Source organism: Sphingomonas daechungensis (assembly GCF_014489495.1).
Lineage (GTDB): Bacteria > Pseudomonadota > Alphaproteobacteria > Sphingomonadales > Sphingomonadaceae > Sphingomicrobium > Sphingomicrobium daechungense.
In genome coordinates this window covers 1623693-1849238 of the sequence record NZ_CP060780.1, presented here as the reverse complement: position 1 = coordinate 1849238, position 225546 = coordinate 1623693, and the positions used below count along the sequence as shown (strand labels likewise).

The following is a 225546-nucleotide window of genomic DNA, read 5'->3' as shown; positions in this document are numbered from 1 at the left end:
CAAACCGCGTAAGGGTGCGTTGAGGGGTGGCGGCCACCCGTCCAGGCTGGTCGCGACGCGCTCAGTACGGGCTGTTCTTTAGCTTTCTGGCCGCCATCGCAGGCCTCCTGATCGGCTTGTTTCTCCTTGCTTTATCGTTGGTTGCCCCGAAGAGTTATGCTACGGTGAGAGGGTTGCTCTCGACGCCACCGCACCGGTGACATCGGGACGCGCGCCGTCACCGATACGGTCGCCGGCGTTTTCACCGGAGCCGGCAACTATTGGGACGCCGCGCGCCAGAACGCTCAGCTGAAGCGCGAACGCGAACTGATGATGCAGCGAATTGTCGAGGCGCGCGCGATCTCGCTGGAGAATCAGGAACTGAAAAAGGCTCTGGAGCTTCGCGAGCATGCACCTGCCGTCGTCGCGAGCGGCCGCATTGTCGGGTCCTCTTTCAACAGCCCCCGGCGGTACGCCATTCTCTCCGTGGGGTCATCCGACGGCGTCCGCGTTGGCATGCCTGTTCGATCGTCCAACGGGCTGATCGGCCGCATCGTCGACACTGGCGCCCTCGCCTCGCGCATTCTTCTTGTTTCCGACAGGGCCAGCATTGTCCCCGCCAAGATCCTTCGGGATGGCCAACCGGTCATCAGCCAGGGGCGCGGCGACGGGACTATCGACTTGCGTCCTCTCGAAGTCGGGCGAAATCCGTTCAAACCCGGTGATATCGTGATCACCTCCGGGACCGGCGGCCTCTACCCTCCGCTCGTGCCGATCGCCCGGGTAGTGAGACTCGATGACGATGGCGCCATCGCCATCCCCCTCGCCGACCCAAGCTCCACGAGCTTCGCGCTTGTCGAGGCGCCCTATGAGCCTTCGGCCGTGGCCGAGGAGGCAGGCGCCGCGACGGAGGGCGAGTAATGGTTCGTGCCGCTCTCGCCCAAGGCCGGAACATCGGCCAGGGGCCGGTTTCCGGAGCACAATACGTCCCCGCGATCTCGGTCCTCGTGGCAAGCCTGCTAATCACACTTCCCATCGTCTCGGAAAGGGGCTGGTTTCCGGATTTTGGTTTCCTCGTGCTGATTTCATGGCGCCTCCTTCGTTCGGATTGCTGGCCAAGCTGGTGGGCAGCACCGATGGCTTGTTCAACGATCTGGTTTCAGGCCACCCGATCGGACTCTCGGTTACTGTCTGGACTGCAGCCATGCTCGCGCTCGATCTTGCCGACCGTCGCACCATGTGGCGCGGATACTGGCTGGAGTGGGCTCTCGCCGCGCTCTTATTGCTGGGCAACGAAGCGGCGGAATGGCGCATTGCCCAAGTCATGGGCGCTCCAATGCCATTCCGGACGATCCTCCCCCCGCTGTTGCTTTCGGTGCTGGCTTTCCCGATCGTCGCCTGGATCGTGTCGCGGATCGATCGCTGGAGGTTGGGCCGGTGAAGATGGAGAAACGCTTCTCCTCCGTACACCAGACCATCACCTTTTCCCGGAGGATGATGCTGCTTGCAGGCGGCCAGGCGGCGGTCGGGGCGGTCCTGCTCGGTCGCCTTGGCTGGCTGTCGGTCAGGGAGAACGAGCGGTATCAACTTCTGTCAGAGAGCAACCGGGTCCAGCTGATCCCCGTACCGCCTCGCCGCGGCTGGATCATTGACCGGAACAAGGTTCCGATCGCGATCAATCGCTCGAGCTTCCGCATCGACCTGATCCCGCAGCAGCTCGAGGAGCCGGAGAAGACTCTCAAGACGCTCGTTGAGCTGCTTGACCTCAGCACAGATGACGTGGATCGCATCCTGCGCGAACTGAAGCAGGGTCGTGGGTTCCAGGCGGTGCAGGTCGCCGAAAACGTCTCGTTCGAGCAATATGCAGCGGTCACGGTTCGATTGCCTGACCTGCCCGGGTACAGGCCACCCGGGCTTCTCGCGCTACTATCCCGACGGTCCCGCAGTTGCCCATCTCGTGGGTATGTCGGCACTGCCAACGCGAAGGAATATGAGGCCGAGGACAAGAACCCCTTGCTGATCATCCCAGGTGTGAAGATCGGAAAGCAGGGCCTTGAGAAGTCACTGGAAAAATATCTTCGTGGGACTCCCGGTGGTCAACGTGTCGAGGTCACTGCTCGCGGCAAGCTGGTGAAGGAACTCGATCCCAAGCCCGATCGCAGCGGGCAGACCGTGCAGCTGACAATCGACCAAGGCCTGCAGCTCTACGCGTCGCGGCGAATGGGCGATCAGTCCGGTTCCCTCGTCGCCATGGACGTGGCCAACGGCGACCTTCTCGCGTTCGTATCGATGCCAGCCTTCGACCCGAATAGCTTTAGTGAGGGCATCGGCCGGACCGAATGGAAGATGTTGTCGGAAAACGACCACATCCCTCTGCTGAACAAGGTCGCCCAAGGTCTCTATCCGTCAGGGTCGACGATTAAGCCTGCGATGGCGCTGGCCTTCCTGGAGCAGGGAGTCGATCCGAAGCGACGGGTTCACTGCGCGGGCGGCTACCAGATCGGAAACCGCTATTTTCGCTGTGACGCTGTGCACGGCTCGATGGATATGCACTCGGCCATCGAGCGCAGCTGCAACACCTATTTCTGGGCGACGGGCCTGATCACCGATCCTACGCTGACGACCAAGATGGTGAACGACCTCGGCTACGGCCAGGAGTTCCAATTACCGATACCGTCCCAGCGTTTCGGCACGATGCCGAACCCGAAATGGCTCGAGAAGAAGTATCATCGCAAGTGGCAAGGATACGATTCGGCGAACACGTCGATCGGTCAGGGCTACGTCTTGGTGAACCCATTGCAGCTTGCGGTCATGCCGGCCCGGCTGGCGTCCGGAAAACTGCTCCAGCCGCGTATGCTGATGAGCGACCCTCAGACGCCTCCTGCGCCCGTGAACGCCAGTCTCGAAAATCAGGAAATCATTCGCAATGCGATGGCCGCAGTCGTCAACGGCAGCGGTACCGCGGTGGCATCGAAACTGCCGCTCGATGGGATCCAGATGGCAGGCAAGACGGGCACCGCCCAAGTGTTCAGGCTGGGCGAGCGCGGCCATCAATCCAACTGGGCCCTTCGCGACCACGCCTTGTTCATCGCCTTCGCGCCTGCCGACAAACCTCGCTACGCGATCGGCTGCATCATCGAGCACGGAGGTTTCGGCGCCTCGGCAGCCGCGCCGATCGTGCGTGATTCGATGACCTATTTGTTCGACAAGGAGAAGGCGATGGCGGCCCTCGCCCCCCTCGAAGAGCAATGGGGCGGGACTCTTGCGGAGCGCAATGCGCGCCAGCTCGCTGCCTTCAAGGCCGCTCCAAGGAACGCGACGTGATTTCCTCAGCGATCATCCCGCAGCCTTTGGCGCGCCTGCCCTGGCGGCTGATCTTCGTCATCGTCGGGATCGCCGGAATCGGCTTCCTCACGCAATATTCGGCGGCGGGCGGCTCAGTACGTCCCTGGGCTATGAAGCAGGGCATTACCGTCCTGTTCTTTCTCTCCGTCGCCGTCGGAATGTCGACAATTCGCGAGGCCACGATCAAGCAGCTCGCCTTCCCAGCCTATGGCGCCATCCTCGTCATGCTGATCATCGTCGAGGCAGTCGGTTTCGTTGGCAAGGGCGCACAACGCTGGATCGATCTTGGTTTCATTCGCCTTCAGCCGAGCGAGTTCATGAAACCCGCAATCGTGATCGTGCTGGCGCGCTTCTACGAACTGCTTCCGGCCGGCGATATCCGCAAATGGCGCGCGATCTGGCCCGCCGTGGCATTGATCGGAGTGCCCTGGGCCTTGATCCTGATTCAGCCCGACCTCGGAACCGCGACGATGGTGCTCCTTGGCGGCGTGTCGGTCATGTTCATCGCCGGAGTCCCACTGCGTGTGTTCCTCATCCCAGCAGGTGTGCTCGGGGCAGCGATTCCAATCGTCTACCAGTTCATGCACGGATATCAGCGGAAGCGGATCGATATCTTCCTGAACCCTGAGAGCGATCCACTCGGCGCCGGCTACCACATTACTCAGTCGAAGATCGCGATCGGTTCCGGCGGCATTTTCGGGAAGGGCTTTCTCAACGGCAGCCAGAGTCACCTCGACTACCTTCCCGAAGGCCATACCGATTTCGCCTTCGCGACCTGGGTCGAGGAATGGGCCTTTTGGGCGGTGCCCTGCTGATCCTGTGCTTCGCGGCGGTGATCGTCTGGGGCCTGCGCGTCGCGTCCAATGCCAAGTCGCGATTTGCACAGCTGACGGCCGCTGGCCTGACCGCGACGATCTTCTTTTATTCGTCGATCAACCTGATGATGGTGATGGGGCTGGCTCCAGTGGTCGGGATTCCCCTTCCCCTGGTCAGCTTCGGTGGATCGGCCGTCATGACCGTCATGATCTGCCTCGGAATCCTGATGTCCCTCGAGCGGCAGCAGAGGACGAAGACGGATCTCACGAGCTAATTGGAGCCAAGACCGGTTGCACACCAAGTTTCAGCGTGCTACCGGCCCCGCCGCTCAAGGCGTGCATCGCCGCCGGAGCATCCGCCGAATGGCAGTGGACGCATAGCTCAGTTGGTAGAGCAGCTGACTCTTAATCAGCGGGTCCTAGGTTCGAGCCCTAGTGCGTCCACCATTCCTTCCAGAACTATTTCCGACGATTGAGGAAGCTGGCAATTCCGGCCTGACCTTCCGGCATGGAAGCGGCCTGCACGATGGATTGCGCCTCAATTGCGAGGTGATCGGCCAGGCTGCGTTCGTAGCTCGTACGCAGAAGCCAGCGCGCCTTTCCCGTCGCCGCCATGGCTCCTCGGTCCAGGGCCGTCGTGATTTCGTCTTCTACCGAGCGCAGGTCTGAGGCCGGCACTACCCGGGAAACCAGACCGATGGCTTCGGCTTCTCGTGCCCCGATCCGGCGGTTCGTCAGCACCATTTCCTGGGCGCGACGGAGCCCGATCAGGCGCGGAAGCAGCCAGCTCGTTCCTCCATCCGGCGTCATGCCAATAGCAGTATAGGCTGAAGTGAAGTGCGCAGCCTCTGAAGCGAGCACGATGTCGCCCAGGATCGCCAGGCCCAAGCCTGCTCCTGCGGCGGGACCGTTGACGACCGTTACCAGCGGCTTCGACATCTCGAACAGTGTGACGATCCCCGATGAAGGTTGGACGTGATCCGGTCGATCACAGCCGAAGCGCCATCCGGTGCGGCCGCCATCGCGCGCACGTCACCACCTCCGCAAAACAGCGACCCTGCACCCGTCAGAACGACCACGCGGACTTCGCCGTCCGAGGCAACTTGCGCAGCGGCCTCAGCGAAAGCCTCAGCCAAATTCTCGTCGATCGTATTGCCGGCGTCGGATCGATTGAGAACGATCCGCGCGATGGCGCCGAAGCGCTCGATGTCGAGTTGCTCAATCATGCCGCAATCTCCTTCGCGCGGTTCTGGACCTGTGGGAGCCAGTGCGCCATCGTACGCAGATGGCCAACGACGACCTGATGCAACGTGTCGAGCGGCTCGAGGCGGAAAGCGCGATCCGGGCGCTTGCGGCGCGTTACTGCTTTGCCATCGACAACCATGATCTTGCCGCCGTTCGCGAACTCTTCACGGAGGACGCGCGCGTCTACTCCCGCGACGGCGTGATGGAGGCGACAGGGCGCGACGCAATCATCCGTCAGTACGAAGAGCGATTCCGCGTTCTGGGTCCCTCCAACCATGTCAGCCACGACCACTGGATACGGATTGGCGGAGCTGCGGACGGGGCCACGGGCACGTTGTCGGCCCATGCCGAGCTTTGGCGGAACGACCAAATGATGGTGACGGCTCTTCGCTACGAGGACGAATATCGGCGCGAGGATGGCGTCTGGCGGTTCGCGCAGCGAGAGCTTGCATTTCTCTATTACATCCCTGTCGCCGACTACGTGCGCGTGCTCGGCGAGGAGAAAAGGATGCGCGCATATGCGGAGCCCGCGCCGGCAGATTATCCGGAGCGCCTGTCGACCTGGCGCGACTATCGGTGATGGAACGACCCCCACGCAAATTCGAGGATCTCCAGGTCGGCGAAACTCGGCAGTCGCAGACGCGCACCGTGACCGTTGACGAGATCGTTCGCTTTGCTCGCGAATATGACCCGCAGTGGTTCCACTCCGACCCCGATGCCGCGCGAGAATCGCATTTCGGGGAGGTCGTCGCGAGCGGGGTCCACGTCCTCGCGATCTGGCGGCAACTCGACCATACGATGAATAGCGATATCGACTTCGTCTGCGGCATCGGTTTCGACGAGTTTCGGCTGGAGCACGCGCTTCGGCCCGGCGACACGGTGATTGCTCGATCCGAAGTTCTGGAATTGAAGCCATCCTCCAGTCGCAACGACCGCGGAACAGCGATTACGCAATATTTCCTGACGAACCAGCGCGGCGAAACGGTCCTCCGCTTCCGAAGCATCAATCTCGTCTACCGGCGGCATTCTGCAAGTTGAGCGCGAGAGCTTCGACCTCTTCTTCCGCCTTGCGCATCACCGTCTCAACGTCCTCCAGAGAGCCGAATGTCGGTGCGACGCGCACGCAATGAATGGGATCGATGCCGAAATAGAAGCGGAGGCAGTGTTCGAGGTGCGCTAGCTGATAGTCCAAGTGCGCCAATTCGCTCCCGGGCGGATATCTAGAGCGCCCGCACCGATCAGAACGGCGGTCCGGCCAGTGCCGTGGAAAGTTAGATTACCCGCCGCATCATTGGTGAAGGCCATCGTCGGCTGGATGATGCAATCGACGAAGTGCTTGAGGCGATACGGAAGACCGAAATTCCACATGGGGGTGGAAAACAGCCAGATGTCGAAGCTCAGCAGATGATCGACCATCGCGCGAAGGTCGTCCCAAACCGGCGTGAAACCCGCTTCGACATCGGCGCCGTGAATGAGGCGGTAGCGGCTCTCGATCATCGCGCCATCGAGTTCGGGCAAGTCGATGTCCCAAACGTCGAGCCGGTCGACTTTCATACCACCGAGCTTGCCGATCAGGTGATTGGCGATGGCTTCGGATCGTGAGCGCTCGCCGCGTGGGCTACCGACGATATGGAGCAGCCGCGCCATGGTCAGCCGAGATCGACGAGGACGTCTTCGTCCTGCAGCATGACCGGCCAAGTCGGGATCGGCTGATCGGTCAGTGTCCCCGCCGGCTTCCCATCTCGCAGGTCGAAGCGAACACCGTGAAGCGGGCAGAAAATGAAGCAGGCCTTCAGCTTGCCGCCTTCGAGCGGCGTGTACTGGTGACTGCAAATGGCGCCGACCGCGTAGATTCCCATCGGAGCCCGGGCGATGAGCACCGGCGTCCCGCGGACATCGAAAGCCTTGCTCCCGCTCTCGGGAATCTCGGACAAAGAAGCAACGCGTTCGAAGGCCATCCTATTTGCGCTGGTCGAAACGGCGTCCGAGCATGGCGCTGGCAATGTTGACCTTCTGGATGTCGATCGCGCCGCCCGCGATCCCCCACCCCCAGGCGTCGCGAAGACGCCGCTCCATCGGAAACTCCTTCGAATAACCGTAGGCGCCCATGAGCTGCACAGCATCGCCGGTCACTTCGCGCGCAATCGAGTTGGCGAAGCACTTGGCGACCGAACTGTCGAGGACGCTTGGAAGGCCCTCCTCTGCATTGCCGGCAGCACGCCAGATCAGCAGCCGCGCGGCCTCGACCTTCATCTGCATTTCGGCGAGCTTCATTTGAACGGCCTGGAAATCGACCAGCGGCTTGCCGAACTGCCGGCGTTCCTGGACATATTGAAGAACGTCTTCGAGCGCTCCGCTGGCCTGTCCCAAAGCCATGGTCGCATTGCCGCAGCGTTCCAGGTCGAATGCCTCCATCAGCTGCTTGAAGCCGCCTGCGGGAACGATGATGTTCTCCGCAGGAACAGAACAGTCGTCGAAGTTGAGATCCGCCGAGGGAATGCCCCGGAAACCCATCAACTCCTCGTTCGGACCGAACGTCAGCCCAGGCGCGTCCTTCTCGACCAGCACGGCGCCGATGCCTTTCGCGCCGGGATCGTCGGACAAACGGCAGTAGACGACGTAGGCGTCCGCATGCCCGCCCCCGAGCACCAGCGCTTGGTGCCGTTCAGGGTCACGACGTCGCCGTCGAGAACGCCCCGAGTCTTGAGGTCGGTCAACGCGCTTCCCGCGTCGGGCTCGGACATGGCGACGGCGACGATCATCTCGCCACTGCAAACTTGGGGTACCACGCGGTCTTTCAACGCCTGGCCAGCAAAATGCTCAACCGCGCGAACCGGGCCGACCATCGATTCGAAGATCGGGAAGGCGACCGCCGAAGAGATCTTGGCAAACTCCTCCAGAACGATCAGGGCGTCGACGCTTCCGAGGCCAAGCCCGCCAAGCTCGGCGGGCGCGTTGATGCCGAGGAAGCCCATCCCGGCGTATCGCCGCACCAAGTCGCGTGACGGAGGCCGGTTGTCGCGTTCCAACTGGGAAGCGATGTCCGGAAGCTCCGCACGGGCGAATTCGCGGGCCGCAGCCTGAAGTTCGCGCTGCTGTTCGGTCAGTCGAAAATCCATCTTGCTATCCGCTTCTCCCGCCTGTTCTCGGCTGTCTCCCGAGTTCAGAAAAAAGTCAAACATGATTGTTTTTTTATTGATGCCAATGTAACGCTTTGGACAAAGGAATAGAGGGATCCCCACGGGTGGACGCAGCAACCACGGAACGCATCCGCGAAGGGATGATCTACGAGGCCAATCGCAAAGGCCCGCCTGAGGGCTTTCCGCGTTTCCCCGACATCCCTGCTGGCCGGTACGTCGATCCGGAGTTCCTGGCCCTGGAGCAAGCCGGGCTGTGGAAGCGAAGCTGGTTATACGCTGGCCACAAGGACCAATTGCCGGAAGCAGGAAGCTGGTTCCTGACCAAGAAGACGGGCTCACCGATCGTCGTCGTACGCGGTCTCGATGATACGATCAGGGCCTTCTACAACACCTGCCGTCACCGGGGGCACCGCTGGTGAAGGAAGACGACGGCCAAGGTCGTGGTTTCGTCTGCGGCTATCATGGATGGAGCTACACTCTCGATGGCAAGCTGGTCGCCGTTCGCGACAAGCGCGACTTCGTGGACATTGACTTCGCCTGTCACTCGCTGATTCCGGTCGCCTGCGAAACGCTCGGCGGCTGGATCTTCGTGAACGAGGATGAGGACGAGCCACAGCCTTTGCGGGAAGCGCTTGGACCCGTGGCGGCCGAGCTGGACCAATTTCAGCCGGAGACCCTGACCTTAGTCGACTCCCGAAGCTACGACGTCGGCTGCAACGTGAAGGTCCTGCTCGACGCCTTCCTCGAGGTTTATCACCTCAAGTCGATCCATCAGAACACGGTGGACCGCTTTCTCGACTATCGCGGAACGACGATCACGCTTTGGCCGGGCGGTCATTCACGGATGACGACGCCAAACCGGCGGCCCGACTGGGTGGACCCGGGCACCATCGGACTGCCTGAAATCCCGACCGTCACGGAGATTCCGCGCCTTAACAACGTCAGCTACTACATCTTCCCGAACATCGTGATGCCGCCTGCCGCAACCGGAATGCCCATGCTGGTGTTCTGGCCTGTGACAGACAGTACGATGCGGATCGAATGCCACTGGTTCAGCCCGCCTTTCGGACCCGAGGGCCGAAGCGACTTGTGGGACAAGCGCATCAGCAATTTCGAGCGCATTCTCGAGGAGGACACCCAGTTCGCGCCGCAAATCCAAGAGTCGCTTGAAAGCCCCGGGTTCAAGGGCATGACGCTCTGCTATCAGGAGCGCAGGATCTACCATTATCATGAAGAGTTCGACCGCCGGATCGGGCGAAACCGCATCGCCGCCGACTTACGCGTGGAGCCAGTTCTGGATTCGTGGGTAGAGCCTGCGTGAACCGCCAACCTCTGGACATCGATGCGGCCGTGGAAAGTGACGGGCCGGCGTTCGGCTTGACCAACGCCGAGCTGGCCGAGCGGCCTACGGTCTATCGCGACGATTTGCTGGACGGGAAAGTCGTGCTGGTTTCCGGTGGCGGCACCGGGATCGGCAAGGCCATTGCCTTTCTCGCGGCGCGACTTGGCGCCGACGTCGCCATTTGCGGACGGACGGACTCAAAGCTCGAGGAAGCCCGCGATGCGATTGCGGCAAGCACGGGGCGCGAGCCACTGATTGCCGCAATGTCTATTCGCGAACCCGAGGCCGTCGAGCAATTGCTGGACACTGTCCACGACCGCTTCGGGCGGCTGGACACCGTGGTGAACAATGCTGGCGGCCAGTTTCCCCAGGACGCCATCGACTTCAGCCGGAAAGGCTGGAGCGCGGTCATCGATCTCAATCTCAACGGTACCTGGTGGATGATGCAGGAGGCGGCTCGGCGCTGGCGGTATAAGGGCGTCGGCGGCAACATCGTGAATATCGTCGCGCATGTCGAACGCGGCATGCCCAAGCGGCTCACAGCTGCGCAGCTCGCGCCGGTGTTATCTACCTCTCGAAGACCATCGCGACCGAATGGGCTCCGCTGAACATTCGCGTGAACTGCGTGGCGCCGGGAACGATCGAGACAGAGGGGTTCACCGTTTACCCGCCCCATGCCCTCGCCCGCTTCCACGAGGCCAATCCCATGAAGCGCCTGGGCAATGCCTGGGATGTCGCCGAGGCCTCCGTCTATCTTGCTTCCGATGCGGCCAATTTCGTCACGGGTGAAGTCCTGACGGTCGATGGCGGGATGGCGCAATGGGGCGTCGTCTGGCCTGCGGGCATGCCGGACTATTTCGACGTGGGCGGAGGCGCCTGAACCGGAGGACGTGATGGCCGACACGGTATTGCAGCGCATTCCGCGCGATCAGCTTTCCAGCGAATGGCAAGGCGCATGGGACATGCTCAACGGTCTCACCGGGGAGCCGACGTTCATCGAAGCGATGGCGAACGCACCGGAGCTTCTGCAATTCGCGATGGTCGAATTCTACCAGAAGATCTTCTTCGGAGGACGGGTCGCGGAGAAGTACAAGCAGCTTCTGCGGCTTCGACTGAGCCTCGCCCACGGCTGCCGCAGCTGCAATCTGCAGAATACCGCAGGGCTGAAGAGCATCGGCTACGACCAGGGGCATATCGATGCCATCGAAGGCGACCGGTCTGTCTTCGAGCCCGCTGAGCGCGCAGTTCTGGAGTTCGGGGACGAAATGCTGCTGACCAATCCGGCCGGCCGGCTCGATCGCGATCTCTATGCAAAGCTTCGCGCGCAATTCGACGACGCGCAAATCTGCGAACTCGGGGTCGTTGCAGGCTTTATCGGCGGGATGGCGAAGATGGCCTTCGTCCTCGACCTGGTCGAGAAAGAGCAGACCTGCCCCTTTGTCGCTGCTGCCTAGCGCGCCGAGAAGACCAACAGCAGGTTGCCCGGCATATGGTAGTAGAGCCCGTAGCCTGAGTTCACGACGACATAGCCATCTGCGACAGCTGCGCCTGGACCGCTCATTCCCCCGCCTTTCCCGGTCTCACCCGTGATCGTCTTCACCGGCTGCGTCGTGTCGTAGGCCCAGACAATCTTTCCCGTCCGGGAATCATAAGCCCGGAACTGACCGTCGAGGTGACCCGCGAAAACGATATTCGGGATGGAAGTCACGGCCGAGCTAATGCCGGGATCGCAAAATTGCTTACTGCCGCAATTGTTGGGAGCAAATGCGCGCCAGAGGATCTTGCCATTCGTAGCATCGACGGCGTGGATACCCGCACCTCGAATGCTGGCGTCGTACTTTCGGCCATCACGGGTGTCAGCCATGTCATTGATCGGCACGAGCACACGATTGCCCTCGGCCGACATTCCGAAATGTACTCCGCCCTGAGTGCCGCCATGTCCCAGCCGGGTGCGCCAGAGGATCTTGCCGGTCGTAGGATCGATCCCGTGGACGACGCCAGACTTTTGGCCCGCCACGACAATGTCCTTGCCCCCTAGGGGATCAGCAACGGAGAGGCTGCGACGTCGAGGTCCGGCCCGTTCTCCTTGGGACAATTGGCATTCTTCATCATGCAGCCGACGTTCCACGCGTCGCCTGTCGTCAGCTGAGCCGTCCACCGGCGCTTTCCGGTCTTCGCATCGACGGCGATGACCGCGTCGCTGTTCCCGTCCGCCGGCGTCGAGTAGTTTTCGCCGCTGCCGAAATAGAGGAGCCCACGCTTGGCGTCGTAGGTCGGACTATTCCATACCGGGGCTCCGGACGGTCCCAGGATATCCGTGCCGCTGCTCGTCTTGCCCACCTTTCTGGCGGGCTGAGGAACGGTGAACGTCCGCCACCGCTCCGCTCCAGTGGCAGGATCAAGCGCAACCACGTTTCCGCGGAAGGTGCAGCACGCGTAGGCGGGATCGGCGGCTGACGTGACCTCAAGCGAAGACACGGGCACGAAGAGCATGCCGGCGGCGAGGCTTGGAGTACCAGTAATCGTCGCGTTCGGGTGATTGTCGACCTTGCGCTGCCAGATCTCGGCGCCGTTCATGGCGTTCACGGCATAGGCGCGGCCAAGAATATCACCGAAGTAGAGACGCTTGGTTGCAGCGTCGGCGACGATTGCAGTCCGAACCTCAGCCGAGATCCGCTTGCTCCAGCGCAAGCAGCCGCTGGCGAGATCGAACGCATAAAGCGTTCCGTCATGACCGCCGACGAAGACAGTGCCCCAGCCGATCGACGGCTGCGAGCGGGCGCGGATCGCTCCCGGATAGGCGAACGCCCATTTCACTTTAAGCTTGGGGACGTCCTGGGCCGACAGGCCGGCAACGGACGCGGGCACGAAACGCCGGTTATCCAGCCCCCACCCCACTGCCGCGGGTGGAGGACCACCAGCCAATTGCGGGGAGCTGCACTGCTTCGGAGGCTCCGGCGGACGGTAATCGGCCAAGCTGATCCGCGACAGATATTCAGCTATCTGCACTCGCTCCTGAGAACTCAGCGACGCAGCCTGCTTGCTCATCAGGCCACCGTTCATTGCGGCGAGGATCGCGTCGGGAGCCATCATCTCCAACCACACCTGGTTGGGAGCCTTAGGCACGGTGCCGTTGTGGCACATCGCGCAATTGTTCTCGAAGAGGTCTTTGCCCGGATGGTTTTCGATGTCGATTGGCTTGCCGGCGCGCGACTGGAATTCATCCGTCGACTGAACCAGCTCACCGGCTTGATTATCGGCCTCGCTCCGCTTCCCACAAGCCGACAGGCCGATCGCCAGCGCAGCGGCGGCAAGGCACACCCCCACGCGCTGGCGGATCGTCATCGAATCATCCGAGGAGCGACCTCTCACCAGTTCGCTATCCGCGCTCGGGCGCCGGAGGTGGCGGCGGTGGCGGAGGCGGCGGCACCGGGCAGGCATCCGTCGCCAGGATCACCGATCCATCGCCGCAGGTCTGAGTTGCCGGCGGCGGAGGGGGTGGCGGCGGGGGTGGCGGAGGCGGCGGTGGCGGCGGAGCAGCGCGCTCGGACGAGAAGTGAATACCGCCCTGGATGCCGAAGTAGCGCGGCGGGCCGTACTGGCTGTTGAGCCAGAGACCAGCGACGTTTTGCGACGCCGTGCGATACCTCTTGTCCGTCAGGTTCTGTCCAACCAGGCGGACGTAGTAACGATCGTCGAGGTCCGCCAATGTGATCGAAGCGTCGACCAAAGTCCGCGCGTTCAGGTACGTATTGCCAGCCGGGTCCGTAATCGACTGGGTGAACAGATTTCGGCTCTGATACGCCACTGTTCCGTCGAAGGTCAGGTCGAAGCTACCCAGCGGCACCCGATAGTTGGCGCCCAGGGTCCACTGCCACCGCGGCGCACGGTCGAGCGGCGAACTGGACAGGTCGTAGCCTGCGTTCGGTGCCGTGTATTCATCGTACTTGGCGTCCTGGAATCCGAGGACGCCTCGGAAGGTCAGGTTGCGGACCGGCTTGGCCGTGAGTTCCGCCTCAATGCCCTTCACCGTCGCCGCGGCAGCGTTGACGAAGATGGTCACCTGGTTGGGATTGCCGTTGACGATGATCGGAACGTTGAGCTGCTTTTGGAGATCCTTATATTTCACATAGAAGCCGGTCAGGTTGGCGCGCACGCGATGGTCCGCGAGATCTGTCTTGATGCCGACTTCATAGCTGCTCGCCGTTTCCGGCTTGGTTGCGCGCGCCGCCGTGCGGAACGCATCCAGATCGGTACCGAAAGCCGCGAATCCGCCGATCTGATCGTTGTATCCGCCGCCTTTGTAGCCGGTGGCATGGGTTGCATAGAGGAAGATGTCGTCGGTGGCCTGGTAACCGAGGCTGAGACGGTATGTGAGCTTCTTCGACTTGTCGGTCAGTTTGATGACGTTAGCCGAGTAGTTGTAGACGCTGGCATCCAGCGGCTCGTCGATAGTGATCGTCGGGTCGAAACCGCCTTCCAGTTCCGGGATGAAAACCTGCTGGCGTCCACGCCACGTCTTGTCGTCCCAGGTTTGGCGAACGCCGGCGGTAAAGGTCAGGCGGTCGGTGAACTTGTAGTTCCCTTCCGCAAAAACTGCCTTCGATGTCGCCTTTTGCGCGTTGCAGAGGATGTACGGCGTGTCGTTCCAATTCCCAAACGGAAGCGGACCCGAGACGAGGTCGAGGAAGCCAAGTAGCTGGGACACGCAGAAGTCCACGGTGTCGTGCTGGTAGAAGGCACCGGCAACGAACTGGAATGGCCCCTGCAAGTTGCTCGCGAACCGAAATTCCTGCTGGAACGTCTTGCGGTCGTCATCGCGGCTTGCGTCGAAGACCGATAGCCGCTGGCTATCTGCGGCCACGGCCGTCACGCCCGCGTAGGAATTCGGAAGCCGGGACGTCTGCTTGCGCCAGCCGGTCACCGACGTCAGTGTTCCGACGGGCGTCCGGTAATCGATGTTGGCGTAGAGGCCATTCACATTGATGCGCTGGATGTCGCGCTGGAACGTGTCGTCCCTCAGCGTGATGCCGCTGTTATTGAGCGGATCGCTGCTACCGTTTGGCACTTTCAAGCCCAGTAGATCGGTGAGGAACGGCACGGTCCCGGTGTAGATCTGATTCTCATTTACTGACGGAACCGTATCGGATCGATCCCGCAGCATCTCGTACTGGAACAGGGCCCTTAGGTTCGGCGTCGGCTCGATGAGCACCTTCGCACGGCCGTAGAAAACGTCCTTGCCGCCGACACGGCCGTCGTTGAGGCAGCCCTGAACGCCATCGAACTTCGACGGGAATGCCGGGTCGAATGCCGGTGTGTTCGGATCGTCGGAGAGATTATAGACGGGGCCGTAACACGCCTTGTTCTTGTAGTAGCCATCGCTCTTTTCATAACCGCCGACGAGCCTGACCGCGGCAATGTCGCCGAGCGGAATGTTGACCGCCCCCTTCACTCCGATCGAACCGAAGCTGCCGTAGGTCCACTCGCCCTGGGCAGAGGTCACGCCGAGCTCAGGCCGCTTCGTTCGCACGGTAACGGCGCCGCCTGAGCTATTCTTGCCGAACAACGTGCCCTGCGGTCCGCGCAGCACCTCGACCTGCGAAACGTCGAAGGTGTCCAGCAATTGGGTCTGGACCGAGGGCATGACGAAGTCATCGACGAGCACCACGACGGGCGGCTCGAAATAGACGATGATGTTGTTCTGGCCGACACCGCGCATCGCAAAGCTGGCAGCATTGAAGCCTGTGATGGTTTCGGCGGAAAAGTTGGGGACGAATACGGCAAGATCGCCGATATTGTCTGGATTACTCTGCGCGATCAGGTTCTGATCGATCGCCGAGACCGCGATGGGAGTGGTCTGCAGGTTTGAGTCCCGCCGAGTCGCCGTGATCACGATCTCGTTGATCTGGCCTTCGGTTGCGGCTTGCGCAGCCGGCTGTTGCTGATCGACTGCTGACGTCGCGGAGCCTGCCGGCGGCGCGTCGGCGGGTGGCGGCGGTTCGGTTGTCCCTCCTGCGGGAGCCTCCTGGGCATTGGCCGCAGCAGCAAGCATCGTGGCCATGGCGAAGGTCGCTATCGAAGTCGCGTATCGAGCCGAGCGCATCATGTTCTCCCCTATTCGCGTGCCCGGTGCATCAGCATGCCGCCCGACCGAGCCTCTCCCGTTTCCAAAGCTGGCACAGCCGTAAATAACAATCAATCATGTTTGTTTTTTTCTTGTCTCTGTGTGACAGTTTCTCCGCGGTCGGTTGCAGAGCGCAATTCGCTTCCTCTTGCCCTATTGGAGATCGCTAAGAGAACCAAGCTTCGCAGGCTATTGAAAAACAGTCATGATTGTTTTTTAAAGGCCGTCCATTTCCGCGCAGAGGAGAGAGTCGCGATGGGTTTCGACTTCAATGGATGGGACATCCACGTCGGTTCGCCGCACCCATTCAATGATCGAGCTCCCCGGATCGACAACGGAACCGGGCGGCCTGATCCGAAGCGCTATTACGACAAGGACTGGATGCGCTCAGAATGGGACCGCGTTTGGACCCGAACCTGGTTGCTCGCTGCTGTGGAGTCCGACCTCCGCGAACCGGGCGATTTCGTAAAGTTCGACATTCTCGACGAAAGTTTCGTCGTCGTCCGCGACAAGAATGGATCGCTACGCGCCCACTACAATGTCTGCCCGCATCGCGGCAGCCAGCTGGTCCTCTCCGACTTCGGCTCGATCGACCAATTCACTTGCCCATTTCATAGCTGGCAGTTCGCGCTCGACGGGAACAACACCAAAGTAACCGACGCCGAGACGTTCGATCCAGACGTCCTTTGCCATGGCACGAATATGACCAGTGTCCGCTGCGAGAGCGCGGCCGGCCTCGTGTTCGTCTGCATAGACCCGGAAGCACCGTCGCTGACCGAGTATCTCGGGCCTCTCGTCGAGCAGCTCCAGCTCTACGACATCGGCTCGATGAACGTCATTCACCACAAGCAGTCGGAATGGGGAGCGAACTGGAAGGGCGGAGTGGATGCCTTTTACGAGCTCTACCATCTCCACTCGGTTCATCCGCAAACACAGGCGGTGATGGACGATCGGACGCAGATCGACCTCTATCCGAACGGAATGAGCCGACAGTTCGTGCCCTTCGCCCAGCCTAGTCCGCGCTTTCCGGATCAGACAACGGTGAACGCGGGCATCAAGATGATGCTGGCCGACGCGGGTATCGACCCAGAGTCTTTTTCGGGCACCGCGCAGGAGAGCCGGGCGGCGATCCAGGCAGCAAAGCGTGAGCGGGCCAAAAAGTACGAACTCGATTACGACAAGTTCAGCGATACGCAGCTAAGCGATTCCACCATCTACGGAATCTTCCCGAACGTGCAGATCGGTTGCCATCCGGAGGCGGTTTTCATCCACCGCTTCCTTCCGCACCCCACAAACGCGGAGCAGTTCACCTACGACAACATCATCGCGTTCCGGCACATCGACGCGCCCGGATACCGCGCTCCCGCCTGGATGGGCTTGTCAGACGATGTCGATACGACGGGAATGATCCGCCCCGACGTGTCTCGGGTACCGCTCGGAGTTCCCCCCGAGCTTGGCGAGGTGCTCGACCAAGACTCCGAACTGCTGCCGATCGTCCAGAAAGGTGCACGGTCACGCGGTTTTCGCGGGCCTCTGTGGAGCTACCAGGAAGGGCGTCTGCGGCACTTCCACGTTGAGCTCGACCGATACATTTCCGGCGAGAAATAGGGGCAAGTCAGTATGAGCTACACATTCCTTGCCCGCTTCCGGGTGAAACCCGATCACGACGCCGAATTCGCCGATCTCATTGACGCTATGGAAGCCAATGCGAAGGACGAACCCAAGACGCTCGAGTACAAGTTCTACCGTCTCGACGACAGCGGAGGATTTGCAGTGTTCGAGAGCTTCTCGGACGAAAGCGGCGATCAGGAGCACCGCGACAACCCAGCCAACGCGCCGATCATCGAGCGAATGATCGGATGCATGGAAGACGGCTATGAACGCGAATTCCTGCTCCCGGTGCGCAAGGCGTGAGCCTTCGGCCGTTCACGCTGGGCGAATTGCTGCGCCAAAGCGCGGCCGAAAACGGTGAACAGGACGCCCTAGTCTTCCCTTCGTCGCGCCAGTCTCACGCACAATTGAATGAAGCTGCCCGCCGCTGGGCGAAGGCGTTCATCGCCATGGGCGTGGAGCCGGGACAGAATATCGGCATCCTGCTTTCGACCCGTCCGGAGTTCGTCGAGCTGCTGTTCGGAGTTGCGATGGCCGGAGCCACCGCAGTTCCCGTCAATGCCCGTTATCAAGCGGGCGAGCTCGCATACCTGGTTAAAGACGCAGACCTCGTTGCCTTGGTTACAACCGGCAAAGTGGCCGACAGTCTCGATTTCGGCGCCCGCCTTCACTCAGCGCTTCCGAGTCTTGCAGTCGCAACAGACCCAAGGCAACTAAACCTCCCCGAGGCGCCCCTCCTCCGAACGATTGTGTGCGTCGATCCGCCGTGCACGGAAGGAATGCGCTCCGCCGCGGATGTCATCGCTGAAGGCCAACACGTGAGCGATGCCGAAGTGGACGCCCGGATCGATTCCGTAGACCCACAATCGATCGGTCTCATCCTCTACACTTCGGGAACGACGGCAAATCCCAAGGGTGCATGATCCGGCATCGCGGGATCGTAGGAACAGTCGCAACCTTGCCGACCGTTACCGCATCGAAGCCGGCGATCGCTTCTGGTCGCCGCTCCCGATCTTCCACATCGCCGGCATCCTGCCGATGGTCGCGTCGATCGACCGCGGCGGCGCCTATCTGACCATTCCGGCATTCGATCCGGCGGTAGCGCTCGAGATGCTCGAGAATGAACGCGCGACCCATGCCTACCCCTGCTTCGTCACGATCATGCAGGACCTGATCGAGCATCCGCGCTTCCAGACGACCGACCTGTCGAGCGTTCGCCTGATGAACAGCAATTTCGCGGTTCAGCCTGACTGGATCCGCGAAAAGATGCAGGCGGCGATGCCGCACACGACGCAAGTGGGCACATATGGGCTGACGGAAGGATCCGGCACCATTTGCACCAGCCGGCCTGACGATCCCTACGAACTGCGCGTCTACCGGTTAGGCGTTCCTCTCGATGATTGGGAAGTGAAGATCTGCGATCCCGAATCAGGGAAGAATTGGCTGTCGGCGAGAGGGGCGAGATCGTTGCCCGTGGACCCAACATGCTCGCTGGCTACTACAACGCTCCCGAAAAGACCCGCGAGACGATCGACGCCGACGGCTGGATGCACACCGGCGACATCGGCTCGATCGATGAGCACGGCCACATCATGTTCCACGGCCGCACCAAGGACATGCTCAAGGTGGGTGGCGAGAATGTTGCCGCGGCCGAGATCGAGGGCGTTCTTCAGTCGCACCCGGCGGTGAAGTTGGCTCAGGTCGTGGGCATCCCCCACCCTCGCTACGTCGAGGTACCGGCAGCGTTCGTCGAATTGACCGGCGGCGCGCAGGTCGGCGAGGCTGAACTTCTCCAGCACTGCGAGGGAAAGCTGGCTCGCTTCAAGATTCCGCGTGCCATTCGGTTCGTGACGGAATGGCCAATGTCGACATCCAAGATCCAGAAATTCCGGCTCCGCGACAGGCTCGTCGAGGAACTGGCGCAAGGAGCAGATGCATGAGTGAAGCGCGGTCGTTCATTGCCAAGCTGGTGGTCAAGCCGGAACGTCGCGATGAGTTCGTGAACCTTCAATCGGAGCTCAAAGGCCTGGTCCACGCGCAGGAGCCGGATGCACTGGTCTACGAGCTGCTGCAGTCCGACGACGATCCCAACACCTTCTTCTGTGTCGCGACGTTCAAGGATCAGGGGCGTTCGATCACCACATGGGGATCGACTTCCACGATCGCCTCGTTCCGCCGATCCTCGATTGCCTCGCCCAGGACATGGAGCTCAGCTTCCACCGCTCCCTGAGCTAGCTCATCTCCCGCCACGGCGTGCGGTGATCCCAATCCTCAGCGGCGCTGCGCACGGCACCGAAGAAACGGTGCATCTCGGGCATGTCGGGAAGCACCTCAACCATGAAGCCGCCTGCTGCCGTCGTATCGACGTAGGTGAAATCGATGTTTCCGAAGCGGCCGCTTGATGCGGTCGGAAAGCCGAGCGCGTTGTAGCGAGCGGTTTCCTCGAATACGTCCGGCACGATCACCGCGACATGATGGAATGCCATTCCGCCGGGCGGTCCGTCGGGAAATATGTCGCGATAAACCGACGGCGTCTGGTCGTGTTGCTCGACCAACTCAATCTGCACGTCGCCGGCCTGAGTGAGGCAAAGGCTGAAGTCCGTTCGCTGCGGGACACCGCGATGATGCGGCACGTCGAGCTGGATATGCCGGATCATAAGGAAGGGCCGACCTGCATGGACTGTGACAGGCGCTCGGCGGCCGCCTCCAGGCTATCGACGACCCACGCCATCTGAACCACGCGTGCTCCAGGCAGAATCATAAGCGCTCCGGATGTTCGATCAGCTTGGCCAGCGCCGCCAGGAACCGCGCGCCGTCGGCGCCGTCAATGGCACGGTGGTCGCAGCTCAAGGACAAGTGCAGCACGGGAACGATGCGGATCGCGCCGTCGTCGTCGATCGGCTCCGGACGTGCCGCGCCGACGGCGAGGATCGCGCCCTGCGGCGGATTGATGATCGCGTCGAACTGCTCGACTCCATAGGGCCGAGGTTGCTCAGCGAGAAGCTCCCGCCCTCGATTTCTTCCTGCTTGAGTTTCGATGATCGAGCGCGCGCGGCGAGGTCTCCAACCGCCTCACGGATCTGCTCGACCGACAGCGATTCCGCTGAGCGAAGGACCGGCGTCAGCAGCCCTTTGTTGGTCGCTACGGCAATGGCGATGTCGGCCGTCGGAATGCGGTGAATCTCCGTGCCGCGGACCTGGATGTTGACCTCCGGCACTTCGCGTAGCGCGAGCGCGACGGCACGCGTCAGGTAATCGTTGACGCTTCCCCGGCGACCGGCTGCCTCCCGCGCCGAAAGCAGACGATCCGCACGAACCCGGCGGCGCAGATAGAAATGCGGGATCGTTTGTTTCGCTTCGGTCAGCCGACGGGCGATCGCTTTGCGCATCGGCGACATGGCGACAATCTCGATTTCACCGCTCGGTGCGGCTGCTCCGGCACCTGCGGCAGAAAGGACATCGTCCTTGCAGATGCGGCCGCGCGGCCCCGTTCCTTTGAGAGCTTTCAGGTCCACGCCGTGCCTTGCCGCCAGCCGGCGCGCCATCGGAGAAGCGAAGCCATTGCCTTCGCCCTGCGCGTCGAAGGGACCCTTCAACTGCGGATCAGCCGGCGGACGCAGGGCCTGCTCGACGTCTTGCAGCATGATCCTTCCGCCGCGGCCGCTGCCCGCAATAGATGAAACGTCCAGGTGCCCAGACTCGGCCCGGGCACGTGCGGCCGGGCTGATGGCCAGACTGTCATCGATTTGCGGAGCTGCTGGCGGTACTTCGGTCTCGGCCGCTGCTTCGGCGATCATGTCCTCGGTGTCGCTCGCCGCCATGCGTGCATCGGCCGGACGGAAGGCAGCGATAAATGCATCGACCTCGGCGCTAGGCTCGTCGTCGCCATACACCGCCAGCAAGGCACCAACTGGCAAAGTCTCCCCCTGCTGTGCGACGATGCGCACGAACTTGGCGTCGGCCTCGGCTTCGACCTCGTTCGTGATCTTGTCGGTCTCGATGAGCGCAATGACCTCACCGCGCGCGAACGGCTTTCCCTCCTCGACGGACCATTCACCGATCATGCCTTCCGACATTTCGATGCCCCACTTGGGCATGGTGAAAGCCTTGAGCGGCATCGATCCTAGCTCCGGAAGGCGAGCGCCTTGCGCACCGCCTCCTCGACCTTCTGCGGAGACGGCAGCCAGGCTCGCTCCAGCTCTCGCGCGAACGGGATCGGCGTGTGGGGTGCGGTCACCAGTTCCGGTGGCGCCTTGAGCGACGAGAACGCCTTGGCAGTGACCAAGGCAGAAATGTCGGCGGCCAGGCTGCACCGCGGCGGGCTTTCGTCGACGACGACCAGACGGCCCGTTTGCTCGACGCTGTCGAGGATCGTCTCTTCGTCGAGCGGGCTGGTGGTGCGGAGGTCGATGACGTCGCAACCGATCCCGTCGGCCGCCAGCTTGTCCGCAGCCTTCTCCGAAAAGTTCACCATACGGCCGCAAGTCACGATCGTGACGTCGCCGCCCTCGCGCGTGAGGCGGGCGTGGCCGAACGGAACGCGATGTTCGCCCTCAGGCACCTCGCCCTTCACGCCGAACATTGCCTTGTGCTCGAAGAAGAGCACCGGATCGTCCCCACGGATCGCCTCCGTCAGCAAGCCTTTCGCGTCGGCCGGTGTCGCCGGCAAAGCGATCTTCAGGCCGGGCATGGAGGTCATCATCGCGTAGACCGACTGGCTGTGCTGGGCGGCCGCGTTCATTCCGGCGCCGTAGATTAGCCGGATCACGGCGGGGCACTTGGTCTTGCCTCCGAACATGTATCGGAACTTGGCCATCTGGTTCCAGATCTGGTCGAGGCTGACGCCAACGAAGTCGGCGAACATCAGCTCGGCGATCGGTCGCTTGCCCGCTAGCGCCGCGCCCGCGGCGGCACCGACGATCGCGCTTTCGCTGATCGGCGTATCGATGACCCGGCCGGGGCCGAATTTCGCGTAGAGCCCGCCCGTGGCGCCCCAAATGCCCCCGATGGCTTCCGGCCCGCCAGCGGTTCCCATGCCGCCGACGATATCCTCGCCAAGCGCGATGACGGTCTCGTCGCGCTCCATCTCCTCGGCGATCGTGCGATTGATCGCCTCGCGGATCGACATCACCGCCATCAGTAGCTCACGTACACGTCTTCGAGGACGGCCTCCGGCGGAGGCGGCGGCGCAGCTTTTGCTTCGGCGGTGGCCTCGTCGATAAGCGTGCCGACTTCGCCATCAATCACATCCACATCGTCCGCGGAAATGTCGGCGAACTCTCGGACGCGGCTTCGGAAGGCCTTCAGGCAATCTCGGCTCTCACGAATGCGGTCGAGCTCGCCCGGTCCGCGATAGCGTTGGGGATCGCCCTCGAAGTGGCCGTAGAAGCGCTCCGTATCCAGCTCGATTGCCGCAGGTCCGCCCCCGCCACGGACATGGTCGAGAAGGTCGCGCATGGCTTCGAAGGTCGAAAAGAAATCGCAGCCGTCGGCGCGCCACGCCTTCATACCGAACGCCTCCGCCCGGCTGGCAATGTCGTTCGACGTTCCGACCGAATAGTCGACGCCCGTGTGCTCCGAATAATGATTATTCTCGAACACGAAGACGGCCGGGACCTTAAGGACGACGGCCAGGTTCATCGCCTCGAACGTGGTGCCCTGGTTGCAGGCGCCGTCGCCGGAGAAGGCGACCGAGACCTTTCCCCTTCCGTCGAGCTTGGCACTGATTGCCGCTCCGACGGCGATGGGAGCACCCGCTCCGACGATGCCATTTGCGCCCAGCATGCCGATGGAAATGTCAGCGATGTGCATGGAGCCGCCCTTGCCTTTGCACAGGCCGCCGGCGCGTCCGTAGATCTCCTGCATCATCGCTTTGACGTCGCAGCCTTTGGCGATGCAGTGCCCATGCCCGCGGTGCGTGGAGACGATGTAATCGTCGTCGGCGAGGTGATGGCAGACGCCCACCGCCGCGGCCTCCTGCCCGCAGTAGAGATGGGTGAAGCCGGCGATCTCTCCCGTCTTTATTTCGTCGTGAAGCCGCTCCTCGAAGGCACGGATCGTCGCCATCCTGCGGTAGGCGGTCAGGAGATCGTCCCTGCCGAGCTGACTCATTGTACGCCCCCCTTGGCGAGATAGTCGTCCAGGACCTTGTGGAAGTGGCGGATGCGGAGCTCCTGGTCGCCGATCCACAGGCCCGGGAAACCGGACGAATGCATGCCCTTCTGCACGTTGGGCAGGTTGAAAGCGTCCTGGTCGAGCACGAGGCCGATCGACTTGTCACCATGCTTGAAATGCTGGTGCTTCGGCCGGCGATATTCGCGCTCCGGGTCGTCCTTTTCGGCGTCCGGAAGCTCGAAAACCCAGATGTCGTAAAGCATCTTGTCGGGGTCGTCCGGGTGCGGCCGCTGACGGAACAGCATCAGGTCGTCGGCATGAGTGTTCAGCGTGACGTTCGGGAAGATCGTGTAGTGGTAATCGTCGGTCAGTTGATCGTCGTTTAGCTCGGAATAGTCGCGGCCCTTCTTGTGGCCGAACTTGCGCATGTGACGCTGGATCGCCTTCCGGATCCCGGTCATTGGACCTTCGTAATCGGCCGGGTCCATGCCGGCCTTTTCCATCATGAACTGGATCGGCGGCGGGATCTGCGAAGGTAGCGCCTTGCGCGGGCTGATCGTCCCGAACGGGATCAAATAGCGATTGTGCTTCCCGAAACAGTCGATCTGCAGATTGACGTCGTCGAGGTACCACATCAGCTGCGGGTGAATGCCCTGGACGTGATAGCTTTCGTTGAAAGCGTCGACGCTCGCTTTCCAGTTGCAGTTCCATTCGACGGTGATGTCGCGCACCCACCGCATCCGCTCGAAATGATACGGCGACAAGTGCGCATTCACCGGGTCGAGATAGTCGGCCAGCGGCTCGGCATCGGGGTTCAATGAGAACCAGACGAAGCTTCCCCACTCGCCTGCGGGAAGCGCTTGGATGCGGCCGCCCGGCGGGCAGCCCTGCGGGAAGCTGGAGAGGTCCGGAATGTGCTCGATGCTGCCGTCGAGGCCGTAGGTCCAGTGATGGTACATGCACTGGAATTTCTCGGCATTGCCGAGACCTTCGGGACGAAGACGGTTGCCGCGGTGGAGGCAGACGTTGTGAAACGCCTTCACCGAGCCATCGGGCTGCCGGACGATGAGGACACTTTCCTTGCCGATGTCGGTGCAGATATAGTCGCCGGACTCAGGCATGTCGTCGCTTCGGCCGGCGAGCAGCCACACCTTCGTCCAGACATGTTCCCACTCGAGCGCCATGAATTCTCGGCTGAAGTATCGATCGGCGGGAATGACGTCGTAGCCGAGCTCAGGGTCGGGCACCTTCTCGACGGGCGTGCCATTGCCCGCGACGGCGGGACTGACCCGCTCGATCTTGACCTCCCGCTTGACGTCCACCGTGGCCGCCCGCGTCCTAGAAGTGCGTACGGTTGGTGAAGCCGCCGTCGACGATCAGGTGCGATCCGTTCACCCAGCTGGCGGCTGGCGATGCGATGAACGCAACGCAGCGTGCGATCTCGTCCGGCTTACCGAAGCGCCCGAGGGGCTGCTGCCTCAGCGTCGCTTCGTAGAACTTGGTCATCGTATCCTTGATCATCTCCCAATTGCCGCCCTCGAACTCGATCGGGCCCGGTGAGACCACGTTGACCCTGATCCCGTCCTTTCCATGGGCGAGCGCCAGCTGCTTGCCCAAGTCACAAGCGAGGCCTTCATGGCATTGTAAGGCTGTGGCCCCCCATGGCTTCGCCGGCTGAGGTCGTGGCGATCAGGACGATCGATCCCGACTGACGCTTGACCATGTGCGGCAAGACGAGGTCGACCGCGCGCACCGGGCCAAGCACGTCTACCTCGAATGCCTTCTCCCAATATTTCTCGCTGCCGAGGCCCCCGCCGGCAGAGGTAATCGGAATGAGGATGTCGCAGCCTTCCAGCTGCTCGACCGCCTTTTCCAGCCATTTCCGGTATGCATCCGGCTTCTTCACATCGACGGCGCCGCCGACAACGCGGGTGTCGTACCGTTTGAGGTTCGCCACGCTGTCCTTGACCGCGTCTGAGCTGCGCGCGCTGATGGCGAGCTCGCACCCCTCACGAGCGAGCACTTCGGCGATGGCGTAGCCAATGCCGCGTGCTCCACCGACGATGATCGCTTTCTTGCCTGCGAGCCCTAGGTCCATTCGCTATCCCCTGAGTTCCGCACCGGTCGGGAGACGCAGCAACTGAGCGCCGCCTGAGACTGCGATCGTCTCGCCGGTAGTAAAGCAATCGTCGGACGCGAGCCATGCAACGGCCGAAGCGACCTGAGCAGGCTCGGTCAGCTGACCGAGCGCCGTTTCATTCTTGTAGATTCCGGCGATCCGTTCATCGGCAAGGAATGCCTCGGTCATCGGCGTCCGCGTGAAGCCTGGAGCCACTGCATTGACCCGGATCGAGCGCGGCCCGAACTCGAGCGCTGCGATGCGAACGATATGTTCGAGCGCAGCCTTGGCCCCCGCATAGGCTGCGAGACCCGTGCCTGGCACTCGCGCTGTCAGCGACGAAAACAGGATTATCGAACCGCCGTCGCCCATGCGCGCGACCGCATGTTTCATGAAAAGGAGGTTGCCAGTCACGTGAAGCGCAAACTGAGCCTCGACCCGTTCGCGCTTGATCTTGGCGATTGAGCCGACGTCCGTTGTCCCGGCGGTGTTGATCCCGACGTCGAGAGGACCAGCGGCATCGATCATTGCCTCGATGCTGTCTTCATTCGTGACGTCACAGGTCAGGACATCGGCGTCGATCTCCGCGGCGAGCTTTTCGAGCGGCTCGCGACGGCGGCCCGCGACCACAACGGAAAAGCCGTCTTGAGCGAGACGCCGGGCAACGGCTTCACCGATCCCCCCTCACTCGATGCGCCAAGCACCAATGCGCGCTTCTGCCTATCTGCCATTGCCCCGCTGCTACGCTGAAACTTTGCGGTCGTTCAATAGAAAACAAACAAGCATGACTGTTTTTTATCCGGCAGGTGTAATGATCAGGCCGTTGTCGATCAGAATCTCCGAGCCGGTGACGAAACGCGATTCGTCGGACGCGAGGTAAAGGATGAGGTTGGCGACGTCTTTGGGTGCTCCGATAGCGCCCGATGGCAGAACGCCTTCCGGAACTGCCTGCTCCTGCCCGGGCGGCCCATTGCCCCTGGATCATGGGCGTCTCGATCGATGCCGGATGGACCGAATTGCACCGAATGCCGTAGCCCTTCTGCTGGCAGTGAATGGCGATCGACTTGGTCATCGACCGCACCGCGCCTTTCGCGGCAGAGTAGGCGAAGAAGGGCGGATAGCCGAGATGGCTGGCGGTCGAGCTCATGTTGATGATCGACCCGCCACCCGACTTCACGATCAGCGGAATGGCATATTTGCAACCGAGGAAAACGCCCTCGTTCATGACCGCTTGCACCTTCCGGAATTGCTCGAGCGTCGTCTCCTCCGGATCCGCGACCACGACGATGCCGGCGTTATTCACGAGAATGTTCAGGCCGCCGAACCTTCGCTCAACCTCGGCCAGTACGGATTTCCAATCTTCCTCCGAAGCAACGTCGTGGCGAAGGGCAATGGCTTGGTCACCGATCTCGTCAGCGACCTTTTGAGCGGCCTCTAGATTGACGTCTGTCACCGCAACCTTGGCGCCCTCTTCCGCCAATCTCCGGCAATCAGCGGCACCGAGACCCGATCCCCCGCCGGTTACCAGGGCAACCTTTCCTTCGACGCGTCCCATCGACCGCTTTTCCTCCCTCAGAACATGCTTCTATAAGGCGGCATCCCGACTTGACTTGTCAAAGCAAAAACAATCATGCTTGTTTTTTTTACGAGCTCGGCCTTGGAGAAATCATGGCTCGCACCGCGTTGAAACCCGCCGCTTCGAAGAGCGCATTCGAGCCTACGCAGCAGGCACTGAAGAGCGCCCAGACGCGCGCGCGCCTGATCGAATCCACCATCCGCTGCCTCGTGAAATTCGGCTATTCCGGCACGACCACGCCAAAGGTCGCAGCCGAGGCCGGGCTCTCGCGCGGTGCCATGCTCCATCACTTCGAGAACGGTGGCGCCTTGATGCAGGCGACGATCGCAGAATTGCTCGACCGGCGGTTGCGCGCATTCCGCAGAGCGGCGGCTAGTCCGGGCAGCGACGTACGCACGCTGGTTCGGACGTACTGGAAGCAGTTGCTGAGCCCGCGTTCGTCGCTTTCGTCGAGCTCGCAATTGCCGCTCGTACAGACAACAATCTGGCCCGCATCCTCGAGCCTGCTCAGGCAGAGTTCCGCGCCCGCTGGTACGAGTTGGCCGTTCAGCTCTTCCCGCAGTGGCAGCAGGATCGCAAGGCCTTCGACCTCGCGCTTGCCCTCACCCAGAACACCGTCGAAGGCATGGCCATCAACCGTCTCATCCACGGTTGCGACGAAGCCATGATCGATCCCGTGCTCGAGAATCTCGAAGCACAGATCATCGCGCTCCGTCCCCAGGACTAGATTTGCCGGTCGAACCCCCAGCGAATTCCGCGGCGGAGGATTTCCGCAAACTCCGGGTAATCCCAGCTGCAGCGCTGTGGATGCGGCCAGAAGTTCGACAGCGGCCTAAGGTCGTAGTGCCCGCGGCAATGGCCAAGCGTGCAGTAAAGGATCGCGCCCTCCCCGACTTGGCGAAGGTAAAGGATCGGTACGTCCTGAGCCGCCTGGTCCGCCTCCGCGAAATCAGGACACGCGCCGCCTTCGAAACGGCTATGCATCAGGACGTCGACGTCCGCTATTCGCTCCGACAAATAAAGTTCGTCGAGGGTCGAAAAGTCGCGCATCCCGGCGGTGAGCGGATGATCGCGGCTGATCCGGACCTTGAACGGCTCGATCGGCGGATGCCCGACGAAGCGGGTGCCGAGCAGCTTCATGAAGTCCGGAGCAATATCCGGTGTGATCGCCCCGTCTTTATCGAACTGAATCACGCTGTTGGTGCCGTGAAGCGCGAGCCAGCGCCCTCCCCGCTCCAGGAACGACGTCAGACCGGCAACCTGCTCATCGGTCGGTACGACATCGCAGGTGTAGGTGATCAAAAGACTGCAATCGACAAGCCGCTCGAGATCGCCGTAATCGATTGCGACAGTGGTCCGAATTTCCGGGATCTCGGCAAGCAGCTTCAACAGCTCAAGGCGCGCGAAATCGATGTCGTGATATTTGCCCGCCGCAACCAGATGCACCTGCATCAGGACTCTCCCTTGCCCGTACGCGCGAGACTAGGCTGATGGCGGGGCGCGGCAAGGGCCCACTGGCGGGCGTGCGGGTTCTTGATCTCACCAGCGTGCTGATGGGCCTTACGCGACTCAGATCTTCGCAGACCTCGGTGCTGACGTCATCAAGGTCGAGGATCCCAAGGGTGACACCACCCGCTTCCTTCCGCCGGGCCCTGAGGCCGGTCGCGGTGCCATGTTCATCAATCTGAACCGGGGAAAGCGCAGCCTGGCGCTCGATCTCAAGCAACCGGCAGCGCGCGAAGCCTTGTTGCGCCTTGCCGCAGATGCGGACGTTTTTCTGCATTCGATGCGTGCCGGTGCGATCAAGCGGCTGGGCCTCGACTATTCCGCGGTAAGTGAGGCAAACCCCAAATCATCTACGCCAACCTCTACGGTTTTGGACGCGCGGGACGGTATCGTGACTACCCTGCCTATGATGACATCGTGCAGGCGGCTGCTGGCTTGGCCGACCTCCAGTCACGACTGAACGGCGGCGAACCGGCATATTTGGCCACCGTCGTTGCCGACAAGGTTGCCGGACTGACCGCAGCCTACGCCATTGCGGCCGCGCTATTTGCCCGAGAGAAGGGCGCCGGCGGGCAAGAGATCGAAGTCCCGATGTTTGAGACCCTGGTCAGTTTCACCTGTGCCGAGCACCTGAGCGGAAGTCTGTTTGACCCGCCGCTTGGCCCGCCCGAATACCCTCGCGTCGTCTCCGCGGAGCGTCGTCCATACCGCACGGCTGATGGCTACATTGGAGTGATGATCTACACCGACCGTCACTGGCAGTCATTCTTTGACGCGATCGGAAACCCCGAGTGGTCGCGGGATCCGATGTTCAAGACCATCGCGGATCGGACTCACAACATCGGCACCGTGCTTGGCCGCCTCGCCGACGTGATGCGGCAGCGAACCAACGACGAATGGATGGAGTTATTTAAGACCGCGCAAATTCCGGCGATGCCGATCCACAGCATGACGGACCTGCTGCACGACCCGCATCTCGAAGAGGCAAGTTTCTGGAAGGAGCGCGAGACCGCCTCGGGCAAGATGCGCTTCCCGGCATTCCCACGGATTTCTCGGTGACGCCGGGGGAGATTGGGGAGCCCGGTCCGGCGCACGGAAGCGACGGCGCGGCGATCCTTTCGGCGGCAGGATTCGCCGATCAGGAAATCGCGTCGCTGAAAGCGAGCGGAGCGCTCTGCGGATGCTAGGCCGGTTCGAACAACAGAATCGCGTTTGTTCCGCGCCCGCGAATTGTCGCCCGGACCGGCATGCCGATGTGAATCTGATTTGGGGCAACACCAACGACGTTGCTCATGACCCGAACTTCCTCGGCGAGATCGACCAGGACGACCGCGTAAGCATCCTCCGGTGGACGCGGGTTCACGACTGTAACCGAATGGACGACGCCCTCTCCGGACGCCGAGACCCACTCCCAGTCGCGATCGCCCGTCCCAGGCTCAGCAACCCGTGGAGGGAAGAAGACCCTACCGCTGGCGATCGCACGCTGGAGACGAAATTCCCCGCGACCAAGCGCTTCGCGCCACTGCTGCTCCGGCCCCATGATCTTGATCTATGGAGCGGGCAGTGACTCGCGGCAAGACGGCGGTCGTTGGAGCTGCGACCCACGGGATCGGCGAGTGCCCCGGTGAGTCCTCGCTGGAAATGGCAGCGACGGCGGGGCTGAAAGCACTGCTCGACGCAGGCGTTGAACTGAGCGAAGTCGACGCCCTGTTCATTTGCCTGCCCGACGACATGTTCGCGGGTCTCAGCTTGGCCGAGCATCTGGGGGTCCATCCGAAATTCACCGATTGCAACCGGACCGGGGTTCTGCGCCGGTAAGTCATCTGATTACGGCGGCGGCGATGCTCGAGGCCGGAGAAATCGACGTCGCCTTGCTGGCCTACGGTTCCAACCAGCGCAGCAGCGGCGGGAAGCTTTCGACCCCGGCCCGCCCATCCCCGTATGAGGCACCCTATCGACCGCTCTTCCCGGCCAGTGGCTACGCTTTGGCCGCCGCCCGGCACATGCACGAATTCGGAACCACGCGCGAAGATCTCGCTGCCGTGGCGGTGGCGGCTCGCCAGTGGGCCAACCGAAATCCCGAAGCATTCGCGACGGGCGATCTGACGATCGACGATTGCCTCGCCTCGCGCATGATCACTTCACCCCTTTCGAAGAGCGACTTCTGCCTGGTCACCGACGGTGCTGCCGCGATCGTCCTCACCCGCTCAGACCGTGCGAGGGACTCCAGACCGAAGGCCGTCTCGCTTCTGGGAGCCGCCGCAGCAACTTCGCATCACCACATTACCAGTATGCCGGACCTGACCATGACGGCCGCGTCAGAATCCGGGCCCCGAGCGATGCAGCAGGCTGGCATTTCCCCTTCAGACGTGGACGTCGTCCAGCTCTACGACGCCTTCACCATCAACACGATCCTGTTCCTCGAGGATCTTGGCTTTTGCGCGAAGGGTGAAGGCGGTTCGCTCGTCTCGAGCGGGCCATCGCTCCTGGTGGAACCCTGCCGGTCAACACCAACGGTGGCGGACTCTCATGCGTGCATCCTGGCATGTACGGCCTGTTCGCGATCGTCGAGAGCGTTCGACAGCTGCGCGGCGATGCGGCCAGCCCAATTCCCGGCGCCGAGATTGCGCTTGCTCATACCAACGGCGGAACCCTGTCCAGTCAGGCAACCGCAATTTTCGGTCTTGCGGCCTAGAAGGAACATAAGTGGCGGAAGCCTATATCGTTGAAGCAGCCAGAACCGCCGGTGGAAAGCGCGGCGGAGCTCTGAAGGACTGGCACCCGGCGGACTTGGGAGCGCAGGTGTTGAATGCGCTCGTGGACCGCAGCGGAGTCGATCCAGCCGCGATCGACGACGTCATCGTCGGCTGCGTCAGCCAGGTCGGAGAACAGAGCTTCCACGTCGGGCGCAACCTCGTGCTCGCGTCAAAGCTCCCGGAGAGTGTCCCCGCCGTCAGCATCGACCGGCAATGTGGAAGCAGCCAGCAGGCGCTCCACTTCGCCGCTCAGGCCGTGATGAGCGGAACGCAGGATCTCGTCATTGCCGCAGGGATCGAAAGTATGACGCGCGTGCCCATGGGTACGCCGTTCATGCTGCCGATGCAGGCCGGCTTGGGCGTTGGGCCATGGAGCGAGGCGATCAAAGATCGGTTCGGAGTCACTGAATTCAGCCAGTTCACCGGCGCGGAGATGATCGCCCGCAATTACCAGATGACCCGGGAGACTCTCGATCGCTTCGCGCTTGAGAGTCACCGAAAGGCAGCCGCCGCTACCGAGGCCGAAAAATTTGCCCTGGAGATCGTCCCTGTGACCGTGGTCGACCCGAAGGCCAGGAGCGTGAGCACGTGCGCGATGAAGGCATCCGTTACGACGCGTCGATGGAGGGGCTCGCAAGTCTGAAGACCCTCAAGCCCGATGGAGTGATCACCGCAGGCAATGCGAGTCAGGTCTGCGACGGAGCCTCTGGCCTTCTCATCGCCAGCGAGAGGGCGCTCAAGGAGCATGGATTGACCCCGATAGCGCGCGTGGACGCTTTGGCCGTCACGGCGGGCGACCCGGTGATTATGCTGATGGAGCCGGTACCAGCGACGCGGCGAATCTTGGAACGGTCGGGTCGAAAGCTTGAGGATATTGACCTATTTGAGGTGAACGAGGCTTTCGCCACCGTGCCACTAGCGTGGTTGCACGACATCGGAGCTGATCCCACTCGCTTGAACGTCAACGGTGGCGCAATCGCTCTAGGCCATCCCCTCGGCGCAACTGGGACCAAGCTTATGACAACGCTGGTGCACGAGCTCCGGCGACGCGGAGCGCGTTTCGGCCTTCAGACCATGTGCGAAGGCGGCGGCATCGCAAATGCCACGATCGTCGAGGCGCTTCATTGACGCATTTCGACGTCCTGATCGTCGGGAGTGGGCACGGCGGTGTGCAGACCGCCGCCGCGCTTCGCCATCTCGACTTCCATGGCAGTATCGGGATCGTCACGGCGGAGAGCGATCTTCCTTATGAACGTCCTCCCTTGTCCAAGGACTATCTCGCCGGCGAAAAGCCATTCGAAAGCATCCTCTTTCACCAGCCGCACTTTTGGGCGGAGAAGAAGATCGAGCTGGTCCGCGGCCATGACATCATCGCGATTAACGCAATGGACCGAATTGCTGTCAGCGCCTCCCAAGAATTTGGATACAGCAAGCTCGTTTGGGCCGCCGGCGGCCAGCCACGCCGGCTCTCCTGCGGCGGCAGTCATCTCGAAGGCCTGCACACGATCCGTACGCGGGCAGATGTCGATCGGCTGCGCGGCGAACTTCAGGCCGCAAACCGCGTCGTTGTCATCGGCGGCGGCTACATTGGCCTGGAGGCGGCAGCAGTCCTCGTCTCGGCGGGCAAGCAGGTGACCGTAATCGAAGCGCTGGACCGCCCGCTTTCGCGCGTTGCTGCAGGACCGATCAGTGACTTCTTTGTCCGGGAACATGAGGCGCGCGGCGTCGATTTTCTGATGAATGCGACCGTCACGTGCATCGAAGGCTCGTCGGGACGGGTCGCTCGAGTTCTTCTCGGTGATGGCTCGACGGTCGATGCGGACATCGTCATCGTGGGAATTGGAATTCAGCCGAGTGTCGAACCGCTGATCGAGGCTGGTGCTGAAAGTTCCAACGGCGTGCTCGTCGATGAATGCTGCCGAACGAACCTTCCGGATGTTTTCGCGGTTGGTGATTGCGCGCTTCACCATAACCCGTTTGGGCCGAATTATCCGGTACGCGTCGAGTCCGTCCAGAACGCGACGGACCAGGCAATGACGGCCGCGAAGTCCATCATCGGGCAGGCAGAACCCTACCATGCGACGCCATGGTTCTGGTCGCACCAGTTTGACGTCAAGCTCCAAACGGTTGGGCTGAATGCCGGTTATGACGACTTTCTGGTTCGCGGAGATGCATCGAGCGATCGTTTCAGCGTGCTCTATTTCCGGAACGAGCGTCTAGTTGCCTTAGACTGCGTCAACTTGGTCAGGGACTATGTCCAGGGCCGCAAGCTCGTCGAACAGAAGGCGCGATTCGACCGGGTCGCGCTGCAAGACGACTCCGTTCCACTCAAATCATTGGTTGCCTGACATGCCAATCATTCACGTTACGACCCGCGACGGAAGCCAGCAGGACGTGACCGCAACAACCGGTCGATCACTGATGGAAAACCTGCGCGGCGGTGGCATCGAGGAGATTCTCGCCTTGTGCGGTGGGAATTGCTCATGCGCGACCTGCCACGTCTATGTCGACGAGTACTGGCTAGCGCGCTTGCGGCCGATGGGCAGCGACGAAGACGACCTCCTGGATAGCGCCGATGCGCGCCAGCCGAACAGCCGGCTCTCCTGCCAAATCCCGGTGACCGACGATCTGAATCATTTAAGGGTCACGGTCGCCCCGAGGAATGAGGGGTTGGCTCTTACTTTGCTAGCGCTTCGAATCTATTCTTCGCATCGCGCAGGTACGAAAGGGTTTCACTCCTCTCTCGATCGTTGCGGAAGTCCGTCCTGCTTTCCGCATCTGCGATCACGCGATCCAGCCAGGCTGAGAAGTAAAGTGCGTCAGCCGGGGCACGAGGAGCCCCGCCCGGAAGCTCGAGATATATCGGGCTCGTCGTCGCGTAGGGGTAGAGGTCCAGCACCTGCGGATCGGAGTCGTCATTCCAGGCGCGAAGGACAATCCACCCGCCCTCGCTGATCTTCAGCTCGCCCTCAAAGTCCGATTTCCGACGATCGCCGCTTAAGGTGAAAGTTTTCACCACCTTGCCGTTCTGGACGAGCTCAAGATGATCGACGCTGACTGGCGACCGTAGCGCAACGCGGTAGTGCATCACGCCTGGGCCGTGGCTCACCACGGTGCCACCAGGACGCTTACCTTCGAGTTCGAACCCCAGCATTGGTCCATTGCTGGCGAAGGTTCGGCCCGCCTTCAGTGCCGCTTCCAATGCTTCCGGGTTCAGTTCTCCGCCAGTTTCGAGAAACACCCGGTTCATCCCGACAGGGCCTCGGAGCGAGGCATAATTGGCCATCGCATCCGTCCCGGCGCCTGCCGGTATCCGAAAGCCCAGATTGAGCAGTCGATACCAGATGTTCGCTGTCGACTTGTGATCCGAAAAACCGACAATCTCGATGTAATCGACCTTGTTGTTGATGACGTCCGCCGGAAGCTCGTTGGACAGCGATTTCTCCTTAGCCGGATCGATCACCCAGTCGTACGGATGGACATATCCGACCAGCGCCCCTGCGCGTGAGCCAGGTCGCTGACCTTCCCATTGTATGGGTACGGGCTTGCGAGCGCCGTGTGGCGATAGGCTGAGAAGTCGGGTGTCAGAACATGATCCGATAGACCGAGCAGGCCGAGATGCCCCCAGTAGCTGGTGTGGAATTCCTGCGAATGCATGACTAGCGTGCCGGGAGTGCTGGCTGGATCGCAGCCAACGGGAATACCTATGTCCGGTATCCGCTCCTCCTTGTTGACGATGAGGTTGTAGACTGCGTCGAGGTCTTCAGATTGGGCCTGGGCAGTCAAGTTGGCCGGCGTGTTCCGGTAGGCGCCTCCGTAGTTCATGTGCACATGGAGGTCGGCGCTTCGGAATTTCCCGAAAGCGGTGGGCAGGTCGTTCAGTTCTAAGCGAGCCGACAGCAGCTTTTCGAAACCTGCTTTCAGCTCGACGCTCTCTTGCCACGGCAGATAGCGGAAGCCTCGCTGAACCCAGACGGTCGTTTTGCCCGCCGGAGCTTCCAGGACGCAGCGCCCAGGGCAATGGAAATAGTGCATTTCGGCGGCCTGCAGCTTCCGGTTGAAGCCATCGTCGGCATGCATCCAGCCATTCGCCGAAGCGATCGCCCGGCCATCGCTCCCGATGACAGCAACGCGGGCCGGCACGCTCGTCCCGTGCTCGTCCCGAATATCGATGACCAACCGCGCCTGCGGTGACTTGAATCGGCGCGACTTGGGGATGACCTGGAGGGTCTGCCCCCATAGTAATCCCGGACTGCGAGACTGGTATTCCCGCTTTCGTTGCTGATGTAGGCGATGCGTTCGCCGTCCGGCGACCAGCGCGCGCTGGATAAGTCGAATTCGCCGAACGTGAGCGGAAGCGCGGCCGCACCTTCGGGGTCGTCAACCAAAGCTGCCGCCACTGGCGGCCGTGGTAGCTTGCGAACAGGACCTGCTTGCCGTCGGGCGACATCTCCGGACGGGCACTCCAGCTCGTCTCTTCACTCAGGATTCGTCGACGATCGGCCGGATCGTCGACGGCGACCGACCAGATGTCGCCGGTTCCCCAGGCAACCTCGTCATTTGTCACGTAGAGAATCCGTTTGCCGTCTGGTGTCCAGGACGGATTCAAGGCGTGATCGAAGGTCGAATAGTAATAGCGAGCGATCTTGCTCTGCCGCTCACCAAGCAATGGGCGAGAATTCGTCAAGCCGCCGGGGCCGAGATCCGCGACGAAGAGGTTGAAGTGTCCTGTCCCCGTGGTCGACACCCAGGCGATCCGCTTGCCGTCCGGTGAAATCCGCGGCTCGACGTTCACCGCACCGCCCGAAGTCAGCCGCTGCTCACGGCCTGAAGCAAGATCCAGACGCCAAAGCTCAAGGCCGGTCCCGTCATAACGGGTGAACAGCACAGAGCGTCCGTCCGGCGAGACATCGGGCTGATAGTCGCAGGCAGCGCGGGGATGCGTCAGCTCGGTCGCTTCTTCAGAACCGATCGCCTGCCGCCAGAGGGAGCCGCCCATCGAATAAATCAATGTCTTGCCATCGGGTTCGAACGCGACGCTCGAAGGACCGGTGGTTAGCTGCGGGATGTAAAGCTCGCGCCAATAGTAGCTATGCGGCAGGTCGACCTGCTTCAGCACCGGCTCTCGTTCAGCCCTTGCGCCGACCGTCAGCCCGAAAGCCAGTGCCGCAATCAATGCCAGTTGTAGCCAGGCCCGCATCGGCACCGCTCCCTACTCCCGAGGCCTCACCGTCAACTTCTCGATACGCTTTTCGTTGGTCGTGCTCTTCACGATTCGATGGACATAGATTCCCGGCGTGTGGACGCAGTCAGGATCAATTTTCCCGGCTTCGACAATTTCCTCGACCTCCACGACGGTGGTTCTTGCGGCCGTCGCCATCACGGGATTGAAGTTGCGGGCGGTCTTGCGGAACTGAAGGTTGCCCTCCGTATCCGCACGCCAAGCCTTGATGATAGACAGGTCAGCTCGAAGCCATGTCTCGCGAACGTAGTGATGGCCTTCGAACGTCTCCTGCGGCTTTCCATCCGCCACGACAGTGCCGACGCCCGTTGCAGTAAAGAAGGCGGGAATACCGGCGCCCCCTGCCCTGATCCGCTCTGCCAGTGTTCCCTGGGGATTAAACTCGAGTTCCAGCTCTCCGGACAGATACTGCTGTTCGAACAATTTGTTCTCGCCGACGTAGGACGAGATCATCTTCCGAACCTGCCGCGTTTGCAGAAGATGCCAAAGACCGAAGCCATCGGCACCGGCGTTGTTCGAAATGATCGTGAGGTCCTTGACCCCCGCGGCCTTAATCTCGGGGATCAGGCTTTCAGGATTCCCCGAGAGGCCGAAGCCACCGGACATGATCGTCATGCCGTCGTGCAGAAGGCCGGCGAGCGCGGCTTTGGGACTGTCGTAAAGCTTGTTCACTGCGCGTCGAACACCGTGTGACTCTGTTCGCGCATGAACTGCGGCACATACCAGCTGCCAAGACCGCCCTTCCCGGTCGTTCCCGACCCCTTCCAGCCGCAGAAGGTCTGGAAGCCGGGCCAGGCACCGGTGGTCGCTCCGGCCGCCCGGTTGGCATAGAGTACCCCCGCCTCGATCCTGCTAAGGAACAGATCAAGTTCCTGCTCGTCCCGCGTGTAGACACCGGCTGTCAGGCCGAAGGCGCTCCGGTTCGCATCCGCAATGGCTTCATCCAAATTGTCGAACGGGATCAGGCTGACGAAGGGCAAGAAAAGCTCGTCGCGGTTGATCCAGTGGTCACTTGGTAGGCCGGTGACGATCGTCGGCTCTACATAAGCACCGCCTCGAACAGGCCGCCCTCAAGCCTCTCTCCTCCCCGGACGATCGAACCGTCGAATGCCGCAGCCGCCGTTGCCTTGCCGAAGCGATCCAGTGCCTTGTCATTGATGACCGGCCCCATGAATACGTTAGCCTGTCGAGGGTCGCCGACCGTGAGCTTGCCCGTCGTCTCTACCAGGGCTTCCTGGAAGCCTTCGAATATTGATCGGTGGACATATGCCCGCGATGCCGCACTGCATTTCTGGCCCGACAAGCCAAACGCCGAACGCGCGACGCCCGTCGCGGCCAGAGCCAGGTCTGCGTTGGCGGTCACGAATGCGGGGTTCTTTCCGCCCATTTCCGCAAGGACCGGACGCGTCGCCTGTGAGGTCACGGCATGCCTCAGGATGGTCATGCCTACGGCGTTCGATCCCGTGAACGCGAAACCATCGATACCTGCGTGCCTGGCCAGCAGCTCGCCCGTTTCGCGCCCGCCTTGGACGAGATTGAGCACGCCGGGCGGTAGGCCGCCCTCGACGAGCGCTTCGACGACCAGGCGACCCGTTAGACCAGCGGCATCGCTGGGCTTCAACACTACGGTGTTCCCCGCCACGAGCGCCGCCGACATCATGCCCACCGACAGCGCGACCGGGAAGTTGAACGGCGCGATGACCGCGAACACCCCGTAGGGCCTGAGAACCACGCTGCACTTCTCGGCAGCGGACGCCCCGGACGGTCTTCGCGGAAGCCGTCCGTTCGCTCCATCTCGTTGCAGTAATGACGTAGAAGGTCGATCGCTTCCTCGACCTCGCCGACCGCTTCGAGCCGCGACTTTCCGACCTCGATCAGGCACGCAACGGAAAGGTCCCACTTGCGCTCCTCCAGCACGTCGGCCGCGGCACGGAGGATCCCGACGCGCCTTGGCCATCCCATCGCGCGCCACGACGGATAAGCCGCCTGCGCCGCTTCGACCGCGTCGTCGATCATGCCGTGGTCGGCTTGAGGGAAATCGCCGAGGATGAGGCTGTAGTCGATCGGGCTTCGAGCAGTGACGATCTGGCCTTCAGGACGATCCTCACCGCCGATGAAGCTGGGACGAATATTCTCCAGCAAGCGCGCCTCGACCTCGGGAATGATCGCGTCGAGATGGGCATGGACCCCTGAGAAGTCCTCGCCGGTGTTGGAATATGTAACGCGGGGAAGGTTCATGGTTTTCGCTCTTCCAGCCTGCCGAAGCGTTTCAGGATCGCTTGAAGCTCGCCGTGCGGCAGAGCATACATCGTGTACCCGTCGGCACCCGTCGAAGTTCGGGCGGCGACCAGCGCATTCACGATCGCCTCCTCGGTAGCCTGTACGGTTGCTTCGAAAACCGCGTTCACCTCAGTGTCGGCAATCGGCGTGAGCGGCGACGGTGCTTTCTGGTCCGGTCCGTTCACGGACTCCGGCACGGTGGAGAAGGCGACGATCAGGTCCCCCGAAGAGGTACCCGAATAGGAACCCAGGCGAGCGAGGCCGAGCGCAGCGCGCTTTGCCACCCGGTTAAGCTGGACCGGCATCAATGGAGCGTCAGTCGCGACGACGATGATGATGGATCCGCTATCGGGAAGCGCCCTGCCTTCGGTACCGCATTTCGGCGTCTGATCAGGCCGGGACTGCCGCGGATCGTAACATGGCAGCCAGCTGTTCTGGAGGTTGCGGCCAACGGGAACACCCGCGATGCGGAGCACCTTTCGATCGCCCGTGTTGCACTGGACGAGCACGCCCACGGAATAGGACTTTGCGCCTGCGGTAATTGCACGAGACGACGTTCCGATTCCGCCCTTGAAGCTGAAACAGTGCATGCCGGTGCCACCGCCGACGACACCCTCTTCAACCGGGCCACTTTTTGCGGCGTCGAGCGCGGCTTTGGCTGTGGCGGGCCGAACGTGGAATCCGTTGATGTCGCTTTGCCAGCCGTCCCAGGTTTCGGCGACGACTGGATAGACGGCCTCCCCGCCGTGCTGGACTGCCCATTCCTGGATACCGGCGTAGACGTGACCAATGGCGTTGCTGCTGGTGATGCCGATCGGGCCGCTGATCGTTCCGAAATCCTGCATGTAGGCGAGGCCGGTCATTTCGCCGTTGCCATTGAGATTGAAATAGCCGCCATAGACTGGCTTCAGATTGCCGTGACCGCGGGGAAGACGATCGTGACGCCAGACCGAACTGGCCCCTTCCCTACGATAAGTGGGCCCTCGCCCTCGACCAGTGTCTTCTGTCCGACTTCGACGCCGGGAACGTCGGTGATTGCGTTCAGCGGTCCCGGCGTTCCCTCGAATGGAATCCCAAGATCGCGGGCGCGGCCTTCTGCCTGCGTGGCGACGGCGATTGCCAGGAACGCGACCAAGGCCCTCATGTCGTGACCTTCACCCTCCCTGACTCGATCATCGGCAATTCACGCGGGATGATGATTTCCGGCGCTTCATCCAGCCCGCGCGCCCACTTGTGACCGGTGTATACGGCTTGCTGGATGGTGCTTGGGGCCCAGCAGTCGCCGACGCGCGTGATCGAGGCGATCCCTGCGCCTTCCCACCGGTCCTTCACCTCCTCAAGTGAAAGGTACAAATTCTCGTCGGGCAGGCGAGCGGTTACGGTTACCAGTGATGCGCAAGGGCGCTCGTGTTGCTCTCCGGTCAGCGCGTTAACCAATTTCACCTTACTGCCGTCGAACCCGACGACGCTCGCGTAGGTCACGACATCAATTCCCAGCCGGGCGATCCGCTTGGCGATCGGTACCGCTTCCAGCGTGTTCACTGTCCAGGCCGATAGCGTTGCCGCTGGCGTGACCAACGTGACCTCCAAGCCCGCTGCCCTGCATTGCTCTGCGAGGACGCCGCCCATGTAGTAATGGTCGTCGTCCCAGATGATTACCGGACCCGCTGTTGGGAGCCGCCCACTCATCAAGTCGTCGGGCGAATAGACGTTTGCACCACCGAAGCCAGGCACCGCGAAACCAGAATCGCGGCCGACGCCGTCGCTTCTCCAAGTCGAACCGGTGGCCAAGGCAACGTGCCGGGCACCAAATTCGAGGACGTGCTCGGCCTCAAGCGCGCTCTCGCGGTAGATCGACACATTTCCCATCCGCTCAAGCTGGCCCACCCGCCAGTCGCGCACCCGCGCCCATTCTGAAAGCCCGGAAGCTTGCTCTCGCGCGTCACGCGTCCGCCGAGTTCGGACGTCGCTTCGGCAAGATGCACTTCGAAGCCCCGACGTGCCGCAGCAAGAGCTGCCTCGAGTCCCGCCGGCCCGGCGCCGACGACGAGAACCGATCCTTCCGACTTTTTCGGCGGGATGATTTCAGGGTGCCAGCCGCGTCGCCATTCCTCCCCATCGTCGGGTTCTGCGTGCAGCGGAGATTCGTCGAGGTATAGTCGCTCGAAACGCACATGTTGCAGCCGATGCACTCACGGATGTCGTCGATGCGTCCTTCCTCGATCTTCTTCGGAAGGAAGGGATCGGCGATCGACGGTCGCGCCGCGCCGATGAAATCGAGAATGCCGCGACGGATTTGCGACACCATCGTGTCCGGCGAAGTGAACCGTCCGACGCCCACGACCGGCTTGGTCGTCAGCGACTTCACGAAGCTCGTGTACTGCTCCTGGAAGCCTTCCTTGGCGAAGCGGGACGTCTGGCTGTCATTCGGCCAGGTCGAGATGTTGACGTCCCACAAATCGGGGAGCTCGGCGAGCATGGCGATCACATCGCGAGCCTCGCCGTCATGGGTAAGGCCGGCATCACCCATCAGCTCATCGGCAGCAATCCGCACGGCCACGGCGCATCTGTCGCCGACAGCGTCCTTGGTGTCCTCGATCAACTCTCTGAGCAGTCGCGCTCGGTTCTCCAGGCTTCCGCCATATTCGTCGATCCGGTCGTTCTTGCGCTTCTCAAGGAATTGCTGCGCGATCGAGAGGTCGTGCGTCGCGTAGACATAGACGATGTCGAAGCCCGCCGTCTTCGATCGGATCGCCGCATCGCGATGCCAATTCCGAAGGTCGCGAATGTCCTGCTTGTCCATTCGGCGTGCCTGGACGGGCGAATAATAGATGATCGGGCGATGCGAGGCCCGAGCGGCGCTAGACGCGTCCCCCAGTTCGCGGTTGAAGCCCCGTGGTGCATGATCTCGATCGCCGCCAGCGCGCCATGCTCATGCACCGCCTCCGCCATGAGCGCCATCGCCGGGACGTCGCGATCATCCCAAAGGCGCCCTTCGTGAAACGGCTCGCAATCCCCGGTGGGATGGATCTCGGTCTCTTCGGTCGCGACGACCGCCCATCCGCCCTCGGCCTTGATCCCGCGGAGCCGCGCGAGGGTTTCAGGCTGCGTCCAGCCGATGCCGGTGCAGTGTGGCACCTGGTAGAAGCGATTGCGCGCGGTCACCGGTCCAATGCGGACTGGCTCGAACAAGATGTCGTAGCGTGGATCGCGGGTCATGAGGGCAGTATCGAATCCATCGTTTGAACAAGCAGGTCGACGATCATTTCGAGTTCGTCGTCAGTAACGTTGTACGGCGGCGCCAGCAGGATGTGATCGCCGATGCGACCATCGACCGTCCCCCGCCGGGATAAATGAGGAGGCCGCGCTCAAAGGCATCGGCCTTGGCGCGCTGATGCATGACCAGAGCGGGATCGAACGGCTCCTTGCCCTGGCGGTCGGCGACGAGTTCGAGAGCCACCAGCAGTCCCCTGCCGCGAATGTCGCCGACATTTGGATGGTCGCCGAAACGCTCGAACAGGAGTTGCTGCAGCCGTTCACCGGCTGCCACGATCCGCCCCAGAAGGCCCTCGCGGCGAATAACCTGCTGGACAACAAATCCCGCGGCACATCCGACCGGATGCCCGTTGTAGGTCTGGCCATGCTTTAGGGCACCCGACCCTGCGCGACGGCATCGTAAACCTCGCTCGTGCACATCACCGCGCCGATTGGCTGGTAGCCCGCCCCAAGTCCCTTCCCCAAAGTGACGATGTCGGGAACGACGCCGTCCTGCTCGCAAGACAGGAAAGTCCCTGTCCGCCCACTTCCGCACATGACCTCGTCGAGGATCAACAGCACGCCATGCCGGTCGCAGATCTCGCGAATGTGCTTGAGATATTCTCCGGCTGGAGGAACGGCGCCGGAAGTCGCTCCGACAACCGTCTCCGCGATAAACGCCATGACGGTTTCGGGGCCCAGTGACTGAATCTCCTCTTCGAGAGCTTGAGCGGCCCTGAGGGCGTAGATCTCCGCGCTCTCCCAGGCCTCGGCAAAGTGATATTCGAAGCAAGGCTCTATCACGGCGACGTCGATCAGCAGCGGCTCGTACGGCGTCCGCCTCCAGATACTCCCGCCGCGGCAAGCGCTCCAAGAGTATTGCCGTGGTAGCTCTGGCGGCGGGCGATCAAGCGGCACCGACCGGGATCGTCGCGTTCCAGATGGTACTGGCGCGCAAGCTTCAGCGCGGCCTCAATCGCTTCCGATCCACTGCCGGTGAACCAGACCCGATCGAGGGAACCGGGCGACTGCTCAACCATGATTGAAGCAAGCTCCTCGGCGGCATCGGTCGTGAAGAATCCCGTGTGCGCGTAGGCGAGACGTTCCGACTGGCGCGCAATCGCTTCGATCACTTCCGGGTGGCCGTGGCCGAGGCACGATACTGCCGCGCCGCCGCAGGCATCGACGAAACGGCGCCCGTTCGCATCGAAGATGTAGAGCCCATCGCCCCGGTCGGCGATCGGCGGGGCGGCCGAGGTGAAGCGATGAAAGACGTGCCCCGCAATCATTACGCTAGACTAACGTCTACAGCTTTGGCTTCAATGCCGCTTGATGAAAGCGATCACTGCGCTCCTGACGTCGGCGGCAATGGCCATGGCTTCACCCGCGGTCGCGAAACTCGATCTCGATCGGGCCTCCGTAAGCCACCTGCCTAATGGTCTGACCGTCATCATGCTGGACGACCACAGCTTTCCCGTGGTCAGCGTGCAGATGCTCTACAAGAGCGGCTCCGCCGCAGAGGTGACGGGCAAGACAGGCCTGGCACACTTTCTCGAGCATCTCGCATTTCGTGCCAGCGAGAACTTCCCGTATGCCGCGGCCACAGAGCTGATCTACGACGCCGGCGGTGAGTGGCACGGCTACACCGCGATGGACCAGACGACTTATTTCGCGACCATGCCAAAGGACGGACTGGAGCGGCTTCTCAAGATCGAGGCCGATCGAATGGCTCGGACGACGATCGATCCGGCAGCCATCGCGATCGAGAAAGGCGCGGTAGTCACCGAGCTGCACAGCTACGAGAACGACCCGGCAGGAGTCCTGCAGGACGCCGTCGTTCGTACGGCGCTCCAGTCGCACCCATACGGTAGCCCGATGGCGGGTTATGTCAGCGATGTCGAGCGGCTGACGATCGACGACGCGAGGACCTACTACGCGAGCCACTACGCGCCGGGAAATGCGGTACTAGCCATCGCTGGGGATTTTGATCCCGCCAGCGCCAGCGCGCTTGTCGCGAAAGCGTTGGCCGACGTTCCCGCAAGATCGGTCACCGTTCCGCATTACACGGCGGAAGCACCGCAGCACGGAGAGAGGCATTTCCGCCTGCTCGGAGCGGTCGACAAGCAGTATTTCCAGCTGGCCTTCCCAGCTCCGGCTGCAACGAGCCTCGACTTTCCTGCTTTCCTGCTTCTTCAGCAGATTCTCGCCGGCTCGCCTGGACTGAATCCCAGGCAGAGCGGCTGGTCCGGCAGCCCAGCCGTCGAAGGGTCGCGGCTGTCAGGCACAACCGCGGATATCGCGACATGGCTGCCGGCCACGCATGACCCGTTCCTGTTCACGATCAGCGGCTCGATCGATACAAAAGCAACTCAAGCGGAACTTGAACGAGCACTCGCCGGCAAGATTGCGCTACTGCGTGACCGGCTGGTGCCGGATGCCGAGATGGCTGCCGCGAAGAATTCGTTGCTCCGGGTTCTCGACGAAGACGTCCTCACGACGGAAGACGCGGCGCATCAGCTCGCATTCTTTGAAGGAATTGGCGCGCTCGACGCCCTTCTTACCCTGCCAAAGGCCGTCGAACGGGTGAGCCCGACGGACTTGCAGCGGGTCGCACGTGCTTATCTGACGCCGGACAAGCTCACAGTCGGGTGGATGGTCCCGGCCACTCACAACCCGCTGCGTTGGGAGTGGGTAGCCCGAAGTCAGCTAACGACCGCGTCGGCTCCAGTGCACAATCCGTGCCCGTACAAGCTCCGCAGCTTCGTCGTCTGTCAGGCGGCCTGCCAGCCATCGTGCAGATTAGCCCGCTGTCGGACACAGTCGTTGTTGAAATGCTGCTTTCTCGCCCTGCATCCCAAGGCGATGCTCCGGCGGACCTCGCGGGATTGGGGACGGTGGCGCGATCAGGATCTCCGAAGGATTTGGCAAAGCTTATCGATGAGGTTGCTGCCGGCGCAAAGTCCGGTCCCGCGTCTCCGGAGGTGAAAAGCGAGGATCCAGAGACGCGGCTTCAACAGCTCATGGCGAACGGGATGCTGCCCCATGCCAGCAGTCCCCCGAGCCAATTGCCGTCATTGTTAGCGGAAACGTCGAACCAGAAGCGGTTGTGACGTCCCTCGAAAAGTCACTGGGCGGGGTCGCGGGAGGTCAGCTCATCGGGAGGCAGGACAGTAAGCAATGGGCCCCGAAAAGGATCATCGAGCATATCGCCAAACCTCTGGCTCAAGGTGGTTTAGGCTATGTGGTCGAAGGGCCCCTCCCGGCACCCGGGGGCGCTCGCGTGGCGGATGCTGCTCTATGTTCTGACGCACGATTATTCGGGTCGGCTCGGCAATTCTGCAATCCGTGACAAGGGTCTGGTCTATCACATCTACAGCTCTTTCAGGAGCAACGGACGGCAGAGCTGGGCAACGATCTCAACCGGCGTCGATCCGGACAAGGCTGACGCGATGGAAACCGAGCTGCGTGCTCAACTCGCCAGGCTGGCGAGTCAGCCCCCAACCGCGGCGGAGACGGACTCAGCGAGGGGTCACCTGCTCGGACGCGATATCAGCGCAGCTCAAAGCAATGACGAGATCGTGGCCAAGCTTGCGCGCGAGTTCGTCGAAACGGGCGGGCTACGCTCGCACGAACAGCTGCGCACTCAATTGGAAGCAGTCACCCCTTCGGACCTTGCTCAGGCAGCCGGGCAATTCACCAAGGGCACCATCATCCGCGTCGACGTGGGGCTTAAGCCCTCATCCAAGTGACGAATCCCCGCCCAGCGAGCGATAAAGCTCCACAAGATTGCTGGTGGCTTCCAGGCGGCTAAGCACGAGCGTGCGCTGCGCCGAATAGAACGAACGCTGCGCATCGAGGCTGTTGAGGAAGCTATCGATCCCGTTCCGATATCGAGCTTCGGTGAGCAGGTAGGTGTCTGCAGCGGCTTCGCGCTGAGCCTGGCGAGCCCGCAACTGTTCATCGATAGTGCCGCGGCGGGCTAGCGCATCCGAAACCTCCCGGAACGCTCGCTGAATCGTCTGCTGGTAGGTCGCGACAGCGGCGGCTTTCTGCGCTTCGGTCAGTCGGACGTTTGCCCTCCCCGCACCGCCCTGGAAAATGGAATAGGTCGCATTTCCGGCAGGGCTCCACTGAAAAGCGCCACCACTGAAGAGGCCCGCGATCGACGTGCTCGCGAACCCGAGGAGTCCGGTCAGAGTGATTCGCGGAAATAGAGCTGCCCGTGCAGCGCCGATTTGCGCATTGGCCGCACGAAGCTGGTACTCCGCCTCGACGACATCGGGACGCCGCAGGAGGATCGTCGAATCCAGTCCTGCCGGGAGTTCCTTCACGGTCGGCGCAACCTGATCGATCGAGGCCGGAAGCAGCGAAGGGTCGATCTCCGCGCCGACTAGCAGGCGAAGCAGGTTTACGTCTTGGGCAAGCGCAGTCCGCTGGTCCGCAGCGTCTGCCTTCGCCGCCTCGAGGATCTGCTGTGCCTGCCGAAGGTCTGTCCGCGGAGCGATACCGCCTTCCAGCCGTGCTCGAGTCAGTCGAACGCTCTTCTCTGCGCTGGCGACAGTGTCTTCGGCGATCTTCAGAAGGCTCGCGTCCGCCGAATAGGTTAGCCAGGCGCTGGCGATGTCGGACACCAGCGAAAGGCGCGTTGCCCGAGCCGCGGACTCGGTTGCGAAATAGCGATTGCGCTGGACATCCGTCAGCGATCTGAGCCGTCCGAAAAGGTCGAGCTCGAACCCGGAAATGCCGACGCCAACGTCGAATCGGGTCGAAACATCGTTGCTGTCGCCGGTGCCGCTTGCTCCAGCACTGGCATCGACCTGAGGCAGTTGCTGTGCCCGCTGGATGCGAACCTGCTCGCGAGCCGTCGCGATATTGGCGGCCGCGATCAACAGGTCGCGATTGTTCACTAGGGCCTGGCCGATCAAGGTCTGCAACCGCGGATCCGTGAAGATATCGCGATATGTAACCGCCGGCAGCTCTGCTTCCGTCTGCCGAAGATAAGCGTCCCCTTGCGGCCAGGATGCGGGAATCGCCGAATCCGGTCGCACATACGCGGGCTGCATCGACGCGCACCCGGTCGCCAGAAGCGCCATCAGGCCGGCGACTTTCCTCAAGCCAGTGAATCCTTCCGATGGCTCATCCGCTCGCGGACGGCCGCAAGCCCATCACGCACTCCGCGCCGCACCAGCACGAAGAAGAGCGGGATGTAGAAGATGGCGAGGATGGTTGCCGTCAGCATTCCGCCGATCACCGACGTCCCGATCGCAATGCGGCTGTTCGCGCCGGCGCCGGTCGACAAGGCCAAGGGCATGACTCCGAAGATGAAGGAGAAGCTCGTCATCAGGATCGGGCGAAGGCGGATTCGTGCTGCCTCGAGCGCGGCGTCGATGACCCGCATGCCCTTTTTTTCGCCCTGCTCGGCGAACTCGATCATCAGGATCGCGTTCTTCGCCGCCAGGCCCATCGTCGTGAGCAATCCAATCTGCAGGTAAACGTCGTTCTCCAATCCCCGAAGCGTCACCGCGAAGATCGCCCCAACCAGGCCCAGGGGAATGACGAGCAGGACCGCCAGGGGAATCGACCAGCTTTCGTAAAGCGCGGCGAGGCACAGGAAGACCACCAGCAGCGACACGGCATAAAGCAAGGGTGCCTGCCCCGACGACAGCCGCTCTTGATAGGACTGGCCGGACCAGGCCACGCTGGTGCCTGGTATCGCGTCGGCCAGACGCTCCATCTCGTCCATCGCCTCGCCCGAACTGACGCCCGGCGCTGGCTGTCCCTGGAATTCCGCTGCGGGAACGCCTTGAAAGCGCGTCAAGCTGCTCGGCGCCGTATCCCACCCGCGGCGGCGAACGATGAGAATGGCGCCATCTCGCCGCTATTCGAGCGAATGTACCACTGCCCAAGGCTCGACGGGTCCGACCGGTATGAAGCGTCGCCCTGAACGTAGACGCGCTTCACGCGGCCCTTGTCGATGAAGTCGTTGACGTACCGACCACCCCAGGCCGTCGACAACGTATTGTTGATGTCCGTCTGATTGAGCCCGAGGGCCGTCAGCTTCTGCTGATCGACGTCGATCTTGTAGGTCGCGACGTCAGGAAGGTCGCTGAGCCTGACCGACGCCAGCTTGGGATTGGAATTGGCTTCCTGAAGGAGCCGGTCGCGAGCGGCAAGGAACTGCTCGCGGCTCATGCCGCTCCGGTTCTGGAGCTCCATCGTGAAGCCGCTGGACTGTCCGAGGCCACGGATCGCGCCGGGAACCAAAGCGAAAACCTGAGCATCGCGGAATCCGCGAAATGCACCTTGCGCGCGCTCGACGACCGCATCGGCGGTATTTTCCTTGCCGTGGCGCTCGTCCCAGGGTGCGAGGTTGAGGAAGCCCTGGCCCGTATTCTGTCCGACCGCACCACCACCGCCGCCGCCTCCGGCCACGGTGAACAGGGTCTGCATGTTCTTGGCCTCATGGCCGTACAGATAGTCCTCCACGCCACGGAGAACCTCTAGCGTCCGGTTTTGGGTTGCGCCTGGTGGCAGGCGAACCTGAAGACTGGCGGCGCCCTGGTCCTCATTGGGGAGGAAACCTGTCGGCAAGCGGTAAAACATGACGATCAGGAGAGCCACGATCACGCCGTAGATCGCGAGGAACAGCCACTTGCGATCGATCACCCGCACAATTGCGCCGCGATAGCTGACGACCATCCGATCGAAGCGGGTGTTGAAGCCGTTCCGCGCGGAGGTTAGAAACGAACCGACTTGCGGGAATGCGCGGTCGAGCCAGCTCGGTCCTTCGCCCTCCTCCTCGGAACGTTGTCGGAGCAACGTTGACGTCAGCGCCGGACTGAAGATCAAAGCCACCAGCACTGACAGGACCATTGCGGAGATGATGGTCAGCGAGAATTGCTGGTAGATAACGCCGGTCGACCCGCCGAAGAACGCCATAGGGAGGAACACGGCGGACAGGACCATCGCGATCGCAATCAGTGCAACCTGGATTTCCTTCATGGACTCGATGGTCGCTTCGCGCGGCGTCATACCCGGATTTTCGTCCAGAAGTCTCTCGACGTTCTCGACCACCACGATAGCGTCGTCGACGAGCAGGCCGACCGCCAACGTCAGCCCGAACAACGTCATCGTGTTGATCGTGAAGCCTGTCATGTAAAAGACGGCGAACGTACCCATGAGCACCACCGGAATGGCGATCGCGGGCACCAGGAGAGCGCGCCAGTTCTGCAGGAAGATGAAGATGACGAGGATGACGAGGATGATCGCCTCAATCAGCGTCTTCACGACTTCGTCGACCGACAGCTTGATGAAGTTGGTCGTGTCGTTGGCGTAGGCGAGCTTGAGGCCCTCAGGGAAATTCTCGGAAAGCTGTTCGACGCGTGCCTTGACGAGGTCGGCCGTTTCGAGCGCGTCGGCGCCGGGAGCCAGGGAGATTGCGATGCCCGCACCCGGATGGCGATTCACGCGGACTACTGCCGCGTAATTCTCAGCGCCAAGTTCGATCCGCGCCACGTCGCCGAGGCGAACGGTCGCCCCGCTCGGGTCGGTCTTGAGGATGATGTCCTGGAACTGCTCGACGGTCTGTAACTTCGACTGCGCCGTCACTGTGGCGTTGAGCATCTGTTCTTGAGGAGATGGCAGCCCGCCAACCTCGCCGGCGGCCACTTCGGTGTTCTGCGCCTGGATCGCCGAGACCACGTCACCCGGCATGAGCGAGAACGCCGCCAGGCGCTGGGGATTGAGCCAGATGCGCATCGCGTGAGGCGCGCCAAACACGTTCACGTCGCCGACGCCTGGAATACGCGAGAGCGGATCCTGCAAATAGGACGAGAGATAGTCCGACACGTCCATGTTCGTGCGCTGGTCGGTCTCGTCATATAGCGCGACGATCAGCAGGAAGTCGGGGTTCGACTTGGTGACCCTGACACCCTGCTGCTGAACCTGTGCCGAAAGCCGCGAGATAGCTTGCTGGACCTGGTTCTGAACCTGGACCTGCGCTGTGTCGGGATTGGTGCCCTTCTCGAAGACCACCGAGATGTTGACCTGCCCGCGCGAGCTGGATGTCGACGTGAAATAAAGTAGCCCGTCAATGCCGGTTAGCTGTTGCTCGATGATCTGGGTGACGCTGTTCTCGATCGTCTCCGCCGACGCACCAGGATAGCTCGCACGGATGTTGACCTGCGGCGGAGCGATGTCCGGGTACTGCTGGATCGGCAGGCCGAAAATCGACGCGACCCCCGCAAGCGTGACCACGATCGCGAGGACCCACGCGAAGATCGGACGATCGATGAAGATGCGCGACAAAGGCTATCCGCCTCGCCGGCCTTGACCGTTCGCCCCTGCGCCCGGCTTCCCGGGATCGATCTTTTGCTTCGTATCGGCCGGGACCGGCTTCAGCGCAGCGCCAGACCGCAGATTTGCCGTGCCCTGGGTGATGATCTTGTCGCCCGGATTGAGACCCGACGACACGACCCAGTTCTCGCCGAAGGTTCTCTCGGCCGTGACCTTGCGGCGTTCCGCCTTGTTGCCGGCGCCGACGATGAAGACGAAGGCGTCGCCACCGATGTCCCGCTGAAGCGCTGCCTGCGGCACGAGGAAGACGCTGGGATCCACCGCTTGTGTGAAGAGCGCCTGGACGAACATCCCGGTAGCAGGACACCCTGCGGATTGGGAAAACGCGCCCGAAGGGTCACGGTGCCCGTGCTTTCGTTCACCATGACTTCGGAGAATTCAACGGTGCCGGTGTAGCCGTAGTCGGTACCGTCCTCGAGTTTCAGGCGGACCTGTGTGCTACCCGGAGCAACTCCGCCGGAGGACAGCGCCCGCTTGAGCTTGGTCAGATCGGCGCTCGACTGCTGGATATCGACGTACATCGGGTCGAGGCGCTGGATGACCGCTAATGGGTCGGCCTGGTTGGCCGTCACCAACGCGCCGACAGTTGAAAGGGAGCGTCCGATGCGACCGCTGATCGGCGCCGGGATGCTGGTGTAGCGCAAGTTGATGCGGGCGGTGTCCAGCGCGGCGCTGTTCTGTGCGACCGAAGCTCGCGCCTGGCGAGCCTGAGCCGCTGCATCGGTATAGTCCTGCTTCGAGATGGCCTCCATCTCGGCAAGAGGCTTGTACCGGTTCGCTCGCACCTGGGCGGCGTCGAGAGTAGCGCGGGCGGCTGCAACATTCGCCTGCGCCTGGTTGACGGCCGCGCGATAGAGGCTCGGATCGATTTGGTAGAGCGGCTGGCCCTGACGAACGTAAGAGCCCTCGGTGAAGTAGCGGCGACGGATGACGCCGTTGACCTGGGGACGAACTTCGGAGCTCTCAAAGGCCACGGTGCGTCCACCAAGCTGGCTCTGCAGCGGCACCGCCGTCCGCTGCACTACCACGAAGCCGACTTGCGTCGGCCCTTTTGCTGGTTCTGGGCATCGGATTGCGAACAGCCGGCCAGAAGGGCGAAGGCAACCGGCACAGCCAGCAGGATACGCTTACGAATCGCGTGCACGGGTTGCGGTCTAGGCAGCTAGGTTGTTGCCCTCAATTGCATTTCGTCGACGCGTACCGTGCTTTTGTGGAAGCCTCGTGACAATCACGAAGCATCGAGAAAGGCCCGTCAATTGTGCTCGACGACCCTGATGTGAAGTTCCTTGAGCTGCTTCGGCATGACTGTCGCAGGAGCGTTCATCATCAGATCTTCCGCTTTCTGATTCATCGGGAAGAGGATGACCTCGCGAATGTTCGGCTCGTCGGCCAGCAGCATGACAATGCGGTCAATGCCCGGGGCCGAACCGCCGTGCGGCGGTGCGCCGAACTTGAAGGCGTTGATCATGCCCGCAAAGTTCGTGTCGACCTCGTCCTTGGAATAGCCGGCGATTTCGAACGCCTTGTACATGATGTCCGGACGGTGGTTCCGGATCGCGCCTGAGCTCAGCTCCACCCCATTGCAGACGATGTCGTACTGCCAGGCGAGAATATCGAGCGGATCCTTGGTCTCCAGCGCCTCCATCTCGCCCTGCGGCATCGAGAATGGGTTATGCGAGAAGTCGATTTTCTTCTGCTCGTCATTGTACTCGAACATCGGAAAGTCGACGATCCAGCAGAAGCGGAACGAATCCTTCTCGATCAGGTCGAGCTGCTCGCCGACGCGCGTACGAGCTGCACCCGCAAGCTTGGCCGCTTCCGCTTCCTTGCCGGCGGCAAAGAAGATGCCGTCGTCCGGGCCAAGAGCCATGGCTTCGGCGATGCGGTTCATGCCCTCTTCGCCGTGGTTCTTGGCGATCGGGCCACCCCACTCACCGCCCTTGCGGGTTGCGTAGCCGAGACCGGCGTAGCCTTCGCTGCGAGCCCATTCGTTCATGTCGTCGAAGAACTTGCGGCTCTTTTCTGCGGTGCCCGGCGCGGCAACTGCACGCACGACGGCACCCTTTTCGACGAGGCCAGCGAACAGGCCGAAGCCGGAGCCCTTGAAGTGATCCGAAACGTCAGTGATCAGCAGCGGATTACGAAGGTCCGGCTTGTCGCTTCCGTACTTTAGCAGCGCTTCCTTATACGGGATGCGAACATATTCGCCCGCCGGAGTGACCGAGCGACCGTCGGCGAATTCCTCGAATACGCCCGACAGCACCGGCTCGATCGCATTGAACACGTCGTCCTGAGTGACGAAGCTCATCTCGAAATCGAGCTGATAGAACTCGCCCGGGGAACGGTCAGCGCGGGCGTCCTCGTCGCGGAAGCAGGGCGCGATCTGGAAATAGCGGTCGAAGCCCGCGACCATGATCAGCTGTTTGAACATCTGCGGCGCTTGCGGGAGCGCGTAGAACTTGCCCGGATGGACGCGGCTCGGGACGAGATAGTCGCGAGCACCTTCCGGCGAGCTGGCGGTCAGGATCGGCGTCTGGAACTCGGTGAAGCCCTGGTCGATCATGCGACGGCGGATCGAGCTGATCACTGCCGAGCGGAGCATGATGTTCGCGTGAACCTGCTCACGGCGAAGGTCGAGATAGCGGTACTTGAGGCGGATATCCTCAGGATAGTCCTGCTCTCCGGCAACCGGCATCGGCAACTCGGCCGCGGCAGACTGAACCACGACTTCCCGAGCGACGACCTCGATTTCGCCGGTCGGCAGCTTCTTGTTCACGACCTCGGCGCCGCGAGCGACGACGTCGCCGGTGATCGACACGACCGATTCGGCCCGCAGTGCATCGAGCTGCTCCAGCATCGGGCTTCCCGCGGCAGCAACGACCTGCGTGATACCGAAATGATCGCGGAGATCGATGAACAGGACGCCCCGTGATCCCGCTTGCGATGAATCCAGCCGGAGATGCGGACGGACGAGCCTACGTCGGAAGCGCGGAGCTGGCCGCAATTATGAGTGCGATAAGGGTGCATTTGCCTGTCGATAGCGATGTTCGGAAATTCGGGGCGGCACTCACTGGCGCAAAGCCTTTTGTCAACCCGACGGCAGGTCGCTAAGGCCGCCTGAGACTCATGCACATACACCCACTGATTACCAAGTCCGAGGACTTGGCTACCCTTGTAGACCGCCTCGCCAAGCATCCTTTCGTCGCCGTGGACACCGAGTTCATGCGCGAGAATACCTATTGGCCGGATCTTTGCCTGATCCAGATCGCAAGCCCTGAGGAAGCGGCGGCGATCGATCCGAAGGCCGATATCGACTTGGGCCCACTGCTGTCGCTGCTGGTCGACAATCACGACGTCTTGAAGGTCTTTCACGCCGGCGGCCAAGACCTGGAAATCATCTACAATCTGACCGACAAGACGCCCGTGCCGCTGTTTGACACGCAGATCGCGGCGATGGCGCTCGGGCATGGAGAGCAGGTCGGCTATTCGAACCTGATTGAATCGATGCTTGGCCACAGCATCGACAAGGGCGCCCGATTCACGGACTGGAGTCGGCGGCCGCTCGACAAGAGGCAGATCGATTACGCCATCGCCGACGTCACGCATCTCGCGACCGTTTTCCCCAAACTCCTCAACCGTTTGAAGAAAACCGGGCGCGGTGGGTGGCTCGACGAGGAAATGGAGCGGCTCGCGAACCCTTCCAGCTTCGCCTTCGAGCCCGAGGATGCCTGGAAGCGGCTGAAGCTGCCCAGCCGCAATCCCGCGGTTCTCGGCCGCCTCAAGGCCCTTGCCGGATGGCGAGAGGTCGAAGCGCGGACCAAGAACATCCCGCGCGGACGGATCGTCAAGGATGACACCCTGGGCGAGCTTGCCGCTCACCCCCCCAAGACACAGGACGATCTTGGCAGGGTTCGTGGCCTCTCCGCCGGGTGGAGAACAAACGACATCGGTGCCCGCCTGATGGGGCGCTGGAAACTTCCAGGCCGCTGGAGCAGGACGAATTGCCGGATCGCGAACCCCGCCGCCCGGGTCTGACCAAGGACGCCGCGCTCGTCAGCGATCTTCTCAAGCTCCTTCTCAAGATCCGTTCCAAGGAAGCCGGTGTCGCCCCTCGGCTGATTGCGCGGTCGGACGATCTCGAAGCTTTGGCCGCGGGCGTGCGGTCTGGCCTGAACATCCTCGATGGTTGGCGTTTCGAAGAATTCGGCAGGGATGCGCTTGACCTTGTCGAGGGCCGGCTCGCTTTCGCCATCGAGCACGGCAAGCTAAAGATGAGCAGGCTGGAGAAGGAGTCCGTTGATGCGTAGCGCAATCGTCCTGGTCGCTTTGGCGCTCGGCGCCTGTGCCACCGCGAACGCCAATGATGCCGCGCCGAGTTCGGGAAAGTGCAGTACTGACAAGTTGGGCGCGTTCGTCGGCCGCGACGCGACATCGGACACCGCGGCAGAGCTTGTCCGCGAGTCGGGAGCGAAGGTGCTTCGCTGGGCACCAAAGGGGTCGATGCTGACAATGGACTTCCGGGAAGACCGGCTGACGGTCCATCTCGACGCCAACAACAAGATCGAGCGGCTCGACTGCGTCTAGGCGGCGTCGCCGATCATCCTCGCCTGTGACAACGCCCGGCGGATGGTTGGCATGGTGACTCGCGCCCGCTCCGCAATCGCGTAGCGATCGACTTCCTCGACAGCCCTCTCCGCCGTCCAATATTCGCGATTCAACCGCTCGGTCATGAAACGAAGTGCCTCCAGCGGCACGTGAAGCCCCGGTCGGCGAACAAAAGCTGGATCAGCGCTTCGAACAGCTTGTCGTCCGGCTGGTTGATCGTCGCCACAGGCGTGATCGCAAGTCGAGTCCGCAAGTCCGGCAGCGCCGGCGACCATGCGGGCGGCGCCGAATTCGCGACCAGGATCACCGGATGGCCTGTGTCCTGCGCATCGTTCCAGGCGTGAAAGACCTCTTCCTCATCGTGGCTGTCGGCCTGGTCGATCACGCGGCCGTGAACCCGTTCGGCGAAGGTTCTCGCCAGCAGGGTGCGACCCGAACGGCGCGGCCCGGTCAGGACGGTCGCCTTCACCGGCCACATGCTCCATTTGCGGAAATGTTCGAACGCCTCGCGGTTGGCGTCAGAGACGATGAACCGGGTTTCACCTTCCGTCTGCGGCCAGTCGAGCGGAAGCGCGATCTGGTCCGCCCCCTTTTCATTCGTTGCCTCTCGGCGCCTGACCCTGGGGAGCGGGTGGAGTGGCGGGCTGCGGCTGCGGCGGGCCGGCTGCGGCTTGGGCGGCACCGGTGGGGGAGCGGCGGAGGCCCGGCAGACCCCGTCGACATCCTCAACACGAAACCGTTCTGCTCGACGTTCCAACCGCGCGATCCGAGCGAGGTCCGCAAGTTTGCAATGTTTCCGCCACGGTAGGTTACGTTCACGTAGCTGACACCGCCGGGGTTGATGCTGACCGGCACGACCTGGTCGACGCCCGGCGACGTGCGCAGGTGGGCCATCGCGAAATTGTAGATGTTCACATCAGGCGAAACGATCTGGATCTGATACGCCCACGGCTGTGCCTGCTGAACCGGCGCTTCCTCCACGACCGGCGGCGGCGGGGGCTCGGGAATGTCGAGGGTGCGGTCGCGGACCAGCCTGCCGCTGGCCAGCGCATCGGCGAACAAACCGTCCATTCGCTGAACGCCTGCCCGCATGATCTGCAGCGTGCCTGCGCCAGCCGGTGCAGTAATCGTGAAAGTCACCACCGGCTGCTTGTCGGGGCCGTGATAGCCCGTGAAACGAGCGAAGGCCGGACCACCGGGTAGGCGCGCTGAATCTGAACTTGGGCAACGAGAATGTCGGCCGCCCATAGAGATCGATCAAGTTGCGCCACCAGCCCGGCCGGGACGATCGACTTGGGCGGCATTGACCAGCAGCGGGTCGATGCCCTGCCCGCTCACGCGGACATAGTCGATCGGGCTCTGAGCCGTTCTGAACTCGGCCCAGGCGCGCTGCCACGGATTGCGAAGCTCGACCGTCGTCGCGGTGCCCCGGTCACGAGCACCGGGATCAGCAGCATCGGCACGGATCGGCGAACGTCCCCACCTACGCCCAACAATTCCGCGGATCGCGCCCGGTCGAACTGAATGCCTAAATCGGCGATGTAGCGATTGGGCCCGATCTGCTCTCGCTCCACAACGATCGAGCTGACAAGGTCGTCCAGCGTCGAGTCGGGTACCGTTGGAGCCTCGGAAATCGGGCGGTTGTGAGTTTTAGCCCAAAACGCCTTGAAGCCCTGCCGCTGGGCGACCCGCCAACCCTCGTACCGCGCGGACTGGCCGTCCTTGCCCGAAACGTCGACGTGAACTCCGGTGATTTCGAGCGTTCCCGAACTGTCGACTGGAGGGATTCCGCGGTCGCCACTTTCCATCTGCGCGTAGAGCACGCCGGAAATCCCGACGAGAGCGCACAGCGAGATCAGGAGGGCAACGAAGCGGCGGCGGAACATTCGCGGTGCCTTTTGACGATAACGGCGTGGAAATCCAAGCGGCTTGTGGCTAGGCGGCGGCTGATGTCTCAAAAGCCGCTCACCTATGCCGACGCCGGAGTGTCCATCGACGCCGGAAATGCGCTCGTCAAAACGATCGGCCGCTGGCCCGTTCGACGGCTCGTCCAGGAGCCGACGCGGAGCTGGCGGATTCGGTGGGTTCTTCGACCTCAAGGCTGCGGGCTACAGCGATCCTCTGCTAGTCGCCGCCAACGACGGCGTCGGGACAAAGCTCAAGCTGGCGATCGAGGCGGGCAAGCATGACGGTGTGGGCATCGACCTCGTCGCAATGTGCGCCAACGACCTGATCGTGCAGGGCGCAGAGCCGCTCTTCTTCCTCGACTATTACGCGACCGGAAAGCTCGACCCGGCCGTCGCCGCCGAGGTTGTAGCCTCGATCGCAGAAGGCTGCAGGCAGGCCGGCTGCGCGCTGATTGGCGGCGAGACCGCCGAAATGCCGGGCATGTACTCCGAGGGAGACTACGACCTCGCAGGTTTCTGCGTTGGCGCGGTGAACCGCGACAAGGTGCTGACGGGAGCCAACATCGGTCCGGGTGACGTCATTCTCGGCCTCGCCAGCTCCGGCGTCCACAGCAACGGCTTCTCGCTGGTTCGGCGGATCATTTCCGATCGCGGATGGAACATCGCCGAGACGTACCCATCTGCCGGTGGCAGCACGCTGGCAGACCAGCTGCTCGAGCCAACCCGCATCTACGTGAGGTCGCTGCTGCCCCTGGTGCAGGAAGGGCTGGTCAACGGGTTAGCTCACATCACCGGTGGCGGACTGCTTGAGAACACCCCGAGAGTCCTTCCGTCAAATGCCCACGCTTACGTCGATGCCGGCTCTTGGGAGCTGCCGTCGCTATTCCGGCTGCTTCAGGATGGGGAAGCATCGAACCCCAGGAGATGGTGCGGACGTTCAACTGCGGCATTGGCATGATTGCCGTTGTGAGCGCCGGTCAGGCAGACGCCGTTGCATCGCGGCTCGAGGCAGCGGGCGAAGCGGTCTTCCGCATCGGTCGCATCGAAAACGGTCCGCGGGATGCACGGTCCACGGCCCGAATCGTGCCTGGACCGCAGCCCATAATGCGTGACCCGCGCCGCGTCGGCGTTCTCATCTCCGGACGCGGAAGCAATTTGCGGGCTCTGGTCGAACAGGCGAAGGGCTACGAGATCGCACTGGTCGCATCGAACAAGCCGCAGGCGCCCGGCCTCGATTGGGCGCGAGAACAAGGGCTCTCCACTTGGACCTGGGACAGCAAGGGAGTCGAGAAGGAAGAGTTCGACCGGACCTTGAGCGCCGCGCTCGACGATCATCGCATTGGAACGGTGGCTCTCGCAGGCTTCATGCGTATCCTTTCGCCGTGGTTCATCGACCAGTGGCGGGACGCATCCTCAACATTCACCCGTCGCTGCTGCCGAAATATCGAGGATTGGACACCCATGCGCGTGCCATCGAAGCGGGCGATCGAGTGAGCGGCTGTTCAGTGCACGTAGTAACCGAAGTTCTCGATGCAGGCGAAGTGCTGGGGCAGGCGGAGGTTGCGATCGAGAGCGGCGACACACCTGCGACCCTTGAAAATCGAGTGCTCGCGGCGGAGCATGAACTTTACCCTCGGATTCTGCGGGAGTTCGTGAGGCGATGACTGACGCCCTCAATTTCGTTCGAAGGACGGCCCTGGAGCTGCCGGAGACTGAGGAACGTAAATCTCACGGACAAGCGACGTTCTTCGTGGCCGGAAAGCAGTTCGCTCAATTTCGCGACAACCATCATGGTGACGGCAAGACGGTCGTCTGTGTCCGGACCAGTGGGCTCGATGAGCAAGCAACTCTTCTTGAAGCCGACCCCAAAACCTATTCGAAGCCGGCCTATCTCCATCCGTCAGGCTGGGTTTCGGTCAACGTCGCCGGCGAGGTCGATTGGGATCACGTTGCCGACCGCATCGCGAGCAGTTGGGAGCTTGCAGCGCCGAGGAGGTTACTGGAAGCAGGCGGTCGATGAGCGAATCACAATCCGAAGACGCCAGGCGCAAGTCGCGCCTTCGCTGGATCACCCTTGGCGAAGCCATCGCCATTGCCGCCCTGATCGTCTCCGCCGCGGGTGTCTGGCTTAGCTGGCAAGGGGCGGACGAAATGCCGCCGACCACGACGATCATCGAAAAGCAGCAGTCCATACCGCTCGCCTTGCGAGGAAAGGCTGAGGATGACGGTCGGTCGCTGACAATCACGCCGGTTGAGGCCGGCCATGCCCTGCAATCGCTCACGATCACTCCCTCGGGAGGTACCGCCATCGAAGTCGGCAGCGATGGCGAGCTTGAGGCAAGCGCCCTCATGGCCGCATTAGCCAAAACGGACAGCGATGAAAAAGGGACCCAGCGCGTGCGCGCCCAGATCGCCGCACGATACATAGAGGCGGGAGCCGACAAGTCGGCCAAGAGCAGCTACGTCATCACTTATCGCTGGGAAGGCGGCGGACTGTTCGGCGGCCGCTCGCTTCGGTTAACCGGGATCGCCCGCGCCTAGAAAGACTGGACAGACGCCCACGCATGTGCGGCATTAGCAGCCATGCAGCCATTCTATATCATTGCCGCCGGGCTGCTGGTTTCGGTGGCACAGATCGCTGTGCTCATCCGGGCGATTCTTCGCCCCATCGCGACCCGTCGTCGAGACTGGCTTGGGCCGTGGTCATCGTGGTCGCGCCGATTATCGGCATGGTTGCTTACCTTCTGCTGGGCGAAGTCCGGATCAGCCTCGGCCGACGAGACAAGGGCGGGCAATCGAGGCAGCACTCCCCAGGCCTGCAGGCGAGGATGACGCTGTCCGCGAAGTCGCCAAGGGCTTCTACCGAGCGCCATTCGATCTTGGCGAAAGCGTCAACGGCCTGGAAACGACGAGCGGCAACAGCGCCACACTCGCGGCAGACAGCAACGTGGCGATCGAAGAAATGGTCCGCGACATCGACGCCGCCGTACAGACGGTGCACCTGCTGGCATACATCTGGCTCGCCGATCACAACGGTACGAAGGTCAAGGACGCGTTGATCCGTGCGGCTAGGCGCGGAGTTAAGGTCCGCGCGCTCGCCGATGCGCTCGGTTCAAGGCATTTTATCCGGTCCAGCAACTGGTCGGATCTCGCCGACGGCGGCGTCGAAGCACGAGTAGCGCTCCCTGTCGGAAACCCACTGTGGACCATTCTTCGCGGCCGGGTCGACCTGCGCAACCACCGCAAGATGCTCATCATCGACAACCGGATCGCCTGGTGCGGAAGCCAGAATGTTGCCGATCCGGAGTTTCGCGTGAAGCCGCACTACGCGCCCTGGGTGGACATCATGACCCGGTGGCAGGGGCAGGTCGTCCATCACTGCCAATATCTCTTCGTCTCCGACTGGATGGGCGATGGCGGCGATGACATCAGCGCCCTCCTGTCCGCGCCCGTCGAGCACCCGACAGGCACAATCATAGCCCAGGTCGTCGGCACGGGACCGACGGTGCGATATGACGCAATGCCGTCCTGCTTTGCCGAGCTAATTCACTCAGCGCGCCAAGAGTTGGTCGTCACGACACCCTATTTCGTGCCCGATGATCAGGTGCTGTCCTCCTTGTTGTCAGCGGCCAGGCGGGGCGTAAAGGTGATCTTCATCTTGCCGAAGCGCAACGACAGCCGCGTGGTCCAGGCGACAAGCCGAAGTTATTACGCAGACCTGATCAAGGCCGGCGTGAAGCTGTACGAATATCGATGTGGCCTGCTTCACGCCAAGACGATGGTGGCGGACAGGAAAATTGGCTTGATCGGCTCGGCCAATCTCGACCGCCGCAGCTTCGAGCTCAATTTCGAGAACAACATCCTGTTTTCGGACAAGAAATTTGCCGGCGTCATCCGGGCCCGACAGGACGAATTCCTCGCCCAATCGGACCCGGTGACGATGGCAGACGTAGAAAGCTTCAGCCTACCGGCCCGGTTCTGGCAGAACAGCGTGGCGATGCTGAGCCCGATCTTTTGATCAGCCGACGATTTCTTCCGGCGTGAAGAAGTAATCGATCTCGATCTTGGCGTTCTCATCGCTATCCGAACCGTGGACCGAGTTCGCCTCGATCGATTCGGCGAACTCCTTGCGGATCGTGCCTTCGGCAGCGTCAGTTGGGTTCGTGGCGCCCATCACTTCACGGTTGCGGAGGACGGCGTTCTCACCCTCGAGGACCTGAACGACGACCGGACCCGACGTCATGAAGGTGCAGAGGTCATTGAAGAACGGACGCTCGCGGTGGACCGCGTAGAAGCCTTCGGCCTGGTCGCGAGTCATATGGATCCGCTTGGAAGCGACGACGCGAAGGCCGGCATCTTCAAGCTTCTTGGTGACTGCGCCCGTCAGGTTGCGGCGGGTGGCGTCGGGCTTGATGATCGAAAAGGTGCGCGTGGCGGCCATGGCCGTGCGGTCTCCTGAAACAATGGGTTGGGATTGGTCGCAGCGCCTAGCGGGGCGCGGACCGAACGGCAAGACTCAGCCCTTCTCCACCCATTTACCGCCTTCGTCCTGTGCCCAGTAGCGGCGATCCACCCCGTCCCGCCCGGCTAAGAGCTTCCACGCCAGCCGCGCGCCCTCGAGCGTCGCTGCATCGAACAGGTAGAACGCGCGATCGAACGTCAGCGCAGCTTCGCGCCATTGCCCGTCTGCGATCAGCAGATTGCGGGCGATGTTCGGCGCATCGGTGCTCGCGGAGAGCAAAATCGGCTGGCGTGCATCGTCGCTTCCTCCCGAGGGCGCATGCGGAATAAAGCTTGCAGGCCCCTGGTCCCACAGCATGCGGTCAAGCTTTCCGAGAAGACCCTCATCGTCAGCGACGATCAGCAGCCGTTTTCCGTCGGCGAGCAGGCGCTGCGAGATGCTTGCAATCACCTGCTCGAGCGGCGTTCGTCCGAGCTGGTAGAAATCGATCTGCATTCAGCGCTTCAGCGCCCCTCCACCGACGCTTCGATGAAGCGGTCGAGCAGGCGGACCCCATAGCCGGTCGCACCCTTTTCGTAGGTGCTGGTCGGCTTGTCGGACCAGGCCATGCCGGCGATGTCGAGATGCGCCCAGGGCGTTCCACTCTCGACGAAGCGGAGAATGAACTGTGCCGCGGTGATTGATCCACCCTCGCGCGGCCCGACATTCTTCATGTCGGCTATGGGAGAATCGATCAGCTTGTCGAACGAGTCCCCCATGGGCTGGCGCCACAATTTGTCCCGGAAGACTGCCCTGCATCGAGTAACTTCGCCGCGAGGTCGTCGTCCGTGGTGAACAGGCCACCGTACTCGTGGCCGAGGCTAATGAGGATGGCTCCGGTCAGCGTCGCGAGGTCGACGATCAGCTTCGGCTTGTAGTTGCGCTGCACGTAGGTGATCGCGTCCGCGAGCACGAGGCGGCCTTCGGCGTCGGTGTTGATCACCTCGATCGTCTGGCCCGACATGCTGGTTACCACGTCACCAGGACGCTGGGCATTCCCATCGGGCATGTTTTCGACGAGCCCGCAGATCCCAACGACGTTTGCCTTCGCCTTCCGCTTGGCGAGCGCGACCATCGCGCCAGTGACCGCGCCGGCGCCGCCCATGTCCCACTTCATGGCTTCCATGCCGGCAGCCGGCTTGATCGATATGCCGCCGGTATCGAACGTCACGCCCTTGCCGACGAAGGCGACCGGCGCTTCTCCTGCCTTGCCGCCGTTCCAGCGCATGACGAGCATGCGGGGTTCGCGGACCGAGCCCTGGGCGACGCCAAGCAGCGCGCCCATTCCGAGCTTCTTCATCGCCTTGCCGTCGAGGACTTCGACTTCGACTCCCGTCCCGGACAGCGCGGCCTGCGCCCGGTCCACAAAGGTCTCCGGATAGATGATGTTGGCCGGCTCGGTCACCAGCTCACGCGTAAGCGAGACACCCTCGGCAACCGGCTGCCAGCGTTTCTTCCAGACACCTTCGGCTTCAGCCGGCGCCCCAACGATCGTCAGCTCCTTGAGGGTCGGCTTCTGCTTGTCCTTCAGCTTCGTGCGATACCGATCGTAGCGCCAACCTCGGAGGGTTGCGGCAAAAGCAACCTTCGCGGCAGCGTCCGCGTCGTACTTCAGGCCGGTCACGTCGAGCACGGCATGGGTCTCGCCTGAGGTCAGCAGCCTGGCGACAAGAGCCCCACCCAGCTTCTCCGCGGCGTCTTGCGGGCTGGTCCCGTCACCCGTTCCGACCACGACCAAACGTCGAACTCCGCCGTCGGCAGGCACGAACAGCTCCGCCGCGCTCCCGGAGTCGCCCTCGAACCGCTGTCGTTTCAGGGCAGCGTCGACCTCGGCACGAGCCTTCCCCAGACTGTCCAGCGCAATCCTGTTCTTTCCGCCGGCGGGCAGAACCAACGCGAAATCACCCGTCGGGCGGCTGTCGGCGAAACGTATCTTCATCAAGGAGAAATCCTGAAGGCAAAGGGTCTTGAATATGTGCGGCGTCTCTTAAGACCCGCCTGCCGCAATAGCAAAGGGCCCTCATGCAAGGCGGATTGTGGAGTGCCAGCCAAGGTGCAATAGGCTGGGCCAGCTTGCAGCCAGGGTGAATGGGCGGGATCAATTTTGCGTAGTCGATTTGCCTGGTGGACCGCGCTCCCTCTGACATTCGCCTCGACGGCCGCCTTCGCCCAGGCGCCTGACACCGCGTCCGAGCCTGCGGCGTCGGCATTACAGACGCCCGCCACGCCTGCGGCAGACGCTGAAGACATCATCGAATTCAGCTCCGACCAGGTCACCTACGACAACAGTCAGGACATCGTCACCGCGACCGGCTCCGTCCGTATGCAGCGGGACGGCAATTATGTCGCGGCCGACCAGATCGTCTGGAACCGCAAGTCTGGCGAGGTTCGGGCAATCGGGAATGTCGTCGCCATGAACCCGCAGGGCGACAAGTTTATCGGCGAGAACGTCGTCCTCACCGATACGCTGAAGGATGGCACGATCGACAACCTGCTGATCGTCCTGGAGAGCGGCGGGCGTCTCGCTGCGACCAAGGGCCGCCGTTCCGGTGACCTGACCATCCTCGACAACGCGATCTATTCCCCCTGCCCGGTCACCACCGAAAGCGGATGCCCGCGCAATCCGAGCTGGGCCATCACCGCGACCCGCGTCACCTACGATCCAACTTCGCAGCGTGTGCACTTCAAGGGCGGGCGCATGCAGATCTTCGGCATGCAGCTGCCACTTCTGCCGATCTTCAGTCTGGCAACGGGCGGTGCGGGCGGGGCGTAAGCGGGTTCCTGGTGCCGGATATCAGCATCTCGCACGGCCGCGGCTTCGAAGTTGCCCTGCCTTATTACAAAAGGCTTGGTCCGAACCGCGACCTGACGCTGACGCCGCATGTCTACACGAAGAAGCTACCCGCCATCGAAGCGCGCTACCGCGAGCTGAACAGCCTTGGCGCGTTCCAGATCGGCGGGTTCCTCACCTATGGCCGCATCGAGGAGCTGACGGCTCTCGGCGAACCGCAGGAGACCGGCGAAAAGGGCATCCGGGGCTATTTCGATGCCAACGGCAGGTTCCAGCTCAATCCACTCTGGAGCATCACAGGCTCGACGCGGATCGCGACCGACAAGACTGTGACGCGGCGCTACGACATTACCCAAGACGACCGTCTACGCAGCTTCATCAACGCCGAACGGATCGATCCCAACAGCTACATCTCGATTGCCGGCTGGGCTTTTCAGGGGCTGCGGGTCGACGACGTGCAGAAGCGCATCCCATTGCCCTTCCGGCGATCGACGCCCGCTTCCGCATTGACCCGCCGGCTCTTGGCGGTGTCATCGAGCTGCAGGCGAACAGCCTCGCCATCACCCGCATCGAAGGTCAGGACACGCAGCGGGCCTTTGCAAGCGCGCGGTGGGACATTCGCAAGCTGACGAACTGGGGCCAGGAGGTCGTCTTTACGGCCTATGCGCGCGGCGACGTCTACCACACGAGCAATGCTGCAAGCACTCTCGTACCGCTTTATCGCGGCGTCGATGGTTGGCACACCCGCGGCATCGGTGCCCTCGCAACCGACGTGAAATGGCCGTTCGTCGGTCCGCTCTTCGGCGGTTCCCAGCGGCTCACGCCGCGCGTCCAACTCGTCTTCACCCCCGCCACGCCGAACCTCGATATTCCCAATGAGGACGCCCGCGCAGTCGATCTCGAGGACAGCAACCTCTTCGCGCTTAATCGCTTCCCCGGATACGATCGCTGGGAAGACGGTTCGCGCATCACTTACGGGCTGGACTGGTCCTACGACCGCCCGAACCTGTCGATCGTATCGACGATCGGTCAGAGCTACCGCATATCCAAGCGGGAGAATATCTTCCCGGACGGGACCGGGCTTTCCGATCGGGTGTCCGACATCGTTGGCAGAACCCGGATCCGCTTCGGCCGCTTCATCGACCTCACGCATCGTTATCGCCTCGACAAGGAGAATTTCGCGGTTCGTCGCAACGAGCTCGACCTGACCGTCGGCGGCGAGGAAACCTATGCGCAGATCGGCTACCTCCGTCTCAACCGCGACATCGACGAAGCGATCGAGGATCTTCGCGACAAGGAAGAGCTTCGCGCGGCGGCTCGCATCAAGTTCGCGAAGTACTGGTCGATCTTCGGAGCGACGGTTCTCGATCTCACGGGCAAGGCCGAAGACCCCTTGTCAGTTTCCGACGGATACGAGCCAGTCCGCCATCGCCTGAGCATCGACTACGAAGACGACTGCATTGCTCTTGGCGTCTCGTGGCGCCGGGACTATGAGCGTGTGGGCGGGTTCAATGAAGGCAGCACATTCTCATTCCGAGTGTCCTTCAAAGGTCTCGGCCGCTAAGCCTGCGTTCAGCGGGCACGCGTAAACGGCATTCGCCCAATGGATTGAACAACAAGGGATTTCCAGACTTGCCAGCAGCATTCGATTTTTTGCCCGTCCGCGCTCGTTTTGCAGCGGCGGCCCTTGTGCTGGCCGTGGCGACCACGGCAGCGGCCCAGGATGCGGCAGACCAGCAGCCCGCAGGCGGAAACAGCGCAATTGCGCTGAAGCTCCCGACAACCCCCAGATCTTCGGCCAGGCCATGCCGTCGGTCATCAAGGCCACGGCGATCGTCAATGGCGAGGTGATCACCCAGACAGACGTCGATCAGCGTCTGGCGCTGCTCGTCATCGCCAATAGCGGCAAAGTTCCGAACGATCAGGTCGAGGAGCTTCGCCAGCAGGTCCTGCGCAACCTGATTGACGAAAGCCTTCAGATCCAGGCCGCCAAGCAGGCGGAGATCACCGTCACGGACAAGGACATCGCCCGCACACTTGAGCGCGTCGCGTCCAGCGTGAAGATGAATCCCGATCAGCTAACCACCTACCTCAAGGCGAACGGGTCTTCGATCCGGACCCTCCGCCGGCAGATCGAGGGTGAGACGGCCTGGCGCCGCCTGCAGCAGCAGAAGATCGAAAATACCGTCAGCGTCGGCGACGACGAGGTGAAGGCGGTGCTCGAGCGACTTAACGCATCCAAGGGCACCGAGGAATATCGCGTCGGCGAGATCTTCCTGTCCTCGACACCCGACAAGATGCAGCAGACGATCGCCAACGCCAATCAGATCATCGCCCAGCTTCGGCAGGGCGCGTCGTTCCCGGGCTATGCGCGGCAATATTCCGAAGCTTCGACCGCCGCGGTCGGCGGCGACCTCGGCTGGGTCCGTCCTGAGCAACTTCCGGACCAGCTCGGCGGCGTTCTGCGAACCATGGGGCCGGGCCAGATCAGCTCGCCCATCTCCGTCCCGGGCGGCGTCTCGATTCTCGCGGTGCAGGATGCCCGCAAGATCCTTTCGGCCGATCCGCGAAATGCGGTCTTGAGCCTGAAGCAGGTGTCGATCGCGTTCCCACCCGGCACTTCGCGCCCACAGGCCGAAGCCCGCGTTGCGAAGTTCGCCGAGGCTGCCCGCAACGTCGGCGGGTGCGGCGGCGCAGAGCGGATTGCCGCCGAGTTCAACGGCGAAGTCGTAGCCAACGAAGGCGTCCGCCTTCGCGAGCTTCCGCAGGCACTGCAGGAAATCATGTTACCGCTGCAGGTCGGTCAGGCGACGCGCCCGTTCGGATCGATCGAAGAAGGCGTTCGAACACTGGTCATCTGCGGCCGCGACGAAGCCGATCCCACCGCTCCGACCTTCGATCAGGTCTTCAACCAGCTGAGCGAGGAGCGCGTCAACCTTCGCGCCCGTCGCTACCTGCGCGACCTGCGCCGCGATGCGGTGATCGAATTCCGCTAGGTTTCCTTTTCGGAAGGCGCAGCTGATGGCTCGCTTCCTGTCTCGGCCAATAGCCATCTCGCTCGGTGACCCTGCGGGCATCGGTCCCGAGGTCGTGGCCAAGTGCTGGGATGGGCGAGCAGTCAACAACCTCCCGCCGTTCGCCGCGATCGGCGATCCGCGCGCCATCGCTCACGTCTGGGATGGTCCAATCGAGCTGGTCGACGATCCCCAGGAGGCCGAGGCCGTTTTCGACTACGCTTTGCCCCTGGTTCAGATCACCGCGGCAGAGGACGACCTTCCGGGTCACCCGTCCGTCGCCGGCGCGCATTGCTCACTGGATTCGCTGGAGATTGCGGTAGGACTCGCCCGCTCCGGGTCTGCAGCGGCAGTGGTGACCGGTCCGGTCTCCAAGGAACAACTCTATTCGATCGGGTTCGCTCATCCCGGCCAGACGGAATTCGTGGCCGAACGCTGTGGCGTGTCGCAGGGCAATGTCGCCATGATGCTTGCCGGGCCGACACTCCGGACTGTCCCGGTCACGACCCATATTCCGCTCGCCGAGGTTCCGGCACACCTCTCGCCCGCGCTGATCGAAGCCCGCGGACGGACGACCTTGCGCGGACTGCAGCGCAACTTTGGGATTGCCGAGCCGACACTCGCCATTTCCGGGATCAATCCCCACTCGGGCGAAGGCGGCCTTCTCGGACGGGAAGAGATCGAGATCATCGAACCGGCGATCGCGGCCTTGCGAGCGGAAGGCTGGCGCGTGACCGGCCCTCATCCGGCGGACACGATGTTCCATGCCTCCGCTAGAGCCCGATACGATGCCGCTCTCTGCATGTATCATGACCAGGCGCTCATCCCACTGAAGGCGCTTCATTTTGAGGACGGGGTGAACGTCACGCTCGGACTGCCGATCATCCGCACGGCCCCGGATCATGGCACCGCCTTCGACATTGCCGGGCAGGACCTTGCGGACCCTCGGCCGATGGCGTCCGCGATCCAGATGGCCGCCTTGTGCGCTGCCAATCGGGAACTCGTGGAGTGACCGTTCCCCAGGAGCCCTTGCGCGACGTCATCGCGCGGCACGGGCTCCAGGCAAGCAAGTCCCTCGGTCAAAACTTCATCCTCGACCGCCAGCTACTCGCGAGGATCGCCGCCGTGCCCGGATCCCTCGCGGGTCAGACGGTTTACGAGGTCGGTCCCGGCCCCGGTGGACTCACCCATGCTGCACTCGGGGCTGGAGCAACGGTGGTTGCAGTCGAGCGCGATCGGCGCTGCCTCCCGGCGTTAGCCGAGCTCGAAGGCCTTTACCCCGGCAAGCTCCGCGTGATCGATGCCGACGCTCTCACCATTGACGAGCCTGCTGAAGTCGGCGTCGGCGCGCACGTGATCTCCAACCTGCCCTACAATGTCGGGACGGCGCTTCTGCTCAGATGGCTTAGCGGCTCTTGGCGGCCCTGGTGGCGGTCGCTGACCCTGATGTTCCAGAAGGAGGTCGCCGAAAGGATCGTCTCGGCGCCCGGAAGCAAGAATTACGGCCGCTTGTCCGTCCTGTCGCAATGGCGCTCCGACGCCCGCATTGTGCTCAATGTCCATCGATCCGCCTTCGTACCGCCACCGAAGGTCATGTCGGCGGTCGTCCACATCACGCCCAAGGCAATGCCGCTAAATGTTGAGCCCGCCGTCCTTCAGAAGCTGACGGAGGCCGCATTTGGGCAGAGGCGGAAGATGCTGCGCTCCAGCCTGAAAGACCTTCCGCGCGCGCTCGACGTTCTGAAACACCTCGGGATCGACAGCGCCCGGCGTGCGGAAACAGTGAGCGTCGACGAATTCGTCGCAATCGCCCGCCAGCTTTCCGCCGGCGGATGAACTAGTTCTTCTTGGAAACTTCCGGTGCGGTTGCAGAGGCGACCGACGGCCCGCGCGTGATGGTCGCGGATAGTTCGGCAAGCTGGGCGCACCCGGTCGGGCAAAGCTTTTGCAGCTTCGCCTGGTTCTCCTTGGCTTTCGCCAGAGCACCAAGCTCGACCATCGCCTCGCCCTGGATCGCAATCGCGTCGCGGTCATTCGGCTCCAAGAGCAGTGCCTTGCGCGTGTAGCGGATCGACTGGCCGAACAGGCGCTCTCGCTGAGCCACCCGAGCGAGCGAGTTGTAAGCCGCCCGGTTACGTGGATCGACCGCAAGCGCCGTCTCGAGCGCCTCGTCCGCCTCCACGAAACGCCCGGCGGCGAGATGCGCATTGCCCTTGGCGAGCAGTTCCATCGACCGCGGCGAGATCTGGTCGTCCGGCCTCTGCCCGATCGCGGATGTCGACACGCAAGCCGTTGCAATCGCAGCAATCATGACATTGGACAAAAGGCGCATTCTTATCTCCTCGGGCACGGCGGTTCTAACATGGGCGAACCAGCCGCGCGACGAAAAAGCCGTCCGTTCGGTCGTGACCCGGAGTCAGAAGCTTTCCTGCTCCGTCCAAACGCCCGGCGGCGATCGGCGTTTCCTCCACCTTCCATGATGAACGCTGGCTGAGGAATTGGTCAATTTGGCCTGCCCCTTCGCGGGACAGCAGGGAGCACACGGCATAGACGAGCCTCCCGCCTGGCCTGACCAGTTCCGCAGCCATTTCCAGGAGGTGTTTCTGAAGGGCTACCAAGCGATCCAGTCGCTCTTGCGTCAGCCGCCATCGCCCTTCGGGATTACGACGCCAGGTGCCGCTCCCGGAGCATGGCGCATCGACAAGCACCAGGTCCGCATGTCCGCGCCAGTCCGACAACTCCTGAAGCTCATTGGGTGGGCTGAGCAGCCGCGTCGCAATCCTTGTCCCCGCCCTCTCGGCCCGCGGCGCAAGCTTGGAAAGACGGGCGCGGTTGCTGTCGGTGGCGAGGATGCTCGCCGAGGGGTCCGCAGCCGCTAGAGCCAGCGATTTTCCACCCGCACCGGCACAAAGATCGAGTATCTGACCGGACGACGTCGGGGCGCAGGCAAGGGCGACGAGTTGGCTACCCTCGTCCTGAACCTCGACCAGGCCCCTGGCGAATGCGGGGTGATCGTCGATCCTTATTTCGGCGGGCAGTCTTATTCCCCACGGACTGAGCCGGGTCGCTTCCGCACCCTCGAACTCGGCAAGCATGGCGTCGCGATCGATACGGGCCACGTTGACGCGCAGGTCGAGCGGAGCACGCTCGAGCAACGATGGCAGTTCGTCCGCGCTCACCAATGGCGAGAGTTCCTGAACTAGCGGCCCAGGCACGATCCCCCTGCCCGCCGCCAGCTCCCCTTCGACCAAAGGCTCCGGCCCGCGAGGCTGGCCGAACAGGTCGTCGAGTGCCGGATCGTCGGAGCGAAGCGCCAGCACGGCCGCTCGCCCGCTTTCAGGCCGGTCCGCGACCGCACGGATCGCCCGGAACACCAGTTCACGAACCGCGCGCCTGTCCTTCGACCCGGCATAGCGCCGGGTCTTGAAGTAGCGAGTCACGAGTACGTCGGCGGGGCGCCCTCGTCGCGCGCCGCAGCCACAACCTCATCCAGGATCTCGATCGCCGCCTGGAGTCGCGCGGCGGGTGTCATGACCTAGCGTGTCGGATAGTTCGGCGCCTCACGCGTGATGGAGACGTCGTGGACGTGGCTTTCGGACAGTCCGGCGTTGGTGATGCGGATGAAGCGAGCACGCGTCTGCAGATCCTTGATCGTTGCCGAACCGGTGTAGCCCATCGCGGCCTTCACGCCGCCAACGAGCTGATGGACGATCTCGCGGACTGGACCCTTAAACGGCACCTGCCCCTCGATCCCTCGGGGACCAGCTTGAGCTGATCCTTGATGTCCTGCTGGAAGTAGCGGTCAGCGGAGCCGCGGGCCATGGCTCCGACCGAGCCCATGCCCCGATAGCTCTTGTAGGCTCGACCCTGGTACAGGAACGTTTCGCCGGGAGCCTCTTCGGTACCCGCGAGGAGCGATCCTACCATCACCGTCGAGGCGCCAGCCGCGAGAGCCTTCGCGATATCTCCACTGGTCCGAATGCCGCCGTCTGCGATCACCGGCACGCCGGACTTGGCCGCAGCCCTCGCGGTTTCCATGATCGCCGTCAGCTGCGGCACTCCTACACCGGCGATGACGCGCGTCGTGCAGATCGAGCCGGGGCCAATCCCCACTTTGACCGCGTCTGCCCCGGCATCGACCAGGGCCGTGGCGGCATCAGCGGTTGCGACATTGCCGGCTACAACCTGGACCGAGTTCGAAAGCGCCTTCACGCGTTCAACGGCGCGGCCAACGTCAGTGTTGTGCCCGTGCGCCGTGTCGATGACTATGCAATCGCATCCGGCCTCGATGAGTGCTTCCGAGCGGGCAAAACCCGCGTCGCCTACGGTGGTGGCCGCTGCGATCCGCAAGCGTCCTTCGCGATCCTTGGTCGCGTTGGGCGTTGCGACAGCTTTCTCGATGTCCTTCACCGTGATCAGGCCGACCAAGTGATCGCGTTCGTCGACCACCAGCAGCTTTTCGATGCGCCGCTGATGGAGAATCCGTCGAGCAACTTCCTCGCTGGTCCCAAGACCGACAACGGCGAGGTTCTCCTTCGTCATCAGCTCGGAGACCTGCTGGCCCGGATGCTCGGCAAAACGAACGTCGCGGTTGGTCAGGATCCCGCAGAGCTTGCCCGACTTCTCGACAATCGGGATGCCGCTGATGCGATTGGCCTGCATCAATTCCAGCGCCTCAGCCAATGTCTGGTCCGGGGTCATGGTAATCGGATTGACCACCATCCCGCTTTCGAACCGTTTGACTGCCCGAACGGCCGCGGCCTGTTCCTCGACCGACAGGTTGCGATGAAGGACGCCGATGCCGCCGAGCTGGGCCAAGGCGATTGCCATGTCAGCTTCGGTGACCGTGTCCATTGCGGATGACAGCAACGGAATGTTCAACGGGATTTCGCGGGTCAGGAAGGTCCGCGTATCGGCCTGGCTTGGCAGGACGGAGGACTCGAGTGGCTGGAGCAGGACGTCGTCGAACGTCAGTCCGAGCTGGATTTCAGGAGCTTCGTTGTGTGGGGCCATATCGGCCCATGCCAAGCTTCGCCCGATTCGCCAAGGGGCGGCTAGAGTCCAGGCTTCGCCTCCTTCAGCCAGCGACGGGTCTGCGGCGACAGGTCGTCCGGCAGATCGCCGAGAGCAAACTCGCAGACGGCTTCGACCTCCCAGCTCCAGCGTTTCGGTCGATATCCGACGTCGCGGACCACCACAACCGACGCCAGGTCGCGCTTGAAATCGATCGATTCCTCAAGCTCGCAGGCTATCTGCGTGATCCCGTGGGAGGTCATCCCGATCTCTTCGCGAAGCTCGCGCAATGCCGCGTCGACGGCCGGCTCATCTTCCGAACGGCCACCACCGGGCAGACGCCATCCCCGTGCATACCAAAGCTTGACGAGCACCAGCCGGTTCTCGGGCGTCAGCGCAATTGCATGTGCCCCGAACGTACGGGGTCGGCGGAAGAACCATCCGACCGCCAAAACCTTGTGGAAGGTCGTCGCAGCAACACGCAACAAGCGAGTGAGCACTCTAGCCTTCGCCCGCGCGTTTCAGGGCCCGCCTTGCAGCCTCGACGTGCATTCGCTCGATCATCCGGTCCTCGAAGCGCTCGGCCCCACCACTGAACGCCTCAACCAACCGGCGTGCGGTCTGCACCTCGTCCTGGCTCGGACCGAACGCTTCATTGCAAGGAGCGATTTGGTCGGGATGGATCAGAGACTTGCCGTCGAAGCCGAGACTGCGCCCGTGCATGCATTCGGAGAGGAATCCCTCAGCATCGCTAAGCCGGTTGAATACGCCATCGAAAGCCGGAACTTCGCCAGCTCGGGCGGCGAGGATGATAAGCTGAAGCGCGGTGGAGATTGGCTCCCTGGTCGCATCCAGCGGAAGATGAAGGTCGGCCCTCAGATCGTTGGTCCCCGCGATCAGCGCCTGAGCAGCGCGAGCAATTTCGGGAGCGGCCAACACCCCGGCCGCCGTCTCGATCATCGCCAGGAGCGGCTTGTTTAGTGCATCGGCAACCTGCCGAACGTCCTGCAACGACGACGCCCTCGGCAGGACGGCGTAATCGCTTCGCGATCCGGCAACTGCCTCAATGTCGTCCGATTGCCACTCAGTCCCGACGCCATTGATGCGGATAGCGACGGGCATCGGCCATTCGGACGAGACCGCCTCGACGGCTGCAATCCGTGCTTCGGCCTTGTCGGCGGCTTTACCGCATCCTCCAGGTCGAGAACGACAAGGTCCGCTGCGCTCTCGCGCGCCTTCGCGATAGCCCGAGGATTCGATGCCGGCAGGAATAGGATCGAACGGACAGCGAACAGGTCCGACTTCACAGCGATTTTCCTTTCGTTCCGCCTCTCCTCACAGCAATATGGCCGAACGAGACGCTTGGGGAATTCAATGCTGACGAGTTTCATGGTCGCCGTCGCGGTTCTGGCGCTCCTCTACGTGATGATCGGGATGAAGATCATCCATCAGGGGTATCGCTATACGATCGAGCATTTCGGGCGCTTCGTCCGCGTGGCTCAGCCCGGCTTCAACTTCGTACCGCCTTTCTTCTATCGGGTCGGCCACCGCATCAACATGATGGAACAGGTGCTCGATATTCCTGGTCAGGAGATCATCACCAAGGACAACGCCATGGTTGCGGTCGACGGTGTGGTCTTCTTCCAGGTACTGGACGCTGCCAAGGCCGCTTACGAAGTCAGCGACCTTTACACCGCCATCATGGCGCTCTCGACCACGAACCTGCGCACCGTCATGGGCTCGATGGATCTCGACGAGACATTGTCGAAGCGTGACGAGATCAACGCGCGCCTCCTGGCCGTGGTCGATCACGCGACCGAGGCGTGGGGAGTGAAGATCACCCGCGTCGAACTGAAGGATATTCGCCCGCCGCGCGACATTGTCGACGCCATGACTCGACAGATGAAGGCGGAGCGTGAGAAGCGCGCGGCCATCCTGGAATCCGAGGGCATGAGGCAGTCGGAGATTCTGCGGGCCGAAGGAGAGAAGCAGGCGAAGATCCTCCAGGCGGAAGGCCTTCGCGAAGCCGCCTTCCGCGAAGCCGAAGCCCGCGAGCGCGGCGCAGAGGCCGAAGCCAAGGCGACGACCCTGGTTTCCGACGCCATCGCCGGCGGGAACGCCCAAGCGATCAACTACTTCGTTGCGCAGAAATACGTCGAAGCGGTCAGCGAGTTCGCGCGCTCACCCAACGCAAAGACGATCCTCTTCCCGGTGGAAGCGACCCAACTGATTGGTACGCTTGGTGGGATTGGCGAATTGGCTCGCGAGGTCATGGGCGGCGACGGCCAGAAGCCACCCAGCCCGCCCAAGCCAAAGCCGGTCGCTTCGCGCGGCGCTCCAACGCCGTCTGTCCCTGGCATTCCCAGGATTGAAGGATGAACTTCATCGAGAGCATGGAGCCGGCCTGGCTGTGGCTGATCGGTGGCGTAATCCTGCTGATTGCCGAGATCATCGCACCGGGCTTCTTCCTTGTTTTCATCGGAGCCGCCGCCATTGCGACCGGCGCGTTCACACTGCTGTTCGATCTCGGCACCGCGCCGCAGTTGGCGCTCTTCGCCCTATATGCAGTCATCGCCTTCATGGTTGGGCGGAAAGTCTACGCGAACCAGAATGTCGACAGCACGGACCCGCTGCTCAACGACCGCTCTGCGCGGTTGGTCGGAAAAGTGGTGACGGTGATCGCCGATGTGGACGAACACTCCGGCAGGGTCCGCGTCGGCGACAGCGAATGGTCGGCGCGTGGCGGCCCCGGTCGCCCAGGCGAGCGCGTTCGCATAACGGGGTTGATGGCAATTGCCTTCTCGTCGAGCCTGAGCGCCTGATCCCTTCCGCGTAACTCGGAGTCGTCCCTTGCCCGAATTTCAGCTTTCCCGCCGCCAGGCGCTCAACACGCTTGCCGCCAGCGCGGCGCTTCCGCTCTTCTCGAATGCCTCTGTCGCCTGGGTAAGCCCGCCACCGACGCAGAAGCTGGCGCATTACTGGATTCGATCGGCAACAACCTTCTCGACACCAGTCCGGAAGGCGCGACCTCACTCGGTCTCGACACCGGAGCACGAGCCAAGATGCGCTATCACTTGGGCGATCGCTCTCCCGGCGGGCAAGGTCGCGTTGTCGCCACGCTTAAGGCCGATCTCGCGCGAGCCGAGGCGCTAGACACCTCCAACCTCTCCTTCCCTGTCCGCACCAGCGTCGAGGTCGTGAAGAGCGCCTACTCGACCGCGCTCGAAGGCTTCGCGCTGCCGTATGGCGACGTCGCTGTCGGGGCTGGCGCAACACGCCCTACGTCGTGATCCAGAACGTGGGCGCGTACATCGACACGCCGCAACTACTCGACACGGATCAGCCGGTTGAGAACCGCGACGATGCCGAAGCCTATCTCAGCAGGCTCGCGGAATATCCGGGACAGCTGGATGGCGAGTTGGTGCGGATGAAGGAGGCACGCGCGAAGGGTCTCGTCCCGCCCGCATTCCTGATCGACAAGGCGCTCGCGCAACTCGATATTTCGCTGAACGGAACACAGCAAGGCGGCACGATCGTCGATTCTCTGGTCAAGCGTGCGAAGGACAAGGGCATCGCCGGCGATTGGGATGCACGGGCGAGGAAAATCGCCGTCGAGCAGGTCGTGCCGGCCCTGCAGCGCCAGATCGATGAGCTCAAGGCGGAACGCACGCAGGCAACCGACGTCGCCGGAATGTGGTCGCGCCCGTCAGGCGACGAATATTATCGCTGGGCGCTCAAGGCCTCGACGACGACCACGCTTTCGCCGGACGAAGTTCACCGGATGGGCCTTGAGCAGCTCGCCGAGTTGCACGGCCGCATGGAGCCGATCCTCAAGTCGCTCGGTTACACGCAGGGGACCATCGGAGAACGCATGCAGGCGCTGGCCAAGGACCCGCGCTACATGTTCAGCGAAGGCGACAAGGGCCGCGCGGAGATCAAGGCCTACATTGCGCAGAGCATCGCCAAGATCCGCACCGTCCTGCCGCGGGCCTTCAACACGCTGGTTCCCGGACATCTCGAAGTCCGGCGCATGTCGCCGGAGCAGGAACCCGGCGCTCCGGGCGCTTACGGCGGCGCCGGCTCGATCGACGGTAAGATCCCGGGCAAGTTCTGGATCAACCTTCGCACCACCGATTTGCACAGCAAGTACAGCTTGCCCGACCTCGCCGCACATGAGGCAATCCCCGGTCACGTCTGGCAGGGTGAATATGCCAACAAGCTGCCACTGATCCGCACGCTGTTAGCCTTCAACGCCTATTCGGAAGGCTGGGCGCTCTATGCGGAACAACTCGTGGACGAACTCGGCGTGTACGACGATTTCCCGGTGGGCCGGCTCGGTTATCTTCAGGCCATCGCCTTCCGTTGCTGCCGCCTTGTCGTCGACACCGGCCTGCACGCGAAGAAGTGGACCCGCCAGCAGGGCGTGGACTTCTTCGTCCAGCGCAATGGCTCAAATCCGCTCGAGGTCGCTTCGGAAGTCGATCGCTACTGCAGCTGGCCGGGCCAAGCCTGCGGCTACAAGGTCGGCCACAGCACGATCAACCGCCTCCGTGATCGGGCCAAGGCGGAGCTTGGCTCGAAATACGATCTCAGGGCGTATGACGATGCGGTCGTGCTTGGTGGGAACGTCCCGATGGACGTGCTCGCCAAGAACGTGGACGATTATATCGCTCGGGCGAGAAGCGCGGCCTAGCTCCCGACGACCGGCGGCTGCGGTGGGAACTTGGCCAGCGCCGCAGCAACCGCCTGGTTGAGCTTAACGTAGTCGACCCTGCCGCGATACTCGCGGTTCGCACCGACACCGTGCCAGATCGGCCGTCTTGTTGCGCCATCGTAGATGTCGATCACGACGCTGCGCTCCGTGAAGGTGTCGACATCGATGTCGCTGAAGGGCGAGCCAAAGCCGCCCCAGCCACCGAACCCCAGCCGCCCCAGCCACGATGGCCCCAGCCACCCCATCCGCCCCATCCGGAGTAGAACGGCCCGAAGTCGTAAACCTCAGTGCGGTCGCGCTCGCCGATCGTGAAAGCGACCGAGAAGTCACCTTTGTCGGCAAGAGTGTAGCCGCGTGCAGCAAGCGTCTGATCAATCGACGCCTTTACCCGGGCGAACATCAGTGGGTTCATTCCCTGCGGTACACCGGAGTCGATCCAGCTGTAGGTGCGGTAGGTCTGAAAGTTCGCCGACGGGTCGAAATCCGTGCGAACGGTTGGCCCGTTTGCACATGCCGACACAAGAAGCGCAGCGGCCAATGGAAGGGCTCGCATAGCCGATCTCCCGAACATGAAGTCCATCTCCCCGATTTATATCCCACCACCATACGCAGAACTACGAATAACGGTAGGTGAACGGGGAATAGCCGCGAGGTCGGGCTCGACATGGTTTAGGCGCGCCTCGACGGAGAACAGGCGATCCCTGCTGTAAAAGCGCAGCGGCCAGTCTCTCCGGCCCATCTCGGACAGCAGCAGGCGGTTAACCAGCTTGTGCAGTGGTTCGCTTGCATCGGCGTCGCTCAGAAACAGGCGCACTCCCGCCAGGAAGCAGCGCGTGATGGTCTCGTGGTAGCCTTCAGTCTCGCTGTTCACGCCGCCCACGCTCTCGTTGAAGCGCCGGATGATGCCGGCCAATTTCGCGTCCAGATCGACGTCGGGCCGTTTCATTAGAAGGTAAGTCGTGGCGCCGAGATGGGCTTCGTGGGTCCATTCTTCGCGAGCGAGCGTGCAGGCGAGCAGGCCCTCGCCAAGATGCTCGAGCTCGGCATCGGCGGTGAAGAGTCGCGGTGAATATTCGGTCATTGGATCGGGTCCTTAAAATTCGGAGCCCGATCCTTGAATGACCGGGCAATTACGCGGCGGCGGGAACCTTGGGCGCAGCTTGTCGAACGCCCTCGTCCACTTGGTCCGCGAATTGAGCGAAGTTCTCAATGAACAGGTCGACGAGCTTGGACGCCGTGCGGTCGTACTCGTCCTTGTCCACCCACGTGCTGCGCGGATCGAGGATCGACGTATCCACTCCGGGAACCGACACCGGCACCTCGAATCCGAAATTCGGATCCTTGTGGAACTCGACAGTGTTGAGGCTGCCGTCGAGAGCTGCGTTTAGGAGCGCACGAGTCTCCTTGATGGGCATCCGCTTGCCAACGCCATACTTTCCACCAGTCCAGCCGGTGTTGACCAGCCAGCATTCCGCGCCGCCCTCGGCGATCCGCTTCTTGAGCAGATTGCCATAGACAGACGGCGGGCGCGGCATGAACGCGGCGCCGAAGCAGGTGCTGAAGGTCGCGGTCGGCTCGGTCACGCCGATCTCGGTCCCGGCAACCTTGGCGGTGTAGCCCGAAAGGAAGTGATACATCGCCTGGTCGGGCGTCAGCCGCGCAATCGGAGGCAGAACGCCGAACGCGTCGGCGGTTAAAAAGATGATGGTCGACGGCGGCGGCCGAGATTCTTCTCGCTCGTGTTCGGGATGAACTCGATCGGATAGGCGCCGCGGGTGTTCTCGGTCTTGCTGGCGTCCGTGAAGTCCAGCTCGCGCGTTGCCTCGTCCATCGTCACGTTCTCGAGGATCGTGCCGAACATCTTGGTCGTCGCGTAAATCTCCGGCTCACCTTCGGCCGAAAGATTGATCATCTTCGCGTAGCAGCCGCCTTCGAAGTTGAAGACTGCGGTGTCCGACCAGCCATGCTCGTCGTCGCCGATCAAAGTTCGGCTCGCGTCGGCCGAAAGCGTGGTCTTGCCGGTACCCGAAAGGCCAAAGAAGATCGCGCTCTTGCCGTCGGCGCCGATGTTGGCCGAGCAGTGCATCGGCATCACACCTTCCGCCGGCAGCAGGAAGTTCAGGAGGCCGAACACCCCCTTCTTCATTTCGCCCGAATATTCGGTGTTGCCGATCAGGATCATTTTCTCGGTCAGGTTGACCGCAATCACGGTATCGCTGCGGCTGCCGTGACGTGCCGGATCCGCCTTGAAGCTCGGCAGGTTGATGATCGTGTATTCGGGCGTGAAGCCCGCCAACTCGTCGGCCTTCGGACGTACCAGCAAGGTGCGGATGAACAGGTTGTGCCACGCCATCTGCGTAACCACACGGACGTTAACGCGATATTCCGGCTGGCTGCCGCCGAAGAGATCCGCGACGTAGAGCTCGTCCTGCTCCTTCAGAGCGGCCATGAAGTCGGCCTTCAGGTTTGCCCAATGCTCAACCGTCATTGGCTGGTTGATGGAGCCCCAGTTGATCGTGTCTTCAGTCGTTGCGTCGCGGACGACGAATTTGTCCTTCACGCTCCGGCCGGTAAACTTGCCGGTATCGACCAGCAGTGCGCCGTCCTTCGTCAGCCGGCCCTCGCCACGCTGCACGGCAGCTTCCACCAGGGCGCGGTCAACAGGTTCCAGTGGAGCGTCGCACCAGTCTCAATGCCCTGGTCGTCTAGCCCGAACTGCGGCACCCGATCGGTCACGTAAAATCCCCTTCGTTTCAATAAATTAAGCGGCGACGACCGGTCTGGCCTGCCGCCGCATACGTATGCGTTGGCGGCCTATAACCCCAAGAAACTTACTGCGTCAAAGCGGATGACCGGTCTTGTGTCAGCCCGACACAATGTAACCGGTTCCAGTAAGCGATTGAAAAGTCAGGCCCAACGCTCTGTCGGAAACTGACGGTGCGCGGACCGCTTGTTTAAGCGGATTCGCCTATCTATCCGTGCCCCGATGAGCCACGAGATCGCGCTGGTCGATGACGACCGCAACATCCTGACTTCCGTCTCGATCGCGCTGCAGGCGGAAGGCTTCGTGACTCGGGTCTACACCGACCCCACCGCCGCGCTGAAAGCTTTCGCCGAAAAGGAACCAGACCTCGGCGTCTTCGACATCAAGATGCCGCACATGGACGGGATGGAGCTGCTGCGTCGCCTGCGCGAGTTCAGCACTGTTCCAGTCATCTTCCTGACGTCGAAGGACGATGAACTGGACGAGGCCCTTGGACTCGCGATGGGTGCCGATGATTATATCGCCAAGCCCTTTTCCCAGCGTCTCCTGATCGCCCGCATCCGCGCCATTCTGCGCCGGCAGGAGCTCGCCAAGGGCCTTGCGAGCGACAGTGCGGACGAGCCAGAGCCCGTCCTTCTCGACCGAGGTCGCCTCGTCATGGATCCAGCCCGTCACAAGGTGTTGTGGGGCGGCCGCGACGTGACCCTGACGGTCACCGAGTTTCTCATCCTGGAGGCGCTGGCCCAACGTCCGGGCGTCGTGAAGACGCGCAACCAGCTGCTCGACATCGCCTATCATGACGACGTCTTTGTCGACGACCGCACCATCGACAGCCACATCAAGCGCATGCGCCGGAAATTCCGAGCCGTGGATCCGGAGTTCGATGCCATCGAGACTCTCTATGGCGTAGGTTACAAATTCCAGGATGAATAACCGGCGCCCGATCTGGTTCGGCCAGCTGCCGCTGACCCGCCGCATCCTGGCGGTAAACCTGCTGACGATCGTCCTGCTGGCGCTCGGCGTCCTCTACCTGGATGCCTTTCGCAATCAGTTGAGCGAAGAGCGCCTCAACCTGATTTCGCGAGAGGCGGGCATGGTCGCCGGAGTCCTCGCCGCGACGCCGGAACAGGCACAAGATTCGGTCCTAACCTCCCTCGCCCGTTCTACCGGTAGCCGGATTCGCGTCTACGGCCCTGACGGTTCGCTGCAGGCCGACAGCTGGAACGTCACCGGCCCGACCTACACGCTGAGGGACCCGACCCTGCAGAAGTGGAACAAGGATGCAGCGCGAGCGCTCGACCGCGGCTTCAATGCCTTGGTCGGAGCATCGCCTCTCGACGATTTCATCGAACCCACGGACGATAGGGTCGAGGTGTGGTCCGAAGCCGTCCATGCGCGCGAGACGAAGCAGGCGGTCACCAAGGTCCGCAACGCGCCTGACCTGACCCCCGTTTTCTCGGCGGCCGCTCCGGTCGGCGATCGCACCGTGCTGCTGACGACCAACGATCGGGATTTCACCCGCATCGTACGAAGCCAGCGTCGGTCGCTGTTCGCCGCGATGGCCTTCGCGACCCTGCTTTCCGTCCTGCTCTCGCTGTTCCTGGCAAGGACCATCGTCCGTCCGCTGCGCAGGCTGGCCTTGGCGGCCCATCGCGTTCGTCTCGGCCGGGCGCGAGAGGTGAAGGTCCCTCGTTTGCCGTCCCGAATTGACGAAATCGGCCTTCTGGCCCGCGCAGTTTCCGACATGAGCCAGTCACTCCGCCACCGCATGGACAATATCGAGCACTTCGCGGCCGACGTGACTCATGAGCTGAAAAACCCGCTGGCGTCACTGCGGTCGGCGCTGGACGGCCTCGAGCGGGTCGATGACCCGGAGCTGAAGGCGAAGTTGCTGATGGTCGCCAAGGACGACGTCGTGCGCCTCGACAGGCTGATCGGGGACATCAGCGAAGCGGCGCGGACCGATGCCGAGTTGGCTCGAGCCCGCTTCGAGCCGGTCGATCTCGGTCCTGTCATCGAGCAACTCGTCAATTCGTGGGAGCACCGCCGCGAAAAGGGCGACGCGCGCATCGCCTTTGCTCGGCCGCGAAAGTCCAGCGCTGTCGTGCTGGGTGACGTCAATCGCCTGGTCCGGGCCATCGACAACATCATCGACAATGCAATCAGTTTCTCCCCCCGGGTGGACTCGTGGAGATTGCGGCCACGCATGTCGGCGACGAAATCCGGATCCGCATCGATGACGAAGGCCCAGGCGTCCCTGAAGACGCGCGGGAAGCCATTTTTAACCGATTCCACTCAGTAAGACCCGAAGAGGAACATTTCGGACGGCATACCGGGCTTGGTCTCGCCATCGCCCGGGCGATCGTCGAAGGCCACGACGGGGAAATTGACGTGCAAGACCGCGATGACGCACCTTCCGGCGCCCGCTTCACCATTCGCCTGCCGGCGGCAGAGGTAGAATGAGCAGCCGCCTCCTGTCGTCGGAGACGGTCCACGCCAGCACAGTCGCGCTGGAAGGCCGAGCGGTGCTGATCTCCGGTCCGTCCGGATCGGGAAAGTCCGATCTCGCACTCCGCCTGCTCGACCGTGGCTTCATGCTTGTCAGCGATGACCAGACCATCGTCCGCCGCGATGGCGAACACCTGCTCGCCAGCGCCCCGCCGACGATCAAGGGCAAGCTCGAGATTCGCGGCATTGGCATCGTGGACATGGAAACGATCGGCGATGTCCCGATCGCGCTTTACGTCGAGCTGACTAGCGAGATCATGCGATTGCCCGACGATCGGCGCGAGCGACCCGTCCTTGGCGTGAACGTTCCGCTGGTGAGCGTTGACGCCCAGACAGCGTCGGCCGCCTCGAAAGTTGCGCTGGCCCTCGACCGCCTCGGACTGAAGTTCTAACAAGGCGACGGTGCCTACCCGCCAGAGTTCCCCGCCCCGTCTTCTTCTCGTCACCGGCATGTCGGGTGCCGGCAAGTCCAGCGTGCTCGACGCGCTCGAGGACATGGGCTGGGATTGCGTCGACAACCTTCCCGTTTCGCTTCTCGACAATTTCGTGCGCGGCGGCCGAGCGTCCGATGTTCGAGTAGGGCCGGCGGCGGTCGGCATGGACGTCCGCAGCCGAGGCTTCGATGCGGCCGCTTTGCCGGGGCTGATCCGCTCAATTCAGGGCGTGCGCGGGGAGATCCTCTATCTCGACTGCGCCGGAAACGAGCTGATGCGGCGTTACAATGAGACGCGCCGGCGTCACCCTCTCGCTGCCGACCGGCCTGCAGAAGACGGGATCGCCCGCGAGCGCGACATGACTGCTCCGCTGCGAAGCGCGGCCGATGCGATCATCGACACCACCGACCTGACCCCGACCGAACTGCGCGACGAGCTCCGCCGCCGTTATCCTAGCGACAGCGACGAGCCGGTGCTGACGATTGTTTCATTCGGATACGCTCGCGGCGTCTCGCGCACCGCAGACCTGATGTTCGACATGCGGTTTCTGGATAATCCTCACTGGGTGGAGGAGCTTAGACCGCTGACCGGCATCGACCAGCCCATTCGCGAATACCTGGAAAAGGACTCCGCCTGGACGCTGGCACTGGACCAACTGGAAGCGCTTCTCACCGACTGGATTCCCCGCTACTGGGCGGCCGGCAAAAGCTATGTGACCGTGGCTTTCGGCTGCACCGGTGGACGGCACCGGTCGGTCGCGGCCGCGGAGGAGATGTCCGAACGGTTGCGAAAGGCGGGATTTTCGCCAAATGTCCGCCATCGTGACCTTGCCTCACAGCCGAGCGATACGATCGAGGAAGATCCGGGGCGCGCCGCAGCCGATGTATCCGGCGGCGATTCTGGAAGTGGGTTGAACGAATGATTGGATTGGTACTGGTGACCCACGGCCGCCTGGCGGCTGAATTCGTGGTCGCCATGGAGCATGTCGTAGGGCCGCAGGAGGCGATCGAAGCCATCTGCATCGGTCCCGATGATGACATGGAAGCGCGGCGGCAGGACATCGCCAATGCGATTGCCAACGTCGATCGAGGCAAGGGCGTGATCATCCTCACCGATCTGTTCGGCGGCACACCGTCCAACCTCGCCATCTCTCTGATGAAAAGCGAGAATGTCGAGGTGATCGCTGGCGTGAACCTGCCGATGCTCATTCGCCTGGAAGGCGCACGCAAGGTCATGGGCGTTCACGCGGCCGTTGCGGCTGCTCGAGAGGCCGGACGAAAGTACATCTCGGTCGCGTCCGAGATCCTCGGGGAAGCCGCCGCTTGAGCGCGCTACAGCGCGAGGTTCAGGTTACCAACCAGCGCGGGCTCCATGCGAGGGCGAGTGCTAAATTCGTCAATCTTGCCAGTGGCCTGGATGCGACCGTTGAGGTCGAAAAGGATGGCAACAAGGTCTGCGGCACGTCGATCATGGGACTGATGATGCTTGGCGCAGCCAAGGGCGACTCGATCACGATCTACGTTTCCGGTGAAAATGCCGAGGATGCTCTCGAGAAGCTTGCTGCTTTAGTCGTGGAGCGGTTCGGGGAAGAATAATGCCCGCGAGATCACCGCCTTCTCCAATACGACCGTCAAAAGGCTCCGCTCCCTTCGGGACAAGAAGGCCCGGAAGGAAGAAGGCCTGTTCCTGGCCGAGGGTCTCCGGATCATCGCCGAGGCGCGGGACAGCGGCCGTTTGCCCGAGATCATCATGTTCTCCCCGGAGGGCGCGCGGCATCCGCTTGCGTCCGAGATCATTGCCGCCACCGAGGCCGCCGGGGGCGACGCTGTCCAGACCACGCCGGACATCCTGTCGAAGACGTCGGGCAAGGACAATCCGCAGATGCTGGTCGCGGCCTACAAGCAGCCTGCAACAGACCTCAGCAGCATCGATCGCACGCGCGCGCCCTTGTGGTTCGTCGCTCAAGCGCTTCGTGATCCAGGGAACATCGGGACGATCCTGAGGACCGGCGACGCAGTGGGTGCAGGCGGCCTCATTCTCGTCGACGACAGCGCGGACCCTTACTCCGTGGAAGCCGCGCGCGCTTCGATGGGCGCAATCTTCACGCAGCAGGTTGCGAAAGCACCGTGGAGCGATTTCCTGGCGTGGCTTCGCTCGGGCGAAGGGCAGCTTGTCGGCACCAGCCTCAACACGGACCAGGATTACCTCAGCGTCACCTATCTGCCGCCTACATTCCTGCTGATCGGCAATGAACAGCAGGGTCTGCCGCAATCGTATGAGGAAGCCTGCGACGTCCTGGTCAAAATTCCGATGGCGGGCCGGGCCGATAGCCTGAATGCTGCGATCGCGGCTGCGGTCATGGCCTTTCAGGTTACGGCAAGCTGGCGGGCTTCATGAGGTACTTCGTCTGAAATTGGAGGTCCAAGTCATGAAAGCGTTCCTGGCCCTACCTGTCGCGCTGTTGCTCAACGCCTGCATGACCTATCCACCACCGTCGACAGCGCCCTATCGCGCAATCGGAACCGAGCCATTTTGGTCGCTGGTCATCGACGATAGGGACGTCACCTTCATTCCCGCTGGAGGGGAACCGATCCGTCAGCCGCGGCCGCCCGCAATCGTCGGGATCGCCGGCGAAATCTACCAGACGCCGCGCATCCACGTGAACATCGTCCACGCCAGTTGCAGCGACGGCATGTCGGACAAGATTTATAGCGATAAGGTTCAGGTCGATGTCGACGGCAAACGATTCAACGGATGCGGAGGAGATCCCGTGGCTCCAGCGACTCTTGCCGGAACCAACTGGCGCGTGGAGTCGGTCAACGGCCGCCCACACCACAGCAGGGTGATTACTTCGTTCAGTTCGATGCAGACCGTGTCAGCGCCAAGTTCGGGTGCAACAGCATGAGCGGCGGCTATTCCGTCGGCGGCGACACCCTGAACGTCGGCGCGATGGCCATGACGCGGAAGTTCTGTCCTGAGCCCGCCATGAGCTTCGAGAACCAGGGAGCGAAGATCCTCGGACAGCCTGTGACGATGAAGCCGAACGGCGATCGGCTCACGCTCAGCAATTCCGCAGGGACAATCGAGCTCCGTCAGACCTTCTAAGTCATTCGGCAGCGATCTGCGGCGGGCCTTCGCTCTCGCTGAGTCCGAGTTCCTCATCCGCGTAGCGCGGGAGCGCCTCGACGGGCATCAGCACATCGATGTCTCGCCGGCCCGGTTCGATATTGAGCTCACGAAACTTGCGCGCCGTAACTAGCGACCGCGTCTCAAAGCTCGCGACGAAGCTGTTGTAATTGTTCACCGCCGACGACAGGCCGCTGCCGACTTTGCGAAGATCGTCGGCCGCTTTGGCGAGCCGTTCGTAGAGCTCCTTCCCAAGCTCACCGATCTGCCGGGCTTCCTTGGCAAGCTTCTCCTGCCGCCAGACCGCAGCCACGGTGCGCGCGATCGCAATCAGATTGGTCGGCGTTGCGAGAAGCACTTTCTTGTCGAAGGCAAAATCCCAAAGGTTCGGATCCTGCTCGAGCGCTGCCGTTAGGAAATGCTCGCCCGGAATGAACATCACGACATAGTCCGGCGCATCCTCGAACTGTGCCCAGTACGCCTTTGCGCCCAAGGTGTTCACGTGGGCGCGGATCGCGGAGGCATGTGCCGTCAGGTGCGTCGCTCGATCGGCCTCGTCGACGGCGCCGAAGGCGTCCTGGTAATCGTTCAGGGAAACCTTGGCATCGATCACCAGCGATTGCCCGCCAGGCACGCGAACCACGACGTCAGGGCGCAACCGCTGCCCATCCCCGTCGATGACACTCACCTCGGTTGCGAAGTCGCAATGCTCGGACAGGCCGCAGCTTTCGAGCACGTTGCGGAGTTGCTGTTCACCCCAGCGCCCGCGTGCTTTAGGCGCATTGCGAAGTGCGTTCACAAGCTTGGCCGCCTCTGCAGATACGCGCTCAGTCCCGGTGCGCATCGCATCGATCTGCCCTGAAAGAAGTCCGAAGGCGTCGCGGCGTTCGGCTTCTACCTTCTGTACGGTCGTCTCATAACGTTCCAGGCGATCGTGAACCGGCTGAAGCAATGCCTTGATGTTAGCGCCGCTATTCTCCTCGGATTGCCGGAACCGCTGATCGGCGCGCTTCAGGAATGTCTCCTGCGCCTCGGCGAGTAGCTTGTTGCTGATCTCGGCAAACTGGCTCGACAACGCCTCCTTGGCCTCGATCAGTTCCTTGATACGGGCTTCGAAACCCTTCTCTCGTTCCACCTGTGATGCTTCGAGGGCAGCCAGCTTCGTCACCGCCTCGCGATTGGCATCGCGTTCCCGCGCGACCTCATTGAGTTGCAGGCGCAGGCTGTCGACCGTTTGCTTCGCGCCGGCTCCGTCTCGGCTGCCAAGCAACCAGCCTAGCAACGCTCCAACGGCGAGAGCGATAATGACGAAGGCGATGACGGTTCCACTCATGTCCGCACCCTCCCAGGAACAGAACGGGAACCTTAGAGCGATTTCATTTCAGCGACAATAGGAACCGCGCTACGCACTACTGGTTCTCCACAGGAATCTAGGGAGTCCTGAATGTCCATCCGCAAGATGATCTCGCTGCACCCCGACGTGCATGGCCATGTGAACCAGCCGCTCGGCGATGCCGTCCACCACCTGATGTACTGCGCGAAAATGTGTCTCAGCTGCGCCGACGCCTGCGCGGCCGAGAAGATGGACATGACGCAGTGCATCCGCACCTGCATGGACTGCGCAGACATCTGCGACGCCGCCTGCCGCGTCGGGCTACGCCGCACCGGCTCGAATGAACAGGTTCTCCGCGAAGTCCTCGAACTCTGCGCCCGCGTTTGCGACGCATGTGCGGCGGAGTGCGAGAAGCACGATCATGAGCATTGCCGGCTCTGCGCGCAAATCTGCCGGGAATGCGCCGAGGATTGCAGGAATGCAGCGGCGTCGGTGACGCCGGCGATGGCCTAGGCTGCCACCTTCCGCTGCTTGGCGAGCTTGTTGAGGATCATGTTGCGCTTCAAGCGGGACAGATGGTCGATGAACAGCACCCCGTTGAGATGGTCCATCTCATGCTGGAGGCAAACCGCCAGCATCCCGTCGATGTCCTCTTCGCGGACCTTGCCGTCGAGATCCAACCAACGCGCGCGAATGCGATCGGGCCGGTCGACCTCGGCGAACTGGTCCGGCACCGACAGGCAGCCCTCGGTATACGGCACGTCCTGGTCGGAGGTGGTCAGGATTTCCGGATTGATGAACACGCGCGGGTCCTTGACCGGCTCTCCGCCCTCTTCTTCCGGCTCCTGAAGATCGATCACCAGCACGCGCAGCGGCACGCCGACCTGGATCGCCGCAAGGCCAATGCCGGGCGCATCGTACATCGTCTCGAACATGTCGGCGACGAGGGTGCGCAGCTCTTCGTCCACGCCTTCAACAGGTTTGGAGATCTCGCGCAGGCGCGGGTCGGGAACTTCAACGATCGGTCGGATGGCCATGCGGGTCAATTTAGTCTTTCAGCCCAGTCGCTTCAAGCAACCGGCCGACGAGCACGAAGCGCCTGCGCGAGCGTGCCCTCGTCGAGATAATCCAGCTCCCCTCCCACAGGGAGGCCGTGAGCGAGCTGCGTGAGGCGGATTGGGAACTTTTCGAGCCGCTCAGCGAGGTAATGCGCCGTGGTTTGGCCCTCCAGGGTGGCGTTCATGGCGAGGACGACCTCCTCAATGCCGCCCGACGCCACGCGCTGGATGAGGCTGTCGATCGCCAGATCATCGGGCCGAACGCCCTCCAGCGCTGAAAGCCGGCCGCCAAGCACATGATATCGCCCGGGAAACAGCCGCGAGCGATCGAGCGCCCAGAGGTCGGCAACTTCCTCCACGATGCAGAGACTCTTCTCGTCCCGGCGCGGATCGCGGCAAATACCGCAGGGGTCCGACGTATCGACGTTCCCGCACACAGAGCAGGTCGAAAGCTTCTCCGAGACTCGCTGCAGGGCCGACAGCAGCGGCTCCAGTGCGGTCTGACGCTTTTTCATGAGGTGCAGCACGGCACGACGTGCCGAACGGGGTCCGAGCCCCGGCAGCCGTGCCAGCGCGCCTGAAAGCGCCTCAATCTCCTCGGAAGCCATTACGGCGCTGAGGTAGGCAAAGTCCCCGCCTTCCGCCATAGGGCGCGGCAATGCGGATCATCTTCATGGGATCGCCGGACTTTGCCGTTCCAGCACTAAACGCGCTGGTCGAGGCAGGTCACGAGGTCATTGCTGTCTATTGCCAGCCTCCGCGGCCTGCCGGACGCGGAAAGGCCGACCGGAAGACCGCCGTCCATGAGCGAGCCGAGCAGCTCGGGCTGGAAGTCCGGACACCAAGAACCCTTCGGAACGAGGAAGAGCAGGCTCGCTTCACCGCCCTGGACGCAGACCTGGCAGTCGTCGCCGCTTACGGTCTGATTTTGCCCAAGCCGATCCTCGACGCACCGAAGATGGGCTGCGTGAACATCCATGCTTCGCTCCTCCCCCGCTGGCGCGGCGCGGCGCCGATCCAGCGTGCAATCCTTGCCGGTGACAAAGAGACTGGCATCACGCTTATGCAAATGGACGAAGGCCTGGATACCGGTCCAATATTGCTAGACTGGCCTCTCGAAATCGACGGGAAAACAGCAGGACAGGTTACCGAAGAATTGGCATTACTTGGTGGACAGGCACTCTGGCGGTGGCTTGCCGAACCGGCACGCTACCCGCCAAGGCCACAACCCGAGGACGGCGCCACATACGCTTCAAAGCTCGATAAATCTGAGGCGCAGCTTGATTTCACGCGGGATGCGGACGCCGTCGAACGACAAGTGCGGGCGTTTAACCCACCCGGCGCTTGGTTCGAGTTCTTGGGCGAGCGGATCAAGGTCCTTCTAGCAGAAGTCGTTCCCGGCGGTGGTCCCTCGGGCGTGGTTGCGGACGATCATCTAAAAATCGCCTGCGCAGAGCGGGCGGTTCGGCCGCTGATCGTTCAGCGCGCTGGTCGAACTAGAATGAATCCCGACGAACTTCTCCGTGGGTTTCCGATTCCCAAAGGCTCACGGCTTAATCAAGAAGAGCCTGGCAACTCGTGACGCGATGGAAGCTGACGGTCGAGTATGACGGCCAACCCTTCATGGGCTGGCAGCGGCAGGATCATGGCCCGTCGGTCCAGCAGTCTCTGGAAGAGGCCATCCAGAGCATGACCGGAGAGCTTACAGCCGTGCATGCGGCAGGGCGCACGGATGCCGGTGTTCACGCGCTGGCCATGGCCGCCCACGTTGATATCGAGAAGCCGCTGACGGAGCACCGCTTGCGGGAGGGAATTAACGCTCTGATCCGGCCTCATCCGATCTCGGTCATTGCGGTGGAGGACGTCGCGGATGACTGGCACGCGCGGTTCTCATGCCTTGGCCGCAAGTATCTGTATCGCATACTGAATCGCCGCGCTCCGCCGGCTTTGGATCGCGGCCGCGTTTGGCACATCGCAGTTCCATTGGACGCGGAGGCGATGGCTGAAGGTGCAGCTTTTCTGATCGGCCGGCACGACTTCACGACATTCCGATCCGCGCATTGCCAGTCCGATAGTCCGGTGAAAACGCTCGACCATTTGACCGTGGCCAGGACGGGCGAGGAAATTCACATCGAGGCGGCTGCACGAAGCTTCCTGCATCACCAGGTACGCTCGATGGTGGGATGCCTGGCGCTCGTTGGACGAGGCCAGTGGCAGCCTTCCGACGTCAAGCGAGCGCTGGAAGCCCGCGATCGCGCGGAATTGGGACTGAACGCGCCTCCTGACGGCTCTATTTCGTCGAAGCCAAGTACGGCTAGGAGCGAAACTCAAACGAGGATTTCTCTGGCTCGCTGCTGGCCGAGAAAATCCTGCGGACTGGCGGTCAAGCCGTAGGCGCCTGCACAGAATATGGCGATAACGTCTCCGGCCTCGGCCCGGGGCAACTCGACGCTGTCGGCGAGGAGATCGAGCGGGGTGCACAGGCAGCCTGTGATCGTCACCTCCTCATCTGGCTCAGCCCAAAGCGGTTGGCAATCGCGACCGGATAGTTTCGGCGAAGGAGCTGGCCAAAATTGCCAGACGCGGCGAGCATGTGGTGAAGGCCGCCATCGGTGACCAGGAACGTCTCGCCGCGGCTTTCCTTCCGGTCGACGATGCGCGTGAGATAGACCCCTGCCTCGCCCACGAGCCAGCGGCCGAGCTCAATAGCGAACTTGGTGCTTTCGAGGGTTTTTCCACGCTCTTGCAATACATTGGAAAGCGTCGTTCCAATCGCTTCGAGGTCGAGCGGCTGATCCCCGCCAAAATACGGAATGCCGAACCCGCCGCCGAGATTAACCTCGGGCGGCGGGGCTCCGGCCTGATCAGCAATCTCCGCCGCCAGAGCGATTGTCGCAGCCTGCGCTTCGATCAGCGCTTCCGCGTGAAGGGACTGGCTACCGGCGAAGATGTGGAGGCCGCGCCAATCCGCGCCTGCTTCGATCAAACGGCGGATGAGCGCCGGCGCACGGTCGTGGTCAACGCCAAACTGGCTCACCGACCCGCCCATCTTCATCCCCGCGCCCTTGAGCGCAAAGGGCGGGTTCACTCGCACCGCAAGTTTGGGAGGCCTGTTTCCCAGCGCCGAAATGGCCAGCGCTCTCTCTGCCTCCCCTCGCTTTCGAGATTGATCGTGACGCCGGCGCCGATCGCGGCTTCCAGCTGCTGATCGGTCTTGCCCGGCCCGCGAAGCTAATTGGGAGGCCGAGATGAGCGACGCATCCGAGCTCCCCCGCCGAAGCAACGTCGAACCCGTCCACCTTCTCCGCAATCCATGGCAGCAACGGAGCATACGGGTTTGCTTTCACGGCATAATGCAGGGCGACACCAGGCGGCATTGCTGCCCGGAAGCGATCAATCTGCCGTCCGACCAAGGACTTGTCGTAAACGAACAGAGGCGTGCCGCCCGCATCGGCAATCAAGTCATCGAACGTGCGCCCACCGATCAGGAGACGCCCTCACCATCGGCGCCAAAGCCTGGCGGAATAGGCCCCATCGGCTTCATGCGTGTTCCTTCACCAATGCCGCCCGATCGACCTTGCCATTAGGCGAAATGGGAAGTGCATCGACCCAGACGATGTCCCTGGGCTGCATGTAGGCAGGAAGCTCCCTGGCGAAGTAAGCTCTCAGCCGGTCTTCGGCGCTCTCCCCGTCGGCAACTGCGATCAACCTGACCGCCTGGCCCAGACGCTCGTCTTTCACCCCAAGTGCAATGACGTCCCGAACTGCGCCGCTTGAGAGCGCCGCTTCCTCGATCTCGGTCGGACTCAGTCGATTGCCACTCACCTTGATCATCGCGTCGTCTCGGCCACGGAAGCGGATCAGGCCGTCTTCAGCCCTCACCGCGCGATCGCCGGACCAGACTGCGGTCCCTCCATATCGAGAGGACGCGGGCGCCGGCTTGAATCGTTCAGCCGATTTCTCCTGGTCCTGCCAATAGCCTTGCGCGACCAGGGGCCCAGCATGAACCAGTTCGCCTTCCCTCCCCGGCAGAGCTTCACTTCCATCGGAGGCGACGATCATGACTTCCGCGAAGGGAATGGCCTTTCCCACGCTGTCCGGGTGCGCATCCGCGAGGGAGGGATCGAGGCTCGTCGAACGAAAGGCCTCCGTCAGACCGTACATGAGATGGACCGACGCGGCCGGAAAGAGCGAGCGGAGCTTGCGAAAGACGGTCTCGGGCAGATGCCCGCCGCTATTCGTCAGGGTTCGAAGCGTCGCACCCTGGCCTTTCGACCAATCAGCCTCCGCAAGCTGAATCCAAAGCGGGGGAACGCCTGCCAGCACGGTGACGTCATGACGCCCGACTGCTCGGGCGACGTCCTTTGGCAGGAGGTAGTCGAACGCGATCGCTTGTCCCCCGCAGCCCATGTCGAAAGCAGTTGGTTCTGGCCGTAATCGAAGGCCAGCGGGAGCACGGCGAGAGTGCGATCACCTGGCCCAAGTCCGAGGTAATGCGCGACGCTGATTGCACCGAGCCACAGGTTGGCGTGACTCAGCATGACACCCTTGGGCTTGCCGGTGGACCCAGATGTATAGAGCAGAGCAGCCAAATCCTCGGATCTCGCGTCGACGGACCGAGGGCCTCGCTGGACGCATTCCAATGCTCGAGGACTAATAGCTCCACGCCAGAACGGTCGCCGTCCTCCAGGGACGCCAATCGGGCCTCGTTTGCAATCAGCAGTTTCGCGCCGCTGTCCGACAAGATGTGCCGGGCCTGCGCGCGCTTGAGCACGGGGTTGATTGGAACATGCACAAGGCCGGCGCGCGCTGCGGCGAGCGGAAGGATGCAGGCCAGCTTGGTCTTTCCCATCCAGCTCGCCACGCGGTCGCCTGCACTGAGCCCCCTCGAGAGCAGCGTGGAGGCTGTCCGTCCAACCTCCTCCTCCAAATCGGCGTAAGTCAGCGTTTCCGTTCCCGCGGTAAGCGCAGGCGCATCCGGAGCGCCGCGAATGACCAGGTGATCGAGCGGAAAAGGCATTGGATCCGGTGTCACTCAGTCGTCATCGCCGGGAGAGGGGCGCGAGGCAATGATGTTGCCGTAACAACGACCATGGATTAGGGGCGCGAGGGTGTTGAACAAGGTCGAAAAAGCGCCCGACGAGATCATCGCCGAGGTGACGCTGCGGGAACTGCTGTCGCAGGTGCTCGGTCTCGCGGAATCCCAGGTGAGCGGGTTTGCAGACAGCACCGCTCTGTTCGGATCGCTTCCCGAATTCGATTCCATGGCAGTCGCGAATTTTCTGACCGCGCTCGAGGAGCGGCTGGGCGTCCTGATCGAAGACGACGACGTCGATGCCGAGGACTTTGCGAGCTTTGGTAGCCTTCTGGCTTTCGTGGAGCGGCTTCAGAGCCGCTAAGGCCTACTCGGCGGCCATCGCCTCGAATTCCTGCGCCGCCAGATACTTCTCCGCATCCAGGGCGGCCATGCAGCCCGTTCCGGCCGCGGTCACGGCCTGGCGGTAAATCTTGTCCATGACGTCGCCGCAGGCGAACACGCCCGGGATGCTGGTGCGGGTCGAGCCAATTTCGACGTCGAGATAGCCGTCGCTGTCGAGCTTGAGCTGGCCGTCGAACAATTCGGTCGCCGGCTTGTGGCCGATGGCGACGAATGCGCCTTCCACATCGATGCGCGAGACTTCGCCGGTCAGGCGGTTCTTGATGTCGAGGCCGATCAGCGCTTCGGGCTCGCCGCCGCCCACGAACTCGGTGACTTCCGAATCCCAGATGATCTTGATGTGCGGATTGGCGAACAGCCGGTCGTGCAGGATCTTCTCGGCGCGAAGGCTGTCGCGGCGGTGGATCAGAGTGACGTCGTGGCTGTGATTGGTGAGGTAAAGCGCTTCCTCGACCGCGGTGTTGCCGCCGCCGATGACCGCGACGCGCTTGCCGCGATAGAAGAAGCCGTCGCAGGTCGCGCAAGCTGACGCGCCCCTGCCCTTCATATGCTCTTCCGACGGAAGATTGAGCCACTTGGCCTGGGCACCGGTGGCGATGATGAGCGTGTCCGCGAAATATTGCGTGCCGCTATCGCCAGTCAGCCGAATCGGGCGGCTCTTCAGGTCCACTGCGGAGATGTGGTCCCACACCATGCGGGTGCCGACATGCTCCGCCTGCGCCTGCATTTCTTCCATCAGCCACGGGCCCTGGATGACGTCGCGGAAGCCGGGATAATTCTCGACATCGGTCGTCGTGGTGAGTTGGCCGCCGGGCTGAATGCCCTGGATGACGATCGGGGAAAGGCCTGCGCGCGCGGCGTAGATGGCGGCGGTAAGGCCGGCCGGACCGGAGCCGAGAATCGCAACGCGGGTGGACATGGTGTTGGTCATTTCGAAGCCCGATTTAGTGCCTAACCTGAATTAAACCAGACGCGACTGCTTGAGCGCGGCCTCGATGAAGCCGGCGAAGAGCGGATGCGGTTCGAACGGCCGGCTTTTCAGCTCCGGATGGAACTGGACGCCGATGAACCAGGGTGGTCCGGACGCTCCACGATCTCCGGGAGACGACCGTCCGGGGACATTCCGGAGAAGACGAGACCGCCCTTCTCCAGCGCATCCTTGTAGTGGCTGTTCACCTCATAGCGGTGGCGGTGGCGCTCGCTAATCTCGTCCTGCCCGTAGATGCCGCGAACGACACTGTTGCCATCCAGCTTGGCCGGATAGGCTCCGAGCCGCATCGTCCCGCCAAGGTCGCCACCTTCCGCTCGAGCCTGAAGGCCCTCCTTGCTCATCCACTCTGTGATGAGGCCGACAACGGGTTCGGGAGTCTCACCGAACTCGGTGGTCGAAGCTTCTGCAATGCCGGCCGTGTTCCGGGCGCCTTCGATGCAGGCCATTTGCATGCCGAGGCAGATGCCGAAGAACGGAACGTTGCGCTCGCGGGCAAACTGCACCGACGCGATCTTGCCCTCGCTTCCGCGTTCACCGAACCCCCCCGGGACCAGGATGCCGTGAAGAGGTTCCAGCTCAGCAGCGAGATTGGCGTCCGGATGCTCGAACATTTCCGCGTCGAGCCAGCGGATGTGGACCTTGGCGCGATTGGCGATTCCGCCGTGGACGAGCGCCTCGTTGAGGCTCTTGTAGGCGTCGGGAAGGCCGACGTATTTGCCGACGACACCGATGGTGACCTCGCCCTCGTGGTTGTCGAGCCGGTCCATGATATCGTCCCAGCGGGACAGGTCGGGCGGCGGCGCATCGTCGATGCGAAAGGCCTTCAGGACTTCATCGTCCAGACCTTCCTTGTGGTACTGCAACGGCACATCGTAGATCGACCGGGCGTCGAGCGCCTGGATGACCGCCGATGCCGGCACGTTGCAAAACAGAGCAATCTTGGCCCGCTCGCTCTCGGGAATCGGCTTCTCTGTGCGACAGAGCAGGACGTCGGGTGCAACGCCGAGGCTGGAGATCTCCCGCACGGAATGCTGGGTCGGCTTGGTCTTCAGCTCGCCTGCGGCCTTGATCCACGGCACCAGCGTCGTGTGCACGCTGACCGTCTGGTCGCGGCCGAGGTCGTTGCGGAGCTGGCGGAGCGCTTCGATGAATGGCAGGCTTTCGATGTCGCCCACCGTCCCGCCGATCTCGCAGATGACGAAGTCGACATCGTCGGTATCGGCGAGCGCGAACTCCTTGATGGCGTTCGTGACGTGCGGAATGACCTGCACCGTCGCGCCGAGGTAGTCGCCGCGCCGTTCCTTCGCGATGATGTCGCGGTAGATGCGCCCGGTCGTGATATTGTCCGACTGCCGGGACGACACGCCTGTGAAACGCTCGTAGTGACCGAGGTCGAGATCGGTCTCGGCCCCATCGTCGGTCACGAAGACCTCGCCATGCTGATACGGCGACATCGTCCCCGGATCGACGTTCAGATAGGGGTCGAACTTCCGGATGCGGACCTTGAAGCCACGTGCCTGAAGCAATGCCCGAGAGAGGCTGAGAGGAGACCCTTACCAAGCGATGAGACCACGCCGCCGGTGACAAATATGAACCGCGCCATGGGAGTTGGGCTTAGGGGTGAAACGCCGCGACGCGCAACCCGGCCAGCGAAAAAAAAACTGTTCGTAGCTCGCTATTGAGCGAGCGGAACCGCCGGCTCGGCCTGGTTCGACGTCGGAGCGCCCGGCTGCTGCTGCGGCGTTGCGGGCGCAGTCGCCGGCGCGGGTGCAGGAGCGACCTGGTTGGCAAGCGAAGTGTCGACCTTGGTCGGCTCACGCGTCGTACCGGCGATCGCGGCCAACACGATCGATAGAACGATAAAGAGACCGCCGAGGATCGCAGTCGAGCGCGTCAGGAAGTCGGCTGCGCCGCGAGCGGTCATGAAGCCGGACGAGCTGCCTCCAACGCCAAGCCCACCGCCTTCCGAGCGCTGCATCAGGATGACGCCGACCAGCGAAGCGGCGACGAGCGTCTGAACGATCAGAAGGAACTTGAACATTTCGGCCTTTCAGGAGGATGCCGCGGGCATCTAGCGGTCGCTCCGCGGAGTTTCAATGCTTGAGCGGTCAGGCCGCGGAAGCGGCCTGGACGATGGGCAGGAATTTCTCCGTCGTCAGGCTGGCGCCGCCGACTAGCGCGCCATCGACATCATCCACCGCGAAGATCTCCGCGGCGTTAGAGGCGTTGACCGACCCTCCATAGAGAATGCGAATTTCGTTCCCGGCATCTCCATACGCGGCAACCAGCCGATCGCGCAGCGCCGAATGCATTTCGCCGATGTCGGCGGATGAAGCGACCTTCCCAGTCCCGATGGCCCAGATCGGCTCGTAGGCAATCGCAAACTGTCTCGGGATAGCGGCCGCGGCCTCCTCGGCGTGAGGGAGCGACTCATCAAGCTGAGCCTGCACCGTTCCGACGGCCTGCCCTGCCTCCCTGACGCCCAGGCTTTCACCGATGCAGAGGATTACGTCCAACCCGGCGGCAAGCGCGGCCTCGGCCTTCCGCCGCACTTCCTCGTTCGATTCATGCTGGCCCTCGCGCCGTTCCGAATGGCCGACAATCGTCAGCTTTGCCCAGCATCGAGCAGCATCGCAGCAGAGATACACCCGTGTGCGCACCCTTGTCCGCCCAGTGCACGTCCTGTCCGCCAATCGGGAGGATACTCTCGGACCGCGCGGCCCGCTCGATAAGGGTCGCAGGCAAGCAAAGGGCAGCATCGACGTTCGATACAGAAGCCGACCCGGCCGCGATGCTGTGAATCTCTCCCAAGTCGGAAGACACGCCGTGCATCTTCCAATTTCCAACCACATATTTCCGACGCGTCATTTGCTGCCCCGACCTCGAGAAGCGACGGCACTACCCTTCGTCACCGATTGTTGGAAGCGGGCGCTTGATGGCCCGGAAAGCGCGACCTAAAGCGGCGGCTTCACATCGGCCTCGCGCGGAGCCTCAATGCTTGCTTCCTTCCGCCGACTGTCAAAATCGACCGTCGGAACTGCCATCATGGGCATCATCCTGATCCTGATCCTCGTCGGGTTCGCGATGGGCGATATCCAGAGCGTGATCTCGGGCGGCGGCTTCCGGGAAGCAGCGATACCCTGGTGAAGATCGGATCGAAGACGGTCACCGACCGTGACATGAGCCGGGCGATGGAGCGCCGCCTGTCGCAGGCGAGACAGCAGAATCCGTCCGCTGATTATGCTAGCATCGCGGCCGACTGGGACCCTCTCCTGAATGCAGTCATCGACGCAAGGACGGTCGAGGCGTTCGCGCACAAGTTCGGGTCCGTTCTGTCGAAGCGTCTCGTCGACGCGCAAATCGCGAACATTCCCGGAGCCAAAGGCTTGGGAGGCAAGTTCACCGACGCATCGTACCAGAACTTCCTGCGCGAACAGCGGATGACCGATGAGGAAGTCCGCATGATCGTCAGCAGCGGCCTTCTCCAGCAGCTGATCATCGCGCCGGTCGTCGTGAACGCGAAGGCGCCGGTCGGCATGGCGACGCCCTATGCGTCGATCCTCCTGGAAGGCCGCTCGGGCGAAGTGGCATTCGTCCCAACTGCGGCGTTCCGCCAGGGTCTCAATCCGACCAGCGCGGACATCGATCGCTATTACGCCGCCAACCAGCGGCGCTACATGGTCCCAGAACAAAGAGTGCTCAGAATCGCGAAGATCGGTCCGGAGCAAGTAACGAACGTCCAGCCGAGCGACAAAGAGATCGACGACTATTACAAGGCCAACGGCGCAACTTACGGATCCAAGGAGACGCGTGTCATCACGCAAGCCGTCGCGCCGGATCAGGCGACGGCCAACGCTATCGTCCAGCGAATCCGCGGCGGGCAGACGTTCGCTGCGGCGGCCGCGCCTGCAGGTTTCACTCCCGAAGACATCTCCGTCGGCCCCCAGACCAAGGAGCAGTTCACGGCCACCGCCGGAGCCAATGTCGCCGGGGCGGCATTCGCTGCTGCGGAAGGCGCGACGATCGGCCCGATCCAGACCGCGAACGGCTGGAACGTGGTGAGGATCGACAAGATCGAGCGTGAAGGCGGCAAGTCGCTGGCGGCAGCTCGTCCGGAGATTGTCCAGAAGCTGGTCGCCGACAAGCGCAAGGAAGCGATCGAGGCGATCGTCGACAAGGTTCAGGACGCCCTTGATGGTGGCGCGAGTTTCCCCGAGGCCGCCGCTGCTGGCAAGCTGACCCCGATCGAGACCCCGCCGCTGACTGCGTCGGGAACGTCGCCGGCCAATGCGGCTTACAAGTTCCCTGCAGATCTCGCGCCCGCGCTCAAGTCCGGTTTCGAGCTTGGTGAGGGCGATGAACCCGTCGTGGATTCGCTTCCGAATGACGGCGGCTATGTCCTGGTCGCGCCGGCGCGGGTTATTCCGGCTGCCCCGGCCCGCTGGCGAGCATTCGCGATCGCGTAACCCAAGACTGGATCGCCAGCCAGGCATCGCAACGGGCGCAGCAGCTCGCCCAGTCCATTGCTTCAAAGGTCGGCAAGGGCTCGCTCGCAGACGCATCGAAGGGCGCTCCGGTGGCCGTGAAGGTCGAGCCGGTGAATGCGCGGCGCATCCAGCTGAGCCAGTTCCAGGGCCAGGTCCCGCCTCCCCTGGCGATGCTTTTCATCCTCGGTGAAGGCAAATCGCGGTTGGTCGCCGGCGGTCAGGGCGAAGGCTTCTACGTCGTCAAGGTGGACAAGATCATTCCCGGGAATGCGTTGAACCAGCCCGCGCTCATCGGACGTACCCAGCAGGAAATGCAGCAAGCGCTGGCGGAGGAGTATGGCGCGCAGTTCACCAACGCCATGCGCCAGACGGTTGGCGTGAAGCGGAACGAGAAGGCAATCACCGCGTCGAAAGCACGGATCACGAGCACCGGTAGCTAAAGTCTGCGGTCGTATTGACGGCTAACATTTTGTTGCCTACACGTTCCCTGTCTGTTCCAGGGGATTGGCCGCGCGATGCTAACTGCCAAGCAGCACGAACTGCTCCGCTTCATCAACACCCGTCTCAACGACTCCGGCGTTTCGCCGAGTTTCGACGAGATGCGGGAAGCTCTCGACCTCAAGTCCAAGTCGGGCGTCCATCGTCTGATTTCGGCTCTTGAGGAGCGTGGGTTCATCCGCCGCCTGCCCAATCGGGCGCGAGCCTTGGAAGTCTTGAAGCTTCCGGAGTCGTCGGCCCCTGCCGCGCCCGCTCCACGCCCGGTCGTGCCTGCAGCAGCCAACGACACGATTGAAATCCCTCTGCACGGCCGCATCGCCGCCGGCACGCCGATCGAAGCCCTCCAGGGAACGGAGGGTTTTGCGGTTCCCGCAGCACTCCTCGGCCCGGGCGAACATTACGCGCTTGAAGTTTCAGGGATTCGATGATCGAGGAAGGCATCCTCGACGGCGACTTCGCACTGATCCGGAAAGCCGATACGGCCCGCGACGGAGAGATCGTGGTGGCGCTGATCGACAATGAGGAGGCGACGTTGAAGACGTATCGACGCGAAGGTCAAACCATTCGCCTGGATCCGGCCAACGCGCGCTACGAGCCGCAGCGCTACAATGAGAGCCGGGTCAGCATTCAGGGGCGGCTCGCTGGCCTCATTCGGCGCTACTGATGTCGGCGGCGCGGATTGACTACGTCGAATTGCCGAGCGCAACGGCTTACGAGCTTACGCGCGGCTTCTACGCCAAGGCCTTCGGCTGGGCGTTCACCGACTACGGCCCGGATTACTCCGCCACGACCACCGGTGACGTGGACGTCGGCCTGAACGGTCAGCCCGAAGAAGCCTTGTCCGCGCCCTTGCCCGTCATTCGTGTCGACGATCTCGAAGCCGCATTCGATGCAGTATCGAAAGCCGGTGGCGTTATCGCCAAGCCCATTTTCGCCTTTCCGGGCGGTCGCCGGTTCCATTTCATCGATCCGTCGGGAAGCGAACTCGCCGTCTGGCAGACCGCGGATTAGCCTATTCAGCGGTGGTCGGGTCGATGACGTTGCGAACCTCGCTGATCTTGTTGGCAGGGAAGCCGCCGCGCTCGGCATGCTCGCGAATGATTTCCTCGTTGGGCGCGCGATAGATGCAGTAGATTTTGTCGTCGGTGACGTAGCTATGCACCCACTGGATTTCTGGCCCGAGTTCTCGAAGGACCGAGCAACTGGTCTGGGACGCCCCCTTGAGATCGCTTTGCCCTAGCGAACCGACGCCGGGCATATCACGCTCGATCACGTATTGCGGCATATCACGTCTCCAATTCCGCGACGCTCGACGATAGCCGAGTTCGCAAGGAGCGTCACTCGGCCCAGGGGTGATCACCGACGCGCTGGGACACCGTCTCGACACGGGCTGGTCATCAAGGAAGATGGCCAATCCACCCGTTTCAACAAGCGACTTTCGGTCGAACTTAAGCCACTGCGGCGTGCAGCTTTTCGGAAGCCAACGATCCGACACGACGATATCGGCCTCTGCGCAAGCGTCCGTGAGAGCTTTCCAGTCGATGCTGTTCGCCGATCTCGTTGCCAGCAGGCGGTAGTTCCGCGCCCCGGCCTTCAGGACGGCCACGCAGGAATCGCGCGAGCAGGACCCGATCGATGATTCTGCGAGCAGTCCGGGCTCGTCGTCGAACCCCGATGCCTCGCTCACCAGATCGCGCATGAAATCGCCGGACCGATCGCGAAGCATCATCGGCGTTCCATCCGGGGCGACGATCGCCAGATGCCGACCGTCGCCGGTGATCAGCACATCCGGCGATGGCGCAACGGCAGCGGCGGCAGCCCCGACCGCGACGGGAACCAATCCGAGCAAACGCACACGAGCGGTCGTCCAGAGGAAGAACCAGAGGCCACCGAGGACCATGGAAGCGAAGGCCCAGGCAGGCATGGAGGGCAAAGTCGCAACCGCGCCCTTCGCACCGGCGACGGTGTGAGCGATCGATAGCAAAACCGCGAGCGCCTTGTCCGACGCCCACCAGAAAGGCGTTCCAAGGCCGATAGGGTCCAGAACGAGAGCCGCGGCCTCCACCGGCATGATAACGAACGTCGTCAGCGGGATCGCGACGAGATTTGCGGCGACACCGAAGAGCCCGGCCTTGTGAAAGTGGTACAAGGCCAGCGGCGTCAACGCGACTTCGACGACCAGGCCGGTGAGGATCATGCCGACGAGGGTCCGCCCGGCCTTGGCGAACGGACCTTCGTCGCGGCGCATCAGGAGGTTCTGTCCCCAGCCGGAAGAGTGCAACGCGATGATCGCAGTCACAGCCGCGAAGCTGAACTGGAAGCTCGGGCCTGCCAGGGCTTCAGGCCGGAAAATGAGGACGGCCAAGGCGCCGACGGCAACGAGCCGCAGGCTGATCGCCTCTCGGCCGAGGGCAATTCCGCCAAGGACCAGCAAGGCAGCGACGCAGCTTCGCACTGTCGGAACCTGTGCGCCTGTCAGGAGGGTGTAGCCGATTCCCGCCGCGGCAGCCGCCGCAGCCGAAACCAGGACGAGATTGAACCGGAGAGCGACCCGCTCGCTGAGCGCGAGCAGCTTCAGTGCCAGAAACATCACCGCCCCGACGACGGCGGCAATGTGCAGCCCGCTGACCGAGAGCAAATGCGCAAGGCCGCTCCGCCGCATCGCGTCCGCGTCCTCCTCCGAAACAGCATTCTGGTCGCCGGTGACAAGCGCAGTGGCGATTGTCCCGGACGGCCCGGAAGCCGCTCGCGGATATGGCGATCGAGGCGATCACGGAGCGAATCGAGCCAGCCAGGCTCGGCGGATTGCAGCACTTCGACTGGGCTCAGCGCCCTGCCAACAGCTCCCAAGCCCTTGAACCACCCATCCCGCGCAAAGTCGTGAGTGCCGGGCAACGCCATGGGCGGCGGCGGCGCTAGGCGGGCCTTGAGGGCAATCTTGGCGCCAGCTGCGATGCCGGGCGGAGCTCCATCGGCCTTCAGCGACACCCGCACGAGCGGCGGCAGCTTCTCGTCGAGAGGAGATACCGTCAGGCGTATGTCGCCCTTGGCCGGAAGCTGCTCGACCTGGGTTATCACGGCCTCGAACGTCACGACTTTCGGGCGATCGAGCCGAGGTGCGGCGACCCATTCGGAGCGCAGCCAGATGAGTCCGCAGCCAATTGCGGCGGCGAGACCAACCCAACCCACAGCCCGTTCCAACCGACCGGTGCCGAATGAGAAGCCGGCAACCGCCGCGCCGGCTCCAAGGCAAATGACTGCGAGCCACTCTCTCGGCCCATTCAGCGCAATCCAGAAGGCGATGCCCATGCCGAAGCTGGCGACCAGCCATAACGGCAGCTGGCCGCGTTCGCGCTCGAGGAAGCGCTCAACCTCCTCGCGCGACGCGGAAAAACGCGCCTTCCAATAGCCCGAGCATGCTGTGGAAGATGCGCACTCCCTATGTTAGGGGCGCCCATCCGTTGCATTGCACAATGGACCAAAGAGGAAAGCGCGAGCGAGCGCAAGCGGAGATAATTTGACCACCGAAGCCCGTCCCGTCGTCACCCGATTTGCTCCCTCCCCACCGGGTTCCTTCACATCGGCGGGGCACGGACGGCATTGTTCAACTGGCTGTTCGCCCGCCACCACGGCGGGAGGTTCCTGCTGCGTATCGAAGATACGGACAAAGCACGCTCAACCCAGGAAGCGATAGACGCCATTTTAGACGGGATGCGCTGGCTGAACCTCGATTGGGACGGTCACGAATATTACCAGTCGCAGTTCTGGGCTCGTCACGCGGAGGTGGCGCGCAAGCTGCTCGACCGAGGACACGCCTACCGCTGCTACATGACGCAGGAGGAACTCGCTGCGCAGCGCGAGAAGGCGCAGGCCGAGCGGAGACCGTTCCGCATCGAAAGCCCCTGGCGGGAAGTCACCGACGAACGAGGCGAGACCCCGTTCGTAATCCGCCTCAAGGCACCCCGCGACGGCGAGACCGTCATCGAAGATCGAGTTCAGGGTCGTGTTGCGGTGCAAAACGTCGAACTCGACGATTTCGTGCTTCTCCGGTCCGACGGAACGCCGACCTACATGCTGGCCGTCGTTGTGGACGACCATGACATGGGCGTGACTCACGTCATCCGCGGAGACGACCACCTCAACAATGCATTCCGCCAGCTCGCGATCATCCGCGCGATGGGGTGGCCCGAGCCGATTTATGCGCACGTTCCGCTGATACACGGACCCGATGGTGCAAAGCTTTCCAAGCGGCACGGGGCGCTCGGTGTCGACGCCTACCGCGACGAGCTTGGGCTGCTGCCTGAGGCCGTTTCGAATTACCTGCTGCGCCTAGGTTGGGCCATGGCGACGACGAAATCATCAGCCGCGAGCAGGCAATCGAGTGGTTCGACCTCGCCAATGTCGGAAAATCCCCGTCACGGTTCGACTTCAAGAAGCTTGAGAACCTCAACGGGCACTACATCCGCGAAGCCGAGGACGGTCGACTGGCTGAGCTGGTTGCCCCGAAGCTCGGCCTGGACAATGGGCAAAGGGAACTGCTGCTTCGGGCCATGCCGGAACTGAAAGCGCGGGCGCATGATCTCAATCAGCTCGCCGAGGCTTCAAAGTTCCTGTTCGCCAGCCGCCCGCTGCAGTTTGATGAAGCGGCATCAGTGCTTCTCACGCCTGAGTGCCGCGTCCTTCTTTCGCATGCGTACAAGGCGCTCGCGGGCGTCGAATGGAACCATGACGCCCTCGAACAGTCTGTCCGCGAGGTAGCTGATGCGCAGGACCTAAAGCTGGGGAAGCTGGCTCAGCCGCTGCGCGCCGCGTTGACTGGCCGGACCACGAGCCCTGGAATTTTTGACGTGCTGGCCCTCCTCGGCAAGAGCGAAAGCCTGGCGCGAATTGAAGATCAAATGTTGGAGCCGAACGAATGAGCGATAAATCCGCAACTCTAAAGACCCCGGCCGGAGACTTTGCCTATCCGGTGCTCGAGGGTTCGGTCGGACCCGACGTCGTGGATATCCGCAAGCTCTACGGCCAGACCGGGATGTTCACCTACGACCCCGGCTTTACCTCGACGGCGAGCTGCGAGAGCGCGATCACTTACATCGACGGCGAAAAGGGCATCCTGCTCCATCGCGGCTATCCAATCGATCAGCTGGCGGAAAAGTCGACGTTCATGGAGGTCGCGTACCTGCTTCTGCACGGAGATCTGCCGAAGAAGGATGAGCTGGACACCTTCGTCTACACGATCAGCCGTCACACCATGCTGCACGAGCAGCTGGCGACCTTCTATCGCGGCTTCCGGCGTGACGCGCACCCAATGGCGATCATGTGCGGCGTCGTCGGCGCGCTTTCGGCGTTCTATCACGACAGCACGGACATCACCGACCCGCAGCAGCGGATGATCGCTTCGCACCGACTGATAGCGAAGATGCCGACGATTGCGGCGATGGCCTACAAGTATTCGGTCGGTCAGCCATTTCTCTATCCGGACAACAGCTTGTCCTACACCGGCAACTTCCTGCGCATGACCTTTGGTGTTCCGGCCGAGCCCTACGAGGTCAATCCGATCATCGAGAACGCGATGCGCCGGATCTTCATCCTGCACGCCGACCACGAGCAGAATGCGTCGACTTCGACAGTTCGCCTGGCGGGTTCGTCGGGAGCGAACCCGTTTGCCTGCATTGCGGCCGGCATCGCTTGCCTTTGGGGTCCCGCCCATGGCGGCGCCAACGAAGCGGCCCTGAACATGCTGCGCGAGATTGGTGATGTGAAGCGGATCCCCGAATACATCGCCCGAGCCAAGGACAAGGACGATCCGTTCCGGCTGATGGGCTTCGGCCACCGCGTCTACAAGAACTTCGACCCGCGCGCGAAAGTGATGAAGGCGACGGCGGACGAGGTTCTCAAGGAGCTCAACATTTCCGACCCGGTCCTCGACGTTGCCAAGGAGCTCGAGCACATCGCGCTTAACGACGAATATTTCATTGAAAAGAAGCTCTACCCGAACGTCGACTTCTATTCGGGGTCATCCTCAATGCGATCGGCTTCCCGACGGATATGTTTACGGCTCTCTTCGCCTTGGCGCGCACAGTCGGCTGGGTTGCGCAGTGGAACGAGATGATCTCCGACCCCGAGCAGAAGATCGGACGTCCGCGGCAGCTCTATATCGGAGAGACGCAGCGGGACTACGTCCCCTGCGACCAGCGCTAGACCGAAGGCAGTGACAAGGTGAACCGGGCGCCCTGCCCCGGTTCGCTTTCAAGGCTGATCTCGCCACCCATTGCGTGAGCGAGACGGCGAGCGATTGCCAGGCCGAGGCCCGATCCGCCCTCGGTGCCTTTGGCGCGCTCGAACCGCTCGAAGATGCGCTGCTGGTCTTCGGGATCGATGCCCGGTCCCTGATCGGCGACGTGCGCCCGGGCAAACCCGTCCGAACGGTCGAAGGTGATGGTGATCGTTGAGCCGTCGGGCGAATGACGGACCGCATTGCCGAGAAGATTGACCAGGATCTGCACGACACCGCGGCGGTCTCCATGCGCGGGATTTGCCGGCTGGGTTCGGAGACGATGGTGACACCTTTCGCCCGCGCCGCCGGCTCCAGCAGGCCGATCGCCTCCGTGGAAATCGCAACAAGGTCAACACGGTCGCGGTCTTGCTCTCCCTCGCCGTTCATCGACCGAATGACGGAGAGGAGGTGGCGACCAGCGGCAGCAATGTCGCCCGCATAGTCGGCATAATCGCTGCGCAGCGGGCCTTCGGACTGCTGAACGATACGGTCGGCGCTCTCGATGATGCGGTCGAGCGGCGAGCGTAGCGCCTCGTCGATCATCTCGTCGAGCTGCGAAGCGGGGTCCACTGCCGAAGCACGCGACTCCATGCCTTCACCGGACGCTTCGCCCTGAAAGCCGGCGAACCTGCCGTCAGTGGAGGTTACGGAAACACCCCGAAGCATGATCACATCGTCGCTGCCCTGCCGGGGCCGGGCACGCTGACCTTCAAATTCGGATCGCGAGGTTGCCGCCACCAGCAGCGGCAATTCGCCGTCCTCGTTCTCCTCAAGCTTCAGGAAGCGCGTCAACGGCTTGCCAATTGCCTCTTCGGGCGTGGTGCCAAGCTTTTCCGCCAATCCGGACGACATCGAGACGATCGCCAGATCTTCGTTGACCGCCCATTCGTCGGGCGCGGCTCCAATCTCGATGTGTTGCTCATGCGGAACCAGCGTGCCGAGGCGTGGACCGGCCGCCGCGCGATAGACCCAGCGCTCGAGCACCAGCGAGACTTCTTCGCCTTCGGGCGTGGCCCGGACCCAGAGCTCGACGTCCTGGTTCGATCCCGCCGCAATGGCGTTCCGGTAGATCGGTACGCCGAGCTTCCTTGCCAGGCGGGCAATCGACAGAATCTGCGGAAGCGCAAGCTGCGATCCGACGTGGGATCCCGCCTCCATTTGAAGCGCAACAAGATCAGGATCGGCAGAAATCAGCCGGTCCTGCTCGTCGAGACGCCCGCGCACCGGGCCACGATCAGACGGCGCGGTCGCCATGATCGCTTCCCAAGGTCCTCAGCGCAGATCGGTATGCCGGATCGAGCTGAAGCCATTCCCGCACAGAACGCGCCTTGGCCTCGTCTAGCGCATCGAAGCGGCCAAGTTCGACGCCAAGATCTGCGATGCCAACGAGGTCGCCAAGCAAGGCCAAAACCTTTGCAGCAAACTCGCGGGACACTCCGGCGAGCCTGAGGAGCAGGACGAGGCGGCCATCGCTCCCATCCGCCAGGTAATCCCACGCATTAGCGCCGCTGAAGCCCGCCCGCTCCCCGAGAGCATGGGACAGGAACGCGACGTCGCCCTCGTCCGCGGCCACTTCCAGCAGGTTTTCGTCGAGATAGCCCGCTTTGCTAAGGGCGCCGACTAGGACTGCCGTAAGGCCGTCGACCGCCTTCCGTGGGTCGCGCGATCTCAATAGGACCTCGGCGGCGGTGCCAAACGGAAGATGACCTTCTCTCGACGCGACGCCTGGTGCGTGACGACGGATCTGCGCGGCGACCGACAGGGCAAGCGCCTTCGCAAGATCGTCCGACAGGTCCTCGAACTCGATACCCGGTTGGCCCAAGCGGTTCCGGCGCCGTCCGCGTGCCAGGATCAAGGCCATCGCCGCGGCAGAAATCGCCTCATTATCGTCAGCGATCAAAGCCTGAAGAAAACCACCGCGCGGATTTGAGCGGACGCGGATGGCATTGGAAATACGCTCTTCATCCGCCCGGCGCAGAAGCAGGGCGATCAGCTCGACATGATCGAGCAACTGGGCGTCGGTCAACTCGCGGAGCAGCTGTTGGCCGTCTTCATCGTTCGCGGCGACGAAACCGATCGGCAGCGAGGCGCGAATTTCCTCCGCGATCGTGCCAAGCAAATCGGCGAGCATGGACGTCATCAACGCCCGTTCCTGCTCGGTCAGCCGATCCTTCGGATCGAGGAAGAAATCCTTGCGAACGGTAGGCAAGCGCCGTCGACCTGCGGGTCGCGCAGGATAGCCCCCATCATCTTCCGACGGCGAGGCAATCGGCCATTCGTCCGGCACCATTTGATTGGCATTATCGGATTGAGGTTAATGCGGCGTCAATTCTGTTCGCACGCGGTGTACCAAATACTGAACGAAGAAGAACGAAACAGAGGTGTATACCAGCACGGCGACGAGGAAGCCGGTCCACGCTTGGCCGATTGCGAACAGAAGCAAGAGAAAGATCGTGTTCCGGCGAGACACGAGCCACGGCGGAAGAGCGATGTCCGTATGAGCCCGCTCGACCTGATACGCTTGCGCGAAGGCAGCGGCGCTCAACGCACAGACGAGAGCCCCCCACCCTGCTCCATGCCGCGTTTCCCACCAACTGAGCGCGATCAGCGCCAGCCCACCGGCAGGCCAAAGCAGGAGCTGTGAATAGGTCTTTGGCGGGATTGGCGGAGGCGAAGGATCCCTAGCCTCCGCGCCACGAGGTCCAGCGGAGACGACAACACCAACGTGATCACTGCGGGCCAGAGCCAGCCGCGAGTAAAGGCGAACGCCGCGCCGACGGTGAGCGCAAGAGCGAGATAAAGGAGCCACTCAGCCCGAACGCCGGTCTCCATCAGCTTCTCGGTCGCAAAATCCTCGACCGGCGGAAGGACGTAGCGGCTGGCCAGGTCAGTGCGCTCTGACCGAGAGGCAGCGATCAGCGAACGTTCGAATTGTTCGAGAGCGCCGGAATTGCGGGCGAGAAGAGGCTCATTCCCGGACGTTGCGGCCTGTAACCGGGCTCCCGCCTGGAGCGATCGACGCAAGAGCGTAGACGGCAAGTCCCAATCGCCCAGCATGGCCGCGGTCGCACCGAGCATTCGGCCGTCGATCAGCGCCACCCCGCTCCAACGACTGACGCTATCGATGCGCTCGAAATTCTCGTGCGCTTCGTCATCGGGCACCGTCAGCACCAGCGCCTCGTGCTCGTGGCCCAAACGCAGCAGCAATTCGAGTGGCGCCGCGATTCCGTCGCCGATCAGCAGGATCAGCTCGGACGCCTCAAAACGAGTGGCCGCCTCGGCGCCGTCGCTGACGGGCACGACGGCAAGCCCCTCCTGCCGGAGTCGCTCGAATGCCTGGTTCAAGGCCAGCGGGATCCGCTCCACGAGAACAACGATTGGCGAAGCGCCCGCCGCGGCTGCGCAGCGCACCTGGTACTCGATGAGGGTTCGGCCGGCGAGCGGAAGCAAGGCAGCCAGGCCGCCGGAATCATCCTCCTGATAGGCTCCGATAAGAGCGCCTAGCGCCAACGATCCCCTCTCGGCTTCACTGAACTCGGCGCAATCGAAGCAAACGCCGAACCGCTTCTGTAACGGCTTTCGCGCAGGGACAAAGATGATAAACTGCCCGACATGAAGCCAAACCCGCAGAGCGCCGAAAGCCAGCCCACCTCGTTGAGGGACTATGTTTCGCCGCCTGTAGAGACGGAAATCTCCGGCGGGTTCGACCCTTATGCCTGGCGGGAGTCCGAGGCGGAATCCGATTTTCGCGGTGCAGGCGGCCGCCAGGTCCTTGGCAGCGCGCTCGTTGTCCTCGCGGCGCTGTGGGTCGGATACATTGCATGGGCGGCCGGCAGGGCGCTTGCGAACGAGCCGCTGACATCGCCCTCGATCGCGCAATGGCTGGCTTTGGCGACGGGGCCGCTGGCGCTGCTCGGCTTGTGCTGGATCATGTTCGGGCGGACCCGGCGCAAGGAAGCAGAGCGCTTCACGCGCTCCGTGATCGAGATGCGCGCTGAGGCGCGCTCGCTCGAGGCCTGCTCGGCGTGCTGTCCCAGCGGATCACCGATAGCCGCACGGAGCTGACAACGATCGCTCAGCAGCTGATGCAGCTTGGCGACGACGCCACCGGCAAGCTTGGCGGATCACGCGGGAATTCGATTCAAGCACGGAAAAGCTGGTCAAGCATGGCGTTGCCCTCGACCGGGCCGCCGAGTCTGCTCGGACTGATATCGCCGTACTGCTGGACGACCTGCCCAAGGCTGAAGCCACGGCCCGCAACATGGCGGAACAACTGCAGGTGGCCGGAACTGCGGCCTCTCGGCACGCGACCGGATTCGCCGAGCAGGTTTCGGCTTTGTCGACGACGGCGCGCTCGGCTGAGGAAGTCGTCGCGGCGGCTGTGCAACGGCTGACCGAACATTTGTCGCGGGTCGAGGCCGGCGGCAATGAGGCGGCTGCTGCAATCGGAGATGCCAATCACCGGCTGTCCACGACCGCCGACGACCTCATGATCCGTGCGGCTGCGACGCTGGAGCAAATCCGCTCCGGCATCGACACGCAAGCGGCTGCGGTCGCGTCGCTGGTCGAGCAGTCGTCCGCCGGCATCGGGAAAACGGGCGCCGAGGCTGCTGAGTCGCTGGCGTCGAACGTGACAGCCGCCAACGTGGCCCTTGACGGGCTGACGTCGCGGATCGCGGAACAGGAGCGGGCCTCGCAGCGGATCGTCGCGGAGACGGCGCGCGCACTTGCCGAGCTCGACCAGCATTTCACCAGCCTCGCCGAGGCAGGCGACCAGCGGGCCGGGACGTTCGCAAGGTCGATCGGTCGGGCGCGGACGGAGCTGCAGCAGCTTTCGGAAGAAACCAGCGCGCAGGACAATGCCGTGGAAGCGCTGGCGGAACGCGCGGCCGCTCTCCAGAACTACGTTGGCCGCCTGACGAACGACGTGAAGGACCAGCTCTCCTTCGCCATCGGCGACGCGGAAGCCGGGACCGAGCGCCTCATTCGTTCGACCGAGAAGATCAGGCCCGAACTGCAATGGATGCGGGAGGCCGCGATCGAGGCGAGCGAGCGCATCAAGACATCAGCTTCGGGCATCGCCGAGCAGCAGGACCGGTTCACCACGCTTCTGGCTACTCTCGACGAGGGGTCGGCGAGGCTGGCGAACGCCTCATCTCCCTCGCTCACGCCATCTCCGCCGCACAGACGGAGGCGAGCAAGCTGAGCCACGAAACGGGCCCTGCTCTCATCGACGCGATGGTGCAGGTCAAGGAAGCGGCGTCGCATGCCGCGGACCGCGCCCGCGAGGCAATTGCCCGCGTCGTGCCGGAGAGTGCGCAGAACCTCTCCTCGGCGACACGTGAGGCCCTTGAAGCCGTCATTCGGGACGAAATCGAGTTGAAGCTCGCCGACGTACAGGCAACTGCCGCGCGTGCAGTCGACGCGGCACGCTCTGCGTCGGACCGCTTGACGGAGCAGATGCTGACGCTCGGACGAAGCGCCACTGCCCTCGAACAGCATATGGAGCAGGTCAGCTCGCAACAGCGGGAAAAGGACAGCGAGGCCTTCGCCCGCCGGGTGTCGCTACTCATCGACTCCATGAACTCGGCATCGATCGACGTCGGAAAGATCCTGTCCGACGAAGTCGACGACAAGGCCTGGGATTCCTATCTCAAGGGCAATCGCGGCGTGTTCACGCGACGTGCCGTCCGCCTGCTCGAAGGCTCGGAAACCCGGGCAATCAAGGCGCACTACGATTCCGACATCGAGTTCCAGGACGCGGTCCACCGCTACGTCCATGACTTCGAGGCGATGATGCGCAGGATTGTCGCCGACAAGGATGGCGGAGTCATCGCGGTGACGTTGATGTCGTCGGATACCGGCAAGCTCTACGCAGCGCTCGCACAAGTTGTCGACAAACGCCGCTAAACGATTGATCTAATTGTAAAAGTCGATGTCGTCGGCGGTGATCCATCCGTTGACGTAATTCGCGTAGTAGATCGCGGTAAGCAGTGCGCCCAGCGCCACGGCCTTGAGCAAATGTCGCTTGAGGTCGAAGCGATGCGGGGCGCTATCGGCCTGTCCCTGTATCTTCGAATTTCCGACTTCCTCGTCGGTCCTTACGCCGAACGGCAGCAGGAAGAACGCGCTGGCGGCGAAGAACAGGAAGAAGATCGCCGAGATCGACGTCCACCTCATGAGATAGTGCGGACCAGCATGACCTCGACCAACGGCTTCTTGCCTGTCCATGCGGTCGCGCAGCGACGAACGGCCAGGCGCACGGCCTCGCGGAGTTGATCCTCCGCAGCGCTGGATTGAAGGCCTTTTCAGCGGAATCGGTCGCGTCGGCGATGAAGTCCTCGCGGTCCTCTTCGATCGGAACACCGAAGGGCCGGATCACGGGTGTGCCGGCCAGCTTCCCGTCAGGGCCGATCGGCAAGGCGACGGTGATCAGGCCGCTGAAGCCCAGACGGCGGCGCTCGGTGATGGTCGACCCATCCGCCGGGAGGATGACGTCACCATCGAGAACCAGCCGACCAACGCGTACCTCGGTGAGTTTCGCCGGCCCGTCGGGGCGAGACGGACAAGATCGCCGTTCCTCTGCAGCATGGCCTGAGGAACACCGTGCGACAGGGCGAAACGCGCATGCTCCGCCATGTGACGCGGTTCGCCGTGCACTGGGACGATGATCTCGGGCCGAATCCAGTCGTACATCTGTGCAAGCTCGGGCCGGCCCGGGTGACCGGAGACGTGAACATGTGCCTGCCGGTCGGTGATGATGATCACTCCCAGGTCCGACAGGGCATTCATGATCCGGCCGATCGCCGCCTCGTTCCCGGGATGATCTTGGACGAGAAGATAACGGTATCGCCCTCGGTAAGCTTGATATCGTGGTTGCCGAGAGCGATTCGGCCGAGCGCGGCTCGCTGCTCCCCCTGCCCGCCAGTTGCCATGATCAGCACTTCCTTGCGCGGCAGGCGCATCGCCTCATCGAAGCCGATGATCTCGGGAAAATCGAGAAGGTAGCCGGTCGATTTGGCTACGCGGACGATCCTGTCGAGCGAGCGGCCGGCCATGCAGACCTTCCGCCCGGTCTCGGTGGCGACGCGTCCAATCGTCTGGAGTCGCGCGGCGTTGGAGGCGAAGGTGGTAACGACAACCCGTCCCTTGGCGCGCGCGACCTCGTTGCGGAGGCCCTCGTGAACGCCGGCTTCCGATCCGGAAGGCGCATCCTGGAAGACGTTGGTGGAATCGCAAACCAGAGCGAGGATTCCTTGGTCGCCGACACGCTCCAACGCCTCGTGGCTCGACGGTTCGCCGAGCACGGGAGTCTCGTCGATCTTCCAGTCTCCGGTGTGAAAGATCCGCCCGTGCGGCGTCTCGATCAGAAGGCCGTTCCCTTCCGGGATCGAATGCGCGAGCGCGACATAAGTCAGCTTGAACGGGCCAATCTCGAAGCTCGCATCGCGGGCGATGACGTTCAGCTTCACCTGCCCGGTGAGCCCCTCCTCCTCCAGCTTCTCGGCGATCAGGCCCGCGGTAAACGGCGTCGCGTAGAGCGGCGTTTTCAGGTCGGCGGCCAGATAGGGGATGGCGCCGATGTGATCTTCATGCCCGTGCGTGAGGACAATGCCCGCCAGCTTGTCCCGCTGCTTCTCGATGAACTCGAGATCGGGCAGGATCAAGTCGATGCCCGGATAGTCCGGATCGGCGAACGTCAGGCCGAGATCGACCATCAGCCACTGCCCCTGCATGCCGTAGAGATTGACGTTCATGCCAATCTCGCCCGACCCGCCGAGCGCGCAGAACAGCAGTTCTTCGCCTGGAGTCATTTAAGCCGAAGCGACCTTCTCATGCAGCAGGCTCAACCCCCGGATCGTGAGGTCGGGCTCAACGGTGTCGAACAGGTCGGTCTGCTTGTCGAATAGCGCGGCAAGGCCGCCGGTCGCGATGACCTTCACCGGGCGGCCGATCTCTTCCTTGAGGCGTGCCACCAGCCCTTCCATCATCGCCACATAGCCCCAGTAGACGCCGGTCAGCATCTGGCTGGCTGTGGTGCGCCCGATGACGGACGTGTTCTCAGGGACCTCGATGGCGATGCGGGGCAGCTTGGCCGCAGCATTCACGAGCGCGTCGAGTGACAGGTTGATGCCCGGAGCGATGATCCCGCCTTTGTACGCGCCATTATAGTCAACGATGTCGAAAGTCGTCGCGGTGCCGAAATCGATCACGATGAGGTCGCCTGGGAATTTCGCGTGCGCCGCCATGGCGTTGAGAGCGCGGTCGGCGCCCACGTTCTGCGGCTCGTCCACATCCAGAGGGATGGGCCACGCGGCCTTCCCCTCGCCCGCGATCAGCGCCTCAACCCCGAAATACTTGCTTGCGAGCACTTCAAGGTTGTGGGTCGCTCGAGGAACAACGGTACCGATGATTGCCGCCGTGACGTCAGCCTTGGAATAGCCTTCGAGTTCCAGCAACTGATGGAGCCAGACTGCATATTCATCGCCAGTCCGCCTTGGGTCGGTCGCGATCCGCCAACGCGTCTTGATCTCGCGCCCGTCGACGAGGGCGAAGACGACATTCGTATTGCCGGCGTCGATGGCTAACAGCATGGTTGCGCACTAGCCTTCCCGGCTGGCGTTCACAACTTGGCGGTAGACGAGATATGACCGACGCGCCCTATCACGCCCATATCTATTTCTCGCCGGAGGAACGCGGCACGGCAGAATCGTTGCGGGTGAGCTTCCAGGCCCAACCGGACGTGCTGTTCGTGGGCGGATGACCGAGGGCAAGGCTGGGCCTCATCCGATTCCGCAATACGAGGTCCACTTCCACGAAAGCGCTCTCGACAAGGTTCAGAACATGATCCGCGCTTCAGGACTTCGCGCTTTGGTTCACCCCCTGACGCAGGACGATCTCGCCGATCACACGAGCCTTGGCGAATGGATTGGCGGCAAGCCGCTCGATCTCGACCTGACCACGCTGGATCCACCGGGAAGAACCAGGGATCCCCAGGTTCGGGAAAACAGACTTCTAGAGTTCGACGTCCCCGGCGCGGATGACGTCTACGTCACCGTTCCGGCGGAGACGAAGCGCTCCGTCCGGCTCGATGCCGTCGAAGATCCCGTTGACCTTCTCTTCGCTGCTCGAATGGACCGTCAGCCGAGTGCCGATCGGGTGAGCGCGTGCGAGCCAGGCGCGCGAGAACACGTCTGGAGTCGAGCTGCGCCAGAGCGTGAGCATGCGGGCGAAGCTTCCGGCCAGCAACGGTGCGAACGCCTGAGGCAGCAGAGCGCCATTCAACGCGGCGGCATCGCGGCCCTCAAGCTTCGGCGCCGACGCAAGATTCAGTCCAAATCCGACGACCACCCGCTCCGCGCTCCGTTCGAGCAGGATGCCCGCGAGCTTTGCCGTTCCCAGCATCAGATCGTTGGGCCATTTCAGCATCAGCGGCTGATCGGGAACGGCGATATCGACCGCTTCGATGAGAGCCAGTCCGGCGGCGAGCGATAGCGACTGCGGTGGAGGATCGCCTTGCCCCAATCGAACCAGCGTGCTGCCGAAGAAATTGCCGGCCTCGCTGACCCATTCGCGGCCCTGGCGGCCCCGTCCCGCCTCCTGGGTCATGGCGACCAGCCAGTCGCCCTCGATGGCGTTCGCGTCGGCAAGCAGATCGGCGTTGGTCGAGCCGGTCTGCTCGACGATCCGAATCCGGGTCAGAAGATCGAACTCGCAGCCAGATCGGTGAGCTTGTTCAGCGGTCCGATCAGCAAATATCCGAGCGGCGAGACAATCAGCGCTGCAAGAAAGATCAGAGCGCCCTGCACCGGCTGGCTCACACGACCGAACGGCGCGGCGGCCTCGTCCATGTACATGACCTTGATGATCCGCAGGTAATAGTAGGCACCGATCACCGTCCCAACGATCGCGGCCACGGCCAGCGCCACCAGTCCCGAGTTCACGGCGGCCTGGAACACCAGCAACTTCGGCCAGAAGCCGAACAATGGCGGGATTCCTGCAAGGCTGAACATGAACATCGCCAGCGCGGCCGCGTAGGCCGGACGCGTCTGGGACAGGCCTGAAAGCGCCGCGATCTCCTCGACCGGTTCACCATTCTCGTCGCGCATCCACAGGACGCAAAGGAATGCGCCAAGCGTCATCACGACATATACGGCCATGTAGAACAGAACGGACGACGCCCCCTGCTGGCCGCCCGCCGCAAGGCCGACGAGAGCAAAGCCGACATTGTTGATCGAGGAGTAGGCCAGCAGGCGCTTGATGTTCGTCTGCCCATACGCGGCCACCGCGCCGAGGAAGATTGAAGCAAGCGCGGCAAAGATCACGATTTGCCGCCAGGCCTCGATCGCCGGCTCGAGCGCGTCGAGGCAGATCCGTGTGCCCAGGAGAACCGCGGCCACCTTCGGCGCGGACGCGAAGAAGGCGGTGACTGGCGTCGGCGCACCTTCGTACACGTCCGGGGTCCACATATGGAACGGAACGGCGCTGATCTTGAAAGCGACACCGGCCAGCACGAACACCAGACCGAAGAGAAGGCCGAGCGAGGTCGAACCTTCGCGAGCAAACGCCGCTGCAATGCCGTTGAAATTCATCGTCCCGGTGAAGCCGTAAAGCAGCGAAATCCCATAGAGCAGGATGCCGCTGGCGAGGGCGCCAAGGACGAAATACTTCAGGCCAGCTTCGGCGGACCGATCATCGGAACGGCGGTACGAGGCGAGGACGTAGGCTGACAGGCTCTGCAGCTCCAGGCCGACGTAGAGCGTCACCAGGCTGGTCGCGGAAACCATCACCGCGCCACCGAGTGCGCTGAACAGGATCAGCACGGAGTATTCGGCGCTATGCTCGGTGTCCCTTTCGAACCATCCGTGCGCAGCGATGATCGCGACGGCCGAAGCGAGGAAGATGATGGCCTTGCCGAACGACCCAAAGAGGTCAGCGGTGATTAGGCCCCCAAACACTCCCCCGCATGGGTCGGGCCCCGATCAGCGCGAAGGTTGCCGCTATCAGGATCGCGACGGCCGACCAGCTTGTGACGCCGCCGATGCGGCGCCCACCGAACGCGGCGACCATCATCAGGGCGATGCCGCCGACCGTGAGGATCAGCTCCGGCAGGATGGGTGCGAACGGGTTCATCAGTGAGCGGCCTCGGCTGCATGGTGTTCAGCCTGCAGCTGAGGCTTTCCGGGTTTGAAGTTGAGGTCGCCTGCGGGTGCTGCGCGATCGATGCGTTCGACCAGTCGCGCGACGTCGGCGCGGAACGGACGAATGAAGCTTTCCGGGTAGATGCCCATCCAGAACACGCCCACCACGATGGGCGCGAGGAGCCACCACTCACGAGCCGACAGGTCAGTCATCTGCGCGGCCTCGGGCGTCCGGGCGACGCCGAACGCGATCCGCCAATAGAGAAGAAGCATGTAGGCGGCACCGAGGATGATGCCGGTCGTGGCAACGATCGCCGCCCAGCTCGACACCTTATAAGTTCCGACCAGGCTAAGGAACTCGCCAACGAAATTGCTGGTGCCGGGCAGTCCGACGCTGGCCATCGTGAAGACCATGAACAACAGGGCATAGCCCGGCATGTTGTTCGCAAGCCCGCCGTATTTGGCGATCTCGCGCGTGTGCATGCGATCGTAGACGACGCCGACGCAAAGGAAGAGCGCGCCGGACACCAGGCCGTGGCCGAGCATCACCATCATCGCGCCTTCGATGCCCTGCTGGTTGAAGGCGAACAGGCCGAAGGTGACGAATGCCATGTGCGCCACCGACGAATAGGCGATCAGCTTCTTCATGTCGGTCTGCACGAGGGCGACCAGGCTGGTGTAGACGACCGCGATCCCGCTCAGGACGAAGACCAGTGGCACGAAATAGGCCGAGCCTTCAGGAAACATTGGCAGCGAGAACCGGATGAAACCGTAGCCGCCCATCTTCAGGAGCACACCGGCAAGGATCACCGAGCCCGCCGTCGGCGCCTGGACGTGCGCATCCGGCAACCACGTATGGACCGGCCACATCGGCATCTTCACCGCGAAGCTGGCGAAGAATGCTAGCCAGAGCCATTTCTGCGCATCGACCGGAAAGTCGTGCGCCATCAGCACCGGGATCGACGTCGTCTTCGCCTGGGTCACCATGTAGATCATGGCGATCAGCATCAGCACCGAGCCGAACAGGGTGTAGAGGAAGAACTTGTAACTGGCCTTGATGCGCTCCGCGCCGCCCCAGATGCCGATGATCAGGTACATCGGGATGAGACCGCCCTCGAAGAAGACGTAGAACAGGAACAGGTCCTGCGCGGCGAACACGCCGAGCATCAGTGCTTCCATGAGCAGAAACGCCGCCATGTACTCGGGCACGCGCTTGTCGATCGAACGCCAGCTGGCCCCGATGCAGATCGGCATCAGGAACACCGAGAGCATGATGAGGACGAGCGCGATGCCGTCGATGCCGAGCGCCCAACTGATGTTGCCTGCGAGCGGGAGGTTCTCGACGAACTGCCACTGCGCACCATTCGGGTCGAACGCCGCCCACAAGTAAGCGCCAAGTGCCAGGTTGATCAGTGTCGCCACGAGTGCGATCCAGCGCGCCGCCTCCGCCTTCACGAACAGGCACAGTCCGCCGGCAATTAGCGGAATGGCAATGAGGAGGGTCAGCAAGGAAGGTTCGTCACTTGGCTGCCCACCAGATTGCCCAGCTTGCCGCGCCGACGAGGCCGAGAAGCATCACGAGAGCATAAGAATAGAGGAAGCCCGATTGCAGCCGCGCGGAGATGCGGTTCCCGACGCCGACCGCGTACGCTGCGCCGTGCGGCCCGAAGCGGTCGATCGTGCCTTCGTCACCGCGTCGCCAGAACAGGCGGCCAAACCACAGCGCCGGACGGATGAAGATCCGATCGTATAGTTCGTCGAAGTACCATTTGTTCTTCACGAACTGATAGATGCCGCCGAACTGCTTTACGAAGGCCGCCGCGTCCTGCGGATGGCGAATGTAGTTGTTGTAGGCAATCGCGAGGCCGACCAGCATCACGATCGTCGCTGTGTACTTCACCCAGATCGGCACCTCATGCATCGCGTGGGCCAGGTGCTCGTTGAACGCCAGGCTGCCGTTCCAGAATTCGGCTGACTCCAGGAAGTAATGGCTGAAGGTAAAGCCTGCGGCGATCGCTCCGATGGCGAGCAGGCCAATCGGCACCAGCATCGTCAGCGGACTTTCGTGCGGATGATACCCGCCCGTACCTTCCGGCGGCATCGCATCGTCATGCGCACTGTCGCCATGCTCCTCGTCCGGATGATCCGCATGGTCGCCGTGGACTGCATGCTGGATGTGCTCCGAAGCGCCCCAGCGCGGCTTGCCCCAGAAGGTCAGGAACATCAGGCGCCAGGAGTAGAAGCTGGTGAGCAAGGCGGCGATGGCGCCTGCCCAGAAGGCAATGGTCCCGTGCACCGAACCGCTCGCGTAGGCGCTCTCGAGGATGGCATCCTTCGAATGGTAGCCGGCAAAGCCAACCCCCAGGATGCCGACGCCGGTGATCGCAAGCGTGCCGATCAGCATCACCCAGAACGTGAACGGGATTTCCTTACGGAGGCCGCCGTAAAAGCGCATGTCCTGCTCGTGGTGCATCGCGTGGATGACCGAGCCCGCGCCCAAGAACAGCAACGCCTTGAAGAAGGCGTGCGTGAACAGGTGAAACATCGCTGCGCCATAAGCGCCGACGCCTGCCGCAAAGAACATGTAGCCGAGCTGCGAACAGGTCGAATAGGCGATCACCCGCTTAATGTCGTTCTGCGCAGTGCCGACGGTCGCCGCGAAGAAAGCCGTAGCCGCCCCGACGAAGGTCACGACCATGGTTGCCGTCGCGCTCTGCTCGAACATCGGCGACAGGCGGCAGACCATGAACACGCCGGCGGTGACCATCGTTGCCGCATGGATGAGGGCGCTGACGGGGTGGGACCCTCCATCGCGTCTGGAAGCCAGGTGTGGAGGCCGAGCTGCGCAGACTTGCCCATCGCGCCGACAAACAGCAGCAGGCAAAGCGCGGTCATCGTGTCGACCTGCAGGCCGGCGAAGCCGATCGTCGAACCGGCCATTGAGGGCGCGGCGGCGAGGATCGCCGGGATCGACAAAGTACCGAACACCCAGAACGTGCCGAAGATGCCGAGAGAAAATCCGAAGTCGCCGACGCGGTTGACGACGAACGCCTTGAGCGCCGCCGCATTGGCCGAGGGCTTATGGTACCAGAACCCAATCAGCAGGTAGGACGCCAGGCCCACCCCTTCCCAGCCGAAGAACATCTGGACGAGGTTGTTGGCCGTCACCAGCATCAGCATCGCGAAGCTGAACAGCGACAGATAGGCGAAGAAGCGAGGCTGGCTCGGATCCTCGGCCATGTAGCCCCAGCTGTAGAGGTGAACGAGCGACGAGACCGTCGTCACCACCACCAGCATCACCGCCGTCAGCGTGTCGACGCGAAGCTCCCAGGCGACGTTCAACGTTCCAGAGTGGATCCAGTCGAGCACAGGAACGACCTGCTCATGCGACGCTCCGGTCAGGTACCCGATGAAGATCGGCCAGCTGAGTGCCGCGCCGATGAACAGCGAACCCGTCGTGACGACCTTTGCGGGCGTCTGACCAATCCAGCGGCCGCCGAGGCCGGCGACGATCGCGGCCAGGAGCGGCAGGAAAACGATGAAGAGGACTGGGTGCATCAGCCGTGCATCCGGTTGACGTCGTCGACCGCGATCGAGCCGCGGCGACGGAAGAAGATGACGAGGATGGCGAGGCCAATGGCGGCTTCGGCGGCGGCGACGGTCAGGACGAACATCGCCATCACTTGCCCGACGAGGTCGCCGAGGAAGGCGCTGAACGCGACAAGGTTGATGTTCACCGCGAGCAGGATCAGCTCGATGGCCATCAGGATCAGGATGACGTTACGGCGATTGAGGAAGATGCCGAGCACGCCCAGCACGAACAGCACGGCCGCGACGCCAAGGAAATGATACAGCGTAATCACAGCTTCATCCCCTCGCCCACGGTCGGGTTCTCGAGCTTGATCGCGTCCTCCGGACGGCGGTCGACCTGCTTGGAGATCTTCTGGCCGCGGACATCACCCCGGCTGCGGTGGGTCAGCACAATCGCACCGATCATCGCGACGAGCAGGATCAGGCCGGCGATTTCGAACGGATAGAGGAAGCGGCTGTAAAGCACCTGCCCGAGGGCGACGATGTTCGGCTGCGTGGCTTCCGGAGCGGACGCGGCGCTCAGCACCGGACCTGCCTGCCATGCGCGCACGGCGAAGAACATCTCAGCGAAAAGGATGATCGCGATGATGATCCCGAACGGCAGGTTCCTGCTGAAACCGGAGCGGAGTTCCGCGAAGTCGATGTCCAGCATCATGACGACGAACAGGAACAGCACCGCGACCGCGCCGACATAGACGATGACCAGCAGCATCGCGATGAACTCTGCGCCGACGAGCAGCATCAGGCCCGCCGCGTTGAAGAACGCCAGGATCAGCCAGAGCACGCTGTGCACCGGATTGCGCGAGAAGATCACGCACACCGCCGAAGCGAGCATGACCGTCGCGAAGAGGTAAAAGGAAAGGAGTGCGATCAAGTCTTGGACCCTGTTGCGGCGCGCTTATCGGTAGGGGCATCGGCGGCAAGATTGGCGGCAATGGCGCGTTCCCAGCGGTCGCCATTGGCCAGCAATTTCGCCTTGTCGTAGAGCAATTCCTCGCGCGTCTCGGTCGCGAATTCGAGGTTCGGACCCTCGACGATCGCATCCACCGGGCATGCCTCCTGGCACAGGCCGCAGTAGATGCACTTCACCATGTCGATGTCGTAGCGCGTGGTCCGACGGCTGCCGTCCTCGCGTGGTTCGGCTTCAATGGTGATTGCCAGCGCCGGGCAGACCGCTTCGCACAGCTTGCACGCGATGCAGCGCTCTTCGCCGTTGGGATAACGGCGCAAAGCATGCTCCCCGCGGAAGCGCGGGCTCTGAGGCGCCTTCTCGTAGGGATAGTTTATGGTCGCCTTGGGCTTGAAGAAATACTTCAAGGTCAGCCAGTGCGCCTTCACAAATTCCCAGAGGGTGAATGCCTTGATGGTGCGCGCGATCATTTAGGACTTACCTGCCGGTGTGCACCGACCCTGCATGAAAACCTGGAATGGCTTGCTGCGGTCGCCTTCGGAAGCAAGCGCGGCAGGCTGAATGAGAATGTCCGCGGTGCCGTCCGCTTGTTCGCTCAATGTGTACATGAAGATGCAGGACGTCTGAGTGAAAAGACATGGGCCTCCATGCAGCGACACGAACGAGTAGTCGTGAGGCCCAATCGGAAACGCCGCGAGGGCCTTGCCAGCGCGGATTGGGTCACCGGGCCAGTTCATCTGGACGTCAACTTCGTCCTTTCCATCACGAAGCGTGAGACTGAACGCCCACTTATTCATCTCTGGTGGAAGACCGATCTTGTTCGAGGTAACCGCCCCGCCGCTGACGACAACGCTTCGCGGAGGTTCCACGACGCAGTTAAGTGACAGGACCTGAGCAGCTAGCCAAAGTTCAATCACGCAGCGCCTCCGTAGCGGGAGAACATGAGCCAGCCCGAGATGATGACGACGAAGAGAAGGCTGAGCGGAAGGAAAATCTTCCAGCCGAGCCGCATGAGCTGGTCGTAACGATACCTCGGCACCGTCGCCTTCACCCAGCTGAAGACGAAGAAGAAGAATCCCATTTTGAGGAAGAGCCAGATCGGGCCCGCCGACCACCCAAGAAGCGGAATTGTGTAGAGCGGCGCCCAGTTCACCGGCGGCAGCCAGCCGCCCCAGAACAGCAGCGCATTTAGAGCGCACATTAGTATGACGTTGCCGTATTCGCCGAGCCAGAAGAGCGCGAAGCTCATCGAGCTATATTCGGTCTGGTGTCCCGCAACGAGCTCGCTTTCCGCTTCGACGAGGTCGAACGGCGTGCGGAAGGTTTCCGCCATCGAGCTGATCAGGAACACGATCGCCATCGGGAACAGCAAGGGATTGAAGCCGTAGCCGTTCAACAGGCCAAATAGCTTGTGGCCCTTCTGCGCCATGACGATATCGGTCAGGTTGAAGCTGTTCGCGTAGAGCACGACGCAGATCAGCACGAAGCCGATCGACACTTCGTAGCTCACCATCTGCGCGGCCGCGCGAAGGGCCGAGAAGAACGGGTACTTTGAGTTCGACGCCCAGCCGGCGACGATCACCCCGTAAACGCCGAGCGACGACGCCGCGAGCACGTAGAGCAGGCCGACGTTGATGTTCGCCAGCACCACACCGTAGTCGAACGGAATCACCGCCCATACAATCAGAGCGGTCGTGAACGTCACGATCGGCGCGAGCAGGAACAATCCGCGGTTCGCGCCCGACGGGATGATGGTTTCCTTGAGGAAGACCTTCAGGCCGTCGGCAAAGCTCTGCAGCAGGCCCCACGGGCCGACCACGTTCGGTCCGCGCCGGAGGGCAATCGCGGCCCAGATCTTGCGATCGGCATAAATGATCATCGCCACGGCCAGCATCAGCGGCAGCGCAATGACGAGGATTCCGATGATCGTGGCGATCAGCCACGACCATTCGTAGGTAATTCCGAAGGATTGGAACCAGGCCGTCACTCAGCCGCCTCCTGCACCGTTCGGCCGTGAAGCAGCTCTTCCGAGCAGGTGTGCATGGTCGGGCTCGAGCGCGCGATGGCGTTGGTCAGGTAGAAATCGCGGATCGGGTAGACGATCGCGCCCTCCGCCTTCGCGTTGAGCTTTGGCGGCGACCAGTCGAAGGCGATCAAGCCGTCCGTACCGAGATGCGGAAATTCCTCGATCATCTTTGCCCGGAGCTGGTCGAACCGATCGAAGGGCAGCGGCGAACCGATCAGGTCGGAGACCGCGCGGAAAATCGTCCAGTCCTCGCGCGCCTCGCCCGGCGCAAATGCCGCCCGTTCACTGCGCTGAACGCGGCCTTCCGTATTGACGTAAGTGCCGTGCTTTTCCGCATAGGCCGCTCCCGGAAGGACCAGATCGGCCTGACGGGCACCGTTGTCGCCATGGTGGCCGATGTAGACCTTGAAGCTTCCAGCGAAGCGTGCGGGGTCCATCTCGTCGGCGCCAAGCAGAAGAACGATCTCAGGCTTGGCCTTCTCCAAATCTGCGATTCCGCCTGGCTGCGCATAGCCGAGGATCAGGCCCGCCATCCGAGACGCGCTTGTGTGCAGGACGTTGAAACCGTTCCAACCATCACGAACAAGGTTGAGGGACTTCACGAGCGCGAGAGACGCGCCAAGCGCGCCGGCGGCAAGGCCACCGGCACCGACGATCACCGCGGGACGTTGAGCGTTTGCAAAGGCTTCCGCGACGTTCTTGGGAAGCTTTCCGAGCAGTTTGAGATCGTTGCCGATCCAGCTGACCGGCATACCGAGGTCGATTTCGGGGCCAAGACCGAACACCCTGGCACCCTTGCGCGCCGCCTTGCGGAGCCGCGTGTTGACGAGCGGCGCTTCCCAGCGCGGGTTCGTGCCGACGAGCAGCACGACGTCGGCATCCTCGATGCCGGCAATGGTCGAGTTGAAATTGATCGCCGCGAGGCTCGATGCGTCATAGGTCAGGCCGGTCTGACGGCCTTCCAGAAGCGAAGACCCTTGCGCCTGAAGCAGCTTTCGCGCCGCGTACATCGTCTCGGCGTCGAGCAGGTCGCCCGCAACAGCCGCAACGTTCGCGCCCGCCGCCTTCAGTTTTGCGGCAAACAGGTCGAGCGCTTCACCCCAGGTCGCTTCGCGAAGCTTGCCCTTTTCCCGCACCCACGGGCGATCGAGTCGGTTGCGCACAAGCGCGTCGGCGTGGTGCCTAGTCTTGTCGCTGATCCACTCCTCGTTGACGTCGTCGTTGACGCGGGAAGGATGCGCATGACCTGGCGCTGGCGAACGTCGAAGCGAATGTTCGACCCCACCGCATCCATCACGTCGATGCCCGGCACACGGCGAAGCTCCCAAGGGCGGCTCTCGAAAGACTGCGGCCGCTGGAGCAAGGCCCCCACCGGACAGACGTCGGCGAGGTTGCCCGCCATCTCCGTCTCGACCGCTCTTTCGAGGTAGGACGTGATCTGGCTGTCCTCGCCGCGGTACAGCATGCCAAGCGCCGGGACGCCCGCAACTTCCTCGGAAAAGCGAATGCAGCGGGTGCACTGGATGCAGCGCGTCATCGCGGTCTTGATGACCGGGCCCATGTATTTGTCGTCGATGGCGCGCTTGTTCTCGTCGAAGCGCGAGAACGGGCGGCCATAGGCCATCGCCTGGTCCTGGAGATCGCATTCGCCGCCCTGGTCGCAAATCGGGCAATCGAGCGGGTGGTTGATGAGCAGGAATTCCATCACCCCTTCCCGCGCCTTCTTCACCATTGGCGTGTCGGTTCGGATCGACTGGCCGTCGGCGGCGGGCAGTGCGCAGCTTGCCTGCGGCTTCGGCGGACCAGGAGCAACTTCGACGAGGCACATGCGGCAGTTGCCGGCGATCGACAGCCGCTCGTGATAGCAAAAGCGCGGGATCTCCTTCCCGGCGAGTTCGCACGCCTGCAGGACGGTCGCGCCCTGCGGGACTTCGATCTCGGTGCCGTCGACGGTGACCTTGGGCATCAGTTCTTCGCAGCCTCCACTGCTGGTGCGGTCGCGGCCGTGGGTGCCGGCGTCGGCGCATTGAGCCGCTGAAACAGTGCCTCAGCAAGCGCTGCACGAAGCGCTGGACGGCTGGCCTGAAGCTTCACGCCGGCGCGAAGGCACTTGCCAAAGTTACCCATCAGTGCGCCGAATGCCGTGTTTTCTTCAGCGCTCGTCGGCTTGGTCCGCGACAGAGCCAACACGCCCGCCGGGTTTGTGTCGGCCACGCACGCGCCCATCTCGTCAACGCTGACATGCCGGCCGGTCACTGCGTACCAGTCGCGATTGTAAATCTGCTGGAGCGGCAGCGGTTGCAACGCGGCCGCTTTCTCATACGACCGTTCCAATCCCGCTTCTGCCAACATTCCACGAAGAATGTCCGGCGGAATGTTGATGCGCCGCTCTTCGACCATGTCGTTGCTAAAAACGATCCCGAAACACTGCACGCTGCCGCTCATCAGTTTGGCGTAGGCGGCTTCCTCTGCCGGTCGCGTCGCTGCGAAAAGCGTCTGCCGAACAAGGTCATTCCGGCGATTGAAAAGGCATTCGCCGAACTCTTTGGCGCCTTCAGCCTGATCCTTGGCTGTCAGCGTCGGCCCGGGCCGTCTAAAGTCGCCCAAACGGGAACCAGTCGGTGGCTCAGCTAGTGTCGCGCTCCCAGTTGCACCAAGAACGACGGAAATAAGGACTGCCCGAAGACACCTCATTCGCCCTTCTCCCCATCCTCGGTTTCGCGACGAGTCTCGATCGTCGTCACGCGTGGTCCGGCGCGCTGGGAAATGGCGATCCCGGCAATCAGTGCCAGCACCAGCAGACCTGCGATGAGCGCGACGCTCATTGGGCGGCCTTCGTAGGTGCGGAGAGGACGCGATAAGCAGCAAGAGCAAGCATCGATCGCAGGCCAGGCTTATTGATTTCGACCATGGCGCCTTTCTTCAGGCATTCCGAAAGGACCGGACCAAGCGGTCGCATTGCGTCGACTTCTTGCTTGGTCGCCGGGCTTGTACTCAACACCGCGGCGGTAGCCTGCGGCGCGTTGAGTACCGCACAAAGCGCCATTTCCTCTGACGGACTGCGCGCGGGAATCGGCTCGCGAGCTTCGTTAAAGGCCGTCTTGGTCGAAAGATCGGGGCCAGCATCCAGCTTAATCAGCGCTTCGGCCAGGGCACCGGCGAAAAGCAGACGGTTGAAGCGCAAGGTCGCGCCTGGCGCGCAACGATCATGCCCCTTGGCAATCGACCGCATGCGCTTGTCGTAGGCTTCGGTCCAATAATCCAGCGCCAGGATGTCGCGTGCACCTTGCGGCGTCTCCGAGACGACGCACGCGCCGAAATTGTGCATGGCGGTGACCGCCAGCTGGTCGTTCGAAAGAGAGCCGGCAGAAACAGCAACGAGGGCCAGAACAAGGCTCATTCCGCCGCCTCCAGCATGCCCCTGGCCGTGCGCTCGGCGATCCGGCGCTCGATTTCCGGGCGGAAGTGGCGGATCAGGCCCTGGATCGGCCAGGCGGCGGCATCGCCGAGGGCGCAGATGGTGTGGCCTTCGATCTGCTTGGTGACGTCGAGAAGCTTGTCGATTTCGCCGACCGACGCATCGCCTTCGCGGAGCTTCTCCATCATGCGCCACATCCAGCCGGTGCCTTCGCGGCATGGCGTGCACTGGCCACAACTCTCGTGCTTGTAGAAGTAGGAGATGCGGCTGATCGCGCGGACGATGTCGGTCGACTTGTCCATGACGATGACCGCCGCCGTGCCGAGGCCCGAGCCGAGCGCCTTCAGCCCGTCGAAGTCCATTGGCGCGTCCATGATTTCGGCCGCCGGCACCAATGGAACCGACGATCCGCCCGGGATGACTGCTAGAAGATTGTCCCAGCCGCCCCGAATCCCGCCTGCGTGGCGGTCAATCAGCTCGCGGAAGCTAATCGACATCGTTTCCTCAACCACGCACGGGCAATTCACATGACCCGAGATCTGGAAGAGCTTGGTACCCTCGTTCTTCTCGCGGCCGAAGCTCGCGAACCATGCCGGGCCACGACGCAGGATCGTCGGGACGACTGCGATGCTCTCGACGTTGTTGACGGTGGTCGGACAGCCGTAGAGGCCTGCTCCGGCCGGAAACGGCGGCTTCAGGCGCGGCTTGCCCTGCTTGCCCTCGAGGCTTTCGAGCATCGCCGTTTCTTCGCCGCAGATGTACGCACCCGCCCCGCGGTGGACGAACAGGTCGAAGTCATAGCCCGACCCCGCAGCGTTCTTGCCAAGCAGCCCAGCTTCATACGCCTCGGCAACGGCTTTTCGTAACACCTCGGTTTCGAAGATGAATTCACCACGGACGTAGATGTATCCGGCGCGGGCCCGCATGGCGAAACCGGCAATCAGCGCGCCTTCGATCAGCTTGTGCGGATCGTGGCGGATGATCTCGCGATCCTTGCACGAACCCGGCTCGGATTCGTCGGCGTTGATGACCAGGAAGTTCGGCTTACCCGGCTTCGGCTCCTTGGGCATGAAGCTCCACTTCATGCCTGTCGGGAAGCCCGCGCCGCCACGGCCGCGAAGGCCTGAAGCTTTCACTTCCTCGATGATGGCGTCCTGGCCCGCTGCATGAGCTTGGCAGTGTCGTCCCAGTCACCGCGAGCGCGCGCGGCCTTCAGCCACGGCTCCTGGAAGCCGTAGAGGTTGGTGAAGATGCGGTCCTTGTCGGCGATCGGGGTGACGCTACCCATCAGCTGACGACCTTCTTGCCGAAGAGAACGCTCAGGCCGCCAAGCAGCACGCCCAGGATAATCCAGACGATCCAGGCGCCGCCGGTGAACAGCTTGAACAGGCCAAGCAGCAGGAAAATGGCTCCGATCACCGCCAGGCCGCCTTTAGCTGGCGCTCCCATCACCACTGCCCCGATAATCGTAGTTCCGCTCGGCCATCTTCTTCAGCGTGGTCGGTCCGCCCTCCGGGCAGCTCGTCTTGCGCTCGACCTGCGGGCCCACCTTCGGATGCTCGCCGCGAGCAAGCGCATCGAGCACCGCGCCCATGCTCTCCTCGGTGAGGTCCTCGTAATTGTCGTCGTTGATCTGGACCATCGGCGCATTGGCGCAGGCGCCGAGGCACTCGACCTCGGTCAACGTGAAGAGCCCGTCCTCGGTCGTGTGACCCTTGCGAAGGCCTCGCAGCTCGCAGGCCTTCAGCACATCGTCCGAGCCGCGGAGCATGCAGGGCGTGGTGCCGCAAACCTGCACATGGAAGCGTCCAACCGGCACCAGGTTGAACATGGTGTAGAAAGTCGCGACCTCGAGCACGTGGATCGGCGCCATGCCAAGCTCGCGGGCCACGAATTCCATCACCGGAAGCGGCAGCCAGCCCTGCGTGTTCGCCTCTGCACCGACCTGACGCTGAGCGAGGTCGAGGAAGGGGATCGACGCCGACATCTGCCGGCCTTCCGGATAGCGCGCGACGATCTCCTTCGCCTTCCGCGCGTTCTCCGGCGTCCACTGGAAACCATCCCAGCGTGCCCGAACTTCCGGATCGTCAATGATTCCGCTTTGGCCGGCCATTAGCGAGATCCTCCGGCGCGGGCCCGGAGGTGAGCTCCGATGACAGCAGCTAGGCCGATGCCGAAGCCAAAAATCAGACCTGCAGGCAAATAGAATGATACCCCGCTAAGGGTGGAACCCAGCCAGTATCCAGCGGCGGTTATGGTGGCGGTAAAGACGAAGAGCGCCAAAAGCTTTGGAGAAGTCACCGGTCCACCTCCCCAAACACGATGTCGATCGCGGACAGCACGGCCGTCACGTCCGCGAGCATGTGGCCCTTCATCATGAAGTCCATCGCCTGCAGGTGCGAGAAGCCGGTCGGGCGGATCTTGCAGCGGTAGGGCCGGTTGGTGCCGTCCGCGACGAGATAGACGCCGAACTCGCCCTTGGGGCTCTCGGTCGCGACGTACACCTCGCCCGCCGGGACGTGGTAGCCCTCGGTGTAGAGCTTGAAGTGATGGATCAGCGCTTCCATCGACGTCTTCATCGTCGAGCGGCTCGGCGGGAACACCTTCTGGTCCTCAGAGCCGACCGGCCCCTTCGGCATTTCCTTGAGGCACTGCCGCATGATGCGCGCCGACTGCCGCACTTCCTCGACGCGGACCATGAAGCGGTCGTAGCAGTCGCTGGCGGTGCCGACGGGCACGTCGAACTCCATTCGGTCGTAGACCTCGTAGGGCTGCGAGCGGCGGAGATCCCACGGCAGTCCGGCTGCGCGGATCATCGGCCCTGAGAAGCCCCAGGCGATCGCGTCGTCCTTGTTGACGACGCCGATGTCGACGTTGCGCTGCTTGAAGATTCGATTGTCGGCGACCAGGCTGATCGCGTCCTCGAACAGCTTGAAGCGGGTATCGAGCCACTCCCCGAGGTCGACAAGCATCTTCTCCGGCAGATCGTAGCGAACGCCGCCCGCGCGGAAGTAATTCGCGTGCATGCGCGCCCCGGACGCCCGCTCGTAGAACTGGAGCGTGTCCTCGCGCACTTCGAACAGCCACAGGTTCGGCGTCATCGCGCCAACGTCCATGATGTGGCTGCCGAGGTTCAGCATGTGGTTGGAGATGCGGGTCAGCTCCGCCATCAACACGCGGATGTACTGCGCTCGCAGCGGCACCTCGAGACCGAGCAATTTCTCGATCGCCAGCACGAAGCTGTGCTCCATGCACATCGGCGAGCAGTAATCGAGGCGGTCGAAGTACGGGATCGCCTGAGCGTAGGTCTTGTACTCGATCAGCTTCTCGGTGCCGCGATGGAGGAGGCCCACGTGCGGATCGACACGTTCGACGATCTCGCCGTCGAGCTCCATGATCAGGCGAAGAACACCATGGGCCGCAGGGTGCTGCGGTCCGAAGTTGATCGTGTAGTTGCTGACCGCGTCGTCGCCGGCAGTCCCACCGCCGACGTTGACCTCAACCGTTCGCGTGCGCGTGTCGGTCATCCGGCGCCTCCACCGGGACGGCGGCGCGTCGTGCCCTTGGGCTTGGGATCAGGCGTGTCACTGGCCTTGCTGACTTCCGACTTCGCCTTGACGGCACGCGGCTTGCGGGCTTCCTTGGTGGCCTGAACGTCAGCCGGCTTGCCCGCGCCGGTCTGCGCAGGTGTATCGGTCGTCTTTGGCGTCTCGGCCGGAGTCTTGGCGTTCGTTGGCGCGGTACCGCTCGGCGTCGGGCCTGGCGAGGGTGCTCCCGCGCCCACCGGCTTCGCCTTCTCGTCGCCCGGGAGGACGTACTCCGTACCCTGCCAAGGCATCAGGAAATCGAACGTGCGGAAGTCCTGCGGCAGGTCGACCGGCTCGTAAACGACGCGCTTCTCGGCCTCGGAATAGCGAAGCTCGACGTGGCCCGTCAGCGGGAAATCCTTGCGGAGCGGGAAACCGTCGAAGCCGTAATCGGTGATGATGCGGCGAAGGTCGGGATGGCCAGCGAACAGTACACCGTAGAGGTCGTAAACCTCGCGTTCGAGCCAATTGGCGACTGGCCAGACGGCCGTTGCGCTCGGAACCGGCGAGCTCTCGTCAGTCAGGACTTTCACCCGAATACGCCGGTTCTTGGTCAGCGACAGAAGCTGGTAATTGACCTCGAACCGCTCAGGCCGCTCGGGATAGTCGCAGCCGGCGATTTCCATCAGCTGCTGGTATTCGAGGCCGGGCGTGTCGCGCAGCGTACGCAGCGCATCGACGACGCTCTCGCGGTGGACGGTCAGCGTGATCTCGCCGACATGGTCCTTCGCGTCGAGCAGGATCGGCCCGAGCGCATTGGTCGCGGCGTCGATGACCCCCTCGTCCGATGCGGTCTGGGGACGTGTGGAGCGAGCTTCACGGCCATCAGCGTTCGATCGTCCCCTCACGGCGGATCTTCCGTTGAAGCTGGAGGATTCCGTAGAGCAGAGCCTCCGCCGTCGGCGGGCAGCCCGGAACGTAAATGTCGACAGGCACGATGCGATCGCAACCGCGAACCACCGAGTAGCTGTAGTGGTAATAGCCGCCGCCGTTGGCGCAGCTGCCCATCGAGATGACGTAGCGCGGCTCCGACATCTGATCGTAGACCCGTCGAAGCGCCGGAGCCATCTTGTTGCAGAGCGTTCCGGCGACGATCATCACGTCCGACTGGCGCGGACTAGCGCGCGGGGCCGCACCGAACCGTTCAAGGTCGTAGCGCGGCATGTTCACATGGATCATCTCGACCGCGCAGCAGGCAAGGCCAAAGGTCATCCACCACAGCGACCCGGTACGCGCCCAGGTGAACAAATCCTCGGTCGTCGTGACCAGGAAGCCCTTTTCGTCGAGGCTCTGCTGAAGCTCCTCGAGCTTCTTGCGGTCGATGTCGCCCGGAACGAGGCCCGCCAGCCGGGCAAGCTCTTCCTCGGTCGGCATCGGGTCATGCCGGGGATCGAGCATCACTCCCATTCGAGAGCTCCCTTCTTCCAGGCATAGGCGAGGCCGAGGCCGAGTTCCGCGAGGAAGACCATCATGGCGATCCAGCCCGGCCACTTGGTGAAGTCGAGACTGACCGCCCACGGGAACAGGAATGCTGCTTCGAGGTCGAACACGATGAACAGGATCGCGACCAGGTAAAAGCGGACGTCGAACTGGGCGCGCGCATCCTCGAACGCCGGGAACCCGCACTCATATTCGGCGAGCTTGGCCGGGTCCGGCTGGTGCGCCCCGGTAAAGCGCGACACGATCATCGGCAGGATCACGAACGCGCTCGACAACGCCAATGCGATGCCGAGGAAGAGCAGGATCGGAAGGTATCCGGCAGCTACGCTGGACAAAGGGAAACTCCGGGGCTCGAAAACTTGGCGGGGCTTTAGGACAGAGGGTTGCGGGGGCAACCCGCTTACCCTCACGAAAATGGCCAAATTTGCTAGCGGAGCGCCCCTGCAATCAGCTTCTGCAGGCGGCTGTGGATCGATCCGGCCGCGGCGACATATTCCCGTCGCTCGAAGACGCGGTCCTGGCCGCGATAATCGCTGACGAATCCGCCCGCTTCCCGCACCAGAAGCACGCCCGCTGCACTGTACCAGGGATCGAGGTCGTCTTCCCAGAAGCCGTCCATCCGGCCCGCAGCAACCCATGCCAGGTCGAGGGCGGCGGATCCGAAGCGGCGGACACCGGCGACCTGCGGCCCAACGGCATTGTAGATCTTCGCCCACTCCGCCGCTTCGCCGCGACCGAAATGAGGAATTCCTGTCCCGATGACGCAATCCGCAAGCTCGCGGCGCGCAGACACGCGGAGCCGGCGGTCCTGGAGCCAGGCACCCCTGCCCTTCTCGGCCAGAAGCTCTCGTCGGTCAGCGGCTGGTATACCAGGCCGTGGGTGATTTCCGGCCGGCCGTCAGGGCGCTTCTCCTCGACGGCGATCGAAATGGAGAAATGCGGGATGCCGTGCAGGAAGTTCGTCGTGCCATCGAGCGGATCGACCAGCCAGCGCGGCTTGGACGGGTTGCCCTCAATGCTCCCGCTTTCCTCGGCCAGAATGCCCCAGTCAGGCCGCGCGTTGCGCAGCTCTTCCAGGATCGTCTGCTCGGCGCGCTTGTCGGCCATCGATACGAAGTCGGCCGGACCCTTGCGACTTACCTGAAGCTGTTCGACCTCCCCGAAGTCGCGACGAAGACGCGGCGCCGCCTTGCGAACGGCGCGCTCCATGACGGTGATGAGGCCGGAGTGAGCTACCATCTACTTAGTCGGCGCGGCGGACATATTCGCGGGAGTACGTATCGACGACGATACGGGTTCCGCTCGCAATGTGCGGCGGGACCATGACGCGTACGCCATTGTCGAGAACAGCCGGCTTGTAGCTGGAAGAAGCCGTCTGGCCCTTCACCACCGCGTCGGCCTCGACGATCGTCGCTTCGATCTGGTCGGGCAGCTGAACGCTGATCGGGCGCTCGTTGTAGAGCTCCATCACCACGTCCATGCCGTCCTGAAGGAACGCCGCCGGCTCGCCGATCAGGTCTTCGGCGAGCGAGACCTGCTCGTAATTATCCTTGTCCATGAACACGAGCATGTCGCCGTCATGGTAGAGGAACTGGAAGTCCTTAGTGTCGAGGCGGACGCGCTCGACAGTCTCTGCGGAGCGGAAGCGGACGTTGGTCTTGCGGCCGTCGATGAGGTTCTTCATCTCGACCTGCATGTAGGCACCGCCTTTGCCCGGCTGCGTGTGCTGGATCTTCACGGCGCGCCAAATGCCGCCTTCGTACTCGATGATGTTGCCCGGACGGATGTCCACGCCGCTGATCTTCATGACCGCCTACCTGCTGAGACTGGTGAAAGAGCCGCCACGGGCTGAACCCGCGGATTGGCGGGCGCCTTAGCCTTTGGTCCGTTTCCCGGCAAGCAGGGGGTAAGGGTTGATGGGCGTACCCTGGTACCACTTCTCCCCCGGAGCCATCTTGTTGATGGCAAAATGGAGGTGCGGGCCGTCAGGGCTGGCGTTTCCGGTGTGGCCGACCCGGCCAAGCACCTGGCCGCGCTTCACCCGCTGCCCTTCGGCAAGCCCCGGCTGATAGGCCTGGAGGTGAGCGTAATAGTAGGTCCAGTTCTGGTCGGGCGAGCGGACGTAGATTGTGTTGCCCCCACCGCCGTTGGAGAAGAACAGCTTCTCCACTGTCCCATCGGTCGCCGCGATCACCGGCTTCCCCTCGTCGGCCATGATGTCGATGGCATCATGAACCCGCGCTCCGCCCGCGCGTGCCTGCGTGAACGTGTCGGTCAGCTGATCGGCCTTGATCCCCTCTACCGGGATTGCGAGGCCTGCCGGTCCAACCTCAACGCCTTCAGCGATCGCAACCGGCGCGCCCGAAGGCGGCTGGACGACTGCGACATCGCCAGCCGACTTGACCTTGCGGGCGTCGGCGGTCGGGAGGACCCGGTGTTGTAGGCGAAAATCCAGAAGGCGCTTGTCAGGATTGCGGAGACAATTGCGGTTGTGACGACCCTGAACATCGCGCCTCCCGAATTAAGCGACGAATTTCGCCTGGAACCCAGGCTTCATGATCAGCGACAGGCGCATGACGTCCCAGTTGGTCATGCGCAGGCAGCCGTGGCTCTGCGTCTTGCCGATCAGTTGCGGCTCCGGCGTGCCATGAATGCCGTAATGCTCCTTGGTCAGGTCGAGCCAGGCGACGCCGACCATCCCGTTGGGGCCCGGAGGGAGCTTGTGCTCGGCCTTGTCGTCCGAAACATCCCAGAACAGGTCGGGCTGGTAGTTGAACGGCGGCAGGAACGAATAGGTCGTCGCCTTCCAATTGCCGAGCGGCAGCGGGTCGTGACTTGAGCCGGTTGTCACCAGGAACTGCGCAAGCAACTTGCCGTCGATCTTCCCGGATTCAGACGGGAACTCTCCCTCATAGACCTTCAGCGTACCGTCGCTCTTGTCGACGACGACATAGTCGCCGCGCGGCTGGCTACCCTCGATATTCAGCGCGTTGAGCAAGGGAGCCTGCTTGGGGTTCGCGCCAGTATACTCGCGCGACGCCGGAACCACGTTCGGAAGCGTAAGGGTTTGTCCAACTCCAATGAGCTTCTCCGGCCCATTCAGCGCCACGATCGTTTCCGGGGTCGTGTGATACCGTTCGGCCAGCTTCTCGAGCATGTTCCGGTATCCGAGGAAATCAAGCTTGGCCTGCTCCTCGGGCTTGGATGGCATTGGGTAAGTGAACGGTCCGCCAACGTCCTCGGCGCTCAGCTTCACGTCCACGGTGGCCGGACGGCTGTCGCGGCCGAGCTCCTGCTTGGTCTTCTCATCGAGCTTACCGGTGACCGGCAGCCCGTTGGCCTGCTGAAATCCTCGCAGCGCCTTCATCTGCGATGACCCCGCGCGGCCGTCGATCGCGCCTGGCGAGAAACCCGCCTCGTCGAGAAGGACCTGAGCCTGCAGCAGTCCAAGATCGATTTTCGCCGCTGGATTTGCGGACGCGGCGTTGGACTGAGCAGAGTTGGTCTCCGCCGTATTGGATTGAGCGAACGCCGCTCCGGCAAGCAAAGCGGCGGCGGTGAGGAACAAACTGTGGTGACGCAACGCAACTCTCCGAATTCAACAAGGTTCGGATGGTGCAACGATGCAAGATACAACTGTTTCCAATTCGCCCCGCGCGATCCGCATCGGCTGCTCCGGCTGGAACTACAAGCATTGGCGCGGCGCCTTTTACCCCGATGGCCTGCCGATGCGGCGCTGGTTCGAGTTCTACGCCGCGCATTTCGACACGGTGGAGATCAACAACAGCTTCTATCGCCTGCCGCCGCCCGCTACGTTCGACAAATGGCGTGAGCAGGCGCCGGAAGGATTTTGCTACGCCGTGAAGGCGAACCGGTTCATCACGCAGGCCAAGAAACTTCTCGACCCGGAAGAACCGCTGGAACGGATGATGACCTCAGTCCGGCACCTGGGCGATCGAACCGGTCCGATCCTCTACCAATTGCCGCCGAGCTTGAAGCGAAACCTGGAGAGGCTGGAGCGATTTCTACAAGCGCTGCCATCCGACGCGATCAATGTCTTCGAGTTCCGCGACCCAAGTTGGTACGTGCCGTTGACCTACGAGCTGCTAGACCGGCACGGCGCTTCGATTTGCGCCCACGATATGCGCGGCTCGGCGACCGAACGGATTGCCGTTGGGCCGGTCGCTTATGTCCGTTTTCATGGTGGTGTCGGTAAATATTGGGGCCGTTACGCGGACGAGCAGTTACATCACTGGGCGGAGTGGATGCTCGACCAAGCAAGCAACGGTCGCACGGTCTGGGCCTATTTCAACAATGATATCCACGCGCATGCCATCGCCGATGCCCGGACTTTGAAGTCAGTGCTCGACCAGGTCCGGCACTAGGCACAAAAAATCCCGGGCGAAGCAGCTGCCTCGCCCAGGATCCCCTTTAAGCGGAGCTAAAGTTTAGCCGCGCTCTGGCGCCGGTGGCGGCGGCGGAGGCGGAGGGGGCGGAGCTGGGCAAGCCTCGGTCGCCAGGATCACCGTTCCATCCGGACACGTCTGCGTCGACGGCGGCGGAGGGGGCGGAGGAGCCGGTGGAGGCGGCGGTGGGGGCGGAGGAGCGGCTTCCGCACCACCAAAGTTGAAGATCAGGCTGGCCATCAGGCTATGCGACCGGAACTTCGATTCGAAGTTGGTGAAGCCAACCGCATTGGTCGTGACATCGGTCGTGACCGGCGCGCCCGCCGCGTCGGTGCCGATCACCGTCTCCGGATTGCCCGCAAGCGCGAAGCCCGCGTTGCTGGAAAGATCGAGATTGCCGGTGCGGAAGTAGCGATACTTCAGGCCGATATCGATATTCCGGCTGAGCGCGTAGCGCAGCGCGGCAATGCCCTGGAACGCCCAGGCGCTGTCGCTCTCGCCGAGCGCCTTGACGCGAGCACGACCGGCGCCGGCTCCGACCGAGAAGGACAGGCCGTCGTCGTTGCCGAAATCAACCAGCGCGTTGATCATTCCCGACAGGACTTTGACGCTGCTGTTGTCGAGATCGATGTCGCCGCCGATCAGCGCCGGCAGCGGATCGACGATGTCCGGAGCGACGTCGCGGTCGGGCCGGTTGAGGGCGGTGCTGATCGCCGCCAGGTCCGTGGAGTCGACTTCGAGGCCGTCGATCTTTGAACGCTTGTAACCAAGCTCGCCCTCGAGCCGGAACATGCCGAAGTCGTAGCCGCCGATGACGTCCAGATCGTAGCCGCGCTTGTAATCGAGGCCGAAGGTGTTGTTGTAGGTGGCGTCCGCCGGACCGATGATCGTCGGCGTCGTCGCCACGGTTTGGGTGGTCGTATAATCCACCAACAGGTCAGCATCCTGATCCTTCGGGAACAGGACACCGCCTTCGATACCGACGTATCCGGCGTTGTCCCGCGCGGCTGCCGGAGACGCGATTGCAGCCGCCGCGGCGGCGGCGAGCAGATAGTTACGCATTGAGATTTCCCTTGCTTGCTTGTCGCGGCCTCCAACCGGTCAGCAGCGGCGAAGTTGCAGCGTTCCGCGGCTGTTGGGGGATTCGCTTTCAGCTTGTGTCGTTTGGGATACAGTTCGGGCGGTTATCGGCAGTTTCCCGCCGCCGTCAGATCAATGTCTGTTCAAACAGCTTCGCGAATTCCGTGACGACCTTCGCGACGTCCTCCTCACCCCACACGGCCTGGCAAACAGCGAGGAAGTCCGCGCCCGCGCGAACCAAAGGCTCGGCATTCTGCGGCGTGATGCCGCCGATCGCGACACAGGGGATCTCGAACACCGACGACCACCAGCTAAGGATCGAAGGGTCCGGACGATAAGAGGATGGCTTCGTCAACGTCGGGTAGAATGCGCCAAACGCCACGTAATCCGCGCCCGCTTCCCCGGCACTCATTGCAAGGTGTCGGCTGTCGTGGCAGGTTACGCCGATCTGCGCGCCCGGCCCAAGCACCGCCCGCGCCTCCCGCACGTCCCCATCGCCCTGGCCAAGGTGCACGCCGTCGGCGCCAAGGCGCTTGGCCAGGCCGATGCTGTCGTTGACGATGAACGCAGTGCCGGCGTCGGCGCAGATCCTCTGCAGCGGGTCCGCCCACCGGGCGAGCTCGTGCTCACCGACATCCTTCACGCGAAGCTGAAACGCGGCGACTTCACCCGTGTCGCAGGCGGCCTTCAGCCGGTCAGCGAAACCGCCGCCAACGTCTTGAGGCGAGATCAGGTAGAGGCGGCAGGCCTCCGTCCGCCGCGGCGGCGGAAAGTCTGCCGGATCGAAATCGTCCTCCACCGTTAAGCGGCAACCTTGTCGGTCGATGCCTCGTAGATTTCGTCGATCGCTTCACCGAGCTCACGATCGAAGTCGGCTTCGCTCGTATCGTGGCGAAGGCTTTCGAGCAGGGCGCGCGAGAAGCTGGCGATCATGCCTGGATTCTTCGCAAGCTCGCGGCAGGCGTCGGTTCGGGAAAAGCCGCCGGACAAAGCAACGACGCGCAGCACGCGCGGATGATTGACCAATGCATCGAACGTCCCGGGCACGGCTGGGATCGACAGCTTGAGCATGACTTCGCTGCCTTCCGAAAGCTGATCGAGATGCTTCAGGATTTCGTCGCGAAGCAGAACGTCCGCTTCGGCCCGCTCGGCGCTCTTGATATTCACTTCTGGCTCGATGATCGGCACCAGCCCGTGGCTGAGCACCTGCTTGCCGACCTCGAATTGCTGGGCGACGACGTCTGCAATGCCCTGCGGGTTGGCGAGATGGACGACCGAGCGCTCCTTGGTTCCGAAAATGCCCTTCTGGACCGCACGCTCCAGAAGCTGGTCGAGATCGGGGTTCGGCTTCATCAGCTGGACGCCGTTGGCCTCATCGGCGAGCCCCTTGTCGATCTTGAGGAACGGAACGACGCCCTTGCTCCAAAGGTAGGCTGGAACCGGCTGGCCATTGGCCTCCCCGTCCATGGTTCGCTCGAACAGGATCGCGCCGAGAACCTTGTCGCCGTTGAAGACCGGAGAGGAGATGATCCGCACCCGCATCTTGTGAACGAGATCGTACATCTCGGCATCCGACGACCACTCGTCGCCCTTGTAGCCGTAGCCCTTGAGCGCGCCCGGCGTCGATCCGCCGCTCTGGTCGAGGGCCGCGATGAAGCCGTTGGCGCTCTTCACCTTCGTCAGCATGTCGTGGTTCGGCATTGTCATCCCCATTCTTCGTTAGCGCCGCGCTAGTGCCGCGCGGATGTTCATTGCAACGGAAATCCGGTTTCCCTCCCCGAACCAGGGCTCCACACTGTGGAGCAGCCAGGCCGGAAACAGGACCATCAGCCCGCTCTTCGGTTCGATTTCGGTGCGGACATCAGGCCCGCTATCCCGAAAGCGCAAGCCCGGCGCATGCATCCTCAAGGCCGGCATGCGCGGATCGTGAAGGACGAGCTGCCCGCCCTCTCCTTCGCCCGCGCGAACGTAGTATACGCAGGACCAGTAACTACCGCCGTGAACGTGCGGCATGTTGAAGGCTCCGGACGTGTTCACGTTCGCCCAGATGTCGATGGTCCACTGCGGAGGCGGACGATCGGGACGATGGCCCGTGTGAGCGCTGGCCACGGCGGACGCATGATCGAGCAGGCGCCGCCCGGCGGTACCCGACCAGCGCGGGAAGTCGCGCTTCGACTGCCAACCCCGCGATTTGACAGCTTCAGTCCGGAATCCCGCTTGTGCTGTTCGAGAATGAGCGGTTCCAGCTCACGATTGAGCGCTTCTGCATCGCCGACTTCATCGACGATGACCGGCGTCGGAAAGAAATGCAGAAGCTTGGCGCTCATTGCTCCAGCGCGGCCACGCCGGGAGGGTTCGGCCCTCCATCCATTCGAGGAACGCACCGCCTGCGGTCGAGACGAAGGTGAAATCCTGCGTCACGCCGGCATGATTGAGCGCGGCCACCGTGTCGCCGCCTCCCGCGACGGACACCAGGGCACCGTCCTTGGTGAGCGCCGCCGCGGTCTTGGCGAGAGCGACTGTTGCGGTGTCGAACGGCGGCGTTTCGAATGCTCCAAGCGGGCCGTTCCAAACCAATGTGCGGCAGGTCTTGAGAGCGTCCGCGAGAGCTTCCACCGCCGCCGGTCCGACGTCGAGGATCATCTCGTCGGCCTGGACCTCGTGCACGTTGCATGTGCGCAGGCTCGGCGGGTTCCGGGCGAACTCCTTCGCGACAACCACATCGTATGGAAGATGGATCGTGCAGCCGGCCTCGTCGGCGCGATCAAATATCGCATTGGCCTCGCCGGTCAGATCATGCTCGCAAAGCGACTTGCCGACATCGACGCCGCGTGCGGCAAGGAAGGTGTTGGCCATGCCTCCGCCGATGATCAAATGATCGACCTTGCCGACAAGGTGGCCGAGCACCGCAAGCTTCGTCGAGACCTTGGCTCCACCGACAACAGCCGCGACCGGTCGCTCAGGCGAGCCAAGCGCCTGCTGCAGGGCCTTGAGTTCGGCCTCCATCGCCCGTCCAGCAAAGCTCGGCAGGAGGTGCGCCACCCCCTCGGTAGAGGCATGCGCACGATGGGCGGCAGAGAACGCATCGTTGACGTAATAGTCTCCAAGGGCCGCCATGCCCTTGGCCAGCTCCGGATCGTTCTTCTCTTCGCCCGCGTGAAACCGGGTATTCTCCAGGATGCCGATATTGCCGGGCAGCATCGTAGAAATCGCGCGCTGCGCTTCCGGTCCCTGACAATCCTCGATGAAGCGGACCGAACGCCCGGTTAGCTCCCACAGCGGCTTCACCAGCAGTGCCGTCGACATGTCGGGCCGGTTCTGACCCTTCGGACGCCCGAAGTGCGACAGAAGCAGGACGATTGCGCCCCGATCCGACAGCTCGGCGATCGTCGGAACGACAGCACGGAGGCGCGTGTCATCGCTGACCGAGCCATCCTGCATGGGTACGTTCAGGTCGACGCGCACCAGAACGCGCTTGCCATTCAGGTTTTCAGGAAGATCGTCGAGGGTCTTGAAAGCGCTCATGAATCAGCCCGAATGTTCCCAATGTTCACACTGACGAGCCTAGTTTCCGGGCTTTGGGGCCCATCGCACCGCTCATCAATCAGCCATAGTTCGATCCTACGCCTGTAGGACAGTCCTTAGCCGAGCTTGGCCATCGCCGTGGCGGTGTCGACCATGCGGTTCGAGAAGCCCCACTCGTTATCGTACCAGCTGACAACGCGGACGAGCTTGCCTTCGAGAACGGCCGTTTCGAGACTGTCGACGGTCGAGCTTGCCGAATTGTGGTTGAGGTCGATCGAGACGAGCGGCTCGTCGGTGTAGGCGAGGATGCCCTTGAGGCGGCCGCTCTCGCTGGCGGCCTTGAGCGCGCCGTTGACCTCTTCAAGCGTCGTGTCGCGCTTCGGCGTGAAGGTCAGGTCGACAAGGCTGACGTTCGGCACCGGAACGCGGACCGCGGAGCCGTCGAGCTTGCCCTTCAGTTCCGGAAGTACCTCGCCCACCGCACGGGCCGCGCCGGTGGTCGTCGGGATGATCGACATCGCCGCAGCGCGCGCGCGACGCAGGTCCGAGTGGATCTGGTCGAGAATCTTCTGGTCGTTGGTGTAAGCGTGGATCGTCGTCATCAGGCCGCGCTCGATGCCAATCGTGTCGTTCATGACCTTGGCGACCGGCGCGAGGCAGTTGGTCGTGCAGGAGGCGTTGGAGACGATCTTGTGCTCAGGCGTGAGCTTGTCGTCGTTGACGCCATAGACGACGGTCAGGTCGGCGCCCTTCGCCGGAGCCGAGATGAGAACGCGCTTGGCGCCCGCCGCGAGATGCTTTTCGCCGCCTGCGCGGTCGGTGAAGAAGCCGGTGCACTCCAACGCAATATCGACGCCGTTGGCGGCGTGCGGAAGGTTCGCCGGGTCGCGCTCGGCGGTGACGTGAATACGCTTGCCGTTGACGATGATGTCGTTGCCATCGGTCGTGACTTCGCCCGGGAAGACGCCGTGAACGCTGTCGCGCTTGAACAGCCAGGCGTTGGCCTTCGCATCGGCGAGGTCGTTGATGGCGACCAGCTCGAGACCGCTATCGGGGCGTTCCAGGATCGCGCGAGCCACCAGGCGCCCGATGCGTCCGAATCCGTTGATTGCAACTTTCGTCATTGGATGCCTCTTTGATTCATGTGGTTGAGCACCCTTGTGGCGATTGCCTCTGGGGTTAGCCCGAAGAATTCGTATGCGTCCTTCGCCGGAGCCGAGACGCCGAAGCGGTCAATGCCGATGCGCAAGCCGTGAAGACCAGTGTAGCGCTCCCAGCCGAAGGTCGTGCCCGCCTCGATCGAGACGCGGAGGATTTCGCGATTGGAAACGTCCGGCAGAATGTCCTCGCGATACTCGGCGGTCTGCGCGTCGAAAAGCTCGGTGGACGGCATGGAGACCACATCGGTGCCGATGCCCTGCCCTTCAAGACGTTCCGCGGTGTCCAGAGCGATCTCGACCTCGGAGCCGGTGGCGATGATGATGACCTTGCGGGCATTGCCGGCCGCCTTGAGACGATAGGCGCCGCGCGCGCAGAGATTGCCCTCGACGGCTACGGTACGGACCGGACGCAGGTTCTGGCGGGTCAGAGCGAGGACGCTCGGCTCCTTGGTCTCCAGCGCCAGCGCCCAGCATTCGGCAGTCTCGACCGCATCAGCGGGTCGAAAGACGTTCAGGCCCGGCATCGCGCGCAAGCTCTGGAGGTGCTCGATCGGCTGGTGGGTCGGGCCGTCCTCGCCAAGGCCAATGCTATCGTGGGTCATCACGTAAATGACCTTGGCCTGCTGCAGCGCCGAGAGGCGGATCGCCGGGCGGGCGTAGTCGGTGAACACAAGGAAGGTGCCGCCGTATGGGATCACGCCGCCATGCAGCGCCATGCCGTTCATTGCCGCGGCCATGCCAAACTCGCGGATGCCGTAGTAGATGTAGCGGCCGCCGTAATTGTCGGCGGTAAGCGGCTCGAGCGCCTTGGTCTTGGTGTTGTTGGAGCCGGTGAGGTCGGCGGACCCGCCGATCGTCGCGGTGACCACCGGATTGATCGCTTCGAGCGCCATTTCCGACGCCTTGCGGGTGGCGACCGTCGGCGGGTTGGCGATCAAGCTGTCGACATAGGGCTTGAGCCAACTGTCGTCGGCCTTGTTGGCCGTGCGGCTGACGAACTCGTCCTTCCTGCCACTCGCTCCGAGGCGCTTTTCCCACTCTGCCTTGGCCGATGCACCCTTTCGTCCGGCCTCACGCCACGTGCTGAGCACGTCCTCGGGAACTTCGAATGCCGGAAGTTCCCAATCCAGCTCCACACGCGCTGCAGCGACCTCGTCCTTGCCGAGCGCCGATCCGTGCGTTGCGGCCGTGCCCTGTTTGTGCGGAGCGCCGAAGCCGATGATCGTCTTGCAGCGGATCAGCGATGGACGCGGGTCGGCTTTGGCTTCGTCGATGGCGCGCGACACGTCGTCGGCATCGAGACCATCACACTCGGTGGTGTGCCATCCCGCGGCCTGATGCCGCGCGACGACGTCCTCGTTCCTTGAGAGCTCCGTCGAGCCGTCGATGGTAATCTCATTGTCATCCCACAGAACGATCAGGCGGCCGAGCTTGAGGTGGCCGGCGAGACCCGTCGCCTCGTGGTTGACGCCTTCCATCAGGCAGCCGTCGCCGGCGATCACGTAGGTCCAGTGATCGACGAGCTCGTCGCCGTAGACGGCATTGAGATGACGCTCGGCGATCGCCGACCCGACGGCCATCGCGACGCCCTGCCCAAGCGGACCCGTGGTGACCTCGACTCCGGGAAGCTCGAAGTTCTCCGGATGCCCGGCGGTAGGGCTGTGCAGCTGGCGGAAGTGCTCGATGTCCTCGATCGTCGGCCGCGCGTAACCGGTCAGGTACAGCAGCGCGTAGATCAGCATCGAGCCATGGCCGGCCGAGAGGATGAAGCGATCGCGGTCCGGCCAGTGCGGATCGGACGCGTCGAACTTCAGATGGCGTGTGAAGAGCGCGGTGGCCGCATCCGCCATGCCCATCGGCATGCCCGGATGACCGCTGTTCGCAGCTTCGACCGCGTCCATCGCCAAGGCTCGAATGGCATTGGCAAGTCGGCGTTGAGTCGGCTGCAAATCGCGCTCCATCCATGGGGTCGGCCCGCGCTCGGGATTCGGCGTGCCGGATTGCGGTGGCCCTTGGCGGGTGAGCGGTGAACCGTCAACCTCGGCGGCCTCAAGCCGGCCACTCGTGACTTGCCGGAATCGCGGTTCTTGCGTAGCGGAAATGGATGGAAGAGAGCCGCCTCAATACCGCACTGGATCGTGTCGAGCGCGCACTGGCCAGGATCGAGCAGTCCGTCCCCAAGTTGAGTCGTCCCACTGGAAAGGACGACGCGCTTCGGGCGCGAGTCCGCGAGGCCGTCGCTGAGCTCGACCAGATCATTCGCTTGGCGGAGGACGCCTGATGGCAGAGATCGACGTCTTCATCGCGGGTCGAAGCTACCGTGTCGCCTGCCGCGACGGCGAAGAAGACTCGCTTCGCAAGGCGGCGTCGCTGGTGGACGCCAAGAGCCGTGAGGCGCTGTCCGGGCTGGGCACCTTGTCCGAGGCACGCCAGCTTCTCTTCGCTTCGCTCCTCCTGGCGGACGACATGATCGATGAGGGGAAGGTCGCTGCGCCGCCTCCGGCTCCAGCGATCGATCCGGCGCTTGCCGAACGCGCCGAGCGGGTTGCGGACCGGCTCGAATCGCTCGCAGCGGCACTTGAGAACGAAGCGGCAAGCGCCTAGATTTGGTCTTGACGGGTACTGCCCGGTACGAAGCCACGAAAATCCCTGAGGCGATTAAATATCCTAGGGGACTGTCCCTGTCCGGATCCTGGTCCGGTGCACATGGTTCCCACCTGACGTTTGTGGCGTCAGAGGATTTCCGGCAAACGGCCACGGTGGTCCCGTCACTTCCCTTCGACCTGTCGAAAGATGTTCTGCGCAAATCCTCCCTGGAGGCACGCAAGGCGTTCGTTCGGACACTGGACGATGGGCACCGCGCGATTCTCGAACAGAAGCTTGCCGAGCATCTGACCTCGCTCTGCGCCAATGCCGCCGTTGTCGCCGGCTATTCGCCGATGGGAAGCGAGATCAGCCCGATGCTGGCAATCGAGGAAGCGCGCGCGGTGGGCCGCATCGTCGCTTTCCCAGCCTTTTCCGATCCCGCAAAGCCTTTCCGGTTCCTCTCCGGAGACCCCGTGGAGCCGGGACCGTTCGGCTTCCTGCAGCCGAAGCGACGTGCGCCGGTTGTGGAGCCGGACCTGATCCTGGTGCCGCTGATCGCGATCGATGGTCGTGGGACCCGCCTGGGTCGCGGCAAGGGCCATTATGACCGCGCTCTCGGCCACCTGAAGAAAACGGGTGCGAAGCTTATTGGCGTCGGATGGGCCATGCAGCGCCTGGAAGCAGCCATTCCCTCCGATCCATGGGACATCCCCCTCCACGGCTTCGCCAGCCCGGATGGCGTCGAGGAATTCGCGTGACTGAACCGAGTTGGCGGAGAGGTGCAGGAATCGCCGCGATCCTGCTTCTGATCCTCTTCTGGGCGATCCTCGTTGCAAGCCTCTCGAGTTTCGTCGGACGCTGGCCGATCCTGCTCCAATCGCTCTTCTACCTGGTCATGGGAATCGCTTGGATCGCGCCTTTGCGGCCGCTGATCCGCTGGTCGCAAACGGGGCATTGGCGGGCGAATCCGAAGCCGCGCAATTGAATCGAGCGTGTTATTTCACTATATCACTCGCTCCCGTGACACAGACGATCGCCTTGCAGGCCGCGCGCTTCTTGCGCGAGCGACCCTACGAAGTGGTGATGGCCGGCGCCGTCGCCCTTGCCGGCGTCATCGCGCTCGCCGGCTCGGCGGGTTCGACGCCGTCTTTGTCAGGCCTGCCCTCCGCGTCTGATCCGAAAGCCCTTCCTGCTCCGCCTCCCCTGCTCGTCCGGCAATTGCCCGTCGAGCAAGCGGAAGCGATCAACCAGGGGATTGCGATCGACACGGGACCGAACCCTGCCGCCAAAGCCTTCTCGCTCGGCTCCGCTGACTCTGCGGCGCGGGCAGAGCGCTCGAATGCCTGACCAGCGCTGTCTATTACGAGGCGGGCCAGGAAAGCCTCGATGGACAGCGCGCCGTCGCTCAGGTCGTTCTTAACAGGGTTCGCCATCCGGCCTTCCCCGCGAACGTCTGCGGCGTCGTGTATGAAGGTTCGACGCGCGCGACCGGCTGCCAGTTCACCTTTACCTGCGACGGCTCGCTGATGCGCGGCCGGAGCTTGGTGCATGGAACCGCGCCAAGGCCGTCGCCGAGGCGGCACTGAACGGCTACGTCTATAAGCCCGTCGGCAACGCCACCCACTACCATGCGAATTACGTCGTCCCTTACTGGGCGCCGACCCTGACCAAGAACGCAATCGTTGGGGCACACATCTTCTATCGTTGGGCTGGCGGATGGGTCGTCCGGCCGCCTTCGTACAGTCCTATGCGCGCAGCGAGCCGAATGTCGGCGCATTGCGGTCGGCGGCTATCCTTGCCGAACAGCGCGATATTGCGACACGCGGGCAGGCTGGAGATGTCGGCAAGGCGATCGCCGAGATACCGGGCGCCGAGACGATCAAGCTCGCCCCGTCGATGCGCGGCGACAAGCGCGTTGCGGTTCGCTTCAACCTGACCGCCCGCAAGGCGTCGGACGAGGTGAAGCACAAGGAGTATGTCGAGGAAGTGAAGGCTTCGGACAATTTGCGCTGGTCGCTGAACGGCGGCATGGCTGCGGTGGACGACAAGCCGCTCGGCGTCGCCAGCGCCACGGCCGGAAGCGCCAGCGGCTCGCCGCAATAAGCAATCCAGATTTCAGGAATGGCGCGAGTGACGGGGCTCGAACCCGCGACCTCCGGCGTGACAGGCCGGCGCTCTAACCAACTGAGCTACACCCGCGTTTTTGGCGTGGCGGCGAACTAGGTGGCACCCTGCGGGGTGTCAACATCGGCTGAGTCTTTTTCTTCTTCCTCATCGCCGACATGCGTCAGCGTGCCGTGTTCGAACAGGAAGCCCGCGATGTCAGGCGTTCCGGCGGCCGAGAAAATCGTCTTCATGATGATCAGCAACGGGACGGCAAGCAGCGCACCCGTCGTCCCCCAAACCCAGGACCAGAAGCTCAGCGCGATCAGGATCGCCAGCGGGCTGATGGTCAATCTCTTGCCGACGATCATCGGCGTGATGAAATTGGCTTCCACCATGTGCAGGCCGACGAAGATCAGAGGTGGAAGCATCGCCGTCCACACATCCGAGAAGATCATCAATCCGCCGAGGAACAGCAGCAACGCCGACACGATCGGGCCGAGGTAAGGGATGTAGTTCAGCACCGCGACGATGCCGCCCCACATGATCGGGGAATCCATGCCCAGCTGCCACAGGATCAATGCCGTCAGCGCGCCTAGGGTCACGTTGATGAGGGTGATGGTGCCGATGTAGATCGAGGTGGCGTCGACGACCTGCTGGATCACTCGCGCCGTGGTCAGCGCGCCCTCAAAGCTGCCGCGGCTGACGATCGTCTTCTTCCGCATCGACGTCCAGCCGGCGAGAAAAAAGAAGATCACCAACAGCGAGAAGAAGAGCTGGATGAGGACATGCGGTGCGGACGTGGCGAGGAGGCCCCGAGCGAGTTGGGCGTCTCCAGCGTGACGGTCCGTCCGCCACGATCTGGAAAGACGGTGATCTGCGAGAAAATTCGGTCAACGAACTTGTCGAACGCCTTGTAGAGGTCGAGCACCGGATCCAGCTCTGCCTTCACCCTCGGGATACGTTCCGGCACCAACGCAACCCAGTCGATGGCCGGAAGGACGATCGAGCCGATCGCAAAGACGGCGATCAGGATGAAGAAGATGATGCAAAGCCCGGCGGCCAGGCGTGACGGCACCCCGCGCCGCTCGAACCATTCCAGCATCGGTACAAGCGTGATGGCGACGACCAGCGCGGCCGTGACGGGCATGAAGAACTCTGCGCCCGCCCTCAATGCGAATGGCAATGCAAGCAGGCTGCCGATGCCCGCGATCAGCGCAATCGATGCAAGCAGCCGATCTCGCTTTGCACTGCTTTCAATCAATGCGTGCGGAATCTCCGGCGGTGGCGGCGGAGCGGCCTTCGCTTTCGTTGTCCGAGCATCCATGGGCTGACGATATCCGCGATAAGCCTTGCTCGCCAGCGGCTTGCGAAGGAATTCGTGGTGCCCCTGGTCCGACTCGAACGGACACTCCGGTTAGGAACTCGATTTTGAGTCGAGCGCGTCTACCATTCCGCCACAGGGGCCCGAAGCGCCTAGCTAGCGACGGCTTGCCTCCAGGACAACCGATGGTTGTCAGCTGGCGAAGGAAAAGGCTGTCGGCGCCGCGCCGTATCGGTTGGGAACGGTCGTGCCCCTCTTCATGAACAGGGTCAACAGGTGCGCGAACGCGAGCAGGACGACTCCGAGGACGCCGAGGGCGACGATCTGCGGCAGAATGCCCGGAACGCGAATGCCAGCGGCAGAAGCAGCAGGAGCAGGCAGGGAACGACAAGTTCGCGGCCAGACTTGCAGGCGGCGAACGGCAACGGCGATTTGTGGAACGATCAGCAAGAGACCGACGAGGCCGGAGAGGATCCCGCGCATCCCAAGCAACGCCCCGACTATGCCGGCCACGGCGTTGGCAACGATCACGAACGCGAAGAAGAGCCAGAACTCCTCTCGCGACGCCCGTCCCGAAAAGTCCGCATATTTCTTGAGCGTCTGACGCGCTGATTCAAACAGTCTCATTTGGCCCCCGTTGCCGCCGTTAGACATTGTTATTGTTAAATATCAATTACGTGGCACCTGCCTTCGGTAGCTCAAGGCCTCCGCGACATGGATCCGGCCGACACTCTGTGACTCCGCGAGGTCCGCGACCGTGCGCGCGACGCGGAGGACCCGGTGGAATCCGCGCGCCGAGAGCCGCATCGCCGCCGCCGCATCCGCTAAGAGCTTGCGTCCGGGCTCGTCCGGTGTCGCAAACCTCTCGAGAACCTCGCCGTCGGCCTCCGCGTTAGTACGTACTCCTGAGCCGTTGTAGCGGTCGGCCTGCAGCTGGCGGGCAGCCGCCACTCGGCCCGCGACCTCCGCGCTTCCTTCCGCTGGCGGCGGCAAGGTCAGGTCGGCTGCCGAAACCCCTTGCACGTCCACATGCAGATCGATGCGGTCGAGCAGCGGCCCCGATACGCGCGCCTGGTAATCCGCAGCACACCTGGGCGCCCGGCTGCAGGCAAGGGCCGGGTCTCCCAGATGGCCGCACCGGCAGGGGTTCATCGCCGCGACAAGCTGCACACGCGCCGGGAAGGTGACGTGCGTATTCGCTCGCGCAACGCTGACATTGCCGGTCTCGAGAGGCTGCCGAAGCGAATCCAGAACGCCGCGCTGGAATTCCGGCAGTTCGTCGAGGAACAGGACGCCAAGGTGAGCAAGGCTGATCTCTCCCGGTCGAACGCGAAGTCCACCGCCGACCAACGCGGGCATAGATGCCGAGTGGTGCGGTGCGCGGAATGGCCGGCGCCTGGTCATCCGCCCGCCTTCCAGTTCCCCAGCGACAGATGCGACCATCGACACTTCGAGCGCTTCGGCGGATTGAAGGGGCGGCAGGATGCCGGGAAGGCAAGCCGCAAGAAGCGACTTCCCGGCGCCCGGAGGACCGCTCATCAGCAGGTTATGGCCGCCGGCCGCGGCAATCTCGAGCGCGCGCTTGGCGACTTCCTGACCCTTGACCTGCTTAAGGTCGGGACCGGACGCATGTTCGACCGCTTCGCCCGGCTGCGGCGGAAGGAGCACTGACGACCCCTTTAGATGAGATAGCAATGCCAACAGGTCCGGCGCCGCGATCACCTCGACGTTCCCGGCCCACGCAGCTTCCGCGCCTTGCTCGGCCGGGCAGATCAGGCCCTTGTCCTCTGACGACGCCTGGATTGCGGCCAGGAGAACTCCGGGAGACGATGCGATCCGCCCATCGAGCTTCAATTCGCCAACGATGACGTAATGAGACAAAGCCTCGGCGTCCGCGGCACCGATTGCAGCCAAGAGGCAGAGCGCGATGGGCAGGTCGAAGTGCGACCCTTCCTTCGGCAAGTCCGCCGGCGAAAGGTTCACGGTAATCCGCTTGGGCGGGAGCGCGAGGCCGATCGATGCAAGCGCGGCATGAACGCGCTCGCGGCTTTCCGCGACCGCCTTGTCCGGTAATCCGACGATGGTGAAACGGGGCAATCCGGCGGAGAGCTGGACCTGGACTTCGACCGGCCGGGCTTCGAGCCCGAGATACGCAACCGTGGCGACGGTGGCCGTCATGCGGCACCGCCAAGGGACAACATTGCGCTACGCAGACACCCCCCTAACTCGGCGCCGACTTGCTAGCCCGCACCTGAGCCACACCGCAAGTCCTTGCGAGAGAAGGCGACTGGCCCCACATCGTCGGGATGATAACGAAGGACCAGTGGCGAAAATTCATCGACAACCCGATTGTCGAATGGACGATCTTCGTGGTCGGCCTGCTGCTTTTGTTCGTGGTTGCACCACTGGTCGGTGCAGTCCCCGGACCCGGCGGCGTCATCGTTGCCGGCATCGGCCTGGCCATGGTCCTAAAGACCAGCATGTGGGCCAAGCGCCGCTACGCCCGTTTCAAGAAGTGGGAACCGACGGTTCTCGGCAAGCAGGTGAAGCCGGGGAACTGGACGGACTTTGCACTGCGCAGGCGGAGCGCGCGCCGGCGTAAGGAAGTCGAAAAGGCCCGTCAGGCAAGTTTGCCCGAAGAGGGCCAGCCGAATTGACTTTGCAGCGGCCCTCCCTTATCGGCCCGCTGCAACAGCGGCTGCCGGAATGGCGGCCCTTTTCATTTAGATTTTGAGAGAATGAGCGATGAAGCGCACCTTCCAGCCGAGCAACCTCGTCCGCAAGCGCCGTCACGGCTTTCGGTCGCGGATGGCGACCGTCGGCGGACGCAAGGTGTTGAATGCTCGCCGCGCCCGCGGCCGCAAGAAGCTCAGCGCCTAACAATCCTCCGCAAACGCTCGGATTTTCTCGCTGCGAACGCCGGTCGGCGCGCGGCGATGCCGGGCTTTGTGCTGCTCGTTCGCGATCGCAAGGACGGCGACCCTGTAAAGCGCGTGGGCTTCACCGTCAGCAAGAAGGTCGGCGGGCGGTTATCCGCAACCGGATGAAGCGCCGTTTCCGCGAGCTTGCGCGCGAGATCATTCCGTCGAGCGGACATGCCGGCGCAGACCATGTGATGATTGGCCGCTCAAGCGGGATCGAGCGTGAATTCAATGCCTTGCGCAGCGACCTGTCGAAGGCGCTCGAAAAGGCGCGGCCGTGATTGCCAAGGGCATGATCCTGATCGCGAAGGCTTGGCAGAAAGGCCCTCGCGCGTCTTGCCCCCAAGCTGCCGCTACCAGCCTAGCTGTTCGGCCTATGCGATCACTGCACTTCAACGCTATGGGCGGCGCGCGGTGGATGGCTCGCTTTCAAGCGGATCATGCGCTGTCACCCCTGGGGCGGCCAAGGCCCCGACCCTGTACCCTGATCGAGGATCCTAAGTGAACGAGAGCAAGAACCTGATCCTCGCGGTCGTACTGAGCGCGCTCGTGCTGCTCGGATGGAGCTTTCTGTCCGACAGGTTCGTCCCGGCGAATCCTCCGCCAAAGGTCGAGAAAGGCAAGGTTCAGGCGGCCAATCAGCCCTCGCAACCCAGCAACACGCCGGTCGCAGGTACGCCGTCACAATTGCGCGATCGCAGCGCGGTGATCGCGGAAGCGCCGCGCGTGCAGATCGAAACGCCATCGCTGCGCGGCTCGATCAACCTCAAGGGAGCACGGATCGACGATCTGTGGATGCTGAAGCACCACGTTTCCTACAAGAAGGACTCGTCTCCGGTGGCGCTGCTTTCCCCGCAGGGGACCCATGCCGCATCCTTCGTCGGGTTCAGCTGGAACGGGCCGGACACGCCCAATGCCGACACGCTGTGGAAGGCAAGCTCGCCCGTCCTGACGCCGGACAAGCCAGTCACGTTGAGCTGGGTCAGCCCCACGGGCGTTACCTACGAGCTCAAGATCTCGATCGACGACCTCTACCTCTTTACGGTCGATCAACGGGTCACCAATGGCTCTACGCAGCCGATCCAGGTCCAGCCCTACAGCTTCTCCAGCCGGGCAGGCCGTTCCGCCGACGTGTCGTCGTGGACGGTTCACGTCGGACCCATGACCGTCCGCGACGGCAAGGCGGACTACGAGGCCGACTGGAAGACGATCCGCGAGGCCGGGCCCAGCGGCCTGAAGTATGACGCATCCAAGGGCTGGATCGGGTTTACCGACAAATATTGGCTGACGGCGCTGGCTCCGGAAGGGACAACGCAGGACTCGTTCCGCTATTCCAACACCGGCGCCTACCAGGCGGACAGCGTCGGACCCGCCGCAATTGTCGCTCCCGGTCAATCGAGCAACTTCAAGACCTCGGTCTTTGCCGGAGCGAAGGAAAAGACCACGCTCGACCGCTACGAGGCCGCGGGCGTCCCGAAGGTTTCCAAGGCGATCGACTGGGGCTGGTTCGAATGGTTCATGCGGCCGATCTTCGACCTGCTGAACTGGCTGTTCCAAATCACCGGCAACTTCGGCGTGGCGATCATTCTCCTGACGGTAATCGTCCGCGCGCTGATGTTCCCGATTGCGCAGAAGCAGTTCCAGTCGATGGCGGCGATGCGCAAGCTGCAGCCGAAGATGAAGGCGCTCCAGGAGCGCTACAAGGAAGACAAGCCGCGTCTTCAGCAAGAGATGATGAAGCTGTACCAGCAGGAGAAGATCAATCCTGCGGCGGGTTGCCTTCCGATCCTGCTCCAGATTCCGGTCTTCTACGCGCTCTACAAGGTGCTGATGGTCAGCGTCGAAATGCGGCACCAGCCGTTCGTGCTGTGGATTCAGGATCTGTCGGCTCCGGACCCGTTGACGCCGGTGAATCTGTTCGGCCTGCTCGATTTCACGCCGCCGCACTTCCTGGCGATTGGCGTGCTTCCGATCTTGCTTGGCGTGACGATGTGGATCCAGTTCAAGCTGAACCCCGCCCCGGTCGACCCGACGCAGCAGCAGATCTTCGCGATCATGCCGTGGGTGATGATGTTCGTGATGGCGCCGTTTGCGAGCGGCCTGCAACTCTACTGGGTCACCAGCAACATCCTGACGATCCTGCAACAGTGGTGGCTGTACAAGAGATACGGCCTCCACTTCTCCGACACGCATCCGGCGACAACCTGACGTGTCGGAGGAGCAGGACGAGCATAGCGAACGCGCGCGCAAGCTGTTTGCGGGGCCCGTCGAGTTCCTGAAGTCGGCGCCGGGCCTCAAGTTCCTGCCTGACCCGGACTATCCGGAGATCGCGTTCGCGGGCCGGTCGAACGTCGGGAAAAGCTCGTTGCTCAACGCCTTGACGAACCGGAAGGGTTTGGCGCGGACGTCGAATACGCCGGGCCGCACGCAGGAGCTGAACTTCTTCGATGTCGGCCAACCTCCGCAAATCCGCTTGGTGGACATGCCCGGCTACGGGTTTGCGGAAGCCCAAAGGACCTGGTGAAGCGCTGGCGATTCCTGGTGAACGACTTCCTGCGCGGCCGCGCAGTCCTCCGCCGCGCGATCGTGCTGATCGATTCGAGGCACGGGATCAAACCGGTCGATCTCGAGATCATGGAGATGCTCGACGGTGCGGCAGTCAATTACCAGCTTGTCCTGACGAAGGCCGACAAGGTGAAGGCGACTGATCTCGCCGAAACGCTAGAGCGGACGAAGGTTGAGGCCGCCAAGCATGCCGCCGCACACCCGCAACTCATCGTGACATCGAGCGAAACCGGGTCCGGTATCGCCGAGCTGCGGACCGCAATCCTTGAAGCCGCGACATCCTGAGGGATAGCCTTGCTGAAGATCATCATCGGTAATCGCGCCTATTCGAGCTGGTCGATGCGCGGCTGGCTGGCGGTGAAGCAGACGGGCGAGGAGTTCGAAGAGCTGGTCGTGCCGATGTTCGACGAGGATTGGGAAAAGCGTCGCGAGGGCGACGAGTTCGCGCCTTCGCTCGGCAAGGTGCCGATCCTTTGGGACGGCGACTGCGTCGTTTGGGACAGTCTTGCCATCGTCGAATTTCTCGCCGACCGCTTCGGCAAGGAGCTCTACTGGCCGGACGATGAGACCGCCTGCGGCATGGCGCGGTCGATGGCGGCCGAAATGCACTCGAGCTTTGCGAACCTCCGCCGCGAGCTTCCGATGAACGTCCGCAAGACCTTCCCGTTCAAGCCGTTGCCCGAAGGAGTCCGGGGCGAGATCGAACGCATCCTGACCCTTTGGGCGCAGGCCCGCGCGCGCTTTGGCGGCGGAGGCGATTTCCTGTTCGGCCGCTGGTGCGCCGTCGACATGATGTACGCACCGGTTGTGACACGTTTCATCACTTATTCGGTGCCGCTACCTCCGTTCGCCGAGCTCTACATGAAAGCGGTCCTCTCCCACCCTCACGTCGGTGAATGGATCGACAAGGCGCAGGACGAGCCTTGGGTCATCGAGCATTACGAACAGGAACCCGCCTAGGCCGGACGCTTCGTATCCGGATAGGGCATGCCGTCCTTGTGGGCGTAGGTGCCTTCGGGCGTGAAGATCAGGTCAATGTCGGAATAGCCGCCGCCAGTGTTGGTGCCGCCTCCGAACGCGAGGAAGCTGCAGTCTTCGCCGCTTTCGTTGATCAAATGGTGGCCGATCCCGGTTCCCTTAGGCCAGGCCGCGAGGTCCCCAGCACGGAGCTTCGTCCGCCCCTCGTTCTCGACGAGAACGGCCTCGCCCGAAAGCATGACGACGAACTCGTCCTCGCCATTGTGCCAGTGACGCTGGCTCGACCAAGCACCGGGCTTGAGAGTCACGTGGCTCACGCCGAAGTCGGTCAGGCCCGTTGCTGGGGCAAGGCGTCGATACCAGCGGCCCGCAAGCTCCTTGTCGAACGGCGGCGGATAGCCCGTGCGATTGACCTGCTCGATGGATTCAAGGTCGATCTTGGCATGCCTCGCTCCTTTGCTACGCCAGCGAAATGTCAGTCGATCCAATCGCGCTTGCGCGGGACCTAATCAACTGCGCAAGCGTGACCCCGGCGCGCGGCGAAGTCTTCGACGTACTGGAAGGGCTTTGACGCCGCTCGGATTCACCGTTCATCGTTTCACGCTTGGAGAGCCGCCCGACGGCCCGACCGAGAACATGGTTGCCATACGCGGCGGCGGCGGCCCACACTTCGGTTTTGCCGGGCACCTCGACGTCGTTCCTCCGGGCGATGGCTGGGCCACCGATCCGTTCGAAACCGTCATCGATAATGGCGTGATGACCGGCCGCGGCGCTGCCGATATGAAATGCGCCATTGCGGCCTTCGTCGCTGCCGTCTCCCGCACCGATGCAGCAGGCGGGACCATTTCCCTGCTCATCACCGGCGACGAGGAAGGGTATGCGACGTACGGGACGCCGCGGATCATCGATTGGCTGAAGGAATGGTCGATCAAGCCCGACATGATCCTGATCGGCGAGCCGACTTCGGTCGATCGTCTTGGCGATACGGTCAAGATCGGGCGGCGCGGATCGGTCAACATGTGGATCGACGTGCCCGGCACCCAGGGACACGTTGCCTATCCGCACCGTGCCGACAATCCGATTCCGAAGCTGGCGCGGGTCGTGGCGGCGCTCGATGCAATCCACCTCGACGATGGCACTGACGCCTTCCCGCCATCCAATCTGGAATTCACGGCGATCAGCACCCCGACGCAGGCGAGCAACGTCATCCCGGCGACAGGGACTGCCCAGCTCAACATCCGCTTCAACAACATGCAGCGCGGGAGGCTCTGGTGCGGATGGTCGAAGAGATCGCGGAACGCGAAGCCCCAGGCTCGGCCGTTCGAGCACGTATCTCCGGCGAGGCTTTCCTAACCCCGCCCGGCCAACTCTACGACGTGATCGTCGCTGCGATCGAGGAAGAGACCGGCATCACGCCGGAACTGTCGACCTCGGGAGGCACGTCCGACGGGCGCTTCCTGATCGAGCTGTGCCCGGTCGTCGATTTCGGACTTCCGAACGCGACGATGCACAAGCTCAACGAAAGCGCAGCCGTGGACGACGTTTACCAGCTATCGCGCATATACCAACGCGCGCTGGAGAAGGTGCTAGGCCAGGCCTAGCGCGCGGACGCGAGACCTCCGGGCCGCAAAACCGATTGCCCCGAAGCCGATCAGCATCATCATCCACGTTGCAGGCTCCGGCACGGCAGTGTCGATGCGCGTGAACGTGATCCCGAACAGGCCCTGGTTATTCCAGACCGAAGTCGAGTTATTCGAGCCCACCGAGGCGTAATTCGTGCCGCCGGCACCGTAGATCGGGACGTTGATGTAAAGCCGATCCAGGGACGCGCTGAAATCATTGTCCGCATGGAAGACGGCAGAGGTGATGACGCCGTTCTGCACGGTGAAGCTGTTCTCGAACTGAGAAAACCACAGCCTCGCATCCACGGGACGGAGGCGCCCGCATTCGGTGAAAAGCTGTCGATGAAGACCGACTGCGCGCTGGACGTTGCATTGTCGGTGAGTCCGACGATCCGCCCGGTGACCGTCCCGGAGACGGCGCCAGTTCCCATGACGTTGGGATCGGTCAGGTCGGATCCAAACGTGAAGATGAAGTCCGTGGCACTCGCCACCGTACCGCTCAAAGCAAGACAAGCGGCAGCCACCGCTTTCAGAAAAGCGCCCTTCATGGACACCCCTTTCCCCGTTAACCCGGCGATAAGATTAACATAAATTTAGATTGTGGGTACCCGCGCGTGCCGCAACGCACGCCAACGTGGCATTCAGGCAACAGCGGTGTGCGGAGAGCGGGGTGGTCAGGCGACCGAGCGCGACGGAGCGGCATCGCGTGTCCACGCCAGATATTCGGTTTCGAACATCGGCTCAGCGAACACGTAACCCTGGATGGTGTGGCAACCCATGGCACGCAATATGTCGGCCTGGGCGGATGTCTCCACGGCCTCGGCGACAATCTCGCATTCGACGCCCTGGATCAGTTGCATAACGGCCTGAACCATCACCCTCGCCTTGTCGGACTCCTCGATGTCGACGATCAACGACGGGTCCAACTTGACGCGGTCCAGTGGAAGCTTCTGCAAGCGGGCAAAGTTCGAATAACCCGTTCCGAAGTCGTCAATCGCGATGCGCACGCCATCCTCGCGGAGCGACGCGATTTCCGCAACGACGGTATCGCTTGCGCGCATCGCCGCTGTTTCGGTGAACTCGAGTTCGACCAACGAAAGCGGAACGTGGTTCTCGGCGAAGGCTTGGCGCAAGCGGTCGAAAAAGTCTGCGCGGTCGAGCTGCCGCGGACTGACATTGAACGCGACCCTGCGATCGAAACCCTCACGGTGCCAACTGCCGAGCGTTGCGGCGACTTCGCCGATAACCCAGTCGCCTATCTCGGAAATCAGGCCAGTGCTCTCCGCAATCGGAATGAACAATCCCGGCAGGCACAGGCCATCGCGCGGGTGATTCCAACGCAAGAGCGCCTCGGTACCGACGAGCTCGCCGGTCACCAGGCTAAGCTGCGGCTGATAAGCCAGCACGAACTCGCCGCGCTGGACAGCCTCCGTGAGCGCCTTTTCCATATCGATCTTGCGCTGATGTTCGGCGGCGAGCTCGTCATCGAACAGGCAGTGCTGCCCCCGCCGAGCGCCTTTGCACGGTACATGGCAATGTCCGCCGCTCGCATGAGGGATTCGACGGTCGTCCCGTGATCGGGGTTGAGCGCGACGCCGATCGAAGCGCCGATGTCGACGCTATGGCCGTAAAGCTCAAACGGCTCCGAGATCGCCACGACGATGCGCCGTGCAATTCGTTCGACATCCGCAGTCGACGCAATGTCGGGAAAGAACAAGGTGAACTCGTCGCCGGCAAGACGCGCCAGCAGCGGTCTCTTGCAAGCCGTCTCGGCAATTTCGGCAGTGACCACCACGCGCAGGCGATTGGCCACCATGATCAGGAGTTGGTCGCCGCGAGCGTGACCAAGGCTGTCATTGACCATCTTGAAGCGATCGAGGTCCACGAACAGCATTGCGCAGCTTTTGTCCGGACCGACGTCACAAAGCAGCTTGTCCGCCTCGGAGCGGAAATGAAGCCGGTTCGGCAGCGACGTCACCGGATCATACATGCCGAGCGCCTGGGCGTTCTCGATCGAGGATCGCACCTCCGCGAAAAGGGTATCCACGGCTGCGGCAAGCTTCGGCATGTTGCGACGAACGATTGCCGGCGGCGGTGAAATCAGGTCGCCGCCTTCAACGGCCAGCAGGCGATCCCCAAGGCGGTTAGCGCGCGAGCACTTTCGCTGTTGGGACGCTCCGACGCGATGTAACAGATCAGCAAGCAGAAGGCGCCGGCGACGACCGACGCGACGATCTGGTCGTTGAAGTTGGTGATGTAGAGGAAGGCGCACAGCGAAAATATGAAGGAGGCGAACCCCGCCGCGCCCGAAAGCAGGGCGTTGCTGAACTTCTGAGCCGAGCCTGCCTTCATGAAGATGGTCGCGTGCCTCGAGACGGCCGATTGCCGTTCAGCGAGTCCTAAACGGGCACGGTTAAAAAAGTGTGCAGTGAACGAGTTACCGTTTTCGAAGGACGAGATAGAGGCTGCCGCCTCCGCCGTGACGCCGATGAGCCCCACGAACGGCCGCAATTCTCCCTGCGTGACGCGATGCCGCGAGCCAGTCGTGGACTGCCGCCCGAATCCGTCCGCGAGCGACCGGCGGTTCACCTGGGCGATGGTGCCCAGTTATTAACAAAAGGACGCGATCGCCGGCAGCCTCGGCACGTTCCAACGCCACGTCGATCGCGCTCCAGGCCTGGTCCAGATTGAGGCCGTGAAGGTCGACAATCCGGTCGGGTTGAACCGATCCGGAGCGCAGCTTGCGATCCCATGTTCCGTCGAGTGTCCTACCGGGCTGCGGCGGCTGAGGGGACCGGTTCTCCCGGGCTGGCGGCTTCAGCTTGGTCGTGGCGATGGGTGTCATCCCCTCCACGGCGCTCGGCAGCTCTTCTATTTGGGTAGAGGACGACTTGAGCGGCTCGCGCGATAGCGGTCGGATCGTGGCGGTGACACGAGCCCAAAGCTCGGCCTCATCAGGGCTGAGCGGTCGCGCCATTCACGGTGCCCTTTGGCACCAGGACCCAGGCGACGCCGTTGGCGGACATGCCGCCGGCGATGCGCGTGGCGTCCTCTCCCGCGCCCCAGAATGTATCGAAGCGATTGGCCCCCTTGATGGCACCGCCGGTATCCTGCGCGACCCAGAAACCGTAAGCCTCCGGCCGATCCATCGCTAGAAACACCGGAGCGCCGAGCGGGACGAACCTGGGGTCGGCCGCCACCGTCGCCTTGGGCGAGACGGGAACGTTCATGGCGCCCAATGGCCCCGGTCCCGTCAACTCCCGAAAGAAGATGTAGGACAGATTCTCGCGCATGAGCTGGCGGCCCTGATCGGGGTTCGCGCGCATCCAGTCCTTGATCGCCTGCATGTTGGCCCCGCCCGGTGGCAAGATGCCGCGCTCGCGGAGGAGACGCCCGATGGCCACATAATCACGGCCGTTCTGGTTCGCATAGCCGAGCCGCATGACTGTCCCGTCAGGGAAACGGACGCGGCCTGATCCCTGAATTTCTAGGAAAAACAGGTCGACGTTGTCGGCCGCCCAGGCAAGGATCGGTGCGCGGTCGGCAATCGCTCCGTCCTCAATTTCGGGCCGCGTGAAATAGAGAACGCAGGTGCCTGTCTCGTCGACTCGGCCGCGTCCGGTCTGGCCATCCAGGCGAGTGCAGCGTGTCAGGTCCCGCGGTATACCATGGATGGGAACGTAGCCGGGCAGCGGCGACCGCGATCCGGCGATTTCCGGCTCGTAATAGCCGGTTGCGAAGGCCTTGCCGCCGCCGACCGAGATCCAGTCAAAGCGATCGCGGAAGAACGCGCCGGCGGCTTCCGGCGCAACTGCGCTCGCTTCAGTGCAAACCGCGGCCCAGGCAGCACCTGACGTCAGGCCAGATTGATCCTGACGGCGTAGAAGCGCCGGACAGCTCGCTCGGAAAGCCTTGAAAGCCCGGCTCGCGTCCATCTGTGTGACAAATTGCGGCGCGGCCGCCAGACTGATGCCCGCTGCAATGGCGTTAGCAGGCGGCGGCGGGGCAAGCGGCGCGGGCGGAGGAACGGGCCTTGGGACGGGCGCTGGTGCAGGCTGCGTTGGAGCCGGGACTGGCCGCGTCGCGCAAGCTGACAGGAAGATGAAAGTCGCGAGCGCAACCGCTCTTGCGGCGCGGGTCACTCTTCCTCGTCGGTCTCGATCAGAAGCCAGTTGGGATCGCGAGAACCGATCTTCCGACGGAAAGTCCACAGGTCGCGGGTCTGCACCGCGTCGCTGAGCGAGCCGGCGACAACTTCGCCATCCTTGTTGCGAGTGACCGCCGCAATGTCGGCTTCGAACCGAACCGTGACAACCGCAAGATCGTGATCGGCCGATGCCTCGGTGATGAGGGTCTGCTCAACGTTGACTAGCCTGTTGTCGAGGACGAGTCCGTCCTTCTCACGCTGCTCGATGGCAGACGAAAACGTCTCGTAAACATGGTCGTCGACATAGGGGCGCAGCGCATTCGCATCGCCCTTCCAGAAGGCTCCGAGCACGATCTGGTAGGCGGACTTCGCGCCCTCGAGGAACTTCGCGACGTCGAATGTCTGATCAGCCGCGAGCAAGGCGCGCACGCCCGGCCCGCGGTTGGCAGATAGGCAAGGTCGCCAGCATCGGTCGACGACGGCTGCAGGACCGAGGGCTGGGTCACCCGCGGCTCGACCATAGCCTCAGGATCGGCAGGCTTCAGAATCGGCTGCTGCTCATGTCCCGTGCGCTCACCCAGCACACTGTAGAGCCGCAGACCGATGAACAATGCCACCAGAGCCAGGATGATGATCACAGTCAAAGCTTCGAGTCCGATCCTTCAAATCTTAGCACGAACATAGTGCGCGAAACCTTTCAATTCAAAGCCCGCATCGCCATGCCGTCGCCATTGCGCGCCCGATGGGCGACTGCTAGTCGGCCAACCGCAAACGCGCACGGGTCCAAACAGGGTCCGCAACTCCCAAATCGATCAAGGCGAAGAACACAATGGCCGATCAGGATACGCTTACACCCGGCAACGGCTCCGGGGACCAGAACCTTGGCCCGCAGGCCGCGACCCTTGCGCAATACATCAAAGACCTTTCGATTGAGAATCCAAATGCGCCGCATGTGTTCCAGTGGCAGGACCAGCCGCGCGTCGACGTTCAGTTCAACATCAATGTCGATCGCGTTTCGGACGACGTTCATGAGGTGGTGATCAAGCTCGACGTCTCCGCACGTTCCGACAGCGGCGTCCAGTTCATGATCGAGCTCAGCTACGGCGGCCTGTTCGGACTTCGCAACTTCCCGGAAGAAGCGCTTGGGCCGTTCCTCCTCGTCGAGGCCCCTCGCCTGCTGTTCCCGTTCGCCCGCCAGATCATTGCGGAGTCGACGCAGAACGCCGGTTTCCCGCCGCTGCTTCTGGACGGCATCGATTTTGGGGCCGCGTACCTCGCGCAACTGCAGGCAGCCCAGGAAGGTGAGGCTAACGGCAGCGGCGAGGCCGCTCCGGCGGAGCCGGCCCCGTCGCCCGACGAGGGCCAGGCGTAATCGCGCCTGACCGAAGCGGGATCGCGTCATGAACCTGCTCAAGGCAACTGGAACAATCGGCGGGCTGACCCTGGTCAGCCGCATTGCGGGCTTCGCGCGCGAGATGCTGATGTCTCGCGTCATGGGCGCAAGCTGGCAGGCGGACGCCTTTTTCGTCGCGTTCCGGCTTCCCAACACTTTTCGCCGTCTGTTCGGTGAAGGCGCCTTTTCGGCCGGCTTCGTCCCGCTCTACAGCCAGCGGCTGCAGGGTGAGAACGGCGAGGTAGAGGCGAAGAAGTTCAGCGAGGAAGTGCTGGCGATCTTTCTCCCGACCCTGATCCTCTTCACCCTCGTCTTCGAGATCATCATGGGACCGTTCGTGTTCCTGATCTCGGGCTATCACGGGCAGGAATTGTGGCTGGCGACGTTCCTCACTCGCCTGACCTTCCCCTACCTGCTGCTGATCAGCCTCGTTTCCCTGTTTTCGGGCATCCTCAACAGCCTCTCGCGGTTCACCGCGGCGGCCTTTGCTCCCGCCTTGCTCAATCTCGCGATGCTCACGGCGCTGATCTTCGTGCCGCAGGGCGGAACGACCACCGCCTACGCGCTTGCTGTCGCCGTCACTGTCGGCGGCATGATGCAGCTCGCGCTGCTCCTGACGGCCTGCAAGCGAGCCGGCGTGGTGCTGAAGCTTCGGCGGCCGAGGATGACTCCCGGCGTCCGCCAGTTTGTCCGGGTCGTCATTCCGGCGACTTTGGGGGCGGGCGTCTATCAGATCAGCGCCTTCATCGACACGTTCTTCCTGACGCGCATCGGGACCGGGGCGATGAGCTATTTCAACTATGCCGACCGCCTCAACCAGCTTCCGCTCGGCGTGATCGGTGCGGCTCTGGGAACTGCGATCCTGCCGCAGGTGAGCAAATATGTCGGCGCCAACGAGCCCGAGAAAGCGGCGAAGGTCCAAGGACAAGCGGCGGAGCTCGCCATGCTGCTCTGCCTTCCCGCGGCCCTCGCTCTTGCGGTGAGCGCTCTTCCCCTGGTGTCGGCGCTCTTCCAGGGCGGCAAGTTCACGCCGGAGGATGCTCGGCTGACGGCGCTGACGCTGTCGATCATCGTGCTTGGCTTGCCGGCTTATGTGCTCGTCAAGGTCCTGACGCCCGGCTTTTACGCTCGGCAAGACACGGCAACGCCAGTGAAGATTGCTGTCTTCGTCCTGATCGCGACCGTTGTCCTCAATTTCGTCCTGATCCCGCCATTCGGCATTGCCGGCCTTGCCTCCGCGATCGCGATTACCTCGTGGCTCAACTGCCTGATCCTCTACGTGATCCTCCATCGGCGCGGGCATTTCCGGATCGAAGGCTGGCTCGCTAGCCGCATCATTCGCCAGCTTATCGCCGGCGCTCTCATGGTCGCGGCTCTGTACGGCATCCGAATGGTTCTCGGCGGCTGGTTCGACGGTACGGTCGTGAAGCGCCTTGCGGGCGTCGTCGCGCTCGTCGGTGGCGGCATGGCGGTCTACTTCCCGGCGGTGTGGTTCCTCGGGGCACCGACCGCGAGGAACTGAAATCCTTGTTCCGCCGCAGTAGACCGTACACCGATGTCGGCTAACCCCAGCATGCGCGTCGTTTCCGGTATCCAGCCGACCGGCGGGCTTCACCTCGGCAACCTTCTCGGCGCCATCCTTCGCTGGGTCAGGATGCAGGATGAGGCCGAGTGCCTGTTCTTTCTCGCCGATCTTCACGCACTCACCATCGACGTTGCGCCAGCCGAGCTCCGTTCAAACGTTCGCGAGATGGCGGCAGCGCTGATTGCCAGCGGGATCGATCCTAAGAAGTCGATCCTCTTCCAGCAGAGCGCGATCCCCGCCCATCCCGAGCTTGCCTGGATTCTTCAGTGCACCGCTCGGGTCGGCTGGCTGAACCGCATGACGCAGTTCAAGGACAAGACCGGAAAGTCGCGCGAAGGCGCCAGTGTCGGCCTCTACACTTACCCGGTCCTGCAGGCGGCGGATGTTCTCCTCTACCGGGCAACGCACGTGCCAGTGGGAGAAGATCAGAAGCAGCACATCGAGCTCGCCCGCGACATCGCGATCAAGTTCAACACCGATTACGAGGTCGATCTCTTCGTGCCGCCCGAGCCCTTCGTCGGCGGCGGGACCGCGGCCCGGGTGATGAGCCTTCGCGACGGGACTTCGAAAATGTCGAAGTCGGACCCGTCGGACATGAGCCGCATCAACCTGACCGACAGCGACGACACCATCTCTCAGAAGATCCGCAAGGCGAAGACCGATCCCGAGCCACTGCCGGAACACCACGCCGGGCTGGAGGGCAGGCCAGAAGCCAAGAATCTCGTCGGCATTTATGGCGCAGTGACGGGCGAGACCGTCGAGCAGGTTCTGGCCCGATTCGCCGGACAGGGCTTCGGAGCGTTCAAACCGGCGCTGGCCGATGCTCTGGTGGCCCTTTTGCACCCGCTTCGTTCATCTTTGGAAGAGCTCCGAAACGACCCTGCGGAGCTGGACCGTCATCTGGCCGAAGGCTCTGAACGTGCAGCAGAATTGGGCGCGCCGACCCTCGCGGAAGCCTATCGCGCAATCGGTCTACCCCGATGAACGCTCACTTCATCGATAGTTCAGCGGGCAACGACTAATTGGATTTCGATACCCCGCAGTGGGTTTTGGAAATTCGAGGTCTGAAATGTCTATCAAGAAACTGGCCGCCGCTGCCTTTCTGGGTGCGGCTGCGCTGGGCGTGTCGGGCTGCGCCATGGGCCTGCCGACGAATGTCACCCGTTACACCGCTATGCCCGTTCCTGCCGGTCAGACGTTCTACGTCGTCCCGGCGAACGGTGCGCTTCCAACGCTGGAGTTCAACCGCTTCGCGGCCCAGGTCGCGCAGCAGATGGAAGCCAAGGGCTACCGTTCTGCCGGTGCGCCCAACGTCGCCGACATGCTCGTCAAGATCGGATACGGCGTAGACAAGGGAAGCACCGAGGTCTCGGTCGATCCTTTCGCTCGCTCCCATTACTATGATCCGTTCTACCGCGGCCGCTACAGTCCGTTCTACGGCGGCTATTTCGGCCGGCCGTACTACTCGCGGTTCGGCTACGCGGGTTACCGCTCGCCCTTCTACTGGGCTGGGACGATCCGTACTGGTATGCGTTCGGTCCGGACCCGGTGCGTCAGTACACGGTCTACAAGAGCGAATTGAACCTGGACATCGTCCGCCGGGCCGACAGTGCTCCGCTGTTCAACGGTAAGGCGGCCGCCCGGTCGCAGACGGATGAGCTTGGAACGCTTGTTCCCAACCTTATCGAAGCAATGTTCACCAACTTCCCCGGCACGAACGGGGAAACGGTGAAGATCACCGTCCCGGCCAAGAAGAAGGCGTAAATAAGAATGAAGGCCTGCTCAGGGGACTGGGCAGGCCTTCGAGCTGCCGCTGCTCACGCGACGGCTTTCAAGAGGCTTGCCCGGCGCGATCGCCGAAACGCGGTGCCAGTCAGCCCGAATCCCAAGAGCATCATCAGCCATGTCGCAGGTTCAGGAACCGCACGCGCTTGAGTGCTGCTCGACAGGAAGTCGGCGATTTCCGCGTTCGTCCCGTCTGCAAGCGGGTTCACCCGCGTTCGCGACCAGAGATTGAACATATAGTCTTCCGGCGCGAGGCCCATTGAGTCCAATAGCGACAGCGGCACGGTCGCGGACAGACTGTTGCCGGCGATCGTCGTCCCTCCGGCGATAACATTGAAGGTCGGTGCTCCGGCCGGCGGTATTGTAACAATGCGAAGCGTGCCGTCTGGGAACATCACCACCACGGCATCGAAAAGCACTCCTGCGCCAACGCTTGGACTTCCGAACGTCAGACGCGGCGCGCCGCTGCCTCGATTGATCCCCAAACGAAAATGCTCCCTGTGGTTGTTCCGATCGCACCGTTCATGGTGGAGGTCAGGAAGTAAGACGTGCCGTCGAACGCGACATCGCCGCTCAGGATATCGACGTCGTCGTTGAGCGGACCCGTATAGGTCGAAAGAAAATCGTCCAGAGGGTCGACAACAGTCGCGGACGCCGGATTGGCGAGGGCCAGCAAGACCGTGGCAGAGGTTACTAAATACAAGAGCCGCATTTTAAGCCTCCCAATTGAGCTCCAATGGGAGGCGACAGTCGCGTATCACGTGGCCTTTCCGAAAGGATGCGCACCTGATGATTGGCCGGCGAACCGCCGATTTCTTGCTGGCTACGCTCGTAGTGAGAGGGGATCGATGTCCATCGAATCCCAGTAGTCGGATAGGCCGATGGCGGTCGTGAGCTGTCGAAAGCGCCTGTCAGAATTGATTGAGGTCATAGCGGGCCAGTAAAGCTGATCGGTGTATCGGCGAGTGTAAGGGCCGATTGGCGATGGCTCGCCGAACGATCCTTCGTTGAGATAGTAACGCTCGAGGCTCGCAAGCGTGAGGTCGGGGCGACCGAGCAATGCGAACACCGGAGCGGCGAAAGCGATCGACTGCACATCGTCGCGGCTCATCCGAACCTGATCTTCTACGGAGGCTTCGATGTCTTCAGGACTCTCTTTGTCGATGGCTCGGGCAAGCCGGATGAATGGCGCGACCTCAGCGTCGCCAGTCCCGGACGGACGGGTTTCCGGATCCATAAGCATAGCAGCTGCCGAACCGGCGCGACCCGTGAAGAGCAGGTGGTCGTACTTGGTATGCCAGAGAAAGGGATTGGCAGGCCAACGGTCTGCCGCTTCCTTGAGAAGGGCGTCGGCATCCTGAATTTGCCCTGCACGAGAAAGTGCTGTCGCTGCAAAGGCATAAGGGCCTGGGATCATCGGATCCCGTTTAATGACGCCCATGTGCAGCGCGGCTCCCTCCTTTAGCCGGCCAACCTGATAATAGAGGATGGCAAGCCTCCCGTTGGCGAGCCAATGGTCTGGGTACTCGCGCTGGATCCTGCTCAATTCAGGCTCCAATCGAGACCAGTTGCGGAAGTATGGCAGGACGCATGCCAGGGCCAGCTGCGCGTCCGGATTATCGGGTTCGAGCTCAAGAGCGCGATTGGCTGCAGAACGAATCCGGTCGGGGAGGCCTGCAAGCTGCGCCTCGCTAAATCCGTCGAGGCCGTGCGTATAGGAAAGAGCCAGCATTCCCCAGGCTGCGCCATACAGCGGGTCGATGCGCACGGCGCGTTCGAAGTAAGATACCGCCTGCCTGGTCTGGTCAGGACGGCTTGCGCGTTGGGCCAGATCGCCAAGCCGCACGAGCTCTACGGCCTCCGGATCGGGGCGATGCTGCCACGGCTTTCGCCAAAGCAATCCAGTACCAAGCGCCCCTGCAACGGCCGCACCAGCGCCGAACAGCCAGTTCCGGCGGCTCGCAGTGGGCGCCGACGGCTCGGATTCGTGAGACCGATCCTTGGCTGCCAGTGCTGCGTCGACGATCCGGTATCCCACCTTCGTGATTGTTTCGATTGCGAAGGTACCGCCCCCAATTTCCGAGGCGACCTGGCGAAGACGCGAAACAGCGCGATTGATGGCGTCCTCTCCGACGATTCGCCCGTCCCAGCACCATGCGATCAGCTCGTCGCGCGTCACGATGCCGCCGCGTGCGCGAGCCAGTGCGACGAGAAGCTGCATTACGCGCGGTTCCAGGGTCTCGCGCTTGTCGCCGCGTTTGACCTGGCGGACTGATGGTTGAACTCTGAGGTCCCCGACCGTGAAGGGCAGTTCGTGCGCAAGGACGATCTGCCCAGGGACAGCCAGCCCGTCGTGCTTTTCTTCCCCATGACGGAAGATGTAAACCGGAGTTGTTGAAATAAGAAAGGCCCGGCGGGATTGCTCCTGCCGGGCCCATTCTTCGACCTTTGGGGCGGTCGAAACCCCCTCCCCGAAGCTAGCCTTCGAGCTGGCGCGTCAGCAGGCGAATGTCCGCATCGAGCTCCGCATCGCTAGCGCGAAGCTTCTCGATCTGGCGCACCGCATGGATCACCGTCGTGTGGTCGCGCCCACCGAAACGCCGACCGATGTCTGGCAGCGACTTGGGCGTCAGCTGCTTCGACAAATACATGGCGACCTGGCGCGGGCGAGCGACTTCGCGCGCGCGGCGCGCCGACGTCATTTCGGCCTTGCGGATGCGGTAGTGCTCGGCAACCTGAGCCTGGATCTCGTCGATCGTGATCCGGCGCTGGTTGGCGCGAAGCACATTGGCGAGAACCTCTTCGACGAAAGCGATGTCGATCGCTCGGCCCGTCATCATTGCATAGGCAGCGATGCGGTTGAGCGCGCCTTCCAGCTCTCGAATGCTCGACGTCACCCGGCGGGCGAGGAACTCGACCACGTTTCGCGGCATGTCGACCGCGGGAAGAGCCGCCAGCTTCGTCTCGATGATGTTGAAGCGAAGCTCGAAATCCGCCGAGTTGATGTCTGCGACGAGGCCCCAGGACAGACGCGACAGGATGCGCGGCGCGATTCCGTCAAGGTCCTGTGGGGCGCGATCGGACGTGATCACCAGCCGGCGACCGGCAGTGATGATTTCGTTCATCGTGTGGAAGAATTCTTCCTGCGTCGAGTCCTTGCCGGCAATGAACTGGACGTCGTCGATCAGCAGCAAGTCCGCGCTCCGCAGCCGCTGCTTGAAGCCGATTGTGTCGTTTTCCTTCAGCGCACGGATGAACTCGACCATGAACTTCTCGGCCGACATCGAAACGACCTTGGCCGAGCGATTCTGCGCCAGGAACGCGTGACCGATGGCGTGAAGCAGGTGCGTCTTGCCCCGGCCAGTTCCGCCATGAATGAAAAGTGGGTTGAAGCTTACGGTCTTGGCCGTCGCCAGAGTCCGCGCGGCGGTCGCCGCAACTTCGTTGGCCTTTCCGATGACGAAGGTTTCGAACCGGTAGCGTGGATCGAAGTTCGGTGCGGACGGATCGCGGCCGCGAGCGGCCGGCTCAGGCGCCTCCTCCAGGATCAGCAACGGAGTCGGGCGCGGGCCGTCTGTGCCGGCCATGACCCGGACCGAGCGGACGAGCGGAAGCGTTGACTTCCACGCGAGCGCGAGTCGGTCGCCGAAATGCGAGCGTACCCAGTCGGCCATGAACTGGCTTGGCATGACGATGTCGAGCGTGCCGGTCTCAGGGTCCAGGTCGCCAAGCGCAGCGGGCTTCAGCCAGCCGTCGAATGTTCGCGCACCAAGATCGCGACGAAGCCCGTACGGATCGATTCCCAAGCGGCTTCGAGCGGCGCTGCGACCAGCCCTTCGACCTGCTCCTGAGACACCTCCGAACGTTGCCCGTGCACTGGTTCGCGCCTCCTCATTTCCCTGTCAAAGAGACAAACGGAGTCCGTCGCGACCAACGCGAGTCGGGCGCCCATGACTGCTTTTCTCTCTAGCCCCCGGCGCGGATTCGCGACCGGAAAGGCCGTTTTGGAAGCCTCGGGCTGGTGATTCAAGCGCGATTTTTCACAAGACTGAAATAATCAGCCTTGACAGAGGAAACGTGGGACTTTTGCGTTGAAACGGCAGAAAACTGCCATTTTCGTGGTTAGTCGCGCGTTAACGATTCCGCGAATCGCGGGAATTGCTGCATTTTTTTGACGCGGCAAAAAAGAAGGGCCGCCGGCAATGCCGACGGCCCGTTTCTTTGCGGGACTAATCCTCGGGGATTACCCTAGTGCAGCAACCCTCTTGGCCAGCCGCGAGAACTTCCGGGCCGCCGTATTCTTGTGCAGGACGCCACGGGCAACGCCACGTGCCATCTCCGGCTGAGCATCGCGAAGAGCCTTTACGGCATCATCCTTCTTGCCTGCTGCCAAGGCCGACTCGACGGCCTTCACGAAGGTCCGGATGCGGCTGACGCGGCTGTGGTTGATGGCTTCGCGGCGCTCGTTGCGACGGATGCGCTTCTTGGCTTGCGGCGTGTTCGCCATGAATATTCCTCTAAAACCCTGTGTCTCAATGAAAAAGCGGCGCGTAGCCAAGAGGCCGCGCCGACGTGAGGACTCCCCTAACCGGAGAGGCCCGAATCGTCAACAGTCAGCGCTGGCAGGCCGGACAGTAGAATGTCGACCGTCCGCCCTGGACGATTCGACGGACCTTCCCGCCGCACCCGCACGGCTGACCCTCCCGATCATAGACGGCGAACGCCTTCGAAAAATAGCCGAGTTCGCCATCAGGACTGGCGAAGTCCCGCAGCGTCGATCCGCCCGCCTCGATCGCCTCGTCGATCACCTGGCGGATCGCGACCACCAGCCGGTCGAGCCTTGGCAGGCTTATAGAGCCGCCGGCCCGTGTCGGATGGATGTGCGAACGATATAGAGCCTCGCAGACATAAATGTTGCCGAGCCCGGCGACGATCGTCTGATCGAGCAGGAGCTGCTTGATCGCAGCGCTCCGGCCGGCCAGCCGCTGCCTCAGGTCTCCCGCATCAAGCTCGAGCGGCTCGGGTCCCAACACTGCAAACGCCGGCCACGCATCGAGTTCCGAGGTCGGGATCAGATCGACCGAACCGAATCGCCGCGGATCGTTGAGAGCGAGCCGGGTCCCCTCATCCGTCTCCAGCAGCAAGTGGTCGTGCTTCTCGATCTCCGCGCGATTGATCCTCCAGCTACCTGACATGCCGAGATGAAAGATCATGGTATCGTCGCGGTCGGTATGGATCAGGCCATACTTCGCCCGGCGCCCAAGGCCGATGACCTTCGCACCGGTCAGCCGCTGGCCAAGATCCTTTGGGAACGCCCGCCGCAGGTCCGCACGACGCGCCTCGACCCGCTCGATCCGCCTGCCGTCAAGGACCTTGGCAAGTCCGCGGACGGTGGTTTCGACTTCGGGAAGCTCTGGCATCGGCGCGATATGGCGGACTGTCCGCAACCTCGCTAGAGCCGCGCCCCATGTCAGAGAAGGTCAGCTTCGGCGAGGAGCTCGTCAGCCCGGAAGAAAAGACCCGTCGCGTCGGCGAAGTCTTCAGCTCGGTCGCCCGCCGCTACGATGTCATGAACGATTTGATGTCGGGCGGCCTCCACCGGCTGTGGAAGGACCGCTTCGTCGCCCGGGTGAAGCCTCGCACCGGGGAGCGCATTCTCGACATGGCCGGCGGCACCGGTGACATCGCCTTCCGCATGGCGCAGCGCGGCGCCGAGGTCACCGTGTCGGACATCAACGCCGACATGCTTGCGGTCGGTGAAGAGCGCGCGAAAAAGCGCGGCCTGACGGGTCTGAAATGGCAGGTCCAGAACGCCGAGGAACTGATCTTCCCGGACAGTAGCTTCGACGCCTACACGATTGTGTTCGGCATCCGGAACGTCACGCACATTCCGAAAGCACTGAAGGAAGCGCATCGCGTGCTGAAGCGCGGCGGACGCTTCTACTGCATGGAATTTTCACGCAGCGACTGGCCGGGCTTCTCGGAGCTTTACGACGCCTGGTCGAAGAATATCATTCCGAAGCTCGGCAAGGCGATCGCCGACGACGAAGCGAGCTACAAATATCTCGTCGAATCCATCCAGCGCTTTCCACGGCCCGAACGCTTTCGCGAAATGGTGACCGAAGCAGGCTTCGTTCGAGCCGCCGCTGAACCGATGCTCGGCGGGCTGGTGACCATCCACAGCGGGTGGAAGATTTGACCACGACGGTCACCCACCTGTGGCGTCTGTTGAAGTGGGGCCGGACGCTGGCTCGTCACGGCGCCCTGCGCGGTATTGAATCCGATCCCTTGACGCCGCCGCCCGTGCGCCGCCTCGCACGGCTTGCGCGCTTTGGTGCGCGGGTTCCCGATACGCCGGAATATGCTGCGGCTCTTCAGGCGATTGGCCCTGCAGCGATCAAGCTTGGACAGGCTCTTTCGACCCGGCCCGACCTCGTCGGCGCCAAGGCGGCCGAAAATCTGTCCCAGCTTCAGGACAACCTTCCGCCTGCGCCTTTCGCCGCGATCCGGCAGACGATCGAGTCATCCTTCGGGACGAGCATCGAGAGCCTGTTCGTGGAGTTCGACGAAAATCCGATCGGCGCGGCGTCCATCGCGCAGGTCCACAAGGCTGTCACCACGGACGGCAAGGTAGTCGCGGTCAAAGTGCTTCGGCCGGGCGTCGAGGAAGAAATCGCCAGGGCCATCGACACCTACGAGTGGGCAGCCGCTCACGTTGAATCGATGGGCGGGGAGGCAGCCCGCCTGCGCCCCCGCCTTGTCGTCGCCCAATTCAAGCAGTGGACGGCGCGAGAGCTGGACCTTCAGCGAGAGGCCGCGTCAGCCTCCGAACTCCGCGAGAACATGATCGCCGAGCCGGGCTATTACGTGCCCGAAATCGACTGGCGCCGGACCGCCAGGCGGGTGCTCACGCTCGAATGGCTCGACGGGATCAAGCTGAACGACCGCGAGGCGCTGATCGCCGAAGGGCACGACTGCAGCGCCTTGTCCGGAATTCTCGTCCGCGCCTTCCTTCGCCAGGCCGTGGTCGACGGCTTCTTCCACGCCGACCTGCACCACGGGAACCTGTTCGCCCTGCGTGACGGCCGGATCGCCGCCATCGATTTCGGGATCATGGGCCGCATCGACCGCAGAGCGCGAATGTGGCTTGCGGAAATCCTCTACGGGCTGATCACGGGCGACTATCGGCGCGTCGCGGAAATCCACTTTGAGGCGCAGTACGTGCCCTCGCACCACAATGTGCAGGAGTTCGCGACCGCCCTGCGTGCGGCCGGCGAGCCGATCCGGGGCCTCCCCGTCAAGGAGATTTCCGTCGGACGGATGCTGGAGAGCCTGTTCTCCATCACGCGCGATTTCGACATGCCGACGCAGCCGCATTTGCTGCTTCTGCAGAAGTCGATGGTGATGAACGAGGGCGTGGCGACCGCGCTCGATCCCGACATTAACATGTGGGAGACAGCAGAGCCGTTCCTTCGCGACTGGCTGCGCTCCGAGCTTGGCCCCGAGGCATATTACGCCGACCGCATCGTCGAGCTGGTCCGCGCCGCCAAGCTTGTGCCCGAACTGATCAAGCGGATCGACCAGTACTATCCCCCATTCGGTGCTGCCCTCCTCCCCCGCCACTGCCCGAGATTGCGGTGATCCAGCGGCCGAGATGGGCCGGCTATGGGCTGGTCGCGCTGATCGGTGCAGCGGTCGGAGCGGCTGCCATATTCTTGGTCGGCTAGACGACTCTTTCACTTCCGAATCAGCAGCTTGCGCCAGCCGGATGTCTGGATGCGCCGAGCGACGTTGAGGCACGGAACGGCCATTCACTCGCTCCGTTGGACAGAGGTGGGCGCACCCGCCCGCTTCAATTTCGTCCAGACAAGGAGGCCCGCAATGGCAAGAGGATATGGCGACGACATGAACCGCGACCGATGGCGCGACGAGAATCGCGAACGGTCGAGCTACGGACGTGATCGCGACGAGGATCGCGGCTTCTTCGAGCGCGCCGGCGAACAGCTTCGCTCCTGGTTTGGCGACGATGACGACGATCGCCGGCCCGGTCGCGACTATCAGCGCGACACGTCCTGGAACCGCGACCAGCAGATCAACCGCGGCCAGCAGCCTCGCTCTTGGGACAACGACCGCAATTCAAGCTCGCACGGCGTGGGCTGGAGCGGCGGATCGTCGTGGGATCAGGATCAGCACCGGAGCGCTGAGCGCAATCGTGGGCATGGCCGTGAAACCGGCGGCTACGGTGGCGGGATGAGCCAAGGTCAACGCTCAGGAAGCAACTGGGATCGCGAACAAGGCCGCGGCGGATACGGTTCGCCCCGCAGTTCATCGCAGGATCGCGACCGCAGCCTCTCCAGTGGCTTCGGCGGCTTTCGCAACGAGAGCGACTTCCGCGGCCAGCATCGGCGCGACCACGCGCAAAGCTGGGGCGAAGCCAATCGCGGTGAGAACGAATCGCTCGGCTACAGCGACATGGGCGACACTCTTGGCGGCTTCGGCAATCAGCGCTTCGGCAGCAGCCAGGACGATCACTATCGCAGCTGGCGCGACCGTCAGATGTCGCAACTCGACCGCGATTACGACGATTACTGCCGCGAGCGCGAACATCAATTCCACTCCGACTTCGATAGCTGGCGGCGCAATCGCCAGAGCCAGTCTCCGTCGGCATCGAGCGGCGGCTCGGGTGTCGACACGGGAATGGCATCGAATGCTGGTGTCGGAACGACCACGGCTTCGGTGACCGGAACCGGCGGCAGCGGCTCCGCAAGTGGCGCCGCGACCGGCGTTGGCGGCTCGATCCAGGCCGACACCACGCGGGCGATCGAGACGGCTGATGCCGGTTCGGAAACTGGCAGCGGCGGACGTTCTGGCTCACGCTCGCGAACCTAGGTGCAAGTTCGTCACGGGAGGCGGGGCTCGCAAGGGCCCCGCCTTTTTCGTGCCTGCTTGCGCTGCGGCAGCGGGGCGATAACCTCCGGCGACAACCTTTGGGGACTGGCCGATGTTTCGAATTGCCCTGGCGCTTGCGATTTCCGCCATTCCCATGATTTCGGCATCACCGGCGCAAGCCGCTCAAGCCTCCGCCTCGACCTATCCTCAGTTGCTCAAGGCGTTCGAAGAATGGCGAGCGCTAAACCAGCCCAAGATCGCCAACGGCCGTCCCGATTATGGCCCGTCGGCGATGGCTGAGAAGGCAGGGGACCTAGCCAACCTGCAACTGCAGATGACCGGGCTGAACACCGACGGTTGGACCGCTTCGCAGAAGGGCGACTACCGCCTGATGCAGGCTGAGATGAGCGGCCTCGATTTCTACTTCCGCGTCCTCAAGCCCTGGGCCCGCGACCCAGGTTTTTACCAGACCGTCTTTCCGGAGATGAGCGACGTTCCGGCGCACGAGGGTACCTACGCCGAGCCGGTCATCGACCTGTTCGCCTATCGTTGGCCGCTCAATGCGGCCGACCAGAAGCGCCTGACCGCGCAATTGGCGACCATTCCGCCGCTCCTGACCGATGCGCGCGCGAACCTCGCCGGCAGCACGGCTCACGACCTTTGGGCCTACGGCGACCGTGCCTTTCGCGAGCAGGCCGAAGCCCTCGCAGCGCTGGAAGCGGGCACCCTGAGCCTTAACGACCTCGACGGCCGGCGCACGGCGTCGCTCCTAGGCGCGTCGCCGCAGCTGAAGAAAGCCGTCGCCGAGGCGCGCGAGGCAACCGTCTCCTTCGCCGACTGGATCAAGTCCGAGGCACCCAAGCGCCAGGGCCCGTCCGGCGTCGGCAAGGACAACTACAATTGGTACCTGAAGCACGTCCTGCTCGGCCCCTACGACTTCGACCAGCAGGTCACCTTGCTCCGCCGGGAGCTCGACCGTTCGCTGGCGTCGCTTCGACTGGAGGAGGTGCGCAATCGCACGGCTCCGCCAATCCCTGAAATCAAGGATCCGGCTGCCTACAAGGCGATGGCGCTGGCGCGTGAGGAGAGGCTCTACCGGCTGCTCGTCGATGCCGGCTTTATTGCCGACAAGCCCTACTTCCGCTCCGCATTGTTCGGCCAGCTAGGCGATTACACGCCGGTCGAGCAGCGCAACTTCTTCACCCACGTCACTGCACTCGATCCGCTGCCGCTTTCGAGCCACCAATTCCACTGGATCGAGCTCGCTCGCCTCCGCCAAGAACCGCACCCCAGCCCGATCCGGCAGACGCCTCCCCTCTTCAACATCTACGCTGACCGCTCCGAAGGCCTGGCAACGGCGATGGAAGAGGTGCTGATGCAGGCGGGCCTCTACGACGACGAGCCCCATGGCCGCGAACTGGTCTGGATCATGCTCGCCAATCGCGCCGCCCGCGGCCTCGCGTCATTGCGGGTGCAGGCCAACGAGATCGGGCTCGACGAAGCCGGCAAGTATCACGCGTCTTGGACTCCGCGCGGCTGGTCCGACGCCAACAGCAGGCTCGTCGGCTTCGAGCAGCTGCTCTACCTTCGCCAGCCCGGTTACGGCCCAAGCTACATTATCGGCAAGACTCAGCTCGACCACCTGCTCGCCAAGGCCTCGCACCAGGCCGACATCGAGGGACGCCCCTTCTCATCTCGCGACACCTTCGCTGCCATCTGGGCGTCCGGCATCGTTCCCTTCGCCATCATCGAGGACGAGTTTCTCGAACCCGCGAATTAGCCGGAACTCGACTCTCGACGCCTCGCAGGGCTAAGCCGCGGGCCATGGCCAAGGTGCTGCTGATCGTTGGCGGAGGGATTGCCGCCTACAAGTCGCTCGAGCTTGTCCGGCTGTTCAAGAAGGTCGGGCACGAGGTGACGCCCGTCCTCACCAAGGGTGGGGAGCATTTCGTGACGCCGATGGCGCTCGGCGCGCTCGCCAAGAGCGAGGTCTACACGTCCCTGTGGGAGCTCAAGGACGAGATCGACATGGGCCATATCGAACTCAGCCGATCCGCCGATTTCATCCTCGTCTGTCCGGCCACGGCGGACCTTCTCGCCAAGATGACAGCAGGCATCGCCGACGACCTGGCGACGACTTTGCTTCTCGCCACCGACAAGAAGGTGGTCGTCGCCCCGGCCATGAACGTTCGCATGTGGCAGCACCCGGCAACCGAGCGAAACATCGCACAGCTCAAGGTCGATGGCGTCACGGTCATCGATCCCGACGAGGGCGAAATGGCGTGCGGCGAGTACGGCCCGGCCGCCTTCACGAGCCGCAAGCGATCTTCGACTTTCTCAACCAGCGCGGATTCCTCGGCGAAAAGTGACGCTCCAGGGCAAGCACATCCTTGTCACGGCCGGCCCGACTCATGAGCCGATCGATCCCGTCCGCGTAATCGCCAATCGATCCTCCGGACGTCAGGGATTCGCCATTGCCGCCGCCGCCGCCGAGGCCGGCGCGCGGGTGACGCTCGTTGCCGGACCGGTCTCGCTCGACACTCCGCCCGGCGTGGACCGGGTCGATGTGGAGACCGCCCAGCAAATGGCGGATGCAGTCATGGCCTCCCTCCCAGCCGACTGCGCGATCATGGTCGCCGCAGTCGCCGACTGGCGCGTGGAAATCTCGCCGACCAAGCTGAAAAAGGGAAACGGGCCGCCAAAGCTCAAGTTCGTGCCGACGCGCGACATTCTGGCAGAAATCTCGGTGCACGAACGGCGGCCGCGGCTGGTGATCGGTTTCGCAGCCGAGACCGACAATGTCGTCGAAAACGCCATCGCCAAGCAGGTTGGCAAGAAGGCCGACTGGATCGTTGCCAACGACGTTTCCGGCGACGTCATGGGAGGTCACCGCAACCGCGTCCATCTTGTGACAGCGAGCGGAATCGAGGACTGGCCGGAAGACTCAAAACAGGAAGTCGCGCGGCGCCTCATGCGCCGCGTCGAACAGGAGATCGGATGATCGAGATCAAGCTTACCCGGCTGCCCCACGGCGAAGGCCTGCCGCTTCCCCAATATGCGACCGAGCACGCCGCCGGCCTGGACGTTGTGTCCGCCGAGGACCTCACTCTTCAACCGGGAGAGCGGCATGCCGTCGCGACCGGCTTTGCGATAGATATCCCACACGGAAACGAGGTGCAGGTGCGTCCCCGCTCCGGACTGGCGCTCAAGCACGGCATCACCTGTCTCAACACGCCCGGCACGATCGACAGCGACTATCGCGGCGAAGTGAAAGTCATTCTCGCCAATCTCGGCGGCGAACCGTTCGAGGTTCGTCGCGGCGAGCGGATCGCGCAGCTTGTCCCGGCCCGGTCCTCCAGGCACGGTTCACCGAGGTGCAGGAACTGGAGGAAACCGCGCGAGGCAGCGGAGGCTTCGGAAGCACCGGCCGGTGAGCGAACTTAGCGACGACGAGCTGGAGCGCTACGCACGACACATCGTCCTCCCGCAAGTCGGCGGCGTCGGCCAGCGCAAGCTCAAGTCGGCGCGCGTTCTCGTCGTCGGTGCGGGCGGCATCGGCAGTGCAATCGTCCCGGCACTCGCCGGCGCAGGGATCGGGAAGCTCACAATCATCGATGACGACATCGTCGATCGCAGCAACCTTCAGCGCCAGCCCATCTTCCGTGACGACCAGATCGGCCAGCCCAAGGCGGTGCTGGCGGCGGAGGTCGTGCGCGCGCTCAACCCCTATGTGGAAGTCACTGCCGTTAAGGAAAGGCTGAGCGCGGACAATGCCGAGTCGCTCCTGGCGGGCCACGATCTCGTGATCGACGGCTCGGACAATTTCGCAACGAGGTTGGTCGTCGGCGACTTGCTTACGCGTCTTCGCATTCCGCTGGTGTCGGCGGCCGCGGTCATGTTCCAAGGGCAGATCGCCCTCTTCCGCGGCTGGGAGCCCGACAAACCCTGCTACCGCTGCTTCGTCGGCGATGCGTTCGACAGCGACGATTGCGACACCTGCGCCGAGCAAGGCGTACTCGGCGCGCTGACTGCAACCGTGGGAGCTTCGCCGCCCTGATGGCGATCCGGGTCATCGTCGGGATCGGCGAGGACGTCCCGGAAGCTTATTCCTGTTCGACGGAGAAGCGCTCGACTGGCGAAAGATCCGCCTTCCGAAGGACCCGAACTGCCGGACCTGTTCGGCCTAGGCCTTCTTCTTCCGCGCCGGCTTCTTTTTGCCTTTAGCGGACGGCCCTTGGCGGCCTTGGCGTCGATCCATTCCACCGCCTGCTCCAGCGTGACTGCCTTCGGGTCGGCGCTCTTGGGCAAGGTCGCGTGAGTCGAACCATCGCTGACGTAGGGACCGTAGCGACCGGACATCACCTTGATCTCCAGTCCGCTGCTGGGATGGGCGCCGAGTACCGCAATCGGCTCGCGCGAAGCGCCTTGGCGGCGTCCGCCGCCTGAAGCCGCATCGGCAAGCTTCGCGACCGCCGCGTTCATCCCGGTCTCGAAGACTTCGGCCGTCGAATTCAGCCGCGCATATTTGCCGTCATGCTCGAGATAGGGCCCGTATCGGCCAATCGAGGCCTTGATGGTCTTGCCGGTCTCCGGGTGCGCGCCGATCTCGCGTGGCAGCGACAGCAGTCTTTCGGCCATTTCGAGGTCCACGTCCGCAACCGGCACGTCCTTCGGGATCGACGCTCTTTTGCCTTCGCGCTCAAGGTACGGACCGAAGCGCCCGCTCTTCAGCTCGATCCCGTTGCCAAGATCCTGCGGGCCCTCACCACCCGCCTGCTCGCCGCCCTGTCCGAACTTCTGCGTGTAGCGGCATTCGGGATAGTTCGAGCAGGCGACGAAGGCGCCGAACTTGCCGCCCCGAAGCGAGAGCCGGCCGTTGCCGCAAGCCGGACAGACGCGCGGATCGCTGCCGTCCTCGCGCGGCGGATAGAGCCATGGCGCCAGAAATTCATCGAGCGCAGCCGTCACTTCCGACGGCTTCTGCTCCATGACTTCACCCGCCTTGGGCTGGAAGTCCCGCCAGAATAATTGAAGCAATTTCTGCCAGTTGAGGCGCCCGCCTGAGACGTCGTCGAGCTCTTCTTCCAGCTCCGCGGTATAATCGTAGCTGACGTACTTTTCGAAGAACCGCTCCAGGAACGCGGTCACGAGCCGTCCGCTCTCCTCGGGGATGAATCGAGCCTTCTCGACCCGCACATACTCCCGGTCCTTCAGCGTCTGCAGGATCGAGGCGTAGGTCGACGGCCGACCGATCCCAGCTCCTCCAGCCGCTTGACCAGGCTCGCTTCGGAGTAACGCGGCGGAGGTTGCGTAAAATGCTGGGTCGCCTCCACGCCGGTCTTGGTCGGCGCATCGCCCTCGCGCAAGGCCGGCATGCGAGCGCTCTCTTCATCCTGGGCGTCGTCGCGGCCCTCGTCGTAAAGCGTCATGAAGCCCGGAAAGAGCACGACCTGGCCGGTCGCGCGGAGCACGGCCCTGCCCGCTCCATCGGTCAGCTCCACCGTCGTGCGCTCCAGACGCGCGGACGCCATCTGGCTGGCCAACGCGCGGTTGTAGACCAGCTCGTACAGACGAGCGTGGTCGCCCGACGCCGCGTGCGACCGGCCGAAGTCCGTTGGTCGGATCGCCTCGTGAGCCTCCTGCGCGTTCTTCGCCTTGCTGGTGTAGCGCCGTGGCTTGTCCGGAACGAAGCCGCTGTCGTAGCGGTTGGCGATCGCCTTGCGGGCGGCGCTGATCGCCTCTTCCGCCATGTCGACGCCGTCAGTGCGCATGTAGGTGATCAGCCCGTCCTCGTAGAGAGACTGGGCGACCCGCATCGTGTGGCTGGCGGAGAAACCTAGCTTGCGCGCGGCCTCTTGCTGAAGCGTTGAGGTGGTGAATGGCGGCGGCGGGTTCTTGGCGAATGGCTTGGTCTCAACCGAAGCGACGGTGAAGCGTCCGCCTTCGACCACCGCCTTGGCGGCATCGGCATCGTTCTTGGAGCCGATCGAAAGGCGGTCGAGCTTCTTGCCATCGAGCTGGACGAGTCGCGCCGTGAACGGCTGGCCGTCAGCCTCGAAAGTGGCGCTGACCTGCCAATATTCCTGGGTCTTGAAGACCTCGATTTCGCGTTCGCGGTCGACGATCAGGCGGAGCGCCACCGACTGGACACGGCCGCGGACTTCGCGCCGGGCAACTTGCGCCACAGGATCGGCGAGAGCGTGAAACCGACGAGATAGTCGAGTGCCCGCCGGGCGCGGTACGCATCGATGAGGTCGACATCGAGCTCGCGCGGGTTGCGCATCGCCTCGGTGACCGCGGCGTTGGTGATGGCATTAAAGGTTACGCGCTGCACATCCTTGGGCAGCGCCTTCTTCGCCCGAAGCACCTCTTGGACGTGCCAGCTGATCGCCTCTCCTTCCCGGTCGGGGTCAGTGGCGAGGATCAGCGCGTCCGCCTTCTTCGCCTCGTCGGTGATGAGCTTCAGCTGCTTCGAACGGTCTGGCGAAACCTGCCACAGCATGTCGAAATCATGCTCGGGATCGACCGAGCCATCCTTCGGCGGAAGATCCCGAACATGCCCGTAGCTCGCGAGTACGCGATGCCCGCCGCCCAGATACTTCTCGATGGTTTTCGCCTTCGCCGGCGATTCGACTACGACCAGTTTCACAGATTGCCCTCACGCATACGCGTATAAGGTGGGGACTTCGGATTCGGCCCGTCAAGCCGCTCGCAAGCTGACCTTTCCGCCGGCATGCCGATCGAGGCGTCCAGCAAGGTCGAGTTCCAGCAGCGCCATCTGCACCGCGCCACTCGTAACACCCGACAAGCGAATGACCTCGTCGACCGGCACCGGCGAGGGCCGAGCAGTTCCTCGACGATGCCCAGCGCACTATCATCGCCGTCCGACTGATATGGCTCGGCTTCGTAGGCGTTTCGGGGCGAAGCCAGGCTCGATTGCATCGGTCGCACGGCCTCCAGCACGTCGGCCACATTCTGGACGAGCGTCGCGCCCTGCCGGATGAGCTGGTTGCAGCCCTGCGCCCTCGGGTCGAGCGGGGAGCCCGGCACCGCCATCACCTCGCGTCCCGCCTCCGCTGCGAGCCTGGCAGTAATCAACGATCCGGAGCGCGGCGCCGCTTCGACAACGACCGTTCCCGCGCTCAAGCCGGCGATAATGCGGTTGCGATAGGGAAAATGCCGGGCGCGCGGCTCGGTACCCGGCGGCATCTCGGCAACGACCAATCCACGCTCCGAGATCGCCTCCTGCCGTGACTGGTTCTCCGGCGGATAGAAGAAGTCGACGCCTCCCGCGATAACGCCGATCGTGCCCGTTCCGAGCGAACCGTCGTGCGCCGCGCTGTCGATACCTCGCGCCAGGCCGGAGACGACTACCGCATCCTGCTGACCGAGATCATACGCGAGCTGGCGCGCGAAGCGGCAGGCCGCCGCCGACGCATTCCTCGCGCCGACGATCGCGATTAGCGGCCTGTCCAGCAGGCTCAGGTTACCCTTCACGGTGAGGACGGGAGGAGCGTCGTCAAGCTCAGCAAGAGCTCGCGGATAGAGGCCTTGCCCAGGACAAGGTACCGTGCCCCCAATGTCTCGACGCGCGCAATCTCGCGTTCCGCGTCGCCTCGGCTGACCAGTCTCGGCGCTTTTCCTCCGCCCCGCGCCGCAAGATCGGGGACAGCCTCAAGCGCCACTGCGGCGGAGCCGAAGCGGGCGATGAGCTGGCGGTAGGTTACAGGCCCGATACCGGGCGAACGGACCAGCCGAAGCCGGTCGACCAAATCATGAATCACGCGGTCTTCTTACCTACCCTTGGCTCCTTGCCGTGCCGAAGCCGGACGATGTTCTCACGATGTTTCCAGACGACCAGCAAGGCAAACCCGAGAAACATCGGGAACAACAGGTCCTGGTCGAGGACGGCAGCGCTGATCGGCGCGCTGATTGCGGCGGCGATGCCGGCCACAGATGAAATCCGGACGATAAGCAACAGCCCAAGCCAGATAACAGCGTAAATGACAGCCGCGATCGGCAGCAGCGGGATGAGGATGCCGAGCAGGGTGGCGACGCCCTTCCCGCCCTTGAACCGTAACCAGACTGGGTAGAGGTGCCCGACCAGGGCCCCGGCAGCTGCGAAATTCTCCGATCCTGGCCAAAGGGTTCGAGCCAAGAGGATCGCAGCTGTCGCCTTGAGACAGTCGAGCACAAGGGTTGCAGCCGCGAGTGGCTTACTGCCGGTCCTCAGCACATTGGTCGCGCCGATGTTGCCGGAACCGATGTCCCGGACGTCGCCCTTGCCGGCGAGCTTGGTCAACAACAGGCCGAACGGAACCGAACCGAACAGATAACCGAGCGCCAGCGCGAGCAGCAGGTCCTTACTCATACCCGTCGGATTGGTAGCAGAAGGCGCCGAGCCTGCAATTGCGCGCATTCACGCCGCGTGCAAAGCGGTCGGAATGGATGCGGACGCACCTCTCCTGTTCTTCGATTCCGGCGTCGGGGGCTCTCGGTCCTCGAACCGGCACGGGTGCTGCTCCCGAACGCGCCGATCGTCTACGTCGCGGACAATGCCGGCTACCCATACGGCGGACGGAGCGAGGCCGAGATCGCCAGCCGCGTACCCGCCCTCCTGGGCCGGCTCGTGGAGCGCTTCCACCCTCGCCTGGCCATCATCGCCTGCAATACGGCATCGACCATCGCCCTCGACCACGTCCGGTCGGCGCTGGACCTACCGGTCGTCGGCACCGTGCCCGCGATCAAGCCAGCCGCCGAGCTGTCGAAGTCGCGCGTGATCGGCGTTCTCGGAACTCAGGCAACCGTCCGCCAACCCTACGTCGACAATCTCGCGGCGGAGTTTGCCGCGGACTGCACCATCATCCGCCACGGTTCGCCCGAGCTGGTCGACCTTGCCGAAGCGAAGCTGGCCGGCGACGAGGTGACCGTCGATGCCGTTCGCGCTGCCGCGCAGCCGATGTTCGATGCCCTGAGCGGCGACCGGATCGACGTCGGCGTATTGGCCTGCACCCACTTCCCGCTTCTCCGGGAGGAGCTCGAAGCGGCCTACCCTGGCGTTGAATGGATCGACGGCGGCCCCGGCATCGCCCGCCGGATCGCCTACCTGACCCGCGAGCAGCCGTGGCCGGCGGACCCGCGTGGAGGGGTGATGATCTTCACGGCAGAGCCGCGCTCGCCTCTCCTCGGCACGCTGGCCCGTTACGGGATTGGGGAGGTCCGAACGCTTTGACTTGTTGCGAGTCGTTCGCAATGGAATTCCGGAGGCACCGTCGCTAAATGCCCGGCCAAGCGGGGATAAGGGATATTCCCTAATCGATCCGGAGTCCCTCTCGGGTAAGCATCGCGCAATGGATTACGACAGCATCTTCAAGGCAGCCATCGACAAGCTGCACGAGGAAGGCCGGTATCGCGTCTTCGTCGATATCCTGCGCACCAAGGGCAACTTCCCCAACGCGCAATGCTTCGGCGGCAATGGCCCGAAGCCGATCACCGTCTGGTGCTCGAACGACTATCTTGCAATGGGCCAGCACCCCTCGGTGATCGAAGCGATGGAGCTCGCGCTCCGCGACGTTGGTGCCGGGTCGGGCGGCACCCGCAACATCGGCGGCAACACCCATCTCCACGTCCAGCTCGAGGAAGAGCTGGCTTCGCTTCATGGCAAGGAGTCCGCGCTGCTCTTCACGTCCGGCTACGTCTCCAACGAGGCGGCGCTGTCGACTTTGGGCAAGCTGCTCCCCGGCTGCGTGATCTTCTCCGATGAACTCAATCACGCTTCGATGATCGCCGGCATCAAGAACTCGGGTTGCGAGAAGCGCGTGTTCCGCCACAACGACCTCGAACATCTCGAGGAACTACTGGCCGCAGCAGAGCCCGAAACTCCGAAGCTGATCGCGTTCGAAAGCGTCTATTCGATGGACGGCGACGTCGCGCCGATTGCCGAGATCTGCGACCTCGCCGACAAGTACAACGCGCTGACCTACCTCGACGAGGTCCACGCGGTCGGCATGTACGGCGCCTGCGGTGGCGGCATTTCGGAACGTGACGGCGTCGCGGATCGCCTCACCCTCATCGAAGGCACGCTCGGCAAGGCGTTCGGCGTGATGGGCGGCTACATCACCGCTTCGAAGACGATCGTCGACTGCATCCGCAGCTACGCGCCCGGTTTCATCTTCACGACCTCGCTGTCACCGGTGCTCGTTGCCGGTGCGCTTGCAAGCGTCCGCCATCTGAAGGCCAGCTCGACAGAGCGCGACATGCAGCAGGCGGCGGCCGCGCAGCTCAAGGCCAAGTTCCGCTCCGCCGGCCTCCCGGTGATGCCCAGCGTGACGCACATCGTGCCGCTTTTGGTCGGCTGCCCGGTCAAGGCCAAGCGGATCAGCGACATCCTGCTCGCCGAGTACGGCCTCTACGTTCAGCCCATCAATTATCCGACCGTCCCGCGCGGTACGGAGCGGCTGCGCTTTACGCCCGGCCCGCACCACACGGCCGAGATGATGGACGAACTGACCTCCGCCCTGGTCGAAATCTGGGACCGGCTGGACATGCAGGCCGCTGCCTGAGCCCGGCAAGGGCTATTTAATACCCGTTAAGTGCTGGTAACATCGCGCCATTGAGTCGGTACTGGGGCCCGGTTCTCGAATGGCCTTTGTGATGATGTTCCTGAATCCACCCGCGCGCTTGCGGGCCTTGCCCGATCGCTGGGCGAACTTGCTGCGTCCGCTGTGGATGATCCTCTTCGGCCTGGCGATCCTGACCGTCATCATCTCGACCATCTACGCCGTCCGGGCGACCTACTGGATGCAGCCCGTAATCTATCAGTACGGCCTCGACTTCGACGTCACCACGGAAGGCGACTTGAAGGTCGGTACCTACGCTCCCCGGGAGAGAAGCCGGCCGTGCCGCTGACCTCGACCGTCGTCGCCATCGACGGGACGGCTGTCCCCGCGGACTACCAGGTTTCGCAATTCGCAAAGCGCCTCGACCAGGCGCAGGGCAAGCCGGTCAAGGTCACCCTGGTCCAACCAAACGGCCGGAAGCTGGAGCTTTCGCAGCAAAAGCACAGGATCACGTCCGACCCGGCCGCTGTCAGGGACCGCGACCTCAGGGTCGCCGCAAGGCTCGTCACCGCCCTCCTCGCCTGCACCGCGCTTCTCGTCTGTGGCCTGCTCCTCGCCTTGAGGCGCCCGAACGATCCCGTCGCGATGCTCCTCGCCTTCGCTTTCGTCGGCATGGTCGCGACGATCGATCCGCCGATGCAGCTGTGGCTGTGGACCAACCAGGACTACATGATCGACATCCTGGGGCGGTCTTCTTCTACCTGCTCCTCATCGCCCTCGCTTCCTTCCCGGACGGCGTCTTCGTCCCGCGCGTCCTTCGCTGGCTGATCCCGCTTGGCATCCCGCTGACCTGCTTCGTTTCGTTTCCCGACATCGACGAGGACGTGCAGGGCATCGTCGGCCTTGTCGCCTTGCTCGGGGTCCTCGGCAGCCAGTTCATCCGCTTCCGCCGCGAGCCCGAGGGGATCGTCCGTCAGCAGATCAAATATGCGGGCTTCGGCTTTGCAGCAGGCATCCTGCTGGTCCTCGCCGCGCTGATCGTGGCGGCATCGATGGGCGACGATCCGAGCGGCTACACGCCGCTGATGAGCCTCGTCGTGCTGCTCTTGTTCAGCACCGGCATGGCGGCCATGGCCGTCGGACTCCTCGTCGCGCTCACCCGCTTCCGACTATGGGAAGCGGATACCGTCATCACCCGCTCGGCGGCCTACGCGGTCGTCACCCTGATCGTCGGCGTCGTCTGGGCGGCGAGCTCCGACCTCGTGAAGCTCGTCATTACCGAGGTCATGGGCCACGACAGCGAGGCGGGCGCGACAACCGTCGGAGCGATCATCGCCGCCGGCGTCTTCTCGCCTACGCAATCCGCCGTTCTCGGCTGGACCCGCAAGCATTTCGGCGGCCCGCTCGACCAGATCCACGATGCGGCCAAGAGGCTGAAAAGCTGGGGCCTGACGGAATCGCCCGAAGAAGTCGCCACCCGAGCCCTCTCGATGATCGACCAGGCCGCCCACCCCGCCGCCTCCGCAATCGTCCTCGACACGGCCATGGGCCACGAGCTCATCGCCGCCCGCGAAGTCACATCGGCCGACGACCCGAAGCTGGTCGAGAAGTTGGTGCTGGAAGACGAGGAAAGCTCGGTCGGCACATTGCTCATCGGCCGCCGTTCGGACGGCAACCGCTACAACAAGCAGGAAATCGACGCGATCCGCGAGATCATTCCCTCCCTGGCAGAAGCCCTCCGGGTAGCCCGCGGCCGCTTCTCCCGCGAGAGCGCAATGCAGCAGCGCATGGAAGAAATGGCGGCCCGGCTTGCGCAGCTCGAAGGGGACAGCCGAAACCAGCTTAGCTAGTGGCAGCATTCGACCCGTTCCGGACATTAGCAGCGTGTGGGTATCTTTCGACCCAGTGTCGCCACTGGGCTATGGCGATTCGTCGCCCGAAGCCGACATCATCGGCGCTGCAGCACCGCTCTACCCCAATATGCTTTCAGCATTGCGCGCCGCCTTGCGATTGACAATGTCTGCCCTTCTGAACCTGCTCAGTGAAATCCCGATCCTGGCGCTTGCGTTCTTCCCACTCGGCGCGAGTGCCGCAGAACCGCTTGGTCGCGAGCCGGCTACCGATGGGAGTGATGTTTTCGCAGATCTTCTCTTCCTTTGGCCCAATGTTCGTGTTGCTCGCAGGTACGGTTTGAACAGGCTTCGACGCCGCGTCCGCGGTGGTTTGAGACTGGCTAAAACAGGGCGTCGCAAGCAAAGCGACACAGAGCACGAACGGTGGAAACAGACGCTTCGACATTGTCAAACTCCAATCCGTGATCAAGACCCAAATTACAGGAGAAAAGAAGCGAAGCAAACGCGGTCCAGCGTTAATGCGGGTGTCATCACCAACATTGTGGCTCATGCTATAATGGACTGAGTTAGGTCAGCTCACTCTCACTACTCAAACTTGCCGCGACAGGCTTCGACCCATTGCGGACACTAGCTCTGGCCGTAGAACGGGCCGCGTGAAACGAACAACGAACCGCTTCTATCGATGGTCGCGGGTCCAGAATAACCAAGGCTTGCTCGAAAACTCTCCTGACGGGCGATTTCGGCATAATCGCGCGCAGGCCATTGGTTTGCTGCTTATTGGCATACCTCTACTCGTGGTGATCGAGCTGAACCGAGGCGGAAAGGCGAATACCTGGCTTTGGCTTCCTGTCGTCGCTTGGAGCGTCGGGATTGTGACCATCATGCTCTACCAAACCTTCAAGACCATTTTTCGCTATTATCGCGATTGGTGGAAGGGCGGCGCTAAAGTCCGCTTTCCACCCATTCCTGCCGCTGCCCGCCCAGCATCCAGACTGGTAACGTAGGATTGCATTTGCTTGGGCCTCGGCGATGACGTCGACTCCCGCTCACCATCGTCGACTTAACCCGTCCTGCCCCGCGCGGGGCACGTGCGCACACGCGTGTCACTGCGAACATTGGGACCATTCGCCTCTCTTCGCTCTCGCAACGGTGGCGCGTTGAGGCGGGGCGCGCTAGGGGTTTCGCATGCGCATAGTGATGACCGCCGACCACGCCGGTTTCGAAATGAAGGACCAGCTTGCCGACTGGCTTCGGGCTGACGGGCACGAGGTCCTCGACTTTGGCACAAACAGCGCCGAAAGCGTCGATTATCCGCGATACGGAGCGCTTCTCGCCGATGCTCTCGCCGATGGCCGGGCCGAGCGCGGCATTACCGTTTGCGGGTCGGGAATCGGCGTCGCCATCGCCGCCAACCGAAACCCCGCCTGCCGGTGCGCACAGGTGTCGGAACCGCTGTCCGCTTCGCTTGCTCGCAAGCACAACGACTGCAATGCCATCGCCCTCGGTGCCCGGCTGATCGGGCTTGAAATGGCAAAGGCCTGCGTCACCGCCTTCCTCACGAGCGAATTCCTCGGCGGCCGTCACCAGCGACGCGTCGACCAGCTCGCCAACCCCTCGGAACAGGAACCCGCCTGATGGCCACCGCCGCCAACCTCAACGATGTCCAGCCCGACGGCTTCTTCACCCGCGGCCTCGCCGACGCCGATCTGGCAGTCTTCGAGGGCATCAAGCACGAACTGACCCGCGAGCAGACCCAGATCGAGCTGATCGCGTCGGAAAACATCGTCAGCCGCGCAGTGCTTGAAGCGCAGGGCTCGGTTCTGACCAACAAGTACGCGGAAGGCTATCCCGGCCGCCGCTACTACCAGGGCTGCGCTCCTTCAGACGAGGTCGAGACGCTGGCGATCGAGCGGGCCAAGAAGCTCTTCGGCTGCGGCTTCGCCAACGTCCAGCCGCACTCGGGCGCACAAGCCAACGGCGCGGTGATGATGGCGCTGCTCCAGCCTGGCGACACGATCATGGGCATGAGTCTTGCCGCGGGCGGCCACCTGACCCATGGCGCTCCGCCGGCTCAGTCGGGCAAATGGTTCAACGCTGTCCAGTACGGCGTCCGCGAGGATGACCATCTCGTCGACTTCGATGAGGTCGAGAAGCTCGCGAAAGAGAATAAGCCGAAGATGATCATCGCGGGCGGCTCGGCCTATCCGCGTCACCTCGACTTCGCCCGCTTCCGCGCCATCGCCGATGAAGTTGGAGCCTATTTGTTCGTCGACATGGCCCACTTTGCCGGCCTGGTTGCAGCGGGCGAGCACCCCTCCCCCTTCGGCCATGCGCACATCGTCACGACGACCACCCACAAGACGCTGCGCGGCCCACGCGGCGGTATGGTGATGACCGACGACGAAGCCATCGCGAAGAAGGTCAATTCGGCGGTCTTCCCAGGTCTCCAGGGTGGCCCTCTCATGCACGTCATCGCCGCGAAGGCCGTCGCCTTCGGCGAAGCGCTGCAGCCCGAGTTCAAGACCTACGCCAAAGCCGTGATCGCCAACGCCAAGACCCTCGCCAACCGCCTTAAGGAACGCGGTGCGGATCTCGTCGCCGGCGGCACCGACACGCACCTCGCGCTGGTCGACCTCCGCCCGCTTGGCCTCACCGGCAAGGACGCCGACGAGAGCCTGGAGCACGCCGGCATCACCTGCAACAAGAACGGCGTCCCGTTCGATCCGCTGCCGCCGGTGAAGACCAGCGGCATCCGCGTGGGCTCTCCGGCCGGCACGACCCGCGGATTCGGTGAGGCGGAGTTCCGCGACATCGGCGACATGGTTGCCGACGTTCTCGACGGGCTCGTGAAGAACGGTCCGGAGAACAATGGCGAAGTCGAGAGCGAGGTGAACGGTCGCGTGCGTGAACTGTGCGCGCGCTTCCCTATCTATAGCTGATGCGCTGCCCATTCTGTGCCCATGAAGACAGCCAGGTGAAGGACAGCCGCCCGTCGGAAGACGGAGCGGCGATCCGGCGCCGGCGCCAATGCGAAGCCTGCGGCGCGCGTTTCACCACCTTCGAGCGGGTCCAACTACGCGATCTCACCGTCGTGAAGAAGGACGGCAAGCGCGAGCCCTTCGACCGCGCCAAGCTGGAACGCGCCATCGGCCACGCCTGTCGCAAGCGCGATGTTGATCCGGCGAAGATCGACCGGCTGGTCAGCGGCGTTCAGCGCCAGATGGAAACGCAGGGCGACGAAGTAACGTCCGTGAAGATCGGCGAAGCCGTGATGTTCGGCCTGCGCACGATCGATCACGTCGCCTACATCCGCTTCGCCAGCATCTACAAGGACTTCAGCGACCCGAGCGAGTTCGCCGAGATCGCCGAGCGGGTGGAAAAGGAAGCGGTCCCGCCCGGCCACGACAAGTTGCTGTGAGCGCAGCCAAGCCCGTCATCGTTCTCGTCCGTCCGCAGCTTGGCCAGAACATCGGCAAGGCAGCGCGCGCGATGCTCAACTTCGGCATGACCGAGATGCGGCTTGTCGCGCCTCGCGACGGTTGGCCCAATCCCGATGCAGGCCCATCGGCGAGCGGTGCCGACATCGTGCTCGAACAGGCGCAAGTCTTCGACACGGTGCAGGAGGCGATCGCCGACTGCTCGAACGTCTTCGCCTCGACCGTCCGCCGCCGCGACCTCGTGATGCCCGTCGTCACCCCTGAAAAGATGGCCGACGACATTGTCGCCTCAGCAGGCCGGACGGCGATCTTGTTTGGTCCGGAACGCTCGGGCCTCGAAACCGAGGATGTCGCCCTCGCAAACGCCATCGTCACCGTGCCGATCAATCCCGAGTTCGGCTCCGTCAACCTTGCCCAAGCGGTGATCCTGCTCGCCTACGAATGGTCGAAGCGCTCAGAGCTTGCTTCGCCCACGACAAAGGAGCTGGAAGAGCCCGCCCTCACGGCGAAGTCGAAGGAATGATCGTCCAGCTTGAGCAGGAGCTCGACGCCAAGGGCTATTTCCACCCGCCGTCGCGGACGCAGGCAACCAAGAACACCATCCGCACCATCTTCACCAAGACCGGCTGGTCGTCGCGCGAGGTGAAAGCCATCCGCGGCATCATCCGCGCCTGGTGAACCCGAGCCGCAACCGCGGCTGAACTTGACCTCCGGCGCCCTCTCGCCTAGGTGCGCCGCTCGCAATTGATCCCACATGTCCGGTGAAGTGGTGATCGCGTCAGGCTTCATGCCTGCCGGTGCGGTCCGGACACGACAAAGAAGCAAGTTGGAGAAACGATGTGAGCAAGCGCTCTAGCGCCAAGTATAAACTCGACCGCCGCATGGGCGAGAACGTCTTCGGACGCCCGAAGAGCCCGGTCAATCGCCGCGAATATGGTCCCGGTCAGCACGGCCAGCGCCGCAAGAGCAAGGTGTCGGACTTCGGCATTCAGCTCCGCGCCAAGCAGAAGCTGAAGGGCTATTACGGCGACGTCACCGAGAAGCAGTTCAAGCGGACGTACCAGGAAGCCAGCGCCATGAAGGGCGACGCTTCGCAGAACCTCATCGGCCTGCTCGAGCGCCGCCTCGACATGATCGTCTATCGCGCCAAGTTCGCGCCGACGATCTGGGCAGCCCGCCAGCTGGTCAGCCACGGCCACATCCGCGTCAATGGCGTGAAGTGCAACATCGCCAGCCGCCGCGTGAACGTCGGCGACGTGATCGAGCTCGGCTCGAAGGCGCAGGAAATGGCCCTGGTCATCGAGGCGCAGAGCCTCGCCGAGCGTGACGTTCCCGACTACGTGTCGCCGGACGGAACCTCGAAGGTCAGCTTCACCCGCGTTCCGACGCTGGACGAAGTGCCCTACCCGGTCCGCATGGAACCGAACCTGGTCATCGAATTCTATTCGCGCTGATTTTTCGGTCAGTTCGAACAAGCGGGGCGGTCCTTCGGGGCCGCCCTTTTTGTTTGCCTATTTCGCCGGGTACGACGCCAGCAGCCAGCGCTGATAAAGCGCTTTTTGAGCCGCAGTGGCGTTGGCGACCTTTACCACCTTGGGCTTGTTCTTCGGGATCGAGCCAAGCTTCAGCGTCTTCTGAAGCAGCTGGTCGCGGCGGAAATAGCTGACGGTGACCACGTCGCCGACCTTCCTTTCGGTCAGCGCGTCGTCGAAGCGATCATTGGTCACTCTCCGCCCGTCGAAAGCCGTAATGATGTCATCCGGAACGAAGCCGGCATTCCAGGCCGGGCTGCCGCGTTCCACGCCCGTCAGCTTCATGCCGCCTTCGGCCTGATCTGCTTTCCACCCGACCCACGGCCTGGTCGGCACCGTCTTGTCGCTATCTTCGTAGGAGATCCGGAGCCCGACAGATCCGAGCAGCCGATCGAAATCCACCGGCGCTGGCGCGTCGACATTCCGCGCCCACCAGTCGTCCCACGAATGGCCAGTCAGCTCGGCGAGGATCGCTTTCACATCGGCCGCCTGAAAGCCCTTTCCCTGCTCGGAGGGATAGCGGCGGAACAACGCCTCATGAACGTCGCGATAGGAAATCTTCCCGCCGCTGTCCTGAAGCAGCGCGATGTCGAGCAGCCAGGAAACGACCGAGCCTTCCGCATAAATATCCGCCCAGGCATTGGCTGCACGGTCCCGCCTGGAGCAATCCATTCATCGAACGACGTCGACGCGACCGACTGCAGCGAAGCCCCGGGAGTGTGCCGATGATGATCGATCGCGTCGGCAAGGGTCGCAAAATATTCGTCGGGCTTCATGATGCCTGCGCGAACCAGGAGCTGATCGGCGAAATAGTCGGTCGAGCCTTCGTGCAGCCAGAGCAGGTCCGTGTAGTTCTCGCTCTGGTAGCCGTAAGGCACCATCGCAGCGGCCCGGTACGCCTTCACGTTCCAGGTATGAATGAACTCATGCGAAGCGGTGCTGAGGAACTTCAGATATTTGTCGCGCGGTTGGAAGGAATTGCGCGGCAGCTGGATGACAGTGGAGTTCCGGTGCTCCGTAGCCCCGCTCGCCCCGTCGGTTGCGTGGATCATGAAAACGTAGCGCTGGAACGGGTAGGCGCTCCAGATCGAAGGGGCCTGTGCAACGATCTTTTTCAGGTCGGCGACAGTCTGGTTGGCGTCGTAATTGCCCTCGCCCAGAACACGACGTCATAGTCGCGTCCGCCCTCCTTGAAGGCGAACGAGCGGTTGATCCCCGTCTCGATCGGGGAGTCGACGAGGATATCCCAATTGGCGCCGGTGAACCGGTTCGCGCCGGCTGACTGCAGGCCGGAAAAGCTGCGCCATCCGTCGGGCACCTTGAGCGAGACGGCGACGTCGTCGGCGCGGCTCGCGTCCGAGTACATGAATACCGCGGAGGCATCGAGATAGGCGTGGCTGTCGTCGATGTGGCGCGACCTTAGGCCCAGCTCATTGGCGTAGACGTCATATTCGACGGTCACGGGGCCGGTGCCCGCCCGTTGAATCCTCCAGGTGGACTTGTCGACCTTCTGCCACGGCAAGGCGCGGCCGCGTTCGTCTTTCGCAGCGAATTCGCTCAAGCCGTTGGCAAGATTGAGGATCTGGTAGCGGCCTGTCCGCCATGAAGGCATCTTCACGTCCAACGTTCCGGCTGCGCCCGACGGGAAGACGATGCGGACCTTGCCGCTGTGATGCTCCGGGGAGGTCAGGTCGATCGCATAGTCGACGGTCGCTGGCGCGGCACTGCTGAACGCCAACGCAATTGCGGCAACCGCCAGTCTCAACATGCACTCACTCCCTCGACCTGATAGCGCTTGTTAGCAGCCGCGGACGAAAGGCCCATGCCGGATCGACGAACGGCAAACTTTGCTTTCGTTTCACAACACACTAGGCGCGCGGCATGACCCTTCCTCCTCTTCCCGAATGGGCGCCGCACGAAGCGGTCTGGATCGGCTTCCCGTCGGATCCGGAGCTGTGGCTGTCGGATTTGAAGGAGGCCGAGAAGGAGGTCGCGGCCTTCGCCAAGGCCGTCCACGCCGACGGCAAGGGCGAGAAGGTGTGGCTCGTCGCCGCGCACGAGGATGCCGCGAAGCAGGCACGCAAGCTTGCGCCGTTCGCGACGGTGATCGTCGAGAAGTTTGGCGACATCTGGCTTCGCGACAGCGGGCCGATTGTCATGGGTTCCGGGAAGCACCGCCGCGCGCAAGGCTTCCGCTTCAACGGCTGGGGCAATAAGTACGATCTCGAAGGTGACCAGGACGTCGGAGAGCGCATCGCAAAGGCTGCGTCCCTGCCTTACGCGAAGGCGGATTGGGTACTTGAGGGCGGAGCAATCGACGGTGACGGCTCAGGCACGGTGTTGACCACCGAACAGTGCCTCCTCAATCCGAACCGCAACCCCGGTGCGACCCACGACGACATCGCGGCCCGGCTGGAGCACGACCTCGGCTTCGAGCGCGTCGTCTGGCTCGGCGAAGGCCTCGTGAACGACCACACAGACGGCCACGTCGACAACCTCGCCCGGTTCGTCGCTCCCGGCCGCGTCGCGATCCCGACCGCCGCGAAGGACGATCCCAACGACGCCATCTATCGCGATGCTGCCAAGCGGCTGAAGGCGACCAAGCTCGACGTCGTCACTCTGCCCTCTCCCGGGCGGATCGAGAATGAGGACGGCGACGTCATCCCGGCGAGCTACATGAACTTCTACATCGGCAATGCCGCGGTCGTCGTGCCGCAGTACGGAGCACCGAACGACAAGGCGGCGGTCGCCGTGGTCCAGGCGCTCTTCCCCGGCCGCGTTGCAATCGGGCTCCGCGCTGACCATGTCCTGACAGGAGGCGGAAGCTTCCACTGCATCTCACAACAGGTTCCCGCATGAGCAAGCTCACCGTCGCTGCTTTGCAGCTCGCCTTTACCGACGACACGGCCGCCAACATCAAGGCGGTCGCCGACCTAGTGCGCGAAGCCGCCTCGAAAGGCGCGGAAGTCGTGCTTCCGCCGGAGCTGTTCGAAGGCCCCTATTTCTGCAGGGTCGAGGATGAGGGCCTGTTCGCCAATGCGCGCCGTACCGAGGAGCATCCGTCGGTCATTGCCATGCAGGAGCTGGCGAAGGAGCTGAAGATCTGGATTCCGACCAGCTTCTTCGAGCTGGACGGGCCGCACCATTACAACTCTCTCGCGATGATCGGTCCCGACGGGAAGATCGCCGGCGTCTACCGCAAGAGCCACATTCCCGACGGCCCCGGTTACGAAGAGAAGTTCTACTTCCGGCCCGGCAATACCGGGTTCAAGGTGTGGGAGGGACCGAACGCCTCGACCCTCGGCGTGGGCGTCTGCTGGGACCAGTGGTACCCCGAAACCGCCCGCGCGATGATGCTGATGGGCGCGGACATCCTCTTCTACCCGACTGCCATCGGCACCGAGCCACATGATCCGGATCTCGACACCTCCCGCCTCTGGCGTCGAGCGATGATCGGCCATGCTGTCTCGAACGTCGTGCCCGTTGTGGCCGCCAATCGCATCGGTACCGAACACGGCCAGCGCTTTTACGGCCACAGTTTCATCTGCGACGAACGCGGCGACATCCTCGCGGAGTTCAGCGCCGAGGAAACCGGCGTGCTGGTAGCGACACTCGACCTCGCCCAGGCAAAGAAGCACCGCGCAGCCTTCGGCTTTTTCCGCGATCGCCGGCCGGAATTGTACGGGCGATTGGTCGAGGACCGCTAACGAACGTAAGTTGACTCGCGCCGACCGGAGGCGCTTGTTCCGCCCCTCAACGAAAGGGGACGGCATCATGCGAACGTTTGTGACATGTGCTGCCATTTTGGCCTGTGCCGCGTGCACCCAGCAAGCCACCGCTCCGACGGCGAAGCCTGACACCGCTGCGGAAACGGCCGCCATCGAAAAGCTGGAGCAAGCTCAGATCGCGGCGATCACGGCGCGCGATCAAGCAGGGGCGACCGCCTCTTACGGCGATGATGCAGTCTTTATCAGCGAGCGGGGCGAAACCAGCAAAGGCCGGGACGCGATCGTCGCCGGGTTCAAGAGTTTATTGGCCGATCCGACGTTGAAGATCGACTACAAGCCAGGCTCGAAGACCTTCAGCGACGCCGGCGACATGGCGTATTCCACGGCGGAGTACACCGAGACCTATACCGATCCGACGACGAAGAAGCCGGTCACCATCAAGGGCATGAATCTCAGCGTCTGGAAGAGGCAGGCGGACGGAAGCTGGAAGCTGGTCGCCGACAGCAATCCCGCCGCGCCTACCGGCTAAGCTCGATCGCTCGCTGGAAGACGGATTCGAACATCGGGCGGTCGAGCCGCCCGGTGTTCTGGTTATAGCGAGAGCAGTGATAGCTCGACAGGAGCACGCGTCCGTCTGCCGTGACTGTCTCAGCGCCATGGCCGAACTTCGTGCTGACAGGTGGCAGACCGAGCGATCGAGCCGCGGCGACATGGGCAATCTGGCCGAGCGCCAGCAGAACGCGAACTCTGGAAAGCGCCGCTAGCGATGCTTCGAAGTAACTGCGGCACGTCCTGATCTCGCCCGGCTCCGGCTTGTTGGCTGGCGGCAGGCACTTCACTGCATTGAGGATCACAGCGCCGCGGAGCCGCAAGCCATCGGTTGGATCCGCGCCGTAGGTCCCTTCCGCCAGGCCGAACTTGACCAATGTCTCGTACAATAACTCGCCGGCGTAATCCCCGTGAATGGGCGACCGGTGCGGTTCGCGCCGTGTTTCCCAGGAGCGAGCCCGACAATGGCGAGCCATGCATCGGGATCGCCGAAAGCCGGAACCGGCGCATTCCACCAATCGGAATGCTCTTCGCGGCACGTGTGGCGAAACATGACCAGCCGAGGGCAGAGCGGGCAGTCGCGCGGAGCCTCCGCCTTGGGGACCGGCGACAAGTCGGCGGGACTGGCGAACTGCATTGCTCTGCCGTAGGCGACCGAGCGTGCCCGGCGCAACGCAACTCTACGCCATCGCCATCGGCTCCAACCGGCCGCATGGACGTCACGGTCGTCCCCGCAGGTCGTGGAAGCGGCGATCGCGGAGCTCGACCGCCTCTTCGACCTCTTCGATGCTGCGCCGATCGTCCTCAACCCGGCGCACGGCGGAGCCGGCCGCGACTTCGCCAATTCCGTGGCGCTCATCGAAAGTGAGCTGAAACCGCCGGAAATGCTCAAGGAGTTGAAGGCGCTCGAGCGAGCCTTCGGAAGGCGCCGCGGCCGTCGCTGGGGATCGCGCGTACTCGATCTCGACATCATTTCTTGGACGGGCGGACGCTGGCGCGAGCGTGGACTGACAGTGCCCCACAAAGCAGCGATCGAGCGCGGCTTCGTCATCAACCCACTGGCGACGATTGCTCCAGGCTTGCGGCTCAACGGCAACCTGACCGCTTTTCATTTCGCCCATCGCCTTGCCCGCCGCCGCCCTCGAAGCTAACGCGGCTCCGCTGGTCGGGCCCTTAGCTCAGTCGGTAGAGCAACTGACTTTTAATCAGTAGGTCGCTGGTTCGAATCCAGCAGGGCTCACCAGCACTCAGGACAAACGCGCAGCCCGATTCTTGCGATAGATCCCGAACAAGATGAGCAGGAAGGCGGCGAGCCTGATCAGGTAGATCGTGCCCCGCTCCTCGGTCGGGATGTTGCCGAGTGCGATGACCGACTGCCCCAGCCCCAGCAGTCCGAACGCCAGCGCGAAGCTGAGGAACAGTTCGTCGCGCGATCGATGCCAGTAGCGCAGGAAGAACAATCCGCAGACGAGAAAGCCGAACACGACAGCGCCTGACAGGAAGTCATAGAGGGTCATCGCTCACTCCTTCTCCGCGTCCCAGACGAATCCCCAAATCAGCGAACTGACCGCCGCGAGCGCCAGCAAGAGACGCGGCAGGCGCAAATCAACTTCCGGGCTTGGCCAGATCACGAGGTCCAGCACCAGCAAGAGATTGTTCGCCGCAAGGAAGGCGAAGCAGACGCTGCTCCAGAACAGCAGGCGCACGTGCGAGTGGCGGTAACTCCGCCCCAGCAGCCACGCGCATGCGGCGCTGGTCAGGAAGCACAGGACATAGACGATTGTCGCGAAAACCCCGTCCATCTCAATCTTTCCTCAATCTGAAAGCGTCGGCGAACGCCGTCGCACTCCGGCCGCTCGCCGAGACGATGGTCCTCCTCACCGCATCCGGCCTTGCGGCATAGAGTTCTTCCAGCTGGTCGACGCATACGGCGACCTCGTCGTTGATCGGCATGTACACCGCACCGGTCGGATCGACGGATATCAAGCCGGCTGAAACCAGCGACTCAAGCGCATTGCTGACAACCAGTTCACTGGCGCGCATGCTCGAGACGAGTTCCGCCTCCGTCCATGCGCGTGGATCGCGCTTGAGGACGAGAAGCAGCTCCAGCGCCCAGACTGATCGAAAGCTCGATTCGATGAACCGAAGCAGGTCCTTGGACGCAGTCACGATCGCGTTTCGGAAGGTACAAGTCCGAACATTAGGAGTGCCCGTAACGTCGCCGTCGACTTGATGGCAACCCTGACGCCCAACTCTTGATTCAGATTAGGAATTTTTTAGAAACTGCCGCGAAATATTCAGCTATTGTTCGCGTGCAGCCGGGGGCTGCGGATCGTTCAACCTGGGCGGGGGAGTAAAACCGACCGGAGAGTAGAGTGAACATCCAGGCCCAGCGGGACTTCATCGATCGCCGCCAGCTCGTCAGCGCTCTTCGGGCGTTGCGCCGCGGCGATTTCAGCGTTCGCCTTCCCGAAGACGTTGATGGCGCAGACGGCGAAATTGCCAGCCTCTTCAACGAGGTGGTTGGCATGAACGAAGCTATCACCCAGGAATTCGAACGGCTTTCCAAGGTCGTCGGCAAAGAGGGGAAGATCACTCAGCGGGCCCGAGTCCGCGGCGCCAGCGGCGGGTGGGACACGAAGCTTCGCGCCGTCAACGACCTGATTGACGACATGGTCCAACCGACCGCGGAAGTGTCGCGAGTCATCGGCGCCGTCGCCAAGGGCGATCTCTCACAATCGATGACCACCGAGATCGACGGGCGTCCGCTGCGCGGCGAGTTCCTGCGCATCGGCAAGGTCGTGAACACCATGGTCGAGCAGCTCGCCTCCTTCGCCTCGGAAGTGACCCGCGTGGCCCGCGAAGTCGGCACCGAAGGCAAGCTAGGCGGTCAGGCACGGGTGAAGGGCGTCGCCGGTACGTGGAAGGACCTCACCGACAACGTGAACGCGATGGCCACCAACCTCACGGGGCAGGTCCGCAATATCGCTGAGGTGACGACCGCCGTGGCTCGCGGCGACTTGTCGAAGAAGATCACCGTCGAGGTGCGGGGCGAGATCCTTGAGCTCAAGAACACGATCAACGTGATGGTGGACCAGCTCAACGGCTTCGCGTCGGAAGTGACTCGCGTGGCGCGCGAGGTCGGCACCGAAGGCAAGCTCGGCGGCCAGGCTCGCGTCGAAGGCGTCGCCGGGACGTGGAAGGACCTCACCGACAACGTGAACCTGATGGCCGAAAACCTGACCGGCCAGGTGCGCAACATTGCCGAGGTGACGACCGCCGTCGCTCGCGGCGACTTGTCGAAGAAGATCACGGTCGACGTGAAGGGCGAGATCCTCGAGCTCAAGAACACCATCAACGTCATGGTGGACCAGCTCAATGGCTTCGCATCCGAAGTGACGCGCGTGGCGCGCGAGGTCGGCACCGAGGGTAAGCTCGGCGGACAGGCGCAGGTGCCGGGCGTCGCCGGAACCTGGGCAGACCTCACCAACAACGTGAACTTGATGGCGGCGAACCTGACGGGCCAGGTTCGTAACATCGCCGAAGTGACGACCGCGGTCGCGAAGGGCGATCTTTCCAAGAAGATCACCGTCGACGTGAAGGGCGAAATCCTGGAGCTGAAGGACACCATCAATACCATGGTGGACCAGCTCAACTCGTTCGCGTCCGAGGTGACTCGCGTGGCGCGCGAAGTGGGTTCGGAAGGCAAGCTTGGCGGTCAGGCGCAGGTGGAAGGCGTGGCCGGCACCTGGGCCGACCTCACCGACAACGTGAACCTGATGGCGGGTAACCTGACAGGCCAGGTCCGTAACATCGCCGAGGTGACGACGGCCGTCGCGAAGGGCGATCTTTCCAAGAAGATTACCGTCGATGTGAAGGGTGAAATCCTTGAGCTGAAGAACACCATCAACACGATGGTGGACCAGCTCAACGCATTCGCGTCCGAAGTGACTCGCGTGGCCCGCGAAGTGGGTACGGAAGGGAAGCTCGGCGGACAAGCGCAGGTGGAAGGCGTCGGCGGCACCTGGGCCGACCTCACCGACAACGTGAACCTGATGGCGGCGAACCTGACCGGTCAGGTTCGCAACATCGCCGAGGTGACCACCGCGGTGGCGCTCGGCGACTTGTCCAAGAAGATCACCGTCGACGTGAAGGGCGAAATCCTCGAGCTGAAGAACACCATTAACGTGATGGTCGATCAGCTCAATTCGTTCGCGTCGGAAGTGACTCGCGTGGCGCGCGAAGTCGGCACCGAGGGTCGCCTCGGCGGCCAGGCACAGGTCGAGGGCGTCGGTGGTACGTGGAAGGACCTTACCGACAACGTCAACGCCATGGCCGCGAACCTCACCGGCCAGGTGCGTAACATCGCCGAGGTTACGACCGCCGTGGCGCTCGGCGACTTGTCCAAGAAGATCACGGTCGACGTGAAGGGCGAAATCCTTGAGCTGAAGAACACCATCAACACCATGGTCGACCAGCTCAACTCGTTCGCTTCCGAAGTGACCCGCGTCGCCCGCGAGGTTGGCACCGAAGGCAAGCTCGGTGGCCAGGCGCAGGTCCGCGGCGTCGCGGGAACCTGGAAGGACCTCACCGACAACGTGAACCTGATGGCCGACAACCTCACCGGTCAGGTGCGCAACATCGCCGACGTGACGACCGCCGTGGCGAAGGGCGACCTTTCGAGGAAGATCACGGTGGACGTGAAGGGCGAAATCCTCGCCCTCAAGAACACCATCAACACCATGGTCGATCAGCTCAACGGCTTCGCGTCGGAAGTGACCCGCGTGGCCCGCGAAGTCGGCACCGAGGGAAGCCTCGGCGGGCAGGCGCAGGTGCCGGGCGTCGGCGGAACGTGGAAGGACCTTACCGACAACGTGAACCTGATGGCGACCAACCTGACCAACCAGGTGCGCGGCATCGCCGAGGTCGTGACCGCGGTGGCGCAGGGCAACCTCAAGCGGAAGCTGACGCTCGACGCGAAGGGCGAAATCGCCGCCCTCGCCGACACCATCAACTTCATGATCGATACGCTTTCGACCTTCGGCGACCAGGTGACGAACATGGCCCGCGAGGTTGGTATCGAAGGCCGTCTCGGCGGTCAGGCGCGAGTGCCGGGCGCCGCCGGCCTGTGGCGCGATCTTACCGACAACGTGAACCAGCTCGCGGCGAACCTGACCAACCAGGTCCGCTCGATCGCCGAAGTGTCCACCGCCGTGACCAAGGGCGACTTGACGCGCTCCATCGCCGTCGAGGCGCAGGGCGAGATGGCAGCGCTCAAGGACAATATCAACGAGATGATCCTCAACCTGAAAGAGCAGACGCTCAAGAATGCGGAGCAGGATTGGCTAAAGACCAACCTCGCCCGCTTCTCGCGCATGCTTCAGGGCGAACGCGATCTCGCGACGGTCTCGAACCTGATCATGTCCGAGCTCGCGCCGCTGGTGAACGCGCAATACGGCGTGTTCTACGTCACCAAGCGCGAAGAGGATGAAACCAAGCTGGAGCTGGTCGCCAGCTACGGCGCGGAGAGCCAGGAGCAGCTCAAGCAGGAATTCAAGCTTCGCGAGGGACTGATCGGGCAAGCGGCGGCCGATCGCCGGCCCATCCTGCTGAAGGATGCGCCGCCCGACTTTATCCGTATCGGTTCGGGCCTTGGCCACGCCAAGCCGTCCAGCGTCAGCATCCTCCCGCCCTCTTCGAGGACGAGGTGAAGGCGGTCATCGAGCTCGCTTCGTTCAGCGAGTTCAACGAAACTCACCAAAGCTTCCTCGACCAGTTGATGGAATCGGTCGGCATCGTTCTCAACACGATCGCCGCGACCATGCGCACCGAAGGTCTGCTCAAGCAGTCCCAGCTGTTGACCCAGGAGCTCCAGGCCCGCCAGACGGAACTGACCCGCAAGCAGCAGGAACTTCACGCCACCAACGAGGAGCTTCAGGAGAAGGCGCAGCTTCTCGAAAACGAGAAGAAGCAGGTCGAAGGCAAGAATATCGAAATCGAGATGGCTCGCCGCGCGGTCGAGGAGAAGGCCGAGCAGCTCGCCCTCACCTCGAAGTACAAGTCCGAGTTCCTCGCGAACATGAGCCACGAGCTGCGGACGCCCCTCAACTCGCTGCTGATCCTGTCGAAGCTGCTGTCGGACAACGCGCAGGGCAATCTCAACGACAAGCAGGTCGAGTTCGCGAAGACAATCAACTCCGCGGGTCCGACCTCCTCAACCTCATCAACGACATCCTCGATTTGTCGAAGATCGAGTCCGGCACGGTGACGATCGAGGTGGGCGAGATGCCGGTGCAGCACCTGAAGCAGCACATGGAGCGGACCTTCCGTCAGCTCGCGGCCGACAAGAACCTCGACTTCAACGTCAAGTTCGAAGGCAAGCTGCCGCAGACGATCCGCACCGACGAGAAGAGGCTTCAGCAGATCGTCCTCAACCTGCTGTCGAACGCCTTCAAATTCACGTCGCGGGGCAGCGTTACGCTGGGGGTCCGGTCCGCCACCAGCGGTTGGAGCGAAAACCACCCGGTCCTCCGCAACGTCGACCGGGCGATCGAGATCGCCGTCACGGATACCGGCATTGGCATTCCGGAAGACAAGCAGAAGCTGATCTTTGAGGCGTTTCAGCAGGCCGACGGCACGACTAGCCGCAAGTACGGCGGCACCGGCCTCGGCCTGTCGATCAGTCGCGAGATCGCAAGGCTGCTGGGCGGCGAGTTGCAGGTTCGGTCCAAGCCAGGCGAAGGCTCGGTCTTCACCCTCTACGTTCCGCTAGAAGCCGCCTCCTCATCGGTCGCCTCGGCTGGAACGCCTGCCCGCTACGATAACAGCGGAGCAGTCGTGCCCTCCGCTCTTCCGACCGGATTCGAGGTCACGGACGACCGCGATAATCTCGGCAAGGACAAGTTCGCGCTGATAGTCGAGGACGATGCGACTTTCGCGTCCATCCTTCTCGATGCGGCGCACGAGGCCGGACTGAAGGGCGTGGTCTCGACGGCCGGTGCCGGTACACTGGCCATGGCGCGGAAGCTTCAGCCCACGGTGATCACGCTCGACCTTGGACTCGCGGACATCGACGGCTTCGTCCTTCTCGATCTGCTGAAGCACGATCCCGATACGCGGCACATTCCGATCCATGTCATTTCCGGAGCTGAACACAGCAGCTCGGTACTCGGAATGGGAGCGTCCGGCGTCACGGAGAAGCCGGCCGAGCGATCCGAGTTGGTCGCGATCTTCGCGCCGCTCGTCGAGGAGGCGGAGCGGCAAACACCCCGCCGCCGCAAGAAGACGGGACCTTTGCGCCCAGCCGTCCGGTCCCGAGCTCACAGGCGCCAAGGTGTTGATTGTCGACGACGACATCCGGAACATATTCTCGCTGACAAGCGTCCTCGAAAGCCATGACGTGGAGGTCCTCCACGCCGAGCGGGGCAAGGACGGAATCTTGATTCTGGAGCAGACGCCGGACGTCGATGTCGCGCTGATCGACATCATGATGCCGGAAATGGACGGGTACGAAACCATGCGCCAGATCCGCAGCCGTGATGAGCTGACAGACCTGCCGCTCGAACACGGCCAAGTCGTGCGGGTGCGCTGTTACGGCACCCGCAACGTTCGCGGCGACCCGCTCACCCCGCAGTCCATCATGTACGGCGCCTCGCTGACCAAAGCCGTGTTCGCATATACGGTGATGCGACTTGCGGACGAAGGCAAAGTCGCACAGGATGAACCGATTGCCGCAATGCTGTCGAAGCCGCTCCCCGACTACGGCAACCTCGACAAATACGGCAATTGGGGCGACCTCGCTGGTGACAGCCGCTGGCGGAAACTGACGCCCCGCATCCTGCTCTCTCACGCCGGCGGCTTCGCCAATTTTTCGTTCCTGGAGCCTGACCAGAAGCTGAGGTTCCATTTCGAGCCAGGGGGTCGCTACGCCTATTCGGGCGAAGGCCTCATCCTCCTCCAATTCGCGATTGAGCAGAGGCTTGGCCACGGCTTCGAGGAGGACGCCCAGCGCCTGGCGTTCCGCCCGCTTGGCATGACAGATTCAAGCTTGCACTGGCAGGACCGCTTTGCCGGGCGCCTCGCCGACGGCTGGCAAGTCGATGGTACGGCCATCCTCCATGACCGACGGGATAACGTCAGGGTGGCGGGCTCCATGGACACGACGATTGCCGACATGGCGAAGTTCGCATCGGCGCTCGTCACGGGGTTGGCCTGAGCCAGGCAAGTCACCAGGCCATGCTGGCGCCGCAACTCCCAATCACGACGGCCACGCAGTTTCCAACCTTGCAAAGTGAAGTCCCGCAAGCCCGGCGTGTCGCAGGATTGGCGGCCGGCTTGGGCGTTGTCGTTTTTGACGGGCCGCAGGGGCGAGGCTTTTACAAGGGTGGCCACGATGACCAGACGGGGAACGTCATGGTTTGCCTTCGCCAGGGCAGCGGTGCGTCGTCCTCCTTGGCAATGACGTGCGCGCCGAGCGGGCGTTCCCGGCGATCGTCAAGGCCGTCCTCGGCGACACCGGCGTGCCGTGGCAATGGGAATATGGGATCCAGCAGCCTTGACGGTGGAGGACGCGTCGGCCACGCTTTTGACGCGTTTTATCCCATGACCGTGGCTAAGAAAATGTCATGGGCGTCGCCGCCTTGACGCGACGCTAGGCCATGCCAAGCGGGTGCGCGGCATGTGTCACTACAAAAGTGACAAAAGTTACTGCAAGCGCCGCCGGACCGGGCCTTTCCACTTTTGTCGAAATGGGCATGCCCAGGGCGCCGGTCCGTCACTTGCCCCTTCCCTACTTGAGGGCGCTGCGGCTTTCGCCAGCGCTGCCGAATTCCCTCCGATCCGGTTCGACAGGCAAGGTTGCGGTAAGGCACGCCGCCTAGATGGAAACCAGCACGTTCGTCCCCCACGGCGAACGTGACGAACCAAAAAGGGGAGGCCCGATGTCCAATTCCTCGGGCCTCCCCAATTCCCGTCAATGAGGGCAAGCCCCAGGCTGTCGCGGAAGACTCCGGGCTTCCCCGGCGACCAGCACAGCACGCTACTTTCGGCGGCTAACGTCGCTGGCGGTCGCCGGCCAAAGCGTCGCTGAGAAAAGCGTCCAGGCCCGCCCGTCCCCTCGGGGTCAAAATGACCGTAGCGCTGGAAGACAGCCCACTGACCTGGACGAGTTTCTCACTGGCCAGATGCGAAAGCCAGCGCCGCGCAATGCCTTCAGACACTCCCGACAACATCGCCAGCTGATCAACGCCAAGCCCACTGCCGGTCGACACGTACAGCAGCAGGAGCATTTCCCAGCCGGGCTCACCGAAGGTCGCCGCGCCGAAATGCTTGGCCCGCCGCTGTCGCAGCGTGAGGATGCGCCGGGCTTCGTGCTTGAGTGCCCGTCGGTCGCTTTCGATGCGAGAAAAAAGCTGTTCGGGCAGGTTGGGCGAGGGATCATCCGGAGACGCCGGCAGCTGCCCGCCCCGCTTGAAACGCTCGTGACCCGGATCCCTCAACCCCGTTACTCCCGCGCAAACGATACATGCGCCGTGATCATTTCACCGAGCGGGACGACGCTAGCGGGGCACGAGGTCCCCGCAAGGGACACGGCGACCCGTGCTGCGTTCAGAGACTCGGGACTATGGGAGGAGGATCTTGATGCCGCTCAGTATTTTTGCCCTTCCATCCTCGCAATGCGGCGCAGCAACGAGGCGGACCCTTCGCGTTTCTCCGACGGCGGCACGAATTTCCACGTCGAGCGAAAATCCCTGCCGGTGGTCGATAGCGTAGGACCGCAATCGCTCAAGCTCGAAACGCGATTGTCCGGTGTAACAAGCGACGCACTGCGCGCGCGAAACGGCTTGCCCGCGCGCAAAGCCGAAAATGTCGTACACTCCGCCCGACCAGGTCAAAGCGTTATTCTCAAGGTCGCACTGGAACGCGCCGACGTGGTGATTGCTGACGGCCCCGACGACTGACGGAGAGACGGCATCAATCGCTGCGCAATTGAGCAGGCTTGCGAGGTCGACGTGACGGGACAGGGCCAAGGCGGGCCACACCTGCTTGAGGCGGCGAGGATGGACATCCTCCTTGTTGAGTCCGGCGAGATCCATGGCTGTGCCCAGATAACGCCAGTGTTGCGAACGACAAAGGCTGTTGTCGACCAGCGAACGCTGCCCGGCGTCGCCCGTTCAAGTTTGCCCACGACGCTTGCCAGCGCGGCGCGCTTTCCATTCCGGCCCCGTGCCGTTGACTCACACCCTGTCAAAAGCTTTGCTTGGTCGCCTTGCCATTGACGACCACGGTATAGCTAACCGCTCCATCCGACTTCAGGGGACAGCCCAACGGGCGCCGGCATAGAGTCGCTTTCCCGGGAGCGGGACGCAATTGGTCTTGGGCGACGTGCACTGGCTGCCGTCGACCAGCTCGAGGCTTGCGTTACCGTCGTTGCGAAACACCAATTGCCTGCCGTCGCGGGAGGCCGCCAGCCGCGGCAGCGGCGCCGTTGGCCGCACCAGCACCAGGACGTCATAGCCAACAAGCAGCTTCAAGCCCGATTCAGCGGCGCTCAGTTCACCAGTCACCGGCTTGACGGTCACTCGGTACACGCGCTCACGGTCCGAACGCGCGCCGATCGCGGCCACCCGAAGCAACTTGCGCTGCCCGGGCTCAAGGATCATTCGCGCCGGGGACACGAGCAGGCCGCGCTTTTCGGGATCCGGCTCGGTGACCCTCCGCTCCTCGCTCGACCCGGCGCCGACGATCTCGCTCGGTTCAGCCAGAATGTAGGAGCGCTCATCCGAGTTGTTCCAAATTTCGATATCGGCGCGCGTCTCGTCCGTCTTCGCCAGGTCGATGATCAACTGGCTCAAGACCAGCTCGGCGCGACCGGCGCTCGTCACCGACAACAAAGTGGCAGCCAACACGGCGTGACGCGCAAAGCGCGAAAGCGCGAAGGTCTTGGTCATTTGCAAATCACCTCTCCAAGGCGGGCATAGTCACCCTCCAAATGAACACCCGCAAGCGACACCGTGCAGGGAGGCGATCCCCTGCCTGAAACTCGAGCGTTTCGCCCGGCGCCGCATCGACTTGGAAATAGCCGTTTTCATCGGTCTGTCCGGTTTCGGTGGATGATTTGATGGCGGCGTTCACCAACGGTGACCCATTGGCCGCGACGGCTTTGCCGAACACGGTAACGAGACGGTCCGCGCTCCAGCGAAGGTGCTGCACTGTCCCTGGATACAAAGTGATGGTGCGTGACTGGCTGTCGTAAGCGACCGGGACTGCCTCGACTGGCTGCAGCCGGAGCTGATAGGCGTGATAGGCCTCCAGGAAAATTGGAACGCTCGATCCAGCAGTCAATCGCGCCCTCGGCACGTCGTCGATCAGCACGTCAAACGCCGTATTGCTTGAGCTTCCGGCCAGTGTTGCAATGACTGCGCTCTGGTTGAGGTCACGCCCGCCGACTTTGAGCGCGCTCGACCCGAACGCGACGCCGGTCTGGAAGTTAAAGCCATATTGCGTCGCGCTTCCCCCTCGATGCCCTGCAGGACTTCGACCCGCGCGCTGCCCAACTGACTGCCGATCTCGGCATTGGCCCTAGCCGTCGTTGTCTCGACGTCGCGCTGGATGGCTGCCTCTAACGCAACCTGCGTGTGGTCCTCGGTTTCGTTGAACCACTGCGCACTGAGGCTCCCCACCGCACGGGCGGATCGGCGCCCATCGTCGCGGTCCTTGAGACTGGCATAGCCCGCGGTCGCAACGGCGGACTTGCCGCCATCGGTGTATAGAAGGCGGACCCCGCGAATGCTGCGGCCGTGCTCCTGCTGCGCTGCGCGTCGGCGTTCAGGATCAGTTGGAAGCCGCCGCGGTTAAGGACCGGCCAGCTGATGGCGGGCCCGATGCTGTAGTCGGAGCGATACCCCTCGTCGTGCCGGTAGGACCCGGAAAGACTGAGGAACGCAGAGCCGATGGAGTAGGTCACGCTGCCCGTCGCTTGCGCATAGGAGCCGCTTAGCGACTGTGCCCCTAATGGCGGGACCGATCCGAAATTGTCGACATAGGTCGGCAGCGGGATAAGCGGCTCGCCGGTCTTGCTCCACACCCGGCGAACGTCGAGGCTAAAGTTCAACTTGCTCATGCCGGACGACCCCAACTGGAGAAGAACGCCCTTGTCGCCCTTTCCGGAAATCAGCGCGGCAGCCCGCACCCTGGCGACGTCGGTGATCAGCCATCCCCCAAGCTGCGCGATGGGCTTGTCTTCGGTGCCAAGGATGGCCGCATCGACCGCGACTTTCTCGTTCAAGCGATAGGCCGCGCCGACCTGGTAGTAGACCGTGTTGGAAACGCTGATCGCTCGGTCCGCGCGCGTATTGGCAAGCAGCCCCGCGAAGGCGAAATAGACGGGCTTGCCCAGCGGCGCGATGGCGGAGCTTTTGACGAAGAAGCGGCGCTCCTCGCGCACGCTTCCGTCGGGTGCCCGAATGCGCAGGAGCAATGTGTAGGAGCCGTCGGGCAGCGCTGACGAGTCAATGGCCTGGTTTCCGGCGGGATAGCTGCCGGACGTCACGAGCCGCCCGTCGATGAGGATTTCCACTCGGGAAGGCTGGCTGAGGAACAGGATGAGCGGCGTTGCCTGCAGCGCTTCGTGGTCAACGCGCGTATCGAATTGCGTTGTAAAGCCCACGCCGGCAATCCGCCGCCGTCCGGTGAAGTCGATCCCGGGCGCCCAGAACAGGCCGGCCGCGTAGCGGTGCTGGCGGGTGTCGACCTCGGCGACGAGGTCGTCGACGATGAACCCCAGGTCCGAGGCGTAAGCGCTGTCGCTCCTGATCCTGCCGTTGCGAAAACCCAGGATCGTTCGGTTCTGGAAGTTGTAGACCGTCTCGCCTTGCGTCGAGCCGGCAATCGCCCCGCCGATCGAGCTGGTTAAAGACAAGGGCGTGGTGGGCGGCTGCAAATACGCATCGCTTGACCCACGACGTTCAGGAAGCGCGGGTTGACGAAGAGGTCGAGCCTGAACCGGTCCGCGTCGTAAATGACGTCGATGTCTTGGGTCTCGAGCGGCTTGCAGCTTGTCGAGCCCGGAACCGGACAGACTTGGGCGACGTGATCGGGCAGCTTGCCCGATAGTCGAGCCATGACCTCGGGCGACGCACGTAACTCGGGCAGGACCTTGAACAGCTGCGCTGGATCCTTGAACGTCACCGAACCCGGCTGCGCAATCAGCCAGGCTTCGCCGACTTTGCGGTTGCCGAAGTAGAGATCCGCGACAACTTCGCGGGGCTGCTCGAGCTCACCGAAGCCGGCGGGCGGGCCGACGGCCTTGATGACGCTTGAATTGGCAAGCGCGGCCATCGGCAAAGTTGCCGTCATGACGCCACTACAGCCCAGCAACATGGCGGCGCGAATTTTGCAGCGCTTCCGCATTTGGGCTTATTCGGGTCCGATGACCAAAGTGAGCGTGCCGGCGTAGGACCCCGCCCGGGCATTCGACAACGTCGTCGAGCGCAGGACAACGATGAGCGACGCCGACGTCGCCGGGCCGCTGTTGCAGGATTGCTGCGTCGCGGTGCTGGTGAGCCCGGTCAGGGTGACGTTCGGGCTGAGCTGGGTGCCAGAGGACTGGCCAGCCGAAGGACTCCACTGGACGTCATAGGCAAGCTGGTTACCGCCGGACAGCAGCGCAAAGCTGCCGCCTGGCGCCGACCCCGTGGCCGTAACATGATAACCCTGGTCGCCGCCTGCGAGAAGACGCAGACGCTTTGATTGCGAACGGCGTCAACGCCGAGGTTCGTCAGGGACCCGAACGCGACATCACTCAGCTTGGTGATCCGGACACGCTGGGCGGCGGCGGGACTTGGCGCAACGGCAGCGGCAAGCAGGCCGACGGCGAGCACGAGGAGAAGCCGCATGGCGCGAACGGGCGCCGCGCCGCTTGGCGTCGTCATGGGAACGACGGCAGGAGGCGACGGCGCCACGATTTGCGGGCCTTATTCGGGCGCGACCAGGAGGGTGAGCGTGCCCGTGTAGTTCGTCGCAGCAGTCATCGTCTGGAGATCGGTTGCAGCGATCTTGACGATGAGGCTCGCGCTCGAGGACGGGCCCGACGCGCAGTTTGAATTCGTTGCGAGCGAAGTCTGACCCGTGAGCGGCGTTCCGACCGCGAGGGCCGTGCCGCTGGTCTGCCCGGACGACGCGCTCCACTCGACCGTATAGGGAACTGTCAGGCTCGCATTGGCCAGGGTGAACGCATTGGCCGCGCCGCTTCCGGTCGCCGTCACGCGGTAGCCCTTGGTGCTCGTGTTGCTCCAGACGCAGACGTTCTGGGCGTTGGACGCGTTCAAGCTTGGATCGGCGTTGGTGAACGCGACGTCGCTCAAGCCGCTGATACGGACGCGGTTCGGGACCGAGGCCGAAATCGAGACGGAGCCCGTCGAGGTTGCGCCGAGACTACCTTGTGTCGCCGCCTGAGCCGTGCCTGCTGATGCAAGCACCGCGAGCGCGGCCATGACCGACGGAATATACTTTCTGACCATGAACTGACCCCACCGAGCAAAATTCATCCGAAACGGATCGATTAATCGGCACGGGATACAACCAACAAAGTTAACAGACCGTCAATTTGCCTGCCCCGCCGCCAGCGTAAACGCTCCCCACCCTCGTGAAGTTATGTTTACAAAGCGGGACGGCAATCGGGAAAATTGCTCGAGCTCGAAAGCCGTCATGTTCTATTGGGGTGAAACAATCAGGAGCGACGCTGAGGGCCACTCGATCTCAGGCCCTGCTGGGAGCACAATCCGGGCCTGTTCGCGTTCACAGTCAGCGGCCGAGCCCAGGGCTTGAACGTCGACAGCCTGGCCCGGCTTCAACGCCATCGGTGAACCGGCGTGTTCCAGCGTGGTAGCCGGCCCAGGAAGTTCGCCTGGTGGAAGCAGCGCAATCGAAAATGTCCGAGAGGCCATGGTCGACCAAATGCAGATACCGTGGTCCGAGGAGCGGACGCCCTGCCCTGCCGATCCGCGTGCGAGAGACACGCCCGTCCGCGGCCGGACACTGACGCTGAGGCGAATGCTCGAGCGCGAAGTCGGACCAATGGTGGAGGGTTGTGGTCCGGCTGTCGCGGACGCGCCGGCGGGCAGCGCCAGCACGACGAGGAGCGCTTTTGTCCACAATTGCAAACGTGATCGAGACATGTCGGCATGCGGTCCTTTTGATCGCGAGGATCAGGACCCTGGCGAAGGCCGATTGCTCGGAGCCTAACCATTGCTCCATAGTGGATGGAATTCGCACATACCTCCCCGCCCACGAGGCGAGACGAAGCGCTTCCGGACTTGCCCAGACTGACGCATCACCCAGCGAGGGGATCATTGAGATTCGCAATGATCGCGGGCCTGAAGAAATTTCGAAGGCGTTGCCGCCTTTCAAAAAGGGGTGCTGGCCATACCGAAAACTCCCGCATTTGATATCGATCCGTTTCGGAGCTTTGATTCACCATCTCTCCAAGATTGAGACCGCAGATTGGGGCCGTGTCGTCACCAAGGGGCTCCAGTGCTGTCCAATACCGCCATCAGCGATCCAAGATCTGAACTGCGATCTCACGTTTTTCTCATGGCCGTGCTGCGGACCGCGACTGAGAATTGCCCGGTTCGCGTTCGGAATCTCTCGCCCAGCGGGCGCTGCTGGAGGGAAGCCATTTTCCTGCGGCGGGCCACGCCGTCCTCCTTCGCCGCGGCAGCCGATCCGTGTCCGGTGAGATCGCCTGGGCAACGGATCGTCAATGCGGCGTGCAATTTGCGGAGGCCATCGACGTTGCCGACTGGATGGACCTGGCCGGCCCGTTCGACCAGCAGCGCATCGATGCCACCATTGCCCAGTACCGCAACGGACGGCACTGGAGGCGGGCTCTGCCGCGGCACTGTGCGGGCAACAATTGTCCGGCCTGAGTGCGACCCTGCTGCAGATCACCAGGCGCCTCGCGGATCAGTCCGACCAGTCCCCGGCACTCGCCGAGGAGATCCTCCGTCTTGAAATCCTTGCCCAGGAGCTTGCGGCGATCGGGAAGCTTCAACACTGATGGGCGACCAAGGTTTGCGACCGCCGAAGCGCTTCGATCCGGGTGATCTTGCCGACGTCCCGAGCGCCGATTTGACCAATCGAGAATGCCTGTCCGGTGCCGTGCGTGAGGCCTTTCCCCTGCCCGCTCGGGTGCTTTCAAGGACCTGCTTGACGCAATTGATACCGGTGGCCGCATTCGGCCCTGACCCCCGAGGTCCCCTCCTCGATGGCTTCACCCAACCTCCACTGACGCTTCGGGGGCCCTGCGCAGTGGCCGAGAATCCTTCCGGTTCGGAAGCGTAGTAAACGCAATCTTCACCATCTGATCCTAGTCCGGATGACGGGCACTTCTCCGGATAGTTCAACCTGTTGAGGGTTTTTCAACCGGTTGCGCGACGCGGCCCCGGTTGACCGTGAATGATGGCGCCGCCGCGCGAAGCCCATCGAGGCGCTTCGTGTTCGCGAGCCTTGAGGAATTGCTGAAGGTTTCGATGAACGCGCCAGTATCAACCGACCTCCTGAAGACTGCGGTCCCGTACCGGCGACGCTATCTGTCAGTGCGGATCAAATTCGGCGTCGCCCTGACGATCGCCATCGCGTGGACGGCGTTCAGCGTCAGCGTGGCGTCGGCCTGGATGCGCGATCTCGCCGAGCTCACGAACCCGTTCCTCGCGCTCTGGACGCTCACATTCGTCGCGTTCGTACCGGGGTTCATGAACGCATTCCTGGCGACGTCCCTTCTTCTCGACCGCAGGCCGCCGCGACGAACGCCCCTCTCCTATCCCGGCGTGACCATCCTCATCGCCGCCTACAACGAGGAAGCCGGGCTTGCAGCCACGCTCGAAAGCATTGCCAACCTCAATTATGTCGGCGAGGTCGAAGCACTCGTCCTCAACGACGGCTCCAAAGACCGCACCGTCGAAACCTTTCATTCTGCCCGCAAGTCGCTCCAGCTTCCCGAGAATATTGACGTTCGCCTCCTCGACTTTGAACAGAACCGGGGCAAGGCGGCTGTCCTCAATGACGGCCTTGCCGCCGCTCGCCACGACCTTGTCTGCACTATTGATGGCGATAGCCGCCTCCGCTCCGACAGCTTGAAGGAGATCGTGGAGCGGTACTTGTCGGACCCGCCCGGGACGATGGCTGTCGCCGGCGCGGTCCTGGTGCGAAACAGCCGCGCCAGCCTGGTCACCGCCGCGCAGGAATGGGACTACTTCCACGGCATCTCTGCAGTGAAGCGCATGCAGAGCATGTATCACGGCACGCTTGTCGCGCAGGGTGCTTTTTCCCTGTACCGCAAGTCGGCGCTTGAAGCGGTCGGTGGCTGGCCTGAATCGGTCGGCGAGGACATCGTCATGACTTGGGCGATGCTCGCGAAGGGGTATCGCATCGGCTACGCCGAGGACGCCATCGTCTTCACCGACGCCCCCGCTTCGTTCCGCCAATTCTATCAGCAGCGAAAGCGCTGGTCGCGTGGCCTGATCGAGGCCCTGCAACGGCACAAGAGCTTGCTGTTCAAACCCCGGCTATCGACGCTCTTCGTGTGGTGGAACATGCTGTTCCTGCCGCTCGACCTGACGTTCACGTTCATTTTCATTCCGGGTCTTCTTGCCGCTGCGCTCGGCTATTACTGGATCGCCGGCCCCCTCACGCTGCTGCTGCTCCCGCTCGCGGTGGTGTGGAACGGGGTCATTTTCAGGATCCAGCGCCGGATGTTCGCATCCAAGGGCCTGAAAGTACGCCGCAACGTGGCCGGCCTCCTCTTCTACGTCCTTGTCTACGCCATCGTCATGCAGCCCGTCTGCCTGTGGGGATACGTGTCCGAACTGACGGGCCGCCGCAAAACCTGGGGAACCAAATGATGACCCGCTTCCACTCTCTTCTCCTCGTGGCTGGCTTGGCCTCCCTCCCCTCGCCCGCGGCCGCCCAGGCAAGCGACCAGGCCACCGGGCCCGCCGTTGGCGTGGAGCTGTTTGCAAGCACCGACTCCGACCATACGGACGTGGTCAAGCTCCTTGGGCGTGGCGCAATCCTCGACGCCGGTCCGGATCGCTATTTCGGCGTCGCCATCGAGCAAGCCTGGTTTTCGCCGCTTGGGCAGAAAACCCGCAAGGACCAGCGCGTCTATGCGGATCTTGCCGGAAAGGCGGGCAAGGACTGGCTGTGGAAGGCGCGTCTCGGAACAGATGGCAAGACCTGGCTCGGCTCCGCCAACCTGCGGTCCAAGGATTGGTCGAAGGAAGTGTTCCTCGAACGCGAGATCATTGAAACACCCCGCGGCGTCGACGAGGGCCTGTATTACACGTTCTTGGGCGCCAGCTTCGACGTGCCCGTGGCCAAGGACACGCTGACGTTCACCGGCGCGGTTCAGGCGTTCACGGGGCGGAACGAAAGGCTTCACGCACGGGCGAGTTATGTCCACGTCATCAAGGCGGACATTGGGCTCAGTGCCCAGCTGCGGACCCGTTTTTTTCATTCCACGGCGCCTGGCGAGTATGACTATTACTCTCCCAAGAACTTCTTCCAGCTGTTGCCCGTGGTGCAGATGCGCCGGTTCACCACGTCCGGCTGGATGCTCCTGGGCGCCGTCGGATATGGCGCTCAGCGCGCAACCGGCGGGGGCTGGGCCTCGGCCCGCCTGGCCGAAGTCCGCGTGGAAAGCCCGCGTGGACGGCACGCTTTCAGGGCTTTTGCCCAGGCGCAATATTCAAACAATTCGATCAGTGGATCGGGCAATTATGATTATGTCATGGCCCGGATCGGTTTGACCAAGTCCCTCAATTAAGCCCAGCCGGTCGGCCGGCCAAGGCGGACTTGGTCGGCCGCGCGGCTATTGATGCTCGACGAGGCGCAGGAGAACCGGGCGTCCGGTGTCGTCCTTCCTCACCACTTCGCGCCGCTGCAGATCGCTTGGCGCGGTCCAATTTTCACGGCGCACTTGGACACTTCGCTCTATCCGGACGACCGCCTTGGCCTGCGGCGCCACGCGTGGCGGCGGTGCGGCGCTTTCAGCAAGAAGGAGCAGCAGAAACACCGCATTGCTATCGGGTCAGGCGGCTTTCCCAAACCCTGTCCATTGATCCGGATCGGAAGCAATTCGAACAATGCCGTGACGAGTTCAGGAGCCGCAGACTGGAGCGCGATCGGGGACCCGCGGAAGAAAAACGGGTGCCCCGAGCTGGCACCCGCGATTCGGCATCGCTGTAGGACTGACTTAGGGCCGCAGAGCTCGGCGGATCAATGACATATATGAATCAAATGACGGATAGGCGGTCAATATCGTCGAAATAGCCATCAATTGCTTGCCGGCCAGAATGGGTCAGCACGATGAAGACCTGGCGTCCATCGAGCGGGTGACGTGCGCGTTCGACCAGGCCTTCACTCTCTAGCGCCTGGATCCACCGCAGGGTCGTAGTCAGTGCCGTCTGAGTCCGTTCGGACAGTCGAGAAATGGAGAGGCGCCGGTCCCCACTATCGGCGGCGTAAAGCTCAAGCAGCATGTCCCAGGCCGGGTCGGAGAAAAGCTTGCTGCTGAAGTGCTGGTCGCGGCGGAGGCGGGCCTGGAGAATCTGCCGGACCTTGCTTGCGCGGGTGGGCCGACTTCCCGGTGGAGTCGACACGTAATGTTCCTTCAGGACGTCCGGCGCCGCCGTGGGAAACAGGGTGGCGGGATTGAACTCCTTCCGTGCTGCAACCGCGGTCATGATTGAACTCCCTCGACCGTTTAAGACCGGGGTGTTGATTAACCACGTTGGGTAGGCCCTCGCTTAACGATCGGCCCATTTTGGGGAGAGTTTTGATCCAATTTGAACGGATCCGGCTCGTCACCGAAATCCTAGCCGTCGACTTGAGCGCTCAGCTCCTGCACGTCTTCGATCACTTGCTGGAGGCGGGCCCCGACGGCGGGGCTGGCGTCCCAACGATCGATGATGACGAGTGCTTGTTCAAGCAGCGCAAGCGCGCGTTGCATCGTCCAGTCCTCCGACGGATCGTCGGCTTCCTGACTGACTGCAGGCATACACGTAACCCCGAGCAGACGAGCGCGCTGAGGCCCAAAGTGCGCGCCGATCGAACCGCCCGATAATGCCTTAGCCCAAAAAAGGCTACAATTGTGTAAACCTTACTTTGTCTCAGAAAGATACACGGACAGGAGCGCTCGGCCCTTCTCGGTGAGGCTGACGAAATTCTGCCGCTTGTCGGTAGGATGCTCGCGCCGCTCCGCGAGCCCGTGATCTGACAAATAGTCGATCCACCTGAGGCCAGTCGACCGCGAAGCCCCTGAAAGCTCGCCAAGCCTCGACTGGGTGATCCGCTGCCGTCCCTCACTCAGAAACAATAGAAGCAGCATTTCCCACGCGGGTTCGGCGAACATCTGGCTACCAAAGATCGCAACGCGTTTTCGCCGGTTATCGAGTTCAACCCGCGCCTTGTCGACCAGGTCATTCCGCTCGGGGCCGTGGTCTCCAGCATCCGAAACGTCGTCCCCGCGGCCGGAGGGGTGGAGCTTGGCGAGGAGACGCCGAAGATCGTCGATGTCACGGGAATCCAGCGAGATGAGCCGGTGCTCATCGCTGGTTGGGCGCGGCCGTTCCCTGTTCATGACGTCGGTCGCTCCTCCGTCCACTCGCCTGCCACACGGCATGACGGGCGCACCATGATAAACCGAGCGATGCGACGGTAGTTTCAAGCGACGGGCGTCGCAACTCCCTGCACTCCTAGAATTCGCTAACCCCGAGTTGGTTGCGCGTTTGATTCCCGAGCGCTTCGCGGACCGCCGCCATGGGCGCATTGAAAGCCTGGGCCACGGCGCCGAACGCCGCCAGGGCGATTGCCGCCGCTACGGTCGCAATTCCTGCAAATTCGATTGCCCGGCCGGCAAGGCGGCTCGCGGCATGAGTATCGGACGGTCGTGGCGCGTGGCGGCGTTCGACAGGCCCTGCACCTTACCCGCCGCCGGGGCCTCGCCTGAAGTGTCGTTGAGCAGGGCAGTGAGGAATATAGGGTCCTGCGAGCGGAGCCCGGCGCGATGGCCCTTGTTCCAGGCGACGCGTGCCACGATCGTCTGGCGGCCGCGCCGGATTTCGACATAAGTCCCGCGGGCAGGTGGCTCGGCGCTCTGAACCCCGAGGCCATGAAGCGACACGTTGAGGATGCAGACGTCATGCCAAGCGGAAGAGCTCCGCATGCGCGCCCTGATCATTACTTTCTCTCTGTTCTCGCGAGGTTTCAACGCCGGCTTCCACGCAACGGCCGGCCCAACATCGGTCGGCTTCCAGGGAGCTGGATTTACCACCCGCACCTCATCGAGCGCCTTAACCAAAGCTCCGAAACGGAGAGGATTCGGTTGCCTATCCAGAGTCTTAGGCGAGAGCGTAGGCTGGCCTTGAGCGAACGCCGAGGATTTTCAAAATTGCATGAAGAGCGATGCGATCAAGCCATTCGAGCCCGCGTTGGTGCCGACATAGTCAAGGCCGATGCGCGCATTCGGCAACTCGGCGCCAAGGCCCATTGTCCAGCTCCACTTCGATCGACCATCAAGCGTATCCCAGGCGCCGCGTTCGCGCCCGAGCTCGACGTTGAGGAAGATAGGTGACTTGGGGACGGTATATTGGGCTGCCGTGAAAAGGTAGAGATTGCTGGTTCGCCGTCCAAGGTCGTCCTCGGTGCCCCGTTGCGACGGCGCAAAGCTCGCCCCGGCTTTTCCCGTCAGCGGTCCGACGTTCGCTTCGACGGACGCCGTTGCCTCAAACGCGTTGGTGCTGCTGTCGCCGGGATAACAATAAAACGTGCTCGACAAGTCGAGGCCGACTTTGTCGGAAAGCTGGACAGCATAGCCCACGGTAGCATCCAACTCGAGCTTGCCGGCGCCTTTGATCGTCGATGTCCAAAGTTCACCATAGGCACCGCTCTCAAGCTGCGCGCTCAGCGAGGCCTGGAACGCCGGCTTGCCACCCGACAAGGACACACCACGGTAGCGATAGTCGCTGACGATACCGGCCTCCGCCGACCAGTCCGCCGCCTCTGCGCGTTGCCCGTTGCCCACCGCGGCCAGGCCGAAGGCGATGGCAATGATGCCGCGGCGCATGGCTCAAGCCGCGCTGGAAATGGGTTTAGGTGAGTTGGCCGGAAGAAACTCGCCAAGCTCGATGGCGGGAAGCGCCCGCGAGAAATAATAGCCCTGCATTTCCTTGCAGCCAGCCACCTTGAGAAAGGCTTGCTGCTCGGCCGTTTCGACGCCCTCGGCAGCGACTTCGAGACCCATCACGTGACCCAGGGCCAGGACTGCCGAAATGATGTTTGCCGAGTCCGCGGTTTCGCCCAGGTGCTGAATGAAGCTGCGGTCGATCTTGATCTTGTCGACCTCGAACTTGCGCAAGTAGCTCAGGGATGAATAGCCGGTCCCGAAGTCATCGAGGACGATGGTGAACCCGGCTTTGCGGAGTTTCGCCAACGTCTCCCGCACTTTGTCGTCATCGTCGAGAAGGACGCGCTCGGTGACTTCGAGCTGGAGGACCCTGGGATCTGCTCCCGTTGATCGAATGATGCCCGCAAGCGTGTCGTAAAAGCCGTTCGAGCGGATCTGGAGCGGCGACAGGTTGATGGCGATGAACAGGCCAGGCCAGCGCAGTGACTGGACGCACGCCTGGCGGAAAACCCACTCACCCAAGGGGAGGATCAGGCCCGTCTCCTCAGCGACCGGGACGAATTGTTCGGGCGCGATCATGCCCCGTTGCGGATGGTCCCATCGGACCAGCGCTTCCAAGCCGATGACTTTCCCGTCACTCGCGACCTGCGGCTGGTAATGCAGGCAAAGCCCATGTCCGCTCGCAAGCGCCGCCCGCAGATCCTCTTCGATGCGCCCGCGCAGACGGACATGATCATCCATGTGCGGCTCGAACAGGCAGTAGGTATTCCGGCCTGCGTCCTTCGCATTGTAAAGTGCAATGTCGGCTTTGCGGACGAGCTCGAGACGGTCATTCTTCTCAACGGAGCTGATGACGATCCCGATACTGACGCCAACGTGCACCGTGTTGCCGATGAGCGTGAACGGCTGATTGATCTCGGTGAGGATCCGCCGCGCCAGCCTATGAAGGTCTGCGGGCCGGCAATTCTCGATGAGGATCGCGAATTCATCCCCGCCGAGGCGGCTCACTGTGTCGGCTTCGCGGGTCAAGCCGGCGAGACGAACGCCAAGCTCGCGAATGAGGGCGTCGCCTGCCTGGTGACCCAGGGTGTCATTGACGTTCTTGAAGCGGTCAAGATCGAGCAGCATTACGGCCAGCTTGCAGTCCCGCTTGGCGAGCGCATGGTCGAGCCGATCTTCAAACAGGGCCCGGTTCGGAAGTCCGGTGAGACTGTCATGGAAGGCGAGGTGCTGAGCTTGCGCGCGGCTTGCTTCGAGCTCGAGGCGGCTTCGAAACAGCCTGAGCAGGAGCAGGCCGATCAGGACGCCAATGAGTCCCAGGGCGACGATGAGCACGGGACTCATCTTGTCCTCGACCTCTTCGCCCGGTTCGAACGGCGCCCAGTCGAGGTAACCGATGACCGCGCCGCCTCGCCCGGCGATCGGCAACGAGGCGGTCTCGGCGCGCTCCGACGTGAACCGCGGCGCATCAATGCCGTAAAGCTCGGTCAGCTCGCTGAGAAAACTGCCGTCGAGGTAGCGCACCGACACGTGCAGAAATTCCGAGCCGGGGCGCTGGGGAACATTGCCCGTCTCCGACACGATTGGCTTGACGCTGATGATGGCGGGATGGCCGGCGACCAGCGCGAAGTCGGTCGCTCCGATTGTTTTTCCGCGGCTCCCTTCGGGCGCGAGGTAGCCCGTCGTCAATTTCCGGCGGAGACCATCGGCGAGCTTGAGTACGGGGCCGGCAACCCTGGCGAAAGACGCCGGTCTCGCGCGCCGTCCCGCCTGCATGGCGTAAACGGCCTTGTCTTGGGCATTGAGCAAATAGGTTTCGTCGTGCCTGTAGTACGTGTGGAACCAGATCCCGAGGTTATTATCCAGCCACAGAGGGTCGAGAGGTGTCTTTCGCACCTGCACGACGGCGTCGTCCCAGAACGTCGAGGCTTCCTGGTCGACGGCCACGTCGTCCATGGTTTCCCGGACGGCAATGCGAACAAGCCGGTCCTGCCGCTCGAGCGCGATCCGGTCCGATTCCGAGGTTGAAAAGTGGAGGATCGTTCCAACCATCGCGGCCAACAAGGCAAGCGTCAGCGCTGCGGGAAGGACAACGGCGCGAGCCAGTGCCGGCAGAAGCTCGCGGGAGCAAGTCAGGGACCATTTCATCCGCGCCGGATTACGGAAATGTTGGTTAACGCTATCCGAGGGGTCGATCCGAAACGGAGCATAATCGAGTTTCGCCCTGGCTCGCCAACCATCGGCCTCGCCCATTGCTGACGGAGCCGGAAAAAGCCTTATACTCCTGACTCATACGCGTTGCATTGGGACGCCGATGGTTGACGACCTACGCTCGAGCCGACGGGCCAGAAGTCTGCTGGCGGCGAAGCTGCGCGCGCCTGGCGCCCCGTCCGGAATGTCACGATCAGGAACATGTCGGTCACCGGCGCCCTGATAGAATGCGACGTGCCTCCCAGGATTGCGACGGAGATCGAGTTGGTCCGGGGAGAGCTTTGCGCCGCCGGCTCGGTCATGTGGCGTAATTCCACCGAGTGTGGCGTCCAATTTTTGAAGCCCATCGAGCTTGCCGCCTGGCTCCCGAACGCCGAAGCCGAGCCGGCCGCTAACGAACCGAAGGCCGTACCTCGTCCCGTCCGCGGCGGGGATCACGATCCGCTTGGGCGCCTTGCGCCCCGAATCGTCGAGGAGCTGGACCATGTCGCGCGCCTGCTTGACGCACTGGGTGATGAGCTCATCGGCGACCCCTATGTCGTGGCCCGGCACGGCCTGCCACTTCAGCGTCTCGACCGGGCGACCCAGATCCTCGGGCACCTCGGCGCCATCATCCTGTCGGACGATCCCGAGCAGACGGTGTCCGCGATTGGGATGGAGGACTTGCGGAGGCGACTGCTTCGCAAGTCCCTCTGACGCCGGCCTCGGAGGTTGAGAATAGGCGGCAGGCGCGAGGGCGCTTTTGATCGCGAGGACCGAGCAGCGTCCTTGCATTGGGACAGCGGGATCGCCCAATGTACGGCAATTGGTGTATCGACCGTTGATATGGTTAGCCGGATGGCGTCACAGGGTGAGCGCCCGCCGGAGCCTTCGTCGTCGCCCGCTGCCCGTGGAACCAGTGATGTTTCGAATAGTCGCGTCCGTCCTGCTGATCGTCTCCGCGCCAGCTGCAGCGGGTCTGGAGGAGGTGCAAAGCCTGACGTGTGCGGGCGGCGACGTGCGCTTCACCGTGACGTTCGATGCAGAGTCGTCACGCGCGTCAGTGGCTAGCCGCGAGGGCATTGCGACATACAGCGTCGCACCCGACGGCCGCTTCCTGGCGTGGCGGCTGGACAACGACCAGGGACAGCCGCGCTATGTCATCATCGAGGGCGACCGGGTGAACGGCGACTTTGGCTGGTACTTCGAACCCCTCGACGGCAGCGGGCAACCGGCGCAGAAACGCGGGACCTGCCGGCCCTTGTAAAGCGGCGACGGCAAACTGTACTTCGGCCTTGAACCCGTTCGTTTTGCCCGCGCTTGCAAAACGCGCTGCCGTTAAGCCTAAAGCATGATTTGACGGCTATGGGCTGTGGCGGTCCTCCATCACCGAGTCCGCGTTGTTCATGCCCATCTTTCCCAGACTGCGACGGTCGCGGCCCGAGCTGCGCTACGGCGTGCCCGCGGGGTGTGCGTCTACGCGATTGGCGACGTGCATGGCTGCCTGGAGCCGCTGGAGCGGCTGCTGGAGAAAATTGAGCGCGACTTGCGGACTCACGACTTCCAGTCGCACCTGGTCCTTCTCGGCGACTTGATCGACCGCGGGCCGCAGTCTGCCGGAGTGATCGAGCGGCTCCGCCATGCCCCGGCGCCGGTGGACCGGGTCCATTTCGTAATGGGCAATCACGAAGAGTCGATGCTGAACTGCCTGGCGGCGATATCCGCGCGTACGAACCATGGCTGCGCTACGGCGGTGTCGAAACGCTGCAAAGCTACGGGCTGGACAGCCACGATATCCTCGCCGAGGGGTTCGATGTCGGCGCGGCGATCAAGGCGGCCGTCCCCGCGTCCCACCGCAACTTCATTCGCAAGTTCAAGGACCAGGTGCGGATTGGTGACTGCCTGTTTGTTCATGCCGGCATCCGGCCAGGCATCCCCTCGACCAGCAGGTGCCGGCGGACTTGCACTGGATCCGCAAGGAATTCCTCGGCGATGCAAGCGATCACGGCGTGACGGTCATTCACGGCCACACCATCGTGCCGAGGGTGCAGGTCAGGACGAACCGGGTGGCGGTGGACACCGGCTGCTACCTGACGGGCGAGCTGAGCGCGGTACGCGTCGAACGCACGGCGGTCAGCATATTGACGAGCTGAGGGTGCGCCATGCCAGCGACTGCGTGTCCAAAAAGGACATGCGCGCGCGACGGCGAGCGCGTATGCTGCCGCGATGAGTATGAGTGCGCGCTCACGGAGCGACGAGCAAAGTCACTATTTCGCGGCGTTGAACATGATGGCGGAGCTGTCGAGCGCGCTTGCCAGCCTGGATGCGCCGGACGCCGCCGCGCCGGACTGAATGAGCTCACCGCGATGTGCCGGGCGGATTTCGAAGCACGGTTCGGGCGGGACCGGAGCGCTGCTGCACGGCGCCGCTGAGGGCTGATCACTGCCGGCGTCACGCTAACGGTGACTTTGCGCACTGCTGACTTTTTCTGGCTGCACGAATGCCCACAACCACTGCAAATGCTGCCCGCTCTGTCACGTCAAAAAGTCGCGGATTTTAGCCGTTTCTTTGACCCGGCAAGCGCATTTTGCTATAGTATGATGGCTGCAGCGTTGCTGCCGCCTTCCCTAAAATGGGGCGGACCAAACAGGAGCGGACACTCCTGCCTGGCCCTGACCATCACCGTCTTCGTGGAGACGAAAATGGCTACATGGCATTTACGGCCAAGGCGTCTGCTCGCCAAGGTGTTACGCTCCTCGGCAGCCCTGGTTGAGCCCGAATTCGACCGGTCCGAATGGGACAGCTGCTGGCATGACTATCGCGCCGCCTGCGCGTTGCTGCGCCAGCACGACAAAGATCATTACCGCCCGGCGCTCGCCACGATGGACCGGGAGCTTGCGACCATGTCGAATGGCCTCGGGCAGTCGCGACCGAAAGGGTGCGGCGCATGCTTTTCGACAAGCACTGCATTGCCGCCATCGAGGATCGCGGAGATGAGCTGGGCGCGCGCCTGCACGGCTGGCTCCACCGGCTCCTGGCCGCCCCCTCGCCGTCAATCGTCGAGCTGGCGATCAAGCTGAAGCTCATCCGCGACCTCGGCGCGGTTGATGAGCCCTGGCGTGCTGCCCTTGTCGCCATCGCGAATGACGCAAGCCGGCTGGCGGACCGTCTCTAAGGGCCGGTCACGAGCGCGTTTCGGGAACAGCGCCCCAACCGGGACAGGAGCGTCCAGGAGCAAATTGAGCTGGAAGGGAGTCGAACGGTGCCGAGCGGACTGCTGGTTTATTCGATGATTGCGCGCCATGGCGCGGCCATCGACAGGCTGAAGCGGGACATGTTGGCGGAAGAAAGCCATGAAGCGCTGCTCGTCTTCCTGGCTTACGATGCAGCCGGGTTTCTCTACGCGTTCCTGATTGCCACGGGCAACGACGTGTCACCCCGCGACAGAACACTTCGTAATGCGCTGCAAGCCGCAATCATCGAGGTGCTTGAGAAGCACGGCATCAACCCCTCCACCTTCTGCGTCTGGCCCGACATTGCCGCGCCAGTGAAGAGCCTGTCCTGACGCTCCTCAGCCTGCGGGCACCAGCTCGACGGGAAGCCCGATGAGGTCGAGCTGTGGCTTCAGCTTTGCAGCGTCCCCGACGACCACCCACAGGAATTTTTCCGGGTTGATCGCTTGGCGCGCGGCCTGGTTCACCGCCGCTGCTGTCAGCGCATGGTACTTCGCCGGCAATTGCTCGTAATAGTCATCGGGGCGCGCGTAAAAGTCATTTGACTGCAGCGCCCCAGCACCGACGCCGTCGTCTCGAACGACCCGGGCAATGACTTCACATTGTCGTTGACCGTCCGCTCCAGCTCTGCCGCCGTCGCCCCCTTGGCGCCGAGGAAGTCGCGGTAGTCGGACAGCAGCGCCGCCAGCGACTCTCCGGTCCGGTCGGCCTGGACCGGTGCGCTGACCTGGTAGACGACGGCATGTTCCCGGCGGCCGATGCCGGCGCGGACTCCGTACGACCAGCCCCTGGTTTCGCGGAGGTCCATGTTGATCCTCGACAGGAAGGAACCGCCGACGACGTCACTGGCCACGTCGAGTGACAGGATCTCCGCCTTGGGATCGACGGCGAGCAGCTGGGCGCCAATGATCTGGGACTGGGGAGACCCTTGCGATCGACGAGGAGGATGCGCGACGTTGCCGTCACGGCCGAGACGGGCGGCTTGATCCCGCTCATTCCCACTGGTTGCCACGTGCCCAGCGTTTGCTCGAGCAGCGGGGTAAGCGTGCTTAGCGGCATGTCGCTGACGATGAACAATTTCGCCTTGTCGGGCCGCAGCCACTGCGAATGGAACTGGACCAGGTCGTCCCTGGTCAGCGACTTGACCGTCTCCGCCGTCCCGGATCCCGTGGCTGGAAAACCGTAAAGAGATCCTTGGCCGTAAAGCGCCGGCGCAAGCACCCGAGCGGCCATTGCCCGGGATCACTCCCCTCGCTTGCGATGCGGGCAAGTTGCTGGGCGCGCATGCGCTCGAATTCACGTGGCGCAAACGCGGGCCGCTCGATGACATCGGCGAACAGAGCCAGCGCCGGGACGATGCTCGACGACAGCGTGCCCAGGCTGGCCGTGGTCCTGTCAGCATTCGACCCAATCCCGATCGACGCTCCGAGCTGCTCCTGCCGCTGCGCAATGTCCCTCGACGACAGGCTGGTCGTCCCTCCTTCAACATCGCGGTCGTCAGGGCCGCCAGCCCGAGCTTGGCTTTCGGATCTGCTGCAAAGCCGGCATCGATGCTGAGCGCCATTTGCGTCAGCGGCACATTGGTGCGGCGTGCGTAAAAGACGCCGATGCCGTTCGATAAGGTGATGCGCGATACTGACGGAAACGCCAGTTCGCTCAGCCCGGTCACCGGAGGCAACGCCCCGCGCTTGACGATTTTTTCCGGGGCTGATGGGTCAGCCGCCTTCCGGATGACAGGAGCTGACGCTTCGACATAGGGCTCCCGTTCGCCGGGGACCACGCTCAGGGCCAGGACGGGGCGCTTCAGCCACTTGGCCAGCGCCGTCCGGACCCCGGCG

At 63.0% G+C, this 225546-nt stretch carries 211 protein-coding genes, 4 tRNA genes, 1 other RNA gene and 60 pseudogenes (2 of these 276 running past the window's edge); 130 read left to right on the top strand and 146 right to left on the bottom strand.

Features of this window, described 5'->3' with window-relative positions; all coding sequences use genetic code 11:
* The 6 genes and pseudogenes from H9L15_RS09945 to H9L15_RS09920 all read left to right on the top strand — a co-directional run.
* Positions 1 to 12: pseudogene (locus H9L15_RS09945) on the top strand (rod shape-determining protein) (it extends 1031 nt beyond the left edge of the window).
* 297 nt (positions 13 to 309) lie between these two features.
* Positions 310 to 900 carry a rod shape-determining protein MreC gene (mreC, locus tag H9L15_RS09940; RefSeq protein WP_187713973.1) on the top strand — a complete coding sequence of 197 codons (591 nt, stop codon included), beginning with the start codon at positions 310 to 312 and terminating at the stop codon, positions 898 to 900.
* A 166-nt stretch (positions 901 to 1066) separates the two neighbouring features.
* Positions 1067 to 1420: a hypothetical protein gene (locus H9L15_RS09935; RefSeq protein ID WP_187713972.1), complete on the top strand. Its 354-nt coding sequence runs from the start codon at positions 1067 to 1069 to the stop codon at positions 1418 to 1420.
* Positions 1421 to 1422: 2 nt separating this feature from the next.
* Entirely contained in the window at positions 1423 to 3303 is a 1881-nt protein-coding gene (gene mrdA, locus H9L15_RS09930; protein WP_223276680.1) for a penicillin-binding protein 2, read from the top strand.
* Positions 3300 to 4414 (top strand): annotated as a pseudogene (gene rodA / locus H9L15_RS09925) (rod shape-determining protein RodA). Before mrdA ends, rodA begins: the two are co-directional and overlap by 4 nt.
* 96 nt (positions 4415 to 4510) lie before the next feature.
* Positions 4511 to 4586, top strand: a tRNA-Lys gene (locus H9L15_RS09920).
* Positions 4587 to 4598: 12 nt separating this feature from the next.
* On the opposite strand, the gene H9L15_RS19635 is transcribed toward H9L15_RS09920, so the two are convergent.
* On the bottom strand, positions 4599 to 5078 hold the full coding sequence (locus H9L15_RS19635) for an enoyl-CoA hydratase/isomerase family protein (RefSeq protein WP_317617486.1): 480 nt from the start codon (positions 5076 to 5078) through the stop codon (positions 4599 to 4601).
* Positions 5060 to 5365, bottom strand: a complete 306-nt coding sequence (locus H9L15_RS19630; RefSeq protein ID WP_317617485.1) for an enoyl-CoA hydratase-related protein — start codon at positions 5363 to 5365, stop codon at positions 5060 to 5062. The genes H9L15_RS19635 and H9L15_RS19630 overlap by 19 nt, the downstream gene beginning before the upstream one ends.
* A gap of 41 nt (positions 5366 to 5406) precedes the next feature.
* On the opposite strand from H9L15_RS19630, the gene H9L15_RS09910 reads away from it, so the two are divergent.
* Positions 5407 to 5964, top strand: coding sequence for a nuclear transport factor 2 family protein (locus H9L15_RS09910; RefSeq protein WP_223276152.1), 558 nt, complete (start codon positions 5407 to 5409; stop codon positions 5962 to 5964).
* A complete protein-coding gene (locus H9L15_RS09905) occupies positions 5964 to 6422 on the top strand; it encodes a MaoC/PaaZ C-terminal domain-containing protein (protein WP_187713970.1) in 459 nt (152 codons plus the stop codon). Before H9L15_RS09910 ends, H9L15_RS09905 begins: the two co-directional genes overlap by 1 nt.
* Here H9L15_RS09905 and H9L15_RS09900 read toward each other — a convergent pair.
* From H9L15_RS09900 to H9L15_RS17595, 5 genes are read right to left on the bottom strand one after another with little or no spacing between them, the layout of a single operon-like run.
* Entirely contained in the window at positions 6388 to 6576 is a 189-nt protein-coding gene (locus H9L15_RS09900; protein WP_187713969.1) for a hypothetical protein, read from the bottom strand. The two genes, H9L15_RS09905 and H9L15_RS09900, sit on opposite strands and share 35 nt — an antisense overlap.
* Entirely contained in the window at positions 6561 to 7031 is a 471-nt protein-coding gene (locus H9L15_RS09895) for an NAD(P)H-dependent oxidoreductase (RefSeq protein WP_187713968.1), read from the bottom strand. Before H9L15_RS09895 ends, H9L15_RS09900 begins: the two co-directional genes overlap by 16 nt.
* 2 nt (positions 7032 to 7033) lie before the next feature.
* Complete coding sequence (locus H9L15_RS09890) at positions 7034 to 7342, bottom strand: Rieske (2Fe-2S) protein (RefSeq protein WP_187713967.1); 309 nt, start codon at positions 7340 to 7342, stop codon at positions 7034 to 7036.
* A 1-nt stretch (position 7343) separates the two neighbouring features.
* Positions 7344 to 8033 (bottom strand): acyl-CoA dehydrogenase family protein, encoded by a 690-nt coding sequence (locus tag H9L15_RS17600; RefSeq protein WP_223276151.1) that lies wholly within the window; start codon positions 8031 to 8033, stop codon positions 7344 to 7346.
* Positions 7922 to 8566, bottom strand: coding sequence for an acyl-CoA dehydrogenase family protein (locus tag H9L15_RS17595; protein ID WP_223276150.1), 645 nt, complete (start codon positions 8564 to 8566; stop codon positions 7922 to 7924). Before H9L15_RS17595 ends, H9L15_RS17600 begins: the two co-directional genes overlap by 112 nt.
* A 62-nt stretch (positions 8567 to 8628) precedes the next feature.
* On the opposite strand from H9L15_RS17595, the gene H9L15_RS17590 reads away from it, so the two are divergent.
* The 4 genes and pseudogenes from H9L15_RS17590 (at position 8629) to H9L15_RS09870 (ending at position 11320) form a co-directional block, all read left to right on the top strand.
* Entirely contained in the window at positions 8629 to 8943 is a 315-nt protein-coding gene (locus H9L15_RS17590; RefSeq protein WP_262984777.1) for a Rieske 2Fe-2S domain-containing protein, read from the top strand.
* Positions 8940 to 9845: an aromatic ring-hydroxylating oxygenase subunit alpha gene (locus H9L15_RS17585; RefSeq protein ID WP_262984776.1), complete on the top strand. Its 906-nt coding sequence runs from the start codon at positions 8940 to 8942 to the stop codon at positions 9843 to 9845. Before H9L15_RS17590 ends, H9L15_RS17585 begins: the two co-directional genes overlap by 4 nt.
* Positions 9827 to 10746, top strand: a pseudogene (locus tag H9L15_RS09875) (SDR family oxidoreductase). The gene H9L15_RS17585 and the pseudogene H9L15_RS09875 overlap by 19 nt, the downstream one beginning before the upstream one ends.
* Before the next feature lie 13 nt (positions 10747 to 10759).
* Positions 10760 to 11320: a carboxymuconolactone decarboxylase family protein gene (locus tag H9L15_RS09870; protein WP_187713966.1), complete on the top strand. Its 561-nt coding sequence runs from the start codon at positions 10760 to 10762 to the stop codon at positions 11318 to 11320.
* Here the strand turns inward: H9L15_RS09870 and H9L15_RS17580 are convergent.
* Genes H9L15_RS17580 through H9L15_RS09860 form a run of 3 tightly spaced genes read right to left on the bottom strand, consistent with a single transcriptional unit; the run spans position 11317 to position 15969 of the window.
* Entirely contained in the window at positions 11317 to 11883 is a 567-nt protein-coding gene (locus H9L15_RS17580; protein WP_262984775.1) for a PQQ-like beta-propeller repeat protein, read from the bottom strand. The genes H9L15_RS09870 and H9L15_RS17580 overlap by 4 nt on opposite strands.
* Before the next feature lie 17 nt (positions 11884 to 11900).
* A complete protein-coding gene (locus H9L15_RS09865; RefSeq protein WP_223276148.1) occupies positions 11901 to 13211 on the bottom strand; it encodes an outer membrane protein assembly factor BamB family protein in 1311 nt (436 codons plus the stop codon).
* A 34-nt stretch (positions 13212 to 13245) separates the two neighbouring features.
* Complete coding sequence (locus H9L15_RS09860; protein ID WP_262984774.1) at positions 13246 to 15969, bottom strand: TonB-dependent receptor; 2724 nt, start codon at positions 15967 to 15969, stop codon at positions 13246 to 13248.
* Between the two features lie 276 nt (positions 15970 to 16245).
* Between H9L15_RS09860 and H9L15_RS09855 the strand changes: the two genes are divergently transcribed.
* The 6 genes and pseudogenes from H9L15_RS09855 (at position 16246) to H9L15_RS09840 (ending at position 19831) form a co-directional block, all read left to right on the top strand.
* Positions 16246 to 17598: an aromatic ring-hydroxylating oxygenase subunit alpha gene (locus H9L15_RS09855; protein ID WP_187713965.1), complete on the top strand. Its 1353-nt coding sequence runs from the start codon at positions 16246 to 16248 to the stop codon at positions 17596 to 17598.
* Between the two features lie 12 nt (positions 17599 to 17610).
* Positions 17611 to 17904, top strand: coding sequence for a putative quinol monooxygenase (locus H9L15_RS09850; protein ID WP_187713964.1), 294 nt, complete (start codon positions 17611 to 17613; stop codon positions 17902 to 17904).
* Complete coding sequence (locus tag H9L15_RS18885) at positions 17901 to 18524, top strand: AMP-binding protein (protein WP_262984773.1); 624 nt, start codon at positions 17901 to 17903, stop codon at positions 18522 to 18524. The genes H9L15_RS09850 and H9L15_RS18885 overlap by 4 nt, the downstream gene beginning before the upstream one ends.
* Positions 18517 to 18978: pseudogene (locus H9L15_RS18880) on the top strand (AMP-binding protein); the annotation flags it as partial. The gene H9L15_RS18885 and the pseudogene H9L15_RS18880, both read left to right, overlap by 8 nt.
* A 62-nt stretch (positions 18979 to 19040) precedes the next feature.
* The gene (locus tag H9L15_RS18875) at positions 19041 to 19541 is read left to right on the top strand and encodes a class I adenylate-forming enzyme family protein (RefSeq protein ID WP_262984772.1); all 501 of its coding nucleotides are present in this window, start codon (positions 19041 to 19043) and stop codon (positions 19539 to 19541) included.
* Positions 19538 to 19831, top strand: coding sequence for a putative quinol monooxygenase (locus H9L15_RS09840; protein WP_223276147.1), 294 nt, complete (start codon positions 19538 to 19540; stop codon positions 19829 to 19831). Before H9L15_RS18875 ends, H9L15_RS09840 begins: the two co-directional genes overlap by 4 nt.
* 1 nt (position 19832) lies before the next feature.
* On the opposite strand, the gene H9L15_RS09835 is transcribed toward H9L15_RS09840, so the two are convergent.
* The 10 genes and pseudogenes from H9L15_RS09835 to H9L15_RS17555 all read right to left on the bottom strand — a co-directional run bounded on the left by H9L15_RS09835 (position 19833) and on the right by H9L15_RS17555 (position 27697).
* Positions 19833 to 20258 (bottom strand): VOC family protein, encoded by a 426-nt coding sequence (locus H9L15_RS09835; RefSeq protein WP_187713963.1) that lies wholly within the window; start codon positions 20256 to 20258, stop codon positions 19833 to 19835.
* Between the two features lie 100 nt (positions 20259 to 20358).
* Positions 20359 to 21665, bottom strand: a pseudogene (locus tag H9L15_RS09830) (2-oxo acid dehydrogenase subunit E2).
* Between the two features lie 59 nt (positions 21666 to 21724).
* On the bottom strand, positions 21725 to 22738 hold the full coding sequence (locus tag H9L15_RS09825) for an alpha-ketoacid dehydrogenase subunit beta (protein ID WP_317617484.1): 1014 nt from the start codon (positions 22736 to 22738) through the stop codon (positions 21725 to 21727).
* The gene (locus H9L15_RS09820; protein WP_223276146.1) at positions 22738 to 23712 is read right to left on the bottom strand and encodes a thiamine pyrophosphate-dependent dehydrogenase E1 component subunit alpha; all 975 of its coding nucleotides are present in this window, start codon (positions 23710 to 23712) and stop codon (positions 22738 to 22740) included. The genes H9L15_RS09825 and H9L15_RS09820 overlap by 1 nt, the downstream gene beginning before the upstream one ends.
* Positions 23709 to 25037, bottom strand: a complete 1329-nt coding sequence (locus tag H9L15_RS09815) for an aromatic ring-hydroxylating oxygenase subunit alpha (RefSeq protein WP_187713962.1) — start codon at positions 25035 to 25037, stop codon at positions 23709 to 23711. Before H9L15_RS09815 ends, H9L15_RS09820 begins: the two co-directional genes overlap by 4 nt.
* Positions 25038 to 25053: 16 nt before the next feature.
* Positions 25054 to 25332: an SDR family NAD(P)-dependent oxidoreductase gene (locus H9L15_RS17565; RefSeq protein WP_262984771.1), complete on the bottom strand. Its 279-nt coding sequence runs from the start codon at positions 25330 to 25332 to the stop codon at positions 25054 to 25056.
* A 16-nt stretch (positions 25333 to 25348) separates the two neighbouring features.
* Positions 25349 to 25813 carry an SDR family NAD(P)-dependent oxidoreductase gene (locus H9L15_RS17560; RefSeq protein ID WP_223276145.1) on the bottom strand — a complete coding sequence of 155 codons (465 nt, stop codon included), beginning with the start codon at positions 25811 to 25813 and terminating at the stop codon, positions 25349 to 25351.
* A 3-nt stretch (positions 25814 to 25816) separates the two neighbouring features.
* The gene (locus H9L15_RS09805; protein WP_262984770.1) at positions 25817 to 26464 is read right to left on the bottom strand and encodes an SDR family NAD(P)-dependent oxidoreductase; all 648 of its coding nucleotides are present in this window, start codon (positions 26462 to 26464) and stop codon (positions 25817 to 25819) included.
* Between the two features lie 40 nt (positions 26465 to 26504).
* Positions 26505 to 27389, bottom strand: coding sequence for an SDR family NAD(P)-dependent oxidoreductase (locus H9L15_RS09800; protein WP_455567138.1), 885 nt, complete (start codon positions 27387 to 27389; stop codon positions 26505 to 26507).
* Between the two features lie 17 nt (positions 27390 to 27406).
* Entirely contained in the window at positions 27407 to 27697 is a 291-nt protein-coding gene (locus H9L15_RS17555) for a hypothetical protein (RefSeq protein ID WP_223276725.1), read from the bottom strand.
* Here H9L15_RS17555 and H9L15_RS09795 point away from each other — a divergent pair.
* Complete coding sequence (locus tag H9L15_RS09795) at positions 27620 to 28078, top strand: TetR/AcrR family transcriptional regulator (RefSeq protein ID WP_262984976.1); 459 nt, start codon at positions 27620 to 27622, stop codon at positions 28076 to 28078. The genes H9L15_RS17555 and H9L15_RS09795 overlap by 78 nt on opposite strands.
* 55 nt (positions 28079 to 28133) lie before the next feature.
* On the opposite strand, the gene H9L15_RS09790 is transcribed toward H9L15_RS09795, so the two are convergent.
* Entirely contained in the window at positions 28134 to 28862 is a 729-nt protein-coding gene (locus tag H9L15_RS09790) for a ThuA domain-containing protein (protein ID WP_187713961.1), read from the bottom strand.
* 121 nt (positions 28863 to 28983) lie between these two features.
* Between H9L15_RS09790 and H9L15_RS09785 the strand changes: the two are divergent.
* A pseudogene (locus tag H9L15_RS09785) lies at positions 28984 to 29975 on the top strand (CaiB/BaiF CoA transferase family protein).
* Between the two features lie 124 nt (positions 29976 to 30099).
* Here H9L15_RS09785 and H9L15_RS09780 read toward each other — a convergent pair.
* On the bottom strand, positions 30100 to 30456 hold the full coding sequence (locus H9L15_RS09780; protein ID WP_187713960.1) for a Zn-ribbon domain-containing OB-fold protein: 357 nt from the start codon (positions 30454 to 30456) through the stop codon (positions 30100 to 30102).
* A 23-nt stretch (positions 30457 to 30479) separates the two neighbouring features.
* Between H9L15_RS09780 and H9L15_RS19625 the strand changes: the two genes are divergently transcribed.
* From H9L15_RS19625 to H9L15_RS09760, 5 genes and pseudogenes are all read left to right on the top strand, one after another.
* Positions 30480 to 30734, top strand: coding sequence for a hypothetical protein (locus tag H9L15_RS19625; RefSeq protein WP_317617483.1), 255 nt, complete (start codon positions 30480 to 30482; stop codon positions 30732 to 30734).
* Positions 30735 to 30757: 23 nt separating this feature from the next.
* A complete protein-coding gene (locus tag H9L15_RS09775; RefSeq protein ID WP_317617482.1) occupies positions 30758 to 31645 on the top strand; it encodes a thiolase C-terminal domain-containing protein in 888 nt (295 codons plus the stop codon).
* Positions 31623 to 32800 (top strand): annotated as a pseudogene (locus H9L15_RS09770) (acetyl-CoA C-acetyltransferase). Before H9L15_RS09775 ends, H9L15_RS09770 begins: the two are co-directional and overlap by 23 nt.
* Entirely contained in the window at positions 32797 to 34020 is a 1224-nt protein-coding gene (locus H9L15_RS09765) for an NAD(P)/FAD-dependent oxidoreductase (protein WP_187713959.1), read from the top strand. Before H9L15_RS09770 ends, H9L15_RS09765 begins: the two are co-directional and overlap by 4 nt.
* Positions 33926 to 34234: pseudogene (locus tag H9L15_RS09760) on the top strand (2Fe-2S iron-sulfur cluster-binding protein); the annotation flags it as partial. The gene H9L15_RS09765 and the pseudogene H9L15_RS09760, both read left to right, overlap by 95 nt.
* A gap of 115 nt (positions 34235 to 34349) precedes the next feature.
* Here the strand turns inward: H9L15_RS09760 and H9L15_RS17550 are convergent.
* From H9L15_RS17550 to H9L15_RS18830, 13 genes and pseudogenes are all read right to left on the bottom strand, one after another.
* Positions 34350 to 35135: a CehA/McbA family metallohydrolase gene (locus H9L15_RS17550; RefSeq protein WP_262984769.1), complete on the bottom strand. Its 786-nt coding sequence runs from the start codon at positions 35133 to 35135 to the stop codon at positions 34350 to 34352.
* Positions 35132 to 35851: a CehA/McbA family metallohydrolase domain-containing protein gene (locus H9L15_RS17545; protein WP_223276144.1), complete on the bottom strand. Its 720-nt coding sequence runs from the start codon at positions 35849 to 35851 to the stop codon at positions 35132 to 35134. The genes H9L15_RS17550 and H9L15_RS17545 overlap by 4 nt, the downstream gene beginning before the upstream one ends.
* A 1033-nt stretch (positions 35852 to 36884) precedes the next feature.
* Positions 36885 to 37586, bottom strand: a complete 702-nt coding sequence (locus tag H9L15_RS09750; protein WP_187713958.1) for a CoA transferase subunit A — start codon at positions 37584 to 37586, stop codon at positions 36885 to 36887.
* Positions 37583 to 37915, bottom strand: coding sequence for an aldehyde dehydrogenase family protein (locus H9L15_RS18860; RefSeq protein ID WP_262984973.1), 333 nt, complete (start codon positions 37913 to 37915; stop codon positions 37583 to 37585). Before H9L15_RS18860 ends, H9L15_RS09750 begins: the two co-directional genes overlap by 4 nt.
* Positions 37916 to 37953: 38 nt before the next feature.
* Entirely contained in the window at positions 37954 to 38646 is a 693-nt protein-coding gene (locus tag H9L15_RS18855; protein WP_262984768.1) for an aldehyde dehydrogenase family protein, read from the bottom strand.
* On the bottom strand, positions 38571 to 39152 hold the full coding sequence (locus H9L15_RS18850; protein ID WP_262984767.1) for an aldehyde dehydrogenase family protein: 582 nt from the start codon (positions 39150 to 39152) through the stop codon (positions 38571 to 38573). The genes H9L15_RS18855 and H9L15_RS18850 overlap by 76 nt, the downstream gene beginning before the upstream one ends.
* Positions 39149 to 40338: pseudogene (locus H9L15_RS09740) on the bottom strand (P1 family peptidase). The gene H9L15_RS18850 and the pseudogene H9L15_RS09740 overlap by 4 nt, the downstream one beginning before the upstream one ends.
* The gene (locus H9L15_RS17540; RefSeq protein ID WP_223276724.1) at positions 40335 to 41096 is read right to left on the bottom strand and encodes an NAD(P)/FAD-dependent oxidoreductase; all 762 of its coding nucleotides are present in this window, start codon (positions 41094 to 41096) and stop codon (positions 40335 to 40337) included. Before H9L15_RS17540 ends, H9L15_RS09740 begins: the two are co-directional and overlap by 4 nt.
* 74 nt (positions 41097 to 41170) lie before the next feature.
* Positions 41171 to 41368 (bottom strand): annotated as a pseudogene (locus H9L15_RS17535) (FAD-dependent oxidoreductase); the annotation flags it as partial.
* An 89-nt stretch (positions 41369 to 41457) separates the two neighbouring features.
* Positions 41458 to 41997, bottom strand: a pseudogene (locus tag H9L15_RS18845) (oxidoreductase); the annotation flags it as partial.
* Positions 41998 to 42137: 140 nt separating this feature from the next.
* Positions 42138 to 42413: pseudogene (locus H9L15_RS18840) on the bottom strand (oxidoreductase); the annotation flags it as partial.
* Between the two features lie 43 nt (positions 42414 to 42456).
* Positions 42457 to 43133, bottom strand: a pseudogene (locus tag H9L15_RS18835) (aminotransferase class III-fold pyridoxal phosphate-dependent enzyme).
* Between the two features lie 131 nt (positions 43134 to 43264).
* Positions 43265 to 43738, bottom strand: coding sequence for an aminotransferase class III-fold pyridoxal phosphate-dependent enzyme (locus H9L15_RS18830; protein WP_262984766.1), 474 nt, complete (start codon positions 43736 to 43738; stop codon positions 43265 to 43267).
* 43 nt (positions 43739 to 43781) lie between these two features.
* Between H9L15_RS18830 and H9L15_RS09725 the strand changes: the two genes are divergently transcribed.
* Both H9L15_RS09725 and H9L15_RS09720 read left to right on the top strand, forming a co-directional pair.
* On the top strand, positions 43782 to 45434 hold the full coding sequence (locus tag H9L15_RS09725) for a M16 family metallopeptidase (RefSeq protein WP_187713957.1): 1653 nt from the start codon (positions 43782 to 43784) through the stop codon (positions 45432 to 45434).
* Positions 45435 to 45736: 302 nt separating this feature from the next.
* Positions 45737 to 46198, top strand: a complete 462-nt coding sequence (locus tag H9L15_RS09720) for a M16 family metallopeptidase (protein ID WP_187713956.1) — start codon at positions 45737 to 45739, stop codon at positions 46196 to 46198.
* On the opposite strand, the gene H9L15_RS09715 is transcribed toward H9L15_RS09720, so the two are convergent.
* The 4 genes and pseudogenes from H9L15_RS09715 to aspS all read right to left on the bottom strand — a co-directional run bounded on the left by H9L15_RS09715 (position 46187) and on the right by aspS (position 53831).
* Entirely contained in the window at positions 46187 to 47542 is a 1356-nt protein-coding gene (locus H9L15_RS09715; protein WP_187715866.1) for an efflux transporter outer membrane subunit, read from the bottom strand. The two genes, H9L15_RS09720 and H9L15_RS09715, sit on opposite strands and share 12 nt — an antisense overlap.
* 17 nt (positions 47543 to 47559) lie before the next feature.
* A pseudogene (locus H9L15_RS09710) lies at positions 47560 to 50756 on the bottom strand (efflux RND transporter permease subunit).
* 3 nt (positions 50757 to 50759) lie between these two features.
* Positions 50760 to 51894, bottom strand: a pseudogene (locus H9L15_RS09705) (efflux RND transporter periplasmic adaptor subunit).
* Positions 51895 to 52056: 162 nt separating this feature from the next.
* Positions 52057 to 53831: pseudogene (aspS, locus tag H9L15_RS09700) on the bottom strand (aspartate--tRNA ligase).
* A 99-nt stretch (positions 53832 to 53930) separates the two neighbouring features.
* Here aspS and rnd point away from each other — a divergent pair.
* Together rnd and H9L15_RS09690 are read left to right on the top strand one after the other, a co-directional pair.
* Positions 53931 to 55111: pseudogene (gene rnd / locus H9L15_RS09695) on the top strand (ribonuclease D).
* The gene (locus tag H9L15_RS09690; protein ID WP_187713955.1) at positions 55104 to 55388 is read left to right on the top strand and encodes an I78 family peptidase inhibitor; all 285 of its coding nucleotides are present in this window, start codon (positions 55104 to 55106) and stop codon (positions 55386 to 55388) included. The pseudogene rnd and the gene H9L15_RS09690 overlap by 8 nt, the downstream one beginning before the upstream one ends.
* Here the strand turns inward: H9L15_RS09690 and H9L15_RS09685 are convergent.
* The 4 genes from H9L15_RS09685 to H9L15_RS09670 form a co-directional block, all read right to left on the bottom strand.
* A complete protein-coding gene (locus tag H9L15_RS09685) occupies positions 55385 to 55534 on the bottom strand; it encodes a hypothetical protein (RefSeq protein ID WP_187713954.1) in 150 nt (49 codons plus the stop codon). The two genes, H9L15_RS09690 and H9L15_RS09685, sit on opposite strands and share 4 nt — an antisense overlap.
* A complete protein-coding gene (locus H9L15_RS09680) occupies positions 55531 to 55878 on the bottom strand; it encodes a P-loop NTPase family protein (RefSeq protein ID WP_187713953.1) in 348 nt (115 codons plus the stop codon). The genes H9L15_RS09685 and H9L15_RS09680 overlap by 4 nt, the downstream gene beginning before the upstream one ends.
* Positions 55875 to 56549, bottom strand: a complete 675-nt coding sequence (locus H9L15_RS09675; RefSeq protein WP_187713952.1) for a hypothetical protein — start codon at positions 56547 to 56549, stop codon at positions 55875 to 55877. Before H9L15_RS09675 ends, H9L15_RS09680 begins: the two co-directional genes overlap by 4 nt.
* A gap of 194 nt (positions 56550 to 56743) precedes the next feature.
* Positions 56744 to 57295, bottom strand: coding sequence for a hypothetical protein (locus tag H9L15_RS09670; RefSeq protein ID WP_187713951.1), 552 nt, complete (start codon positions 57293 to 57295; stop codon positions 56744 to 56746).
* A gap of 63 nt (positions 57296 to 57358) precedes the next feature.
* Here H9L15_RS09670 and purM point away from each other — a divergent pair.
* The 6 genes and pseudogenes from purM to cls all read left to right on the top strand — a co-directional run bounded on the left by purM (position 57359) and on the right by cls (position 61334).
* Positions 57359 to 58428, top strand: a pseudogene (purM, locus tag H9L15_RS09665) (phosphoribosylformylglycinamidine cyclo-ligase).
* Positions 58421 to 58980 (top strand): annotated as a pseudogene (gene purN / locus H9L15_RS09660) (phosphoribosylglycinamide formyltransferase). The pseudogenes purM and purN overlap by 8 nt, the downstream one beginning before the upstream one ends.
* Entirely contained in the window at positions 58977 to 59336 is a 360-nt protein-coding gene (locus H9L15_RS09655) for an MmcQ/YjbR family DNA-binding protein (RefSeq protein WP_187713950.1), read from the top strand. The pseudogene purN and the gene H9L15_RS09655 overlap by 4 nt, the downstream one beginning before the upstream one ends.
* Positions 59333 to 59857, top strand: a complete 525-nt coding sequence (locus tag H9L15_RS09650) for a hypothetical protein (protein WP_187713949.1) — start codon at positions 59333 to 59335, stop codon at positions 59855 to 59857. The genes H9L15_RS09655 and H9L15_RS09650 overlap by 4 nt, the downstream gene beginning before the upstream one ends.
* Positions 59858 to 59880: 23 nt before the next feature.
* Positions 59881 to 60375 carry a PLD nuclease N-terminal domain-containing protein gene (locus H9L15_RS20375; RefSeq protein WP_223276142.1) on the top strand — a complete coding sequence of 165 codons (495 nt, stop codon included), beginning with the start codon at positions 59881 to 59883 and terminating at the stop codon, positions 60373 to 60375.
* Positions 60279 to 61334, top strand: coding sequence for a cardiolipin synthase (gene cls / locus H9L15_RS09645; protein WP_398286933.1), 1056 nt, complete (start codon positions 60279 to 60281; stop codon positions 61332 to 61334). The genes H9L15_RS20375 and cls overlap by 97 nt, the downstream gene beginning before the upstream one ends.
* Here the strand turns inward: cls and ndk are convergent, their stop codons facing one another.
* The 3 genes and pseudogenes from ndk to H9L15_RS09630 form a co-directional block, all read right to left on the bottom strand.
* A complete protein-coding gene (gene ndk, locus H9L15_RS09640; protein WP_187713948.1) occupies positions 61335 to 61757 on the bottom strand; it encodes a nucleoside-diphosphate kinase in 423 nt (140 codons plus the stop codon).
* Positions 61758 to 61832: 75 nt separating this feature from the next.
* On the bottom strand, positions 61833 to 62273 hold the full coding sequence (locus tag H9L15_RS09635; RefSeq protein WP_187713947.1) for a DNA polymerase III subunit chi: 441 nt from the start codon (positions 62271 to 62273) through the stop codon (positions 61833 to 61835).
* Positions 62274 to 62281: 8 nt separating this feature from the next.
* A pseudogene (locus H9L15_RS09630) lies at positions 62282 to 63756 on the bottom strand (leucyl aminopeptidase).
* A gap of 165 nt (positions 63757 to 63921) precedes the next feature.
* On the opposite strand from H9L15_RS09630, the pseudogene H9L15_RS09625 reads away from it, so the two are divergent.
* From H9L15_RS09625 to rsmA, 4 genes and pseudogenes are all read left to right on the top strand, one after another.
* Positions 63922 to 66172, top strand: a pseudogene (locus tag H9L15_RS09625) (LPS-assembly protein LptD).
* Between the two features lie 241 nt (positions 66173 to 66413).
* A complete protein-coding gene (locus H9L15_RS09620; protein WP_223276138.1) occupies positions 66414 to 67604 on the top strand; it encodes a peptidylprolyl isomerase in 1191 nt (396 codons plus the stop codon).
* 25 nt (positions 67605 to 67629) lie between these two features.
* Positions 67630 to 68634 carry a 4-hydroxythreonine-4-phosphate dehydrogenase PdxA gene (pdxA, locus tag H9L15_RS09615; protein ID WP_187713946.1) on the top strand — a complete coding sequence of 335 codons (1005 nt, stop codon included), beginning with the start codon at positions 67630 to 67632 and terminating at the stop codon, positions 68632 to 68634.
* On the top strand, positions 68631 to 69458 hold the full coding sequence (rsmA, locus tag H9L15_RS09610) for a 16S rRNA (adenine(1518)-N(6)/adenine(1519)-N(6))-dimethyltransferase RsmA (RefSeq protein WP_187713945.1): 828 nt from the start codon (positions 68631 to 68633) through the stop codon (positions 69456 to 69458). The genes pdxA and rsmA overlap by 4 nt, the downstream gene beginning before the upstream one ends.
* A gap of 1 nt (position 69459) precedes the next feature.
* Here the strand turns inward: rsmA and H9L15_RS09605 are convergent, their stop codons facing one another.
* From H9L15_RS09605 to H9L15_RS19620, 6 genes and pseudogenes are all read right to left on the bottom strand, one after another.
* Positions 69460 to 69954 carry a hypothetical protein gene (locus tag H9L15_RS09605; protein WP_187713944.1) on the bottom strand — a complete coding sequence of 165 codons (495 nt, stop codon included), beginning with the start codon at positions 69952 to 69954 and terminating at the stop codon, positions 69460 to 69462.
* A gap of 25 nt (positions 69955 to 69979) precedes the next feature.
* Positions 69980 to 71062 (bottom strand): RsmB/NOP family class I SAM-dependent RNA methyltransferase, encoded by a 1083-nt coding sequence (locus tag H9L15_RS09600; RefSeq protein WP_317617480.1) that lies wholly within the window; start codon positions 71060 to 71062, stop codon positions 69980 to 69982.
* A 95-nt stretch (positions 71063 to 71157) separates the two neighbouring features.
* Positions 71158 to 72635, bottom strand: a pseudogene (guaB, locus tag H9L15_RS09595) (IMP dehydrogenase).
* Positions 72636 to 72676: 41 nt separating this feature from the next.
* Positions 72677 to 73120, bottom strand: coding sequence for an NUDIX domain-containing protein (locus tag H9L15_RS09590; protein WP_187713943.1), 444 nt, complete (start codon positions 73118 to 73120; stop codon positions 72677 to 72679).
* A gap of 16 nt (positions 73121 to 73136) precedes the next feature.
* The gene (locus H9L15_RS09585; protein WP_317617479.1) at positions 73137 to 73757 is read right to left on the bottom strand and encodes an HpcH/HpaI aldolase/citrate lyase family protein; all 621 of its coding nucleotides are present in this window, start codon (positions 73755 to 73757) and stop codon (positions 73137 to 73139) included.
* A 107-nt stretch (positions 73758 to 73864) separates the two neighbouring features.
* A pseudogene (locus H9L15_RS19620) lies at positions 73865 to 74026 on the bottom strand (hypothetical protein); the annotation flags it as partial.
* Between H9L15_RS19620 and H9L15_RS09580 the strand changes: the two are divergent.
* The 4 genes and pseudogenes from H9L15_RS09580 to H9L15_RS09570 form a co-directional block, all read left to right on the top strand.
* Positions 74010 to 75014: an SPFH domain-containing protein gene (locus H9L15_RS09580; RefSeq protein ID WP_187713942.1), complete on the top strand. Its 1005-nt coding sequence runs from the start codon at positions 74010 to 74012 to the stop codon at positions 75012 to 75014. The pseudogene H9L15_RS19620 and the gene H9L15_RS09580 overlap by 17 nt on opposite strands.
* Positions 75011 to 75457, top strand: coding sequence for an NfeD family protein (locus H9L15_RS09575; RefSeq protein ID WP_223276137.1), 447 nt, complete (start codon positions 75011 to 75013; stop codon positions 75455 to 75457). The genes H9L15_RS09580 and H9L15_RS09575 overlap by 4 nt, the downstream gene beginning before the upstream one ends.
* A 240-nt stretch (positions 75458 to 75697) precedes the next feature.
* Positions 75698 to 75925 (top strand): hypothetical protein, encoded by a 228-nt coding sequence (locus H9L15_RS17515; protein WP_223276136.1) that lies wholly within the window; start codon positions 75698 to 75700, stop codon positions 75923 to 75925.
* Positions 75910 to 77328, top strand: a pseudogene (locus H9L15_RS09570) (DUF885 domain-containing protein); the annotation flags it as partial. The gene H9L15_RS17515 and the pseudogene H9L15_RS09570, both read left to right, overlap by 16 nt.
* Here H9L15_RS09570 and H9L15_RS20370 read toward each other — a convergent pair.
* The 4 genes and pseudogenes from H9L15_RS20370 to H9L15_RS09550 all read right to left on the bottom strand — a co-directional run bounded on the left by H9L15_RS20370 (position 77325) and on the right by H9L15_RS09550 (position 80085).
* Complete coding sequence (locus H9L15_RS20370; protein WP_398286029.1) at positions 77325 to 77594, bottom strand: DUF4136 domain-containing protein; 270 nt, start codon at positions 77592 to 77594, stop codon at positions 77325 to 77327. The pseudogene H9L15_RS09570 and the gene H9L15_RS20370 overlap by 4 nt on opposite strands.
* Positions 77480 to 77929 carry a DUF4136 domain-containing protein gene (locus tag H9L15_RS09560; RefSeq protein ID WP_187713940.1) on the bottom strand — a complete coding sequence of 150 codons (450 nt, stop codon included), beginning with the start codon at positions 77927 to 77929 and terminating at the stop codon, positions 77480 to 77482. Before H9L15_RS09560 ends, H9L15_RS20370 begins: the two co-directional genes overlap by 115 nt.
* A 9-nt stretch (positions 77930 to 77938) precedes the next feature.
* A complete protein-coding gene (locus tag H9L15_RS09555; RefSeq protein ID WP_187713939.1) occupies positions 77939 to 78430 on the bottom strand; it encodes a hypothetical protein in 492 nt (163 codons plus the stop codon).
* A gap of 49 nt (positions 78431 to 78479) precedes the next feature.
* Positions 78480 to 80085: pseudogene (locus tag H9L15_RS09550) on the bottom strand (phosphoenolpyruvate carboxykinase).
* A gap of 250 nt (positions 80086 to 80335) precedes the next feature.
* Between H9L15_RS09550 and H9L15_RS09545 the strand changes: the two are divergent.
* The 9 genes and pseudogenes from H9L15_RS09545 (at position 80336) to H9L15_RS09510 (ending at position 86160) form a co-directional block, all read left to right on the top strand.
* Positions 80336 to 81046 carry a response regulator transcription factor gene (locus tag H9L15_RS09545; protein WP_187713938.1) on the top strand — a complete coding sequence of 237 codons (711 nt, stop codon included), beginning with the start codon at positions 80336 to 80338 and terminating at the stop codon, positions 81044 to 81046.
* A pseudogene (locus H9L15_RS09540) lies at positions 81039 to 82576 on the top strand (ATP-binding protein). Before H9L15_RS09545 ends, H9L15_RS09540 begins: the two are co-directional and overlap by 8 nt.
* The gene (locus H9L15_RS09535) at positions 82573 to 83013 is read left to right on the top strand and encodes an HPr kinase/phosphorylase (protein WP_187713937.1); all 441 of its coding nucleotides are present in this window, start codon (positions 82573 to 82575) and stop codon (positions 83011 to 83013) included. Before H9L15_RS09540 ends, H9L15_RS09535 begins: the two are co-directional and overlap by 4 nt.
* Before the next feature lie 58 nt (positions 83014 to 83071).
* Positions 83072 to 83977 (top strand): RNase adapter RapZ, encoded by a 906-nt coding sequence (gene rapZ, locus H9L15_RS09530; protein WP_187715865.1) that lies wholly within the window; start codon positions 83072 to 83074, stop codon positions 83975 to 83977.
* Positions 83974 to 84381: a PTS sugar transporter subunit IIA gene (locus H9L15_RS09525; protein WP_187713936.1), complete on the top strand. Its 408-nt coding sequence runs from the start codon at positions 83974 to 83976 to the stop codon at positions 84379 to 84381. Before rapZ ends, H9L15_RS09525 begins: the two co-directional genes overlap by 4 nt.
* Positions 84378 to 84650 carry an HPr family phosphocarrier protein gene (locus H9L15_RS09520; protein WP_187713935.1) on the top strand — a complete coding sequence of 91 codons (273 nt, stop codon included), beginning with the start codon at positions 84378 to 84380 and terminating at the stop codon, positions 84648 to 84650. The genes H9L15_RS09525 and H9L15_RS09520 overlap by 4 nt, the downstream gene beginning before the upstream one ends.
* Positions 84651 to 84660: 10 nt before the next feature.
* Positions 84661 to 85452: a TrmH family RNA methyltransferase gene (locus tag H9L15_RS09515; protein WP_187715864.1), complete on the top strand. Its 792-nt coding sequence runs from the start codon at positions 84661 to 84663 to the stop codon at positions 85450 to 85452.
* 31 nt (positions 85453 to 85483) lie between these two features.
* Positions 85484 to 85960, top strand: a complete 477-nt coding sequence (locus H9L15_RS17510; RefSeq protein WP_223276723.1) for a COG3650 family protein — start codon at positions 85484 to 85486, stop codon at positions 85958 to 85960.
* Complete coding sequence (locus H9L15_RS09510) at positions 85855 to 86160, top strand: META domain-containing protein (protein ID WP_223276674.1); 306 nt, start codon at positions 85855 to 85857, stop codon at positions 86158 to 86160. Before H9L15_RS17510 ends, H9L15_RS09510 begins: the two co-directional genes overlap by 106 nt.
* Position 86161: 1 nt before the next feature.
* On the opposite strand, the gene H9L15_RS09505 is transcribed toward H9L15_RS09510, so the two are convergent.
* The gene (locus H9L15_RS09505) at positions 86162 to 87514 is read right to left on the bottom strand and encodes a DNA recombination protein RmuC (RefSeq protein WP_187713933.1); all 1353 of its coding nucleotides are present in this window, start codon (positions 87512 to 87514) and stop codon (positions 86162 to 86164) included.
* Positions 87515 to 87625: 111 nt separating this feature from the next.
* Here H9L15_RS09505 and H9L15_RS09500 point away from each other — a divergent pair, with 111 nt between their 5' ends.
* Complete coding sequence (locus H9L15_RS09500; RefSeq protein WP_187713932.1) at positions 87626 to 88027, top strand: four-helix bundle copper-binding protein; 402 nt, start codon at positions 87626 to 87628, stop codon at positions 88025 to 88027.
* Here the strand turns inward: H9L15_RS09500 and def are convergent.
* The gene (gene def / locus H9L15_RS09495) at positions 88024 to 88551 is read right to left on the bottom strand and encodes a peptide deformylase (protein ID WP_187713931.1); all 528 of its coding nucleotides are present in this window, start codon (positions 88549 to 88551) and stop codon (positions 88024 to 88026) included. The genes H9L15_RS09500 and def overlap by 4 nt on opposite strands.
* A 32-nt stretch (positions 88552 to 88583) precedes the next feature.
* Entirely contained in the window at positions 88584 to 89180 is a 597-nt protein-coding gene (gene recR / locus H9L15_RS09490) for a recombination mediator RecR (RefSeq protein ID WP_187715863.1), read from the bottom strand.
* A gap of 50 nt (positions 89181 to 89230) precedes the next feature.
* On the opposite strand from recR, the gene fmt reads away from it, so the two are divergent.
* Together fmt and truA are read left to right on the top strand one after the other, a co-directional pair.
* Positions 89231 to 90154: a methionyl-tRNA formyltransferase gene (fmt, locus tag H9L15_RS09485; protein WP_187713930.1), complete on the top strand. Its 924-nt coding sequence runs from the start codon at positions 89231 to 89233 to the stop codon at positions 90152 to 90154.
* Positions 90151 to 90890: pseudogene (truA, locus tag H9L15_RS09480) on the top strand (tRNA pseudouridine(38-40) synthase TruA). The gene fmt and the pseudogene truA overlap by 4 nt, the downstream one beginning before the upstream one ends.
* 9 nt (positions 90891 to 90899) lie before the next feature.
* Here the strand turns inward: truA and H9L15_RS09475 are convergent.
* A pseudogene (locus H9L15_RS09475) lies at positions 90900 to 92116 on the bottom strand (pyridoxal-dependent decarboxylase, exosortase A system-associated).
* Positions 92113 to 93592, bottom strand: a pseudogene (locus tag H9L15_RS09470) (acyl-CoA ligase (AMP-forming), exosortase A system-associated). Before H9L15_RS09470 ends, H9L15_RS09475 begins: the two co-directional pseudogenes overlap by 4 nt.
* Positions 93593 to 93683: 91 nt before the next feature.
* Between H9L15_RS09470 and H9L15_RS09465 the strand changes: the two are divergent.
* Complete coding sequence (locus H9L15_RS09465; protein ID WP_223276133.1) at positions 93684 to 93971, top strand: acyl carrier protein; 288 nt, start codon at positions 93684 to 93686, stop codon at positions 93969 to 93971.
* Between the two features lie 3 nt (positions 93972 to 93974).
* Here H9L15_RS09465 and trxB read toward each other — a convergent pair whose 3' ends face one another.
* The 4 genes and pseudogenes from trxB to tpiA form a co-directional block, all read right to left on the bottom strand.
* Positions 93975 to 94940: a thioredoxin-disulfide reductase gene (gene trxB / locus H9L15_RS09460; protein ID WP_187713928.1), complete on the bottom strand. Its 966-nt coding sequence runs from the start codon at positions 94938 to 94940 to the stop codon at positions 93975 to 93977.
* A 30-nt stretch (positions 94941 to 94970) separates the two neighbouring features.
* Positions 94971 to 96603 (bottom strand): annotated as a pseudogene (locus H9L15_RS09455) (CTP synthase).
* A 72-nt stretch (positions 96604 to 96675) separates the two neighbouring features.
* Complete coding sequence (gene secG / locus H9L15_RS09450) at positions 96676 to 97041, bottom strand: preprotein translocase subunit SecG (protein WP_187713927.1); 366 nt, start codon at positions 97039 to 97041, stop codon at positions 96676 to 96678.
* 67 nt (positions 97042 to 97108) lie between these two features.
* Positions 97109 to 97868, bottom strand: a pseudogene (tpiA, locus tag H9L15_RS09445) (triose-phosphate isomerase).
* A 126-nt stretch (positions 97869 to 97994) separates the two neighbouring features.
* Here tpiA and H9L15_RS09440 point away from each other — a divergent pair.
* The 5 genes and pseudogenes from H9L15_RS09440 (at position 97995) to H9L15_RS09420 (ending at position 100996) form a co-directional block, all read left to right on the top strand.
* Positions 97995 to 98147 (top strand): hypothetical protein, encoded by a 153-nt coding sequence (locus H9L15_RS09440; protein ID WP_187713926.1) that lies wholly within the window; start codon positions 97995 to 97997, stop codon positions 98145 to 98147.
* On the top strand, positions 98144 to 99466 hold the full coding sequence (locus H9L15_RS09435) for a peptidyl-prolyl cis-trans isomerase (protein ID WP_187713925.1): 1323 nt from the start codon (positions 98144 to 98146) through the stop codon (positions 99464 to 99466). Before H9L15_RS09440 ends, H9L15_RS09435 begins: the two co-directional genes overlap by 4 nt.
* 110 nt (positions 99467 to 99576) lie before the next feature.
* Positions 99577 to 99927: a hypothetical protein gene (locus H9L15_RS09430; RefSeq protein WP_187713924.1), complete on the top strand. Its 351-nt coding sequence runs from the start codon at positions 99577 to 99579 to the stop codon at positions 99925 to 99927.
* A gap of 75 nt (positions 99928 to 100002) precedes the next feature.
* Positions 100003 to 100649, top strand: a pseudogene (gene lexA, locus H9L15_RS09425) (transcriptional repressor LexA).
* Entirely contained in the window at positions 100649 to 100996 is a 348-nt protein-coding gene (locus H9L15_RS09420) for a VOC family protein (protein ID WP_187713923.1), read from the top strand. Before lexA ends, H9L15_RS09420 begins: the two are co-directional and overlap by 1 nt.
* Before the next feature lies 1 nt (position 100997).
* Here the strand turns inward: H9L15_RS09420 and H9L15_RS17505 are convergent, their stop codons facing one another.
* Both H9L15_RS17505 and H9L15_RS17500 read right to left on the bottom strand, forming a co-directional pair.
* Positions 100998 to 102647 (bottom strand): ComEC/Rec2 family competence protein, encoded by a 1650-nt coding sequence (locus tag H9L15_RS17505; RefSeq protein WP_223276132.1) that lies wholly within the window; start codon positions 102645 to 102647, stop codon positions 100998 to 101000.
* Positions 102575 to 103294 carry a DUF4131 domain-containing protein gene (locus H9L15_RS17500; protein ID WP_223276131.1) on the bottom strand — a complete coding sequence of 240 codons (720 nt, stop codon included), beginning with the start codon at positions 103292 to 103294 and terminating at the stop codon, positions 102575 to 102577. The genes H9L15_RS17505 and H9L15_RS17500 overlap by 73 nt, the downstream gene beginning before the upstream one ends.
* 208 nt (positions 103295 to 103502) lie before the next feature.
* On the opposite strand from H9L15_RS17500, the pseudogene gltX reads away from it, so the two are divergent.
* Both gltX and H9L15_RS09400 read left to right on the top strand, forming a co-directional pair.
* Positions 103503 to 104904, top strand: a pseudogene (gene gltX / locus H9L15_RS09405) (glutamate--tRNA ligase).
* Positions 104901 to 106186 (top strand): annotated as a pseudogene (locus tag H9L15_RS09400) (citrate synthase). The pseudogenes gltX and H9L15_RS09400 overlap by 4 nt, the downstream one beginning before the upstream one ends.
* Before the next feature lie 1310 nt (positions 106187 to 107496).
* Here the strand turns inward: H9L15_RS09400 and H9L15_RS09385 are convergent.
* On the bottom strand, positions 107497 to 108471 hold the full coding sequence (locus tag H9L15_RS09385) for a DUF2336 domain-containing protein (RefSeq protein WP_187713919.1): 975 nt from the start codon (positions 108469 to 108471) through the stop codon (positions 107497 to 107499).
* Positions 108472 to 108866: 395 nt separating this feature from the next.
* On the bottom strand, positions 108867 to 109772 hold the full coding sequence (locus H9L15_RS09380) for a glycosyltransferase family protein (protein WP_187713918.1): 906 nt from the start codon (positions 109770 to 109772) through the stop codon (positions 108867 to 108869).
* 102 nt (positions 109773 to 109874) lie between these two features.
* On the opposite strand from H9L15_RS09380, the gene H9L15_RS09375 reads away from it, so the two are divergent.
* From H9L15_RS09375 to H9L15_RS09365, 3 genes are all read left to right on the top strand, one after another.
* A complete protein-coding gene (locus H9L15_RS09375; RefSeq protein WP_187713917.1) occupies positions 109875 to 110327 on the top strand; it encodes a hypothetical protein in 453 nt (150 codons plus the stop codon).
* Between the two features lie 196 nt (positions 110328 to 110523).
* Entirely contained in the window at positions 110524 to 111468 is a 945-nt protein-coding gene (locus tag H9L15_RS09370) for a hypothetical protein (RefSeq protein ID WP_187713916.1), read from the top strand.
* 32 nt (positions 111469 to 111500) lie between these two features.
* Positions 111501 to 112172: a hypothetical protein gene (locus H9L15_RS09365; RefSeq protein ID WP_187713915.1), complete on the top strand. Its 672-nt coding sequence runs from the start codon at positions 111501 to 111503 to the stop codon at positions 112170 to 112172.
* Between the two features lie 9 nt (positions 112173 to 112181).
* Here H9L15_RS09365 and H9L15_RS09360 read toward each other — a convergent pair whose 3' ends face one another.
* The 3 genes and pseudogenes from H9L15_RS09360 to H9L15_RS09350 all read right to left on the bottom strand — a co-directional run bounded on the left by H9L15_RS09360 (position 112182) and on the right by H9L15_RS09350 (position 114856).
* Positions 112182 to 112442 (bottom strand): DUF1467 family protein, encoded by a 261-nt coding sequence (locus H9L15_RS09360; protein WP_187713914.1) that lies wholly within the window; start codon positions 112440 to 112442, stop codon positions 112182 to 112184.
* Positions 112439 to 114076: pseudogene (locus tag H9L15_RS09355) on the bottom strand (ribonuclease J). Before H9L15_RS09355 ends, H9L15_RS09360 begins: the two are co-directional and overlap by 4 nt.
* Positions 114077 to 114856, bottom strand: coding sequence for a type III pantothenate kinase (locus H9L15_RS09350; RefSeq protein ID WP_187713913.1), 780 nt, complete (start codon positions 114854 to 114856; stop codon positions 114077 to 114079).
* Between the two features lie 166 nt (positions 114857 to 115022).
* On the opposite strand from H9L15_RS09350, the pseudogene H9L15_RS17495 reads away from it, so the two are divergent.
* Positions 115023 to 115160 (top strand): annotated as a pseudogene (locus H9L15_RS17495) (DOPA 4,5-dioxygenase family protein); the annotation flags it as partial.
* Between the two features lie 117 nt (positions 115161 to 115277).
* Here H9L15_RS17495 and H9L15_RS09340 read toward each other — a convergent pair.
* From H9L15_RS09340 to H9L15_RS09245, 22 genes and pseudogenes are all read right to left on the bottom strand, one after another.
* Entirely contained in the window at positions 115278 to 115895 is a 618-nt protein-coding gene (locus tag H9L15_RS09340; RefSeq protein WP_317617639.1) for a biotin--[acetyl-CoA-carboxylase] ligase, read from the bottom strand.
* A 65-nt stretch (positions 115896 to 115960) separates the two neighbouring features.
* Positions 115961 to 117395, bottom strand: a pseudogene (nuoN, locus tag H9L15_RS09335) (NADH-quinone oxidoreductase subunit NuoN).
* Entirely contained in the window at positions 117395 to 118912 is a 1518-nt protein-coding gene (locus H9L15_RS09330; RefSeq protein WP_187713912.1) for an NADH-quinone oxidoreductase subunit M, read from the bottom strand. Before H9L15_RS09330 ends, nuoN begins: the two are co-directional and overlap by 1 nt.
* Positions 118913 to 118922: 10 nt before the next feature.
* A pseudogene (nuoL, locus tag H9L15_RS09325) lies at positions 118923 to 120961 on the bottom strand (NADH-quinone oxidoreductase subunit L).
* On the bottom strand, positions 120961 to 121266 hold the full coding sequence (gene nuoK / locus H9L15_RS09320) for an NADH-quinone oxidoreductase subunit NuoK (protein WP_187713911.1): 306 nt from the start codon (positions 121264 to 121266) through the stop codon (positions 120961 to 120963). The pseudogene nuoL and the gene nuoK overlap by 1 nt, the downstream one beginning before the upstream one ends.
* Complete coding sequence (locus H9L15_RS09315) at positions 121263 to 121868, bottom strand: NADH-quinone oxidoreductase subunit J (RefSeq protein ID WP_187713910.1); 606 nt, start codon at positions 121866 to 121868, stop codon at positions 121263 to 121265. Before H9L15_RS09315 ends, nuoK begins: the two co-directional genes overlap by 4 nt.
* Positions 121865 to 122374 (bottom strand): NADH-quinone oxidoreductase subunit NuoI, encoded by a 510-nt coding sequence (gene nuoI, locus H9L15_RS09310; RefSeq protein WP_187713909.1) that lies wholly within the window; start codon positions 122372 to 122374, stop codon positions 121865 to 121867. Before nuoI ends, H9L15_RS09315 begins: the two co-directional genes overlap by 4 nt.
* A gap of 443 nt (positions 122375 to 122817) precedes the next feature.
* Positions 122818 to 123891, bottom strand: a complete 1074-nt coding sequence (gene nuoH / locus H9L15_RS09305) for an NADH-quinone oxidoreductase subunit NuoH (protein WP_187713908.1) — start codon at positions 123889 to 123891, stop codon at positions 122818 to 122820.
* Positions 123888 to 125896, bottom strand: a pseudogene (nuoG, locus tag H9L15_RS09300) (NADH-quinone oxidoreductase subunit NuoG). The gene nuoH and the pseudogene nuoG overlap by 4 nt, the downstream one beginning before the upstream one ends.
* Positions 125896 to 126375, bottom strand: a complete 480-nt coding sequence (locus H9L15_RS09295; RefSeq protein ID WP_187713907.1) for a hypothetical protein — start codon at positions 126373 to 126375, stop codon at positions 125896 to 125898. Before H9L15_RS09295 ends, nuoG begins: the two are co-directional and overlap by 1 nt.
* Positions 126376 to 126620: 245 nt before the next feature.
* Positions 126621 to 126755, bottom strand: coding sequence for a hypothetical protein (locus H9L15_RS18825; RefSeq protein ID WP_262984764.1), 135 nt, complete (start codon positions 126753 to 126755; stop codon positions 126621 to 126623).
* Positions 126752 to 127330, bottom strand: a complete 579-nt coding sequence (locus H9L15_RS09290) for a hypothetical protein (RefSeq protein ID WP_187713906.1) — start codon at positions 127328 to 127330, stop codon at positions 126752 to 126754. Before H9L15_RS09290 ends, H9L15_RS18825 begins: the two co-directional genes overlap by 4 nt.
* A pseudogene (gene nuoF, locus H9L15_RS09285) lies at positions 127327 to 128636 on the bottom strand (NADH-quinone oxidoreductase subunit NuoF). Before nuoF ends, H9L15_RS09290 begins: the two are co-directional and overlap by 4 nt.
* Complete coding sequence (locus tag H9L15_RS18820; protein WP_262984763.1) at positions 128636 to 128767, bottom strand: hypothetical protein; 132 nt, start codon at positions 128765 to 128767, stop codon at positions 128636 to 128638. Before H9L15_RS18820 ends, nuoF begins: the two are co-directional and overlap by 1 nt.
* 13 nt (positions 128768 to 128780) lie before the next feature.
* Positions 128781 to 129461: a complex I 24 kDa subunit family protein gene (locus H9L15_RS09280; protein ID WP_187713905.1), complete on the bottom strand. Its 681-nt coding sequence runs from the start codon at positions 129459 to 129461 to the stop codon at positions 128781 to 128783.
* Positions 129462 to 129645: 184 nt separating this feature from the next.
* Entirely contained in the window at positions 129646 to 130875 is a 1230-nt protein-coding gene (locus tag H9L15_RS09275; protein ID WP_187713904.1) for an NADH-quinone oxidoreductase subunit D, read from the bottom strand.
* Positions 130872 to 131783, bottom strand: coding sequence for an NADH-quinone oxidoreductase subunit C (locus H9L15_RS09270; RefSeq protein WP_187713903.1), 912 nt, complete (start codon positions 131781 to 131783; stop codon positions 130872 to 130874). Before H9L15_RS09270 ends, H9L15_RS09275 begins: the two co-directional genes overlap by 4 nt.
* Positions 131761 to 132258: a NuoB/complex I 20 kDa subunit family protein gene (locus H9L15_RS09265; protein WP_398286929.1), complete on the bottom strand. Its 498-nt coding sequence runs from the start codon at positions 132256 to 132258 to the stop codon at positions 131761 to 131763. Before H9L15_RS09265 ends, H9L15_RS09270 begins: the two co-directional genes overlap by 23 nt.
* 74 nt (positions 132259 to 132332) lie before the next feature.
* Positions 132333 to 132710, bottom strand: a complete 378-nt coding sequence (gene ndhC, locus H9L15_RS09260) for an NADH-quinone oxidoreductase subunit A (RefSeq protein ID WP_187713902.1) — start codon at positions 132708 to 132710, stop codon at positions 132333 to 132335.
* Between the two features lie 92 nt (positions 132711 to 132802).
* Positions 132803 to 133614, bottom strand: a pseudogene (locus tag H9L15_RS09255) (inositol monophosphatase family protein).
* A 4-nt stretch (positions 133615 to 133618) separates the two neighbouring features.
* On the bottom strand, positions 133619 to 134182 hold the full coding sequence (gene efp, locus H9L15_RS09250; protein WP_187713901.1) for an elongation factor P: 564 nt from the start codon (positions 134180 to 134182) through the stop codon (positions 133619 to 133621).
* Between the two features lie 66 nt (positions 134183 to 134248).
* A complete protein-coding gene (locus H9L15_RS09245) occupies positions 134249 to 134590 on the bottom strand; it encodes a M23 family metallopeptidase (protein WP_262984762.1) in 342 nt (113 codons plus the stop codon).
* 15 nt (positions 134591 to 134605) lie between these two features.
* Here H9L15_RS09245 and H9L15_RS17490 point away from each other — a divergent pair, with 15 nt between their 5' ends.
* Positions 134606 to 134818 (top strand): hypothetical protein, encoded by a 213-nt coding sequence (locus H9L15_RS17490; protein WP_223276130.1) that lies wholly within the window; start codon positions 134606 to 134608, stop codon positions 134816 to 134818.
* 78 nt (positions 134819 to 134896) lie between these two features.
* Here the strand turns inward: H9L15_RS17490 and H9L15_RS09240 are convergent, their stop codons facing one another.
* Positions 134897 to 135958 carry a L,D-transpeptidase family protein gene (locus H9L15_RS09240; protein ID WP_223276129.1) on the bottom strand — a complete coding sequence of 354 codons (1062 nt, stop codon included), beginning with the start codon at positions 135956 to 135958 and terminating at the stop codon, positions 134897 to 134899.
* A 40-nt stretch (positions 135959 to 135998) separates the two neighbouring features.
* On the opposite strand from H9L15_RS09240, the gene H9L15_RS09235 reads away from it, so the two are divergent.
* Positions 135999 to 136760, top strand: coding sequence for a DUF72 domain-containing protein (locus H9L15_RS09235; RefSeq protein ID WP_187713900.1), 762 nt, complete (start codon positions 135999 to 136001; stop codon positions 136758 to 136760).
* A 63-nt stretch (positions 136761 to 136823) separates the two neighbouring features.
* On the opposite strand, the gene H9L15_RS09230 is transcribed toward H9L15_RS09235, so the two are convergent.
* The 7 genes from H9L15_RS09230 to tkt all read right to left on the bottom strand — a co-directional run bounded on the left by H9L15_RS09230 (position 136824) and on the right by tkt (position 144447).
* The gene (locus H9L15_RS09230; RefSeq protein ID WP_187713899.1) at positions 136824 to 137843 is read right to left on the bottom strand and encodes an outer membrane protein; all 1020 of its coding nucleotides are present in this window, start codon (positions 137841 to 137843) and stop codon (positions 136824 to 136826) included.
* A gap of 145 nt (positions 137844 to 137988) precedes the next feature.
* On the bottom strand, positions 137989 to 138660 hold the full coding sequence (thiE, locus tag H9L15_RS09225) for a thiamine phosphate synthase (RefSeq protein ID WP_187713898.1): 672 nt from the start codon (positions 138658 to 138660) through the stop codon (positions 137989 to 137991).
* Between the two features lie 2 nt (positions 138661 to 138662).
* Entirely contained in the window at positions 138663 to 139562 is a 900-nt protein-coding gene (locus H9L15_RS09220; protein ID WP_187713897.1) for a fructose bisphosphate aldolase, read from the bottom strand.
* Positions 139563 to 139580: 18 nt separating this feature from the next.
* Complete coding sequence (locus H9L15_RS09215; RefSeq protein WP_187713896.1) at positions 139581 to 139970, bottom strand: TIGR02466 family protein; 390 nt, start codon at positions 139968 to 139970, stop codon at positions 139581 to 139583.
* A 168-nt stretch (positions 139971 to 140138) separates the two neighbouring features.
* Positions 140139 to 141386 carry a phosphoglycerate kinase gene (locus H9L15_RS09210; RefSeq protein ID WP_187713895.1) on the bottom strand — a complete coding sequence of 416 codons (1248 nt, stop codon included), beginning with the start codon at positions 141384 to 141386 and terminating at the stop codon, positions 140139 to 140141.
* Positions 141387 to 141502: 116 nt separating this feature from the next.
* Positions 141503 to 142510, bottom strand: a complete 1008-nt coding sequence (gene gap / locus H9L15_RS09205) for a type I glyceraldehyde-3-phosphate dehydrogenase (protein WP_187713894.1) — start codon at positions 142508 to 142510, stop codon at positions 141503 to 141505.
* On the bottom strand, positions 142507 to 144447 hold the full coding sequence (gene tkt / locus H9L15_RS09200) for a transketolase (protein WP_398286927.1): 1941 nt from the start codon (positions 144445 to 144447) through the stop codon (positions 142507 to 142509). The genes gap and tkt overlap by 4 nt, the downstream gene beginning before the upstream one ends.
* Positions 144448 to 144650: 203 nt before the next feature.
* On the opposite strand from tkt, the gene H9L15_RS09195 reads away from it, so the two are divergent.
* The 9 genes and pseudogenes from H9L15_RS09195 (at position 144651) to H9L15_RS17475 (ending at position 147235) form a co-directional block, all read left to right on the top strand.
* Complete coding sequence (locus H9L15_RS09195) at positions 144651 to 144827, top strand: hypothetical protein (protein WP_187713892.1); 177 nt, start codon at positions 144651 to 144653, stop codon at positions 144825 to 144827.
* On the top strand, positions 144827 to 145150 hold the full coding sequence (locus H9L15_RS09190) for a cell division protein ZapA (RefSeq protein WP_187713891.1): 324 nt from the start codon (positions 144827 to 144829) through the stop codon (positions 145148 to 145150). The genes H9L15_RS09195 and H9L15_RS09190 overlap by 1 nt, the downstream gene beginning before the upstream one ends.
* A gap of 12 nt (positions 145151 to 145162) precedes the next feature.
* Positions 145163 to 145316, top strand: a non-coding RNA gene (ssrS, locus tag H9L15_RS20735) — 6S RNA.
* Positions 145306 to 145890 carry a 5-formyltetrahydrofolate cyclo-ligase gene (locus H9L15_RS09185; protein ID WP_345169935.1) on the top strand — a complete coding sequence of 195 codons (585 nt, stop codon included), beginning with the start codon at positions 145306 to 145308 and terminating at the stop codon, positions 145888 to 145890. Before ssrS ends, H9L15_RS09185 begins: the two co-directional genes overlap by 11 nt.
* On the top strand, positions 145887 to 146117 hold the full coding sequence (locus tag H9L15_RS09180) for a DUF2842 domain-containing protein (RefSeq protein WP_223276127.1): 231 nt from the start codon (positions 145887 to 145889) through the stop codon (positions 146115 to 146117). Before H9L15_RS09185 ends, H9L15_RS09180 begins: the two co-directional genes overlap by 4 nt.
* A gap of 35 nt (positions 146118 to 146152) precedes the next feature.
* Positions 146153 to 146479 (top strand): hypothetical protein, encoded by a 327-nt coding sequence (locus tag H9L15_RS09175; protein WP_187713888.1) that lies wholly within the window; start codon positions 146153 to 146155, stop codon positions 146477 to 146479.
* The gene (locus tag H9L15_RS20355; RefSeq protein ID WP_398286925.1) at positions 146476 to 146718 is read left to right on the top strand and encodes a cell wall hydrolase; all 243 of its coding nucleotides are present in this window, start codon (positions 146476 to 146478) and stop codon (positions 146716 to 146718) included. The genes H9L15_RS09175 and H9L15_RS20355 overlap by 4 nt, the downstream gene beginning before the upstream one ends.
* Positions 146715 to 146774, top strand: a pseudogene (locus tag H9L15_RS20350) (hypothetical protein); the annotation flags it as partial. The gene H9L15_RS20355 and the pseudogene H9L15_RS20350, both read left to right, overlap by 4 nt.
* A gap of 74 nt (positions 146775 to 146848) precedes the next feature.
* The gene (locus H9L15_RS17475; protein WP_223276126.1) at positions 146849 to 147235 is read left to right on the top strand and encodes a hypothetical protein; all 387 of its coding nucleotides are present in this window, start codon (positions 146849 to 146851) and stop codon (positions 147233 to 147235) included.
* Between the two features lie 19 nt (positions 147236 to 147254).
* On the opposite strand, the gene H9L15_RS09165 is transcribed toward H9L15_RS17475, so the two are convergent.
* From H9L15_RS09165 to H9L15_RS09145, 5 genes and pseudogenes are all read right to left on the bottom strand, one after another.
* Positions 147255 to 147331, bottom strand: a tRNA-Asp gene (locus H9L15_RS09165).
* Between the two features lie 20 nt (positions 147332 to 147351).
* A pseudogene (locus H9L15_RS20730) lies at positions 147352 to 148562 on the bottom strand (AI-2E family transporter).
* A 55-nt stretch (positions 148563 to 148617) separates the two neighbouring features.
* Positions 148618 to 148702, bottom strand: a tRNA-Leu gene (locus tag H9L15_RS09155).
* A 49-nt stretch (positions 148703 to 148751) separates the two neighbouring features.
* Positions 148752 to 149186 (bottom strand): DUF805 domain-containing protein, encoded by a 435-nt coding sequence (locus tag H9L15_RS09150; RefSeq protein WP_187713887.1) that lies wholly within the window; start codon positions 149184 to 149186, stop codon positions 148752 to 148754.
* Positions 149187 to 149228: 42 nt separating this feature from the next.
* Positions 149229 to 150737, bottom strand: coding sequence for a YifB family Mg chelatase-like AAA ATPase (locus H9L15_RS09145; RefSeq protein WP_187713886.1), 1509 nt, complete (start codon positions 150735 to 150737; stop codon positions 149229 to 149231).
* Positions 150738 to 150865: 128 nt separating this feature from the next.
* On the opposite strand from H9L15_RS09145, the gene H9L15_RS09140 reads away from it, so the two are divergent.
* The 7 genes and pseudogenes from H9L15_RS09140 (at position 150866) to H9L15_RS09110 (ending at position 155005) form a co-directional block, all read left to right on the top strand.
* Positions 150866 to 151216 carry a hypothetical protein gene (locus H9L15_RS09140; RefSeq protein WP_187713885.1) on the top strand — a complete coding sequence of 117 codons (351 nt, stop codon included), beginning with the start codon at positions 150866 to 150868 and terminating at the stop codon, positions 151214 to 151216.
* A gap of 88 nt (positions 151217 to 151304) precedes the next feature.
* Positions 151305 to 151439: a 50S ribosomal protein L34 gene (gene rpmH / locus H9L15_RS09135; protein WP_037504084.1), complete on the top strand. Its 135-nt coding sequence runs from the start codon at positions 151305 to 151307 to the stop codon at positions 151437 to 151439.
* Between the two features lie 56 nt (positions 151440 to 151495).
* Positions 151496 to 151749, top strand: a pseudogene (gene rnpA, locus H9L15_RS09130) (ribonuclease P protein component); the annotation flags it as partial.
* 8 nt (positions 151750 to 151757) lie between these two features.
* A pseudogene (gene yidD, locus H9L15_RS09125) lies at positions 151758 to 151968 on the top strand (membrane protein insertion efficiency factor YidD).
* A gap of 13 nt (positions 151969 to 151981) precedes the next feature.
* Positions 151982 to 153688, top strand: coding sequence for a membrane protein insertase YidC (gene yidC / locus H9L15_RS09120; protein WP_187713884.1), 1707 nt, complete (start codon positions 151982 to 151984; stop codon positions 153686 to 153688).
* Position 153689: 1 nt separating this feature from the next.
* Positions 153690 to 154330: pseudogene (gene yihA, locus H9L15_RS09115) on the top strand (ribosome biogenesis GTP-binding protein YihA/YsxC).
* A 12-nt stretch (positions 154331 to 154342) separates the two neighbouring features.
* Complete coding sequence (locus tag H9L15_RS09110; protein ID WP_223276670.1) at positions 154343 to 155005, top strand: glutathione S-transferase family protein; 663 nt, start codon at positions 154343 to 154345, stop codon at positions 155003 to 155005.
* Here H9L15_RS09110 and H9L15_RS09105 read toward each other — a convergent pair.
* Entirely contained in the window at positions 155002 to 155511 is a 510-nt protein-coding gene (locus H9L15_RS09105; protein WP_223276125.1) for a cupin domain-containing protein, read from the bottom strand. The genes H9L15_RS09110 and H9L15_RS09105 overlap by 4 nt on opposite strands.
* Between H9L15_RS09105 and dapE the strand changes: the two are divergent.
* Positions 155496 to 156624 (top strand): annotated as a pseudogene (gene dapE, locus H9L15_RS09100) (succinyl-diaminopimelate desuccinylase). The gene H9L15_RS09105 and the pseudogene dapE overlap by 16 nt on opposite strands.
* Here dapE and H9L15_RS17470 read toward each other — a convergent pair.
* From H9L15_RS17470 to H9L15_RS09065, 7 genes are all read right to left on the bottom strand, one after another.
* Positions 156610 to 156951: a PEPxxWA-CTERM sorting domain-containing protein gene (locus tag H9L15_RS17470; RefSeq protein WP_223276124.1), complete on the bottom strand. Its 342-nt coding sequence runs from the start codon at positions 156949 to 156951 to the stop codon at positions 156610 to 156612. The pseudogene dapE and the gene H9L15_RS17470 sit on opposite strands and share 15 nt — an antisense overlap.
* Positions 156952 to 157319: 368 nt before the next feature.
* On the bottom strand, positions 157320 to 158093 hold the full coding sequence (locus tag H9L15_RS09090) for an EAL domain-containing protein (protein ID WP_187713882.1): 774 nt from the start codon (positions 158091 to 158093) through the stop codon (positions 157320 to 157322).
* Positions 158018 to 158713, bottom strand: coding sequence for a GGDEF domain-containing protein (locus H9L15_RS09085; protein WP_187713881.1), 696 nt, complete (start codon positions 158711 to 158713; stop codon positions 158018 to 158020). Before H9L15_RS09085 ends, H9L15_RS09090 begins: the two co-directional genes overlap by 76 nt.
* A gap of 32 nt (positions 158714 to 158745) precedes the next feature.
* Positions 158746 to 158997 carry a hypothetical protein gene (locus tag H9L15_RS09080; protein WP_187713880.1) on the bottom strand — a complete coding sequence of 84 codons (252 nt, stop codon included), beginning with the start codon at positions 158995 to 158997 and terminating at the stop codon, positions 158746 to 158748.
* A gap of 85 nt (positions 158998 to 159082) precedes the next feature.
* Positions 159083 to 159622 carry a Smr/MutS family protein gene (locus H9L15_RS09075; RefSeq protein WP_187713879.1) on the bottom strand — a complete coding sequence of 180 codons (540 nt, stop codon included), beginning with the start codon at positions 159620 to 159622 and terminating at the stop codon, positions 159083 to 159085.
* Positions 159600 to 160787 (bottom strand): murein transglycosylase A, encoded by a 1188-nt coding sequence (gene mltA, locus H9L15_RS09070; protein ID WP_187713878.1) that lies wholly within the window; start codon positions 160785 to 160787, stop codon positions 159600 to 159602. The genes H9L15_RS09075 and mltA overlap by 23 nt, the downstream gene beginning before the upstream one ends.
* The gene (locus H9L15_RS09065; protein ID WP_317617472.1) at positions 160784 to 161221 is read right to left on the bottom strand and encodes a Tim44/TimA family putative adaptor protein; all 438 of its coding nucleotides are present in this window, start codon (positions 161219 to 161221) and stop codon (positions 160784 to 160786) included. Before H9L15_RS09065 ends, mltA begins: the two co-directional genes overlap by 4 nt.
* A gap of 400 nt (positions 161222 to 161621) precedes the next feature.
* Between H9L15_RS09065 and secB the strand changes: the two genes are divergently transcribed.
* The 5 genes from secB to H9L15_RS09040 all read left to right on the top strand — a co-directional run bounded on the left by secB (position 161622) and on the right by H9L15_RS09040 (position 165534).
* Positions 161622 to 162164: a protein-export chaperone SecB gene (gene secB / locus H9L15_RS09060; RefSeq protein ID WP_187713877.1), complete on the top strand. Its 543-nt coding sequence runs from the start codon at positions 161622 to 161624 to the stop codon at positions 162162 to 162164.
* Between the two features lie 28 nt (positions 162165 to 162192).
* Entirely contained in the window at positions 162193 to 163707 is a 1515-nt protein-coding gene (gene murJ / locus H9L15_RS09055) for a murein biosynthesis integral membrane protein MurJ (RefSeq protein ID WP_223276123.1), read from the top strand.
* Positions 163708 to 163758: 51 nt separating this feature from the next.
* On the top strand, positions 163759 to 164754 hold the full coding sequence (gene trpS / locus H9L15_RS09050; RefSeq protein WP_187715855.1) for a tryptophan--tRNA ligase: 996 nt from the start codon (positions 163759 to 163761) through the stop codon (positions 164752 to 164754).
* A gap of 85 nt (positions 164755 to 164839) precedes the next feature.
* On the top strand, positions 164840 to 165352 hold the full coding sequence (locus tag H9L15_RS09045) for a DUF4136 domain-containing protein (protein ID WP_187713876.1): 513 nt from the start codon (positions 164840 to 164842) through the stop codon (positions 165350 to 165352).
* On the top strand, positions 165349 to 165534 hold the full coding sequence (locus H9L15_RS09040) for a DUF4136 domain-containing protein (RefSeq protein WP_262984761.1): 186 nt from the start codon (positions 165349 to 165351) through the stop codon (positions 165532 to 165534). Before H9L15_RS09045 ends, H9L15_RS09040 begins: the two co-directional genes overlap by 4 nt.
* Positions 165535 to 165587: 53 nt before the next feature.
* On the opposite strand, the gene H9L15_RS09035 is transcribed toward H9L15_RS09040, so the two are convergent.
* From H9L15_RS09035 to mutM, 6 genes and pseudogenes are all read right to left on the bottom strand, one after another.
* Positions 165588 to 165974 (bottom strand): PEPxxWA-CTERM sorting domain-containing protein, encoded by a 387-nt coding sequence (locus tag H9L15_RS09035; protein WP_223276122.1) that lies wholly within the window; start codon positions 165972 to 165974, stop codon positions 165588 to 165590.
* 29 nt (positions 165975 to 166003) lie between these two features.
* The gene (locus H9L15_RS09030; RefSeq protein ID WP_187713874.1) at positions 166004 to 166267 is read right to left on the bottom strand and encodes a hypothetical protein; all 264 of its coding nucleotides are present in this window, start codon (positions 166265 to 166267) and stop codon (positions 166004 to 166006) included.
* 111 nt (positions 166268 to 166378) lie between these two features.
* On the bottom strand, positions 166379 to 167776 hold the full coding sequence (locus H9L15_RS09025; RefSeq protein WP_187713873.1) for a winged helix-turn-helix domain-containing protein: 1398 nt from the start codon (positions 167774 to 167776) through the stop codon (positions 166379 to 166381).
* A 256-nt stretch (positions 167777 to 168032) separates the two neighbouring features.
* Positions 168033 to 169432 (bottom strand): annotated as a pseudogene (gene dnaA / locus H9L15_RS09020) (chromosomal replication initiator protein DnaA).
* 366 nt (positions 169433 to 169798) lie between these two features.
* Entirely contained in the window at positions 169799 to 170062 is a 264-nt protein-coding gene (gene rpsT, locus H9L15_RS09015) for a 30S ribosomal protein S20 (protein ID WP_187713872.1), read from the bottom strand.
* 106 nt (positions 170063 to 170168) lie between these two features.
* Complete coding sequence (mutM, locus tag H9L15_RS09010; protein ID WP_187713871.1) at positions 170169 to 170975, bottom strand: bifunctional DNA-formamidopyrimidine glycosylase/DNA-(apurinic or apyrimidinic site) lyase; 807 nt, start codon at positions 170973 to 170975, stop codon at positions 170169 to 170171.
* A 47-nt stretch (positions 170976 to 171022) separates the two neighbouring features.
* Between mutM and H9L15_RS09005 the strand changes: the two genes are divergently transcribed.
* The 7 genes and pseudogenes from H9L15_RS09005 to H9L15_RS08975 all read left to right on the top strand — a co-directional run bounded on the left by H9L15_RS09005 (position 171023) and on the right by H9L15_RS08975 (position 178631).
* Positions 171023 to 171754 (top strand): class I SAM-dependent methyltransferase, encoded by a 732-nt coding sequence (locus H9L15_RS09005; protein WP_187713870.1) that lies wholly within the window; start codon positions 171023 to 171025, stop codon positions 171752 to 171754.
* Positions 171751 to 173282: pseudogene (gene ubiB / locus H9L15_RS09000) on the top strand (2-polyprenylphenol 6-hydroxylase). Before H9L15_RS09005 ends, ubiB begins: the two are co-directional and overlap by 4 nt.
* 154 nt (positions 173283 to 173436) lie before the next feature.
* Positions 173437 to 174444: a hypothetical protein gene (locus H9L15_RS08995; protein WP_187713869.1), complete on the top strand. Its 1008-nt coding sequence runs from the start codon at positions 173437 to 173439 to the stop codon at positions 174442 to 174444.
* Between the two features lie 112 nt (positions 174445 to 174556).
* Positions 174557 to 176224 carry a DUF885 domain-containing protein gene (locus H9L15_RS08990; RefSeq protein ID WP_187713868.1) on the top strand — a complete coding sequence of 556 codons (1668 nt, stop codon included), beginning with the start codon at positions 174557 to 174559 and terminating at the stop codon, positions 176222 to 176224.
* 44 nt (positions 176225 to 176268) lie between these two features.
* Positions 176269 to 177445 (top strand): annotated as a pseudogene (gene coaBC / locus H9L15_RS08985) (bifunctional phosphopantothenoylcysteine decarboxylase/phosphopantothenate--cysteine ligase CoaBC).
* Positions 177442 to 177878, top strand: a pseudogene (dut, locus tag H9L15_RS08980) (dUTP diphosphatase). Before coaBC ends, dut begins: the two co-directional pseudogenes overlap by 4 nt.
* Positions 177875 to 178631 (top strand): annotated as a pseudogene (locus H9L15_RS08975) (HesA/MoeB/ThiF family protein). The pseudogenes dut and H9L15_RS08975 overlap by 4 nt, the downstream one beginning before the upstream one ends.
* On the opposite strand, the pseudogene topA reads toward H9L15_RS08975, so the two are convergent.
* From topA to plsY, 3 genes and pseudogenes are all read right to left on the bottom strand, one after another.
* A pseudogene (topA, locus tag H9L15_RS08970) lies at positions 178628 to 181093 on the bottom strand (type I DNA topoisomerase). The pseudogenes H9L15_RS08975 and topA sit on opposite strands and share 4 nt — an antisense overlap.
* A gap of 51 nt (positions 181094 to 181144) precedes the next feature.
* A pseudogene (gene dprA, locus H9L15_RS08965) lies at positions 181145 to 182228 on the bottom strand (DNA-processing protein DprA).
* Positions 182225 to 182815, bottom strand: a complete 591-nt coding sequence (plsY, locus tag H9L15_RS08960; RefSeq protein ID WP_187713867.1) for a glycerol-3-phosphate 1-O-acyltransferase PlsY — start codon at positions 182813 to 182815, stop codon at positions 182225 to 182227. The pseudogene dprA and the gene plsY overlap by 4 nt, the downstream one beginning before the upstream one ends.
* Before the next feature lie 73 nt (positions 182816 to 182888).
* On the opposite strand from plsY, the pseudogene murI reads away from it, so the two are divergent.
* From murI to rpsD, 12 genes and pseudogenes are all read left to right on the top strand, one after another.
* Positions 182889 to 183676, top strand: a pseudogene (murI, locus tag H9L15_RS08955) (glutamate racemase).
* Positions 183677 to 183794: 118 nt separating this feature from the next.
* Positions 183795 to 185006 carry a 5-aminolevulinate synthase gene (gene hemA, locus H9L15_RS08950; RefSeq protein WP_187713866.1) on the top strand — a complete coding sequence of 404 codons (1212 nt, stop codon included), beginning with the start codon at positions 183795 to 183797 and terminating at the stop codon, positions 185004 to 185006.
* 91 nt (positions 185007 to 185097) lie between these two features.
* Positions 185098 to 185352 (top strand): hypothetical protein, encoded by a 255-nt coding sequence (locus tag H9L15_RS08945; RefSeq protein ID WP_187713865.1) that lies wholly within the window; start codon positions 185098 to 185100, stop codon positions 185350 to 185352.
* On the top strand, positions 185343 to 185831 hold the full coding sequence (locus tag H9L15_RS08940; protein ID WP_187713864.1) for a hypothetical protein: 489 nt from the start codon (positions 185343 to 185345) through the stop codon (positions 185829 to 185831). Before H9L15_RS08945 ends, H9L15_RS08940 begins: the two co-directional genes overlap by 10 nt.
* On the top strand, positions 185714 to 186853 hold the full coding sequence (locus H9L15_RS08935; RefSeq protein WP_187713863.1) for a hypothetical protein: 1140 nt from the start codon (positions 185714 to 185716) through the stop codon (positions 186851 to 186853). Before H9L15_RS08940 ends, H9L15_RS08935 begins: the two co-directional genes overlap by 118 nt.
* 55 nt (positions 186854 to 186908) lie before the next feature.
* Positions 186909 to 187421 carry a hypothetical protein gene (locus H9L15_RS08930; RefSeq protein ID WP_187713862.1) on the top strand — a complete coding sequence of 171 codons (513 nt, stop codon included), beginning with the start codon at positions 186909 to 186911 and terminating at the stop codon, positions 187419 to 187421.
* Positions 187422 to 187509: 88 nt separating this feature from the next.
* The gene (locus H9L15_RS08925) at positions 187510 to 187860 is read left to right on the top strand and encodes a hypothetical protein (protein ID WP_187713861.1); all 351 of its coding nucleotides are present in this window, start codon (positions 187510 to 187512) and stop codon (positions 187858 to 187860) included.
* Between the two features lie 181 nt (positions 187861 to 188041).
* Positions 188042 to 188491, top strand: coding sequence for a ribose 5-phosphate isomerase B (gene rpiB, locus H9L15_RS08920; RefSeq protein WP_187713860.1), 450 nt, complete (start codon positions 188042 to 188044; stop codon positions 188489 to 188491).
* The gene (gene glyA / locus H9L15_RS08915; protein ID WP_187713859.1) at positions 188491 to 189795 is read left to right on the top strand and encodes a serine hydroxymethyltransferase; all 1305 of its coding nucleotides are present in this window, start codon (positions 188491 to 188493) and stop codon (positions 189793 to 189795) included. Before rpiB ends, glyA begins: the two co-directional genes overlap by 1 nt.
* Positions 189795 to 190274: a transcriptional regulator NrdR gene (gene nrdR, locus H9L15_RS08910; RefSeq protein ID WP_187713858.1), complete on the top strand. Its 480-nt coding sequence runs from the start codon at positions 189795 to 189797 to the stop codon at positions 190272 to 190274. Before glyA ends, nrdR begins: the two co-directional genes overlap by 1 nt.
* A 71-nt stretch (positions 190275 to 190345) precedes the next feature.
* Positions 190346 to 190971: pseudogene (locus tag H9L15_RS08905) on the top strand (RNA methyltransferase).
* 161 nt (positions 190972 to 191132) lie between these two features.
* A complete protein-coding gene (gene rpsD, locus H9L15_RS08900) occupies positions 191133 to 191747 on the top strand; it encodes a 30S ribosomal protein S4 (RefSeq protein WP_187713857.1) in 615 nt (204 codons plus the stop codon).
* Positions 191748 to 191804: 57 nt separating this feature from the next.
* Here the strand turns inward: rpsD and H9L15_RS17465 are convergent, their stop codons facing one another.
* The 3 genes and pseudogenes from H9L15_RS17465 to H9L15_RS17455 form a co-directional block, all read right to left on the bottom strand.
* Positions 191805 to 192497 carry a PDZ domain-containing protein gene (locus H9L15_RS17465; RefSeq protein ID WP_223276121.1) on the bottom strand — a complete coding sequence of 231 codons (693 nt, stop codon included), beginning with the start codon at positions 192495 to 192497 and terminating at the stop codon, positions 191805 to 191807.
* A gap of 53 nt (positions 192498 to 192550) precedes the next feature.
* Positions 192551 to 192877, bottom strand: a pseudogene (locus tag H9L15_RS20345) (M61 family metallopeptidase); the annotation flags it as partial.
* A gap of 62 nt (positions 192878 to 192939) precedes the next feature.
* The gene (locus H9L15_RS17455) at positions 192940 to 193593 is read right to left on the bottom strand and encodes a M61 family metallopeptidase (RefSeq protein ID WP_223276120.1); all 654 of its coding nucleotides are present in this window, start codon (positions 193591 to 193593) and stop codon (positions 192940 to 192942) included.
* A gap of 113 nt (positions 193594 to 193706) precedes the next feature.
* On the opposite strand from H9L15_RS17455, the gene H9L15_RS08890 reads away from it, so the two are divergent.
* From H9L15_RS08890 to H9L15_RS08880, 3 genes are all read left to right on the top strand, one after another.
* Positions 193707 to 194684 carry an agmatine deiminase family protein gene (locus tag H9L15_RS08890; protein ID WP_187713856.1) on the top strand — a complete coding sequence of 326 codons (978 nt, stop codon included), beginning with the start codon at positions 193707 to 193709 and terminating at the stop codon, positions 194682 to 194684.
* On the top strand, positions 194681 to 195532 hold the full coding sequence (gene aguB / locus H9L15_RS08885) for an N-carbamoylputrescine amidase (RefSeq protein WP_187713855.1): 852 nt from the start codon (positions 194681 to 194683) through the stop codon (positions 195530 to 195532). Before H9L15_RS08890 ends, aguB begins: the two co-directional genes overlap by 4 nt.
* Before the next feature lie 67 nt (positions 195533 to 195599).
* Positions 195600 to 196082, top strand: a complete 483-nt coding sequence (locus H9L15_RS08880) for a YybH family protein (protein WP_187713854.1) — start codon at positions 195600 to 195602, stop codon at positions 196080 to 196082.
* Here the strand turns inward: H9L15_RS08880 and H9L15_RS08875 are convergent.
* Positions 196072 to 196739, bottom strand: a pseudogene (locus tag H9L15_RS08875) (uracil-DNA glycosylase). The gene H9L15_RS08880 and the pseudogene H9L15_RS08875 sit on opposite strands and share 11 nt — an antisense overlap.
* 103 nt (positions 196740 to 196842) lie before the next feature.
* Here H9L15_RS08875 and folK point away from each other — a divergent pair.
* Positions 196843 to 197253 (top strand): 2-amino-4-hydroxy-6-hydroxymethyldihydropteridine diphosphokinase, encoded by a 411-nt coding sequence (gene folK / locus H9L15_RS08870; protein WP_223276119.1) that lies wholly within the window; start codon positions 196843 to 196845, stop codon positions 197251 to 197253.
* Between the two features lie 16 nt (positions 197254 to 197269).
* Positions 197270 to 197345: transfer RNA gene (locus H9L15_RS08865), tRNA-Lys, on the top strand.
* A 4-nt stretch (positions 197346 to 197349) separates the two neighbouring features.
* Here H9L15_RS08865 and H9L15_RS08860 read toward each other — a convergent pair.
* Genes H9L15_RS08860 through H9L15_RS08850 form a run of 3 tightly spaced genes read right to left on the bottom strand, consistent with a single transcriptional unit; the run spans position 197350 to position 198271 of the window.
* Entirely contained in the window at positions 197350 to 197619 is a 270-nt protein-coding gene (locus tag H9L15_RS08860) for a DUF5985 family protein (RefSeq protein ID WP_187713853.1), read from the bottom strand.
* A 3-nt stretch (positions 197620 to 197622) separates the two neighbouring features.
* Positions 197623 to 197904 (bottom strand): DUF5985 family protein, encoded by a 282-nt coding sequence (locus H9L15_RS08855; protein WP_187713852.1) that lies wholly within the window; start codon positions 197902 to 197904, stop codon positions 197623 to 197625.
* A gap of 1 nt (position 197905) precedes the next feature.
* A complete protein-coding gene (locus H9L15_RS08850; protein ID WP_187713851.1) occupies positions 197906 to 198271 on the bottom strand; it encodes a hypothetical protein in 366 nt (121 codons plus the stop codon).
* Between the two features lie 206 nt (positions 198272 to 198477).
* Here H9L15_RS08850 and H9L15_RS08845 point away from each other — a divergent pair, with 206 nt between their 5' ends.
* From H9L15_RS08845 to H9L15_RS08830, 4 genes are read left to right on the top strand one after another with little or no spacing between them, the layout of a single operon-like run.
* Positions 198478 to 201813: a HAMP domain-containing protein gene (locus tag H9L15_RS08845; protein ID WP_187715949.1), complete on the top strand. Its 3336-nt coding sequence runs from the start codon at positions 198478 to 198480 to the stop codon at positions 201811 to 201813.
* Entirely contained in the window at positions 201810 to 202370 is a 561-nt protein-coding gene (locus H9L15_RS08840) for a histidine kinase dimerization/phospho-acceptor domain-containing protein (RefSeq protein WP_187715948.1), read from the top strand. Before H9L15_RS08845 ends, H9L15_RS08840 begins: the two co-directional genes overlap by 4 nt.
* Positions 202343 to 203500, top strand: a complete 1158-nt coding sequence (locus H9L15_RS08835) for an ATP-binding protein (RefSeq protein ID WP_187715947.1) — start codon at positions 202343 to 202345, stop codon at positions 203498 to 203500. The genes H9L15_RS08840 and H9L15_RS08835 overlap by 28 nt, the downstream gene beginning before the upstream one ends.
* A complete protein-coding gene (locus H9L15_RS08830) occupies positions 203439 to 204317 on the top strand; it encodes a serine hydrolase (RefSeq protein WP_262984760.1) in 879 nt (292 codons plus the stop codon). Before H9L15_RS08835 ends, H9L15_RS08830 begins: the two co-directional genes overlap by 62 nt.
* An 835-nt stretch (positions 204318 to 205152) precedes the next feature.
* Here the strand turns inward: H9L15_RS08830 and H9L15_RS08825 are convergent.
* From H9L15_RS08825 to H9L15_RS08795, 7 genes are all read right to left on the bottom strand, one after another.
* A complete protein-coding gene (locus H9L15_RS08825) occupies positions 205153 to 205599 on the bottom strand; it encodes a hypothetical protein (protein ID WP_187713850.1) in 447 nt (148 codons plus the stop codon).
* Positions 205600 to 205722: 123 nt separating this feature from the next.
* Positions 205723 to 206196 carry a hypothetical protein gene (locus H9L15_RS08820; RefSeq protein ID WP_187713849.1) on the bottom strand — a complete coding sequence of 158 codons (474 nt, stop codon included), beginning with the start codon at positions 206194 to 206196 and terminating at the stop codon, positions 205723 to 205725.
* A gap of 216 nt (positions 206197 to 206412) precedes the next feature.
* The gene (locus H9L15_RS08815; protein ID WP_187713848.1) at positions 206413 to 207051 is read right to left on the bottom strand and encodes a fimbrial biogenesis chaperone; all 639 of its coding nucleotides are present in this window, start codon (positions 207049 to 207051) and stop codon (positions 206413 to 206415) included.
* A gap of 7 nt (positions 207052 to 207058) precedes the next feature.
* Complete coding sequence (locus H9L15_RS08810) at positions 207059 to 207475, bottom strand: CS1-pili formation C-terminal domain-containing protein (protein WP_187713847.1); 417 nt, start codon at positions 207473 to 207475, stop codon at positions 207059 to 207061.
* A 247-nt stretch (positions 207476 to 207722) separates the two neighbouring features.
* Positions 207723 to 209042: a TcfC E-set like domain-containing protein gene (locus H9L15_RS08805; protein ID WP_187713846.1), complete on the bottom strand. Its 1320-nt coding sequence runs from the start codon at positions 209040 to 209042 to the stop codon at positions 207723 to 207725.
* On the bottom strand, positions 209012 to 209458 hold the full coding sequence (locus H9L15_RS08800; protein WP_187713845.1) for a hypothetical protein: 447 nt from the start codon (positions 209456 to 209458) through the stop codon (positions 209012 to 209014). Before H9L15_RS08800 ends, H9L15_RS08805 begins: the two co-directional genes overlap by 31 nt.
* 617 nt (positions 209459 to 210075) lie before the next feature.
* Entirely contained in the window at positions 210076 to 210621 is a 546-nt protein-coding gene (locus tag H9L15_RS08795) for a hypothetical protein (RefSeq protein WP_187713844.1), read from the bottom strand.
* 1101 nt (positions 210622 to 211722) lie between these two features.
* Here H9L15_RS08795 and H9L15_RS08790 point away from each other — a divergent pair.
* The 4 genes from H9L15_RS08790 (at position 211723) to H9L15_RS08775 (ending at position 214925) form a co-directional block, all read left to right on the top strand.
* Entirely contained in the window at positions 211723 to 212028 is a 306-nt protein-coding gene (locus H9L15_RS08790; RefSeq protein WP_187713843.1) for a hypothetical protein, read from the top strand.
* Positions 212016 to 212159 carry a hypothetical protein gene (locus H9L15_RS08785; RefSeq protein WP_187713842.1) on the top strand — a complete coding sequence of 48 codons (144 nt, stop codon included), beginning with the start codon at positions 212016 to 212018 and terminating at the stop codon, positions 212157 to 212159. The genes H9L15_RS08790 and H9L15_RS08785 overlap by 13 nt, the downstream gene beginning before the upstream one ends.
* A gap of 436 nt (positions 212160 to 212595) precedes the next feature.
* On the top strand, positions 212596 to 214002 hold the full coding sequence (locus H9L15_RS08780) for a glycosyltransferase (protein WP_223276117.1): 1407 nt from the start codon (positions 212596 to 212598) through the stop codon (positions 214000 to 214002).
* Entirely contained in the window at positions 213999 to 214925 is a 927-nt protein-coding gene (locus tag H9L15_RS08775) for a hypothetical protein (RefSeq protein WP_187713841.1), read from the top strand. The genes H9L15_RS08780 and H9L15_RS08775 overlap by 4 nt, the downstream gene beginning before the upstream one ends.
* Before the next feature lie 469 nt (positions 214926 to 215394).
* Here H9L15_RS08775 and H9L15_RS08770 read toward each other — a convergent pair whose 3' ends face one another.
* The 6 genes from H9L15_RS08770 to H9L15_RS08745 form a co-directional block, all read right to left on the bottom strand.
* Positions 215395 to 215844: a MarR family winged helix-turn-helix transcriptional regulator gene (locus tag H9L15_RS08770; protein WP_187713840.1), complete on the bottom strand. Its 450-nt coding sequence runs from the start codon at positions 215842 to 215844 to the stop codon at positions 215395 to 215397.
* Between the two features lie 131 nt (positions 215845 to 215975).
* Positions 215976 to 216158, bottom strand: coding sequence for a hypothetical protein (locus H9L15_RS08765; RefSeq protein WP_187713839.1), 183 nt, complete (start codon positions 216156 to 216158; stop codon positions 215976 to 215978).
* Positions 216159 to 216260: 102 nt separating this feature from the next.
* A complete protein-coding gene (locus H9L15_RS08760; RefSeq protein WP_187713838.1) occupies positions 216261 to 216740 on the bottom strand; it encodes a MarR family transcriptional regulator in 480 nt (159 codons plus the stop codon).
* A 237-nt stretch (positions 216741 to 216977) separates the two neighbouring features.
* Positions 216978 to 217340, bottom strand: a complete 363-nt coding sequence (locus H9L15_RS08755; protein ID WP_187713837.1) for a hypothetical protein — start codon at positions 217338 to 217340, stop codon at positions 216978 to 216980.
* 204 nt (positions 217341 to 217544) lie between these two features.
* Complete coding sequence (locus tag H9L15_RS08750) at positions 217545 to 218225, bottom strand: TorF family putative porin (protein ID WP_187713836.1); 681 nt, start codon at positions 218223 to 218225, stop codon at positions 217545 to 217547.
* Positions 218226 to 218228: 3 nt separating this feature from the next.
* On the bottom strand, positions 218229 to 220433 hold the full coding sequence (locus tag H9L15_RS08745) for a putative bifunctional diguanylate cyclase/phosphodiesterase (RefSeq protein ID WP_187713835.1): 2205 nt from the start codon (positions 220431 to 220433) through the stop codon (positions 218229 to 218231).
* Between the two features lie 264 nt (positions 220434 to 220697).
* Here H9L15_RS08745 and H9L15_RS08740 point away from each other — a divergent pair, with 264 nt between their 5' ends.
* From H9L15_RS08740 to H9L15_RS20340, 3 genes and pseudogenes are all read left to right on the top strand, one after another.
* Entirely contained in the window at positions 220698 to 221192 is a 495-nt protein-coding gene (locus H9L15_RS08740; protein ID WP_187713834.1) for a hypothetical protein, read from the top strand.
* Positions 221193 to 221397: 205 nt separating this feature from the next.
* A complete protein-coding gene (locus H9L15_RS08735; protein ID WP_187713833.1) occupies positions 221398 to 221742 on the top strand; it encodes a hypothetical protein in 345 nt (114 codons plus the stop codon).
* Between the two features lie 105 nt (positions 221743 to 221847).
* A pseudogene (locus H9L15_RS20340) lies at positions 221848 to 222123 on the top strand (metallophosphoesterase); the annotation flags it as partial.
* Positions 222124 to 222158: 35 nt separating this feature from the next.
* On the opposite strand, the gene H9L15_RS17445 reads toward H9L15_RS20340, so the two are convergent.
* Positions 222159 to 222389 carry a hypothetical protein gene (locus H9L15_RS17445; RefSeq protein ID WP_223276722.1) on the bottom strand — a complete coding sequence of 77 codons (231 nt, stop codon included), beginning with the start codon at positions 222387 to 222389 and terminating at the stop codon, positions 222159 to 222161.
* A 35-nt stretch (positions 222390 to 222424) separates the two neighbouring features.
* Here H9L15_RS17445 and H9L15_RS17440 point away from each other — a divergent pair, with 35 nt between their 5' ends.
* From H9L15_RS17440 to H9L15_RS08720, 4 genes are all read left to right on the top strand, one after another.
* Positions 222425 to 222628, top strand: a complete 204-nt coding sequence (locus H9L15_RS17440) for a metallophosphoesterase family protein (protein ID WP_223276721.1) — start codon at positions 222425 to 222427, stop codon at positions 222626 to 222628.
* Between the two features lie 73 nt (positions 222629 to 222701).
* Positions 222702 to 222827 carry a hypothetical protein gene (locus H9L15_RS18810; RefSeq protein WP_262984758.1) on the top strand — a complete coding sequence of 42 codons (126 nt, stop codon included), beginning with the start codon at positions 222702 to 222704 and terminating at the stop codon, positions 222825 to 222827.
* Between the two features lie 595 nt (positions 222828 to 223422).
* Entirely contained in the window at positions 223423 to 223650 is a 228-nt protein-coding gene (locus H9L15_RS08725) for a hypothetical protein (RefSeq protein WP_187713832.1), read from the top strand.
* A gap of 87 nt (positions 223651 to 223737) precedes the next feature.
* Positions 223738 to 224040, top strand: coding sequence for a hypothetical protein (locus H9L15_RS08720; RefSeq protein WP_187713831.1), 303 nt, complete (start codon positions 223738 to 223740; stop codon positions 224038 to 224040).
* A gap of 6 nt (positions 224041 to 224046) precedes the next feature.
* Here the strand turns inward: H9L15_RS08720 and H9L15_RS20335 are convergent.
* Positions 224047 to 225546 (bottom strand): annotated as a pseudogene (locus tag H9L15_RS20335) (M16 family metallopeptidase); it runs 1294 nt beyond the window's last position.

Coding starts and splice junctions, on each gene's coding strand:
- H9L15_RS17555 (WP_223276725.1), bottom strand. CDS start 27,697: ATGGAGCATGGCACCGCGCGAGAGCCCGGCCTCGGCTGCGACCTTTGG.
- H9L15_RS09935 (WP_187713972.1), top strand. CDS start 1,067: ATGGCGCCTCCTTCGTTCGGATTGCTGGCCAAGCTGGTGGGCAGCACC.
- H9L15_RS18830 (WP_262984766.1), bottom strand. CDS start 43,738: ATGATTGCGGGGCACGTCTTTCATCGCTTCACCTCGGCCGCCCCGCCG.
- H9L15_RS09280 (WP_187713905.1), bottom strand. CDS start 129,461: ATGGCCGGCCAAAGCGGAATCATTGACGATCCGGAAGTTCGGGCACGC.
- H9L15_RS09085 (WP_187713881.1), bottom strand. CDS start 158,713: ATGCCGAAGCTTGCCGCAGCCGTGGATACCCTTTTCGCGGAGGTGCGA.
- H9L15_RS09080 (WP_187713880.1), bottom strand. CDS start 158,997: ATGAAGGCAGGCTCGGCTCAGAAGTTCAGCAACGCCCTGCTTTCGGGC.
- H9L15_RS08800 (WP_187713845.1), bottom strand. CDS start 209,458: ATGACGGCAACTTTGCCGATGGCCGCGCTTGCCAATTCAAGCGTCATC.
- recR (WP_187715863.1), bottom strand. CDS start 89,180: ATGGCTTCCGAGGAGATTGAGGCGCTTTCAGGCGCGCTGGCACGGCTG.
- H9L15_RS09145 (WP_187713886.1), bottom strand. CDS start 150,737: ATGACGGCCACCGTCGCCACGGTTGCGTATCTCGGGCTCGAAGCCCGG.
- pdxA (WP_187713946.1), top strand. CDS start 67,630: ATGGCTCGCTTCCTGTCTCGGCCAATAGCCATCTCGCTCGGTGACCCT.
- H9L15_RS08855 (WP_187713852.1), bottom strand. CDS start 197,904: ATGGACGGGGTTTTCGCGACAATCGTCTATGTCCTGTGCTTCCTGACC.
- H9L15_RS09525 (WP_187713936.1), top strand. CDS start 83,974: ATGATTGGATTGGTACTGGTGACCCACGGCCGCCTGGCGGCTGAATTC.
- H9L15_RS08770 (WP_187713840.1), bottom strand. CDS start 215,844: ATGACCGCGGTTGCAGCACGGAAGGAGTTCAATCCCGCCACCCTGTTT.
- H9L15_RS09365 (WP_187713915.1), top strand. CDS start 111,501: ATGGTGCAGGTCAAGGAAGCGGCGTCGCATGCCGCGGACCGCGCCCGC.
- H9L15_RS09190 (WP_187713891.1), top strand. CDS start 144,827: ATGGCAGAGATCGACGTCTTCATCGCGGGTCGAAGCTACCGTGTCGCC.
- H9L15_RS18810 (WP_262984758.1), top strand. CDS start 222,702: ATGAGTATGAGTGCGCGCTCACGGAGCGACGAGCAAAGTCACTATTTC.
- H9L15_RS09860 (WP_262984774.1), bottom strand. CDS start 15,969: ATGCGCTCGGCTCGATACGCGACTTCGATAGCGACCTTCGCCATGGCC.
- secG (WP_187713927.1), bottom strand. CDS start 97,041: ATGTTCAAGTTCCTTCTGATCGTTCAGACGCTCGTCGCCGCTTCGCTG.
- H9L15_RS09500 (WP_187713932.1), top strand. CDS start 87,626: ATGTCCATCCGCAAGATGATCTCGCTGCACCCCGACGTGCATGGCCAT.
- nrdR (WP_187713858.1), top strand. CDS start 189,795: ATGCGCTGCCCATTCTGTGCCCATGAAGACAGCCAGGTGAAGGACAGC.
- H9L15_RS09375 (WP_187713917.1), top strand. CDS start 109,875: ATGAAGCCAAACCCGCAGAGCGCCGAAAGCCAGCCCACCTCGTTGAGG.
- H9L15_RS09650 (WP_187713949.1), top strand. CDS start 59,333: ATGAGCGAATCACAATCCGAAGACGCCAGGCGCAAGTCGCGCCTTCGC.
- H9L15_RS19630 (WP_317617485.1), bottom strand. CDS start 5,365: ATGATTGAGCAACTCGACATCGAGCGCTTCGGCGCCATCGCGCGGATC.
- H9L15_RS09720 (WP_187713956.1), top strand. CDS start 45,737: ATGCTGCTCTATGTTCTGACGCACGATTATTCGGGTCGGCTCGGCAAT.
- H9L15_RS09780 (WP_187713960.1), bottom strand. CDS start 30,456: ATGGGGCCGGAGCAGCAGTGGCGCGAAGCGCTTGGTCGCGGGGAATTT.
- H9L15_RS08990 (WP_187713868.1), top strand. CDS start 174,557: ATGTTTCGAATTGCCCTGGCGCTTGCGATTTCCGCCATTCCCATGATT.
- H9L15_RS09655 (WP_187713950.1), top strand. CDS start 58,977: ATGACTGACGCCCTCAATTTCGTTCGAAGGACGGCCCTGGAGCTGCCG.
- H9L15_RS09620 (WP_223276138.1), top strand. CDS start 66,414: ATGCCGTCGGTCATCAAGGCCACGGCGATCGTCAATGGCGAGGTGATC.
- H9L15_RS09560 (WP_187713940.1), bottom strand. CDS start 77,929: ATGGACTTCATGTTCGGGAGATCGGCTATGCGAGCCCTTCCATTGGCC.
- H9L15_RS09150 (WP_187713887.1), bottom strand. CDS start 149,186: ATGAGACTGTTTGAATCAGCGCGTCAGACGCTCAAGAAATATGCGGAC.
- H9L15_RS09275 (WP_187713904.1), bottom strand. CDS start 130,875: ATGACCGACACGCGCACGCGAACGGTTGAGGTCAACGTCGGCGGTGGG.
- H9L15_RS09075 (WP_187713879.1), bottom strand. CDS start 159,622: ATGGCGCGACCGCTCAGCCCTGATGAGGCCGAGCTTTGGGCTCGTGTC.
- H9L15_RS09235 (WP_187713900.1), top strand. CDS start 135,999: ATGCAAGATACAACTGTTTCCAATTCGCCCCGCGCGATCCGCATCGGC.
- H9L15_RS09850 (WP_187713964.1), top strand. CDS start 17,611: ATGAGCTACACATTCCTTGCCCGCTTCCGGGTGAAACCCGATCACGAC.
- H9L15_RS09210 (WP_187713895.1), bottom strand. CDS start 141,386: ATGAGCGCTTTCAAGACCCTCGACGATCTTCCTGAAAACCTGAATGGC.
- H9L15_RS08750 (WP_187713836.1), bottom strand. CDS start 218,225: ATGCGCCGCGGCATCATTGCCATCGCCTTCGGCCTGGCCGCGGTGGGC.
- H9L15_RS09855 (WP_187713965.1), top strand. CDS start 16,246: ATGGGTTTCGACTTCAATGGATGGGACATCCACGTCGGTTCGCCGCAC.
- H9L15_RS08795 (WP_187713844.1), bottom strand. CDS start 210,621: ATGGTCAGAAAGTATATTCCGTCGGTCATGGCCGCGCTCGCGGTGCTT.
- nuoI (WP_187713909.1), bottom strand. CDS start 122,374: ATGATCGCGCGCACCATCAAGGCATTCACCCTCTGGGAATTTGTGAAG.
- H9L15_RS09045 (WP_187713876.1), top strand. CDS start 164,840: ATGTCTATCAAGAAACTGGCCGCCGCTGCCTTTCTGGGTGCGGCTGCG.
- H9L15_RS09420 (WP_187713923.1), top strand. CDS start 100,649: ATGTCGGCGGCGCGGATTGACTACGTCGAATTGCCGAGCGCAACGGCT.
- H9L15_RS09585 (WP_317617479.1), bottom strand. CDS start 73,757: ATGCCCGTCGCTATCCGCATCAATGGCGTCGGGACTGAGTGGCAATCG.
- H9L15_RS17595 (WP_223276150.1), bottom strand. CDS start 8,566: ATGTTTGACTTTTTTCTGAACTCGGGAGACAGCCGAGAACAGGCGGGA.
- H9L15_RS09725 (WP_187713957.1), top strand. CDS start 43,782: ATGAAAGCGATCACTGCGCTCCTGACGTCGGCGGCAATGGCCATGGCT.
- mrdA (WP_223276680.1), top strand. CDS start 1,423: ATGGAGAAACGCTTCTCCTCCGTACACCAGACCATCACCTTTTCCCGG.
- H9L15_RS17445 (WP_223276722.1), bottom strand. CDS start 222,389: ATGAACAAACAGGCAGTCACCAATCCGCACCTGGTCCTTGAACTTGCG.
- H9L15_RS09025 (WP_187713873.1), bottom strand. CDS start 167,776: ATGCAGCTTCTCGTCGCACTGGCTCGCGCACGCGGCGGCATCGTGACG.
- H9L15_RS09635 (WP_187713947.1), bottom strand. CDS start 62,273: ATGCAGATCGATTTCTACCAGCTCGGACGAACGCCGCTCGAGCAGGTG.
- H9L15_RS09670 (WP_187713951.1), bottom strand. CDS start 57,295: ATGTTCCGCCGCCGCTTCGTTGCCCTCCTGATCTCGCTGTGCGCTCTC.
- H9L15_RS09865 (WP_223276148.1), bottom strand. CDS start 13,211: ATGACGATCCGCCAGCGCGTGGGGGTGTGCCTTGCCGCCGCTGCGCTG.
- H9L15_RS09195 (WP_187713892.1), top strand. CDS start 144,651: ATGGAAGAGAGCCGCCTCAATACCGCACTGGATCGTGTCGAGCGCGCA.
- H9L15_RS18825 (WP_262984764.1), bottom strand. CDS start 126,755: ATGAGCGTCGCGCTCATCGCAGGTCTGCTGGTGCTGGCACTGATTGCC.
- H9L15_RS17490 (WP_223276130.1), top strand. CDS start 134,606: ATGAACCCGCGCTCCGCCCGCGCGTGCCTGCGTGAACGTGTCGGTCAG.
- H9L15_RS20375 (WP_223276142.1), top strand. CDS start 59,881: ATGTGCGGCATTAGCAGCCATGCAGCCATTCTATATCATTGCCGCCGG.
- H9L15_RS08890 (WP_187713856.1), top strand. CDS start 193,707: ATGACCCTTCCTCCTCTTCCCGAATGGGCGCCGCACGAAGCGGTCTGG.
- H9L15_RS09230 (WP_187713899.1), bottom strand. CDS start 137,843: ATGCGTAACTATCTGCTCGCCGCCGCCGCGGCGGCTGCAATCGCGTCT.
- H9L15_RS17515 (WP_223276136.1), top strand. CDS start 75,698: ATGCGCTATCACTTGGGCGATCGCTCTCCCGGCGGGCAAGGTCGCGTT.
- H9L15_RS09245 (WP_262984762.1), bottom strand. CDS start 134,590: ATGGCCGACGAGGGGAAGCCGGTGATCGCGGCGACCGATGGGACAGTG.
- H9L15_RS09440 (WP_187713926.1), top strand. CDS start 97,995: ATGCTTGCTTCCTTCCGCCGACTGTCAAAATCGACCGTCGGAACTGCC.
- H9L15_RS08815 (WP_187713848.1), bottom strand. CDS start 207,051: ATGACCAAGACCTTCGCGCTTTCGCGCTTTGCGCGTCACGCCGTGTTG.
- H9L15_RS09350 (WP_187713913.1), bottom strand. CDS start 114,856: ATGCTGTTAGCCATCGACGCCGGCAATACGAATGTCGTCTTCGCCCTC.
- H9L15_RS09870 (WP_187713966.1), top strand. CDS start 10,760: ATGGCCGACACGGTATTGCAGCGCATTCCGCGCGATCAGCTTTCCAGC.
- H9L15_RS09555 (WP_187713939.1), bottom strand. CDS start 78,430: ATGACCGAATATTCACCGCGACTCTTCACCGCCGATGCCGAGCTCGAG.
- H9L15_RS17500 (WP_223276131.1), bottom strand. CDS start 103,294: ATGGGCATCGCCTTCTGGATTGCGCTGAATGGGCCGAGAGAGTGGCTC.
- H9L15_RS08725 (WP_187713832.1), top strand. CDS start 223,423: ATGCTTTTCGACAAGCACTGCATTGCCGCCATCGAGGATCGCGGAGAT.
- H9L15_RS08995 (WP_187713869.1), top strand. CDS start 173,437: ATGGCAAGAGGATATGGCGACGACATGAACCGCGACCGATGGCGCGAC.
- H9L15_RS09690 (WP_187713955.1), top strand. CDS start 55,104: ATGCGTAGCGCAATCGTCCTGGTCGCTTTGGCGCTCGGCGCCTGTGCC.
- hemA (WP_187713866.1), top strand. CDS start 183,795: ATGGATTACGACAGCATCTTCAAGGCAGCCATCGACAAGCTGCACGAG.
- H9L15_RS08820 (WP_187713849.1), bottom strand. CDS start 206,196: ATGGATCTCGCCGGACTCAACAAGGAGGATGTCCATCCTCGCCGCCTC.
- H9L15_RS17465 (WP_223276121.1), bottom strand. CDS start 192,497: ATGGATTGCTCCAGGCGGGACCGTGCAGCCAATGCCTGGGCGGATATT.
- H9L15_RS09030 (WP_187713874.1), bottom strand. CDS start 166,267: ATGCGGCTCTTGTATTTAGTAACCTCTGCCACGGTCTTGCTGGCCCTC.
- trpS (WP_187715855.1), top strand. CDS start 163,759: ATGCGCGTCGTTTCCGGTATCCAGCCGACCGGCGGGCTTCACCTCGGC.
- H9L15_RS09220 (WP_187713897.1), bottom strand. CDS start 139,562: ATGCCGAACCACGACATGCTGACGAAGGTGAAGAGCGCCAACGGCTTC.
- H9L15_RS09605 (WP_187713944.1), bottom strand. CDS start 69,954: ATGCGCCTTTTGTCCAATGTCATGATTGCTGCGATTGCAACGGCTTGC.
- rpmH (WP_037504084.1), top strand. CDS start 151,305: ATGAAGCGCACCTTCCAGCCGAGCAACCTCGTCCGCAAGCGCCGTCAC.
- H9L15_RS09360 (WP_187713914.1), bottom strand. CDS start 112,442: ATGAGGTGGACGTCGATCTCGGCGATCTTCTTCCTGTTCTTCGCCGCC.
- H9L15_RS09290 (WP_187713906.1), bottom strand. CDS start 127,330: ATGAGCCTTGTTCTGGCCCTCGTTGCTGTTTCTGCCGGCTCTCTTTCG.
- H9L15_RS17510 (WP_223276723.1), top strand. CDS start 85,484: ATGAAAGCGTTCCTGGCCCTACCTGTCGCGCTGTTGCTCAACGCCTGC.
- H9L15_RS08760 (WP_187713838.1), bottom strand. CDS start 216,740: ATGAACAGGGAACGGCCGCGCCCAACCAGCGATGAGCACCGGCTCATC.
- H9L15_RS08740 (WP_187713834.1), top strand. CDS start 220,698: ATGTCGGTCACCGGCGCCCTGATAGAATGCGACGTGCCTCCCAGGATT.
- ndk (WP_187713948.1), bottom strand. CDS start 61,757: ATGGCCGCCACGCGCACCTTTTCGATCATCAAGCCCGACGCCACCCGC.
- efp (WP_187713901.1), bottom strand. CDS start 134,182: ATGAAGATCAGCGGCGTGGACATCCGTCCGGGCAACATCATCGAGTAC.
- H9L15_RS17505 (WP_223276132.1), bottom strand. CDS start 102,647: ATGCGGCGGAGCGGCCTTGCGCATTTGCTCTCGGTCAGCGGGCTGCAC.
- H9L15_RS08860 (WP_187713853.1), bottom strand. CDS start 197,619: ATGACCCTCTATGACTTCCTGTCAGGCGCTGTCGTGTTCGGCTTTCTC.
- H9L15_RS09370 (WP_187713916.1), top strand. CDS start 110,524: ATGGCGGAACAACTGCAGGTGGCCGGAACTGCGGCCTCTCGGCACGCG.
- H9L15_RS09575 (WP_223276137.1), top strand. CDS start 75,011: ATGAACTTCATCGAGAGCATGGAGCCGGCCTGGCTGTGGCTGATCGGT.
- aguB (WP_187713855.1), top strand. CDS start 194,681: ATGAGCAAGCTCACCGTCGCTGCTTTGCAGCTCGCCTTTACCGACGAC.
- H9L15_RS09840 (WP_223276147.1), top strand. CDS start 19,538: ATGAGTGAAGCGCGGTCGTTCATTGCCAAGCTGGTGGTCAAGCCGGAA.
- plsY (WP_187713867.1), bottom strand. CDS start 182,815: ATGAGTAAGGACCTGCTGCTCGCGCTGGCGCTCGGTTATCTGTTCGGT.
- rpiB (WP_187713860.1), top strand. CDS start 188,042: ATGCGCATAGTGATGACCGCCGACCACGCCGGTTTCGAAATGAAGGAC.
- fmt (WP_187713930.1), top strand. CDS start 89,231: ATGCGGATCATCTTCATGGGATCGCCGGACTTTGCCGTTCCAGCACTA.
- H9L15_RS08745 (WP_187713835.1), bottom strand. CDS start 220,433: ATGAAATGGTCCCTGACTTGCTCCCGCGAGCTTCTGCCGGCACTGGCT.
- H9L15_RS09800 (WP_455567138.1), bottom strand. CDS start 27,389: ATGGGACGCGTCGAAGGAAAGGTTGCCCTGGTAACCGGCGGGGGATCG.
- H9L15_RS09715 (WP_187715866.1), bottom strand. CDS start 47,542: ATGGCGCTTCTGGCGACCGGGTGCGCGTCGATGCAGCCCGCGTATGTG.
- H9L15_RS09825 (WP_317617484.1), bottom strand. CDS start 22,738: ATGGCGGTGATGTCGATCCGCGAGGCGATCAATCGCACGATCGCCGAG.
- H9L15_RS09895 (WP_187713968.1), bottom strand. CDS start 7,031: ATGGCGCGGCTGCTCCATATCGTCGGTAGCCCACGCGGCGAGCGCTCA.
- H9L15_RS17560 (WP_223276145.1), bottom strand. CDS start 25,813: ATGGACCTAGGGCTCGCAGGCAAGAAAGCGATCATCGTCGGTGGAGCA.
- H9L15_RS19635 (WP_317617486.1), bottom strand. CDS start 5,078: ATGTCGAAGCCGCTGGTAACGGTCGTCAACGGTCCCGCCGCAGGAGCA.
- rapZ (WP_187715865.1), top strand. CDS start 83,072: ATGTCGGGTGCCGGCAAGTCCAGCGTGCTCGACGCGCTCGAGGACATG.
- H9L15_RS20370 (WP_398286029.1), bottom strand. CDS start 77,594: ATGGGGTGGCTGGGGCCATCGTGGCTGGGGCGGCTGGGGTTCGGTGGC.
- gap (WP_187713894.1), bottom strand. CDS start 142,510: ATGACGAAAGTTGCAATCAACGGATTCGGACGCATCGGGCGCCTGGTG.
- rpsT (WP_187713872.1), bottom strand. CDS start 170,062: ATGGCGAACACGCCGCAAGCCAAGAAGCGCATCCGTCGCAACGAGCGC.
- H9L15_RS08735 (WP_187713833.1), top strand. CDS start 221,398: ATGTTTCGAATAGTCGCGTCCGTCCTGCTGATCGTCTCCGCGCCAGCT.
- H9L15_RS08775 (WP_187713841.1), top strand. CDS start 213,999: ATGATGACCCGCTTCCACTCTCTTCTCCTCGTGGCTGGCTTGGCCTCC.
- H9L15_RS09790 (WP_187713961.1), bottom strand. CDS start 28,862: ATGCAGGTGCATCTGGTTGCGGCGGGCAAATATCACGACATCGATTTC.
- cls (WP_398286933.1), top strand. CDS start 60,279: ATGGTCCGCGACATCGACGCCGCCGTACAGACGGTGCACCTGCTGGCA.
- H9L15_RS09505 (WP_187713933.1), bottom strand. CDS start 87,514: ATGAGTGGAACCGTCATCGCCTTCGTCATTATCGCTCTCGCCGTTGGA.
- H9L15_RS08755 (WP_187713837.1), bottom strand. CDS start 217,340: ATGATCAGGGCGCGCATGCGGAGCTCTTCCGCTTGGCATGACGTCTGC.
- def (WP_187713931.1), bottom strand. CDS start 88,551: ATGGCCATCCGACCGATCGTTGAAGTTCCCGACCCGCGCCTGCGCGAG.
- H9L15_RS09890 (WP_187713967.1), bottom strand. CDS start 7,342: ATGGCCTTCGAACGCGTTGCTTCTTTGTCCGAGATTCCCGAGAGCGGG.
- H9L15_RS09005 (WP_187713870.1), top strand. CDS start 171,023: ATGTCAGAGAAGGTCAGCTTCGGCGAGGAGCTCGTCAGCCCGGAAGAA.
- murJ (WP_223276123.1), top strand. CDS start 162,193: ATGAACCTGCTCAAGGCAACTGGAACAATCGGCGGGCTGACCCTGGTC.
- trxB (WP_187713928.1), bottom strand. CDS start 94,940: ATGACCAACACCATGTCCACCCGCGTTGCGATTCTCGGCTCCGGTCCG.
- H9L15_RS08880 (WP_187713854.1), top strand. CDS start 195,600: ATGCGAACGTTTGTGACATGTGCTGCCATTTTGGCCTGTGCCGCGTGC.
- H9L15_RS09580 (WP_187713942.1), top strand. CDS start 74,010: ATGCTGACGAGTTTCATGGTCGCCGTCGCGGTTCTGGCGCTCCTCTAC.
- H9L15_RS09545 (WP_187713938.1), top strand. CDS start 80,336: ATGAGCCACGAGATCGCGCTGGTCGATGACGACCGCAACATCCTGACT.
- H9L15_RS09140 (WP_187713885.1), top strand. CDS start 150,866: ATGATAACGAAGGACCAGTGGCGAAAATTCATCGACAACCCGATTGTC.
- H9L15_RS08945 (WP_187713865.1), top strand. CDS start 185,098: ATGATGTTCCTGAATCCACCCGCGCGCTTGCGGGCCTTGCCCGATCGC.
- H9L15_RS09535 (WP_187713937.1), top strand. CDS start 82,573: ATGAGCAGCCGCCTCCTGTCGTCGGAGACGGTCCACGCCAGCACAGTC.
- H9L15_RS17475 (WP_223276126.1), top strand. CDS start 146,849: ATGGGTCGTCCGGCCGCCTTCGTACAGTCCTATGCGCGCAGCGAGCCG.
- mutM (WP_187713871.1), bottom strand. CDS start 170,975: ATGCCAGAGCTTCCCGAAGTCGAAACCACCGTCCGCGGACTTGCCAAG.
- H9L15_RS09295 (WP_187713907.1), bottom strand. CDS start 126,375: ATGAGCGGCAGCGTGCAGTGTTTCGGGATCGTTTTTAGCAACGACATG.
- H9L15_RS09685 (WP_187713954.1), bottom strand. CDS start 55,534: ATGACCGAGCGGTTGAATCGCGAATATTGGACGGCGGAGAGGGCTGTC.
- H9L15_RS09090 (WP_187713882.1), bottom strand. CDS start 158,093: ATGGAAAAGGCGCTCACGGAGGCTGTCCAGCGCGGCGAGTTCGTGCTG.
- H9L15_RS09835 (WP_187713963.1), bottom strand. CDS start 20,258: ATGATCCGGCATATCCAGCTCGACGTGCCGCATCATCGCGGTGTCCCG.
- H9L15_RS09820 (WP_223276146.1), bottom strand. CDS start 23,712: ATGAGTCAGCTCGGCAGGGACGATCTCCTGACCGCCTACCGCAGGATG.
- H9L15_RS09905 (WP_187713970.1), top strand. CDS start 5,964: ATGGAACGACCCCCACGCAAATTCGAGGATCTCCAGGTCGGCGAAACT.
- H9L15_RS09775 (WP_317617482.1), top strand. CDS start 30,758: ATGCTCGAGGCCGGAGAAATCGACGTCGCCTTGCTGGCCTACGGTTCC.
- mreC (WP_187713973.1), top strand. CDS start 310: ATGATGCAGCGAATTGTCGAGGCGCGCGCGATCTCGCTGGAGAATCAG.
- secB (WP_187713877.1), top strand. CDS start 161,622: ATGGCCGATCAGGATACGCTTACACCCGGCAACGGCTCCGGGGACCAG.
- glyA (WP_187713859.1), top strand. CDS start 188,491: ATGGCCACCGCCGCCAACCTCAACGATGTCCAGCCCGACGGCTTCTTC.
- H9L15_RS17455 (WP_223276120.1), bottom strand. CDS start 193,593: ATGTTGAGACTGGCGGTTGCCGCAATTGCGTTGGCGTTCAGCAGTGCC.
- tkt (WP_398286927.1), bottom strand. CDS start 144,447: ATGGACGCGGTCGAAGCTGCGAACAGCGGTCATCCGGGCATGCCGATG.
- H9L15_RS18850 (WP_262984767.1), bottom strand. CDS start 39,152: ATGAACCTTCCCCGCGTTACATATTCCAACACCGGCGAGGACTTCTCA.
- H9L15_RS08765 (WP_187713839.1), bottom strand. CDS start 216,158: ATGCCTGCAGTCAGTCAGGAAGCCGACGATCCGTCGGAGGACTGGACG.